Source organism: Agrobacterium sp. GW821-FHT14E08 (genome assembly GCF_058803865.1).
In genome coordinates this window covers 336318-567003 of record NZ_JBXAPJ010000002.1, presented here as the reverse complement: position 1 = coordinate 567003, position 230686 = coordinate 336318, and the positions used below count along the sequence as shown (strand labels likewise).

At 58.7% G+C, this 230686-nt stretch carries 213 protein-coding genes, 5 tRNA genes and 1 riboswitch (2 of these 219 only partly in view); of the genes, 132 read left to right on the top strand and 86 right to left on the bottom strand.

The genetic code is table 11. The annotated features are described in order from the left end of the window. The 4 genes from rpoN to lptC form a co-directional block, all read right to left on the bottom strand. Positions 1–638, bottom strand: partial view of an RNA polymerase factor sigma-54 gene (gene rpoN / locus AC1ROR_RS11455; RefSeq protein WP_498589450.1) — the 5' end (the start) only. It extends 913 nt beyond the left edge of the window; the window shows 638 of its 1551 coding nt (coding positions 1–638); its start codon is at positions 636–638; its stop codon lies beyond the left edge, outside the window. 152 nt (positions 639–790) lie between these two features. Continuing rightward, positions 791–1549, bottom strand: coding sequence for an LPS export ABC transporter ATP-binding protein (gene lptB, locus AC1ROR_RS11450; protein WP_498589449.1), 759 nt, complete (start codon positions 1547–1549; stop codon positions 791–793). A 60-nt stretch (positions 1550–1609) separates the two neighbouring features. After that, complete coding sequence (locus tag AC1ROR_RS11445; protein WP_080833251.1) at positions 1610–2167, bottom strand: LptA/OstA family protein; 558 nt, start codon at positions 2165–2167, stop codon at positions 1610–1612. A 13-nt stretch (positions 2168–2180) separates the two neighbouring features. Next, positions 2181–2846 (bottom strand): LPS export ABC transporter periplasmic protein LptC, encoded by a 666-nt coding sequence (gene lptC, locus AC1ROR_RS11440; protein ID WP_167377506.1) that lies wholly within the window; start codon positions 2844–2846, stop codon positions 2181–2183. A 245-nt stretch (positions 2847–3091) separates the two neighbouring features. Here lptC and sppA point away from each other — a divergent pair, with 245 nt between their 5' ends. The 27 genes from sppA to trmB all read left to right on the top strand — a co-directional run bounded on the left by sppA (position 3092) and on the right by trmB (position 32356). Beyond that, positions 3092–4045 carry a signal peptide peptidase SppA gene (gene sppA, locus AC1ROR_RS11435; protein WP_142172773.1) on the top strand — a complete coding sequence of 318 codons (954 nt, stop codon included), beginning with the start codon at positions 3092–3094 and terminating at the stop codon, positions 4043–4045. Between the two features lie 2 nt (positions 4046–4047). Further along, positions 4048–4374, top strand: coding sequence for an integration host factor subunit beta (locus tag AC1ROR_RS11430; RefSeq protein WP_219256707.1), 327 nt, complete (start codon positions 4048–4050; stop codon positions 4372–4374). A 64-nt stretch (positions 4375–4438) separates the two neighbouring features. Next, positions 4439–4780 (top strand): LapA family protein, encoded by a 342-nt coding sequence (locus tag AC1ROR_RS11425; RefSeq protein WP_498589448.1) that lies wholly within the window; start codon positions 4439–4441, stop codon positions 4778–4780. 92 nt (positions 4781–4872) lie between these two features. Beyond that, on the top strand, positions 4873–6006 hold the full coding sequence (locus tag AC1ROR_RS11420; RefSeq protein WP_498589447.1) for a class I SAM-dependent methyltransferase: 1134 nt from the start codon (positions 4873–4875) through the stop codon (positions 6004–6006). Beyond that, entirely contained in the window at positions 6003–6863 is an 861-nt protein-coding gene (locus tag AC1ROR_RS11415) for a TrmH family RNA methyltransferase (RefSeq protein WP_142172779.1), read from the top strand. Before AC1ROR_RS11420 ends, AC1ROR_RS11415 begins: the two co-directional genes overlap by 4 nt. Further along, positions 6863–7351: a signal peptidase II gene (lspA, locus tag AC1ROR_RS11410; RefSeq protein ID WP_003493513.1), complete on the top strand. Its 489-nt coding sequence runs from the start codon at positions 6863–6865 to the stop codon at positions 7349–7351. Before AC1ROR_RS11415 ends, lspA begins: the two co-directional genes overlap by 1 nt. A gap of 55 nt (positions 7352–7406) precedes the next feature. Then, positions 7407–9656, top strand: coding sequence for a hybrid sensor histidine kinase/response regulator (locus tag AC1ROR_RS11405; protein ID WP_142172780.1), 2250 nt, complete (start codon positions 7407–7409; stop codon positions 9654–9656). Positions 9657–9750: 94 nt separating this feature from the next. Further along, the gene (olsB, locus tag AC1ROR_RS11400) at positions 9751–10632 is read left to right on the top strand and encodes a l-ornithine N(alpha)-acyltransferase (protein WP_035219224.1); all 882 of its coding nucleotides are present in this window, start codon (positions 9751–9753) and stop codon (positions 10630–10632) included. A 190-nt stretch (positions 10633–10822) separates the two neighbouring features. Then, the gene (gene mutS / locus AC1ROR_RS11395; protein WP_498589597.1) at positions 10823–13474 is read left to right on the top strand and encodes a DNA mismatch repair protein MutS; all 2652 of its coding nucleotides are present in this window, start codon (positions 10823–10825) and stop codon (positions 13472–13474) included. A gap of 96 nt (positions 13475–13570) precedes the next feature. Beyond that, positions 13571–16399, top strand: a complete 2829-nt coding sequence (locus AC1ROR_RS11390) for a [protein-PII] uridylyltransferase (protein ID WP_498589446.1) — start codon at positions 13571–13573, stop codon at positions 16397–16399. Positions 16400–16403: 4 nt separating this feature from the next. Next, on the top strand, positions 16404–17993 hold the full coding sequence (murJ, locus tag AC1ROR_RS11385) for a murein biosynthesis integral membrane protein MurJ (protein ID WP_498589445.1): 1590 nt from the start codon (positions 16404–16406) through the stop codon (positions 17991–17993). Continuing rightward, on the top strand, positions 17993–18397 hold the full coding sequence (locus AC1ROR_RS11380; RefSeq protein ID WP_035219214.1) for a VOC family protein: 405 nt from the start codon (positions 17993–17995) through the stop codon (positions 18395–18397). The genes murJ and AC1ROR_RS11380 overlap by 1 nt, the downstream gene beginning before the upstream one ends. Before the next feature lie 103 nt (positions 18398–18500). Then, positions 18501–19565: a tryptophan--tRNA ligase gene (gene trpS, locus AC1ROR_RS11375; RefSeq protein ID WP_035219211.1), complete on the top strand. Its 1065-nt coding sequence runs from the start codon at positions 18501–18503 to the stop codon at positions 19563–19565. A 114-nt stretch (positions 19566–19679) separates the two neighbouring features. Next, complete coding sequence (locus AC1ROR_RS11370) at positions 19680–20171, top strand: universal stress protein (RefSeq protein ID WP_498589444.1); 492 nt, start codon at positions 19680–19682, stop codon at positions 20169–20171. 145 nt (positions 20172–20316) lie between these two features. Next, positions 20317–20880, top strand: coding sequence for a NifU family protein (locus tag AC1ROR_RS11365; protein WP_020812436.1), 564 nt, complete (start codon positions 20317–20319; stop codon positions 20878–20880). Between the two features lie 21 nt (positions 20881–20901). After that, positions 20902–21570, top strand: coding sequence for a tRNA (adenosine(37)-N6)-threonylcarbamoyltransferase complex dimerization subunit type 1 TsaB (gene tsaB, locus AC1ROR_RS11360; RefSeq protein WP_498589443.1), 669 nt, complete (start codon positions 20902–20904; stop codon positions 21568–21570). A gap of 52 nt (positions 21571–21622) precedes the next feature. Next, entirely contained in the window at positions 21623–22117 is a 495-nt protein-coding gene (locus tag AC1ROR_RS11355; protein ID WP_035219205.1) for a GNAT family N-acetyltransferase, read from the top strand. A 70-nt stretch (positions 22118–22187) separates the two neighbouring features. Then, the gene (locus AC1ROR_RS11350) at positions 22188–22616 is read left to right on the top strand and encodes a Fur family transcriptional regulator (protein ID WP_035219202.1); all 429 of its coding nucleotides are present in this window, start codon (positions 22188–22190) and stop codon (positions 22614–22616) included. Positions 22617–22646: 30 nt separating this feature from the next. Then, positions 22647–23441, top strand: coding sequence for a lyso-ornithine lipid O-acyltransferase (olsA, locus tag AC1ROR_RS11345; protein ID WP_035219201.1), 795 nt, complete (start codon positions 22647–22649; stop codon positions 23439–23441). A gap of 65 nt (positions 23442–23506) precedes the next feature. Beyond that, positions 23507–24910: a tRNA (N6-isopentenyl adenosine(37)-C2)-methylthiotransferase MiaB gene (miaB, locus tag AC1ROR_RS11340; protein ID WP_498589442.1), complete on the top strand. Its 1404-nt coding sequence runs from the start codon at positions 23507–23509 to the stop codon at positions 24908–24910. 40 nt (positions 24911–24950) lie between these two features. Continuing rightward, a complete protein-coding gene (locus AC1ROR_RS11335; RefSeq protein ID WP_035241524.1) occupies positions 24951–26006 on the top strand; it encodes a PhoH family protein in 1056 nt (351 codons plus the stop codon). Positions 26007–26016: 10 nt separating this feature from the next. Then, on the top strand, positions 26017–26523 hold the full coding sequence (gene ybeY / locus AC1ROR_RS11330) for an rRNA maturation RNase YbeY (RefSeq protein WP_498589441.1): 507 nt from the start codon (positions 26017–26019) through the stop codon (positions 26521–26523). A 15-nt stretch (positions 26524–26538) separates the two neighbouring features. Beyond that, entirely contained in the window at positions 26539–27678 is a 1140-nt protein-coding gene (locus AC1ROR_RS11325) for a hemolysin family protein (RefSeq protein WP_035219194.1), read from the top strand. A gap of 210 nt (positions 27679–27888) precedes the next feature. Then, positions 27889–29478: an apolipoprotein N-acyltransferase gene (gene lnt / locus AC1ROR_RS11320; protein WP_498589440.1), complete on the top strand. Its 1590-nt coding sequence runs from the start codon at positions 27889–27891 to the stop codon at positions 29476–29478. A gap of 134 nt (positions 29479–29612) precedes the next feature. Beyond that, positions 29613–30032, top strand: coding sequence for a helix-turn-helix domain-containing protein (locus tag AC1ROR_RS11315; RefSeq protein ID WP_035219848.1), 420 nt, complete (start codon positions 29613–29615; stop codon positions 30030–30032). Positions 30033–30222: 190 nt separating this feature from the next. Next, positions 30223–31485, top strand: coding sequence for a methionine adenosyltransferase (gene metK, locus AC1ROR_RS11310; protein WP_035219191.1), 1263 nt, complete (start codon positions 30223–30225; stop codon positions 31483–31485). Between the two features lie 172 nt (positions 31486–31657). Next, a complete protein-coding gene (gene trmB, locus AC1ROR_RS11305; RefSeq protein WP_035219189.1) occupies positions 31658–32356 on the top strand; it encodes a tRNA (guanosine(46)-N7)-methyltransferase TrmB in 699 nt (232 codons plus the stop codon). A gap of 12 nt (positions 32357–32368) precedes the next feature. Here trmB and AC1ROR_RS11300 read toward each other — a convergent pair whose 3' ends face one another. Both AC1ROR_RS11300 and AC1ROR_RS11295 read right to left on the bottom strand, forming a co-directional pair. Further along, positions 32369–33268 carry a ribokinase gene (locus AC1ROR_RS11300; protein WP_498589439.1) on the bottom strand — a complete coding sequence of 300 codons (900 nt, stop codon included), beginning with the start codon at positions 33266–33268 and terminating at the stop codon, positions 32369–32371. Between the two features lie 53 nt (positions 33269–33321). Then, positions 33322–34515, bottom strand: a complete 1194-nt coding sequence (locus tag AC1ROR_RS11295) for a DNA recombination protein RmuC (RefSeq protein ID WP_498589438.1) — start codon at positions 34513–34515, stop codon at positions 33322–33324. Between the two features lie 149 nt (positions 34516–34664). Between AC1ROR_RS11295 and def the strand changes: the two genes are divergently transcribed. From def to truA, 3 genes are read left to right on the top strand one after another with little or no spacing between them, the layout of a single operon-like run. Beyond that, complete coding sequence (gene def / locus AC1ROR_RS11290; RefSeq protein WP_080833277.1) at positions 34665–35177, top strand: peptide deformylase; 513 nt, start codon at positions 34665–34667, stop codon at positions 35175–35177. A gap of 50 nt (positions 35178–35227) precedes the next feature. After that, on the top strand, positions 35228–36163 hold the full coding sequence (fmt, locus tag AC1ROR_RS11285; protein ID WP_498589437.1) for a methionyl-tRNA formyltransferase: 936 nt from the start codon (positions 35228–35230) through the stop codon (positions 36161–36163). Further along, positions 36163–36963, top strand: coding sequence for a tRNA pseudouridine(38-40) synthase TruA (gene truA / locus AC1ROR_RS11280; RefSeq protein ID WP_035219180.1), 801 nt, complete (start codon positions 36163–36165; stop codon positions 36961–36963). The genes fmt and truA overlap by 1 nt, the downstream gene beginning before the upstream one ends. A gap of 21 nt (positions 36964–36984) precedes the next feature. Here truA and AC1ROR_RS11275 read toward each other — a convergent pair whose 3' ends face one another. Genes AC1ROR_RS11275 through dapD form a run of 3 tightly spaced genes read right to left on the bottom strand, consistent with a single transcriptional unit; the run spans position 36985 to position 39630 of the window. After that, positions 36985–37581 (bottom strand): hypothetical protein, encoded by a 597-nt coding sequence (locus tag AC1ROR_RS11275; protein WP_498589436.1) that lies wholly within the window; start codon positions 37579–37581, stop codon positions 36985–36987. Beyond that, the gene (gene dapE, locus AC1ROR_RS11270; RefSeq protein WP_498589435.1) at positions 37565–38761 is read right to left on the bottom strand and encodes a succinyl-diaminopimelate desuccinylase; all 1197 of its coding nucleotides are present in this window, start codon (positions 38759–38761) and stop codon (positions 37565–37567) included. Before dapE ends, AC1ROR_RS11275 begins: the two co-directional genes overlap by 17 nt. Positions 38762–38775: 14 nt before the next feature. After that, entirely contained in the window at positions 38776–39630 is an 855-nt protein-coding gene (dapD, locus tag AC1ROR_RS11265) for a 2,3,4,5-tetrahydropyridine-2,6-dicarboxylate N-succinyltransferase (RefSeq protein ID WP_035219176.1), read from the bottom strand. 137 nt (positions 39631–39767) lie between these two features. Here dapD and AC1ROR_RS11260 point away from each other — a divergent pair, with 137 nt between their 5' ends. Continuing rightward, positions 39768–40634, top strand: coding sequence for an LOG family protein (locus AC1ROR_RS11260; protein WP_498589433.1), 867 nt, complete (start codon positions 39768–39770; stop codon positions 40632–40634). Between the two features lie 166 nt (positions 40635–40800). Further along, complete coding sequence (locus AC1ROR_RS11255; protein ID WP_498589432.1) at positions 40801–43140, top strand: methyl-accepting chemotaxis protein; 2340 nt, start codon at positions 40801–40803, stop codon at positions 43138–43140. A gap of 70 nt (positions 43141–43210) precedes the next feature. Here AC1ROR_RS11255 and AC1ROR_RS11250 read toward each other — a convergent pair whose 3' ends face one another. Beyond that, positions 43211–44155 (bottom strand): nucleoside hydrolase, encoded by a 945-nt coding sequence (locus AC1ROR_RS11250; RefSeq protein ID WP_035219844.1) that lies wholly within the window; start codon positions 44153–44155, stop codon positions 43211–43213. 195 nt (positions 44156–44350) lie between these two features. Between AC1ROR_RS11250 and AC1ROR_RS11245 the strand changes: the two genes are divergently transcribed. Both AC1ROR_RS11245 and AC1ROR_RS11240 read left to right on the top strand, forming a co-directional pair. Beyond that, entirely contained in the window at positions 44351–44776 is a 426-nt protein-coding gene (locus AC1ROR_RS11245) for an Hsp20 family protein (RefSeq protein WP_142172815.1), read from the top strand. A 56-nt stretch (positions 44777–44832) separates the two neighbouring features. After that, positions 44833–45090 carry a BQ00720 family protein gene (locus tag AC1ROR_RS11240; protein WP_035219174.1) on the top strand — a complete coding sequence of 86 codons (258 nt, stop codon included), beginning with the start codon at positions 44833–44835 and terminating at the stop codon, positions 45088–45090. Between the two features lie 41 nt (positions 45091–45131). Here AC1ROR_RS11240 and AC1ROR_RS11235 read toward each other — a convergent pair whose 3' ends face one another. Together AC1ROR_RS11235 and AC1ROR_RS11230 are read right to left on the bottom strand one after the other, a co-directional pair. Then, the gene (locus AC1ROR_RS11235; protein ID WP_498589431.1) at positions 45132–45749 is read right to left on the bottom strand and encodes an EF-hand domain-containing protein; all 618 of its coding nucleotides are present in this window, start codon (positions 45747–45749) and stop codon (positions 45132–45134) included. A gap of 95 nt (positions 45750–45844) precedes the next feature. Continuing rightward, entirely contained in the window at positions 45845–46558 is a 714-nt protein-coding gene (locus AC1ROR_RS11230) for a pyrimidine 5'-nucleotidase (RefSeq protein WP_035219171.1), read from the bottom strand. Between the two features lie 106 nt (positions 46559–46664). Here AC1ROR_RS11230 and AC1ROR_RS11225 point away from each other — a divergent pair, with 106 nt between their 5' ends. Beyond that, entirely contained in the window at positions 46665–47582 is a 918-nt protein-coding gene (locus AC1ROR_RS11225; RefSeq protein WP_498589430.1) for an EamA family transporter, read from the top strand. Between the two features lie 52 nt (positions 47583–47634). Here the strand turns inward: AC1ROR_RS11225 and argB are convergent, their stop codons facing one another. Next, the gene (argB, locus tag AC1ROR_RS11220) at positions 47635–48519 is read right to left on the bottom strand and encodes an acetylglutamate kinase (RefSeq protein ID WP_003493597.1); all 885 of its coding nucleotides are present in this window, start codon (positions 48517–48519) and stop codon (positions 47635–47637) included. A 359-nt stretch (positions 48520–48878) separates the two neighbouring features. Between argB and AC1ROR_RS11215 the strand changes: the two genes are divergently transcribed. Beyond that, complete coding sequence (locus AC1ROR_RS11215; RefSeq protein WP_498589429.1) at positions 48879–49256, top strand: hypothetical protein; 378 nt, start codon at positions 48879–48881, stop codon at positions 49254–49256. 13 nt (positions 49257–49269) lie between these two features. Here AC1ROR_RS11215 and yihA read toward each other — a convergent pair whose 3' ends face one another. The 4 genes from yihA to rpmH are packed head-to-tail and all read right to left on the bottom strand — an operon-like array spanning position 49270 to position 52276. Continuing rightward, positions 49270–49923, bottom strand: a complete 654-nt coding sequence (yihA, locus tag AC1ROR_RS11210; RefSeq protein WP_035219164.1) for a ribosome biogenesis GTP-binding protein YihA/YsxC — start codon at positions 49921–49923, stop codon at positions 49270–49272. Further along, positions 49920–51719, bottom strand: a complete 1800-nt coding sequence (gene yidC, locus AC1ROR_RS11205; RefSeq protein WP_080833292.1) for a membrane protein insertase YidC — start codon at positions 51717–51719, stop codon at positions 49920–49922. Before yidC ends, yihA begins: the two co-directional genes overlap by 4 nt. Beyond that, positions 51719–52102 (bottom strand): ribonuclease P protein component, encoded by a 384-nt coding sequence (gene rnpA / locus AC1ROR_RS11200; protein ID WP_035219159.1) that lies wholly within the window; start codon positions 52100–52102, stop codon positions 51719–51721. The genes yidC and rnpA overlap by 1 nt, the downstream gene beginning before the upstream one ends. 36 nt (positions 52103–52138) lie before the next feature. Further along, complete coding sequence (rpmH, locus tag AC1ROR_RS11195; RefSeq protein WP_003493611.1) at positions 52139–52276, bottom strand: 50S ribosomal protein L34; 138 nt, start codon at positions 52274–52276, stop codon at positions 52139–52141. 352 nt (positions 52277–52628) lie between these two features. Between rpmH and AC1ROR_RS11190 the strand changes: the two genes are divergently transcribed. The 17 genes from AC1ROR_RS11190 (at position 52629) to AC1ROR_RS11110 (ending at position 72229) form a co-directional block, all read left to right on the top strand. Continuing rightward, the gene (locus AC1ROR_RS11190) at positions 52629–54656 is read left to right on the top strand and encodes a methyl-accepting chemotaxis protein (protein ID WP_142172823.1); all 2028 of its coding nucleotides are present in this window, start codon (positions 52629–52631) and stop codon (positions 54654–54656) included. Positions 54657–54911: 255 nt separating this feature from the next. After that, entirely contained in the window at positions 54912–56330 is a 1419-nt protein-coding gene (locus AC1ROR_RS11185) for a sensor histidine kinase (protein ID WP_498589428.1), read from the top strand. A 217-nt stretch (positions 56331–56547) separates the two neighbouring features. Beyond that, positions 56548–56624, top strand: a tRNA-Arg gene (locus AC1ROR_RS11180). Between the two features lie 173 nt (positions 56625–56797). Then, positions 56798–57610: a class I SAM-dependent methyltransferase gene (locus AC1ROR_RS11175; protein ID WP_498589427.1), complete on the top strand. Its 813-nt coding sequence runs from the start codon at positions 56798–56800 to the stop codon at positions 57608–57610. A 217-nt stretch (positions 57611–57827) separates the two neighbouring features. Then, positions 57828–58973: an ABC transporter ATP-binding protein gene (locus AC1ROR_RS11170; RefSeq protein ID WP_498589426.1), complete on the top strand. Its 1146-nt coding sequence runs from the start codon at positions 57828–57830 to the stop codon at positions 58971–58973. Continuing rightward, positions 58970–59896, top strand: a complete 927-nt coding sequence (locus AC1ROR_RS11165; RefSeq protein WP_498589425.1) for a carbohydrate ABC transporter permease — start codon at positions 58970–58972, stop codon at positions 59894–59896. The genes AC1ROR_RS11170 and AC1ROR_RS11165 overlap by 4 nt, the downstream gene beginning before the upstream one ends. After that, positions 59896–60717 carry a carbohydrate ABC transporter permease gene (locus tag AC1ROR_RS11160; RefSeq protein ID WP_498589424.1) on the top strand — a complete coding sequence of 274 codons (822 nt, stop codon included), beginning with the start codon at positions 59896–59898 and terminating at the stop codon, positions 60715–60717. Before AC1ROR_RS11165 ends, AC1ROR_RS11160 begins: the two co-directional genes overlap by 1 nt. A 42-nt stretch (positions 60718–60759) precedes the next feature. Beyond that, a complete protein-coding gene (locus tag AC1ROR_RS11155; RefSeq protein WP_498589423.1) occupies positions 60760–62052 on the top strand; it encodes an ABC transporter substrate-binding protein in 1293 nt (430 codons plus the stop codon). Between the two features lie 66 nt (positions 62053–62118). After that, on the top strand, positions 62119–62919 hold the full coding sequence (locus tag AC1ROR_RS11150) for a phosphodiesterase (RefSeq protein WP_498589422.1): 801 nt from the start codon (positions 62119–62121) through the stop codon (positions 62917–62919). Positions 62920–63204: 285 nt separating this feature from the next. After that, positions 63205–64701, top strand: coding sequence for a succinyl-CoA:acetate CoA-transferase ScpC (gene scpC / locus AC1ROR_RS11145; protein ID WP_035219141.1), 1497 nt, complete (start codon positions 63205–63207; stop codon positions 64699–64701). A gap of 182 nt (positions 64702–64883) precedes the next feature. Next, entirely contained in the window at positions 64884–66206 is a 1323-nt protein-coding gene (locus AC1ROR_RS11140; RefSeq protein ID WP_498589421.1) for an alpha/beta hydrolase, read from the top strand. Positions 66207–66332: 126 nt separating this feature from the next. Then, entirely contained in the window at positions 66333–67370 is a 1038-nt protein-coding gene (locus tag AC1ROR_RS11135) for a 4-hydroxyproline epimerase (protein WP_080833307.1), read from the top strand. A gap of 113 nt (positions 67371–67483) precedes the next feature. Further along, entirely contained in the window at positions 67484–68521 is a 1038-nt protein-coding gene (gene pyrC / locus AC1ROR_RS11130) for a dihydroorotase (protein WP_080836422.1), read from the top strand. Positions 68522–68688: 167 nt separating this feature from the next. Beyond that, a complete protein-coding gene (locus AC1ROR_RS11125) occupies positions 68689–69387 on the top strand; it encodes an orotate phosphoribosyltransferase (RefSeq protein WP_003520012.1) in 699 nt (232 codons plus the stop codon). Between the two features lie 100 nt (positions 69388–69487). Further along, positions 69488–70414 carry a carbohydrate kinase family protein gene (locus tag AC1ROR_RS11120; protein WP_498589420.1) on the top strand — a complete coding sequence of 309 codons (927 nt, stop codon included), beginning with the start codon at positions 69488–69490 and terminating at the stop codon, positions 70412–70414. A gap of 124 nt (positions 70415–70538) precedes the next feature. Beyond that, positions 70539–71504 carry an acetylxylan esterase gene (locus AC1ROR_RS11115; protein WP_035219842.1) on the top strand — a complete coding sequence of 322 codons (966 nt, stop codon included), beginning with the start codon at positions 70539–70541 and terminating at the stop codon, positions 71502–71504. Then, positions 71501–72229 carry an esterase family protein gene (locus tag AC1ROR_RS11110; RefSeq protein WP_498589419.1) on the top strand — a complete coding sequence of 243 codons (729 nt, stop codon included), beginning with the start codon at positions 71501–71503 and terminating at the stop codon, positions 72227–72229. The genes AC1ROR_RS11115 and AC1ROR_RS11110 overlap by 4 nt, the downstream gene beginning before the upstream one ends. A 61-nt stretch (positions 72230–72290) precedes the next feature. Here the strand turns inward: AC1ROR_RS11110 and pgi are convergent, their stop codons facing one another. Together pgi and AC1ROR_RS11100 are read right to left on the bottom strand one after the other, a co-directional pair. Continuing rightward, positions 72291–73916 carry a glucose-6-phosphate isomerase gene (gene pgi, locus AC1ROR_RS11105; RefSeq protein ID WP_498589418.1) on the bottom strand — a complete coding sequence of 542 codons (1626 nt, stop codon included), beginning with the start codon at positions 73914–73916 and terminating at the stop codon, positions 72291–72293. A 142-nt stretch (positions 73917–74058) separates the two neighbouring features. Beyond that, the gene (locus AC1ROR_RS11100) at positions 74059–75771 is read right to left on the bottom strand and encodes a long-chain fatty acid--CoA ligase (RefSeq protein WP_498589417.1); all 1713 of its coding nucleotides are present in this window, start codon (positions 75769–75771) and stop codon (positions 74059–74061) included. A gap of 355 nt (positions 75772–76126) precedes the next feature. Here AC1ROR_RS11100 and AC1ROR_RS11095 point away from each other — a divergent pair, with 355 nt between their 5' ends. From AC1ROR_RS11095 to AC1ROR_RS11070, 6 genes are all read left to right on the top strand, one after another. Then, positions 76127–77176 (top strand): ABC transporter ATP-binding protein, encoded by a 1050-nt coding sequence (locus tag AC1ROR_RS11095; protein ID WP_498589416.1) that lies wholly within the window; start codon positions 76127–76129, stop codon positions 77174–77176. A gap of 155 nt (positions 77177–77331) precedes the next feature. Next, positions 77332–78348 carry an extracellular solute-binding protein gene (locus AC1ROR_RS11090; protein ID WP_498589415.1) on the top strand — a complete coding sequence of 339 codons (1017 nt, stop codon included), beginning with the start codon at positions 77332–77334 and terminating at the stop codon, positions 78346–78348. Positions 78349–78507: 159 nt separating this feature from the next. Continuing rightward, the gene (locus AC1ROR_RS11085; protein ID WP_498589414.1) at positions 78508–80184 is read left to right on the top strand and encodes an ABC transporter permease; all 1677 of its coding nucleotides are present in this window, start codon (positions 78508–78510) and stop codon (positions 80182–80184) included. A 179-nt stretch (positions 80185–80363) separates the two neighbouring features. Further along, positions 80364–82553, top strand: coding sequence for a TonB-dependent siderophore receptor (locus tag AC1ROR_RS11080; RefSeq protein WP_498589413.1), 2190 nt, complete (start codon positions 80364–80366; stop codon positions 82551–82553). Positions 82554–82655: 102 nt separating this feature from the next. Further along, complete coding sequence (locus AC1ROR_RS11075; RefSeq protein ID WP_498589412.1) at positions 82656–83537, top strand: helix-turn-helix transcriptional regulator; 882 nt, start codon at positions 82656–82658, stop codon at positions 83535–83537. Between the two features lie 126 nt (positions 83538–83663). Next, the gene (locus tag AC1ROR_RS11070; RefSeq protein WP_080833321.1) at positions 83664–84056 is read left to right on the top strand and encodes a PRC-barrel domain-containing protein; all 393 of its coding nucleotides are present in this window, start codon (positions 83664–83666) and stop codon (positions 84054–84056) included. A 105-nt stretch (positions 84057–84161) separates the two neighbouring features. On the opposite strand, the gene AC1ROR_RS11065 is transcribed toward AC1ROR_RS11070, so the two are convergent. The 4 genes from AC1ROR_RS11065 to AC1ROR_RS11050 all read right to left on the bottom strand — a co-directional run bounded on the left by AC1ROR_RS11065 (position 84162) and on the right by AC1ROR_RS11050 (position 86238). Continuing rightward, positions 84162–84404 (bottom strand): DUF982 domain-containing protein, encoded by a 243-nt coding sequence (locus AC1ROR_RS11065; protein ID WP_035219113.1) that lies wholly within the window; start codon positions 84402–84404, stop codon positions 84162–84164. Positions 84405–84743: 339 nt separating this feature from the next. Then, positions 84744–84902, bottom strand: coding sequence for a YqaE/Pmp3 family membrane protein (locus AC1ROR_RS11060; protein ID WP_003493670.1), 159 nt, complete (start codon positions 84900–84902; stop codon positions 84744–84746). Positions 84903–85063: 161 nt separating this feature from the next. Next, positions 85064–85139: transfer RNA gene (locus tag AC1ROR_RS11055), tRNA-Thr, on the bottom strand. Positions 85140–85275: 136 nt separating this feature from the next. Beyond that, entirely contained in the window at positions 85276–86238 is a 963-nt protein-coding gene (locus AC1ROR_RS11050) for an NAD(P)H-dependent flavin oxidoreductase (RefSeq protein WP_498589411.1), read from the bottom strand. Positions 86239–86493: 255 nt separating this feature from the next. Between AC1ROR_RS11050 and AC1ROR_RS11045 the strand changes: the two genes are divergently transcribed. Continuing rightward, entirely contained in the window at positions 86494–87630 is a 1137-nt protein-coding gene (locus tag AC1ROR_RS11045; protein WP_498589410.1) for a hypothetical protein, read from the top strand. A 66-nt stretch (positions 87631–87696) separates the two neighbouring features. On the opposite strand, the gene ppk2 is transcribed toward AC1ROR_RS11045, so the two are convergent. Beyond that, entirely contained in the window at positions 87697–88578 is an 882-nt protein-coding gene (gene ppk2 / locus AC1ROR_RS11040) for a polyphosphate kinase 2 (protein WP_035219109.1), read from the bottom strand. A gap of 243 nt (positions 88579–88821) precedes the next feature. On the opposite strand from ppk2, the gene phoR reads away from it, so the two are divergent. The 7 genes from phoR (at position 88822) to phoB (ending at position 96748) form a co-directional block, all read left to right on the top strand. Continuing rightward, entirely contained in the window at positions 88822–90078 is a 1257-nt protein-coding gene (phoR, locus tag AC1ROR_RS11035; RefSeq protein WP_374701170.1) for a phosphate regulon sensor histidine kinase PhoR, read from the top strand. A 195-nt stretch (positions 90079–90273) separates the two neighbouring features. Next, complete coding sequence (locus tag AC1ROR_RS11030) at positions 90274–91308, top strand: substrate-binding domain-containing protein (protein WP_035219103.1); 1035 nt, start codon at positions 90274–90276, stop codon at positions 91306–91308. Positions 91309–91580: 272 nt separating this feature from the next. Next, the gene (gene pstC / locus AC1ROR_RS11025; RefSeq protein WP_498589409.1) at positions 91581–93065 is read left to right on the top strand and encodes a phosphate ABC transporter permease subunit PstC; all 1485 of its coding nucleotides are present in this window, start codon (positions 91581–91583) and stop codon (positions 93063–93065) included. Continuing rightward, positions 93062–94381 (top strand): phosphate ABC transporter permease PstA, encoded by a 1320-nt coding sequence (pstA, locus tag AC1ROR_RS11020; RefSeq protein WP_498589408.1) that lies wholly within the window; start codon positions 93062–93064, stop codon positions 94379–94381. The genes pstC and pstA overlap by 4 nt, the downstream gene beginning before the upstream one ends. Positions 94382–94395: 14 nt before the next feature. After that, complete coding sequence (pstB, locus tag AC1ROR_RS11015) at positions 94396–95211, top strand: phosphate ABC transporter ATP-binding protein PstB (protein WP_035219098.1); 816 nt, start codon at positions 94396–94398, stop codon at positions 95209–95211. 96 nt (positions 95212–95307) lie between these two features. Beyond that, the gene (gene phoU / locus AC1ROR_RS11010; protein WP_035219095.1) at positions 95308–96033 is read left to right on the top strand and encodes a phosphate signaling complex protein PhoU; all 726 of its coding nucleotides are present in this window, start codon (positions 95308–95310) and stop codon (positions 96031–96033) included. Positions 96034–96064: 31 nt separating this feature from the next. Next, a complete protein-coding gene (phoB, locus tag AC1ROR_RS11005; RefSeq protein WP_003493692.1) occupies positions 96065–96748 on the top strand; it encodes a phosphate regulon transcriptional regulator PhoB in 684 nt (227 codons plus the stop codon). Positions 96749–97133: 385 nt separating this feature from the next. Here the strand turns inward: phoB and AC1ROR_RS11000 are convergent, their stop codons facing one another. After that, on the bottom strand, positions 97134–97667 hold the full coding sequence (locus tag AC1ROR_RS11000) for a GcrA family cell cycle regulator (RefSeq protein ID WP_035241558.1): 534 nt from the start codon (positions 97665–97667) through the stop codon (positions 97134–97136). A 430-nt stretch (positions 97668–98097) separates the two neighbouring features. On the opposite strand from AC1ROR_RS11000, the gene AC1ROR_RS10995 reads away from it, so the two are divergent. The 3 genes from AC1ROR_RS10995 (at position 98098) to AC1ROR_RS10985 (ending at position 101505) form a co-directional block, all read left to right on the top strand. Continuing rightward, positions 98098–99297: an aspartate aminotransferase family protein gene (locus AC1ROR_RS10995; protein ID WP_082183670.1), complete on the top strand. Its 1200-nt coding sequence runs from the start codon at positions 98098–98100 to the stop codon at positions 99295–99297. Positions 99298–99351: 54 nt separating this feature from the next. Beyond that, the gene (argF, locus tag AC1ROR_RS10990; protein ID WP_498589407.1) at positions 99352–100269 is read left to right on the top strand and encodes an ornithine carbamoyltransferase; all 918 of its coding nucleotides are present in this window, start codon (positions 99352–99354) and stop codon (positions 100267–100269) included. Between the two features lie 246 nt (positions 100270–100515). Further along, entirely contained in the window at positions 100516–101505 is a 990-nt protein-coding gene (locus tag AC1ROR_RS10985) for an Hsp33 family molecular chaperone (protein WP_498589406.1), read from the top strand. 60 nt (positions 101506–101565) lie between these two features. Here the strand turns inward: AC1ROR_RS10985 and apaG are convergent, their stop codons facing one another. After that, on the bottom strand, positions 101566–101958 hold the full coding sequence (gene apaG / locus AC1ROR_RS10980; protein ID WP_035219089.1) for a Co2+/Mg2+ efflux facilitator ApaG/CorD: 393 nt from the start codon (positions 101956–101958) through the stop codon (positions 101566–101568). Positions 101959–102203: 245 nt separating this feature from the next. Then, positions 102204–103388 carry an O-succinylhomoserine sulfhydrylase gene (locus tag AC1ROR_RS10975; protein WP_080833342.1) on the bottom strand — a complete coding sequence of 395 codons (1185 nt, stop codon included), beginning with the start codon at positions 103386–103388 and terminating at the stop codon, positions 102204–102206. A 43-nt stretch (positions 103389–103431) separates the two neighbouring features. Then, positions 103432–103510: riboswitch (SAM riboswitch) on the bottom strand. Between the two features lie 73 nt (positions 103511–103583). On the opposite strand from AC1ROR_RS10975, the gene AC1ROR_RS10970 reads away from it, so the two are divergent. The 10 genes from AC1ROR_RS10970 to AC1ROR_RS10925 all read left to right on the top strand — a co-directional run bounded on the left by AC1ROR_RS10970 (position 103584) and on the right by AC1ROR_RS10925 (position 116416). Next, positions 103584–104684 carry a 2'-deoxycytidine 5'-triphosphate deaminase gene (locus AC1ROR_RS10970; protein ID WP_498589405.1) on the top strand — a complete coding sequence of 367 codons (1101 nt, stop codon included), beginning with the start codon at positions 103584–103586 and terminating at the stop codon, positions 104682–104684. Positions 104685–104737: 53 nt separating this feature from the next. Next, positions 104738–104811 (top strand) — tRNA-Gly (locus AC1ROR_RS10965). Positions 104812–104974: 163 nt separating this feature from the next. Beyond that, a complete protein-coding gene (locus AC1ROR_RS10960; RefSeq protein WP_498589404.1) occupies positions 104975–106174 on the top strand; it encodes a tyrosine-type recombinase/integrase in 1200 nt (399 codons plus the stop codon). Between the two features lie 532 nt (positions 106175–106706). Beyond that, the gene (locus AC1ROR_RS10955) at positions 106707–107189 is read left to right on the top strand and encodes a restriction endonuclease subunit S domain-containing protein (RefSeq protein WP_498589403.1); all 483 of its coding nucleotides are present in this window, start codon (positions 106707–106709) and stop codon (positions 107187–107189) included. A 2-nt stretch (positions 107190–107191) separates the two neighbouring features. After that, complete coding sequence (locus tag AC1ROR_RS10950; RefSeq protein WP_498589402.1) at positions 107192–108709, top strand: type I restriction-modification system subunit M; 1518 nt, start codon at positions 107192–107194, stop codon at positions 108707–108709. Beyond that, positions 108709–109989 (top strand): restriction endonuclease subunit S, encoded by a 1281-nt coding sequence (locus AC1ROR_RS10945; protein WP_498589401.1) that lies wholly within the window; start codon positions 108709–108711, stop codon positions 109987–109989. The genes AC1ROR_RS10950 and AC1ROR_RS10945 overlap by 1 nt, the downstream gene beginning before the upstream one ends. Continuing rightward, a complete protein-coding gene (locus AC1ROR_RS10940; RefSeq protein ID WP_498589400.1) occupies positions 109986–111638 on the top strand; it encodes a DUF6119 family protein in 1653 nt (550 codons plus the stop codon). Before AC1ROR_RS10945 ends, AC1ROR_RS10940 begins: the two co-directional genes overlap by 4 nt. Continuing rightward, on the top strand, positions 111635–114907 hold the full coding sequence (locus tag AC1ROR_RS10935) for a type I restriction endonuclease subunit R (RefSeq protein ID WP_498589399.1): 3273 nt from the start codon (positions 111635–111637) through the stop codon (positions 114905–114907). The genes AC1ROR_RS10940 and AC1ROR_RS10935 overlap by 4 nt, the downstream gene beginning before the upstream one ends. Then, positions 114904–115632: a M48 family metallopeptidase gene (locus AC1ROR_RS10930; RefSeq protein ID WP_498589398.1), complete on the top strand. Its 729-nt coding sequence runs from the start codon at positions 114904–114906 to the stop codon at positions 115630–115632. The genes AC1ROR_RS10935 and AC1ROR_RS10930 overlap by 4 nt, the downstream gene beginning before the upstream one ends. 232 nt (positions 115633–115864) lie before the next feature. Further along, entirely contained in the window at positions 115865–116416 is a 552-nt protein-coding gene (locus AC1ROR_RS10925) for a recombinase family protein (protein WP_498589397.1), read from the top strand. A gap of 18 nt (positions 116417–116434) precedes the next feature. On the opposite strand, the gene AC1ROR_RS10920 is transcribed toward AC1ROR_RS10925, so the two are convergent. The 5 genes from AC1ROR_RS10920 to AC1ROR_RS10900 form a co-directional block, all read right to left on the bottom strand. Beyond that, positions 116435–118384: a DUF262 domain-containing protein gene (locus AC1ROR_RS10920; protein ID WP_498589396.1), complete on the bottom strand. Its 1950-nt coding sequence runs from the start codon at positions 118382–118384 to the stop codon at positions 116435–116437. 254 nt (positions 118385–118638) lie between these two features. Further along, positions 118639–119346 carry a hypothetical protein gene (locus tag AC1ROR_RS10915; RefSeq protein WP_498589395.1) on the bottom strand — a complete coding sequence of 236 codons (708 nt, stop codon included), beginning with the start codon at positions 119344–119346 and terminating at the stop codon, positions 118639–118641. Continuing rightward, entirely contained in the window at positions 119343–122519 is a 3177-nt protein-coding gene (locus AC1ROR_RS10910; RefSeq protein WP_498589394.1) for a hypothetical protein, read from the bottom strand. The genes AC1ROR_RS10915 and AC1ROR_RS10910 overlap by 4 nt, the downstream gene beginning before the upstream one ends. Positions 122520–122808: 289 nt before the next feature. After that, complete coding sequence (locus AC1ROR_RS10905; protein ID WP_498589393.1) at positions 122809–123852, bottom strand: hypothetical protein; 1044 nt, start codon at positions 123850–123852, stop codon at positions 122809–122811. Then, the gene (locus AC1ROR_RS10900; protein ID WP_498589392.1) at positions 123849–124193 is read right to left on the bottom strand and encodes a hypothetical protein; all 345 of its coding nucleotides are present in this window, start codon (positions 124191–124193) and stop codon (positions 123849–123851) included. Before AC1ROR_RS10900 ends, AC1ROR_RS10905 begins: the two co-directional genes overlap by 4 nt. A 104-nt stretch (positions 124194–124297) precedes the next feature. On the opposite strand from AC1ROR_RS10900, the gene AC1ROR_RS10895 reads away from it, so the two are divergent. Then, positions 124298–124564 carry a helix-turn-helix domain-containing protein gene (locus tag AC1ROR_RS10895; RefSeq protein WP_498589391.1) on the top strand — a complete coding sequence of 89 codons (267 nt, stop codon included), beginning with the start codon at positions 124298–124300 and terminating at the stop codon, positions 124562–124564. 24 nt (positions 124565–124588) lie between these two features. On the opposite strand, the gene AC1ROR_RS10890 is transcribed toward AC1ROR_RS10895, so the two are convergent. Continuing rightward, on the bottom strand, positions 124589–124942 hold the full coding sequence (locus AC1ROR_RS10890; RefSeq protein ID WP_498589390.1) for a DUF3768 domain-containing protein: 354 nt from the start codon (positions 124940–124942) through the stop codon (positions 124589–124591). A gap of 17 nt (positions 124943–124959) precedes the next feature. After that, the gene (locus tag AC1ROR_RS10885) at positions 124960–125565 is read right to left on the bottom strand and encodes a hypothetical protein (protein WP_498589389.1); all 606 of its coding nucleotides are present in this window, start codon (positions 125563–125565) and stop codon (positions 124960–124962) included. A 345-nt stretch (positions 125566–125910) separates the two neighbouring features. Between AC1ROR_RS10885 and AC1ROR_RS10880 the strand changes: the two genes are divergently transcribed. Then, positions 125911–128754, top strand: a complete 2844-nt coding sequence (locus tag AC1ROR_RS10880) for a UvrD-helicase domain-containing protein (protein WP_498589388.1) — start codon at positions 125911–125913, stop codon at positions 128752–128754. 37 nt (positions 128755–128791) lie between these two features. Here the strand turns inward: AC1ROR_RS10880 and AC1ROR_RS10875 are convergent, their stop codons facing one another. From AC1ROR_RS10875 to AC1ROR_RS10860, 4 genes are all read right to left on the bottom strand, one after another. Beyond that, positions 128792–129688: a hypothetical protein gene (locus AC1ROR_RS10875; RefSeq protein WP_498589387.1), complete on the bottom strand. Its 897-nt coding sequence runs from the start codon at positions 129686–129688 to the stop codon at positions 128792–128794. Between the two features lie 150 nt (positions 129689–129838). Beyond that, complete coding sequence (locus tag AC1ROR_RS10870; RefSeq protein WP_498589386.1) at positions 129839–130483, bottom strand: hypothetical protein; 645 nt, start codon at positions 130481–130483, stop codon at positions 129839–129841. Continuing rightward, entirely contained in the window at positions 130476–130697 is a 222-nt protein-coding gene (locus AC1ROR_RS10865; RefSeq protein ID WP_080836726.1) for a helix-turn-helix transcriptional regulator, read from the bottom strand. Before AC1ROR_RS10865 ends, AC1ROR_RS10870 begins: the two co-directional genes overlap by 8 nt. 79 nt (positions 130698–130776) lie before the next feature. After that, positions 130777–131673, bottom strand: a complete 897-nt coding sequence (locus AC1ROR_RS10860) for a hypothetical protein (protein ID WP_498589385.1) — start codon at positions 131671–131673, stop codon at positions 130777–130779. A 1278-nt stretch (positions 131674–132951) separates the two neighbouring features. Here AC1ROR_RS10860 and aqpZ point away from each other — a divergent pair. After that, complete coding sequence (gene aqpZ, locus AC1ROR_RS10855) at positions 132952–133677, top strand: aquaporin Z (RefSeq protein WP_498589384.1); 726 nt, start codon at positions 132952–132954, stop codon at positions 133675–133677. A gap of 52 nt (positions 133678–133729) precedes the next feature. Then, positions 133730–134023 (top strand): hypothetical protein, encoded by a 294-nt coding sequence (locus AC1ROR_RS10850; RefSeq protein WP_035227544.1) that lies wholly within the window; start codon positions 133730–133732, stop codon positions 134021–134023. A gap of 214 nt (positions 134024–134237) precedes the next feature. Here the strand turns inward: AC1ROR_RS10850 and AC1ROR_RS10845 are convergent, their stop codons facing one another. Beyond that, positions 134238–136175, bottom strand: coding sequence for a glycosyltransferase family 2 protein (locus tag AC1ROR_RS10845; RefSeq protein ID WP_498589383.1), 1938 nt, complete (start codon positions 136173–136175; stop codon positions 134238–134240). 170 nt (positions 136176–136345) lie between these two features. Between AC1ROR_RS10845 and AC1ROR_RS10840 the strand changes: the two genes are divergently transcribed. After that, a complete protein-coding gene (locus tag AC1ROR_RS10840) occupies positions 136346–137107 on the top strand; it encodes a transporter substrate-binding domain-containing protein (protein ID WP_035227548.1) in 762 nt (253 codons plus the stop codon). Between the two features lie 12 nt (positions 137108–137119). Here the strand turns inward: AC1ROR_RS10840 and uppX are convergent, their stop codons facing one another. After that, on the bottom strand, positions 137120–138412 hold the full coding sequence (gene uppX / locus AC1ROR_RS10835; protein WP_498589382.1) for a Wzx-type polysaccharide biosynthesis protein UppX: 1293 nt from the start codon (positions 138410–138412) through the stop codon (positions 137120–137122). Positions 138413–138696: 284 nt separating this feature from the next. On the opposite strand from uppX, the gene uppY reads away from it, so the two are divergent. Continuing rightward, the gene (gene uppY, locus AC1ROR_RS10830) at positions 138697–139992 is read left to right on the top strand and encodes a Wzy-type polysaccharide biosynthesis protein UppY (RefSeq protein WP_142172878.1); all 1296 of its coding nucleotides are present in this window, start codon (positions 138697–138699) and stop codon (positions 139990–139992) included. A gap of 27 nt (positions 139993–140019) precedes the next feature. Continuing rightward, on the top strand, positions 140020–140772 hold the full coding sequence (locus AC1ROR_RS10825; RefSeq protein WP_498589381.1) for a polysaccharide deacetylase family protein: 753 nt from the start codon (positions 140020–140022) through the stop codon (positions 140770–140772). 63 nt (positions 140773–140835) lie between these two features. Here the strand turns inward: AC1ROR_RS10825 and AC1ROR_RS10820 are convergent, their stop codons facing one another. Both AC1ROR_RS10820 and AC1ROR_RS10815 read right to left on the bottom strand, forming a co-directional pair. Next, the gene (locus AC1ROR_RS10820; protein ID WP_035227555.1) at positions 140836–141489 is read right to left on the bottom strand and encodes a S24 family peptidase; all 654 of its coding nucleotides are present in this window, start codon (positions 141487–141489) and stop codon (positions 140836–140838) included. A 111-nt stretch (positions 141490–141600) separates the two neighbouring features. Next, positions 141601–142251: a response regulator gene (locus AC1ROR_RS10815; protein ID WP_035227557.1), complete on the bottom strand. Its 651-nt coding sequence runs from the start codon at positions 142249–142251 to the stop codon at positions 141601–141603. 242 nt (positions 142252–142493) lie between these two features. Here AC1ROR_RS10815 and AC1ROR_RS10810 point away from each other — a divergent pair, with 242 nt between their 5' ends. Then, the gene (locus tag AC1ROR_RS10810) at positions 142494–142847 is read left to right on the top strand and encodes a DUF952 domain-containing protein (protein ID WP_035227559.1); all 354 of its coding nucleotides are present in this window, start codon (positions 142494–142496) and stop codon (positions 142845–142847) included. Beyond that, positions 142847–143938 carry a quinone-dependent dihydroorotate dehydrogenase gene (locus AC1ROR_RS10805; RefSeq protein WP_498589380.1) on the top strand — a complete coding sequence of 364 codons (1092 nt, stop codon included), beginning with the start codon at positions 142847–142849 and terminating at the stop codon, positions 143936–143938. The genes AC1ROR_RS10810 and AC1ROR_RS10805 overlap by 1 nt, the downstream gene beginning before the upstream one ends. A gap of 221 nt (positions 143939–144159) precedes the next feature. Here AC1ROR_RS10805 and AC1ROR_RS10800 read toward each other — a convergent pair whose 3' ends face one another. Then, entirely contained in the window at positions 144160–144657 is a 498-nt protein-coding gene (locus AC1ROR_RS10800; protein WP_035227562.1) for a CAP domain-containing protein, read from the bottom strand. Between the two features lies 1 nt (position 144658). After that, on the bottom strand, positions 144659–144925 hold the full coding sequence (locus AC1ROR_RS10795) for a DUF6460 domain-containing protein (RefSeq protein ID WP_003493739.1): 267 nt from the start codon (positions 144923–144925) through the stop codon (positions 144659–144661). Positions 144926–145082: 157 nt separating this feature from the next. On the opposite strand from AC1ROR_RS10795, the gene AC1ROR_RS10790 reads away from it, so the two are divergent. The 3 genes from AC1ROR_RS10790 to AC1ROR_RS10780 all read left to right on the top strand — a co-directional run bounded on the left by AC1ROR_RS10790 (position 145083) and on the right by AC1ROR_RS10780 (position 147485). Further along, positions 145083–146024 carry a class I SAM-dependent methyltransferase gene (locus tag AC1ROR_RS10790; protein ID WP_498589379.1) on the top strand — a complete coding sequence of 314 codons (942 nt, stop codon included), beginning with the start codon at positions 145083–145085 and terminating at the stop codon, positions 146022–146024. A 134-nt stretch (positions 146025–146158) separates the two neighbouring features. After that, entirely contained in the window at positions 146159–146770 is a 612-nt protein-coding gene (locus AC1ROR_RS10785; RefSeq protein ID WP_080833368.1) for a YitT family protein, read from the top strand. A 73-nt stretch (positions 146771–146843) separates the two neighbouring features. After that, positions 146844–147485, top strand: coding sequence for a YitT family protein (locus AC1ROR_RS10780; RefSeq protein ID WP_498589378.1), 642 nt, complete (start codon positions 146844–146846; stop codon positions 147483–147485). A 26-nt stretch (positions 147486–147511) separates the two neighbouring features. On the opposite strand, the gene AC1ROR_RS10775 is transcribed toward AC1ROR_RS10780, so the two are convergent. Then, a complete protein-coding gene (locus tag AC1ROR_RS10775) occupies positions 147512–147973 on the bottom strand; it encodes a carboxymuconolactone decarboxylase family protein (protein ID WP_035227571.1) in 462 nt (153 codons plus the stop codon). 107 nt (positions 147974–148080) lie between these two features. Continuing rightward, a complete protein-coding gene (locus AC1ROR_RS10770; RefSeq protein ID WP_082183685.1) occupies positions 148081–148584 on the bottom strand; it encodes an RrF2 family transcriptional regulator in 504 nt (167 codons plus the stop codon). Between the two features lie 121 nt (positions 148585–148705). On the opposite strand from AC1ROR_RS10770, the gene AC1ROR_RS10765 reads away from it, so the two are divergent. Further along, entirely contained in the window at positions 148706–151225 is a 2520-nt protein-coding gene (locus AC1ROR_RS10765; protein WP_498589377.1) for a ligase-associated DNA damage response DEXH box helicase, read from the top strand. A 70-nt stretch (positions 151226–151295) separates the two neighbouring features. After that, positions 151296–152024 (top strand): ligase-associated DNA damage response endonuclease PdeM, encoded by a 729-nt coding sequence (pdeM, locus tag AC1ROR_RS10760; RefSeq protein ID WP_498589376.1) that lies wholly within the window; start codon positions 151296–151298, stop codon positions 152022–152024. An 18-nt stretch (positions 152025–152042) separates the two neighbouring features. Here pdeM and AC1ROR_RS10755 read toward each other — a convergent pair whose 3' ends face one another. From AC1ROR_RS10755 to podJ, 4 genes are all read right to left on the bottom strand, one after another. Beyond that, complete coding sequence (locus AC1ROR_RS10755) at positions 152043–152480, bottom strand: universal stress protein (protein ID WP_035227577.1); 438 nt, start codon at positions 152478–152480, stop codon at positions 152043–152045. 159 nt (positions 152481–152639) lie between these two features. Beyond that, complete coding sequence (locus AC1ROR_RS10750) at positions 152640–153467, bottom strand: TIGR02186 family protein (protein WP_196378049.1); 828 nt, start codon at positions 153465–153467, stop codon at positions 152640–152642. Beyond that, positions 153464–154390 carry a sulfite exporter TauE/SafE family protein gene (locus AC1ROR_RS10745; RefSeq protein WP_498589375.1) on the bottom strand — a complete coding sequence of 309 codons (927 nt, stop codon included), beginning with the start codon at positions 154388–154390 and terminating at the stop codon, positions 153464–153466. The genes AC1ROR_RS10750 and AC1ROR_RS10745 overlap by 4 nt, the downstream gene beginning before the upstream one ends. A 262-nt stretch (positions 154391–154652) precedes the next feature. Continuing rightward, complete coding sequence (gene podJ, locus AC1ROR_RS10740) at positions 154653–158405, bottom strand: cell division protein PodJ (RefSeq protein ID WP_498589596.1); 3753 nt, start codon at positions 158403–158405, stop codon at positions 154653–154655. Positions 158406–158783: 378 nt separating this feature from the next. Here podJ and AC1ROR_RS10735 point away from each other — a divergent pair, with 378 nt between their 5' ends. From AC1ROR_RS10735 to AC1ROR_RS10710, 6 genes are all read left to right on the top strand, one after another. Next, positions 158784–160580, top strand: coding sequence for an acyl-CoA dehydrogenase C-terminal domain-containing protein (locus tag AC1ROR_RS10735; protein WP_498589374.1), 1797 nt, complete (start codon positions 158784–158786; stop codon positions 160578–160580). A gap of 37 nt (positions 160581–160617) precedes the next feature. Further along, entirely contained in the window at positions 160618–161826 is a 1209-nt protein-coding gene (locus tag AC1ROR_RS10730; protein WP_498589373.1) for an acetyl-CoA C-acetyltransferase, read from the top strand. Between the two features lie 144 nt (positions 161827–161970). After that, on the top strand, positions 161971–164187 hold the full coding sequence (locus AC1ROR_RS10725; protein ID WP_498589372.1) for a 3-hydroxyacyl-CoA dehydrogenase NAD-binding domain-containing protein: 2217 nt from the start codon (positions 161971–161973) through the stop codon (positions 164185–164187). Between the two features lie 155 nt (positions 164188–164342). After that, the gene (locus tag AC1ROR_RS10720; RefSeq protein ID WP_498589371.1) at positions 164343–164768 is read left to right on the top strand and encodes a hypothetical protein; all 426 of its coding nucleotides are present in this window, start codon (positions 164343–164345) and stop codon (positions 164766–164768) included. Positions 164769–165005: 237 nt separating this feature from the next. Then, positions 165006–165081: transfer RNA gene (locus AC1ROR_RS10715), tRNA-Phe, on the top strand. 210 nt (positions 165082–165291) lie between these two features. Beyond that, complete coding sequence (locus AC1ROR_RS10710) at positions 165292–166467, top strand: RES family NAD+ phosphorylase (RefSeq protein WP_498589370.1); 1176 nt, start codon at positions 165292–165294, stop codon at positions 166465–166467. Positions 166468–166500: 33 nt separating this feature from the next. On the opposite strand, the gene mnhG is transcribed toward AC1ROR_RS10710, so the two are convergent. From mnhG to AC1ROR_RS10675, 7 genes are all read right to left on the bottom strand, one after another. Beyond that, a complete protein-coding gene (gene mnhG / locus AC1ROR_RS10705; protein ID WP_035227592.1) occupies positions 166501–166845 on the bottom strand; it encodes a monovalent cation/H(+) antiporter subunit G in 345 nt (114 codons plus the stop codon). Then, positions 166842–167123: a K+/H+ antiporter subunit F gene (locus tag AC1ROR_RS10700; RefSeq protein WP_003514989.1), complete on the bottom strand. Its 282-nt coding sequence runs from the start codon at positions 167121–167123 to the stop codon at positions 166842–166844. The genes mnhG and AC1ROR_RS10700 overlap by 4 nt, the downstream gene beginning before the upstream one ends. Further along, the gene (locus AC1ROR_RS10695; RefSeq protein ID WP_035227594.1) at positions 167120–167608 is read right to left on the bottom strand and encodes a Na+/H+ antiporter subunit E; all 489 of its coding nucleotides are present in this window, start codon (positions 167606–167608) and stop codon (positions 167120–167122) included. Before AC1ROR_RS10695 ends, AC1ROR_RS10700 begins: the two co-directional genes overlap by 4 nt. Continuing rightward, complete coding sequence (locus AC1ROR_RS10690; RefSeq protein WP_498589369.1) at positions 167605–169251, bottom strand: monovalent cation/H+ antiporter subunit D; 1647 nt, start codon at positions 169249–169251, stop codon at positions 167605–167607. Before AC1ROR_RS10690 ends, AC1ROR_RS10695 begins: the two co-directional genes overlap by 4 nt. Beyond that, the gene (locus AC1ROR_RS10685) at positions 169248–169583 is read right to left on the bottom strand and encodes a Na+/H+ antiporter subunit C (RefSeq protein WP_003493763.1); all 336 of its coding nucleotides are present in this window, start codon (positions 169581–169583) and stop codon (positions 169248–169250) included. Before AC1ROR_RS10685 ends, AC1ROR_RS10690 begins: the two co-directional genes overlap by 4 nt. Beyond that, positions 169583–172501: a monovalent cation/H+ antiporter subunit A gene (locus tag AC1ROR_RS10680; RefSeq protein ID WP_498589368.1), complete on the bottom strand. Its 2919-nt coding sequence runs from the start codon at positions 172499–172501 to the stop codon at positions 169583–169585. Before AC1ROR_RS10680 ends, AC1ROR_RS10685 begins: the two co-directional genes overlap by 1 nt. A gap of 106 nt (positions 172502–172607) precedes the next feature. Continuing rightward, positions 172608–172985, bottom strand: coding sequence for a hypothetical protein (locus AC1ROR_RS10675; RefSeq protein WP_498589595.1), 378 nt, complete (start codon positions 172983–172985; stop codon positions 172608–172610). 517 nt (positions 172986–173502) lie between these two features. Between AC1ROR_RS10675 and AC1ROR_RS10670 the strand changes: the two genes are divergently transcribed. From AC1ROR_RS10670 to AC1ROR_RS10610, 13 genes are all read left to right on the top strand, one after another. Further along, positions 173503–175098 carry a globin-coupled sensor protein gene (locus tag AC1ROR_RS10670; RefSeq protein ID WP_498589367.1) on the top strand — a complete coding sequence of 532 codons (1596 nt, stop codon included), beginning with the start codon at positions 173503–173505 and terminating at the stop codon, positions 175096–175098. Continuing rightward, entirely contained in the window at positions 175098–175397 is a 300-nt protein-coding gene (locus AC1ROR_RS10665; protein ID WP_003493771.1) for an STAS domain-containing protein, read from the top strand. Before AC1ROR_RS10670 ends, AC1ROR_RS10665 begins: the two co-directional genes overlap by 1 nt. Continuing rightward, positions 175394–175759, top strand: a complete 366-nt coding sequence (gene cheY1 / locus AC1ROR_RS10660; protein WP_003493773.1) for a chemotaxis response regulator CheY1 — start codon at positions 175394–175396, stop codon at positions 175757–175759. Before AC1ROR_RS10665 ends, cheY1 begins: the two co-directional genes overlap by 4 nt. Positions 175760–175775: 16 nt before the next feature. Next, positions 175776–178043, top strand: coding sequence for a chemotaxis protein CheA (locus AC1ROR_RS10655; protein ID WP_498589366.1), 2268 nt, complete (start codon positions 175776–175778; stop codon positions 178041–178043). Between the two features lie 13 nt (positions 178044–178056). Then, positions 178057–178965, top strand: a complete 909-nt coding sequence (cheR, locus tag AC1ROR_RS10650; protein ID WP_003493776.1) for a protein-glutamate O-methyltransferase CheR — start codon at positions 178057–178059, stop codon at positions 178963–178965. Then, positions 178962–180017, top strand: coding sequence for a protein-glutamate O-methylesterase CheB (gene cheB / locus AC1ROR_RS10645; RefSeq protein WP_003493779.1), 1056 nt, complete (start codon positions 178962–178964; stop codon positions 180015–180017). The genes cheR and cheB overlap by 4 nt, the downstream gene beginning before the upstream one ends. After that, complete coding sequence (gene cheY2, locus AC1ROR_RS10640) at positions 180017–180406, top strand: chemotaxis response regulator CheY2 (RefSeq protein WP_003493781.1); 390 nt, start codon at positions 180017–180019, stop codon at positions 180404–180406. The genes cheB and cheY2 overlap by 1 nt, the downstream gene beginning before the upstream one ends. Then, complete coding sequence (gene cheD / locus AC1ROR_RS10635) at positions 180403–180948, top strand: chemoreceptor glutamine deamidase CheD (RefSeq protein WP_003493784.1); 546 nt, start codon at positions 180403–180405, stop codon at positions 180946–180948. The genes cheY2 and cheD overlap by 4 nt, the downstream gene beginning before the upstream one ends. Positions 180949–180962: 14 nt before the next feature. Further along, positions 180963–181346: a chemotaxis protein CheT gene (cheT, locus tag AC1ROR_RS10630; RefSeq protein WP_003493786.1), complete on the top strand. Its 384-nt coding sequence runs from the start codon at positions 180963–180965 to the stop codon at positions 181344–181346. Between the two features lie 128 nt (positions 181347–181474). Beyond that, positions 181475–183157, top strand: coding sequence for a flagellar basal-body MS-ring/collar protein FliF (gene fliF / locus AC1ROR_RS10625; protein WP_035227857.1), 1683 nt, complete (start codon positions 181475–181477; stop codon positions 183155–183157). A gap of 371 nt (positions 183158–183528) precedes the next feature. Continuing rightward, the gene (visN, locus tag AC1ROR_RS10620; protein WP_035227854.1) at positions 183529–184260 is read left to right on the top strand and encodes a transcriptional regulator VisN; all 732 of its coding nucleotides are present in this window, start codon (positions 183529–183531) and stop codon (positions 184258–184260) included. Positions 184261–184312: 52 nt separating this feature from the next. After that, on the top strand, positions 184313–185014 hold the full coding sequence (visR, locus tag AC1ROR_RS10615) for a transcriptional regulator VisR (RefSeq protein WP_498589594.1): 702 nt from the start codon (positions 184313–184315) through the stop codon (positions 185012–185014). 145 nt (positions 185015–185159) lie between these two features. Then, on the top strand, positions 185160–187007 hold the full coding sequence (locus tag AC1ROR_RS10610) for a methyl-accepting chemotaxis protein (RefSeq protein WP_498589365.1): 1848 nt from the start codon (positions 185160–185162) through the stop codon (positions 187005–187007). 52 nt (positions 187008–187059) lie between these two features. Here the strand turns inward: AC1ROR_RS10610 and AC1ROR_RS10605 are convergent, their stop codons facing one another. Beyond that, positions 187060–190569, bottom strand: a complete 3510-nt coding sequence (locus AC1ROR_RS10605) for a PAS domain-containing hybrid sensor histidine kinase/response regulator (protein WP_498589364.1) — start codon at positions 190567–190569, stop codon at positions 187060–187062. A gap of 283 nt (positions 190570–190852) precedes the next feature. Between AC1ROR_RS10605 and mscL the strand changes: the two genes are divergently transcribed. From mscL to galE, 3 genes are all read left to right on the top strand, one after another. Beyond that, positions 190853–191281, top strand: coding sequence for a large conductance mechanosensitive channel protein MscL (mscL, locus tag AC1ROR_RS10600; protein ID WP_035227845.1), 429 nt, complete (start codon positions 190853–190855; stop codon positions 191279–191281). 153 nt (positions 191282–191434) lie between these two features. Next, complete coding sequence (locus AC1ROR_RS10595; protein WP_142172908.1) at positions 191435–192601, top strand: pyridoxal phosphate-dependent aminotransferase; 1167 nt, start codon at positions 191435–191437, stop codon at positions 192599–192601. Between the two features lie 315 nt (positions 192602–192916). Further along, on the top strand, positions 192917–193948 hold the full coding sequence (galE, locus tag AC1ROR_RS10590) for a UDP-glucose 4-epimerase GalE (protein ID WP_498589363.1): 1032 nt from the start codon (positions 192917–192919) through the stop codon (positions 193946–193948). Between the two features lie 12 nt (positions 193949–193960). Here galE and AC1ROR_RS10585 read toward each other — a convergent pair whose 3' ends face one another. From AC1ROR_RS10585 to AC1ROR_RS10540, 10 genes are all read right to left on the bottom strand, one after another. After that, entirely contained in the window at positions 193961–194797 is an 837-nt protein-coding gene (locus AC1ROR_RS10585; protein ID WP_498589362.1) for a DUF6030 family protein, read from the bottom strand. Positions 194798–194948: 151 nt separating this feature from the next. After that, the gene (yacG, locus tag AC1ROR_RS10580; protein ID WP_035227836.1) at positions 194949–195176 is read right to left on the bottom strand and encodes a DNA gyrase inhibitor YacG; all 228 of its coding nucleotides are present in this window, start codon (positions 195174–195176) and stop codon (positions 194949–194951) included. Between the two features lie 3 nt (positions 195177–195179). Further along, positions 195180–195803, bottom strand: coding sequence for a Maf-like protein (locus tag AC1ROR_RS10575; protein WP_498589361.1), 624 nt, complete (start codon positions 195801–195803; stop codon positions 195180–195182). A gap of 33 nt (positions 195804–195836) precedes the next feature. Next, complete coding sequence (gene infA, locus AC1ROR_RS10570) at positions 195837–196055, bottom strand: translation initiation factor IF-1 (RefSeq protein ID WP_004432473.1); 219 nt, start codon at positions 196053–196055, stop codon at positions 195837–195839. Between the two features lie 143 nt (positions 196056–196198). Next, positions 196199–196687 carry an arsenate-mycothiol transferase ArsC gene (locus AC1ROR_RS10565; protein WP_498589360.1) on the bottom strand — a complete coding sequence of 163 codons (489 nt, stop codon included), beginning with the start codon at positions 196685–196687 and terminating at the stop codon, positions 196199–196201. A 2-nt stretch (positions 196688–196689) separates the two neighbouring features. Then, entirely contained in the window at positions 196690–197163 is a 474-nt protein-coding gene (locus AC1ROR_RS10560; protein ID WP_035227831.1) for a UPF0262 family protein, read from the bottom strand. A gap of 3 nt (positions 197164–197166) precedes the next feature. Further along, complete coding sequence (gene hisD / locus AC1ROR_RS10555) at positions 197167–198465, bottom strand: histidinol dehydrogenase (protein WP_142172916.1); 1299 nt, start codon at positions 198463–198465, stop codon at positions 197167–197169. A gap of 134 nt (positions 198466–198599) precedes the next feature. Then, complete coding sequence (locus tag AC1ROR_RS10550; protein WP_142172918.1) at positions 198600–199040, bottom strand: DUF2948 family protein; 441 nt, start codon at positions 199038–199040, stop codon at positions 198600–198602. 113 nt (positions 199041–199153) lie between these two features. Next, entirely contained in the window at positions 199154–200446 is a 1293-nt protein-coding gene (gene murA / locus AC1ROR_RS10545) for a UDP-N-acetylglucosamine 1-carboxyvinyltransferase (protein WP_498589359.1), read from the bottom strand. Positions 200447–200548: 102 nt separating this feature from the next. Next, positions 200549–200815: a hypothetical protein gene (locus AC1ROR_RS10540; protein ID WP_035227825.1), complete on the bottom strand. Its 267-nt coding sequence runs from the start codon at positions 200813–200815 to the stop codon at positions 200549–200551. Between the two features lie 155 nt (positions 200816–200970). On the opposite strand from AC1ROR_RS10540, the gene AC1ROR_RS10535 reads away from it, so the two are divergent. Continuing rightward, positions 200971–201045 (top strand) — tRNA-Thr (locus tag AC1ROR_RS10535). Here AC1ROR_RS10535 and AC1ROR_RS10530 read toward each other — a convergent pair. The 18 genes from AC1ROR_RS10530 to AC1ROR_RS10445 form a co-directional block, all read right to left on the bottom strand. Next, entirely contained in the window at positions 201024–201191 is a 168-nt protein-coding gene (locus tag AC1ROR_RS10530) for a hypothetical protein (protein WP_498589358.1), read from the bottom strand. The genes AC1ROR_RS10535 and AC1ROR_RS10530 overlap by 22 nt on opposite strands. Positions 201192–201251: 60 nt before the next feature. Further along, positions 201252–202583: a flagellin N-terminal helical domain-containing protein gene (locus tag AC1ROR_RS10525; protein ID WP_498589357.1), complete on the bottom strand. Its 1332-nt coding sequence runs from the start codon at positions 202581–202583 to the stop codon at positions 201252–201254. 259 nt (positions 202584–202842) lie between these two features. Beyond that, entirely contained in the window at positions 202843–204033 is a 1191-nt protein-coding gene (locus AC1ROR_RS10520; protein ID WP_080833465.1) for a flagellin N-terminal helical domain-containing protein, read from the bottom strand. A 402-nt stretch (positions 204034–204435) separates the two neighbouring features. Then, a complete protein-coding gene (locus tag AC1ROR_RS10515) occupies positions 204436–205626 on the bottom strand; it encodes a flagellin N-terminal helical domain-containing protein (RefSeq protein ID WP_498589356.1) in 1191 nt (396 codons plus the stop codon). A 371-nt stretch (positions 205627–205997) separates the two neighbouring features. Further along, positions 205998–206735 (bottom strand): flagellar type III secretion system pore protein FliP, encoded by a 738-nt coding sequence (gene fliP / locus AC1ROR_RS10510; protein ID WP_003493833.1) that lies wholly within the window; start codon positions 206733–206735, stop codon positions 205998–206000. Then, positions 206732–207238: a flagellar basal body-associated FliL family protein gene (locus AC1ROR_RS10505; protein ID WP_498589355.1), complete on the bottom strand. Its 507-nt coding sequence runs from the start codon at positions 207236–207238 to the stop codon at positions 206732–206734. Before AC1ROR_RS10505 ends, fliP begins: the two co-directional genes overlap by 4 nt. Positions 207239–207266: 28 nt before the next feature. Beyond that, the gene (gene flgH, locus AC1ROR_RS10500; RefSeq protein WP_080833471.1) at positions 207267–207986 is read right to left on the bottom strand and encodes a flagellar basal body L-ring protein FlgH; all 720 of its coding nucleotides are present in this window, start codon (positions 207984–207986) and stop codon (positions 207267–207269) included. Beyond that, complete coding sequence (locus AC1ROR_RS10495) at positions 207983–208519, bottom strand: MotE family protein (RefSeq protein WP_082183719.1); 537 nt, start codon at positions 208517–208519, stop codon at positions 207983–207985. Before AC1ROR_RS10495 ends, flgH begins: the two co-directional genes overlap by 4 nt. Next, positions 208516–209577 carry a flagellar basal body P-ring protein FlgI gene (locus AC1ROR_RS10490; RefSeq protein ID WP_498589593.1) on the bottom strand — a complete coding sequence of 354 codons (1062 nt, stop codon included), beginning with the start codon at positions 209575–209577 and terminating at the stop codon, positions 208516–208518. Before AC1ROR_RS10490 ends, AC1ROR_RS10495 begins: the two co-directional genes overlap by 4 nt. A gap of 56 nt (positions 209578–209633) precedes the next feature. Continuing rightward, positions 209634–210134 (bottom strand): flagellar basal body P-ring formation chaperone FlgA, encoded by a 501-nt coding sequence (gene flgA, locus AC1ROR_RS10485; protein WP_142172928.1) that lies wholly within the window; start codon positions 210132–210134, stop codon positions 209634–209636. A 20-nt stretch (positions 210135–210154) separates the two neighbouring features. Then, entirely contained in the window at positions 210155–210943 is a 789-nt protein-coding gene (flgG, locus tag AC1ROR_RS10480) for a flagellar basal-body rod protein FlgG (protein ID WP_080826137.1), read from the bottom strand. An 18-nt stretch (positions 210944–210961) separates the two neighbouring features. Further along, the gene (gene fliE, locus AC1ROR_RS10475) at positions 210962–211297 is read right to left on the bottom strand and encodes a flagellar hook-basal body complex protein FliE (RefSeq protein ID WP_035227741.1); all 336 of its coding nucleotides are present in this window, start codon (positions 211295–211297) and stop codon (positions 210962–210964) included. Beyond that, positions 211294–211713 (bottom strand): flagellar basal body rod protein FlgC, encoded by a 420-nt coding sequence (flgC, locus tag AC1ROR_RS10470; protein ID WP_035227740.1) that lies wholly within the window; start codon positions 211711–211713, stop codon positions 211294–211296. The genes fliE and flgC overlap by 4 nt, the downstream gene beginning before the upstream one ends. A gap of 3 nt (positions 211714–211716) precedes the next feature. Beyond that, complete coding sequence (gene flgB, locus AC1ROR_RS10465; RefSeq protein WP_003493850.1) at positions 211717–212109, bottom strand: flagellar basal body rod protein FlgB; 393 nt, start codon at positions 212107–212109, stop codon at positions 211717–211719. 256 nt (positions 212110–212365) lie between these two features. Further along, on the bottom strand, positions 212366–212929 hold the full coding sequence (locus tag AC1ROR_RS10460) for a hypothetical protein (protein ID WP_498589354.1): 564 nt from the start codon (positions 212927–212929) through the stop codon (positions 212366–212368). 3 nt (positions 212930–212932) lie between these two features. Beyond that, complete coding sequence (gene fliI, locus AC1ROR_RS10455) at positions 212933–214339, bottom strand: flagellar protein export ATPase FliI (RefSeq protein ID WP_035227735.1); 1407 nt, start codon at positions 214337–214339, stop codon at positions 212933–212935. An 11-nt stretch (positions 214340–214350) separates the two neighbouring features. Further along, a complete protein-coding gene (gene flgF / locus AC1ROR_RS10450) occupies positions 214351–215085 on the bottom strand; it encodes a flagellar basal-body rod protein FlgF (RefSeq protein ID WP_035227734.1) in 735 nt (244 codons plus the stop codon). Between the two features lies 1 nt (position 215086). After that, entirely contained in the window at positions 215087–215866 is a 780-nt protein-coding gene (locus AC1ROR_RS10445) for a DUF1217 domain-containing protein (RefSeq protein WP_139786060.1), read from the bottom strand. A gap of 185 nt (positions 215867–216051) precedes the next feature. Here AC1ROR_RS10445 and motA point away from each other — a divergent pair, with 185 nt between their 5' ends. The 15 genes from motA to flgK all read left to right on the top strand — a co-directional run. Beyond that, on the top strand, positions 216052–216924 hold the full coding sequence (motA, locus tag AC1ROR_RS10440) for a flagellar motor stator protein MotA (protein WP_035227730.1): 873 nt from the start codon (positions 216052–216054) through the stop codon (positions 216922–216924). Then, positions 216921–217880 carry a FliM/FliN family flagellar motor switch protein gene (locus AC1ROR_RS10435; RefSeq protein ID WP_498589353.1) on the top strand — a complete coding sequence of 320 codons (960 nt, stop codon included), beginning with the start codon at positions 216921–216923 and terminating at the stop codon, positions 217878–217880. Before motA ends, AC1ROR_RS10435 begins: the two co-directional genes overlap by 4 nt. Positions 217881–217945: 65 nt before the next feature. Continuing rightward, positions 217946–218485, top strand: coding sequence for a flagellar motor switch protein FliN (gene fliN, locus AC1ROR_RS10430; protein WP_035227726.1), 540 nt, complete (start codon positions 217946–217948; stop codon positions 218483–218485). Positions 218486–218512: 27 nt separating this feature from the next. Then, positions 218513–219556, top strand: coding sequence for a flagellar motor switch protein FliG (gene fliG, locus AC1ROR_RS10425; protein ID WP_035227725.1), 1044 nt, complete (start codon positions 218513–218515; stop codon positions 219554–219556). 125 nt (positions 219557–219681) lie between these two features. After that, positions 219682–220764 (top strand): flagellar biosynthesis protein FlhB, encoded by a 1083-nt coding sequence (flhB, locus tag AC1ROR_RS10420; RefSeq protein ID WP_035227722.1) that lies wholly within the window; start codon positions 219682–219684, stop codon positions 220762–220764. A 5-nt stretch (positions 220765–220769) separates the two neighbouring features. Next, entirely contained in the window at positions 220770–221207 is a 438-nt protein-coding gene (locus AC1ROR_RS10415) for a BspJ family T4SS effector nucleomodulin (protein ID WP_035227720.1), read from the top strand. A 306-nt stretch (positions 221208–221513) separates the two neighbouring features. Further along, positions 221514–222806: a flagellin N-terminal helical domain-containing protein gene (locus AC1ROR_RS10410; RefSeq protein ID WP_498589352.1), complete on the top strand. Its 1293-nt coding sequence runs from the start codon at positions 221514–221516 to the stop codon at positions 222804–222806. Positions 222807–223116: 310 nt separating this feature from the next. Beyond that, positions 223117–223767, top strand: coding sequence for a hypothetical protein (locus AC1ROR_RS10405; protein ID WP_498589351.1), 651 nt, complete (start codon positions 223117–223119; stop codon positions 223765–223767). After that, positions 223764–225047 (top strand): MotB family protein, encoded by a 1284-nt coding sequence (locus AC1ROR_RS10400; RefSeq protein ID WP_080833482.1) that lies wholly within the window; start codon positions 223764–223766, stop codon positions 225045–225047. Before AC1ROR_RS10405 ends, AC1ROR_RS10400 begins: the two co-directional genes overlap by 4 nt. 2 nt (positions 225048–225049) lie before the next feature. Then, on the top strand, positions 225050–226321 hold the full coding sequence (gene motC, locus AC1ROR_RS10395) for a chemotaxis protein MotC (RefSeq protein WP_498589350.1): 1272 nt from the start codon (positions 225050–225052) through the stop codon (positions 226319–226321). Then, positions 226318–227670 carry a flagellar hook-length control protein FliK gene (fliK, locus tag AC1ROR_RS10390; RefSeq protein ID WP_498589349.1) on the top strand — a complete coding sequence of 451 codons (1353 nt, stop codon included), beginning with the start codon at positions 226318–226320 and terminating at the stop codon, positions 227668–227670. The genes motC and fliK overlap by 4 nt, the downstream gene beginning before the upstream one ends. Continuing rightward, positions 227618–228184, top strand: a complete 567-nt coding sequence (locus tag AC1ROR_RS10385) for a lytic transglycosylase domain-containing protein (RefSeq protein ID WP_035227712.1) — start codon at positions 227618–227620, stop codon at positions 228182–228184. The genes fliK and AC1ROR_RS10385 overlap by 53 nt, the downstream gene beginning before the upstream one ends. Positions 228185–228465: 281 nt before the next feature. Next, positions 228466–229137 (top strand): transcriptional activator Rem, encoded by a 672-nt coding sequence (rem, locus tag AC1ROR_RS10380; protein ID WP_035227710.1) that lies wholly within the window; start codon positions 228466–228468, stop codon positions 229135–229137. A gap of 104 nt (positions 229138–229241) precedes the next feature. Continuing rightward, on the top strand, positions 229242–230537 hold the full coding sequence (locus AC1ROR_RS10375; protein ID WP_035227708.1) for a flagellar hook protein FlgE: 1296 nt from the start codon (positions 229242–229244) through the stop codon (positions 230535–230537). 22 nt (positions 230538–230559) lie between these two features. Next, positions 230560–230686 carry the 5' portion of a flagellar hook-associated protein FlgK gene (gene flgK, locus AC1ROR_RS10370; protein WP_035227706.1) on the top strand. 1352 nt of this gene lie beyond the right edge of the window, so 127 of the gene's 1479 nt are visible here — the first part of the coding sequence; its start codon is at positions 230560–230562; its stop codon lies off the right edge, out of view.

Genomic DNA, 230686 nt, shown 5'->3' with positions numbered 1-230686 from the left:
TGAAGGGTTTTCAAAACCTGCTCAACAGCGGATGGGGTTGCTCCCAGCCGTTCGGCGACATCATCCACAGCGTCCGTCGCGATATAGCCGGTTTCGTCGAGCTGGCCGATCAGCGCATCCGCGATCATCCGCTCCTCCGGGGAAGAAATGGCGAGCGGCAATTGCTGATTGAGATGGTCGCCGAGGCTCTGTTTTGCGGCAACGAAGTCGTCCAGATCGTAACCTTCGCCGGATTCCTGTCCGGGCATGGATTTCCACTGGGCCGCCAGCTCGGGGGCGTCGGCTTTTCTGGGTTCGCCGTCGTCGGGAAAGACGTTTTCAAAGCTGGTATCCAGCTGTTCGCCAAGATTGGCGGCGCGCTCACCGTACCAGTCGTCGCTGTCAGCCGTTATCGCAGCGGATTTATCCGAAGCCTCGCTGTCGGCATCGCCGAAATTCTCCGCATCCGCCGGGCTGTCACCGCCCAAATCGCCGTCGTTTGCCGCAATTTCAAGCAGCGGATTGCGTTCGACCTCCTGCGCAATAAACTGCGTCAGCTCGAAATGCGTCATCTGAAGCAGCTGGATGGACTGCATCAGTTGCGGTGTCATCACAAGAGACTGGTTTTGACGCAGCAAAAGGCTGGCAGATAATGCCATGGCGGACGCGAAACTCCCCTTACAGCTTCTCCATTGCCACAGTTTTCATAAATTTTGCGGAGGCAAGAGAACTTGGCCCAAAAATTGCTTTTTTATCTTGTTTGGTCAAGCGTCAGGGTGGGGCGCGATGAAGAATCTTTCGCGCCCGGGGGCTACAGGCTAAAATTATTGCCGAGATAGAGGCGGCGAACGTCCGGATTATTGACGATATCGTCCGCACGGCCATGGGTCAGAACCTCACCGGCATGGATGATATAGGCGCGGTCGATGAGGCCGAGCGTTTCGCGGACGTTGTGGTCGGTAATGAGAACGCCGATCCCGCGTGCGGTCAAATGCCGGACAAGATTCTGGATGTCGCTGACGGAAATCGGGTCGACGCCCGCAAAAGGCTCGTCCAGGAGCATGAAGGTCGGATCGGTCGCGAGAGCACGGGCGATTTCGAGGCGGCGGCGTTCGCCACCCGAAAGTGCGACTGCCGGCGATTTGCGCAGCTGCGCAATATGAAACTCTTCCAGCAACTCATCGAGCTTGTGGTTGCGCTTGACGCTGTTCGGTTCGTGGACCTCCAGCACGGCGCGGATGTTTTCTTCCACCGTCAGTCCGCGAAAAATCGAGGCTTCCTGCGGCAGATAACCGACGCCGAGGCGCGCGCGCCTGTACATCGGCATGCCGGTAACGTCATTGCCGTTGATGGCGATCTTGCCGGTATCGACGGGCACGAGGCCGGTGATCATGTAAAAACAGGTGGTTTTGCCCGCGCCGTTGGGGCCAAGCAGTCCCACGGCCTCGCCGCGGCGCACGACCAGGGAAACGCCGTTGACGACCCGGCGCGTATTATAGGTCTTCGTCAGACCATGCGCGATCAGGGTGCCTTCATAACGAGCCTTGTCGGCTTGCGATGTCGCTTCCACGGATCGGTTGCGCCTACCGCCAAATATTTTTGAGATCGAAGGTATCTTCACGAGGTGAGACTACTGTTTTTTCTGCGATTTCGGATCGAGCATGATCCGAACGGGGCCGCCACAGCTTTCGAGCTTCGCCTGTCCCGTATTCATCAAAACAGTCAGCTTGCAGCCAGTGAAGACATTCGTGCCTTCAGACAGCACAACCTGCTTGCCCGTCAGAATGAAGGTCTGAGCCGCCATGTCGAATTCGCCGTGATCGGCCGTGGCCTTCTGGGTCTCGGACGTCAGATAGACATTATTATCAACGAAGATTTTTTCGATATTGGCATCGCCGCTTGTGAGCGACGAACCCTCTCCCTTGTAGTTCACCGTCATCTTGCCGGCCTGAAGGGTGGTCGTGCCCTGCACCACTTTCACATTACCGGTGAAATAGGCCTTGCGCTCCTGATCCCGGATTTCGAGCTGATCGCTTTCAATGGCGATCGGCTGGTCGCCGGAGAGCTTGACGCCCTGCATGTTGCTCGTGGTGTTCTGAGCGAAAGCCACGGTTGCAAGACAGGAGAAAACAAAGGCCGTAAGGCCCGCGGATTTGCCAATGGAAACGGGACGGGAAATTTGCATCATCTGGACCGGGCTCTCACTTGCCTTCATTCTTGATATTGGATGCAGCGATACGTGCCCGTACCTGCCCCGAAAATGTAATCGTCTTGCCATTATCGGCGATATCAATCGATTGCGCAACAATCGAGCCGTCGTTTGTTTTGATCGAAACGGGCTCTTTGCTGCTCATTTTTCCGGCCTTCAAATCGACATCCGCAGACTGGAACTTCGCTTGTATGCCATTGCTGAGATTGATGTCAAAAGGGGCCGTCATCTTCAGCGTGTTGGTGGCCCGGTCGAAAATGCCTTCCTTGGCAATTACCTGGGCGACGCCATCGTTCACCGGCACTGCGGCCAGAACCTTCTCCAGCGTCATGAGGTTGGGGTTGGCGATATCCTGCAACGCACGGTCGGCGTTCATGGAATAATCGATCCCCTTCTCGTTGCGGCCGGCAACCGCGGGTTTTTCCATCACGATCTTGCCGTCCTCGATCCTCGCGCTTTCAAGCGAGACCTCATCGGGCGCCCAGGTCCGGATAAGCGAAACGGCGATGAAGGCAAGCGAAATGACCGCCGCGCCGAGGGGCAGGATGATTTTCAGCCGCTTCACGCGCGCAGAATGCCTGAGCGCACGCTCGTAAGCGCCGTTCTGGTCATTGGGCAGCGGAAATGCTGGCGCTGGTTCGCGAAGTCTTTCAAGCATAAGAGTGGATCCGGAAACTTCCTGGGCGCCATTCTGGCGCACAATTGAAGCTTGTATGTTTATCTTAAAGTCTTTGGCACGAGTGCTTTGTCCTGCCAATATGGTTTTTGTCTGGAAAGGTGCAAGGGAAATGCGAATTTTATCGTAATTCTGGTTTCCTTATTGTTTCCTTGCGGCTTCGCGCTAGAAGAACCATATGGCCGTGATGCTCATGTCGCTCAAAGGCCGGATGGCAGAGGTTTTCGATGGATAATATGGCGATAGCGGATCGCAGGCAATTGCGCCGCAAGCTGACTTTCTGGCGGGTTGCCGCCGTTCTCCTGCTCGTCGCCGGCATTTTCGGCCTTTACCGGTTTTTATGGACCGAGCCTCAGCAAAGCGCCAGACCGCATATTGCCCGTGTCGAGGTTTCCGGTCTGATCCAGGATAACACCGAACTTCTCGAGCGGCTCGACAAGATTGCCAAGAGCGACAATGTCAAAGGCCTGATCGTTTCGATCTCCTCGCCCGGCGGCACAACCTATGGCGGCGAGCGTATCTTCAAGGCCATTCGCGGCGTTGCGGAAAAGAAGCCGGTCGTCTCCGATGTCCGCACTTTGGCGGCCTCCGCTGGGTATATGATCGCGTCGGCCGGCGATACCATTGTTGCCGGTGAAACCTCCATCACCGGCTCGATCGGTGTAATCTTCCAGTATCCGCAGGTGGGCCAGCTTATGGAAAAGCTCGGCGTCTCGCTGCAGGAAATCAAGTCGTCGCCGATGAAGGCGGAGCCTTCGCCTTTCCATGAGGCGCCGGAGGAGGCGAAGACGATGATCCGCGCCATGGTGATGGACAGCTACGGCTGGTTCGTCGATCTTGTGGCCGATCGCCGCAAGTTGCCGCGCGAAGATGTGCTCAAACTCGCGGATGGATCGATTTTCACAGGCAGGCAGGCGCTCGCCAACAAGCTGGTCGATACGCTGGGCGGCGAAAAGGAAATTCGCGGCTATTTCGAAACACGCGGTGTTGCCAAGGATTTGCCGATCGTCGAATGGCGCGCGCCGTCGTCCCGTTCGCCTTTTGCGCTTTTCAGTGTTGCGCAAATAGCGAAGTTTCTGGGATATGACGATTTAATTCCCTTCGCAGGCCCTGGCCAGCTCGGTGCGGACAAGTTGTTTCTTGACGGTCTTGTTTCCGTTTGGCAGGTTGAGCCGCGTTAAAAATCCAATTCTTTCAGGGGGCAACCGTGATCAAGTCTGAACTGGTGCAGATCGTTGCTGCGCGTAACCCGCACCTTTATCACCGCGACGTGGAAAACATCGTCAATGCGGTGCTGGATGAAATCACCGATGCCCTTGCGGCAGGAAATCGTGTCGAGCTTCGTGGTTTCGGCGCATTTTCGGTGAAAAACCGTCCTTCGCGATCCGGCCGGAACCCGCGCACGGGTGAGTCGGTTTTCGTCGAGGAAAAATGGGTGCCTTTCTTCAAGACGGGCAAGGAACTGCGCGAGCGCCTGAACCCCGGCATGGGTGACGAAGAGGACGATTGATCGTCCTCAACGCACGCGCCGGAAACGGAGCTAGCGGAGCCCCGCAGCGATGGAGTATTCTCGGATGTCGAAAAAAATCATCAACCTCATCATCCTGCTTCCGCTGGCGATTATTCTCGTCATCCTGTGCGTTGCCAATCGTCAGGCCGTGACGCTGGCGTTAAATCCCTTCCGGCCGGAAGATGGCGTTCTCTCTTTCACCGCACCGTTTTTCGTCTTCCTGTTTCTGGCCGTCATTTTTGGTGTGCTGCTGGGGTCTTCGGCCACCTGGTTTGCGCAGGGCAAACATCGCAAACGCGCCCGTATCGAGGCGAAAGAAGCCGTTCGCTGGCATGACGAGGCGAACCGGCAGAAAGCTGCTGCGACCGGCCATGTTGCCAATGCCGGTCAACTCCCGGCAAAGTGATGTAGCCGACATTCGTTCCGGCTCTAGGCGAGCGGCGCGTGGAATGCTATTTGCTGCGCCATAAGACGCGGGCAGAAGCGGAAAGATTTCCATTGAAGAAAAAAGACAGCCGGCCGGGCAATCGTGCACGTGCCGGGAGCGAGAAAAAACAGGTTCATGCCGCAAAGCCGGCACGGCGGGCTGAAGTGGCACCAAAAAAGCGCGAGCCGGACGCAGTCCGCAGCGTGCCAAAGCCTGCGCCGAGGGAAAAGGTTGCGCCGGCGGCAGCCGTTGAGCAGGTGCCTGCGCGGCCGCTCAAGCCTCGCACCGGCGAACGTCCCGCAGAACAGGTTCCGGTCATTCTGGAATCGAGTGGTGCTGGCGATTTTCACCTGATCGACAGCGGCAACGGCCTGAAGCTTGAACAATACGGCGAATATCGCGTCGTCCGTCCCGAGGCGCAGGCGCTGTGGCAACCCTCGGTTCCTGACCGCGTATGGCAGAATGCCGACGCCATTTTCACCGGTGATACCGATGAGGACGGCATGGGCCGCTGGCGTTTTCCAAAGGCGGCGCTTGGCGAAACCTGGCCACTATCCCTGCTCGGGGTCGATTTTCTTGGCCGTTTCACCGCTTTCCGTCACGTTGGTGTCTTTCCGGAACAGATCGTCCATTGGGAATGGCTGAAAAACGCCGTCGAGACCGCCGACCGACCGCTGAAAGTGCTGAACCTGTTCGGTTATACCGGCGTCGCTTCGCTGGTCGCGGCGGCTGCGGGCGCCGAAGTTACCCATGTCGATGCTTCCAAGAAAGCGATCGGCTGGGCAAAGGAGAACCAGGCGCTTGCCGGGCTCGAACAGGCACCGATCCGCTGGATTTGCGAAGACGCGATGAAATTCATCCAGCGTGAGGAACGGCGCGGCAGCACCTATGACGTCATCCTCACCGACCCGCCGAAATTCGGCCGTGGCACCCATGGCGAAGTCTGGCAATTATTCGACCATCTGCCGCTGATGCTGGATATCTGCCGTGAAATCCTGTCGCCCAGAGCGCTCGGCCTTGTGCTGACGGCCTATTCCATCCGTGCCAGCTTCTATTCGATGCACGAACTGATGCGCGAAACCATGCGTGGCGCCGGTGGCGTTGTCGCATCCGGCGAACTCGTCATTCGCGAGGCCGGTCTTGATGGCAAGACGCCGGGCCGGGTGCTTTCCACATCGCTATTCAGCCGCTGGGAGCCGAAATGACGAAGGATATGCGCGAAAACACGACGCGCCGGGTTGGCCAGGTCAAGGAAGTGACCAGCCTTGCCAATCCCATTATCAAGGATATCAAGGCGCTCACCCAGAAAAAGGGCAGGGAAGAGACCGGCACTTTCATGGCGGAAGGCCTGAAGCTGGTCATCGACGCGCTTGAACTGGGCTGGACGATCAAGACGCTGGTTTATGCCAAGGCCGCCAAGGGCAAGCCGCTGGTGGAGCAGGCGGCGGTGAAGACGGTCGCATCCGGCGGTCTGGTGCTGGAAGTCAGCGAAAAGGTTATCGCCTCGATCACCCGCCGCGACAATCCGCAGATGGTCGTCGGCATTTTCGAGCAGAAATGGAAATCGCTGAAGGATATTCGCCCGGAAAAGGGCGAGACCTATATCGCGCTCGACCGGGTCCGCGATCCCGGTAATCTCGGCACCATCATCCGCACGGCTGATGCGGCAGGCGCTTCGGGCGTCATTCTGGTCGGCGATTGCACCGATCCCTTCTCGCTGGAAACGGTTCGCGCTACCATGGGTTCGGTTTTCGCCACGCCTGTTGCCCGTGCTTCGGTCGAGGAGTTCCTCTCCTGGAAAAAATCGGCCAATGTGAGCGTTGTCGCCACCCATCTCGCCGGTTCCGTGGATTATCGAAAGATCGACTACACCGGCAAGCCGGTCGTGGTCTTGATGGGCAATGAACAATCGGGCCTGCCGCCGGAACTGGCCGGCAAGGCCGACCAGCTGGCCCGCATTCCGCAGCAGGGCCGTGCCGACAGCCTCAATCTCGCCATCGCAACCGCCGTCATGCTTTTCGAAGCGCGGCGACATCTCCTCGAACTGACACCGGTGAAGTAATGGCCAAAGCGGCGTTGTTTTCGAAATTTGGCCCGGCTTTCGCGCTGATCGTCGCCGCACTGGTGCTGGACCAGATCGTCAAGCAACTGGTCGAAGCCTATCTGCCGTTACAGGAGATGGTGCCGGTCGTTCCGTTCCTGGCGCTTTACCGCACCTATAATCTCGGCGTGGCGTTTTCGATGCTGTCTGACATGCATGGCTGGTTCATCGTCAGCATGCGGCTCGTCATCGTGGTCTTTGTGCTATGGCTCTGGCGCAAGACGGCGGCGGACCGAACCTTTGCTCATCTGGGTTTTGCCTTCATCATCGCAGGCGCGGCCGGCAATCTTCTCGACCGCTTTTTCTACGGACACGTCATCGATTATATCCTGTTTCACACCGACACATGGTCTTTCGCGGTCTTCAATCTGGCCGACACTTTCATAACCATTGGTGCGGGTTGCGTTATTCTGGATGAGTTTCTGCACGCTCGCGCGGCAAAAAAGTAAAATTTTAGGGTTTCAGCCAAACATATCAAAACCGCTGCCGTGGTAGCGGTTGTTTATGAGCGAACCGGCAAGACTTCGGGAAAGAGTTTCAGATGGCCTCCACGCGGCTGCCCCGGCCGCGCAGCCGATGGATCATGCCAAGGCGACACCTCACCGCACTGATACGGCCCGTGAGATCAATGCTGGATCGATCGCGCTCCATGTCGCCGTTTCCTTGTCAGTCGGTGCGTTCTCTGCGGCGCTGATTGCGCTCGCGGTGCCCTATGCGGTCACCGTCGCGCTGGCATCCTTCTTTGCCGCCGTGCTCGTCGGCCTCCTGTTCTACGCGCTCTTCGGCAAAACGTCCCCTCAGCCCGGCGAACTGCAAGCCGATTATTCGGATGTCCGGCTGCGGCAAATGCAAAACCGGTCGCTGATCGCCGAGATGCAGGAAGCCATGGGCGATATTGTCGTGATCCGTAACATGGACCGGCGCATCGTCGAGGCGAACGCCGTCTTTCGCGAAATGACGGGTTGCTCGGCTCCCGAGGGACTGAGTTGCGAGGAAATTGGCATCGCGTTCCGGCCGGGCGGTAAAGCCCACGTTTATGACGTAGAAATCGCGACCCCCTTTGGCCAGCGCATTTTCTCCTGGCATGATGCCGTGACCCGCGATCTCGCAAGCAGCCGTCTTCTTATCAGCAGCATCGCCAGGGACGTGACCGAAGAGCGTCTGGCGCTTGGCGAAAGGGAGGACGCACGGTTGCGCGCCGAAAAGGCCGATGCCGAAAAAGCGCGATTGCTGGCCACCGTAAGCCACGAAATCCGCCTGCCGCTGTCAGGCATGCTCGGCATGAACCATCTTCTGTCGCAGACGAAGCTCAATGAAGAGCAGCGGAATTATCTCGATGGCATGAAACAGTCCGGCCAGTCGCTGGTGCAGCTGGTCGAGGACCTGCTGGACTATTCGACCATGGAGGCGGGCCGTTTCAAGCTCAATCCGCGGGCGGAGAACCTGCGACGGCTGATCGAGAGCATTGTCGAGATGCTGGCGCATCGCGCCCATGAAAAGGGCATCGAAATCACCTCCTTCGTCACGCCCGATGTGCCCGATTATCTGGATTTCGATCCGGCAAGGCTGCGTCAGGTCCTGTTCAACCTGCTTGGAAACGCCGTCAAATTCACCCGGGACGGCGGAGTCGTCATCCGGGCGCGCATGGTCGAGGGTGAATTGCTGATCACCGTCGAAGATACCGGCCCGGGCATGAGTGCGGCGGAGCAGGCCCGTATCTTCGGTGAGTTCGAGCAGGCTGGCCCCATGTCGCAGAGAAGTGCAGGAACCGGACTCGGGCTGGCCATTTCCGCTCGCATCGTGCGGGAATTCGGCGGCAGTCTCACCGTATCGAGCCGCAAGGGCAAGGGCAGCACCTTCACGCTCGCCTTCCGCCCCGGCAGCGCGCCTGCCGGAATGCCGGACCAAGGCCGGCGTCATTGCCTTCAGCATACGAATGTCCTGCTGGTCGCCCCCAGGGGGGTGGCGGCAGCGGTGACGATGGAGGCGATAGAGGCTTTCGGCGGCAAATGTATTCTCATCCATCAGCCGGAGGATCTGGAAAGGCTGAAGGACAAGACGGGTAGTTTGGCCGCCAGCCTCACCGATATCATCGTCGATCAACGCATTTCTGCTCTCTTCAGGGACGATCTGAAGGAGTGGCCACAACAAAATGTTCGCCGCACGCTGCTGGTCAGTCCCGAAGAGCGGCCTTCGACGATGCATGTATCCTTCGATGCGTGGCTGATCCGGCCGCTGCGCGAAAAATCCCTGATCGACGTCCTTTGCGGCCGCCTGCGTGGAATAGAACGGCGCGACGCCATCAACGACAATCACCCGGATGTGGGGTTTTCGTCGCGGGTGAGTGAAGGCGCAAGCGGCATCGAGATCCTCGTGGCCGAGGACGACGCCGTCAATGCCCGCATCATTCGCGCCGTGCTCGAAAAAAGCGGCTTTATTGTCCGCACCGTTGACGATTTTCACGCCCTGCAGCAGTCGGTGGCGCCGGGCGCCTCTCGATTGCCGCACCTCATCATTTCCGATCTCAATATGCCGGGTGGTGAGGGGCTGGAGGTGTTACCCGACCTTCTCCTGACGCTGAAGGGCGAGGCAAATGTTCCCGTTATCGTGCTGAGCGGCGATGCGAGTGCCGCGACCGCTGAAATCTTGCTGGAGGCCGGTGCGGCCAAGGTTTTGACCAAGCCTGCCGACCCGAGGCGGCTGGTCGAGGAAATTCGCCGCCTGCTGGAGGCGAAACGTGTGTCGCCATCATAATTTAACAGACTCGCTCTGGCTGCATTTTGTCACTATTCTGTCGTCAATTAGTGATTTATGACAGGAAAATTCTTTGGTGGCGGAGCGATTCCCCATGGTTGCCGAAATACTCAATCACGACATTTGTGAAAACAATGTTGTCATTCATCCTCGTCCTGAGACTGTGCAGGATAATGAGGGTCTTTTCGGTCGTATCGGTACACTTGAAACACGGCTCGCAAGAAATGAGCGTGAGATCGATGCCGCACAATCCGTGCGTTACCGGGTCTTTGTCGAGGAAATGAAGGCGCGCCTTCCGGCAGAAGCGATGCGCCGCAAGCGCGATATCGATGCCTGGGACAGCGTCTGCGATCATCTGCTCGTGCTCGACAAGGCGATCGAAGGCGACAGCGAGGACCAGATCGTTGGCACCTACCGTCTTCTGCGTCAGGAAACGGCGCTCGCCAATAACGGTTTTTATTCCGCCAGCGAATTTGATATTGCCGGTCTCGTTGCGCGCCATCCGGGCAAGCGCTTCATGGAGCTTGGCCGTTCCTGCGTGCTGCCGGAATATCGCACCAAGCGCACCGTCGAGCTTCTGTGGCAGGGCAACTGGGCCTATGCCGTGAAACACCGCATGGATGCCATGATCGGCTGTGCCTCCTTCCCCGGCGTGCAGCCGGAAGCCCACGCGCTTGCCCTGTCTTTCCTGCACCATAATTGCGTGGCCAAGGGTGAGTGGGAAGCCTCCGCCCTTCCCGAGCTTTACCATGAGATGGACCTCGTGCCGGCTGAGGCGCTCAACGCCCGCAAGGCGCTGAACGCCATGCCGCCGCTGATAAAGGGCTATATGCGCCTTGGCGCCATGTTCGGCTCCGGCGCGGTTGTGGACCATGCCTTCAACACCACCGACGTCCTCGTAGTCCTGCCGGTTTCGTCCATCGCCGGTCGTTACATCAGCTATTACGGTGGCGAGGCCGAGCGCATCAACGGCTGACCGGGTTTTGGCGCAGCCGGGCGGGATGTTCCTGTGGGCAGCGTCCCTGCGCGTGTTGTCTTAAGGTGGAGATTGCCGCTAGTGTCGGCGCTCCTTTTCCGCAACACGATATGACATCGGCAGGCCATTGACGGACGTTCTGACAACCGCTTCCCTGATCTCGGAAGAGAGCCGCGCGACGGCCACTCCGATGATGGAGCAATATATCGAGATCAAGGCGAACAATCCCGGTTCGCTGCTCTTCTACCGCATGGGCGATTTTTACGAATTGTTCTTCGACGATGCGGTAGAAGCCTCTCGCGCTCTCGGCATCACGTTGACGAAACGCGGCCAGCATATGGGGCACGATATTCCCATGTGCGGTGTTCCCGTCCATGCAGCGGATGATTATCTGCAGAAACTCATCCTGCGCGGTTATCGCGTCGCCGTCTGCGAGCAGGTGGAAGATCCGGCGGAAGCCAAGAAGCGCGGATCGAAATCCGTGGTCAAGCGTGATGTGGTGCGGCTTGTCACGCCCGGCACGCTGACTGAAGAAAAACTGCTCTCACCGACGGAATCCAACTATCTGATGGCGCTTGCCCGCATTCGCGGCAGTGCCGAGGCGCAGTTTGCGCTCGCCTGGATCGATATTTCCACCGGCGTCTTCCGCCTGGCGGAGACAACGCTGACACGGCTGCTCGCCGATATCTGGCGCATCGATCCGCGTGAGCTGATCGTCGCCGATAGCCTTTTCCATGACGAGGAACTGCGGCCGGTCTTCGATGTGCTTGGCCGCGTAGCAGTGCCGCAGCCGGCGATCCTCTTCGACAGCGCCACGGCGGAAGGGCGCATCGCGCGTTATTTCAACGTTTCGACACTGGATGGTTTCGGCGCCTTTTCGCGGGTGGAAATGGCGGCCGCCGCCGCTGCCGTCGCCTATGTCGAGAAGACCCAGATCGCCGAGCGCCCGCCGCTCGGTGCACCGGAGCGTGAAAGTGCCGCCTCCACGCTTTTCATCGATCCCGCCACCCGCGCCAATCTGGAACTGGTGAAGACGCTGTCGGGCGAAAGGGACGGATCGCTGCTGCATGCCCTGAACCGCACGGTAACCGGCGGCGGTGCACGGCTTCTGGCCGAGCGGCTGATGTCGCCCTTGACCGACCCGGAAAGGATCAACGCCCGCCTCGATGCCGTCGCCTATCTCATCGATGACGTCTCGCTGTGCGACGGCCTGCGTGATGCGCTGAAACATGTCGCCGATATGCCGCGTGCGCTTTCGCGTCTGGCGCTGGAGCGCGGTGGGCCACGCGATCTCGGCGCCATCCGGCTGGGACTGGTTTCCGCCGAAAAAATAGCGGCCATTCTCGATGACGGGTTGTTGCCGGATGAGCTGGCAACGGCTCTGAAGGATTTGAAAGCCTTGCCCGGCGGGCTGGAAGCCATGCTCGGCTCGATGCTTGCCGACGATCTGCCGCTTCTGAAGCGTGACGGCGGTTTCCTGCGTGAAGGCGCCAATCCCGAACTCGACGAGGTGCGGGCGCTGCGCGACCAGTCGCGTCGGGTGATTGCCGGGTTGCAGCTCAAATATGCCGATGAGACCGGCATCAAGTCGCTCAAGATCAAGCACAACAATGTGCTGGGTTATTTCATCGAGGTGACGGCGGGCAATGCCGATGTGATGATGGCGACGGATGAGGCCAAGGCGCGCTTTATCCACCGCCAGACCATGGCAGGCGCCATGCGCTTCACCACCACTGAGCTTGCCGATCTCGAAAGCCGCATCGCCAATGCCGCTGCGCAGGCTTTGACCATGGAACTGGAAGCCTTTGAGCGCATGGTCAAGGCCGTGGTGCAGCAGGCGGAAGCGATCAAGGCCGGCGCACTGGCGCTTGCGGTGATCGATGTCGCCTCGAGCCTTGCCTATCTCGCAACCGAACAGGCCTATTGCCGACCGATCGTCGATGCTTCCATGACCTTTGCGATCAAGGGCGGGCGGCATCCGGTGGTGGAGCAGGCGCTGCGGCGGCAGTCGGCCGGACCCTTCATCGCCAACAACTGCGATCTGTCGGCCGTCAATGGCGGCAAGAACGGTGCGATCTGGCTGCTCACCGGCCCGAACATGGGCGGTAAGTCGACCTTCCTGCGCCAGAATGCGCTAATCGCCATTCTCGCGCAGATCGGCTCCTTCGTTCCGGCGGAAGCCGCCCATATCGGCGTCGTCGACCGGCTGTTTTCCCGTGTCGGCGCATCGGACGATCTGGCGCGCGGCCGCTCGACCTTCATGGTGGAAATGGTGGAAACCGCCGCCATTCTCAATCAGGCGACGGATCGCTCGCTGGTCATTCTGGACGAGATTGGCCGTGGCACGGCGACCTTTGACGGTCTTTCCATCGCCTGGGCGGCGGTGGAGCATCTGCACGAGGTCAATCGTTGCCGTGGTCTCTTCGCCACCCATTTCCATGAGTTGACCGTGCTGTCGGAGAAACTCGGCCGCCTTTCCAATGCCACGATGCGGGTGAAGGAGTGGGAAGGCGACGTCATCTTCCTGCACGAGGTCGGACCGGGCGCTGCGGATCGTTCCTATGGCATTCAGGTGGCCCGGCTTGCGGGCTTGCCCGCATCGGTGGTGGAGCGCGCCCGCGAGGTGCTGACGAAGCTCGAAGATGCCGACCGCAAGAACCCGGCCAGCCAGTTGATCGACGATCTGCCGCTGTTCCAGATCGCGGTTCGCCGCGAGGAAACCCGCAAGGCCGGACCATCGAAGCTGGAGGAAGCTCTGAAAGGCTTCAACCCTGACGAAATGACGCCGCGTGAGGCATTGGATGCGCTCTATGCGTTGAAGAAAGAACTTGGCAAGGCTTGAAGGGATAGATTGCCTGTCCATCGCCTTTAAAACTCGCTATAGGACACTCCCATCGCAAGTGGTGGGATTTCCCACAGGACATGGATACCGGCATAGATGGCCATCAAGGACCTGGATTTTTCCGACATTCTCGATGTATCGGCGCTGAAGCGCGAATGCGACATCATCTTCAAGGAAGACGGCAAACGCATTGCCGATATTCGCTCCGATCTGCTGCCGATCTTTCGCAAGGCCAGCACGGAAGGCCGGGAAAAGGCTAGAGAATTATTAAAAGCCGATGGCAGCGGCATCGATTGCGCCAGACGCATTTCCTGGCTTCAGGATCGGCTGATCGAAATCCTCTATGATCTCGCCTGCCAATATGTCTATCCGAAAGACACACCGCAGATCGCGGTTGCCGCAGTCGGCGGTTACGGTCGCGGGACGCTGGCGCCTGGATCGGACATCGATCTCCTGTTCCTGCTGCCGGCCAAGAACACACCTGACATGCACAAGGCCGTGGAGTTCGTGCTCTACCTCCTCTGGGACCTCGGTTTCAAGGTCGGCCATGCCACCCGTACGGTGGATGAATGCATCCGCCTCTCCAAATCCGATATGACGATCCGCACCGCGATCCTGGAAGTGCGGGCGATCTGCGGCAAAAAATCCCTGACCGACGATCTGGAAAAACGCTTCGAGTCGGAAGTCGTCACCGGCACCGGTCCGGAATTCATCGCCGCAAAGCTCGCCGAGCGCGACCAGCGCCACCGTAAGGCGGGCGATACGCGTTATCTGGTGGAGCCGAACGTCAAGGAAGGCAAGGGTGGGTTGCGCGACCTGCATACGCTGTTCTGGATCGCCAAATATTATTATCACGTCCGCGATACGGCCGATCTGGTGAAGCTCGGCGTCCTGTCGCGGCGCGAACTCAGGCTGTTCGAAAAGGCCGATGATTTTCTCTGGGCCGTCCGTTGCCAGATGCATTTCATCACTAACAAGGCCGAAGAGCGCCTTTCCTTCGACATTCAGCGCGAAATCGCCGATGCGCTCGGTTATCAGCCGCGCCCCGGCCTTTCCGCCGTCGAACGCTTCATGAAGCATTATTTCCTCGTGGCGAAAGACGTAGGCGATCTGACCCGCATCGTCTGCGCCGCCCTTGAAGATCGGCAGGCGAAGGACGTGCCGGGTCTTTCCGGCGTTCTCAGCCGCTTCGCCCACCGTGTGCGCAAGATTCCCGGCTCGGTGGAATTCGTCGAGGATCGCGGCCGCATCGCGCTCGCCAAGCCCGATGTCTTCAAGAACGATCCGGTCAATCTGATCCGGCTGTTCCACATTGCCGATATCAACAATCTCGAACTGCATCCCGATGCGCTGCGTGTCGTCACGCGTTCGCTGTCGCTCATCAATGACGAGCTGCGGGAAAACGAAGAGGCAAACCGGCTTTTCCTGTCGATCCTGACGTCGCGGCGTGATCCGGCCCTGACGCTGCGCCGCATGAACGAGGCCGGCGTGCTCGGCAAGTTCATCCCCGAATTCGGCAAGATCGTCGCGATGATGCAGTTCAACATGTATCACCACTATACGGTGGATGAGCATCTGATCCGCTCCGTCGGCGTTCTGTCGGAAGTGGACAAGGGAACGGCCGTCGATGCCCATCCGCTTGCCAACCAGCTGATGCCGAGCGTCGAGGAACGCGAGGCGCTTTATGTCGCCGTGCTGTTGCACGATGTGGCAAAGGGCCGGCAGGAGGATCACTCGATTGCCGGCGCGCGCGTGGCCCGCAAGCTTTGCCAGCGTTTTCGCCTCACCGGCAAGCAGACCGAAACGGTGGTCTGGCTGATCGAGCAGCATCTCTTGATGTCCATGGTCGCCCAGACGCGCGATCTGCATGACCGTAAGACCATCACCGATTTTGCCGACAAGGTGCAGTCCATGGAGCGGCTGAAGATGCTGCTCATCCTGACGGTCTGCGATATCCGCGCCGTTGGTCCGGGTGTCTGGAACGGCTGGAAGGGGCAGCTGCTGCGTTCGCTTTATTACGAGACCGAACTGCTGCTGTCGGGCGGCTTCTCGGAGGTCTCCCGCAAGGAGCGCGCGCAGATCGCCCGGCAGGCGCTCTACGACGCACTCGACGACTGGGGCCAGAAGGCGCGGCGCAAATATACCAAGCTGCATTACGAGCCCTATCTGCTGACGGTGGCGCTGGAAGACCAGGTGCGCCACACCCGCTTCATCCGTGAGGCCGACAAGCAGGAAAAAGCGCTGTCGACCATGGTGCGTACCCATTCCTTCCATGCCATCACCGAAATCACCGTGCTGGCGCCGGACCATCCGCGTCTGCTGTCCATCATCACCGGCGCCTGTGCGGCGGCCGGCGCCAATATCGCCGATGCGCAGATTTTCACGACGTCCGACGGGCGGGCACTAGATACGATCCTGATCAACCGCGAATTTCCGATCGATGAGGATGAGACGCGGCGCGGCAACAATGTCGGCAAGCTCATCGAGGAGGTTCTCTCCGGCAAGCAGCGCCTGCCGGAAATGATCGCCACCCGCACCAAGAGCCGCAAGAAGAAAAGCGCCTTCACCATTCCCCCTTCCGTCACCATCTCGAATGGTTTGTCCAACAAGTTCACCGTTATCGAAGTCGAATGCCTCGACCGGCCCGGACTTCTGGCTGACATGACGGCTGTGATCGCCGACCTGTCGCTGGATATTCATTCCGCCCGCATCACCACCTTCGGCGAAAAGGTCATCGATACCTTCTATGTGACTGATCTCTTCGGCCAGAAGGTGACGAATGACAACCGGCAGGCCAGCATCGCCACGCGCCTGAAAGCCGTGATGAGCGAGCAGGAAGACGAATTGCGAGACCGTATGCCGAACGGCATCATCGCCCACCCAGACGTGGCGGCCCTGCCGGCCGCGCGCACGGCAAAGGCTTGAGATTATGAGCCTGATCGGCAAGTTCGCCACCGTCGGCACCGCCACGCTCGGCAGCCGCATTTTCGGCTTCCTGCGCGAAACCCTGATGGCAGCCGCTGTCGGCACCGGGCCGGTGGCGGATGCCTTCAATGCCGCTTTCCGTTTTCCCAATACCTTCCGGCGGCTGTTTGCCGAAGGTGCTTTCAACTCGGCCTTCGTGCCGCTTTTCGCCAAGGAAATCGAGGCGAACGGCATGGAGGGTGCGAGACGCTTTTCCGAGGAAGTCTTCGGCGTCCTGTTCACCGTGCTTCTGGCTCTGACGATCCTGATGGAACTGTCGATGCCGTTCATCGTGCGCACGGTGATCGCGCCGGGCTTTCTGGAAGACCCGGTGAAATTCGACAACACCGTCCATCTCGCCACCATCATGTTCCCCTATCTCGCCTGCATGTCTCTGGCGGCAATGATGGGCGGCATGCTGAACTCGTTGCATCGTTATTTCGCAGCCGCAATTGCTCCCGTTTTCCTCAACATCATCCTCATCGGCGTGCTCGCTTTGGCATGGTGGAAGAATTACGATCCACTTCAGGTAGGTTATGCGCTCTCCTGGGGCGTGATGGCGGCGGGTCTGGTGCAGCTTGCCATCGTCTGGATCGCCGTGCGCAATGCCGGCATGCGCATCGGTTTCCGCAGGCCGCGGCTGACGAAGAATGTGCAGCGCCTTCTGGTTCTAGCCCTGCCGGCAGCCATCACCGGCGGCATCACCCAGATCAATCTGCTGATCAACACCAATATCGCCTCTGCCGGCGAAGGCGTGATCTCGTCGCTTGCCTATGCGGACCGCATTTACCAGCTGCCGCTCGGCGTGGTCGGCATCGCGGTGGCCACCGTGCTTTTGCCGGAACTGGCGCGGGCGTTGCGCGGCGGGCATATGGTGGAGGCGGGAAGCCTGCAGAACCGCTCGGTCGAATTCGTACTGTTCCTGACATTGCCGGCTGCCGCAGCACTTCTCGTCATGGCGGAGCCTATCGTCCGTTTTCTTTATGAACGCGGCAACTTCTCGCCTTCGGCCACCATCACCGTCGCGCAAATCCTCGGTATCTATGGTCTTGGTCTGCCGGCTTTCGTGCTGATCAAGGCCTTCATTCCGGGCTTCTTCGCCCGCGAGGATACCCGCACGCCAATGATCTTCGCAGCGATTTCCGTCGTCGTGAACGTCTCCCTGGCGCTGACGCTGTTTCCGCGTCTTGGGGGCCCGGGCATCGCCATTGCCGAAATCACTGCCGGCTGGGTGAACGCCGCCCTGTTGTTCGGCATGCTTTTGTGGCGCGGTCACTGGCAGGTGGATATTCCGCTGCTCACCCGCATTCCGCGTTTGCTGCTGGCTGCGGCCTTGATGGCCGGTTTCGTGCATTATGCGCTGACCTATTTGACTTTCGAACTCTCTTCCGCCTCGTCCATTTTCGTGCGGGCTGGCACCATCATGGCTCTCGTCTTTGCGGCCATGCTGGTTTATTTCGTGCTCGCTTTCGTTTCCGGCGGTGCCGATATCGGCATGGTCAAGCGAGCCATCCGCAAGCGCGGCAAAAAGAACGTCGAAACGGAGGTGGGCTGATGTCCTTTGCCGAAAACCGCCGCATCGCGCTTGTTACGCTTGTCGTGGATAACTACGATCGGGCAAAAGCGTTTTATTGCAATGTTCTCGGGTTCGAGTGCCTGTCCGATCAGCCGCTTGGTGATGGCAAGCGATGGCTGGTGGTGAAACCTGAAGGCAGCGATGGCGGTGCCCTGCTGCTTGCCCAGGCGGATGGTGAGCCGCAGAGGCTTGCCATCGGCAACCAGACGGGCGGCCGTGTCGGGTTTTTCCTGCACACTGACAATTTTCAACGCGATTACGAGACCATGCTCGCCCGCGGCGTGCGCTTTCTGGAAGAACCGCGCCACGAGGTTTACGGCTCCGTTGCGGTCTTTGCCGACCCTTACGGAAATCGCTGGGATCTTCTGGAACCGCGCGGCTGACATGCCCTGAAACCGCTTGATTGCTGGGGGCTGCGGGTGCATAAGCGCGCGTGCAATTCCAACCATGGGGCGGGGCCCTCCACAAGCCTTTTCGAGGACGACAATGAACGCATTCAAGCCGCTGGTTTTCTCGGGCGTCCAGCCGACCGGCAATCTGCATCTCGGTAATTATCTCGGCGCCATCCGCAAATTCGTGGCGTTGCAGGAAGATAACGACTGCATCTATTGCGTCGTCGACATGCACGCCATCACCGCCCAGCTCGTTCATACGGACCTGAAGGCGCAGACCCGCTCGATTGCGGCCGCCTTCATCGCCGCCGGTATCGACCCCGTAAAACATATCGTCTTCAACCAGTCGGCCGTGCCGCAGCATGCGGAACTCGCATGGGTGTTCAACTGCGTGGCGCGCATCGGCTGGATGGAGCGCATGACCCAGTTCAAGGACAAGTCCGGCAAGAATGCCGAGCAGGTCTCGCTCGGCCTGCTGGCCTATCCGAGCCTGATGGCCGCCGACATCCTTGTCTATCGCGCCACGCATGTTCCCGTCGGTGATGACCAGAAGCAGCATCTGGAGCTCGCCCGCGATATCGCCCAGAAATTCAACATCGATTTCAGCGACCATATCCGCAAGGCCGGTCTCGGCCTCGATATCACAGTAGGCGATGAGCCGGTGCACGCCTATTTCCCGATGGTGGAGCCGCTGATCGGCGGCCCGGCGCCGCGCGTTATGTCGTTGAAGGACGGCACCAAGAAGATGTCGAAGTCCGACCCTTCCGATCTGTCGCGCATCAACCTGATGGATGATGTCGACGCGATCTCGAAGAAGATCAAGAAGGCAAAGACCGACCCGGACGCGTTGCCGAGCGAAGTGGAAGGCCTGAAGGGTCGCCCCGAGGCCGAAAACCTCGTCGGCATCTATGCCGCGCTGTCCGACAGGACCAAGGCGGATGTTCTTTCCGAATTCGGCGGACAGCAGTTCTCGGCCTTCAAGCCGGCTCTGGTCGAGCTTGCCGTCAATGTTCTGGCCCCCGTCAACAACGAGATGCGCCGCCTTCTCGATGACCCGACCCATATCGACGCCATTCTCAGCCAGGGCGGCGAGCGGGCTCGCGCGATCGCTGAGAAGACGATGAACGAGGTGCGCGATATCATCGGCTTCCTGCGCTGAGCACAGGCCGCCTGCGAACGACGGCAGGCGGTTTGCGCCTGCCGTGATTTGATATAATCTCCGCCCGAACCGTCGGGCGGTTTTTCGGATCACGGCGGACTTAGGGAGTGCGGAATGGTTTCAAAACGGCTGTCGCGTCTGGAAGGGCATCGTCGCAAATTTCTTGCCGTTATCGATGACACACCGGAATGCGAAAGGGCCGTGCACTATGCCGGCCGTCGCGCCAAGAACTCCAATGGCGGACTGGTCCTGCTTTACATGATCCCGGAAGGGGATTTCCAGCAATGGCTGGGTGTCGAACAGATCATGCGGGCCGAGGCGCGTGAGGAGGCGGAAGCCACGCTTGCCAAGATCGCCCAGAAGGTGCGCGAGACCATCGGCATCGAACCGGAGTCGGTCATTCGCGAAGGCAGCGCTACCGAGCAGATCCACGGGCTGGTCGAGGAAGACCGCGATATCGCCATTCTCGTTCTGGCAGCAGGCTCGACCAAGGACGGGCCGGGACCGCTGGTGTCCTCCATCGCCGGGCGCGGTGCAGCCTTTCCCATTCCGGTCACCGTGCTGCCGGATACGCTGTCGGACGAGGAAATCGACGCGCTCTGCTGATCCTGGTTTCGGGCAAGATCTTGGGGCTGACGATTTCTTGAATGTAATTATCATGTCAGGGCTTGAAGTACGGCTTCGCCGGGCGTATTTTTTGGAAGAATTCTAAATTGCGGGGCGTGAACGGCGACCTCGAAGGAGACAGACGATGTTCATTCAGACGGAAGCCACGCCGAACCCCACGACGTTGAAGTTCCTGCCGGGTAAGGTGGTGCTGGAAAGCGGCACGGCAGAGTTTCTCAACCCGTCGCAGGCGCAGGCTTCGCCGCTGGCGGAGCGCCTCTTCACCATTCCGGGTGTGACCGGCGTTTATTTCGGTTTCGATTTCATCACCGTCACCAAGGACGGTGCGGAATGGCAGCACCTGAAGCCTGCTATTCTGGGCTCGATCATGGAACACTTCATGTCCGGCCGCCCGATCATGGGCACGGCCGTTGCGGCCGAAGTGTCGGATGAGGAGGGCGAATTCTTCGAAGAGGGTGACGAAACCATCGTCGCCACCATCAAGGAGTTGCTGGATACCCGCGTCCGTCCCGCCGTGGCGCAGGACGGTGGCGACATCACCTTCCGCGGTTTCCGCGATGGTACTGTGTTCCTCAACATGAAGGGCGCCTGCTCGGGTTGCCCGTCCTCCACCGCCACGCTGAAGCATGGCGTTCAGAATTTGCTTCGCCATTTCGTGCCGGAAGTGCGCGAAGTCGAAGCGGTATGACATTGTAAGCCAGGCCACGCGATGATTGTTCTAGCACTCGACACGTCAGGTGTGGATTGTTCCGCCTGCGTTTATGACAGCGCCTCCGACAGGGTACTCGGCGAAGTGTGCGAAACAATCGGCAAGGGCCATGCCGAAAGGCTGATGGCCGTCATCGATGGTGCTCTGGAGCAGGCGCAACTGCCGCTCCAGAATGTCGAACGCATCGGTGTTACCATCGGTCCCGGGTCTTTCACCGGTATCCGTGTCGGTGTTGCCGCTGCGCGTGGCTTTGCCCTGTCCCTTGGCATTGAGGCCTTGGGTGTAACCACGCTGGAGACGCTTGCGCTGCATTACCTGCTTGCAAATCCCGGTCGGCCCGTGGCCGTCGGGCTGGATGCCAAGCGCGATGAAGCCTACCTCCAGACATTTTCGGCGGATGGATCGCCGCTTCGCGATGCCTCCCTCCTGTCTCTGGAGGACTCCAGACTGGCCATCGAAGGTTTCGATGGTGCCGTCATCGGCTCCGCTGCGCCTCTTTTCGCCGGGGCAGAGGCTGGTTCCGGACCGGATCATTTCCCGATTACCTCGGTGGCGCGCGCCGCCGCGCGCAAGCCGGCAGGCCAGCCGAAGCCTGCACCGCTTTATCTGCGCGGGCCGGATGCCCGGCCGCAGACCGGTTTTGCGCTGGCACGTCAGGGCGTTGCCTGATAGGGCATGGCTGAATGCCTGCGAATGATTCCCGTGATGCCTGATCCTTGCTATGTTTGATGATTATCTAAGCTGGAAGCCCTATTTCGAAATCGTGCCGATGCAGCATGAGGATTGCGGCGCGGTGGCGGAACTGCATGCGCTGCGCTTTCCGCGCCCCTGGAATGACGGCGAGTTCTCCGGCCTGTTGACGCAGGGGTCGGTTTTCGGTGCCGTCGCCCGTCAGACCAACGCATTTTTCAGCAGGCCGCTCGGTGGCTTCGTGCTGGCGCGCGAAGTGGCGGGCGAGGCGGAAATCCTCACTGTCGCCGTCGCCGACAAGTTCGGGCGCGCCGGCCTCGGCTGGCGTCTGATGCAGTCGGCCATTCGCGAAGCGATGATGCGCGGTGCGGAAACCATGTTCCTTGAGGTGGACAACAGCAACGCTTCCGCCCTTGGGCTTTATAAAAAGCTCGGCTTCAAGACAGTCGCGGAGCGCAAGGCCTATTATACCGCCAAGGATGGAACCAAGTCGACGGCGCTTGTCATGCGCCGCGATCTTCGCTAGTTCCCTGCGACAGGCATTTTTTCGGCGAAAGCCGCAAAATTCAACCGGAATACTCAAAAGGCCAGAAGACGTGATAGACCTTTCGAAAACGCTGGAGGAGCTTTGTGCCGAACGCGGCATGCGGATGACGGATCAGCGCCGCGTCATTGCCCGTGTCCTGCAGGAATCGGCCGACCATCCCGATGTCGAGGAACTTTACCGCCGTTCCTCCGCCGTGGACCCGCGCATCTCGATTTCCACCGTTTACAGAACGGTGAAGCTGTTCGAAGACGCCGGCATCATCGAGCGTCACGATTTTCGTGATGGCCGCTCGCGTTATGAGACGGTGCCCGAGGAACATCACGATCATCTGATCGATCTGAAGAACGGCGTCGTCATCGAATTTCATTCCGCCGAGATCGAGGCCCTCCAGGAGAAGATCGCCCGCGAACACGGCTTCAAGCTCGTGGATCACCGGCTCGAACTTTACGGCGTGCCGTTAAAGCCCGGCGAACGCTGAGACGCCGGTGAACAGACGGGCGTTCCAATCATGATGTGGCTCCGGACAGCCTATATCGCGGTCGTTCTTCTGATCGTCACGCTCATATTGCTGCCGCTGCAACTATTGGGCCTCGCCTTCGACTGGCGGCTTCGCCGCCGCATTCCACGCATCTGGCATCGCATCGCCTGCCGTGTTCTCGGCATTCGCGTGCATGTCCATGGTGATGTGGAGCGGGCAAAACCGCTGATGCTGGCGGTCAACCACGCCTCGTGGAAGGACATCCTCGTTCTCGGCAGCATTGCCGATGTCGTGTTCATCGCCAAGACGGAGGTGAGGGACTGGCCGGTTTTCGGCTGGCTCGCCCGGCTACAGAAAAGCATCTTCGTCCAGCGAGAACAGAAACGCAGCACCGGCGAGCAGGTTGGCGAGATTGCCAGCCGCATGGCCGATGGCGAGATCGTCGTCCTGTTCCCCGAAGGTACCACTTCGGACGGCAACCGCATGCTCGCCGTCAAATCCTCGCTTTTCGGCGCGGCCTCCACGGCGGCCGAGCAGGTCCCGGGCAAGCTGGTTTACGTGCAGCCGGTCGCCATCGCCTATACGCGGGTACACGGCATGGCCATGGGTCGTTATCATCGGATCATTGCCGCCTGGCCGGGCAGTATAACGCTGGTGCCGCATCTGCTTGGCGTCATCAGGGCAGGCGCCATCGATGTCGATGTGACCTTCGGTGACAGCGTTCCGTTCCACAGCACGGATAACCGCAAGCGCCTTGCGACCGATATCGCCGCTTCCATCCGTTCCATGCTGGCCTTCAGCCTGCGCGGTGGCTGGCGGAAATAGCGAGATCATAGCTTTTCCGGCATTTTTCTGTTTAATCTGGCCGTGAAAAACACTAGATAGCCGCCATGACCCAGGAAACCATCAGCCTCGACGCCCCCCAATCGATTGCCCGCGAGGGTTCGAACAGCCGCAAGGTTTTTATCAAGACCTACGGCTGTCAGATGAACGTCTACGATTCCGTTCGCATGAGCGATGCGCTGGCGAAGGATGGTTACGTTCAGACCGAGGATATGGGCGAGGCGGATCTGGTTCTGCTGAACACCTGTCACATCCGCGAAAAGGCGGCTGAAAAGGTCTATTCGGCGCTTGGCCGCCTGCGCGACATGAAAAAATCGCGCGAAGAGCAGGGCCGTGAATTCATGATCGGCGTTGCCGGCTGCGTGGCGCAGGCGGAAGGCGAGGAAATCCTTCGCCGTGCGCCAGCCGTCGATGTCGTCATCGGCCCCCAGACTTACCACCGCCTGCCGGAAGCGCTGAAGCGGGTACGCGGCGGCGAGCGGGTCATCGAGACGGAATATGCGGTTGAGGACAAGTTCGAGCATCTGCCGGTCGCCGAAAAGGCGACGCTGCGCACGCGTGGCGTGACGGCGTTTCTGACGGTGCAGGAAGGCTGCGACAAGTTCTGTACCTTCTGTGTCGTGCCCTATACGCGCGGTTCGGAAGTGTCGCGCCCCGTTCGCCAGATCGTCGATGAGGCGATGAAGCTGGTGGATGCCGGTGTGCGCGAGATCACGCTGCTCGGCCAGAACGTCAATGCCTGGCAGGGCGAAGGCCCGAAGGGCGAAAAATGGGGTCTGGCTGAGCTGCTTTACCGGCTGGCGGAAATTCCGGGTCTCGCCCGGCTTCGCTACACGACCAGCCATCCGCGTGACATGGATGATCGCCTGATCGGCGCGCATCGCGATCTGCGCATCCTGATGCCCTATCTGCATCTGCCGGTGCAATCCGGGTCAGATCGCATCCTGAAGGCGATGAACCGTCGTCATACGGGTGAGGAATATATCCAGCTTATCGAAAAAATCCGCGCCGCCCGCCCTGATATCGCCATGTCGGGGGACTTTATTGTCGGCTTCCCCGGTGAGACGGATCGCGATTTCGAAGATACAATGGCGATTGTCGAGCAGGTGAAATACGCGCAGGCCTTCTCTTTCAAATATTCCACCCGTCCCGGTACGCCGGGGGCTGACCTTACGGATCAGGTTGAGGAAGAGGTGAAGGCCGAGCGGCTGGAACGATTGCAGGCCCTGTTGCTGCGGCAGCAGAAGGAATTTGCGGAATCGCTGGTCGGAAAGACCATGGATGTGTTGCTGGAAAAGCCCGGCCGCATGCCTGAACAGTTGATAGGTCGCTCTCCCTGGCTGCAATCCGTGAATCTTGATGCAAAGACTTTGAAAATCGGTGACATTGTTCATGTACGAATCACCGCAACGGGTCCAAACAGCTTGTTTGCCGAGGTGGCAGGGAGTTAGAGTGAGGAGCCGACACTGATTGGGACAGGAGCCTGACCGCTTGAACGCACATGAATTGGTATCACCTTCATCGCGCCAGCCACGCCAAGCCGCGACCGACGCCAATCACTTCGTCCTCACGTTCGAGAATAACAGGATAGCGGGAGAGCTATTCGGTCAGTTCGATCAAAACCTCAAATTGCTGGAACAGCGCCTCAATATTGATGCGCGACCGCGCGGCAATTCGGTTGCCATCACCGGTGATGTGGTCGCCACCAATCAAGCCCGTCGCGCGCTGGATTTCCTTTACGAGCGCCTGCTCAAGGGCGGAACCGCTGAGGTTTCCGACGTGGAGGGTGCGATCCGCATGGCCATGGCGGCAGACGATCAGCTGACCTTGCCGACGATGGAACGCAAGGCGAAGATTTCCATGGCGCAGATTTCCACCCGCAAGAAGACCATCGCTGCCCGCACGCCGACGCAGGATGTCTATATGCGGGCGCTGGAACAGTCCGAGTTGGTTTTCGGCGTCGGCCCCGCCGGCACCGGTAAGACCTATCTTGCGGTGGCACATGCGGCTCAGCTTCTGGAGCGTGGTGCGGTCGACCGCATCATCCTCTCGCGCCCTGCCGTCGAGGCGGGCGAGCGCCTGGGCTTCCTGCCCGGCGACATGAAGGAAAAGGTCGATCCCTATCTGCGCCCGCTTTATGATGCGCTTTATGACATGATGCCGGGTGACAAGGTGGAACGCGCCATTCAGGCGGGCGTCATCGAAATCGCGCCGCTGGCCTTCATGCGCGGCCGCACGCTTGCCAACGCCGCGGTCATTCTCGACGAAGCCCAGAACACCACGACCATGCAGATGAAGATGTTCCTGACCCGTCTGGGCGAGAACGGCCGCATGATCGTGACGGGTGACCCGAGCCAGGTGGACCTGCCGCGCGGCGTGAAATCCGGTCTTGTCGAGGCCCTGCAAATCCTCACCGATGTGGAGGGCGTGTCAGTCGTGCGCTTCAAGGATGTCGACGTCGTGCGTCATCCGATGGTGGCGCGTATCGTCCGGGCCTATGAATCCCACACGGCGGTGCCGGATGAAAGCCTCGTGAAGGGCAGCTGACGTAAAGACAATGACAGCTCTGGATATTCAAATCAGCGTCGAGGCCGAAGGCTGGTCCTCGGAAGAGGACTTGGCTGCCTTTGCCACCAGGGTGCTGGATGCGGCGGTCGATTTTCTGAAGCGGGAAGAGGAACAACCCTTCCCGAAAATGCCGGTGGAGCTGTCGCTGGTCTTTACCGACGATGAAAATATTCGGGAAATCAATGCAGAGTGGCGCGACAAGGACAAGGCGACCAATGTCTTGTCTTTCCCCGCTTTTCCGCTGGAACCGGGCGGCATGCCCGGCCCGATGCTGGGCGATGTCGTCATCGCACGCGAGACGGTTGAGCGCGAGGCCCTTGAACTTGACAAGAGTTTCGAGGATCATCTGACCCATCTTCTCGTTCATGGTTTCCTGCATTTGTTTGGTTATGACCACCTGGACGAAGAAGAAGCGGAAGAAATGGAGTCGCTTGAGACTCGCATTTTGGCGGTGCTTGGCCTATCTGATCCTTACGCGGGACAGGAACCGCTTTGAATATTGTCTGGAGCCATGAACGAACATTCTGCACGACCTGCCAATGAGGGCAGAGAAAACGGCGAGCAGTCCTCCTCGGAGGAGGGCAGTAGTCATTTACGTCACGACCTCACTGCAAAGCCGAGATCGACGATCTGGTCGCGTATCGCGCGGTTACTGAAACCGTCACAAGGCGAGCGCCTGCGCGAGGATTTGACCGACGCGTTGATGGATGACACCGAAATCGGTGCCGCCTTTTCGCCCGAAGAGCGGGCGATGCTCAACAATATCCTGCGTTTCCGGGAAGTCCGGGTCGAAGATATCATGATCCCGCGGGTCGATATCGACGGTCTCGACCAGAACATGACGATTGGCGACGCCCTCATTCTTTTTGAAGAAACCGGACGCTCCCGCATGCCGGTTTATGACGAGACGCTGGATGATCCCAAGGGCATGATCCACATCCGCGATCTCCTGGCCTATGTCGCCAAGCAGGCCCGCAACAAACGCCGGGCGGGATCGCGAAGCGTTGCTTACGGCGAGACGAAAGCGACGCGTTCGCCGCGACCGAATTTCGACCTTGCCCGCGTCGATCTGGAACAGACGGTTGCCGATGCCGGGCTGGTGCGGAAAATCCTTTTTGCGCCGCCCTCGATGCTGGCCTCCGATCTCCTGAAGACCATGCAGGCGCAGCGGACGCAGCTCGCCCTCGTGATCGACGAATATGGCGGCACGGACGGCCTCGTCAGCCATGAGGACATCGTAGAGATGGTCGTGGGTGATATCGATGATGAGCACGACAAGGACGAGGCAATGTTCTCGCGCCTTTCCGCCGATGTGCTCGTGGCGGATGCCCGCGCCGAACTGACGGAGCTTGCCGAGGCGATTGGCCCGGAATTCGATGTCCGCGAACATCTGGAGGAAATCGATACGCTCGGTGGTCTCATCTTCTTCGCGCTCGGCCGCATTCCGGCCAAGGGTGAGGTGGTGAGAGCGGTACCGGGTTTCGAGTTCCAGATCCTCGATGCCGATACAAGGCGTATCAAGGGGGTCCGCATCGTCCGGGATCACGGCTCGGAAGGGCAGGATGATCGGGCTCCGGGCGAAGCCAATGAGGTGATTGCGCTGCCGGCGCCGGATGTTCGCCTCATCACGCACCAGCAGAACGTCGACTGAGCAAGGCAGACGGGGAGTTCTCCGTCGCCGCTACCTCAAAACTGCACCAATCCAACGGTTTGCGGGGCCAAAGCACTGTATGGTGTTGCTGCCGCCGCCGCTCCTGTGGACTGTGAATCTTTTTTCCTTTACGTCGGATCTGAGGGAAAATTTCTCGGCGCGGCCTTGCCGGGAACGGTCTTTTCCAGACGCGCATAAAACGGAGATGGTATGGAGCGTCTTGCAGGCAGGGTGATGCTGGCCGGTGGCGCAAGCCGGGCAGCGATGGCAATTGCCGCTGGCGCGGTCGGTGCACTGGCCTTGCCCCCGTTCGGCTTTTTCGCAGCGCTGTTTTTGTCGTTCACATTGCTTGTCTGGCTGATCGATGGCTGCACCGGCAAGCCGGGCGGCGGCATCTTCAGCCGTATCATGCCGGCTTTCGGCATTGGCTGGTGTTTTGGGCTGGGCTATTTCGTGGCGGGCCTGTGGTGGCTCGGCAATGCGCTCCTGCTGGAAGCCGACGAATTCGCCTGGGCGCTGCCGCTAGCCATCCTAGGCCTTCCGGCTTTTCTGGCGCTGTTTTACGGTTTTGCGGTTGCGATCGCCAATATCGTCTGGTCGGATGGTTTCGGCCGCATCGCGGCCCTTGCTGCCGCATTCGGCCTTTCCGAATGGCTGCGCAGCTTTCTCGCGACCGGCTTTCCGTGGAACGCTATCGGTTATGGCATCATGCCCGTGCCGATCATGATGCAGTCGGCGCATCTGCTGGGTCTTTTCGGCGTCACCACGCTTGCCGTTCTCATCTTTGCTGCTCCCGCCTTGATCGGTACGAAAAAAGGCATGTGGCCGGGCCTCATTGTGGCGGCTTCGCTGTTGGCTGGTCATTTCGGTTATGGTTTTTACCGTCTTCAGGCACCGGCCGAAACGCCGGCGGATGCGCTGACCGTCAGGATCGTGCAGCCCTCGATTGACCAGTCCCGCAAAATGCTGAACACCGACCGCGCGGAGATTTTTGCCGAGCATCTGCGACTGACAGGCCTGCCGCCCGGTGAAGGGAAAAAACGCCCCGACATCATTGTCTGGCCGGAGACCTCCGTACCGTTCATCCTGACGCAAAACCCGGACGCCCTGGCGGAAATTGCCAGGACACTGGAGGATGGGCAGGTCCTGTTCACCGGCGCAGTCAGAATGGAAGATCAGGGGGCAGGCAAGCCACCGCGCTATTACAATTCGGTCTATGCGATTGACAGTCAGGGTGAGATTATCGGCGCGACCGACAAGGTTCATCTCACACCCTTTGGCGAATATGTTCCCTTTGAAGGCATCCTGCGGGAATTCGGCATCGACAATGTCATCAGCCTGCCCGGCGGCTTCTCAGCGGCGTCTTCGCGCACGCCTTTGACGCTTCCTTCCGGCAAGACCTTCTATCCGCTGATTTGTTACGAGATCATTTTTCCGGGTGAGATGACGCCGGGCCTGAAGGGGGCGGCCGCGATCCTGAACGTGACCAATGATGGCTGGTTCGGCGATACGCCCGGCCCGTACCAGCATTTTCTGCAGGCCAGAGTTCGCGCCGTCGAAACGGGTGTGCCGGTGATTCGCGGGGCAAATACCGGAATTTCCGCCGTCATAGACCCCTATGGCCGCATTATCGCTGGATTGGACTACGGGCGGGTCGGAATTGTTGACGCCACTTTGAGTGGTGGGTCAAGCGACGCATTTACTTACGACATACATCGGACGTATTTCTGGTTGATTTTTTCAATCCTTTTGATGGTTGCGGTATCGACTGCCTGGAGTTTTGCGCGGCGCCAGAATTGACCAGCAACCCCCACAATTGCATAGTGAATACGTCAGTCGTAAAACAAGTTTGGACGCTGTCGAAATGCCGGATCATTTCTTCGAGTGAGTAATGAAGCGAGATATCAACCCTTTCCGAGTGTCAGGACCGCATGATGACCGAAAATAAGAAAAAGCCTAACCCCATCGACATTCATGTCGGAAGCCGAATTCGACTTCGTAGAACCATGCTGGGCATGAGCCAGGAAAAGCTGGGTGAAAGTCTTGGAATTACCTTTCAGCAAATCCAGAAGTATGAAAAAGGCACGAACCGCGTAGGCGCCAGTCGCTTGCAGAATATTTCGGCCATCCTCAACGTGCCCGTTTCCTTTTTCTTCGAAGATGCACCCGGCGATCAGGTTGGCGGTGCTCCCGGCATGGCGGAAGCGTCGAGCTCAAACTATGTGGTCGATTTCCTGTCCTCGGCTGAAGGTCTGCAGCTGAACCGCGCATTTGTCAAAATCGCCGATCCGAAGGTTCGCCGTCGCCTCGTGGACCTCGTCAAGGCGCTGGCCGCCGAGGGAGACGCGGAGTAGGGCAAGCCCGCGTGACACACTAAATTTCCGGCACAGGATGCCGGGCACTCAACGGTCCGCAAGGACCGTTTTTTTGTGCCAGATTAGAAAGGAATTCTCACATAAAGATATATTTATGTGGTTGTGTCCTTGTTTTTCATGGCCGAAATGACTAACAAACTCCAAGACCATTCTTTGAGGGGAATCCCGCATGCGTGCCAATTATCTGTTCACCAGCGAGTCCGTGGCTGAAGGTCATCCGGACAAGGTTTGTGATCGTATTTCCGATGAAATCGTGGATCTCATTTACCGTGAAGCGTCCAAGACGGGCGTCGACCCGTGGACAGTGCGCATCGCATGCGAGACGCTTGCAACGACCAACCGCGTCGTTATCGCCGGTGAGGTTCGGGTTCCCGATACGCTTCTGAAGAAGGACAAGGACGGCAAGGTTCTCAAGGACGCCGCTGGCCATCCGGTCATCAACCCCTCGAAGTTCAAGTCCGCCGCCCGCAAGGCGATCCGCGACATCGGCTATGAGCAGGACGGTTTCCACTGGAAGACCGCCAAGATCGACGTTCTCCTGCATCCGCAGTCGGCTGACATCGCGCAGGGCGTGGACAACGCCTCCGACAAGCAGGGCGACGAGGGCGCCGGCGACCAGGGCATCATGTTCGGTTACGCCTGCAAGGAAACGCCGGACCTGATGCCGGCTCCGATCTATTATTCCCACCGTATCCTGCAGCTGCTGGCAACCGCCCGTAAAAGCGGCGAAGGCGAAGCGGCAAAGCTCGGACCGGACGCCAAGAGCCAGGTGACCGTTCGTTACGTCGACGGCAAGGCCGCCGAAGCCGTATCCATTGTTCTTTCCACGCAGCATCTCGATGCAAGCTGGGATTCGAAGAAGGTTCGCGCCGTCGTCGAGCCCTATATCCGCGAAGCTCTGGGTGACCTGAAGATCGCTGACGATTGCCAGTGGTATATCAATCCGACGGGCAAGTTCGTCATCGGTGGTCCCGATGGCGATGCCGGCCTGACCGGCCGTAAGATCATCGTCGACACCTATGGCGGCGCTGCGCCCCATGGCGGCGGTGCATTCTCCGGCAAGGACACGACCAAGGTCGACCGTTCTGCTGCCTATGCCGCCCGCTATCTCGCCAAGAATGTTGTGGCCGCCGGTTTTGCCGATCGTTGCACCATCCAGATTGCTTACGCGATCGGTATCGCCCAGCCGCTGTCGATCTATGTCGATCTGCACGGCACGGGCAAGGTCAGCGAAGACCAGGTCGAAGGCGCCATCCGCAAGGTCATGGACCTGTCACCGTCGGGCATCCGCCGCCATCTCGATCTCAACAAGCCGATCTACGCCAAGACCTCCTCCTACGGCCATTTCGGACGCAAGGCAGGTCGCGATGGCTCCTTCTCCTGGGAGAAGCTCGATCTGGTGAAGCCGCTCAAGGAAGCTTTGAGCGCTTGAAGCATTTCCAGTAAAGCCGCGCAGCGGGTTTACGTCCGGAAAATGCGTGCACGGGATATCGCCCTTGTTATTTGACGGCGATTGAGAGATACCGTCACCAACCTTTTGTAACCCGCACAGTGCCTCATGTGGCGCTGTGCGGGTTAAGTCTATTTGTTCTTGAGAGTATGACATGACGGAAGAACGGCGTTCGCGCGCGACGGAAGCGTTTTTTGGCAGGCGCAAGGGCAAGCCCCTGCGCAATCAGCAGATCGACACGATCGAAAATCTGCTACCCTTGCTGAAAATCGATCTGGAAAGCGCCCCGCCGCAAAATCTCGTTGCCCTCTTTCCTGCGGATGTGAAATCGGTTCGTCTGGAAATTGGTTTCGGCGGTGGTGAGCATCTTGCCCACCGCGCGGTTGAAAACCCCGAGACTGGTTTCATCGGTGTCGAGCCCTTCGTCAATTCCATGGCGAAGTTGCTGGCAAGCGTGCGCGAAGGCGAGTTGATGAATATCCGCCTTTACGACGATGACGCAACGCAATTGCTGGACTGGCTGCCGGATGGATCAATCGATCACATCGATCTTCTCTACCCCGATCCCTGGCCCAAGAAGAAGCATTGGAAGCGTCGCTTCGTGTCCGACGTCAACCTTGCCCGTTTCCATCGCGTTCTGAAACCCGGTGGCAAGTTCTGCTTCGCTTCGGATATCGATACCTACATCAACTGGACGCTGCAGCATTGCGCCCGCCATGGCGGTTTCGAATGGACAGCGACGAGCGCTGACGACTGGCGCACACCCTATGCCAACTGGCCGGGCACGCGTTATGAGAACAAGGCGAAAAGAGAAGGCCGAAGCTCGGCCTATCTCACATTCATTCGCACCTGACGGCCGAAACCCTCAGAGATTGGCGTCCACTTCGGCGGCGACCGGAATGGACGGCTGCGCGCCAGCGCGGGTGCAGGCGAGTGAGCCAGCAACGGCGGCGCGTTTCAGTGCCTTTTCGAAATCCATCCCCTGATCGAGGCTGGCGGCAAGATAGCCGCAGAAGGTATCGCCTGCGCCGACGGTATCGACCGGTTCGATCTTGAGGCCGGACGCCCGGAAAACCTTGCCGTTACGAATGGCGATCACGCCGTCCGCACCAAGCGTCACGATCAATGTCTGGCCGCTCTTTTCATGCAGGGCCTTGATCTCGTTTTCCCGCTCGGAACCGGAAAGTCCGCTTTTACCGATCAGCAGCTCGAATTCCGTTTCATTGGCGATGACGATATCGGCGAGGCCGGCGAGGCGCGGTCCGTCAGCAGTCAGCGGTGCGGTATTGATGACGGTGGTGATGCGTTTCGCCTTGGCGGCCGTCAGCGCCGCTTCGATGGCGGGCGCGGGTATCTCGAACTGCAGCATCAGAATATCGCCCGCTGACATTTCGGCCACGGCCCTGGCCGCATCGGCTGCTGAAACTTCACCATTGGCGGCGGGAATGACGGAGATCATGTTCTCACCGCCTTCGCCGATAAGGATCATGGCGGTTCCGGTCGGGCCGGGTGCCGTCTTGACCAGTGACAGGTCGGTGCCGGCATCGCGCAGCAATGTCAGCGCCGGTGCGGCAAAGGTGTCGTCGCCTGCAGCGCCCGCCATCTTGACAGTTGCGCCCGCGCGTCTTGCGGCAAGCGCCTGATTGGCTCCCTTTCCGCCTGCTGCGGTGGCGAAGCTCTCTCCCGTCACCGTTTCACCGGGTTTGGGCAGCCGTTTGGCGGTGGCGACGAGATCCATGTTGATGGAGCCGAAAACAGTAATCATGGGGGGCATGTCCGTATAGAATTCAAGCAAGGCGGCGACTTTGCCCGAGGGCATCACTCGTCGTCAACCACCCGCAACTTGGTCGTTCCCGCCCTGTTCTCCGCAAAGCGCCGCGTCTGCTCGATTTCCCCATGTAAAGTTTCTTTTTCCGCCGACGAAAAATCGAGTCCCTCGATCTTCTGGCCACGCGCCAGCACCTTGTCGGAGGAGATCAGCATCATGTCGACGTCTTTCTGCGCCAGCCCGAAATGAGCTTGCAGCTTGCGTGTCCGATCATCCAGCCGCCGCACATCGTCCATGAGCAGAGCCACTTCACCCTGTATGAGATGCGCCTGCTCGCGCATGCGCTGATCCTTCAGCACGGACTGGATGACCTGCACCGAAAGCATCAGCAGTGATGGCGAAACGATGACGACGCGGGCGCGGTGGGCGCGTTGCACCAGATATTCGAAATGCTGGTGAATATCGGCGAAGATCGATTCTGAAGGCACGAAGATGAAGACCGTATCCTGCGTTTCGCCTCGAATGAGATATTTCTCAGCCACATCGCGGATATGCACTTCCATATCCCGGCGAAACTGCTGGGTGGCGGCCCTTTTCGTTTCCGGCGACTCGTCAGCCTTGATCGCGTTCCACGCCTCCAGCGGAAACTTGGCGTCGATGACAAGCGATGGGGCGTTGTTCGGCATTTTGATGATGCAGTCGGGCCGGTAACCGTTCGACAACGTCGGTTGAAGCTGAAAGGCGCCAGCGGGTAGCGCATCGGCGATCAGCGTTTCCATGCGTGCCTGTCCGAAAGCGCCGCGCGTCTGCTTGTTGGAAAGGATCGCCTGCAGACCGACCACGTCCTTGGCCAGATCCTGAATATTGCCCTGCGCGGCGTCGATAACCGCCAGGCGCTCCTGCAGCCGGCTCAGATTCTCATGCGTCGAGCGTGTCTGTTCCGTCAGCGTTTCACCCAGCCGCTGCGACATGCCATCGAGGCGCTGGTTGAGCGTGTGGCTCATCTCGCTCTGGCGTGTGCCGAGCGTTTCTGCCATTGCGGCGATCCGGCCGTGTAGCTCGGCCTGCGTTTTCAGGAGGTCGGAGGTTTCACCATCGGCCTGCGCTTTTTTTTCGCGGCTTTTCGTGGTCATCCAGACGGCAGCCAGGCCGAAAACCAGGGCCGCGAGCAGCGCGCCGAAGCTGATGTCGACGGAACCGGCCCGCAATGCTGGATCGAGGAGAACGGAGAAATCTATACCCATGTCTAAATCTAGCAGATTTCCTGTGATTCGTAAGATCAAAACAAGAACATTCCTGCGGCGGAAATGAGTCCGACGGAACGGGCGACAGGTGCCGGTTTGGCCTGCGTGTTTTTTATTTCCTCGGCGCAAGAGATACGTTATGGGAAGCCATGACTATCAAACCGCTTATCATTTTGCCCGATCCCGTGCTGCGCCAGCAATCGAAGCCCATCGAACAGGTGGATGCCGAAGTGCTACGCCTCGCCGATGACATGCTGGAAACCATGTATGATGCGCCGGGAATCGGCCTTGCCGCCATTCAGGTCGGCGTGGCGCGCCGCATGCTGGTGATCGACGTTGCGCGTGAAGGCGAGGAAAAGGCCCCCGTCGTCTTCATCAATCCGGAAATCCTCAAGGTGTCGGACGATATCTCGACCTATGAGGAAGGCTGCCTCTCCATTCCCGACTATTACGCCGAAGTCGAGCGCCCCGCAGCCTTGACGGTGCGATATGTCGGCCGTGACGGCAAGCAGCAGACCGTCGAGGCGGACGGGCTTCTGGCGACGTGTCTGCAGCACGAGATCGATCACCTGAACGGCGTTCTCTTCATCGACCATATTTCGCGACTGAAGCGCGACATGGTCATCAAGAAATTCACGAAAGCGGCCCGCGCAAAGGTCTGATCCGTCCTCCTTATCTGGAGACGGAACGGCAAAAAGGGCAGGGGGCGACGATGGCTCTTCGCATCATCTTCATGGGCACACCGGAATTCTCCGTTCCCACGTTGCGTGCATTGGTGGAAGCGGGTCACGAGGTCGTTGCCGTCTATACGCAGCCGCCGCGTCCCGGCGGCCGCCGTGGCCTTGATCTGCAAAAATCTCCGGTGCATCAGGCGGCTGAGCTTCTGGGCCTGCCCGTGCTGACGCCCGTAAACTTCAAGGCTGAAGAAGATCGCCAGCAATTTCGGGAGTTTAATGCCGATGTGGCGGTCGTGGTGGCCTATGGGCTGCTGTTACCCGAAGCGATCCTCTCCGGCACGCGCCTTGGCTGTTATAATGGCCATGCCTCGCTACTGCCGCGCTGGCGGGGCGCGGCACCCATCCAGCGGGCGATCATGGCCGGCGATGCCGAGACCGGCATGATGGTCATGAAAATGGAAAAGGGGCTGGATACCGGGCCTGTTGCGCTGACCGCCAGGGTCGCGATCGATGAGAACATGACCGCCGGCGAATTGCACGACAGCCTGATGCTGGCCGGCGCACGGCTGATGCGGCAGGCGATGGACAAGCTGGAAGCGGACGATCTTCCTCTGACCGTGCAGGCCGAAGAGGGTGTTGTTTACGCATCCAAGATCGACAAGGGCGAGACCCGTATCGATTTTTCCCGGCCGGCACAGGATGTGCATAACCACATTCGCGGCCTCTCGCCGTTTCCCGGCGCCTGGCTGGAGATGTACATCGGCGGCAAGGCGGAGCGGGTGAAGGTCCTGGCCTCCGAACTGGCGAGCGGCATGGGAGAAGCGGGCGCAGTGCTTGACGATGCCCTGACCATCGCCTGTGGCAGCGACGCGGTGCGGCTCACCCGTCTGCAGAAGGCGGGCGGCAAGCCGATGTCGGCGGCGGATTTCGTGCGCGGCACGCCGGTTCCCCCCTCAACGAGGCTCGGTTGATGCCACGTTTCCGCATGACCGTCGAATATGACGGTACGCCTTATTACGGCTGGCAGAGGCAGGATAACGGGCCGTCCGTTCAGGGCGCTCTGGAAGCCGCCGTCCGGTCGCTGACCGGCGAGACCGTTTCCATTCGCGGTGCCGGCCGCACGGATTCAGGCGTACATGCTGTCGGGCAGGTCATACACGTCGATCTTGCCCGCGACTGGGAACCCTACAAGCTTCGCAACGCGGTGAACGCGCATCTCGCCATGGCAAAAGAGGCCGTCTCGGTTCTGGATGCGGCGGCGGTGACGGAAGATTTCGACGCCCGTTTTTCCGCCATCCGTCGCCATTATCTCTATCGTATTATCTGCCGCAAATCGCGGCTGGCGCTGGAGCACAAGCGTGCATGGTGGGTGTCGAAGGACATGGATCATGAGCGCATGCATGAAGCCGCCCAGATGCTCGTCGGCCGGCACGATTTCACCACCTTCCGCTCGGTCCATTGTCAGGCGAACAGCCCGGTCCGGACGCTCGACCGGCTGGATGTGACCCGCACCGGCGATCTCATCGAGATACGGGCGACGGCGCAGAGCTTCCTACATAATCAGATCCGTTCTTTTGCGGGCACGCTGAAACTGGCGGGTGAAGGCACGATGACGCCGGAGGATGTGCGCGCCGCACTGGAAGCGCGGGATCGCAAGGCCTGCGGCCCCGTCGCACCGCCGGACGGTCTTTATTTCATGCAGGTCGATTATCCCGACGTCATTCCGCCACGCCGTCACTCCGCAGTTGAAATCACGGAAGATATGGACTGACCCGAAAGGTCGCCCTGAGTCTCAGGCCGGATAAACGCCGAGAAAACGCTGCAGCGCTTCCGATAGCAGCATCCCCGGCACCAGCAGCGTCATGACGATTGCCGAGACAAGCAGCGACTGGTCGCGGATGAAGAACCGCACAATGCGCGAAAAGGCAAAGACCAGCGACAAAAGCAGCGCCAGCCAGAGAATGGCGATCAACCCCTGCAAAGGCGGCAGGAAGAATGCAATCAGGATCAGAACGGCATAGGCATAGTAAAACGGCAGCGACAGCCAGTTCATGGTGGTGACCAGCGGTGCGAATTTTTCCCTTGCGCCGAAGGCGAACAGCAGCATGCCGATCAACAGCAGCGGCACGATCCAGCATATGGCCTCGACCATCGCCAGGCGGAAAAAGAAGATGAAGCCTGTTCCGGTGCCGGGCGGATAGCTGGCCAGGAAGGCAGCGCGCAGCCACAGCCAGGAAACCAGCATGGCGGGCAGGCACCACAGGGCCGAATAGAAAGATCGCCACATGCCGCGTTCGGACAGGTCCAGGTAACGCGCGCCGGCATGGTCGCCGAGCAGCAGAAGCCACAGGCCCTTCAGATAGAGCCTTATTTCACTTGCCGTCGGCATGGGCGAACCAGCGTTCGATAAAGGTTTCGTAAATGCGGGTCAGCGTCTCGAGATCGGCAACCGCCACGCGCTCATCGACCATATGCATGGTCTGCCCGACGAGGCCGAATTCTACCACCGGGCAATAATCCTTGATGAAGCGCGCATCCGATGTGCCGCCCGTGGTCGAAAGCCGGGGCTCCTTGCCTGTCACGGCCTCCACAGCGCCGGAAAGCGACGAGATGAGGGCATTGTTCCGTGTCAGGAAAACATGGGCCGGGCGGTCGGCCCAGACGATGTCGTATTTCACCGGGCTGCGGTCTGGGCGCAGCTCGCCGTCCGCTGCGGCGGCATCGAGGCGACGGATGATTTCCGCTCGCAGGCTTTCGGCCGTCCAGCTGTCGTTGAAACGGATATTGAAAGCCGCTGTCGCCCGCGCCGGGATCACATTGGTGGCGGCGTTGCCGGTGTCGACGGTCGTCACTTCCAGATTGGAGGGCTGGAAATTATCCGTACCGTTATCGAAGGGCGGATGCATCAGCGCATGGGTCAGCTGTAGCAGTCCGCGAATGGGATTGTCGGCGAGATGCGGATAGGCGGCATGCCCCTGCACGCCGTGCACGGTGATGCGGCCGGAAAGCGATCCACGGCGGCCGATCTTGATCATGTCACCCAGCTGGTCGGGATTGGTCGGCTCGCCCACCACGCAGGCGTCCCAGGTTTCGCCTTTGGCTGCAGCCCATTCCAGCAGCTTTGAGGTGCCGTTGATCGACGGACCTTCCTCATCGCCGGTGATCAGGAACGACACCGAACCCTTCGGTTTGCCATGTTTCTCGATATGGCGGGCAATGGCGGCGATAAAGCAGGCAATGCCGCCCTTCATGTCCACGGCACCCCGGCCGAACATCTCGCCGTCAGCAATCTCGGCCGCAAAGGGCGGATGGCTCCATGCGGCCTCGTCGCCCACCGGCACGACGTCCGTGTGGCCCGCAAACATCAGATGCGGACCTTCCGTGCCGAGCCGGGCATAGAGGTTTTCCACGTCAGGCGTTCCCGCTTCCGTCGCCAGCATTTTTTCCACCACAAAGCCAAGCGGTGAAAGCAGGGTGTCGAGCAGCGATAGCGCACCGCCTTCGGCGGGCGTCACCGAGGGGCAACGGATGAGGGCGGCGAGATTGGCAACGGGATCGGTCGTGGTCATGGCAGTCGCTTTTATCAGTCGCGCAGAAGCTCGTTGATACCGGTCTTGGAGCGGGTCTTTTCATCGACGCGCTTGACGATGACGGCGCAATAGAGGCTCGGGCCCGGCTCGCCGTTCGGGAAAGGCTTGCCCGGCATGGTGCCGGCAACGACGACGGAATAGGGCGGCACTTCGCCATAGGTGATCTCGCCGGTGGCGCGGTCGACGATCTTGGTGGACTTGCCGATGAAGACGCCCATGCCGAGAACGGCGCCTTCGCGCACGATGCAGCCTTCGACGACTTCCGAACGGGCGCCGATGAAGCAATTATCCTCGATGATGGTCGGGCCGGCCTGAAGCGGCTCCAGAACGCCGCCAATACCGACGCCGCCCGAAAGGTGGACGTTCTTGCCGATCTGCGCACAGGAACCGACCGTCGCCCAGGTGTCGACCATCGTGCCTTCATCGACATAAGCGCCGAGATTGACGAAGGACGGCATCAGCACCACGTTCTTGGCCACATAGGCGGAGCGGCGCACCACCGCGTTCGGCACGGCGCGGAAGCCGGCGGCGCGGAACTGGTTTTCGCCCCAGTTTTCGAACTTCGATGGCACCTTGTCCCACCAGGTAGATTCGCCCGGTCCGCCGGTCACGATCTCCATATCGTTCAGACGGAAGGAGAGGAGCACGGCCTTTTTCAGCCACTGGTTCACCTTCCAGTTTCCATCCGCCTGCTTCTCGGCCACGCGAACCTTGCCGCTGTCGAGAAGTTGAAGAGATGTGTCCACCGCGTCGCGAACCTCGCCCTTCGTCGATACGTTCACACCGTCGCGGTTGTCGAAGGCGGTTTCGATGATGGTTTCGAGGGAGGTGAGATCCGTAAGGCTCATGGAAAATTCCTTAAAGTCGCGTGTGTTCGTGGTCACGGATGGTCCCGCGCCGCTGGAAGGCTTTGGCCATTTGATCTAAGGGAGTGTTGGAAAGGCGTCAATGTGATTTGGGTGATTTGGCGCGTCAGACGAAAGGCATGGAAATGACACGACTGAAAAACGGCAAGTTGCGGCGCAAGGACGGGGTTTGGGACCCCTTGAAACGCAGTGCCGTCGACAAGCAGCAGGCCGAAGTCGTTCAAAAGACGCCGCAGTCGGATTCCCCGTCCTACAGGCTTGCCTATGTGGACATGGATTTTCTCTGCCGCGAGGAGTTGCGCCCCATCAGACTTCAATTGGAACTTCTGAAAACGGAAATGGCGCTGACGGAGCGCGGGATCAAATCCACCGTCGTCATGTTCGGCGGCGCCCGTATTCCTGAACCGGGCGGCGAGGCTTGGGCGGCGCGTAACGAGACGCAGAAGCGCAATCTGGAGCAATCCTCGGTCTATTATGACGAGGCGCGCAAGTTCGCCCGGCTTTGCACCGAATATGCCGCGAAATCCGATCACCTCGAATATGTCGTGGTCACCGGTGGCGGTCCAGGCGTCATGGAAGCGGGCAATCGCGGCGCTGCCGATGCGGGAGGCCCGTCAATCGGCCTCAACATCGTGCTGCCGCACGAGCAGGCCCCCAACCCCTATGTCACGCCGGAACTGAGCTTCAATTTCCACTATTTCGCCATCCGCAAGATGCATTTCCTCATGCGGGCAAAGGCCGTGGTGATTTTCCCCGGCGGTTTCGGCACGCTCGATGAACTTTTCGAAGCGCTGACCCTGATCCAGACGAAGCGCATGGAGCCCATTCCGCTCATCCTGTTCGGCGAGAAATTCTGGCGATCCGTGATCAATTTCGAGTTTCTGGCGGATTTCGGCACCATTGCGCCGGAGGATATGAATCTCCTGAATTTCGCTGAAACGGCCGATGATGCGTGGCGCATCATTTCCGAACATTATGAACATTGAATTTTAGCTTGATGCGGCGCGGCGGTTTTAGGGCTTAATTAGCAAAGATATTCTAGTTTTCCCTCGTCGCGCTGCAGCGCACTGCCCACACGGGCGGGCCTCCATGACGGAGATTAATCATCCGTTGACGTCAGTCGTTCTGACTGGCGATTTGATCGAGGCCAAAATGTTCAATTTCAAAGTGAAGTCGCTTGCGACCAAGCTGATCCTCGTAACCGGCTGTGCCATCACCACGGTTCTCGTCGCATCGAATTCCTTCCTTATTTCCCAGACCAGCGAGCGCGTCCACGCGCTGACCATGGATCAGGCCAATACCGAGGCACGCGCCATCGCCAACGTCATCGCCGCCGATGTGGGCGAACTCGGCAGCGCCGCGCGCTCCATGGCCGGCGTCATCGGTCGCGCGCATCAGGCGAAATCGATGGATCGCCCCGGCATCGTCAACATCCTCAAGGCCAATGTCGAGCAGAACACCTTCGCTTTCGGAAGCTGGTTCTGCGAGCAGCTCGGCCTTTTCGACGGACAGAGCAAGGAGATCGCCGGCAGGCTCGATCTCGGCACCAATGAAAACGGCGCCTTCGCACCCTACTGGTCGAAGACCCAGAAGGGCGACATTCAGTTCTCGACCTTCAAGAACGACTATGCGGCGGAATGGTATGCGCTCGCCTCCAAATCCGGCAAGGGCGCGATCACCCAGCCCTATCTCGCCGAAGGCACGGAAGTGCCCACCACCATGACTTCGCTTGCCTATCCCGTCATGTCGGATGGTAAGATGATCGGCGTGGCAGGCGTTGATATTTCGCTGGCCTCGCTGTCGCAGAAGCTGCAGGCGCTGCATCCTTTCGAGACCGGCCGCGTGACTCTGGTATCGCAGGGCGGCCAATGGCTGGTGCCGCCGACGCCCGAACAGAACATGAAGGCCTATGACGGAGACGGTGCGAGCACCGTTCAGGCGGCCATCACCTCGGGCAAACAGGGCCTCATCGAAAATCTCGGCCTCGATACCGATGCGCCCTATAACCGTCTTGTCTACCCCTTCGCGGTTCCTGGCCTCAATGCGACTTGGGTGGTTCTGGTCGATATTCCTCATCAGGCGCTGAACGCTCCGGTGGAAGAGCAGACCTACATGATGATCATCGGCGCGATCGTCATTCTCGCCGCAGTCATCACCGCCCTTTACTTCGCCGTCCGTCACTTCGTCGGTGGCCCGCTCGCCTCTCTGGTCGCGGATGTTCGTACGCTGAGCGACGGCCGTTACGACGCGCCGGTGTCCGGGCAGGACCGCAGGGATGAAACGGGTGCTGTGGCGACCGCACTGGAAGGCTTCCGTGCAAAGCTCGCCGGCATTCGTGAAATGGAGGCCGAGGCTGCAGTCCAGCGCGGCAATGCCGAAACGGCGCGCCAGCGGTCGGAATCCGAACGCAGTGAAAACAGCCGCATGCAGCAGCACATCGTCAGTGTGCTCGGTTCAGGCCTCAACGCGCTTTCGCAGGGCAATCTGACCTACCGGATCAACGACGAGTTCCCCGGTGAATATGCTAAGCTCCGTGATGATTTCAATTCGGCGCTCGCCAGCCTCGAGGAAACCGTCTCCACGGTGAATGCAACGGTTGTCAGCATCGGCAACGGCACCGGTGAGATCACCCGGGCCGCCAGCGATCTTTCGCACCGCACGGAACAGCAGGCCGCAAGTCTGGAAGAAACCGCAGCCGCGCTTAATGAGCTGACTGCGCAGGTCAATTCCAGCGCGGAAAATGCCGCACAGGCGGCCGGCGCTGTCAGCCATGCCTGTGATGACGCCGGCAAGTCGGGTGAGGTCGTGCAGCAGGCCGTGAATTCCATGGAGGGCATCGCGCAATCCTCGGCGGAAATCTCCCGCATTATCGGCGTCATCGACGAGATCGCCTTCCAGACCAATCTCCTGGCGCTGAATGCCGGTGTGGAAGCCGCCCGCGCGGGCGATGCGGGCAAGGGCTTTGCCGTTGTCGCGCAGGAAGTACGCGAACTGGCGCAACGCTCCGCCAATGCGGCCAAGGAGATCAAGGGCCTGATCAATACCTCGGCAAGGCAGGTTGGCGAAGGCGTTCAGCTGGTTGGCAAGGCCGGTGAGACGATGAAGAACATCGCCGACCAGGTCTTGCAGATCAACCAGCTGATCAGGCAGATTTCCGCCTCCGCCAGCGAGCAGGCCGTGGGCCTGAAGGAGATCAATTCCGCCGTTACCCAGATGGACCAGGTCACCCAGCAGAATGCGGCAATGGTGGAGGAAACCACGGCGGCCAGCGTGACGCTGAATGGTGAAGCCGGAACGCTGAAATCGCTCGTCGCCGGCTTCTCCGTGTCCGGTGGCCATTCAAGCCAGCAATTGCGCGCCACTGCGGCGGCAATGCGCGCACCCGTCGCTCCAACTCCGGCACATGCACCTGCGCGCACCGCCGCGCCGCGTGCCCAGCCAAGAACCAGCGGCGCAAACGCGCTCGCGCAGGATGACTGGACCGAATTCTGACGGCTATCTCCCGATCGAATGAAAAGGGCCGCTCGTTTTTCCAGCGGCCCTTTTTATGTCCGGGTTCCGGTCAAAGCCGGGCGAAACGTTCGGTCAGCAATTCGAAGAAACCGTCCGCATCCACATTGCGCATCACACGCGCATTGGCCGAGCGCTCGGTCACGCGCCACCAGTCCACCACCGTCATGCCCATGGTCAGTTCGGAACTGACCTCGATTTCGACATTGCAGTCACGCCCCTGAAACAGCTCGGGCTTGATGAGATAGGCAATGACGGACGGATCATGCAGTGGGCCGCCGTCCGAACCGTATTTCTCGATGTCAAAACGTTCAAAGAATTCCAGCATTTCCGCCATGGCGATCGCCGGGCGTGTGCCGATGTCGCGAATGCGGCTGACGCGTGCCTTGGTGGTCAGGAGTTTATGGGTGACGTCGAGTGGCATCATGACGACTGGAATGCCTGCACGGAAGACGATATCGGCGGCCTGCGGATCGACATAGATGTTGAATTCCGCTGCCGGCGTGATGTTGCCGCCTTCGAAGAAGCCACCGCCCATCATCACCAGCTCCTTGATACGGTCAGCGATCTCAGGTGCCTTCAGCAGAGCCAGCGCCACATTGGTCAGCGCGCCAAGCGTGCAGAGCGTCACGGTGCCGGCGGGTTCGCGCATCAGCGTTTCGATGATGAAATCGACCGCGTGCTGCTTTTGCGCTTCCATTGTCGGCTCATCGAGAACCGGGCCGTCGAGGCCGGTGCTGCCGTGAACATGTTCGGCGGTGATGGGCTTGCGCACCAGCGGCTTCTCGGCGCCCTCATAGACGGGAATATCGGTGCGGCCGCACAATTCGCAGATGATACGGATGTTGCGGCTGGTCAGTTTCAGCGGAACGTTGCCGGCGACGGCGCACAATCCGAGAATTTCGATTTCCTCCGGGCTTGCGAAAGCGAGCATGATTGCCGCCGCGTCGTCCTGGCCCGGATCCGTGTCGATGATGATTTTTCTGCGTTCTGCCATGTCTTGCCCGCCGTTGAGATGAGCGCTTTTTTCGAGCGGCAGGTGCTCACTTGTCAAGCCACATTCCTTTGCGCCCGTGTCCGTCTTGCGCATTGCTGCCTGGCTTCCCATATTGTTTGAGCCGGTGCGATTGACCGGCAAGGTTGCCGGAAGCGGGACCGCGAAACGTCGCTTGGTTGCAAGGACAGAAACGATATGAGCCGCATGACGCCATTCACCCACCCGCTGTTGCTGGGTTTTGATGCCATGGAAAAAACGCTGGAGCGTATGGCGAAGGCCAATGACGGCTATCCTCCCTACAATATCGAGCGCCTGCCGGGCAGTGACGATGTGCCGGAACGGCTGCGCATCACCATCGCGGTTGCCGGGTTTTCGCAGGATGATCTGGATGTAACGACGGCCGACAACCAGCTCGTCATTCGCGGCCGCCAGCAGGAACAGGAAAAGCGGGATTTTCTTTATAGAGGCATCGCAGCGCGCCAGTTCCAGCGGGTCTTCGTGCTTGCCGATGGCATGCAGGTCAGGGAAGCGCGCATGCGCAACGGCCTTCTCTCCATCGATCTCGTCCGGCCTGAAATTTCGAACGTGGTAAAGAAAATTAATATTTCCGTCTCAGAGTAGAACGTGAACGCCGGAATCGGACATGAATCGCTCGGCGTGAAGAAGGAGGCTGAAATATGCTTTTAAAAGAAGCGCATGCGCGTCTCACCCGATCACAGCTCGCCCATATCGGTGAGGGCGAAGTGGGTTATATCCGCAAGATCCGTGCGGAAGACGTCAGCCGCTGTTTCCCGGAGGCGCCTGATCTCGATCCGCAACTGGATCTGTGGGCGCTGTTCGGTGCGGATGGTACGCCGATCCTCCTGACGGACAACCGGTCCAGTACGTTTTTCAAGGCTGCTGAAGACGATCTTACGACCGTCAGCCTGCATTGAAGAAAAAAGCCCGCTTTTGAGCGGGCTTTTTCTTTAGCGGATCAGAGGAATGGGCGGTCGGGCATATCGTCGATCGAGATGACGCCGTCCTTGTTCTTGTCCAGCCGTTCGAACATTTTTTCACCGGCTGCGGTGAATTCGGCCTTGCTGACCTGGCCGTTCTCGTCAGTATCGGCCCAGCGGATCAGCGCGTAGCCGGCGCCCTTGCCGCCATGCTTGCTCCAGCCCTGATGGCCGAAACGGCCGCCATGTTCGCGTTCGGCATGTCTTTCGGCGCGCTTGCCTTCAGGGGCCTTGCCGTCTTCGGCTTTGGCTTCCTCACGCTCGGGGCGCGGATTGGCGGCGCGGAAGGCCTCCATCTTTGCCTGACGATATTCGCGCATTTCCTTCGGCGTGATCGAGCCGTCCTTGTCCTTGTCGATCTCGGTGAAGAGTGCGTCCTGACGTGCGGCGAATTCCTCCTTGGAAATCTTGCCGTCCTTGTTGGTGTCGGCAACCTTCAGGAGGTGAACGAAGGCCGCTTCCTGGCGAATGGGCATGCGCTCGCCATGGCCTTTGCCCGGCGCAGGCGGGGCGGCAAAACCTGCCGTTGCGGCCGTGCCGACCAGAAGGGCTGCGCCAAGAGCAGAGAGGGCGATTTTTCGTGTGGTCATCGTCATTACCTTTCTTTGGTGTCCCTGAGAAAAAGATAATGACGTCGACCGCGCCCCACCACTTAAACATCGGTAAGGTGGATGAAGCTTCGGTAATGTTGTCAGCGCGGGATCGTTCTGGTCAGAAAGCCGGTCAGATCGTCGGTGATATAATCGATATGCGCATCCGTCTCGGCGGGAATCTCCCAGCGTTCCATGATGACGCCCTCGAGATTGGAGGGAACGAGAAGAACGGTCTTCATGCCAAGCGCCTTGGGTGCCGCGAGATTGCGCGGCAGGTCCTCGAACATGGCGGCTTTTTTCGTATCGAGCTTCGCAAGCGCTGCGAATTTCTCGTAGGTCGCGCTGGCCGGCTTCGGTAGATAATTCGCGGCGACAATGTCGAAAATATCCTCGAAATGATCGAGAATGCCGAGCGCACCGGCGGCTGCCTGCGCATGTTTGACGCTGCCATTGGTCAGGATGAACTTGCGGCCCGGCAAGGCCTTTATCGCCTCGCCAAGTTCCGGATGCGGTTTCAGCGCCGAATAATCGATGGCATGGGCGCGTTCCAGAAACTCATCGGGGCTTATGCCGTAGTTGATCATCAGGCCCTGAAGCGTGGTGCCATGGTCATGATAATAGCGTTTCTGCAGCTTGCGGGCTTCGTCGGGATCAAGTTTCAGAAGCTCCGCCACATAGGCCGTCATATTACGATCGATCTGGGAAAACAGATTGACGTGATGCGGATAGAGCGTGTTGTCGAGATCGAAGACCCATTCGCTCACATGGGCGAAATCGGCGGCGTCGGGCAGGTTTTGCGGCTTTGTGTTCATGGGCTGCTTTATGCCCGTTTCGAATGCCGAAGAAAATCGAAAAGACGACGACTGAAGGGAAAATCGGGCTTGGCCGCAGCCTTCAGCCCATGATACCGCCAATGCCATGGAACTCTGGATAGGCATAACCTTCGCGAGCGCGTTCTTGCAGAACCTGCGCTCGACCCTGCAAAAGCACCTCAAGGGCATGATGGGCACCACGGGCGCGACTTTCGTGCGCTTCGTATTCGGAATGCCTTTTGCTGTCGCTTATCTCGTTTTTCTGCATGGTGCGCTCGGCCGGCCGCTGCCGGTGCCGAACATGTCCTTTGCAATATGGGCAATGGTCGGAGCCATGGCGCAGATCGCCGCCACCTTCCTGCTCGTGCACCTGTTCTCCTTCCGCAATTTTGCGGTCGGCACGGCCTATTCCCGTACCGAACCGGCGCAGGCGGCGCTGTTTGCACTGATTTTCGTCGGAGAAAGCGTCAACAGCGGAACGTTGGTGGCCATCGCCGTTTCAGTGGCCGGCGTCATGCTGATTTCGGTCGCGCGCACGGAAGTGACACCCGCTTCCATCCTTACCTCCATTTTCAGCCGCACGGCGGGCATCGGCCTGGCCTCGGGCGCGTTCTTCGGCCTCTCATCGGTTGCCTATCGCTCCGCCTCGCTGGCGCTGGCGCCCAGCCTGCCTGCCCCGGATGCCATGATGCAGGCCGGTTTTACCCTTGTCGTCGTCATTGTGACGCAGACCCTGTCGATGTTCCTTTGGATCGTCTGGCGGGAGAGGGACGAGCTGCCCCGCATCGCCAGGGCGTGGAAACCGTCGCTTGCGGTCGGTTTCGTCGGCGCCACGGCGTCATTCGGATGGTTCACGGCAATGACCCTGCAACAGGCCGCCGTGGTCAAGGCGCTGGCGCAGGTGGAAATGCTCTTTGCCTTCGCCTCGACCGTGCTTTTCTTCAAGGAGAAGATCAATCGGCTGGAAATTTCCGGCTGCCTGCTGATCGTGGTGGGCGTATTGTCGCTGCTGGCATTCGGCTGAAAAACCGTCTGTGGCGAACAGGCTTGACCGCCCGCCACAGACAGGAGCCGTATCACGGCACGATAAGCGTGCCGGCACCTTCGGTAAAGATTTCCAGAAGGACGGAGTGGGCGGTCTTGCCGTTGAGGATCACCACGCCTTGAACGCCGGCCTTGATGGCCTCGATGCAGGTCTCGACCTTCGGGATCATGCCACCGGAAATCGTGCCGTCCTTGATGAGCGCGCGCGCCTGGGAGACGGTCAGTTCCTTGATGAGTTCCTTGTTCTTGTCGAGAACACCCGGCACATCGGTCAGGAACAGGAGGCGGGTGGCGTTGAGCGCACCGGCGATGGCGCCGGCAAAGGTGTCGGCATTGATGTTGTAGGTGGCGCCATCGCGACCGGGAGCGACGGGAGCGATGACCGGGATCATCTCCGACTTGGCGAGCAGATCAAGCAGAGTGCGGTCGACTTCGACCACTTCACCGACAAAACCAAGATCGAGAACACGCTCGATATTGCTATCGGGATCGATCACGGTCTTTTTCGCCTTTTCTGCGAAGACCATGTTGCCGTCCTTGCCGCAAAGGCCAATGGCCCATTCGCCCGTCTGGTTGATGAGCGCGACGATCTCCTTGTTGATGGAGCCGGCCAGAACCATTTCGACGATCTCGACGGTCTTGGCGTCGGTGACGCGCAGGCCGCTTTCGAACTTCGATTCGATGCCCATCTTCGTCAGCATCGCACCGATCTGCGGGCCGCCGCCATGCACGACGATGGGGTTGATGCCGGACTGCTTCAACAGGGCGATATCTTCCGCGAAAGCCTTTCCGAGCGTCGAATCCCCCATGGCGTGACCGCCATATTTCACGACGATGGTCTTGTTCTCGTATTTCTGCATGAAGGGCAGAGCCTGTGCGAGCAGCCGCGCCTGAGTTTCGCTTTCGGAAGCAGTCATCTAAAAACCTCGGTCTGTGGTTGCGGCCCTCGAGAGCCTTGCATCGCTCTACAGCATCGGCGCAAAAATCGGAATCGATTTTTGCAGTGCAGGAGGCACGGATTCACCATGCCCGAGCTCTGGCAAGGACAGGTGAATGCCGGTGCTCGACGAATGAAATAACCTCCGGGCCTTATTGTGTCGGCCGATAGTAAAATTCTGCTTTTGGTCGCCTCGGAGCGCGTAATAAGATTGACATAAAGCACCAATCGGACCAGCCTTGTGGGGAGCAGGGGAGGGGTTATTCAGCAGGGCGACGGGGACGTGTCGCGCGTCGTGAAAACGATGCTGGCCTGAACGACCGAGGAGTTTGAAGACCTATGACGGCACCGGATCGAGACAAGCAAAGCGGTTTGCGGGACGAAGTGCTCGCTGGCGAATATGTGCTGGGTGCCCTACCGCCGGAGAGCATGGCGGAGCTTGCCAAGCGCATCAAGCGCGACCGTCAGTTTGCCGCCATGGTCAGGCGCTGGCGGGACAATCTGGCGGAAACCGAATATCGCGAAAAAGCGACCATCACCGCGTTGCTTGAGAGTGATCCGGCCCGATCATGCCTGCCTTTCCGGGGCCAGCCGTTGCGCAATGGCAGCATGTTTGCGGCCATGGTGTCCGAGATATGGCATTCGGTGCGGTTCTGGCGCCTTCTGGCGTTGACGGCGATGCTCTGGACCGCCGTTCTGCTTTTCACCATTGCTTGAAGGCTGCGGCCTCCTAGAGCGAGACCGTTCTTACGATCTCTTCACGCAGGCTATCCAGCCCGAAGGATTTTTCCGAGGATGTGGCGAGAACCTCCGGATAGGCGGCGGGGCGCTTGCGGATTTTCTCCAGCGTTTCGTTGATCAGCCGGGGAACGCCGACATCCTTGATCTTGTCTGTCTTCGTCAGCACGACCTGGTAGGAAACGGCCGCCTTGTCGAGCAGGCTCAGAACCTCCTCGTCGTTCTTTTTGATGCCGTGGCGGGAATCGATCAGCACGTAAACCCGCTTCAGCGTCGCGCGGCCGCGCAGATAATCGAAGACAAGCTTCGTCCAGGCGTCGACATGGTCCTTGGGCGCCTGCGCATAACCGTAACCGGGCATGTCGACCAGCGCCATCGGAGGCAGGTCGCCTGCCTCACCGGAATAACCTTCCGGCACGAAGTAGTTCAGTTCCTGCGTACGTCCGGGCGTGTTGGACGTACGGGCAAGTCCTTTGTGACCCACCAGCGCATTGATGAGCGAGGACTTGCCGACGTTGGAACGTCCGGCAAAGGCAATCTCCGGCGGCCCTTCGGGCGGCAGGAACTTCATTGCGGGAACGCCGCGAATGAATATCCAGGGGCGCCCGAAAAGGGGCTTTTCAGTTGCCGGGCCGGTCTCACTCATTTCGATTGCACCGGCTTTCGCTTGAATAGCCCTTTGAGATTGTCGAACAGTTCGATCTTGGCACCGTGACGCTTCATGATGAGGGCCTGCTGCGAGATCGACAGCGTGTTGTTCCATGCCCAGTAGATGACCAGACCGGCCGGGAAGGAAGCCAGCATGAAGGTGAAGATCAGCGGCATCCAGGTGAAGATCATCGCCTGTGTCGGATCGGGCGGCGTCGGGTTCATGCGCATCTGCAGGAACATGGTGATGCCCATGATCAACGGCCAGACGCCGATCATCAGGAAGTGCGGCACGTCATAGGGCAGAAGGCCGAACAGGTTGAACAGCGAGGTCGGATCGGGGGCGGAAAGGTCGTGGATCCAGCCGAAGAACGGTGCATGCCGCATTTCGATGGTGACGTAGATGACCTTGTAGAGGGCGAAGAAGACCGGGATCTGCAAAAGCATCGGCCAGCAGCCGGCAACCGGGTTGATCTTCTCTTCCTTGTAGAGCTGCATCATCGCCTGCTGCATGGCCATGCGGTCATCGCCATGTTTGGCCTTCAGCTCTTCCATCTTCGGCTGCACGCGCTTCATGTTCGCCATGGAAGCATATTGCTTGCTGGCGAGCGGGAAGAAGAGAGCCTTGACGACGATGGTGGTCAGCAGGATGGCCACGCCGAAATTACCAAAATAACGGAAGAAGAAATCCATCATTTTGAACATCGGCTTGGTGATGAAGTAGAACCAGCCCCAGTCGATGAGAAGGTCGAACTTCGGAATGGAATATTCGGTCTCGTAGCGGTCAACCAGCGGCACTTCCTTCGCACCGGCGAAGACAAGGCTTTTCAGCTCGATGGACTTGCCCGGTTCGACCGTCATCGGGTCGCTCTTGAAGTCGGCCTGATAGCTCGGCTGATTGCCGGTAATATGCGAATAGCGGGTTTCGAATGGTGTCGTCTGCGGCGGAACGATGGCCGCGGCCCAATATTTATCGGTGATGCCCAGCCAGCCACCGGTTGCCTTGGCGACCGTTACCGGCGCTTCCTCGACATCCTTATACTTCTCTTCCGTCAGGCTGCCATCGCTGCCCGAAACGCCCAGAAAACCTTCGTGAATAACGAAGACCGGGGGAATTGCCGGCTTGTTGTTGCGCGTCACGCGGCCATAGGTGGCAAACGAGATCGCTTCCTGCCCGGGGTTCTCGACCTTGTCGGCGACCGAGATCATGTAATGCTCGTCGATCGACACGGTACGGGAGAAAACGACGCCCTTGCCGTTGGTATAGGTGAGCGTGACGGGTGTGGTTTCCGTCAGCTTGTCGCCGCTTGCCAGCGTCCAGACCGTCGTCGGACCGGGAACGCCGCCGACTTCCTGTGCAGCGACATAACCGAGTTCGGTGAAGTAACCGTCCTTGGTGTCGGAGGGCGAGAACAGCGTGATGATCGGGCTCGAGTCATCAACGGTCTCATGGTAGTCCTTGAGCCGGATGTCGTCGAAACGGGCGCCGGTCAGATTGATCGAACCGGCAATGGCGTTGGTGTCGATGGCGACGCGCTGGGTTTTTGCGATCGCTTCTTCCCGCGTCGCCGTGGCGGCGGCCTGGGTGGAGGATGCGGGCGGTGCGCCTTCCACGGCTACGCCGGGTGCTGCACCCGGTGCCGGCTGCTGCTGCGTCGTCTGCTGCTGCGCCTGGCGGGCCTCTTCGGCGCGGCGCTGCTGCTCGATGCGCGGATTCATGTACAGGAATTGCCAGGCGAGGACGATGACAACCGATAGGGCTATCGCGATGAAGTAATTGCGGTTCTTTTCCATCATTCTTTCCTGGAGCGGGTCTCCTGGGACCGTTTCGGTTTCGCCGTTCCTTCAATTCGCTCGGCAAGGAGAGACTGAATTTTCGGGAATGCCGTATCGAGCACATCCCTGCGGGCGACAATCACATAGTCATGGCCGGGCTTCATTGCGAATCCGGCAGAAAGCCTGACGGCTTCCTTGAGACGGCGGCGCATGCGATTTCGCTCGACCGCGTTGCCTTGTCTTTTTGTTACGGTAAAACCGACCCGAGGTTCGGTCTCCGGGGTCTTTCGGTCAAGCACTTCCAGAAGAAAGGTGCTCCCCCGCCGTTTTTCCCCCGCCTGAACGGCAAGGAACTCCGACCGGTTTTTAAGCCGGCCGGGTCGTTTTTTTGTCTCACTCACGTGCCCGCGACTTTCATCGGGTCACAGAGGCGGCGATTAAGCCGACAGACGTGCGCGGCCGCGCGCACGGCGGGCTGCGAGAACCTTGCGGCCGCCAGCGGTAGCCATGCGGGCACGGAAACCATGACGACGCTTGCGAACAAGCTTGGACGGTTGGTAGGTACGCTTCGACATTTATTTAATACCGCGGTGTGCGGCCCTTCTTGAATTTGCAACTATTTGCAAGAGCGTTTCGTTTTTTGCACGGCTAACCCCGCCTGGGCGAGCTTTCAATGGCCGAGCGTGCGCGGCTTATAAGGGCATAGGCCGAGCAAAGTCAATTGCCGAAGGGGTTTTCGCACTTCACCTTTTGCGGAAAACGCGCGGCCATGTTCCCCGTTGACCGGCGATAGATGCTGATTCCCGCGTACAATCGGTAAAATCCGAAATTCTTTCTTAACGCAGCATTGATAAATGTTGTGATGCGAAAAGTTATGCCAGCTTCCCATTTTCTATCGCGCGGCTGGCTTTTGTTGGGGGAACGAAATTGAGAATTCGCGGTCGTATCAATCTTCTTGTTGGGCTGATGAGCCTCGTGGCCTGTACCATTGGCGGGCTGTCCATCTATGCGGTCAGCGAATTCCAGGTGCGCACGGTTGGGTATGAAAAGGCTGCGGAGCGCGCCTATAAAGGCGAGGCGCTCAACCGTCTTGTCACCGCCGTCGTGATGGAAGCGCGCGGTATTTACGCTGCTCCCGATATCGAGAAGGCGGCACCTTTTGCCGATGGCATCGTCAAGAATCTCGACGCCATGGAGAAGCTGATCGCGACGTGGACCCCTCTCGTTCCGGCGGAACAGAAGACGGCCTTCGACAACCTCTCCAGCCGCTTCAAGGAGTTCAAGACCTTCCGTCTGGAAACGGCGCGGCTTGCACGCGAGGTCGGTCCGCAGGCCGCCAACCAGCAGGGCAACAATGAGGCGAACCGGGCCAACCGCAAGGCCTATCAGGCAGAAATCGATGCCGTCGTGAAAAATGACATTGCCGGGCTTGAAGCCGTCAAGGTGGGCATCGACGGGTTCGTGACGACAACGTTCTGGCTGGTCATCATCGTCACGGGCAGCGGCATATTGGCCGGCGCGGCGTTCGGTCTTTATATCGGAGCGCGGCAGCTGAGCGCGCCGATCCGCAAGGTTTCGGAAGTGATGAATGCCGTTGCGGACGGAAATCTGGACGTGGACGTGCCTTATCTCGGCCAGAAGGATGAGATCGGCGAAATGGCGGCGGCCGTCGAGGTCTTCAAGAAGAATGGGCGCGAGATGCGTCGCATGAATGCGCAGGAAGCCGCCATGCGCGCCAAGAGCGATGATCTGCAGGCCGGCATGGCCGTTGTCGTCGACGCGGCGGCGGGCGGTGATTTCAGCCGCCGCATCAACAAGGATTACGGCGATGAAAACCTCAATCGTTTCGCCGCGACCATCAATGCCCTGCTAACCGGTGTGGATAACGGCGTCTCCGAGACCAGCCGCGTCATCGAAGGGCTGGCTCGGGGTGATCTGACGGAAAGGATGGATGGCGAGTTCCGCGGTGTGTTCGCCGAACTGCAGGCCAACGTCAACGAGACACTCGCCAAGCTGCGCGAAACGATGCGGGAAGTGCGCAGCAGCACGGAAGGCATCAGCGGCAATGCGAATGAATTGCGCTCGGCGGCCGACGATCTGTCGAAGCGAACGGAACAGCAGGCCGCAGCCCTGGAGGAAACCTCCGCCGCTCTGGACGAGATCACCGCCGTCGTTCGCAATTCGACCGATCGTGCGCAGGAAGCCAGCACCATGGTGGCCGAGACCAAGCAGAAGACGGAGGAATCCGCCAATGTCGTGCGCGATGCCGTCTCCGCCATGGATCGCATCGAGCATGCGTCGCGTGAAATCAGCCAGATCATCAATGTCATTGACGAGATCGCCTTCCAGACCAACCTTCTGGCGCTGAATGCGGGCGTCGAGGCGGCGCGTGCAGGCGAAGCGGGCAAGGGCTTTGCCGTCGTCGCGCAGGAAGTGCGTGAGCTGGCGCAACGCTCGGCAACGGCCGCGAAGGACATCAAGGCGCTGATCACCAAATCCGGCGAAGAAGTCGGCCGGGGCGTATCGCTGGTGCAAAAAACCGGCAGCGCATTGAGTGAGATCGAGACGCGCGTCCTGGCGATCAACGATCACATCCATTCGATTGCTACCGCTGCGCGGGAACAGTCCACCGGACTGCACGAAGTGAACACGGCGATCAACCAGATGGACCAGGTGACGCAGCGCAATGCCGCCATGGTCGAGGAGACATCGGCTGCGACCCACAAGCTGAGCGGCGAGGCGGATCATCTTGTGACGCTGGTGGCGCGCTTCAAGGTGGGCGTCGAGGAGGTCCACGCCCGGCCCCGCGCGGAACAGCCGATGCGGCCCGTGGCGGTTTCCGGCAGAACGGCGGCGGTTGCCTCGCCGGCCCGTAAATTGATGAACAGCGTTGGCCGTGCGCTTAATGCCCAGTCGGCCGCTGCGCCGGCGCATGGAGACTGGCAGGAGTTCTGATTGAACCCGGTTCACCCGTTCTCGTCAGAATAGCGCTGTTTTGAACGCCGCCCTTTTGGGCGGCGTTTGTTTTTCCTGCGATGAAAACGTTTGTTTCGCAGCGCATTGGAAAAAAATCAGTTAGGTCCTATTATTATACGTGCATATAAACCGAGCCGTTCAACCAAAGCGGCGGCGCGCATACAGGATCAGGGCCCGGTGTTTTCTAAAGGCGTAGACAGCTTGGACCGCACGGAGGACAATCCGGTGCACTGCATGCCGGGATTGACCGCAGGTCTTTCAGGACGCCTGCTGCTGCTGACGGTCATTTTCGTGATGATCGCCGAGGTGCTGATCTTCGTGCCTTCGGTCGCCAACATGCGCCTTTCCTGGCTGCGCGATCGTCTGAACACGGCAGCCGCTGCCGGTGCGGTAATTGACGGCTTGCAGGCGGAATTGCCGCGAAGCGTGCAGAACGACACGCTGATGGCGACCGGGGCGAAGCTCATCGCTCTGCGCAAGGACGGCACCTCGCGCCTCCTCGCCGTGGCCGAAACGCCGCCCGGCGTGGATGAGCAATATGATCTTTCCGATGTCTCGCAGCTGGCGGCGGTGCGGGATGCCTTCTCCACATTGCTGTTCGGCGGCAACCGCGTCATCCGGGTTTTCGACGTTGTCGGTGACAGCGACACCATCATCGAACTGGTGTTGGGCGAAAACAAGCTGCGGGCGGCGATGCTTGCCTATGCCCGCAACGTCTTCCTGATTTCCATCGTCCTGTCACTAATCACCGCCGGGCTCATTTTCGTCTCCATCAACCGCATCATGATCCGACCCATTCGCCGCCTGACGCTCGGCATGCAGCATTTCTCCGAAGACCCCGGCAATCCGGAACGGATTTTCGTCGCCGAGGACGGGACCGATGAACTGGCGGTTGCTGGCCGCCATCTGGCCGACATGCAGACCGAGTTGCAGAAAACGCTCAGGCAACAGAAGAACCTCGTGGATCTTGGCCTTGCCGTTTCAAAGATCAATCATGACATGCGCAACATTCTGTCATCCGCGCAGCTGATGTCGGACCGCCTGGTGGATGCAAAGGACCCGATGGTGAGAAGTTTCGCGCCAAAGCTGCTGCGCACCATCGACCGTGCGGTGGCCTATACGGGCGAAGTTCTGGCCTATGGGCAGGCGACGGAAGGCGCGCCGAAACGCAAGACGGTTCACCTGAGCCTTCTGGTGCGCGATGTACGCGATATTCTGGCGCTCGAGCCGGAAAGCGGTATCGAGTTCCACGACAGTGTGCCTACCGATCTGACGGTTGATGCCGATGCCGAGCAGCTTTTCCGGGTGATCCATAATCTCTGTCGCAACGCCGTTCAGGCCCTGCAATCGGATGTCGCGAGTGCGGCACCCCGGCATCTTTCAATTTCGGCCCAGAGGGCCGGCAGCGTCGTCAGCATCGTCATAGACGACAACGGGCCGGGAATGCCGCGCAAGGCAAAGGAGAACCTGTTCTCCGCTTTCAGGGGCTCGGCCCGTTCCGGTGGCACCGGCCTCGGGCTCGTGATTGCGCGGGAACTGGTGCTTGCCCATGGCGGCACGATCGCGCTTGTTGAAAAGCCGGGCCCAGGAACCCAGTTCCGCATAGAGATCGCCGATCGTGCAGCTTCCGTACATGCGGCCAGAACCGCCTGAGAATCCCGCTCGCGGACGGCCCGATGCAATCACCATATCAGCCTGAAAATGCGTGACACGGGGTCACTCAAAAACAACCCTTATGGAATATCTTTTATAATCAATGGGATAAATGAATTGCTGCGGAAAAATGACAATTTCGAAACGAAATCGCTTGCAATCGGAATGAGGACGTTTTAGAGGATCGCCACGCCACCGGAAACGACCGGAACGGCACGCACCCGTAGCTCAGCTGGATAGAGCACCAGACTACGAATCTGGGGGTCAGGAGTTCGAATCTCTTCGGGTGCGCCATTTCTCTTCTCACGAAAAATCAAATACAACGCCTTGCGGGCTCCCGTTTTGCAATGCGGTTCAATGTCGACATTTCTGTTGTCCTCTTGAAAACCCACAAGGTCGAACAGACTCCGAACGTCGCCAATATGTGCTAAAATCATCCGGTCATTAGCTGGCCTCAGGTGAAAGCCATGTTGGAAACTGACCAGGTATTTGCAGGCTCTATTCCGGAAAACTACGACCGTTACATGGTGCCGTTGATTTTCGAGCCCTTCGCCCGTGATCTGGCACGGAGAGCGGCGTCATTGATGCCGATCGATGTGCTGGAAATCGCTGCGGGGACCGGGGTTGTCACCCGCGAACTGGCGCCCAGATTGCCGCCCGCCGCACATTATGTCGTGACCGACCTCAATCAGCCGATGCTTGATTTTGCAGCGGCGCGACAGGCGCCTGACGATCGTATTGATTGGCGGCAGGTGGATGCTCAGGCACTGCCGTTTGAAGACGCGAGTTTCGATCTCGTTTTCTGTCAGTTCGGCGCGATGTTTTTCACCGACCGTCTGACTGCCTATCGCGAAGCAAAGAGGGTGTTGAAGCCCGGCGGACATTATTTATTGAACGTGTGGGACCGCATTGAGGAGAATGACTTCGCGAATGATGTGACGAACGCCCTTGCCGGTCTGTTTCCCGACGATCCGCCACGCTTCATGGCCCGCACTCCGCACGGCTATCACGATACGGCGCTGATCCGCGCGGAGTTGGAAATTGCGGGCTTTTCCCGCGTGGTGATTGAGACGATAGCGGCGCAAAGCCGTGCACTGTCACCGCGTATTCCCGCCATGGCCTATTGTCAGGGAACGGTTCTTCGCACTGAAATCGAAGCCAGGGCGCCGGGAAAACTGGAGGCGGCGACGGCGTGTGCCGCATCCCGGATTGAAGCCAGGCACGGCAACGGCGAGGTCGCCGCCAAAATTCAGGCCCATGTGATTCTGGCTGCCGCGTGAGACTTCGCCTGCTGGTGCAGCCATGGCCGTCGAACAGGTCTTGAATCCGTATATTCGGATTACCCCCTCATATTAGTGGATTTTTATGAAGGCCGGTATTGCAGGGCCTGGCGATGAGCCGGGATTATCGGGCTTTCCGGTGTCACCGAACTTTCTGCAAACCTTCGTCATATTGTCATACAATATAAGCATATGCGCTCCAGAAAAGGAGCGCAGAATGACGCCACAATCACTTGAACTTTCGGGTATCGGCAAAGGCTTCGGGGCTGACGATGTTCTGAAAGAGATCGAACTCTCCATCCGTCCCGGTGAATTCCTATCCCTCGTCGGCATGTCGGGTTGCGGCAAGTCCACGCTTCTGCGCATCATTGCAGGGCTGGAAACGCCCGATCGCGGCTCGGTCTCGATCGGTGGTCAGGATGTGACGGAACTCGATCCGAGTGACCGCAATCTGGCGATGGTGTTCCAGTCTTACGCCCTTTATCCGCATATGAACGTGCGCCAGAACATCGCAACGCCGCTCAGGATGCGACGTCTGCCCTTTGCAGCGCGCCTGCCGTTGATCGGGCGGTTTGTGGCCCCGGCCGAAACGCTCAGGCAGATCGATGCCGCCGTCGAACAGGCGGCAGAGACCCTGCAGATCGCGCATCTGCTGGACCGCAAGCCGGCGCAGCTTTCCGGTGGCCAGCGCCAGCGTGTGGCGCTTGCCCGGGCACTGGTGCGCTCCCCCGCCGCCTTTCTGATGGACGAGCCGCTTTCCAATCTCGATGCGAAGCTTCGCGCCCATATGCGTGAGGAGCTGGCTGGCCTGCATCGCCGGCTGGGAGCAACCTTCATCTACGTTACCCACGACCAGATCGAGGCCATGACCATGTCCGACCGCATCGCGCTGATGTCGGAAGGCCGCATCGAACAGCTCGGCACGCCGGATGAACTTTACCGAAAGCCGGCGACGCTGACGGTCGCGCGTTTTATCGGCACGCCGTCGATCAATCTGCTGCCGGTCGAAATCGATGCACAGGGCAAGGTTACGGCGTTCGGACGCGATCTTGGCCTCGATGCTTCTGGCCGCGATGCCGGTCCGGCAACGCTCGGCCTTCGCGCCGAAGACTTGCGCCCAGGTGCCGAAGGTTTCGCGGTGCGGGTGGTGCGCAACGAAACCCATGGCGCTGACCGTTTCGTCAGCTGCCGCCTTCTGAGCGATGAGACGGTGGCCGTCACCCTGCGCCAGGGCGCTGGAGAGGTGCTGGGCGCTGACGCGGATGGCGTGATGAACCTTGGTTTTGCGCCGGAACGTGCCCATCTTTTCGCCGCCGACGGCCTGCGCCGCAAGACGACGGTGCGTGAACGGGTGCCGGCATGACGGCGGCCGATTTCTCCACGCCCACGCCTGCAAAGGCCCGGCGACGCCTGTCGAAGGCGGACCGGCGCATGATCTGGCGCGGCCTCATGTTTGCCGCGCCGGCGAGCCTCCTGCTTCTGGCGATCTATATCATTCCCATGCTCGTTCTGGCGGGTTTTTCCGTCACCGATTACCAGCTTGGCGCGCTCTCCACGCAATTCGTCGGCATCGGGAATTTCGTCAAGGCTTTTGAGGATCCGGTCTTTTTGCGCGCGCTGACGAATACGGCCATTTATGCGGCCATCGTCATCCCCTTTGGCGTATTTCTGGCACTCGGCGTAGCCCTGCTCGTTTATAATCGCAAGCGTAGCCGCGCTTTTTGGGAAGTGGCCTATTTCCTTCCGGTCACTGCAACGCTCGTCGCCATGGCAACGGTGTGGCAATTTCTGCTGCACCCTTCGCTTGGGCCGGTGAATGCGGCGATCAAGTGGCTGGGCTTCGAACCCGTCGCGTTCCTCTCCAATCCCGTTCTGCTCATTCCCACCATGGCGTTGATGGGTGTCTGGCAGATTCTGGGCTTCAACATGGTGCTGTTCCTCGCGGGCCTTACCGCCATCTCCAAGGATTTGCACGAAGCGGTACGGCTCGATGGCGCGAAAAACCCGATCGACCGGTTCCTGACGGTGACATGGCCGATGCTTGGGCCAACGACGATGTTCGTTGTGGTCACCACCTCGATCTCGGCTTTCAAGGTGTTCGAGACGGTCGCCGTGCTGACCAAGGGCCGCTCCGGTTCCGAAACACTGCTGTTCGATCTCTATCTTGAGGGTTTCGAATATTCGAACACGGGTTATGCGGCGGCGCTGACCATTATCTTCCTCGCGATCGTGCTGGTCCTGTCGATTGGCCAGACGCTGCATATGGACCGGAAGGTGCACTACTGATGGCCGCGCTCCGTAAATATCTTCCGCATCTCGTGCTCGCCCTCGGCGCATTCGTGATGCTCCTGCCGTTCTACTGGATGATACTGACGTCGATCCGCTCGCCAGCAGAAATATTCAACGTCTCCCTGTGGCCGATCCCCGATAAATTCGATGCGGTCGACAATTATGCCCGGGCGGCCGGGCAGGTGCCGATGGCACGTTTCATGCTGAACGGCGTCATCGTCTGCTTCGGCATCCTCATCGTGCAGGTCCTGACATCGGTTCCCGCGGCCTATGCGCTGGCGAAGCTCCGGTTTCCGGGCCGCAAGCTTCTCCTGGGCCTCGTCATCGCCGCACTCTGCGTTCCAATTCAGGCTCTTGCGCTTCCGCTTTTTGTCGGTCTGGCGAAAACGGAGATGTTGAACACCTACTTCGCAATGATGATGCCGTTCTTCATCTCGGTCTTCGCCATCTTCCTGTTCAACCAGTCCTTCCGCAGTTACCCGGACGAAATCATCGAGGCGGCGCGCATGGATGGTTTCTCGGAAATGGAGATCTGCTGGGGGCTGGTTCTGCGCGGCTCGCTGCCCTCGCTCGCCGCTTTTTCAGTCTTCTCGCTCGTTGCCCACTGGAACGACCTTTATTGGCCGATGATCGTGGTCTCCGACACCAATCTGGCCTCGCCGCCGCTTGGCATGATGTTCTTCGCCGATGTCGAATCCGGTGCGAATTACGGTGCGCTGATGGCGGGCGCCACACTGATTACCGCGCCGATGGTGCTGTGCTTCCTCCTCGCACGGCGGCATTTCATCGCCGGTATTACCATGACCGGCGTCAAGTGACGCCGTTCAGACTTCCTCCTCCCAACCTTTCTGGAGATTGACATGAAACTCAACCGACGCGCCGTGATGGGCGGTCTGGCTCTTGGCATGGCTTTTGCGGGCCTCGCTCAGCCGGTTCTCGCCAATGAAATCACGCTCAACGTTCTTTACAACCTGCCGGGCTTCACCAAGTTCCATCAGCCGCTGGCCGATGAATTCATGAAGAAGAACCCGGACGTGAAGATCAACTTCCTCGCTCCGGCCGCCGGTTACAATGAAGGCCAGCAGCAGGTTCTGCGCTCCGCCGTCACTGGCAATCTGCCAGACGTATATTTCTCGGGTTACAACCTGACAGCGGAACTCGTTCACACGCTCGCACCGCGCAACCAGATCACCGATCTCGGCCCGTTCATCCAGGCTGAAGGCGGTCAAGCCTTCCTCGACAAGAACTACAGCCCGAAGATGGCCGCCCTCGGCCAGATCGACGGCAAGCAGTACGGCCTGCCGGTCAACGCTTCCTCGCCGATCATCTACATCAACGCCGACCTCGTCACCAAGGCTGGCGGCGACCCGGATAAGATGCCGACCACCTTTGCGGAACTCATTGCTCTCGCAAAGAAGATCAAGGCTCTCGACCCCAAGTTCGCCGGCATGAGCTACGACATCAACGGCTGGCCGGATGACTGGTTATGGCAGGCGCTCATCGTCGAACAGGGCGGCAAGCTCGTTGACGAGAAGGCCAAGACCGTTGGCTTCGACAACGAGATCGGCCTCAACGCCCTGAAAATGACCCGCCAGTTCGTCACCGAAGGCGGCCAGAACCTGCTCGACTGGGATCAGTCGCGCCAGCAGTTCGGTGCAGGCCTCACCGGTTTCATCTTCTCGACGCCTGCGCATGTTCAGACGATCCAGGGTCTGGTCGGTGACCGCTTCAAGCTGAAGACCGCGACCTTCCCGCTCGACAACAAGGAAAAGGGCGGCGTTCCGACCGGTGGTAACTCTGCCGTTATCCTGACCCAGGAAAAGGCCAAGCAGGACGCTGCCTGGAAGTACCTGAAATGGATCACCGGCCCGGAAGCCCAGAACACCATCGTTCGCATTACCGGTTACCTGCCGACCAACAAGCTGGCAACCGGCCCGGACTTCCTCGCTCCCTATTATGTCGAGAACCCGAATGTGAAGACCGCTTCGCTTCAGGCTGACCGTTCCCTGCCCTGGGCCGGTTATCCGGGTGGCGATTCCGTCCGCATCTGGCGCACCCAGCGCGACATCATCGGCACCGTCATGCGCGGTGAGGTGACGCCGGAAGCTGGTCTGAAGCAGATCGTCGAGCAGACCAACGCCCTGCTGAAATAAGCAAAACCATCGAAAAGGCTGCGGGGAAATCCGTTCCCGCAGCCATTTTGCGCAGAGAGACAGACTATGAAGATCATCCAGATCACCGACACCCATCTCGTACCCCCCGGCATCGCTGTAAACGGCGTCGACCCTGAAAAGCAGCTGCGCGCGGCGGTGGCTGATATTGTCGAAAAACACGCCGATGCCGATCTTCTTGTCATGACGGGTGATCTTTGCAACTACGGCGAGCCGGAAGCTTATCAACTACTGCGCGATATTCTTGCGCCCGTCTCAATCCCCGTACGGCTGATGCTCGGTAACCACGACCGCCGTCCGGAATTCGTGACGGCTTTTCCGGAACAGCTGCGTGACGACAACGGCTATATCCAGTCCTTTATCGATACCGAATTCGGTCGCCTGCTGTTCCTCGATAGCCATGAGCCCGATGTGATCGGCGGGATGTATGGCGCGGACCGTCTGAAATGGCTGGACAACGCGCTTGAAGGCGCTGGCGACCTGCCAGTAACGGTTTTCATTCATCACCCGCCTATGGATTGCGGCATCCGGCACTTCGAAAACATCGGCATGCATGACGACGGCGCGGTCATGCGTCGCCTCGCCGCTCACAAGGCTGGCGTGCGCCACATTGTTTTTGGCCACATTCACGTCCCGATGGCGGGCACCAGTGCGGAAGGCATTGCCTATAGTTCCGGTCAGGCCTGCTCACATCGTTTCATCACCGATATAGAGGCTCTTGATCCGCTGTGGACGGGTGGCAACCCCTGTTACCGTGTCATCAGTCTCGCTGCCTTCGGCTTGCGCGCCTATGATGCCGAGGTGGGGCAGGTCGTACTCGGTCAGGCTCCGGTTTGTGAAGGCCCCTGATCGTTGCCGATATCTAAGAAGCGATGAGGCGCCGATGCGCCTCGTCGCCCGCGGCAGAATCCGGCAGTGTTTCGTCGATAGGCCGCGACGCTGCAAAAACCCCGCTGCCTGTCGCGCCTATGCGCCACTTGCGGTTTGTTGAGCAGGATTTGATGCGTCAAGGCCATAGTCCCGCTCGCACCCTTGATCTATGTCAGTTTCATCGTTGAAAGTACGCGCCATAGTCACCGGAAAGGTGGCAAGTCCGGTGACGTGCCATCGTGAGTGCAGATCATGGAGAAGTGCATGCTTGAAAAGCGTATCCGCAACGCGTCCCTCTTGAACCGGATCGTCAGCGCCGAAGAGGCCGCCAGCCTCATTCAGGATGGCATGACGGTGGGCATGAGCGGCTTTACGCGGGCAGGCGAAGCGAAGGCGGTGCCGCTGGCCTTGGCCGAACGCGCCAAGACGAACCCCATGAAAATCACCCTGATGACCGGCGCGTCGCTTGGCAACGATCTCGACAAGACCATGGTCGAGGCCGGCATGCTGGCGCGCCGCATGCCGTTCCAGTCCGATCCGGCTTTGCGCAAGGCGATCAATGACGGCCGGGTGATGTTCATCGACCAGCATCTTTCAGAAACGGTCGAGCAATTGCGCGGCGGCCAGATTCACGGGGTGGATATCGCCATCGTCGAAGCGGTGGCGATTACGGCCGATGGCGGCATCGTGCCCACGACATCCGTCGGCAATTCGGCAAGCTTCGCCATTCTGGCCGACAAGGTCATCGTCGAGATCAACCTGTCGCAGCCCGAGGTGCTGGAGGGGCTGCACGACATTTTCATTCCTGCCAAACGCCCCACCCGCATGCCCATTCCGGTGGTGGCAACCGATAGCCGTGTTGGCCTGCCCTTCATTCCGGTGCCGCCGGAGAAAATCGCCGCCATCGTTCTCAGCGACAAGAGCGACAGTTTTTCCACGGTGCTGCCGCCGGATGACGAGACCAAGGCCATTGCCGGCCATCTCACCGAATTTCTGCTGAACGAGGTGCGTCATGGCCGCATGACCCATGAACTCCAGCCGCTCCAGGCCGGCATCGGCACCATTGCCAATGCCGTGATGCATGGTTTCATCGATACGCCGTTTCACGATCTCAAAATGTATTCGGAGGTCCTGCAGGATTCGACCTTTGAGCTTTTCGACGCAGGCAAGCTGGTTTTCGCCTCCGGTTCGTCGATCACGCTCTCCTCGGCCATGAATGAACGGGTCATGCCGCGACTGGCAGATTATAAGAGCAGGCTGATCCTGCGACCGCAGGAGGTGAGTAACCACCCGGAGGTGATCCGCCGCCTTGGCATCATCGGCATCAATACGGCGCTGGAATTTGATATCTACGGAAACGTCAATTCCACCCATGTCGGTGGCACCCATATGATGAACGGCATTGGCGGCTCGGGGGATTTCGCCCGCAATGCCTATATGTCGATCTTCGTCACCAAATCGATCGCCAAGGGCGGCGCCATTTCCAGCGTCGTGCCGATGGTCAGCCATGTCGATCATACCGAACATGATGTGGATATTCTTGTCACGGAGATCGGGCTTGCCGATCTACGCGGCCTCGCCCCACGCGAACGCGCAGCGGTCATTATCGCCAATTGTGTGCATCCTGATTACCGTGATGCGCTGACGGATTATTACCAGCGGGCGGTGGCGCGCGGTGGGCACACGCCGCATCTCATCGAAGAGGCGCTCTCCTGGCATAAAGCGCTCCGGGAAAAGGGCACGATGCTGTCGCTGCAATAAGCTCGTGACGGTTCTCCGACTGCCGGTTCAATCGTCCGGCAATTGGGTCCGTTTGGACACACCGGGTGGGGAAAGTGTCGCCGCTTTGCTTAGGCTGCTGGCGCGGCAGTTCCGCCTCCGGTAGAAAATCCTCTCCAACCGGCTGCTATTCGGCTGCTTCTGGGTTGTAGGAGAGTGATGTGATGCCCATTCGCTTCGTGGCCGTAATCGCCATTGTCGCCCTGCTTGCCGGGTGCGGCGGGCGTCCGATCGGTGTCATGACGCCGACCGGGCAGACCGTAGCGGGGACAACGCCGGTCAATCTGCTGGTTGCCACGACGCGTGCGCCATCGGAAAACGCCGCCGTGCTTTTCGGCGGTGAGCGTGGAACGGGCTTGAAGGTCGATGCCGTCACCATTTCCATTCCACCCAATGCCAACCGCAAGGTCGGGCAGGTGCAATGGCCGAAAAAGCTGCCGCCGAACCCGCTGAAGGATTTCACCACGGTGGCGGTGGAGCCAATTCGCTCCGAAGCCGAAACAAGAAGCTGGATCAGCAAACACATCCAGAAGGATCGCCGGGTGCTGGTTTTCGTGCACGGTTTCAATAATCGTTACGAAGAATCCGTCTATCGCTTCGCCCAGATCGTCCATGATTCCGGCACGGATGTCGTTCCGGTGGTCTTCACCTGGCCGTCGCGGGCGAGCATTTTCGACTATAACTACGACAAGGAAAGCACCAACTACTCCCGTGATGCGCTGGAAGAGATGCTGACGCGTCTCGCCAAGGACAAGTCCATCGGTGAGGTCACCGTCATGGCCCACTCCATGGGCACCTGGCTTGCGGTGGAGGCGCTGCGCCAGATGGCCATCCGCAATGGCCGCGTCGACCCGAAGATCAGCAACGTCATTCTGGCCGCGCCCGATCTCGATGTCGACGTGTTCAGTCGGCAATTCACAAGCCTCGGCAAGACGCCGCCGAGATTTACCCTGTTCGTCTCTCAGGATGACCGCGCGCTCAGCCTGTCGCGCCGTATCTCCGGCAATGTTGACCGGCTGGGCCAGATCGACCCATCGGTCGAGCCCTATCGTAGCCAGCTTGAAAAAGCCGGGATTACCGTTCTGGATTTGACCAAGCTGCAATCCGGCGACCGCCTGAACCATGGCAAATTTGCCGAAAGCCCTGAAGTTGTCCGCCTGATCGGTGACCGCCTTATCGCCGGTCAGACGGTGACGGATTCCGATGTCGGTCTGGGTGAGGCGCTGGGTGCCGTCAGCATCGGGGCTGCGCAAACCGTTGGAACGGCGGCGAGCGTCGTGGTCAGCGCGCCGATTGCGGTGTTCGATCCACGCACGCGTGAAAATTACGGCAGGCAGGTGGAACGGCTCGGCCGCTCGGTAGAAAACACCGTCGGATCGGTGGGCGATACGGCCGGCTCCGTAGTGGACGATCAGGCTGTTCAGTCGTCGAGAGTGAATTGCGAGGCGACCGCCAACCGAAATCGGGCGGAATGCCGTAGCCGCTAGATCGTGATTAAAGGAGCGACTTCGAACTTTCCGCGTTTTCGAGGCCGCACCCTTGTAGATTTGTATACAGCTTGTATTTTTATCTGTATGGTCGGGTCAACAACCCAACTTCCGGAGTAGACCCCCATGCGTTGGAAACGCACCCTCCAGCTTCTCGATGTTCATTGCGAAGGCGAAATCGGCCGTGTCGTCACCGGCGGCGCGCCGAAAATTCCCGGCAACACGGTGGCCGAACAGCTACACTGGATGAATACCGATCCGCAGGGCGAGGCGCTTCGCCGCTTCCTGACGCTGGAGCCGCGCGGCACGCCGATGGGGTCGGTCAACCTTCTCCTGCCGCCGAAACACCCGGATGCGCACGCGGCCTTTGTCATTCTCCAGCCGGATCAGGCGCATGCCAGCTCCGGTTCCAATTCCATCTGCGCGACGACGGCGCTTCTGGAAAGCGGCATGGTGGAAATGCAGGAACCGGAAACCGTCATCATCCTCGAAACGGCCGCCGGTCTGGTCAAGGCCACGGCCACCTGCCGCGATGGCCGTTGCGAAAAGGTCAAACTGACCATGGTGCCGTCCTTCGTGCATGAGCTGGATGTCAGCATCGACACGCCCGAATGGGGCAGGGTGACGATGGATATTTCCTATGGCGGGATCTTTTATGCGCTCGTCGATGTCCGCCAGATCGGCTTGACGATCGAAAAGGCCAATGCGGCCAAACTGGTCTCGGCGGGCATGATCCTGAAGGATCTGGTCAACCGTGAAATGACCGTCGTTCATCCGGAAATTCCGGCCATTTCCGGTGTCGCCTATGTCATGTTCCGCGATGTGGATGCGGATGGCTCCATCCGCACCTGCACCACCATGTGGCCGGGTCGGGCGGATCGTTCGCCCTGCGGAACCGGTAATTCCGCCAATCTCGCCACGCTTTATGCGCGCGGCAGGGTGAAGGTGGGAGACGAGTATAAATCCCGCTCGATCATCGGTTCGGAATTCGATGTCGGCCTTTCCGCCGTCACCGAAGTGGCAGGCCGCCCGGCTGTTATTCCCACCATTGCCGGGCGCGGCTTCACCTTCGGCCTGCATCAGGTGGGTCTCGATCCGTTTGATCCGCTGGCCGATGGTTTCGCCATGACCGATGTCTGGGGGCCGGAAGCGGGCAACATCTGAGGCACGCTCTAAAAAAATGACATTTACAGCCGCCCGATGAACTTTGGCGGCTGTTTTCCCGCGGCAAAAGATGCTAAGCGGGCGCCAATTCCGTCATGCTCCGAGGTATCCCGATGAAGTCGCTCACCCTGCGCCGCCCTGATGACTGGCACCTGCACCTGCGTGATGGGGCAATGCTGGAAGGGGTGATCGGGGATACGAGCCGCCATTTCGCCCGCGCCATCATCATGCCGAACCTGGTGCCGCCGGTCGTCACCACGGCCGATGCCCGCGCCTATCGCGAACGCATCGTCAAGGCAATTCCCGCGGGTGACCGTTTCGAGCCGCTGATGACCCTCTATCTCACCGAGGACACGCAGGCCGATGATGTGGAAGAGGGCAAAAAAAGCGGCCTCATCACTGCCGTAAAGCTCTACCCGGCCGGTGCGACTACCAATTCCCACGGCGGTGTGCGCGATTTCAACAAGGCCATGCCGGTTCTGGAACGCATGGCGAAGATCGGCCTGCCGCTTTGCGTGCATGGTGAGGTGACGACGCCGGAAGTCGATATTTTCGACCGCGAGAAGGTGTTCATCGATACGGTTCTGGAGCCTCTGCGCCAGCGCCTGCCGGAACTCAAGGTGACGATGGAGCATATCACCACCCGCGATGGCGTGGATTACATCAAGTCGTCCAAGGCCAACCTCGCCGGCTCCATCACCACCCACCATCTCATCATCAACCGTAACGCCATTCTCGTCGGCGGTATCAAGCCGCATTATTATTGCCTGCCCGTCGCCAAGCGCGAGGAGCACCGGCTGGCGCTGCGGGCTGCCGCGACTTCGGGTGATGCACGCTTCTTCCTCGGCACGGATTCCGCGCCGCATGTGGACCCGCTGAAGGAATGCGCCTGCGGCTGCGCCGGCATCTATACCTCCATCAACACCATGAGCTGTCTCGCCCACGTCTTCGAGGATGAGAACGCCCTCGACAGGCTGGAAGCCTTCGCATCGCTCAACGGCCCGGCCTGGTATGGTCTTGCGCCGAACGAGGAGACCATCACGCTGGTCAAGCGCGAGGAAGCGGTGGCCTTTCCTGAAAAAATCGAGACGGGTGCCGGGCCGGTGACCGTGTTCGATCCGATGTTCCCGCTCCATTGGGATGTAAGTTGATTTTTTAGTAACCGCCGGCACTGCCGGCGGTTTTGTTATGGTCCCCAGGCATTCGCCCTTCTGTGCCGCCTGCGGATGCCTGCAATGCTGAACCGACATGTTGTGCTTTCCGAAAACCGATCCGGGTTTTTGGAGCGATAAACCAAGGCCGAAAAAGGAGAACGCCTATGAACCATTTCACATTCACTGACCGCGCCGTCGTTGCGGAACTGGTTGCGAAGATGTTGTGGGAAATCAAGGCGGTCCACTTCAATTCCGAAAGCCCCTATACCTTCGCTTCGGGCATGAAGAGCCCGGTCTACATCGACATGCGCAAGCTCATCTCCTTCCCGCGCATCCGCTCGGCGGCGATGGATTTTGCGGCGGCGGCGGTGATGCGCGAGGCCGGTTTCGAGAAGTTCGACTGTGTGGCAGGCGGCGAGACGGCGGGCATTCCCTTCGCCGCTTTCCTTGCCGAGCGCCTCGGCCTGCCGATGATCTATTGCCGCAAGAAGCCGAAAGGCCATGGCCGCAATGCCCAGATCGAAGGCCATATGCCGGAAGGCGCCCGCGTTCTCGTCATCGAGGATCTGACGACGGCCGGCGGCTCGATGTTCACCTTCATCGACGCCATCCGTGCGGCGGGCGGCATTGTCGATCACGGCATCGCGCTCTTCTATTACGGCATCTTCGAAGAGGCCGAAGCGCGCTTCGCCAATGGCAATGTCAAGCTGCATTACCTGACCACCTGGCGCGATGTTCTGGCCGTTGCCCGGGCTGAAAAACTGTTCGACGAAAAGACCCTCTCGGAGGTCGAAGCCTTCCTCGATAACCCGCTGCCATGGTCGGCAAAACGCGGTGGTGTCAGCGAATTGCCGCAATCTTAATTTCGGATGCGGCCAGCCCGGTTTTGCGGCTGGCCTTCCGATCGATCTTCGTCTAAATCGATTTAAGTCCATTTGATTTGCTGTTTTGAGGAGGACCGTAATGATCCTGTGTTGTGGTGAAGCCCTGATCGATATGCTGCCCCGGCAGACGACGCTGGGTGAGGCGGGTTTTGCCGCCTATGCAGGCGGAGCGGTCTTCAACACGGCGATTGCGCTGGGGCGTCTCGGCGTTCCATCCGCTTTCTTCACTGGTCTTTCCGATGACATGATGGGCGATATCCTGCGGGAAACCCTGCGCGCCAGCAATGTCGACTTCAGCTATTGCGCCACCCTTTCGCGGCCGACCACCATCGCCTTCGTGAAGCTGGTAGATGGCCATGCGACCTATGCCTTCTATGACGAAAACACCGCCGGCCGGATGATCACCGAGGCGGAGCTTCCCGCACTCGGCGCCGATTGCGAGGCGCTGCATTTCGGCGCGATCAGCCTTATCCCGGAGCCTTGTGGCAGCACCTATGAAGCCCTGATGACGCGCGAGCACGAAAGCCGCGTCATCTCGCTCGATCCGAATATCCGCCCTGGCTTCATCAAGGACAAGCAGTCCCACATGGCCCGCATCCGTCGCATGGCGGCCATGTCGGATATCGTGAAATTCTCGGATGAAGACCTTGCCTGGTTCGGGCTGGAAGGCGATGAGGACACGCTTGCCCGCCACTGGTTGCACCATGGTGCGAAACTGGTCGTCGTCACCCGTGGCGCCAAGGGCGCGGTGGGGTATAGCGCCAATCTCAAGGTTGAAGTGGCTTCCGAGCGGGTGGAAGTGGTCGACACTGTCGGCGCGGGCGATACCTTCGATGCAGGCATTCTCGCCTCGCTGAAAATGCAGGGCCTTCTGACCAAGGCCCAGGTTGCCTCGCTGACGGAAGACCAGATCAGGAAGGCTTTGGCGCTGGGCGCGAAAGCGGCCGCTGTCACCGTTTCGCGGGCGGGCGCGAATCCGCCCTTTGCGCACGAAATCGGTTTGTGATGGGTACGGTTGAACCATTTTGAAAAGGTGGTTCAACACTCTTCCCGGCTTTAGAACCGTAAAAAACCGTTATTTCGATATTATGAAGCTTGTGTCCGCTGTTTTTTCACGAAACAAGCATCGCATGAGCGTTCCCAAGTCCCATCCTTTCGATTTCGACCCGACCTATGGCATGCAGCGCGAGCAGCTGCTGGCCATCACCCCGCCCGAAGCGCCGCCGGGCTTCGATGATTTCTGGAAAAAGCGCTATCGCCGCGCGCTCGCCACGGATCCCCGACCGGTGCTGCGCAAGAGCAGGCTCAGTGACCCCCGCTGGCATGTCCTCGATATGACCTACACCTCCACCGGCGGTTTTCGCATCGGCGGGTGGCTGCTTTTGCCGCGCGAAGGGCAGGTGCGTCGCGGCCTCGTTGTGGGCCATGGTTATGGCGGGCGAGGGGAGCCCGATTTCGACGTGCCGGTGGAAGAAACGGCCGTGCTGTTTCCCTGTTTTCGCGGGCTGTCGCTGAGCGCCTGTCCGCCGATCTCGTCCGACCCGGCGCTCCATGTTCTCTATAACATCGACAGGAAAGACGATTACATCATCGGCGGCTGCGTCGACGATCTGTGGGTTGCTGTTTCCACGCTCATCAGCCTCTATCCGTGGCTGGAAGGGCAGGTGGGTTATAGCGGCATCAGTTTCGGCGGCGGCATCGGTGCCCTGGCCATCCCTTTCGACGAGCGTATAGATCGCGGCCATCTTGTCGTGCCAACATTCGGACACCGGCCGTTCTGGCTGACGTTACCCACCGTCGGCAGCGCGGATGCGGTTCAAACCTATCAGAAGACCCATGCCAACCTGCTTGAGACGCTGCGCCTGTTCGACGCCGCCTGTGCCGCCACCCGCATAAAAGTGCCGATGCTGGTTGCGCCCGCGCTTTTCGATCCGGCGGTGGCGCCGCCCTGCCAGTTCGCGGTGGCCAATGCGCTGCCAAAATCAAAATTTAATGAAATATTCATCCTCGACGCCGGGCATTTCGATTACCCTGACAGCGCATCGCAAGATGCGGTCCATAAGGACAAGGTCAGACGGTTTTTCAAGGTGCCATGAAACGCGAATATCTCCGCTGGTATAGTCAAAGGCTCCATCGCGACATGGAGCTGCTAATATTCGGACATTCCGGCGCCAAGGTGCTGATGTTTCCCACCCGCGACGGGCGTTTCTTCGAATATGAGGAACTTGGTCTTGTCGGCAGTCTCGCCGACAAGCTGGAGGCGGGCCACCTTCAGCTCTATTGCATAGAGGGGTTGGCGAGAGAGACCTTCTACGCGGCCTGGCATCATCCCGCTGATCGTATTCGCCGTCATGCCGCCTTCGAAGACTATATTCTGAACGAAGTGCTGCCGTTGATGGCCGAGAAAAACCCGAATAGCGATACGATCGTGCAGGGTTGCAGCCTGGGTGCGTTTCAGGCCGCGAGCCTCGTTTTTCGCCACCCGCATCTTTTTCGTAAGCTCGTCGCCTTTTCCGGCCGTTATGACCTGACGATGAAGGTGGAATCTTTCGGCGACCTGTTCGATGGTTATTACGACGACGATGTCTATTTCCACATGCCGAGCCATTTCCTGCCGGGCCTAGACTGCCCATGGCGACTCGATAGCCTGCGCCGCATCGACATGGTCTTCACCATTGGCGATGCCGATCCGTTTCTGGACAACAACCATCATCTGAGCCGGGTTCTGTCGGACAAGCAGGTGGGGCATCGGATGCATGTCTGGGATGGCCGCGCCCACCGGGCCGGAGCGTGGCGCAAGATGGCGGCACTTTATATTTGAGCCGCCACAATAAAAAAGCCGGAGGTGTCTCCGGCTTTTTAGATAACGGTCGTAACGCCCCTCAGCCCGCCAGTCCCGACAGCGCCTTCACCAGACCCTGGGTCGAGCTGTCATGGCCGGCTGCACTTTCCTTGCCTTCCACGACGGGAAGCAGGCCTGTCGCCAGTTCCTTGCCAAGCTCCACGCCCCACTGGTCGAAGGAGTTGATGCGGAACAGCACGCCTTCGACGAAAACGCGATGCTCGTAAAGCGCGATCAGGCGGCCAAGCGCGAAGGGCGTCAGCTTGTCATAGACGAAGGTGATGGAGGGGCGGTTGCCGGTGAAGACACGATGCGGCGCGATGAAATCGGCGAGTTTGTCTTCCATGCCCTTGGAGGTGAGCTGTGCTTTCGCTTCGGCGAGCGTGCGTCCCTTCATCAGCGCTTCCGATTGCGCCAGGCAATTGGCGATGAGAAGCTGGTGCTGGTGGCGCAGTTCGGGCTCGAAACCGTTGGCCGCGATCATGAATTCGGCCGGAATGACGCTCGTGCCCTGGTGGATGAGCTGGTAGAAGGCGTGCTGGCCATTGGTGCCGGGCTCGCCCCAGACGACCGGGCCGGACTGGCCTTCGACGGGCGTGCCGTCGATGGTCACACCCTTGCCGTTCGACTCCATGTCGAGCTGCTGCAGATAAGCCGGGAAACGCGACAGCCGCTGATCATAGGGCAGGATCGCGCGCGTCGGATAATTCAACACGTTGCGGTTATAAAAACCGATGAGGCCGAGCAGCATCGGCAGATTTTCGCGGATCGGCGCTTCGCGGAAGTGCTTGTCCATGGCATGCGCACCATCCAGGAACTTGCCGAAATTATCCGGCCCGATGGCGATCATCAGCGGCAGGCCGATGGCCGACCAGATCGAATAACGTCCGCCAACCCAGTCCCAGAAACCGAAGATGCGGTCGCTTTCGATACCGAATGCGGCGACCTTGTCCAGCGCGGTCGAAACGGCGGCGAAATGGTGCTTGACGGCGCCTTCACCCAGCTTTTCGGCGATGAAGCGGCGCGCGGTGGCGGCATTCGTCATGGTTTCGATGGTGGTGAAGGTCTTCGACGCGACGATGAACAGCGAGGTTTCAGGGTCGACGAGCTTCAGCGTGTCGGCGATATGAGCGCCATCGATGTTCGAGACGAAATGCGCGCGCGGGCCGTCATGGAAAGGCGCGAGCGCCAGCGTCGCCATCACGGGACCGAGATCGGAACCGCCAATGCCGATATTGATGACGTCGGTAATCTTCTTGCCGGTCGCACCCTTCAGCGAACCGGAACGGATCGCATCGGCAAACTTGCCCATGGCGGCGAGAACGGCGTTTACGTCAGGCATCACGTCCTTGCCGTCAACGAGAACCGGCGTGTTGGAACGGTTGCGCAGCGCGGTATGCAGCACGGCGCGGTCCTCGGTGAAGTTGATGGCCTTGCCGGAGAACATCTCCTCGCGCTTGGCCTCGACGCCGCCCTCGCGGGCCAGCGTCTCAAGAAGCGTCACGATCTCCTCATTCACCGCGCATTTGGAATAGTCCATCAGCAGGTCATCGAATTTCGCGCTGAAACGGCTGAATCGTTGGTCGTCGGCCGCAAACGCGGCGCGAAGATCGGTTGCGGCTGTGCTGCTCGCCGTTGCTTTCAGTTTTTCGATGGTGGCCTGCATCTTGTGCTCCTCGGCTTCCGTGGAAGGATGAGGAAACTATTCTTTTTCAGGCGGCCAAATCAAGGCGACTTTGATAAAAGAAAAGGGCCGCGATAAAAGAAAAGAGCCGGTTTCCCGGCTCTCGTCATTGGCTTCAAAGCGCTCAGTTCAGATTGCGCAATTCGCGTCGCAAAATCTTGCCGACATTGGATTTCGGCAGTTCGGTACGGAACTCGATGATTTTCGGCCGCTTGTAATTTGTCAGGTTCTTGGCGCAGAAGGCCTTAAGTTCCGCTTCCGTCAGCGACTGGTCCTTCTTGACGACGAAAAGCTTGACGGTTTCGCCGGAATGTTCGTCGGGAACGCCGATGGCGGCGCATTCCAGCACGCCCGGGTGGCTGGCGGCCACTTCCTCGACCTCGTTCGGATAGACGTTGAAACCGGAAACGAGGATCATATCCTTCTTGCGGTCGACGATCTTGGTATAACCGCGATCGTCCATGAACCCCATGTCGCCGGAGCGGAAGAAACCGTCAGCCGTCATGGCTTTGGCGGTTTCATCCGGCCTCTGCCAGTAGCCGGCCATGACCTGCGGTCCGCGAATGCAGATCTCGCCGACTTCACCGGTAGGCAGGCTGTTGCCCTCTTCGTCGCGAACGTCGATTTCCGTTGAGGAGATCGGCAAGCCGATGGTGCCGCTGAATTCCTTGGCGTCGAGGCGGTTGACGGTGGCGACGGGCGAGGTTTCGGAAAGACCGTAACCTTCCGCAATCGGGCAACCGACCATGGAGAGCCAGCGTTCGGCGACCGGCCTTTGCACCGCCATGCCGCCGCCAAGCACGAGGATCAGCGAGGAAAGGTCGAGCTTGCGGAAATCCTCATTGTTCATCAGCGCGTTGAACAGCGTGTTGATGCCCGGGAAAATATGCGGCCGATAATGCGACAGTTCCTTGACGAAGCCCGGTATATCGCGCGGATTGGCGATCAGCAGATTGTGGCCGCCGAGCGCAATGCCCATCAGCGAATTCACCGTCAGTGCGAAGATATGGCAGAGCGGCAGCGCGCAGATGAAATTGAGAACCTCCGGGCGGTCCTTGCGGCCGCTGAAGGCGGCGTCCAGCCAGAGGCTGATCTGCGCCTTGTTGGCCAGCAGATTGGCATGGGTAAGGATTGCGCCTTTGGAAATGCCCGTGGTTCCGCCGGTATATTGCAGGAAAGCGATATCCTGGGCGTTAAGGCTGGCGGGCTTCAGCGGAAGCTCCTGCCCTTCCTTCAACACGGCCTTGAAACTGATGGAGCCGGGGATGGCATAGGCAGGTACGAGCTTCTTCACCTTGCGCACCACAAGGTTGACGATATGCCCCTTGAGGCCGAGCAGATCGCCCATAGCCGCAACAACCACGTGCCGGACGGCGGTTTTCGGCGCCGCCTGCTGCGCCACATGTGCGAAGTTCTCCAGCACGAAAAGCGCCTTTGCACCGGAATCTTTCAGCTGATGTTCCAGTTCGCGCGGCGTATAGAGCGGATTGACGTTCACCACGATCATGCCGGCCCGCAGGATTCCATAAACCGCAACCGGATTTTGCAGGATATTCGGCATCATCACGGCAACCCGGTCGCCTTTTTCCAGTCCTCTGGATTGCAGCCAGGCGGCAACGGCGCGGGTTTCGATATCCAGTTCCCGATAGGTCAGCGACTTTCCCATGCTGGAAAAAGCTTTGCGATCGGCAAATTGCACGCAGCTCTTTTCGAGAAGTTCGACAAGGGAGGAATAGGTGGATGCGGGGATCTCGGCAGGCACCCCCTGCGGATAGGATGACAGCCAGCGTTTCTGGACGCTGACATTTTCCGGTTGTCCCAGGGACAATTCACTCATGCTTCTCCTCCCAGAGTCTTCTGTGCGCCGCGCGTTCGACGGAACGCATTAAAGGCGCTTTAGCCTGTCTGATCGTCACGAGGCTCCCGCATTTTCCGGTGTAATGACCGGATTGAGGGAACCGCTATGCGTCACCGGATCGACCGCTCCTCCTGCTCCCCGGTAACGAATGATAAACGCGTAATCCCGTGACGTCCATCGTATTGGCAAAGCCTATTTAACTCTAACGTAAACGTCAATATTGCTGCCCAACATCTCGCGGTCTCGTGAAGGAAAACCGTATTTTGCCCGGCTTTTTGACTTTAATCCTGATTTGAGCGATCAACATAATTCGTAGAGCAGGGCAGGATTTGAAATGGCAGGCAGCGCAGCGCTTGAACTGAAATCGGTGGGCAAAAGATTCGGTGATACGGACGTCTTGTCCGATATCGATCTGTCCGTCGAACGCGGCGAAATTATTTGTCTGGTGGGACGGTCCGGCTGTGGAAAATCGACCTTGCTGCGCATCGTCGCGGGCGTGGAGACGCCGGACCATGGCAGTGTTTTCCTGAACGGTGCTCCCGTTGCCGGTTCGGGTGTCTTCGTTGAACCGGAAAAGCGCAATATCGGCTTTGTCTTTCAGGACTATGCACTTTTCCCGCATCTGACTGTCGAACAGAATGTGATGTTTGGTCTGAGGTCGCTCCCAAAGGCGGAAGCCCGTCGTCGCGCCGGGGAAATGATTGAACATGTTCACCTGCAGGAGCTTGCAAGGCGCTACCCGCATACGCTTTCGGGCGGTGAGCAGCAGCGTGTGGCTCTTGCCCGCGCCCTTGCGCCGCAACCCGGCCTTTTGTTGATGGACGAGCCCTTTTCCAATCTGGACCGGGGGTTGCGAGACAATGTGCGCGAGGAAACGCTTGGGCTTCTGCGGGAACTGGGCACGACGGCGATCATGGTCACCCATGATCCGGAAGAGGCGCTTTCGGCAGGCGACCGTGTGGTGCTGATGCAGCGCGGGCGCATCGTGCAGAGCGGCACGGGCTATGAAATCCACGATAATCCCAAGACCCGCTACGCCGCCGATTTTTTCTGCGCCTTCAACAAGATCGACGGCCACGTCAGGCAGGGTCGCGTTGAAACGCCGCTCGGGCCTCTGGGTGATGCATCCGATCTACCGGACGGTCTTGCCGCCGTCGCCTATGTGCGCCCCAATGCGATTTCGATCATCGGGGACAGCACTGCGAATGAGGGGATTGCGGGTGAAATATCCAGTCGCGTTTTTCTCGGTGAGATCGAGCAGCTTGCAATAGCCGTGCCCGGCTTGCCGGCAGACCTGCGCGTCAGAACGATGCAACGCATGCCGGCCAAGGCCAAGGCGGTGCGTTTCGGTATCGATCCCAAGGGTGTTTTGATATTTACTTGAGGTTGAATGAGTGGATTTGCATGTTTATTTTCGCTCCATTTTCAACTCTTGGTGATCAAATCGCGCCTGAAAAGGGCTAAATAAAACTTGATTTGCGGCATCAGGTATGATGTTTGCTCCCTCTATACTGCCGCCATCGGAGAGGGAGACGAAACATGATCAAATTTGCCAAACTTACCCTGCTTGCCAGCACCGTTGCTTTCACAGCCGGTTCGCTCAGCGCTGCGGAACTCAACATCTACACCACCAGAGAGCCGGGCCTGATCCAGCCGTTGCTGGAATCCTTCACCGCCTCGAGCGGCGTCAAGGTCAATACCGTGTTTCTGAAGGACGGCCTTGCCGAGCGCGTTCTGAGCGAAGGCGCAAGCTCGCCTGCCGACGTTCTGATGACCGTGGATGCCGGCAATCTTGTCGATCTCGCCGAAAAGGGTGTTACCCAGGCGGTCGAATCCGAAACTCTCAGCAAGGCTATCCCGGCTGAACTGCGTGACGCCAAGGGCCATTGGTTCGCGCTCTCCATGCGCGCCCGCGTTCTTTATGCGGCGAAGGATGTCGATCTCGCCTCCTTCAACTATGAAGACCTGGCGGATGCAAAGTGGAAGGGCAAGGTCTGCATTCGCGCTGGCCAGCACCCCTATAATACGGCCCTCTTTGCCGACTACATCGCTCACTACGGCGCTGCGGACACCGAGAAGTGGCTTGCCGGCGTCAAGGAAAACCTGGCCCGCAAGGCAGGCGGCGGCGACCGTGACGTAGCCAAGGACATTCTCGGCGGCATTTGCGATATCGGCATCGCCAACTCCTATTATGTCGGCCTGATGCGCTCGGGCAAGGGCGGCGAGGAGCAGGTGAAGTGGGGCGACGCCATCAAGGTGGTTCTGCCGACCTTCAAGAATGGCGGCACGCAGGTTAATATCAGCGGCGCGGCCGTGGCCAAGAATGCTCCAAACAAGGCCGAGGCCGTCAAGCTTCTGGAATATCTCGTCTCTGACGAAGCCCAGAAGATCTATGCCGAAGCCAATTACGAATATCCGGTCAAGCAGGGTGCGGCTCTCAACGAGATCGTCGCCTCCTTCGGCGACCTGAAGATCGACAACAAGTCGCTGACGGAAATCGTATCGCATCGCAAGCAGGCGAGCGAGCTGGTCGACAAGGTCGGTTTCGACAAGTAAAGGCCCATGAGAGCATCGGACCGAAAATCGTACGTGGTTTCCGGTCCAATGCTTAAACAAACAGATAGAGTGTCGGATATGATCCGTTTTTCTATCCGACGCTCTAGTAGGAAGGCGTTCGCACCCGCGGGCGCCTTTCCCTGTATTTTCAAGAAGCTCATGAATCCAGACGCCGTTCAGCCACTGACATCTCGCGCGAGACCAAGGTTTTCATCCTCCTTCTGGTGGCTGTGCCTGTCGCTCATTGCGGTCTGCGGTGCGATAGTGCCGGTTCTGGCGCTCGTCTCACAGGCCGTACAGGGTTCGGCGGGCCTGTGGGAGCATCTCGGCTCCACCGTTCTTTTGACGGCCCTGCCGGATACGGTCCTCCTGCTCGGTGGCGTCGGCTTGCTGGCCGGTATCATCGGAACATGTTCGGCCTGGCTGGTTACCGCCTATGATTTTCCCGGGCGCAGGATATTGGAATGGGCGCTGCTTTTGCCGCTCGCCATGCCCACCTATATTGTCGCCTATGCCTATCTCGATATTCTGCACCCGATCGGGCCGGTGCAGGGGGCGATCCGCTGGTTGCTCGGTTACTCCAGCCCGCGTGAATTCCGCCTGCCGGATATAAGATCCATGACGGGCTGCATCGTCCTGCTTGGCTTCGTGCTGTTTCCCTATGTCTATATTCCCGTCCGCGCCATGTTCCTGACCCAGGCGGGCAACCTGCTGGAAGCAGCGCGCACGCTCGGCGTTTCCAGGCGCGCGGCCTTCTTCAAGGTCGCAGTGCCGCTCGCGCGCCCGGCGATCGCAGTCGGCATCAGCCTTGCGCTGATGGAAGCGCTGAACGATATCGGCGCGTCTGAATTTCTCGGTGTCCGCACGCTCACCGTTTCGGTTTACACCACCTGGGTCACGAAATCAGATCTGCCCGGCGCCGCACAGATCGCGCTTTCCATGCTGTTCATCGTCGTCGCCCTCGTGGCGCTTGAGCGCTGGGCGCGGCGCAAGCAGCGTTATGCGGTCTCGGCGCAGAAAAGCAGGGAATTGGAGCCGGTGCGGCTTGTCGGCCTGAAAGCCTTCGGCGCCTTTACCCTCGGCAGCCTGCCGGTCCTGATCGGCTTCGTGGCGCCGGCGAGCTATCTCGTCATCGAGGCATGGAAGCGATTTCGCTTCAGCGGCCTGTCTTCCCGTTTTACCGAGGAGGCTCTGAATACAATCCTGTTCGCCGGTCTGGCAACGGTAATCACCCTCGTTCTCGGCCTCGCTGTTGCTTACGCGATGCGCCTTGCTCCGGGGCGTCTCTCGCGCTGGTCCTATCGCCTTTCCACGGTGGGATATGCGGCTCCCGGCACGGTCATCGCCATCGGCGTTTTGATTGCGCTCGGCGGCTTCGACCGGTTTGTCGATCAGACAATGCGCGAATGGTTCGGTATATCCACCGGCCTCATTTTCATCGGCAGCGGGGCCGCCCTGATCTATGCCTATTCGGCGCGTTTCCTCACCATTGCGGCGGGCAGCGTCGATGCCGGCCTGAGCCGTATTCCGCAATCCTTCGATCATGCTTCGCGAACGCTCGGACGATCCGCGACCCAGACATTTCGACAGATTCACCTTCCGCTTTCGAAGGCATCGCTTGCGGCGGCGGCACTCCTGATATTTGTCGACTGCGTCAAGGAGCTTCCCGCCACGCTGCTGTTGCGGCCACTTAATTTCGAAACTTTCGCAACACATCTCTATGGTGAAGCGGCGCGTGGTACTTACGAGGAAGCGGCAATCGCGGCGCTGGCGATCGTGCTCATCGGTATCCTTCCCGTCATGCAGCTTGCAAGGATCGGGCGGCGCAAGGGCTGATACCTCCGGGCTGGCCCACAAATGATGGGCGCAAAACTGTGCGAGAAGCCAATAAGCTTCAAATCCCCCCAGAAAACGACAAGCATCCTGCCTTAATCCTGATGTAAATACTCAGCTTAATTGAGGTGCTGCGGCCTGCCGTATAAGAACGTCGGCCGTGATCTGTTTCGGGGCATATCTTGAAAAATTTGCATGAGATGTTTTTGGGCCGCCTGGCTTTGGGAACGGCTGCCATTGTTTTGATGGCGCCAGTGATGAGTCAGGCGCAGCAGACGACCGTTCTGCGTGAGATCACAGTTGAAGGGCAGGGCGCGGAAAACGCCACAGGTCCGGTCCGGGGATATGTCGCCAAGAAGAGTGCGACGGGATCGAAAACCGATACGGAAACGAAGGACATTCCGCAATCCGTATCGGTCGTCGGCCGTAAGGAAATGGATGACCGCGGCGCGGTGACGAAAATCGACGAGGTTCTGCGCTATACGCCCGGCGTGACAGCGGAGCCTTTTGGCACCGACCCGGATACGGACTGGTTTTATATCCGCGGTTTCCAGGCAACCCAGACCGGCGTTTTCCTGGATGGGCTGAACCTCTTCAGCTACGGCTTTGGCGGCTTCCAGATGGATGCCTATGGTCTGGAACGGGTGGAGATTCTCAAGGGCCCTGCTTCGGTGCTCTATGGCGGCGCCAATCCCGGCGGCATCGTGCAGATGGTTCGTAAGCGCCCGCAGGATGAGCCGGTCCGCGAAACGGAAATCGGCATCAATAATTTTGGCAATGCCTTCTTCGGTTTCGATCTCGGCGACAAGGTCGATGGCGAGGGCGTTTGGAAATATCGCGTCACCGGCAAGGTTTCGGGCGGCGACAATTACACCTACTATTCCGAGGATCTGCGCGGCTTCGTCATGCCGCAGATCACCTTCGAACCGGATGCGCAGACCAGTGCCACGCTCTACGGCTATTTTTCGGCGCTGGATCAGGTTCATGTCGGCAACGGTTTCCTGCCCTATGTCGGAACGGTGGTCGACGCACCGTTCGGCAAGCTTGACCGCAAGGCGTTTTATGGTGAACCTGACATGGACAATGGCCGCGTCTACCAGTCCATGGTGGGTTACGAGGTCAGTCATGAATTCGACAATGGCTGGAAGATCAGCCAGAACGCCCGTTATGGTCACCTCTACAAGCATGAAACCGGGCCCTATCCGGGCGGTTGGGCCAATACGGACGCCAATGGCCAGCCGATCCGCGACGCCACCACCAATGACTATATGCTGACCCGCTTCGGTTATGACGGCCTGTCGAAAGTCGACAGCTTCGGCGTGGACAACCGGGTCGAAGGCCAGTTCGATACCGGCGCGGTCAGCCATTCTTTGCTCTTCGGTCTCGACTATAAATATTACAAGCTGGATCAGGTGCAGGCCTGCTGCGGATCGAATGCGATCGGCGCGCTCAATCCGGTCTATGGCTCGACGCAGGGAACGAATTTCGTCTATGCCGATAACGTTGTGACCCAGCAACAGATCGGCATCTATGCCCAGGATCAGCTACGTTTTGGCGATGGTTGGCTGGTCACGCTGAACGGTCGTTATGATTATGTCGATACCGAATTGAACAACAGGTTGCCGGCCGGCCTCTCCCGCCGCTCCAATGACGATGCGCTGAGCGGACGTGCAGGCCTTGCTTATGAATTCGACAATGGCCTGACGCCCTATGTCTCGGCGGCCACCTTCTTCAATCCGCTCATCGATACGCTTGCAGATGGCACGCCCGCTGCGCCGGAAGAGGGACACCAGTTCGAGGCGGGCATTAAATATGAGCCGAGCTTCTTTGACGGCAGCATCACGGCCTCCGTCTTCAAGCTGGTTAAGGACAATGCCATCGTTTCCTATACGGCCGGCGGCGTGACCACGAGTGGCCAGTTCGGGCAGGTAGAGTCCACCGGCTTCGAGCTGGAGGCCAAGGCCAATCTCAGCGATAACTGGAAAGCGCTCGCCTCCTATTCCTATACGGATCTCGATATTACCAAGGATGCCAATCCCAACCTGATCGGTAAATCGCCGTGGATCGTACCGGCTCATACGGCGTCGCTATGGGTGGACTATGCCTTCACCGACGATACGTTTGAAGGCCTCAGCATTGGTGGCGGTGTGCGCTATCAGGGCAAGTCCTGGGCCGATGCGGCAAATACGCTGCGTGTGCCGGATGCTGCTGTGTTCGATGCCGCGATCCGCTACGAGAAGAACGACTGGACAGCGTCCGTCAACGTCGCGAACGTTTTCGACAAGGAATATGTCAAGAGCTGCGCCGGCGTGTCGGTTTGCGGCTGGGGTGACAGCCGCACCATCACCTTCAAGCTTTCCAAGAAGTGGTAATGGCCGGCCGGCAGTTGCGGGAAAAATAGTTTGCCATTATAAACATGAATAATCTTATCATGTTTATAATGGCGCCATGGCGCCTTGCGGGATCAAGAGGCCATGGCTTTCCGCGTTCGGATGGAAAATGAGATCGAGGGCTTTGCCGTCATTGGCGGCCCGCGCTCAAGGATGTGGAACGGCATAGTTGCCGATCTCTGGGACGTGCGTTGCGCACCAAGGGCGGGCGGCCGTTATGTTGGCAAGGACCCGCGTTTCGTTTTCCTGCTCGATATGGATGGGGTGGATGGCGGCCGCTTCATGATGAACCGGCACCGCCGCGACAATTACGGCTCGTCCGAAGCGAACCGGATTTCCTTCGTACCCGCCGATCTGGATGTGCATGCGGAACTGAGCAATGTTTCCTTTGTGCGCCATCTCGACCTGCACTTCGATGCGGGATTGCTGGGTGCGCGGCTGGTGCAGGGCTTCGATCCCCATGCGCTGCTCGATCCGCATCTGATGTTCGAGGATGAGCGGCTGCTGGCGCTCGCGCGGCTGATCGCCGCCGAATGCGATAATCCAGACCCGTTGCACGACCTCTACGGCGAAAGCCTCGTGCTGGCGCTGTTGACGGATTTCCTCAAGGTAAAGCGCGAGCCGGTCAAGAAGCGCAGCAAGCTCGCCTCCTGGCAATTGCGGGCGGCGACGGACTACATTCGCGAACATTGCCTGCGGTCGATAAGGCTGGAGGAACTCGCGGAACTCACCAACCTGTCGCAATCCCATTTCAGTCACGCCTTCAAGGCATCGACGGGCGTGCCACCGCATCAATGGCAGATGCAGGCGCGTATTGACTGCGTCAAGGATCTGATGATGCGAACGGACATGGCGCTCACCGACATTGCCATAGCCGCCGGTTTTTCGGACCAGGCGCATTTCTCCCGTGTCTTCCGCAAGATGGTCGGTGTCTCGCCTTCGGTCTGGCAGAAGATCAGGCAATAACGCCGTTTCGTTCCATGCTTATCCGAAAAAATTCCTCTTTCACGGCTGAAAAAGCTTCGGAACGAATTGCCCGTGCGGTGGTTTACCAACGTAACATTTACGAGGAAAACCAAGGAGGAAGATGTCATGTTGCATCAGGAACCCCGTGCCGGACAGGACCCCTATGTCAAGGACACGCCGAGCCTTATCGCCAGCGACAAGGTTGAAGGAACACGCGTTTATGGCGCCGATAGCAAACACATCGGCTCGATCCAGCGCATCATTCTGGAAAAGCGCGGCGGTCGTGTCGCTTACGCGGTATTGAGCTTCGGCGGCTTCCTCGGCATCGGCGATGATTATTACCCGCTGCCCTGGGAAAAGCTTCACTACGACGAGGAGCTTGACGGCTACCGCATCGATCTGACCAAGGAAGAGATCGAAAACGCGCCGCATTTCGCCAATCTCGATGATGACGATCTGCTGAACGCCAAGGACCGCAAGGTCTATGACTATTACGGCGTCGCGCCCTACTGGATGTAAGGCCCGGCAGCGTTACAAGCGGGCATTTCCGGCTTCTTTAAGGCCCGGAAATGCCGCATACAAAAACGGCTCCTGAGAAGGAGCCGTTTATCGTTTCACCGCACGTCAATGCGGGTTTTTTTGCATCTCTGAAACCGCATCGGTAAAGCACTTGCGGGCTTCCTCGGGAGACTTGCGTCCATCAAGGGCGGCGCGGCAGGCGCTTCTGGCTCTCACGAAACTCAATCCACGAATTTTAGGCCAGCCTTCGGTCAACAATATCAGGGCCTCGAAGGGGCCGGCGACGACACTCTTGCCGTTCGCCTCGAGATTGACCTCGACAGGTTCTGTCCATCTCTCGTTCTTCATCGTGCACCTCCCAGAGCAACGCGATCCCGAAATACACTCGACAGCGGAGCAACCCATGAACGCAGTCGTGTGTTACTGCTGCTTAGGATAAGCGCAAGCGATCGAATTGACAACGGTGATCAGCGGAAGCCGAAAAACGACAGAATTGCCAGAACGATAACGACTAGGCCGACGATGTAGATGATCTGGTTCATGATTTTCTCCTTGGCTGGTGTCATCACCATAACGTGAGGGCGAAGGTGAGGTTCCAGCTCTGCAAGAATTTAATCACGTACTAAAATATTGCGGACATCCCTTTGGTATCGGCAGGCCGCCGCGCCCAAGCGATCATTGTGACTACTATTTCCGCAGGATCACCCAGATGGCGTGAATGATGCCGGGCACATAACCGCACAGCGTCAGGAGAATATTCAGCCAGAAATGCAGCCCAAGCCCGACCTGAAGAAACACGCCGACGGGCGGAAGGATGATGGCGATAAGAATACGAATGACGTCCACGATGACTGGCTTTCCATTTGAGAGTGACTTGCCGGTCAACGTGTGGCGGGCGGTTTGGTTTCAAAGGTTTTGGTGATCGCAGGCAGCATGATGCTAACAGAAACGCTGACAGCGCCGATGGAAATCGGCCTGAGCATAAATTGCGATTTGGGGAGATAAAATGGTGCCGCTTACGTGACTCGAACACGTGACCCCGTCATTACGAATGACGTGCTCTACCAACTGAGCTAAAGCGGCCCGATTGTGACCCGTTTGTTACGGATCAGCTTCATGGCGGGCTGATACAGGCAATGCTGACGGATTTCAAGCCTTGAATGCGCTGGTTTTGAAAATTCCGTAAAAAGCTTTGCCTGTCCATTGTTTACCTGTGGCTTCAGGCCTTGCCGCAGATGCGCTTTTTGGCGTCCTCATATTCATTGGCCAGACGATCGACGAGGTCCGCTACAGGCTCGACAGATTTGACCGCGCCAATGCCCTGGCCTGCGCCCCAGATGTCTTTCCACGCCTTGGCGCCGCCGGTGGCGGTTTCGAAATCCATTTTCGAAGGATCCGCCTCGGGGAGATTGTCCGGGTCCATGCCGGAGGCGACGATGGAGCTTTTCAGGTAATTGCCATGCACGCCCGTGAAATAGTTCGAATAAACGATATCCTTGGCCTGCGCTTCCACAATCGCCTGCTTGTAGCCGTCGGAGGCGCGCGCCTCCTGCGTGGCGATGAAGGTGGAACCGATATAGGCCATATCCGCGCCCATCGCCTGTGCGGCCAGAATGGAGCCGCCATTGGCGATAGCGCCGGCGAGCAGCAGTGGCCCGTCGAACCATTCGCGGATTTCCTGGACGAGGGCGAAGGGCGAAAGCGTGCCCGCATGTCCGCCGGCGCCGGTGGCCACAGCGATCAGCCCGTCCGCTCCCTTGCGGATGGCGGAGCGGGCATGGCGGTCATTGATGATGTCATGCAGAACGATGCCGCCATAGGAATGCACGGCCGCGTTGACCTCCGGCACGGCGCCGAGCGAGGAAATCACCACCGGCACCTTGTATTTGACGCAGAGGCCGAGATCGTGTTCCAGCCGCCGGTTGGACATGTGCACGATCTGGTTGACCGCGAAGGGTGCAGCCGGGCGATCGGGGTTGGCCTTGTTGTGGGCGGCCAGATCCTCGGTGATCATTGCCAGCCATTCATCCAGCTGGCTTTCTGGCCGCGCATTCAGCGCCGGGAAAGCACCGATGACGCCCGCCTTGCATTGGGCCAGTGTCAGTTGCGGATGCGAAATAATGAATAGCGGTGACGCTATGACCGGAAGACGCAGATTGTCTTTCAGCACGGACGGCAGCATGTCTCCTCCCAAGGATTACGTTTACGCGCACGTAAGTCAATATCGCGTTCGGTAGCGGATTGAAAGCGAAAACGGTGTGGTGCCGGGCTCTCAAATCTGCGTTCGCAGCGCCACAATGGGTCGATTTTCCCCAAAGCAATCCGGTCTTTATAACAAACGGTGCTTGCGGAGGCGCGGCATAGCCGTTACCGAATCGTGAATGTATGGCGCAACGCCGCATATTTTTTGCAAGGCGCAATAGAACAAGGATCGGTCGTGAGCGGACTGGAAACGGCAATCAGAAATGCTCTGGAAAAATCGGACAGATCGAACGCCGAAGTTCGTGCACGGATTTACCAATCCTCCCGTCAGGCACTGGAAGCGGGCCTGCGCAAGCAGGGCATAGACGATCCGCAGGTGGTGGCCCAGCAGCGCCAGCGGCTCGAAAGCTTGATCCATATTATTGAGAATGAAGAGCGCAACCGTCTTCTCGACCGGGTGGAGCAGCAATTGCGGCCGCCTCTGCCGGAAAGCCCGGTGCAGGATGATCACTCGGTCGATCCTGCCTCACAACCCCAGCATCATGGCGATATGGCTGTCGAACCGGAATTGCGCGGCGAAACGCGCGACGCGCGGCCGGTTGCTGCTGAAAACCTGAGCGCTGGCCAGCGCAATGGAAAGACGCCAAAGAGAGGCTCCAGCGCAGCCGACGCCTCGCTTGCCTTTCGTCCGGAAGGTGCTGTTGGCCGGCGCAAACGCCGCGGGCTTTTTGCTCGGCTTTTCATATATTTGACACTCCTGGCCTTTATCGGTTTCGGCGCCTGGTGGGCCTATTCTTCCGGCCTGCTGCTGTCGCCGGAGCAGCGCGATACCAGCGTGCCCAATCCGCCGGCCCAGGTGCAGGCGGAGGACTTTACCGGTGCGGAGCCAGCGCCGAGTCTTTCCGCCGGCCGTGGTTTTTCCGATGACTGGGTCGAAATATTCAATGCCGAGCGCGGCAGTTCCGGAATTTCGGCAGGCCCGCGCGCCACTGTCGAGAATATTGCCACGCCGGCCGGCAAGGCGATAAAGGTGACGTCGAGAAGCGTTTCCCAGGATGGCGCGGTCAGCATCGAGGTTCCGGTGGAGGTGATGCGGGATATGGCGGGCAAATCCTCGACCATATCAATCACGCTGCAATCATCCAGCGACCGGCAGACGCAGGTTTCCGTCGCCTGCGATTTCGCAACCCTTGGCGATTGCTCCCGTCACCGCTTCACGGCCACGGCCGAGCGTGCGGATATGCTGCTAAATGCGACGTTTGAACGTTCGCTCGCCCCCAATGCGCCGGGCAAGGTCTTCATCAACAGCGATATTGATGGCAACAGCCGCCCGGTTAATCTGTATTCCGTGCGCATTCTGCCAGGTCAGTAAGAAGCGACCCGTTAAGAAGAGTAACAAGCGCCGCGGCCTTTGGGCGCCTGTCACTGTTGCTCTATCCTATTTGAGAAAGCCGGGGCCTGATCCCAGTATCTTGCCGTCGATCTCGCCGATTGCCTTCTTGTCCTTGCCGTCATAGTCGAGCGCATTGAGAATGTGCCGGATGAGGTTCACCCTTGCGCGGCGTTTGTCGTTGGCGCGCACCACTGTCCAGGGGGCAGCGTCGGTATGGGTCTTTTCCAGCATCTCGTCGCGCTTGTCCGTGTAGTCATCCCATTTCGTCAGTGCGGCAATATCCATGTCGGAAAGCTTCCAGCATTTCAGCGGGCTGTGGCGACGATCGTGAAAACGCTCGATCTGCGTTTCCCGGCCGATGTCGAGCCAGAACTTGAACAGATGAACATCCTCATGGACCAGCATCTTTTCAAGGCGCGGCGTTTCCTTGAGGAAGCGCTTGTGCTCTTCCGGGGTGCAGAACCCCATGACCGGCTCCACCCCGGCGCGGTTATACCAGGAACGGTCGAACAGAACGAATTCACCCGCTGTCGGAAAATGCGAGATATAACGCTGGAAATACCATTGACCGCGCTCGGTTTCCGTCGGTTTCGTCAGCGCCACGATACGGGCATAGCGGGGGTTGAGATATGCGCGGGTAGCGAAGATCGCGCCGCCCTTGCCGGCCGCATCGCGGCCTTCGAACACGGCCATCACCCGTTTACCGGTGGCCTGCAACCAGAACTGTACCTTGACCAGCTCCACCTGCAGCGCTTCGAGGACTGCATCGTATTCCTCGCGCTTCATTTTTTTATCGTAGGGATAATCGCCGGCCGAAAGCTTGTTTTCCTCCACCCAGTCGGGAAGGACCGGATCGTCGATGTCGAAGCTGCGCGGCTTGCCGCCAATGGTGAGCTCCACCGAGCGCTTCTTCGTTTCCTCGACCATGTTTTCCTCCGGTTGTTGTTGTTGTGTAAAGGCAACTCGCCACCAATGAATTCATATCCATTGCCGGAATTCAAGTGAAAGAGGATTGCCTGGTCGGGGTGCGGCGGTACGGGCGATTGCAGCGCCGATTTTGCGCATATACGTTGTGGAAAATGCGCGGCGATGAATCTCTGTCATGAAGCTGGCCTATGAGGTTTCGATGCGCTGTCAGGTGGAAGTGGAAAGTGGGCTGAAATGGCAGTCATGGAAGGCGATAGTGGATTAAGGCTTTTGGGAAAAAAGCTTCGCCGAAACTGGTTGCCTGTTCTGGTTGTCAGCATGCTCGCCATCGTGGCGGTCTCGGAGCTTCACACGCCCTATATGCCGGCAATCCTGTGGCTCTGCGCCATCATCGCCATTCTCGCCGTTCGGGAAAGGCCGGCGGCGGTGAAGGACGAAAACGTGGGCGCGGAAACGGATCAGCCGGAAGTGCCCGGCGAAAACGTCATTTCCGGTGTCCGGGCGGGGCTTGCCGTCCTCGATACGCCCGTCTTCATCCTCGACAGGAATGCCAGCGTGCTGTTTCAGAACGGCGCGGCGGAGCGTGCCTTCGGCCAGCTTCCGGCCGGTGCGCATATTTCCGCCCGGCTGCGTTCGCCTGGCCTGCTGGATGTCATTCGCGAAACCATCGCCACCGGCCAGCCCAACCAGGTCGAGCATTCCGAGCGTTTTCCTTCCGAGCGGGTCTTTATCGTTCGCATCGCCCGCGCAGATGCGGGCGAGGGGGCGGGTCCGCCATTCTATATCCTGTCGTTCCGCGATGTTTCGGAGCTTCGCCGCATCGACCGTATGCGCAGCGACTTCGTTGCCAATGCCAGCCATGAATTGCGCACCCCGCTCGCTTCCTTGCGCGGTTTCATCGAAACCATGCAGGGCCCGGCGCGCAACGATCCGAAAGCGCAGGAACGTTTCCTCGCCATCATGCTGGATCAGGCAACCCGCATGAGCAGGCTGGTGGACGACCTCATGTCCCTTTCAAGGCTGGAATTGCGCGCCAATATCGCTCCGGACCAGAGGGTTGATCTCGTCCCTGTCATCGGCCATGTGCGCGATGCGCTGCTGCCGCTCGCCGATGAGCTTGATGTCGATATCACCCTGCATCTGCCGGACCGGCCGGCGGAAGTGCAGGGTGACCGCGACGAGCTGGTGCAGGTATTCCAGAACCTCGTTGAAAATGCTTGCAAATATGGGCAGGAAGGCAAGGTCGTGGATGTCTGGCTGCGCGCCGAACCCGGCAAGCCGGTGGAGGTAAGCGTCATCGACAAGGGGCCGGGCATTCCCGCCGAACATGTACCGCGCCTCACGGAGCGTTTTTATCGTGTCAGCGTCGCCGACAGCCGCTCGAAAAAGGGCACGGGTCTCGGGCTTGCCATCGTCAAGCATATCCTCACCCGTCACCGCGCCCGCCTCATCATTAAATCGGAATTGGGCAGCGGCACGGACTTCACCGTGAGATTCTGACATAAAATATGCATCTGCTTTTAATGTCGTGAGTATTTATAAATTAAATCAATAATTTAGATTGTCACAAATCTTTCGTCAAAGTGACATAAAAGGATGGGGCTACGGTGGTTAAGAAAAGGTCGCCGAGCGCATGCTAAGAGCGATTGCCGCAATCGGCTGCGTCCACAAACAAGCCCACGACGGGAGAGACAAATGAACATCGTAAAATTTTCCGCAGCAGCTCTGGTGGCTTCTGTCGCCTTCGCTGGCGCCGCCGCTGCTCGCGACCAGATTCAGGTTGCCGGTTCTTCCACTGTTCTGCCCTATGCCAAGATCGTTGCCGAGACCTTTGCTGAAACCTTCCCGAACTTTAAGGCTCCGGTTGTTGAATCCGGCGGCACGGGCGGCGGTCTGAAGGCGTTCTGCTCCGGCGTCGGCGAAGGCACCATCGACATTGCCAACGCTTCGCGCAAGATCAAGAGCGATGAACTGGCTGCCTGTAAGGCTGCTGGCGTTGCCGACGTTCAGGAAGTGAAGATCGGTTACGACGGTATCGTCTTCGCAATGGACTCTTCCAACAAGGACATCAAGCTTGAGCCGAAGGATCTTTACCTCGCGCTCGCCGCTGAAGTCGTCAAGGACGGCAAGCTCGTTGCCAACCCTTACAAGAAGTGGTCGGAAGTCAACAAGGAACTGCCTGACGTTGCGATCGCCGCTTACATCCCGGGTTCCAAGCACGGCACGCGCGAAGTCTTCGAAGAGAAGATCATGGCTGACGGCTGCAAGGAAGCCGGCGCCACCGACGCCATCAAGACGCTCGTCACCGATGCCAAGCAGGCTGCCGCCAAGTGCGTTGCAGTCCGTAAGGACGGCGCCGCAGTCGACATCGACGGCGACTACACCGAGACGCTTGCCCGTATCGATGCCAACAAGACCGGCCTTGGCGTTTTCGGCCTCGCTTTCTATGAAAACAACGCCGACCGCCTGAAGGTCGCGACTGTTTCGGGCGTCGTTCCGTCCACCGAAACGGTTGCCAGCGGCAAGTACCCGGTTTCCCGCCCGCTGTTCTTCTACGTGAAGAAGGCTCACCTGGGCGTTATCCCGGGCCTCAAGGAATATGTCGAGTTCTTCGTTTCCGATGAAATGATCGGCCCGGATTCTCCGCTTGCCAACTACGGCCTCGTTGCCGCTCCGGACAAGGAGCGCGAAGAAATCCGCGCCAAGTTCGCAGCCGGCGCGTCCATGTAATAAAGAAGAGGGGCGCGGCATGCTGCGCCCCTCGTTCCGCTCCGGCGCTCTTCCGCTTTGGTGATTGTCTCCGGTTGACAGTTCCGATCCATCGTCGTCCACATAATTGTTGATCGATTACAGATGGATAGGATGTATCAACCTTGACGCTTGCCAGACTTTGATCCAGTCAGGCGGCAAGCATCTCCGGGTGGTTCAGCCGTCTCGTTTTGATGACTTTTTGATTTGCCCGATATCGCACCGTGCTCTTGAGGCACGCCGAGGGAACTCTAATGAACACATCGATCCTTTTGTTGATACTGGCGCTGATCGGCATCGGCAGCTATCTGCTCGGCAGCCGCCGTGCCGTTGCCCTGTCTGGCGGGCGTCCCGCCAACATGCATTCCCGTGCCGGTTATCACGGTTCCTACGCGGTCGTCTGGGCGGTCTTGCCCGCGGCGTTCATTCTTGCTGTCTGGCTCATTGTCAGCCCGCTCGTCGTCACCTCGGCGGTACGCGGAAATTTCCCTGAGGATGTGCGGGCGCAATCCGAGGCGCAGCAGAGCTTGACCTATGGCATGGTGACCTCCATCGCCCGTGGCCTTCAGCGGCTGACGGCGGAGGAAACCGCGCAGGTCGATGCCGATACGGCGGCGGTAAGGCCGCTTCTGGCCTCGAAGGGTGTGGCGATCGCCGGTGATCCCGAGCGGTTCATGGTCGATGCCGCCCATACGCTCAACGACATGACCTCCACCAGCCGTTTCGCGATGGTCGCCATCGTGCTGTTGGCCGCACTCGGCGGTGCCGCTTATGCGCTGCGTTCGATTGCACCGCGCTTCCGGGCACGCAACAAGGTCGAGAGGGTCATTCTCGCGGCCCTGCTCGTCGCTTCTTCCATCGCCATCCTCACGACCATCGGCATCGTTATGTCGATGCTGACGGAAGCGATCCAGTTCTTCACCATGGTTCCGGCCCACCAGTTCTTCTTCGGTACGGTGTGGGATCCACGTTTCGCGGCGGCTGGCGCAACCGACTCCTCCGGTCAGTTCGGCCTGATCCCGCTGCTCGCCGGCACACTCTATATCGGTCTCGTCGCCATGCTGGTGGCTGTCCCGGTCGGCCTGTTTTCGGCAATCTATATGTCGGAATATGCGTCGCCGCGCTTTCGCTCCGTGGCAAAGCCGCTGCTTGAGGTGCTCGCCGGTATTCCGACCATTGTCTACGGCTTCTTCGCGCTGACGACGGTTGGTCCTTTCCTCAGAGACATTTCCACGCAGATCAACGGTCTGGCGACGGGTAACTACGCCAATTTCATCCAGGCGCAGAGCGTCATCACCGCCGGCTTCGTCATGGGTATCATGTTGATCCCCTATGTCTCGTCGCTGTCGGACGATATCATCACCGCGGTGCCGCGTTCCCTGCGTGACGGTTCGCTCGGCCTTGGCGCGACGCGGTCCGAAACCATCAAGAAGGTCATCGTTCCCGCCGCTCTTCCCGGCATCGTCGGCGCCGTGCTGATGACGGCATCGCGTGCGATCGGCGAAACCATGATCGTGGTTCTTGCGGCTGGTGTTGCCGCGCGCCTGCAGCTCAACCCCTTCGAACCCATGACCACGGTGACGGTCAAGATCGTCAGCCAGCTGACCGGCGACCTTGAATTCACCTCGCCGCAAACGCTGGTTGCCTTCGCACTGGGCATCACGCTTTTCGCCATCACGCTTTGCCTGAATATCTACGCGCTTTACATCGTGCGCAAATACCGGGAGCAATATGAATGACCGACATCGTTTCTCCCGCGGCCGGTGCCGCCGTGAACAAGGCCACGCGCCGTGATATCGGCATCAAGCGCCGCTATGCCGCCGAACGCCGCTTCCGTGCTTATGGAATGGCAGCGATTTCCTTCGGCCTCATCTTTCTCTTCCTGCTGCTCTGGTCGGTCGTATCCAAGGGTTACACCGCGTTCCAGCAGACGATGATCACCGTTCCGGTCGAGTTCTCCGAACTGATCATCGACCCGAAGAATGAGCGTGCCGCCAATCCCGCAAAGCTGATGACGGCCAATTATCCCGTCCTCGCCCGCGATGCGGTTGCCAAGGTTCTCGGCGTCGCGCCAACGGACCGCGCCGGTCTGCGCGCCGTTAACGTCATGATCTCCGACAGCGTCCGCACCCAGTTGCGCGACATCGTCGTCGCTGATCCTGCCGTTATCGGCACCATACGCACCGTCACGCTTCTGGCATCGGGCGATGTGGATAGCGCCTTCAAGGGCCAGGTCGATCTGACGGTGGATGAGGCCAACCGCCGCATCTCGAACCAGCAGCTCGGCTGGATGAACCAGCTCGCCGAAGGTGGCCAGCTTGGCAAACATTTCAATACCGGCATCTTCGTTAACGGCAATTCGAGCCGTCCGGAAGCGGCGGGTGTCGGTGTGGCGCTGATCGGTTCCTTCTATATGATGATGATCGTGCTGGTTCTGTCGCTGCCGATCGGTGTCGCCGCCTCGATCTATCTCGAGGAATTCGCGCCGAAGAACCGCCTGACGGACCTTATCGAGGTGAACATCAACAATCTCGCGGCCGTTCCCTCCATTGTTTATGGTCTGCTCGGTCTTTCCGTCTTCATCAACTTCATGGGCTTTCCGCGCTCGGCCTCTCTGGTCGGCGGCCTGGTCCTGACGCTGATGACGCTGCCGACGATCATCATCGCCACGCGCGCCGCATTGAAGGCCGTACCGCCGTCGATCCGCGCCGCAGCACTCGGCCTCGGCGCCTCCAAGATGCAGACGATCTTCCATCACGTCCTGCCGCTTGCCATGCCCGGCATTCTGACCGGCACGATCATCGGCCTTGCTCACGCGCTGGGCGAAACGGCGCCGCTGCTCTTGATCGGCATGGTGGCATTCGTTGCGAATTATCCGACAACGCCGATGGATCCGTCCACGGCTCTGCCGGTGCAGATTTACATGTGGGCGAACGAAGCCGAACGCGCCTTTGTCGAAAGGACATCCGGCGCTATCATCATCCTGCTTTTGTTCCTCATCGTCATGAATGTTGGCGCAATCCTGTTGCGTCGCCGCTTCGAACGGCGCTGGTAGAGGGAGATTGAGCAATGAACATGTTGTCGGAAGCAGCAGTTGAAAAGGCGCTGGACAAGAAAATGAATGAAGTTTCATACAAGATGATCGGCAAGGACGTTTCGGTTTATTACGGCGAGAAGCGTGCGCTTTACGACGTGAACCTCAATGTCCGGGAAAACACGGTGACCGCCCTTATCGGCCCGTCCGGTTGCGGCAAATCCACTTTCCTGCGCACCTTGAACCGCATGAACGATACGATCGACGGTTGCCGGGTCACCGGTAAGATCACGCTCGATACCGACGATATCTACGATCAGGCGATCGACGTCGTGGAACTGCGCGCCCGCGTGGGCATGGTGTTCCAGAAGCCGAACCCGTTTCCGAAGTCGATTTACGAGAACATCTCCTACGGTCCGCGCATCCATGGTCTTGCTCGTAACAAGGCAGATATGGACCAGATCGTCGAACACAGCCTGCAGAAGGCCGGCCTGTGGAATGAGGTGAAGGATCGTCTTCACGAATCCGGCACGGGTCTTTCCGGCGGTCAGCAGCAGCGTCTGTGCATTGCCCGCGCGGTTGCCGTCAGCCCGGAAGTCATCCTGATGGATGAACCTTGCTCGGCGCTCGATCCGATCGCGACAGCGAAGGTTGAGGAGCTGATCCACGAGTTGCGCACCAATTACACGATCGTCATCGTCACCCACTCCATGCAGCAGGCGGCGCGTGTTTCCCAGCGCACGGCCATGTTCCATCTTGGTCATCTTGTTGAGGAAAACGAAACGGACAAGATGTTCACCAATCCGGATGACCAGCGCACGCAGGATTACATCATGGGCCGTTTCGGCTGATCCCGGCCGGCGCTTTATCGAAACCGAACAAGACTGGTGCCTCTGCCGTGCCCGCTTCCGGGTCCGCGCATGCAGGCCAAGCCGGAGGACTAGACCGTGACACAGACAACGACCCATTCGCATATCCTGTCGGCCTATGACGACGAATTGAAGTTTCTGACGCGCCGTATCGCCGAAATGGGCGGTCTTGCCGAGCAGATGTGCGGCGATGCCGTGCGCGCGCTTGTCAATTCCGATGCCGCACTCGCGCAGAAGGTCATTTCCGACGATACAATTCTCGACCACGCCGAACGCGAAATCGGCGACAAAGCCATCGTCACCATCGCCAGGCGTCAGCCGATGGCGGCAGACCTTCGCGAGATCATCGGCACCCTGCGTATCGCCGCAGATCTCGAACGCGTCGGCGATCTCGGCAAGAACACGGCCAAGCGCGTCATCGCGGTTGCCGGAACCGGCGTGCCGCGCAAGCTCGCGCGCGGTATCGAGCATCTATCGGAACTGGCGCTGGTGCAGCTCAAGGAAGTCCTCGACGTCTATTCCACGCGTTCCGCCGAGAAGGCCAATGCCATTCGCGAGCGCGATGAGGAAATCGACGCCATGTACACGTCGCTCTTCCGTGAGCTTCTGACCTACATGATGGAAGATCCGCGCAACATCACCACCTGCACGCATCTCCTGTTCTGCGCCAAGAACATCGAGCGTATCGGCGACCATGCCACGAATATCGCTGAAACGATCTACTACATGACCACCGGCAGCCAGCCGGAGGGCGAACGTCCGAAGGACGACAGTTCCAACACTCTCGGTTCGGTGACCGAGTAACAGACAGGCAGAAGCTTGCGGAGTTCAGTATATGGTGCCCAAGATTGCAGTTGTGGAAGACGAGGAAGCGCTGAGCGTCCTGCTTCGTTACAATCTCGAGGCTGAGGGATACGACGTCGACACGATACCCCGTGGCGATGAGGCGGAAATCAGGCTGCAGGAGCGTATTCCGGATCTTCTCATCCTGGACTGGATGCTGCCCGGCGTATCCGGTATCGAACTCTGCCGTCGTTTGAGAATGCGGCCGGAAACCGAGCGCCTGCCCATCATCATGCTGACGGCGCGCGGTGAGGAAAGCGAGCGGGTTCGTGGTCTTGCCACCGGCGCCGATGACTATGTCGTCAAGCCGTTCTCGACCCCGGAACTCATGGCCCGCGTCAAGGCCATGCTGCGCCGGGCCCGTCCCGAGGTTCTCTCGTCGGTGCTGAAATGTGGTGATATCGAACTGGATCGCGAGACTCATCGCGTTCACCGCAAAAGCCGCGAAGTGCGCCTCGGCCCGACGGAATTCCGCCTGCTTGAGTTTTTGATGACATCGCCGGGCAGGGTCTTCTCCCGTTCACAATTGCTGGATGGCGTCTGGGGTCACGATATCTATGTCGATGAGCGCACCGTCGACGTGCATGTCGGACGCCTGCGCAAGGCCCTGAATTTCTCCCATATGCAGGATGTCATCCGCACCGTGCGTGGTGCCGGATATTCGATGGAAGCCTGAGCGGAACTGAAACCTGTAGTTTCATTCGGATTACGCAGAAATCAGAAGGCCCGAAACCGGAATGGTGTCGGGCCTTTCGATTTTGAACTTTCCGCAAACAGGGCGCCCTCGTCCTTTTTAGAAGGGCGGCAGATGGTCCGTTGAAGTCCGGATTAAGTGGTGAAACCTGACATGCATGAAAAAGGACGCGGCATGCCGCGGACGAATTCAGAGCATTTGCAGCAAGGGCGCGTTGCAGCTGTAAGTTCGCAGAGCGCGCAAGAGCAAGGATTGGCAACGCTTCTTGAACAAAACGTGCTCCAAGTCGGAACCACCTTGGGTTTTGCCATAAAAAAACGGGCCCGAAGGCCCGTAGTTTTTGAGTGCTGATAACGTGCCGCAACACTCAAGCCTTGCGGCGCTCGCTTACCGGCTGATAGGCGAGCTTCGCATGGAACTTGCAATAGGGCGAGGATTCCAGCGCTTCACAACCGCAGAAATGGAAGTCGTCCTTCAGCGGATCGCCAACCGGCCACTTGCAGGTGCGCTCGGTCAGTTCCGTCAGCGTCAGGCGACGGGAAATCGGCGTGACAACGTTTTTGGAAGGAACGTAATCGAGAACCTGTGCGGTCTCGATGTCAATCTCCTCATGCAGCGCCGTTGCCGCGTTCGAACGGGTGAGAACCCGCGCCGGGGCTGCGTTGACGCGGCCTGCGAAAGTCGTCGTGCGCGGGGCAGGTGCAGCGGTGCGCTTGGGCGCGGAACGCGCCGAAGTGACCGGACCGCCAGCCTTGACGCGTCCCGGCAGGTTGAGACGATGGACCTTGCCGATTACGGCATTGCGGCTGACACCGCCCAGCTGCGCTGCAATCTGGCTGGCGCTAAGCCCCTCGGACCACAATTTCTTGAGTTTTTCGACTCGCTCGTCTGTCCAGTTCATGCCGCTTCTCCGCTTGTCGCGTGTATTTTCGGCAGAATCCTTCTCCGTCTCGCGGGCGTGCCGCAAGCGTGGTTTCCGCCGGATTTTTGGTGACTAGTTCCGCCGCAATGCAGTCTAGTAATTAGCGATTAACCTAGTGCCACGCAGACTCCGTGGCAAGAGTCGGGGGAATCATCTGGAATCGATTTTCCGGTTTTCCCCAACTTGCTGGCGAGTTGAGTCTGAAAGGCAACACCTTGGGGCTCGCCGGCCGCCACCTACTAGGGCTTGAGAAGCCCGGGAAACGCGGACTTTTGTTGACATCGGCAAACGAAGTGACAATAGTGCCCCTGCCGCCGCGAGGCGGCATTTTTGATTTTCAGGCGAGGGATAACCCTTGAAGCCTATTGACAACCGTTGACAGCGCATCTGCGCAAGGAGTGATACAGCCATGGCCGAAGCCGCCGCGCCATTGTTTGATACGTTTTCCAGAGCCCCCCTGCGCTTTGAGCGCGGTGAGGGCGTCTGGCTGTTCACGGAAAGCGGCGAACGATATCTCGATTTTGCGGCCGGTGTCGCCGTCAACTCGCTGGGCCATGCCCATCCGCACCTTGTGGATGCGATCAAGACGCAGGCCGAGAAGGTCTGGCACGTCTCGAACCTCTATGAAGTGCCGGGACAGGAAAAACTCGCCAGGCGCCTGACGGAAGCGACTTTCGCAGACAAGGTGTTCTTCACCAATTCCGGCGCGGAAGCACTGGAATGTGCAATCAAGACCGCGCGCCGTTATCACTATTCGAAGGGGCATCCGGAAAAGTTCCGTATCGTGACCTTCGAAGGCGCGTTCCATGGCCGCACGCTTGCGACGATCGCCGCCGGCGGCCAGCAGAAATATCTCGAAGGTTTCGGTCCCAAGGTCGAAGGTTTCGATCAGGTGCCGTTCGGCGATGTCGATGCCCTGAAGGCAGCCATCACGGCCGAGACGGCCGCACTTCTGATCGAGCCCATCCAGGGCGAGGGCGGTATCCGCGCGCCCAGCAAGGAATTCCTGCAACTCCTGCGTAGCCTGTGCGACGAGCACGGCCTGCTCCTGATTTTCGATGAGGTCCAGACGGGCGTCGGCCGCACGGGCAAGCTCTTTGCCTATGAGCAGACCGGTGTTGCGCCCGATATCATGGCAGTCGCCAAGGGTATTGGCGGCGGTTTCCCGCTTGGCGCATGCCTTGCAACGGCGGATGCCGCTTCCGGCATGACGGCGGGCGTACACGGCACCACCTATGGCGGCAATCCGCTGGCCATGGCGGTCGGCAATGCCGTGCTGGATGTCGTTCTAGCCGACGGTTTTCTCGAAAAGGTCCGTGATGTCGCGTTGGTTTTCCGCCAGGGCCTCGCTTCGCTCAAGGATCGTTATCCTGACGTGATCGAGGAAATTCGTGGCGAAGGCCTGCTTCTGGGCATCAAGGCGAAGGTTCCTTCGGGCGATCTGCTGCAGGCCATGCGCGCCGAACATCTGCTTGGCGTGCCTGCGGGCGACAATGTCATCCGCCTTCTGCCGCCGCTCGTCACCACGGCGGAAGAGGCCCGCGAGGGTCTTGCGCGTGTCGATGCGGCCGCCGCCTCCCTGACAGCGAAACAGGCGAAAATCGCCTGAGTAAATCAAGGGCGGGCCTCTGTTCAGGGGCTCGCAAGCATGGGACAGATCAGCATGGTTTCACCAAAACATTTTCTGGACCTCTCGGCCGTCGGGTCGGAGGACTTGCGGACAATTCTTGATGATGCGCGCACGCGCAAGATTGCCACCAAAACCGGCACGGCGGCAAAGCCGCTCGCCGGCAAGATGCTGGCGATGATCTTCGAAAAGCCGTCCACCCGCACCCGCGTCTCCTTCGATGTCGGCATGCGCCAGCTCGGCGGCGAGACCCTTTTCCTGTCGGGCACGGAAATGCAGCTCGGCCGCGCCGAAACAATTGGCGATACGGCCAAGGTTTTGTCGCGTTATGTCGACGCCATCATGATCCGCACGACAGATCATTCGCGCCTGCTCGAGCTTGCCGAACACGCCACCGTGCCGGTCATCAACGGTCTGACGGACGACACCCATCCCTGCCAGATCATGGCGGATATATTGACGTTCGAGGAACATCGCGGCCCGGTCAAGGGCAAGACCATAGCCTGGACGGGCGACGGCAACAATGTGCTGCATTCCTTCGTGGAAGGCTCCGCCCGTTTTGGCTATCGCATGGCGATGGCGGTGCCGATGGGGTCCGAACCGCATGACAAGTTCCTGAACTGGGCGCGCAACAATGGCGGCGAGATCGCGCTGTACCACGATGCCGACAAGGCAGTGGCGGGAGCGGATTGCGTCGTTACCGATACCTGGGTGTCGATGAACCAGGAGCACAAGGCGCGCGGCCACAATATTTTCCAGCCCTATCAGGTCAATGAAGCCCTGATGGCGAAAGCCGATAAAGATGCGGTGTTCATGCATTGCCTGCCGGCACATCGCGGTGAGGAAGTGACGGATGGCGTGATCGATGGCCCGCAATCGGTGGTCTTCGATGAGGCGGAAAACCGGTTGCACGCGCAGAAGTCCATCATCGCGTGGTGCATGGGCGTCATCTGACGGCTTTTACCCTTCCAGCCCGGCGGGTCAGGAAGGGTTCTTGAACTTGGCCGCGCACGTTACCATCTGTGGGACTTCGAACAGGCTCGTCGGTTTTTCGCTGGCGGGCCACAATCACGATTTGCACGATTTTCCCCGGAGGCGGTTTCGCTTCCCGGATCTCTGTGCGACAAGCGGAAAAAGCACATTTAAAAAGCCGGACTTTTGGACGGTAGCGGCGCAACGGCTGCGCCAGGGAGTTATGATATGGCAGATGTAACGGTTGAACTGGACGATCTCGATTTTGCTGGCGACGACAAGGTCGTACCCTTTCAGGTCGAAGGTCTGGATGTGCGCGGCCGCGCCGTGCAGGTCGGCCCGCTGTTGAATGCCATTCTCGAAAGGCATGATTATCCTGCCGTGGTCGCCCGCCTTCTCGCGGAAGCGACGGTGCTGACGGCGCTGATCGGCACCTCCCTGAAATTCTCCGGCAAGCTGACCGTTCAGACCAAGGGCGATGGCCCGGTCGATCTTCTCGTGGCGGATTTCACCGCGCCAGAAAGCATGCGCGCCTATGCCCGCTTCGATGAGGAGCGGCTGGCAGAGGCGATTGCGGCGGGAGCGACATCTCCCGAACAATTGCTCGGCACCGGTATTCTGGCCTTCACCATCGATCAGGGCGCGGGAATGCAGCCCTATCAGGGTATCGTGCCACTGGACGGCTCGTCGCTGGAGGAAATTGCCGGGGTTTATTTCCGTCAGTCCGAACAGCTTCCAACCCGCGTGCGCCTCGGTGTCGCCGAGTTCTTCGACCGTGACGGCGAAGGCAAGCCGCGCCACGGCTGGCGTGCAGGCGGCGTGATTGCCCAATTCCTGCCCCAGGCGCCCGAGCGCCTCCGTCTGCGCGATCTCCATGGAGGTGACGGTGACGAGGGTGGTTCCGAAGTGGCGGAAGACGATGCCTGGACCGAGGCGGTAACGCTGCTGAACACGGTGGATACCGATGAGCTGACCGACCCGCAGGTGCCGGTGGAGCGCCTGCTTTACAGGCTTTTCCATGAGAATGGCGTGCGCATCTATGATCCGCAGGTCATTTTCGACCGCTGCAGCTGCTCGCGGGAAAAGATCAAGGGCGTTCTCTCCGGCTTCACAGCCGAGGAGATCGAGGCGAGTGAGGAAGACGGCGCGATTGCCGTGACCTGCGAGTTCTGCTCCACGACCTATCGCTACGATGTCAGCGAGTTTGAAAACGCCTGAAGCGGTTTGACTGGCGAGGCTGCGCTTTTGAATGCGCAGCTTCGCGCGGATGCGCCTGCTTCAGTTCAGAACCCGCAACAGGCCAGGTGAATCAAGCGAAAACGCGGGTATGGTGACATTGAACACCTCGCCCTTGTCCGTTTCCATTTCATAATGGCCGAACATCAGGCCGGACGGCGTATCCAGCGGGCAGCCGGATGAGTATTCGTAGCTGTCGCCGGGGTTCAGCTGTGGCTGCTCGCCGACGACGCCGGGGCCGTAAACCTCGTCCACCTGTCCATTCTGGTCGGTGATGTGCCAGTAGCGGTTGACGAGCGTTACCGGAATATCAGAATTGTTCGAGATCACGACTTTATAGCCCCAGACGTAACGGTCGTCATCCGGGTCGGATTGTTCCTCGAGATAATACGGATCAACCGTAACCTCGATATCCCTTGTCAGAGCACGATACATACGCGCCACACCTCGATCTTATGCCTGCTGCCAATATCCTACACTATAGGCTCTGGCTATCGTCAAGAAAATGAATGACTTGACGGGCAGGGGGCATCTCCTGTTGCGCTGTTTTCCACCGTTAGGGATAACGATAAAGGTAAATATTGGTTGCGTCCCACCGGCTTTTGCCAGGATGGCGGAACCGGTTACGCACCATGGCCCGACGGTGAAGGCGGGCCATGGCGATGGTGTGGGTTTGATTTTCAGGCGGAAACAGCCGCCAGTCCCTTTGCCAGATCTTCCAGCAGATCGTCCGTATCCTCGATGCCGCAGGAAAGCCGCAGGGTGCCGCCGGAAATGCCGAGTTCCGCACGTGCCTCATCGGTCAGGTTCTTGTGCGTTGTCGTGCCCGGGTGGGTGATGAGGCTCTTGGCATCGCCCAGATTGTTGGAAATCTTCACGATTTCCAGCGCGTTCTGCAGCGCGAATGCCGCTTCCTTGCCGCCCTTCAGCTCGAAAGCCACCAGCGTCGAACCGCCGGACATCTGCCGGGCGATGATGTCGGCCTGCGGGTGATCGGCGCGGCCGGGATAGATGACCTTGGCGACCTTGCCGCTATCGGCGAGAAAATCAGCGATTTTGCCGGCATTGGCCGTCTGCTGCTTGACGCGCAGCGGCAGGGTTTCGATGCCCTTCAGAAGCGTCCAGGCGTTGAACGGCGACATGGCCGGGCCGGTGTGACGGAAATAGTCCTGCAACTCTTCCTCGATCCACTTCTTGTCGGAAAGGATCACGCCGCCAAGGCAACGGCCCTGGCCGTCAATATGCTTCGTCGCGGAATAGACGACGATATGGGCGCCGAGTTCCAGCGGCTTCTGGAAGAGCGGCGTTGCGAAGACGTTGTCGACTACGACCTTTGCGCCAATCTGGTTGGCAAGCTTCGCCACACCGGCGATGTCCACCACTTCGAGCGTCGGGTTGGTTGGGCTTTCGAGGAAAAACAGCTTGGTGTTCGGCTGGATCGCCTTTTCCCAGTTACCAAGATCGCGTCCGTCGATCAGCGTGCATTCGATGCCGTATTTGGGCGCGAGCGTCTCGACCACCCAGCGGCAGGAGCCGAAGAGGGCACGGGCGGCGACAATATGGTCACCGGCGCGCAGCTGGCACATGATGGCGGCAGTGACGGCGGCCATGCCGGAGGCGAGCGCCCGGGCGTCTTCCGCACCTTCCAGCAGGCACATGCGCTTTTCGAACATGTCATTGGTCGGGCTTGCATAGCGGGCGTAGATGAATCCATCCGTTTCACCCTTGAAGCGGGCTTCGGCGGCTTCGGAGTTTTCGTAAACGAAGCCCTGGGTCAGATAGATCGCTTCCGACGTTTCACCATAGGGTGAGCGTAGCGTACCGCCGTGAACGAGCTGGGTTGCCGGGCGCCATTTATTGCTCATGTGATCACCTTCAAAACAAAAAAACCGGCCGCAAAAGCAGACCGGTTCCTAGCACCCGGTCTTTTTAGCCACTTGTTTAACGTGGCTGCAAGCCGACCGGCCAAATCACCACGGGATAAGCTTGCCATACTGCCGTTACCGGCTTGCGTCAATGCTTTCCTTTTGGTTTTGTCGCCGTAAAAAGGAATGATGACCATGATCAGAACGACGGGCATTTTGGCGGACGGCGCAATCAGGGCGCTGTTTGCGGGCGGCAAGCTGAAAAGCGAGGCCGATCTCGATGCTGACCAGGTGCAGCCCGCCAGCCTTGATCTCAGGCTGGGCTCGAAGGCCTATCGCGTTCGCGCCAGTTTCATGCCCGGCCCCGGAACCCGCGTCATCGACAAGCTCAACCGCTTCAGCCTGCACGAGGTTGATCTCACCCAGGGTGCCGTGCTGGAAACCGGCTGTGTCTACATCGTTCCCCTGATGGAGAGCCTGGAGCTGCCGGCGGAGATGTCGGCCTCGGCCAATCCCAAAAGCTCGACGGGGCGTCTTGATATCTTCACCCGCGTCATGACCGACAATGCGCAGGAATTCGACAAGATACCGGCGGGATATTCAGGCCCGCTCTATCTGGAAATCAGCCCACGCACCTTCCCCGTCGTGGTGCGTCGCGGATCGCGCCTGTCGCAGATCCGCTTCCGCGTTGGTCACTCGCTGCTCAACGAAAGCGAACTGCTGAAACTGCACGAGACGGAAATGCTGGTCGCCAGCGATACCCCGAACGTGACCGGCGGCGGCATTGCGCTTTCCATCGACCTGAAGGGTTTCGGCGAGAACGGGCTGATCGGATATCGCGGCAAGCATCACACGGCGGTGGTGGATGTCGACAAGAAGGCCCAGCACGACGTTCTCGATTTCTGGGAACCGCTTCATGCGCGCGGCCGCGCGGAACTGATCCTTGATCCGGATGAATTCTATATTCTCGTTTCACGCGAAGCTGTACACGTGCCGCCGCTTTACGCGGCCGAAATGACACCGTTCGATCCTCTGGTGGGCGAGTTCCGTGTCCACTATGCCGGCTTCTTCGACCCCGGCTTCGGCCATGCCCAGGCCGGCGGCACAGGCAGCCGCGCCGTGCTCGAAGTGCGCAGCCACGAAGTACCCTTTATCCTTGAACACGGCCAGATCGTCGGCCGGCTGGTTTACGAGCACATGCTGCAAAAGCCGGAAGGCCTCTATGGCACTGGCCTAGGCTCCAACTATCAGGCGCAGGGCCTGAAACTTTCCAAGCATTTCCGCGCGGAACAATGACCCCTTCGGGTGCTTGACACCCGGATCGAACTATCCGATGTCTTATGCGCGGCGCGGGTGTAGCTCAATGGTAGAGCAGCAGCTTCCCAAGCTGAATACGAGGGTTCGATTCCCTTCACCCGCTCCAGCGACCTTTCCAACAAGATTAATGACGTCCAAAAAGCGCTGATTTTTCAGCGTTTTTGCCTCGCGCGCGCGTAAGGTCGTGCAACGGTATGCAGTGACATCCAGCAATTTTGTCGGTAAAAATCACGGTATTCGTCATCGTGGTAGGAAGCCGATACCGTAAAATGGCACTTACAGACATTCAGGTTAAGAACGCTAAAGCCGACAACAAGCCGCGCAAGCTGTCTGATGAGAAAGGGCTTTACCTCTACATATCGATTGCCGGTGGCAAGTCCTGGCGTCTCGATTACGATTTTTTTGGAAAGCGAAAAACGCTGACGATTGGGTCGTATCCGACGGTGGGGCTGGCGGACGCCCGTCGATTGCGCGACGAGGCGAAGAAGAAGCTCTCTGAGGGCCTAGACCCGTCGTTGGCCAAGAAGCGTGATCAGCTTGCCGCCAAGGCCGCTGCCGGAAACACCTTCGGCGTCATTGCGGATGAGTTCATAGAAAAGCTGAAGCGTGATAAGCGCGCAGAGCCCACCATCACGAAGAACAAATGGATGTTAAAGGACCTCGCCGAGAAGCTGGGACCTTATCCGGTCACCCAGATAACGGCGCGTGACATTCTTGTTGTGCTGACCAGCATTGAAAAAAGCGGCCGTGTGGAGAGCGCGCTGGCTACTCGCGCTGCCATCGGTCGCGTGTTTCGATATGCCATCGCGACAGCGAGGGCCGAGAATGACCCGACGTCGGCGTTACGCGGGGCTCTCCAGCGCCATGTGCCTGTCAACCATGCCGCCTTCACAACGAAGGCGGAGATGGGCGGCCTAATGCGTGCCATTTATGGCTACGAGGGCTGGCCCTCGTTGGTGGCTGCCTTGAAAATCCAAGCCTTGTGTTTTGCCCGTCCCGGTGAGACTCGCTCGATGGAGTGGAGTGAACTTGATTTTGATAGGTTAGTTTGGACTATACCCGCACAGAAAACCAAAACGCGCAGAGAGCATCATGTGCCGCTTGCGACACAAGCGGTCGGAGTTCTCACCGAGATGAAGGAGCTGTTTGGCGATAAGCCGTATGTCTTTCCTTCAATGATGTCTGGCAAGAAAATTCTGTCCGAGAACTCGATGAATTCAGCTCTGCGGCGTATGGGGGTGACTGAGGCCCAGCATACCGCCCACGGCTTTCGTTCTTCCGCAAGCAGCATATTGAACGGATCTGGCGAGTTCAAGCCTGATGCTATCGAGGTCCAGCTTGCGCATTTGGATGGCTCAAAAGTGCGCAGAATCTATAATAGGGCAACATATTGGGATGAGCGTGTTCGTATGATGCAATGGTGGGCTGATATGCTAGACAAAGAACGAACGCGAACACGGTCGCAATAGCCGAACGCCAGCGTATCGATCGCGGAAGAAATCAGTGTTTCGTCAAAGGAAGGGTACGAAAATCTTTTTGATGACGCGCTTGTCGCCAGACCGGAGTAGCTCAGGTCGCGGTACCGAAGTGCAGTAATAGTCGCCCGTGTTATGACGGATGCTGCCCAAGCTGCCTATTTTAGGCATCAGCGCTTGCCCTCTGACCGCTGATCGCTTGACTATCGCGGCGTGGTTTCTCGGAACACTGTTGATACTGCAAACTGTCCGCGCTGCTTTAAACGGCACTCGAACTTCAGCGCCTTCCGGAGAAAATTCCCATTCCGTCGAGTCCCTTCGCGGAGTAGTGCATTACATTTAAAAGCGCAATAACAACTTTCATGCATAAAAAACTTGACGGCTCAGAAATTTCCTCGCAAAAGAATGCATGATGTCAAATCGTGCAAGAAAAGCATTTTTGTCGGAAGTCGCTGAGATCTCAGCGGGTCATCCCTTGCGGTCAGGAGTGGATGGGTTCTCTTTGGGTGACGTCGGAGTCATCCAGGTGCGTAATGTCGACCCTGATGCCGGTGTCGACTGGGGGAGTGTCTCCCGCATCGAACTTCCGCCGGCGAGGCGGACCGAATTCTTGACCTCCCAGGATGTAATCTTCTCTCCCAGGGGTGTTCGTACCTATGCTGTGCCATTGGATCCTCCACCGTTCCAGACGGTATGCTCTCCCCATTTTTTTGTCCTGCGGCCTCGCGGAGCTGAGCTGGATCCGCGCTTTCTGGCCTGGCAGATCAACCAAGCTCCGACGCAGGAATACCTACACCGTGAGGCGACCGGCTCGCATATTCTGAATATCCGCCGCGAGGTCATTGAGCGTTTGGAGATTGTGATTCCTTCGCGCGCCCGACAAGCCGCGATCGTCGCCTTCGCCGATGCCGCCGCGCACGAGAAACGCTTACTCACAGGTCTCATCGAGAACCGCCAGCAACAAATGAACGCGATGGCCGCCAGGTTGCGCGCGTATGACGAGGAATAGAAATGCCCAAGGCCATCAAACAAGAAGATATCAATCGCGCCGTCTGGGCTGCCTGCGACACCTTCCGCGGCACTGTCTCGGCAGACATCTACAAGGATTACGTTCTGACGTTGCTGTTTCTCAAGTACATCAGTGACGTCTGGCAGGACCATTACGACGGCTACCAGAAGCAGTATGGCGACACCCCCGATCTGATCGCGGAGCTGATGCGCAGCGAACGGTTCGTCCTGCCGGAAGGCGCCAGCTTTTATGCCCTCCATAACCGACGCCACGAGCCAGGCAACGGCGAGCGCATCGACAAGGCCTTGCACGCCATCGAAGACGCGAACATCGGTAAGCTGCGCGACGTTTTCCAGGACATCAGCTTCAACTCCAACAAGCTGGGCGAGGAGAAGCAGAAGAACGATCTCCTGAGACATCTCTTGGAGGATTTCGCTAAGCCCGAGCTTAACATGCGTCCCTCGCGCATCGGCAACCTCGACGTGATCGGCAACGCATATGAGTTCCTGATCAAGAACTTCGCGTCGGATGCCGGGCGCAAGGCGGGCGAATTCTACACGCCTCCGGAAGTGTCAGCCTTGATGGCCGAGATCATGGACATGATCGAGGGCGAGGAGGCTTGCGATCCCGCCTGCGGCTCCGGCTCACTGTTAATGAAATGCGGACAGCGTGTGCAGGCGAAGTACGGGACCAAGAAGTACGCCCTGTACGGCCAAGAATCGATCGGCAGCACCTGGGCGCTGGCCAAGATGAACATGTTTCTCCACGGCGAAGACAACCATCGTATCGAGTGGGGCGACACGATCCGCAATCCGAAGCTCCTCGACGGCGAGGATGCCTTGAAGCATTTCGATGTGGCGGTCGCCAACCCGCCCTTTAGTCTGGACAAATGGGGCCATGATACCGCCCAGCACGACCGCTTCGGCCGCTTCCGCCGGGGCCTCCCGCCGCGCACCAAGGGCGACTACGCTTTTATCCTGCACATGGTGGAGACCATGAAGCCGCGCACCGGACGCATGGCGGTGGTCGTGCCCCACGGTGTCCTGTTTCGGGGCGGCAGCGAAGGTATAATCCGACGCAAGCTGATCGAGGAGAACTTGCTCGAAACGGTGATCGGCCTGCCGGAGAAGCTGTTCTACGGTACCGGCATCCCAGCGGCGATCCTCGTCCTGCGCAAGGCCAAGCGCGACCGGAACGTGTTATTCATCGACGCCTCGCGCGAGTTCAGGGCGGGCAAGAACCAAAACCAGCTGACGGTTGAGGGCGAGGCGAGCAACGTCAGTAAGATCGTCCAAACTTATCATGCACGGCGATCGGTTCCGAAGTACGCCCACTTGGCGACGTCGGAGGAGATTGCTGGCAACGACTTCAATCTCAATATTCCGCGATATGTCGACACCTTCGAGGAGGAGGCGGAGATCGACCTTGTCGCCGTCCATACTGAGCGACAGCGTCTCAAAGCGGAACTAGAGGTTTTGGAGTCAAAGATGGACGGCTACCTCAAGGAGCTCGGCTACTGATGACCGAAATTTCGAAGGCTTCGGCCTACCCAAAGTCGGTGCAACCTGGCCTGCCTCGCTTGGGTGTTACGCCGCCGGGCTGGTCGCGCGGGCCGCTCTACGAGCATCTGTTTGAAGAGGCGCGGCCGGTGATCATGGCCGACGACGAACTCTACGATCTGGTTACCGTGAGACGTTCGCGCGGCGGCGTCGTGTTACGCGAGCGGCTGCAAGGCAAGGAGATCGCGGTCAAGAGCCAGTTCCGAATTAGGGCCGGAGACTTCCTAATTTCGAAGCGACAGATTGTTCACGGCGCCTGCGGGATCGTACCTTACGAACGCGATGGAGCCATCGTTTCGAATGAGTATGCCGTGCTTCGGGCTCGTCCGTCGCTGGACCTCCGTTTCCTGAACTACCTCGCTCATTCAATCTACTTTCAGCAGACTTGCTTCCATTCAAGCATCGGCGTTCACGTCGAAAAAATGCTTTTTAAGCTCGGCGAATGGCTAAAATGGGATTTTGATCTTCCGCCCGTGCATGATCAACGCCGGATCGCCGAAATTCTCTCCAGTTGGGACCGGGCCATCGAGACGGTCGAGTCTCTGATCGCCAACGCTCGCGAGCAGAAGACGGCGCTGGTGCAGGCGCTGCTGACCGGCGCGCGCCGCCTGCCGGGTTTCGATCGGCCGTGGCGCCAAGTTACGCTCAGCGAACTCGGGACCTTCAAGAAGGGTAAAGGCATCAGTCGCGCGGAAGTCAGGCCGTCAGGTCTGCCGTGTGTGCGATACGGAGAGATCTACACTCTGCACCATGACCTCATTCGGGAATTCGGGTCGTTCATCGATGCCGCCTCGGCGAGGCTGAGCGAGCCGATCGAGCGGGGAGATATTCTGTTCGCCTGCTCTGGGGAGACTGCCGCGGAAATCGGAAAATGCGTGACCTTTGACGGTCCCGAACGGGCGTATGCCGGAGGCGATATCATTGTCTTCACCCCGCGAGGGGAGAGTTCGGTCTTTCTCGCCTTCTTACTCAACTCGCCCAAGTTGACGATCCAAAAAGCGCAGATGGGCCAAGGGAATGCCGTCGTCCACATTAGTGCAGCGAACCTCGCTAAGCTGAGGTTCGGGCTTCCAAGGCGGGACGAGCAGGACGCGATTTCCGAGCATCTGCTGACGGCAGACGCACTTGTCCGGAGCCAAATGGCGAAACTCGATGCGTTGAAGGAAGAGAGGGCCGCGCTGATGCAACAATTGCTGACCGGTAAGCGCCGGGTTCCAGGGGCGGAAAGCGAGGCAGCGTGAGCAAGGCAGGCAACAAGAGTCGGTCGTTCTCGATCTTCCTCCTGAAGTCGGACGTGGAGGGGCCAGCGGACGGGCTGAAGGCAGGACACGCTTTGGTCGACACCATCAAGGGCGTGGGTCTACCTGAAGGAGCGCTGCTGTATGTGCTCGACACAGACCCCAAGCCGATCTGGTGGGCTGGCTATTTCAGCCTGGCCATCAAGCTGGAGCAGACGTCTAGGGGCGCGCTAGTTTTCCTCCCCGTTAAGGGGCGCTGGTTCGCGCTTTCCTTCGGCCACGTGAGCCACTACCTTGACGACGAAAAGTACGAGCACGACTTCGGCTTGCGGGTCACCCTGAATGCCGTTGATCCCGACTTGATCCGCGGTACCGACATCATGCAGCCCAGCGGTGCCAAGCGCCAACGAATCCAGCTTCCGGCGCCAGGCGACCTGACGCTGTTCGATTTCGATCAGGACAGCACGATCCTGAAAAGCCTGACCGGAAAGGTGAAAGATCCAGCCCTGAAGGCCCTGTGCCGCAACATCACGGGCGCTGCGAATGTGAGGATCAGCACGGACAAGGCGTCCGGTGATCTCTCGTCGGTGTGCGCCACACTGTTAGACCTATACGGCAAAAGCACTTACACCAAGAGCTTCCCAGCTCTGCTGAACGTGTCGCCGGTGCGCGATCCCGCGATCAGCAAGGTGCTCAATAGCAAGCTGCTCGACGCCCTCCACGCCAAGGATGACGGTGTCGTACTAACCGTCCCGGAAATCCAGGACTTCAATTCCAATTTCGGAGTGAGCTACGCCGGGGCGGGTAGCGGCAAAGTGTCAGACGATGCTGATATAGACGACTACTTCCAGTACCTCGACGACCATCACCAGAATCCTGCGGCACTGACCCTGGAGGACCTAAAAAAGCACCGCCTTCTGGTCACCACCGAAGACGGGTCACTCACCCATGCGGACTATAAGATACTGAGGTGTCTCCTATTCGATACTGATTACAAGGGCGTTGCCTATCACCTCCGCGAAGGCCAATGGTACGAGGTGAAGCAGTCGTTCATCGCCGACTTGAAGGCCTATCTCGATCCCAAGATCGCGGCCACGACTTTGCCCGACTACAACCACACGAGCGAAGGTGCCTACAACAAGGCGGCGGCCACCGCCGCGCGTTTGTGCCTCGACACCACGAGCATCGCTCCGGCTGGACAGAAGGCCGTCGAGCCGTGTGACCTGTTCGAAGTGGTCAACGGCGCCGCGGTTCTTCATCACGTCAAGCTGAAGACCCTGTCGGGATCGTTAAGCCACCTGTTCAACCAGGGGGTCAACGCAGTCTGGCTGATCCGTGACGAACCTAAAGCGAAGGCGAAGTTGAAGACGCTGCTCACAAGCAAGGCGCCCGCCGGTTCAGGCGCCGCGTTTTGCAAGCCATTGGACGACGACAAGATGAAGGTGGTTTTTGGCGTTGTCACGACTAAGGCGCCTGGCGACAAGTCAAAGAACCTGCCGCTCTTCTCGCGCATCAGCTTGCGGCGCGCATTCAAGGATCTCCAAGTCATGGGGATCGAAGCCGAACTATGCTTCATACCGGATAAATCTCCACCCAAGTTGGCTAAGGCCAAGACGCGCATGCCGCGAACCAAAAAGGCCGCCACGCCGTGACGCAAACCCCCGATACCGCGGAGATCTACTCCTCTCATATCCCAGCGCTGGTGACGCTCGTAAGCCTGGGTTGGAGCTACATGCCGGCGGCCGAGTGTATGGCGGCGCGCGGCGGCGCCCAGGGCGTTCTGCTGCTGCCGGTGCTCGTTGAGGAGCTCCGGCGGCGGACCTTTGAATACAAGGCTAAGAGCTATTCGCTTTCGACCAACGCCATCGACCAGATCGTACGTGAGCTGTCCTCGCCGGCGCTGAACGAGGGCCTTCTTACCGCCAATGAGCGAATTTACAACGCCTTGACCCTCGGCGTGACTGTTACAGAGTTTGTGGACGGAAAGCGTCACAGTGTCACCATACCGATCATCGACTGGAGTCGGCCCCTAGCCAACCGCTTCACGGTGACCGAGGAGATGGAGCTACTGGCGACCAGCGGGACGCATTGCCGCCGGCCAGATTTAGTTGGCTACGTAAATGGCATCCCCTTGGTCGTGATCGAGGCTAAGCGGCCAGACAGTGGCAATCCCAACAAGGCCATGGTGGATGAAGGCATCAGCCAGATGATCCGTAACCAGGGCCAGGACGAGATCCCGCAGCTGTTCGCCTATGCCCAGCTGTTGGTTTCCATCGGCATGACCGACGGTCTTTACGGTACAACAAGGACGCCCAAGAAGTTTTGGGCGCGCTGGCGCGAGGAGGTGCTGGACGAGGCACACTTTAAGGCGATCAAAAACCGGGAACTCGAGACCGATTCACGCGCGGCTCTGCTTCGTGATCGCCTGTCCGATGTGAAAAGACACTTCACCAGCCTGTGGAGCGGGCACCAGGAGGTCACCGGCCAAGACAGGCTGCTGATCAGCCTGTGCTCGCCCGAGAGGCTGCTAGAATTCACTCGCACCTTCATGCTTTTCGACCGCAAAGCCGGGAAGATCGCGGCGCGTCACCAGCAGTTTTTCGGCATCAAAGCGCTACTGGAGCGCGTGCGCACGCTACGTCCAGACGGCGGGCGTGAGGGCGGGGTGATCTGGCACACCACCGGCTCCGGCAAGAGCTTCACGATGGTGTTGCTCTGCAAGGCGCTGCTGCTGGACGAGGCGCTGAGGAATTGCCGCGTGGTAGTGGTGACCGACCGTCGCGACCTGGAAAAGCAGCTAGCTGGTAATTTTCTCGCCGGCGGCGCCTTCGGGTCGGACCTTTCCGACAAGGAAGGTGCAAAGGCCAAGGTTTCATCCGGCCGAGACCTGGCGCGCCGCATCGGCAAGGGCGCCGAGCGGATCATCTTCACAATCATCAACAAATTCGCCAGTGCCTCGAAGCTGCCCGAGTGCCACAACGACAGCGCTGACATGATCGTCCTGGTGGACGAGGGCCACCGTAGCCAGGGCGGTGAGAACCATGAGCGGATGCGCCAGGCGCTGCCTAGGGCCAGCTACGTCGCCTTCACCGGCACCCCCCTGCTGAAGGATGACAAGACCGTTAGCAAGTTCGGGCGGATCATCCATGCCTACACCATGCGCGACGCGGTCAGCGACGGAACAGTGACGCCGCTGCTCTATGAAGAGCGGCGACCGGTGCTCGACATCAATGACGCGGCAATCGACAACTGGTTCGAGAAGATTACGCTGGGCCTCTCGAAAAAGCAGCAGAGCGATCTAAAGGCGAAGTACGGCAAGAAAGGGCCCATCTATGGCTCGGGCAACCGGATTGATCTGCTCGCCTGGGACATTGCCGTCCACTTCAAATCCAACTTCAAGGACTTGGACCTTGGCCTAAAAGGCCAAATTGCAACCGATAGCAAACTCTCGGCGATCCGCTATAAAAATGCGCTGGACGCCACGGGCCTGGTCAGCAGCTCAATCGTCATGTCCCCGCCCGATACCCGCGAGGGGCACGAGGAGGTGGACGAGCACGAGCTGCCCGAGGTTTTGCAATGGTGGGGGGACACCGTTAAAGGCACTCCAGACGACTATGAGAGGTCCGTCATTGAGGATTTCTCTACCGAGGGTAGGCCTGATCTGCTGATTGTGGTCGACAAGCTGCTGACCGGGTTTGATGAGCCGCGCAATGCAGTGCTTTACATCGATAAGCCACTGAAACAGCACAACCTGATTCAGGCCATCGCCAGGGTGAACCGACTGCACGAGCAGAAGAAGTTTGGCCTATTGATCGACTACCGCGGCATCCTTGCGGAGTTGGACTCCGCGCTTTCCGAGTACCAAAACCTAGCCGACAAGACGCAAGGTGGCTTCGATATCGACGACATTGACCGCCTTTACTCTAATGTGAGTACAGAGTATAAGAGATTGCCGACCCTGCACGAGACGCTGTGGGCGGTCTTTTCAAGCGTCCGCAATCGCAGCGACATCGAACAGTACCGCCAAGTGCTGGTGCCGCGATATGTGGATGACGAGTCGGGCGTGTCGACCGATGTCCACCAGAAGGTACGCGAGGACTTCTACGAGGCTTTGACTGCCTTCGGGATGACATTGCGCACGGCGCTGGCCACCCGTTCATTTTTCGATGACGGTGCCTTTTCCGAGGCTCAGATCGCAGCCTATAAGCGAGACCTGAAGTTCTTCTCGAATCTGCGCCATATGGCGAAGCAGGATGCCCACGAGACCGTCGATTTCAACGCTTACGAGAACCAGATCCGCAAGATTGTTGACCGCTACGTAATCGGCGAAGACGTTGTGTCCGATGGTACCCTGCTCGTCGTGAACGACCTGTCTAAGCAAGCGCCGGATGAATGGAGCGAGGAGAAAGCCAGGAACGAAACCGACATCATCCGCACGCGCCTGACTCGCACGATCGAGCAGGATCTGGTAGAAGATCCTTATGCCCAGAGACACTTCTCCGAGCTGCTGAAAGCCGCTATCGCCGAAGCCTCCGCAATGTTTGATTATCCGCTCAAGCAGTATAAAATTTTCAAGGACATGGAGGAACAGGTCGTCGAGCGGAAAGTCGACGGCACGCCGGCCGCGCTCAACTCCAAGCGCCATGCTACCGCATACTTTGGTATCATCCGCTTGGCGGTCGGTGACCGGCGCGCGCTGGGTCTCGACATGGACGCCTTCGCTGCCGCAGCACTTGACATCGATGGCATGGTGCAGACGGCCGTGGCAGAGAACTCACTCAACCCTGCCAATGTCGAGGCAGCGATCCGCAAAACGGTTCTTCCCCGGTTGTTCTCGCTCACAGGACTGGACCTCGCTCGTTCGATCACCGACCAAGTGATCGAGGTGACACGAGTCGGCCTGTCGCGTGACGCTGCATGATGCGCCTGACGCTACGCTACGGCGCCCGCACCGCCGAGTACGACGTCCATGAGTCCGTGCGCCTCACTACGAAGTTGCGCATCCACGTTGAACCGGGCGGGGCTTTGACGGTGGAGGCCCCAGTTGGCACGCCCGAGACGAAGATCCGCGCCGGCGTCCAGAAGCGCGCTCGTTGGATCATGGACCACATCGAGCGCTTTGAAGACCACCGGCGTCACGCCCTGGCGCGCGACTACATCAGCGGAGAAACGCATTTCTACCTCGGTCGCCGCTACAAGCTGAAGATCATCGCCGACCCCAGTGCCAAGCGCTCCCTACGTCTCATCGCCGGCCGCCTGGAAGTGACCGCGCCCAAAGGGGACGTCACCGACGTTCGGCTTGCCCTCCAACGCTGGTACCGGCAACGTGCCCTTGACTACTTCACCGCGCGGATCACCCGCATGGCCATCGACCTGCCATGGGTAGACGCCGCGCCTCCGATCAAGTTGCTGACAATGAAGCGCTACTGGGGCAGCTGCTCACCGAAAGGTGCCGTTACCCTAAATCCAGCTCTGATCAAGGCGCCGGCCCACTGCGTTGAGTATGTTCTTCTCCACGAGCTTTGCCACCTCGCCGAACATAACCACAGTCCGCGCTTTTACGCGCTTCTCGACCGCCACATGCCGAGTTGGCGTGCGGCGAAGGAAGAGTTGGACGGGCTGTCTGAGATGATCTTGGTAACCTGAAGGTCGACTTCTGCATGGGTACCTTGGGAATAGCACTGTCCCGCGCTAGCCCCAGCGGCAGATCTCATGAGTAATGCGCCTAGCCGTGGGTTGATCGCCCAATATCGCTTGCTGAAACATCGGGGTATAGCCATTTGCGATAGTTCGCATGTGACGCAACAGCGCGTAACATCGATCTTGACGTCGACTATTTGTGACAGGGTAGCCTTGGGCCTAAAGCTTGAGGTGACGCATGACAAAAATCGGCTACGCCCGGGTCAGCACGGCTGACCAGGACTTTGAAATTCAGCAGCAACGCCTTCACGCTGAGGGATGCCAGATCATCAGGGCGGAAAAGGTATCCGGCGCCAGCCGCGAGGGGCGAACAGAACTCGCAACGATCATCGAATTTCTCCGCGAAGGTGATGAACTGATTGTCACGCGGCTGGATCGTCTTGGACGCGACACCCGCGACGTTCTCAACATCGTGCATGAGTGCGAGCAGCGCGGAGCTTTCGTCACGATACTAGACCCACACGTCTCGACGCGAGGCGAAATGGGGCATCTTATCCTGACAGTGCTTGGAATGGTCGCGCAGATGGAACGTCGCTTTATCAAGGAGCGGCAACGAGAGGGTATCAAACAGGCTAAGGCAGCGGGACGCTATAAGGGCGGTAAGCCGCGGATTGACCACATGCTAATACGCAAGCTGCACCGCGAAGGGGTGGGGGTTTCTGTGATCGCAGAAGCCGCAAGCTGCTCGCGAATGCAGGTTTACCGGGTTCTTAACGCAGCGATCGAATGACTTATTGTTCGCAGTTGCTTACGAACTCCATATCTGTTTCGCGTACTCAAAAAGTAGCTTTCCACGACTCGCTATCTCGTCTTCGTTCCAAGCCGGTTTCTTCACGAAGTCCTTGGTAAGCATGAGAATCGATTGGTCCTCGAACTCCTTTCGTTTGGTCTCGAATGGAAGATTACTGACTGTGCTGTTGAAGGATGGCGTGACGAGGGTGAGATTGCCGAGCGTCTGTTTAATGCGGTTGCGCTTGACGATTCGCCCGACAGGGCTCTCATCTTCAAGCGCCGCGTACATTGCCTGGAAGTGATCCGTATCGTTAGGCTGCAATTCACCAATCATCGGCCAATGAGCACGCCAACCCTGTGGAAGAATATGTTCGACAGTGAGTGTATCCGGTAGGGCCATATCCTCCTGCTTTTTACCACGCTTAGCAAGTTCGATCTCGGAAAGAATCATACGAACCCTTGGGGAACCAAGTGAGCTATAAAGCGGCTTTGTAAGGATTGCGTTTTCAAATTCGGCATCAAGAGGAAAGCGACCGCTTTCAGCCGTGAGGCTAAGTAGGTAGGCGCGTAGGTTCTCATAGGACCAGCCCTTCTTCTCCTGATCAGCGATCACGGTCAGGAAGAGATTGTTGTAGTTTTTGCCTGTTAGACCGCAAACGGCGCGGCGCACGATTAAAGAAAGCAGAAATTCGAGCGATTTCTCTTTCTCGTCGTCTCCCATATCGCTAGCCCAGAGGCGTAATAATAGTGGGTTTATCGTCGTAACATCCCACGCACGTAGCCGCGTTGAAAATACAGCCAATCGAGAGCCAGACGAACGTTCGATAATTTCTCTGTAGATACGTCCGTATGTCTCAAGATCCTGAATCTCGGCCTGCACGCTCCCATAGCGCGGGACAGTGCTATTCCTGGGCGGCTTTAGGAATCCCTTGTACTCAGAGAAAAGCTTGGAAATAGTGACGTCGCCGGCGATTTTGCCAGCTATGAAATTCGCGAGGAAGAATTCAATACGCTGCTTCTTGTAGCGACCCTGTTTCTCCATTTGACTCCAGAAAGGGTGCTCGAAGGGCTTCCAGTGCTTATTAAACAACAGTTCCGCATCCTCCCCGCGGGCATCGGCGCGCTGGAAGATATTGTTGCGTACCAAATCGGCTGCAAGCAGCGGCTCGCCGCGGTCATTGAGAGTCTCAAAGATCACTTGTGCATCGTCGCCCTCGTCAAGCACGATCTCGACAACCTTGAATTCCTCGAGCAATGATTGCCAGATCGCATCGAGCTTTAGCTCTTTCGGAATCGCATCGTCGCTAGCTTGCTCATCTTCCAGCTCCGGCGCCTCGACCAAATCGTCATGCAGATCATCGGTCTCTACCGAGTGTTTTATTCGGTCGTAGAAAAAACCATATGCCCGCAGCATCGACGGTGTAGTCGCATATTCCTTCACCTGGTCGCGCTGCGAGTTCGCAAACCAGTAGTCACCATAATTCTTTTTGAGGGCGGCGCGATCCTCAGATGAGACGATATCGACAAACAGCTGGCGATTCGATTGTGTCGGCCAAACTTTGTAGATCTCAACGTCCGAGTCCTCCATTAGTTGGGGGTCGCTGTTGAGAATATATCGTTTGATGTTACCTGCAGTTGTTGCATGACCGATCGCCTGAGCGTAGTGACGTGCAGCGGTCAGGAAAAGCTGAAACGTCGTGAGGCGCTGCTGTCCGTCCACGACCTGAAACGACGGTACCTGTTTAACCGAAGGCTTTGCGCGGCTTTCCAACACGACTGCGCCCATGAAGTGCGAGAAGCGCCGCTCACGCCCTGCCAGCCGTTCGATGGCTTTAGTGCGAACATCTTGCCAAAAGGGCTCCCATTGCTTCTCGCGATTCCAAACATAATGACGTTGGTAGATGGGGACGCAGTATCGGTTCCTGTTCTGCAGCAATGTTCCTATTTCAACAGGTCCCGCTTTCATAAATCCCCCGTAAAGCTTCGGCGCCCCTCTGAGGTCATCATAATAGAAATCGGAATGTATACTACCTTGCGGCGAGAATAATCCCCCGGATAATTCGCCCGTTTATTGTGTGAGGCAGACAGATGGGGTCCCATCACTAGTTGGTGTGCCTAGCACAGCGAACCAATTTAATGACCTCAAACGCAGAAGTGTTTCGCGCTATGCCCGACGGTCGTATTCCGATGGGGGCGGCGGAACGTCATCCACCACTCTTTTCATCGCAATACAAAGTCGTGCTGCAACCCGAGATAAATGCGGAACATACGCATTAGCTCTATGAAATCGGCTGCGTCAGCGAGCTTCGCGTGCTCAGTGAACACTCGCTTCAATTCCGGCTTTCTATTCGGTCGGAGTTCGCGGTGCTTCCGACCCCCGGCTTCGATTGTCGACAATACACCGTCTGAATACCGTGCCTCGAATATCATCCAGATCCGATCCGAGCAAAGGTCCTCAATCTCCCAGTCAATGCTTTTGAACGGCCAATTCAACTGGTTAATTTCCATCGAGCGATCATACCCCAAAGTGAAAGGGGGCATAATTGGGTGGAGTAAAAACACGTCAACATATGGCTCGATTCGTCTGTCGAACCTGGATGCTATCGTAAATGCGCCCTTTCCTGCCGGGTCCTTGTCAAAGAGTCCGAAGAACCGATGCCGTAGACGACCTATCTCGTCACGATCGCCGTCTGCGAGCTGTCGAAAGAAGCTTAAGCGCCTGTTTACGCCGTCAACACCACCGTCATCGCCTTGACCGGCCGCAACAATTGCAAAGTCATCATCAATAAGAGGGCGCCCGTGCTCTTTCTCATGCAAATCAGACGCGCAAGTCAAATATTCGACATCGGAAGTACCTTCAACAATAACGTTGTTTCGCGCCAGTCTCCACCCCAATGACGCGGCGTACTGCTCGACGGCGCCGCTCACCGCCACACCGCCGTCAGCGGCCGAATTAGTGGGCCATTGTGACCAAAGGAAATATATCCAGCGAGTTCAGACCCGGGCGCTAGCCTAAGTTGGCCAAACTCCGCGGGCCTGAACGGCACTTCAATGTTCTGGAATTCAGCAACTTTTGCGAAAGCTCTGCCCTCGGCGTTGGAAGAAACCCGAGCGCGAATCTGACGACGCTCGGAACCCGACAGAGAAAGCAGCCAATGCAGCCGTGGCGGTACTTCAACAAAATGATCCCCGCGCCGCCACAAAGATCGTAGTTGACGAAACTGGATATCCCCCTCATGAGCTCGGTCCAACTGGAACATGAGGAGAGCCATTTCTAGTTGCATTTGTGGCGTAAATGCGGGGCCGCTTCCGACCAGAGACTGCAGTAATTCAGCTTGCAGGTTAAAATTGTAAGGACTATCGATGCAAAGGAGCAAGTAACGAAGCTTCACGGCTTGGACGTTACCTGCCAAAATTGGTTTGGCAAGAATCTCCGCAGCGGAAGTGCGGTTCGTTGCTGGCAACTCTTCAAGAGATGTGCCTTGCAATCGCGAAATGCCGTCGCCTAGTTTCGCGAGGGCTGCTGCGATCGTTCCAATTTCGGTTTCAAAATCTAATTTATCGGATCCACCGCTTTTCATTAGGAGGGTGAATGCACGTTCTGCGAGCCTTCCCAGAGCATTCCGTCGCGGCTCCGACCCCGGTCTGTCCATTAGACCATACACAAGAGCGAGCACCTCTAAGGCACGATCGACGGCTAATGACGGTTCGGCGGCTCCCTGAGCAAGCAGCGCACGGCCGTAAGTTTCTACAACGAACGAATTGTCGGGATTAACAGCATAGGCCAGCCGCGTGGCATCTTGCGCAGCTATTCGTGTCGACTGAACGAGACTTTCATCGTAACCAGCTGCTGCTTTCGCCTCGGCGAGATCGTGGAGCGCGTGCGCAAGAGAATTATATAGATTAATGTCGGCTTCGCCTCCTGTGCCAGCATCAAGCCTTAAAGCAGCTTGAAGGTCGTCCGCGGCCCGGCTCAGTAGGTCGATCCGCTCGAGATTCGAGAGCAGAAAACCGTCCCGGTCTGCGGCAATACGCCGACGCGATATTGCGCAGTGGTGAAGGAAGGTCCTGCTCGTGGTTTTTAATGACCGAGGCATTTCATCGAGAGCTACTAGGACGTCCCGCCAAAAGGGTATGAAGGACCCGTGACCGTGGTCGGGATCGATCTTGAATATCGACGTCGCAAAAATATCGGCGACCTCTCGCAGTCGCGTTTGGCCAAGTACCGGTTGTGATGAGATTTCTCGCAGGAGCAGGAAACGCAAGTGCTCAGGGCTGCTGGCCTCCGCGTATCCCAATCCTTCGCGTGTCGGGTAGTCGTTGAAGAGCCCGTTTATAAGAAAACGACCCAGAAGGTTGTGGGCCATTGCCCAGTATCGCTCCACCTCTCCGCGCAGGCGAATTAAGCCAAGAACTCCAACCTCTTTTCGAGCGTCCTCGATCCGATCAGCAATCGGCCAGCCATCACTGGATGGCAGTAATTCGTCCGGCAAAGGCTCTCGAACAGTGCTAAATGCTGCGATGCGCAATATCGCGAACTTTAGCTCGGGATCAGATAACTCATCGCGGAATGCTCGATACACCCGAGACTGTACCGTCTCCCCAATATCTATCTGCCGCTGCAGCCAAAAAGAGAGAACGATCCAGAAGGCAGCAATTCCACGCGAAGCGTCAACCGTCGATGCGGCGAAGAAGCTTCTCCACTCATCTGGGCTTCGCGACGAGTTATGAGGAGCCAAGTAACGATTTAGATGCTGGCCAAGCAATATAGCATCTTTTGATTCAACTTGGTGCGAAAGGGCGGCTAGCTCGACAAATCGTGCATCCGACAAAATGTCTAGGCCAACAATTGGCCCGGTTGCCAGCAGTATGCAAACCCGGCGACCACTCCGCGCGATCTCACGCGCGAATGTCAGCAACTCTCCGTGTTTTCCTGCCCAGTAGTTTTGGTCAAAGACAAGGACACATGGGACTTCATAGAGCCGCCCAGTCTTCTGCTGTTCATCCTCGATATTGATTAGCCTAGTTAGTAGGCCAGACATCTCAAGCCCTGTGACTGTAGAGGTGCTTTGCTTGGCAACAAAAGTTGGGTATCCAGCGGATGCCGCCTTCCACGCGAGATCACGCAAGAACGTTGTTGTGCCAGCCCCTGCCTCACTAGTGACGTAGAGTACGCGGTTTGCTTCTACGCCTTGTCTGTCGAGCGTACGAAGGCGACCGCGAAGTTTCTCCCATGCTTGTGGTTGCCGCTCCCACGGTAGTCCCGCGGCATAAGGCCGCCACGACGTCGCTGGGTTAGAGAAGAAGCCTTCTACTTCATCCGCTGAGAGATCCTCAGGTAGGATGGGCATTAGCGCATCTACACCGATAAGATCATAGGACGCAAGAACTGGCCGTTGTGGATCGTCGATCTCGGCTGCGTTAACGTTCCGAAGGCTTCCCTTGTCGTCACGGATACGAACCACCAGCGAGCCATCGCGCCCACGAAGATAATCTCGCTCTAGTGCCTCGGCGAACTTCGCCGGAGCGCATTTTAATAGTTGTATGGACGAGGGATCTCGATCTGCACACCAAGCTCTGATAGTTGCATCAGCTGTAGGATCAGCGGTTACGAAAGTGACGATCGTCCGGAAACCATCGTCCCACAGTTCTTCGAATTCGGCGGGGACCTCGAACTTTCCCGCAACGACAATGACAAGCTGTCGGACTGACCGCTTACGCAGTTCTTGTAGCATCGTCAGCCGCCTTGTAAGCGCGGCAATTCCTGTCTGGCGCTGTGCTCCGCGCCCTTTGAGTAGTAATATTGCGAGGTGGCGGGGAGGAAGCAGTACATCCGCCGGGTCAGAATCGACTATGTGGATAAGTCCACGTCGCCGAACCATTGGGTCGTCTATGGGCTCTGAAACTTCTAGTCCATGTACAAAGAGCTGGTCTGACCGATCAGATACTACGATGTTCCATGGCAGCCGGGAGATTGCGACTGCGACGTGAGGCGCTAGCGCATCTTCGTCTCCGGATATCCAGAGCGCCACGTCTCGGCTATCCAACTGGGTAAGGATCGGTGCTGGGATAGCCACGGACAAATCTTCGGCACTGGTCATGAAAACCCACTTTTAAATAAGATAGTTTGACGCCAGCGACAAAACGTCTGGCTCGTATCGATAACCTAAGCGAGCATTTTTCAGTGTACAACCGAAAAATCGGGTCGAGGGTTGGAAGAGAGACAAGGATCGTTAATGATGCGGACAATTTCGACTGATCGGGACGAAATTCGGACTCGAAACCTTGAATCTTTCTTTGGCCTGATGGTGGCATCTACTGGCGTCTTGAGTTACCGTTCCTTCAGAGATTGAGATGCTTCTCGCACAAGAAGAAGACGTCTCCTTATGTTTATCGATCGGCATCCTCCAAGCAGCCATTCAACTGCCAAAAAGCTCCCAGCGCTCCTTCTAGATCGGTGGTAATGACTGTTCCCTTGTCACCGGTAATCGTCAGCGTTTTTTGACCCGATATCATCTGGTCCACAAACGCCGTCTTGAAACCCGAGAAACTGTGCCAGCCGAAATGGTCGTTAAGGTCGCCTTCGGAACTGACGGGGGGTTCATTGTCTACCTTCCATGAGGTTTGGACGTTGCCGTCAAAGCCCCCATTCTCGACAAAACCTTCGAGATCACGTCCGCGCGCCTTCATGAACCCGATGGTGATATCGCCATTTTTCTTCTCCGCGTAACAGGTCTCGCCCCAATCCTCTTCACGCCTGCTGAACTCCCAGACTGTCGGTTTCGAAGGCGCTGAAGCGTCAGTTTTGGACGGGGCCGAGAACGGCGATGTCGCTTCATCTTCCGATGAGAACAGTTTAGGCCCCAACTGCTTTAATGCGACATCGCAGTCATTGAGTCCCTCGTTCAGCGCGTAATAGTCCCGCTTGTTGATCGCTGGAATAATCCAAGGCTGTTCGTTGCCTTCGAACGTTAATGCCATTGCTGAGGGCAGTTTGGGAGAGAAGGAAAAGCTTGTGACCAGAGCAATGCTGATTGCGCCGTCTTCATCCTCAGGATAGCTAACATATAGTTCTTCAGGGGAAATCACATCGAGTTGATGTGGTGCCGGGCTGAGAAAGTTTACGCCGACCTTCACCTTTGTGGTTTTGCCAACCGGCAGGTTCCAATCAGTTTTTCGAATGCGAAGGCCGCGAGCGATCTTATCAACGCCAATCAGGCGCGTTTCAATGGACAAAGACCGGCTAGGCCAAGCCGTGGTGCGTAGCACGCACGCCGGTTTTGCATCAGTCACTTCATCAGGCTGGGTGAGCAGCAACTCCCAAGGATTTCCCTGAAAGTAATACGTCTCCTCCGCAGTGGCGGCGGTGTTTAACAATCCAGCGCCGAGCAGTCCGACGGCGGTCAGCGTCGTAAGTCGTTGAACGCGGCTCATGGCGCCACCTTCTTTCGCTTTGCGGAGCGCCACGTGAAGAATCCCATGACAGCAAGCGCGAGCGCAATCACGCCCCAAACCGACATATCGCCGAAGGTGCCTTGCGACGACGCGACGAAGGCCATCAGCGCTGACACGAAAAAGATAATGGCACCCACCAGTGGTAGGCCGAAGGAAAACGCGCCACCGATCACCAGCAGCACCCCGGTGAGCATGCCGACCGCCCCGGCGCTGCCTGTGGCCTGATCGTTCAACAGGCCGCTCCCTGCCGTGACTGCGCAGGATTGAAGCAGCACTAATAAGCCGAGGAAGAGCCCGATAATTCCAACTGCGATTTTCATAAATACCCCCTTAAGTGAAGTGATCGAGTGAATGCTCGTTTAAGATTTAATATGGGACTGTTGGTCCGTCGATTGTCAAGCCGTGTATATGGCTTTCTGCGCTTATGGATGTTCGCAAAACAATCGGCTGGAACTTACGACGCCTGCGCGTCGACAAAGGCCTCTCCCAAGAGCGGCTGGCTTTAGAGGCTGGTATCGACAGGTCGTATGTTGGGCGAGTCGAACGCGGCATGGAAAACGTCACACTCTCCACTCTTGAGGCGATATCGCTCACCCTTGGCGTCCACGTATCAGAACTCTTCGCAGTCGTTGACGACAAGTTGGGGTCGCCCAAACCATTGAGGGCGGGGCGAAAGCCGAAGGTGGGGTGACTTCCTGAAGGTGAAGTCACCATCTCAATATTCATCTGCCCGCATGATGGTGAGCACCCGGCAGGTCACCTCGTCATCCGCCGGATCGGATGACCCGAATTGCAGGTCCAGGTCGTAATAGTCGATCTTCCAAAAAAACACGGCGTATTCGAGCGTGACCGCGCCAAAATCGTGCTCACCGTAAGACTCGTTCTCTAGCGAGAAATCATCGAATGCCCGCACCGCCAATACCACTGCTCGCCGTTGTTCGTCGCTGAGGTTTGTGACTCCCGGCGTGAGCAGCACCCGCCCGCCGGAGAAGCTTTTTCGAAAGGCGTCATTTTTGTCGCGGATGGCTGCGGCCGGAGCGGCCGCATCCTCGCTGATGTTCTGGTTCACAGCGCAGCCCATGGCGATCACTTCTCGACATAGGCAGGGTGAACAAGGGCCACCTGATCGACGCGGCGGGTGAAAGGCAGCATATCGAGATAATCGCGCCACTTGAGCCGAAGCCCCGTTTCGCCCTCGATCTTGATGACGGTGGCTTCATACCACCCCTCCAAAGGCCCTTCAGTCGCCAGCACGAGGCTACCTACTGTCAGCTTGTCCCAGCTTTCGGGCATATTCTTGGGCGGAATAGGGTAGTAAGTTTGGGCTGCGGGTTTGTCCGGCTCCATACGCGGTTGTTCCAGCCGTTCGCGCTCTTCATCGGATAGGTGGGCGGCAATCGCCTGATAGAGGTCCTGCTTCACAAACGGCACGAAGGCCTTGCCGCTATCGAACAGCTTGCCCTGCGGCAACTGGCCGAGAAACGCCCTTAGCTCGTCGCTTTCTACTTTGAGCGCCGCCATGCCCATGAGTTCGGCAGCTTTTTCCGCAGCGCGGGTATCGGTGGCAGGGAAGAACGACCCGTGGGGCCTGCCGTTGTCGTCACGGCCGAGGATAATGACGGGGCAGGGCAAGCTGACGGCAGGGGTGGCGGGTAAGGCGGTTGTAGTGGGTACAGCGGGTGAAACGTTCATGATTGTAGCTCTCCAAAACAAGAAGAAGGGCCGAATGGCCCCTCGCACCGGCAGGCAGCACCGGCGTGTTATGGTATAACATTACAACTCAAGATTGTCAAACTCGCTAACTGATACGCTTTTTGAGAGTGACAACCTAAAATTTACAACAGCTGATATACGAGTCTGTTCAATGGCGTTCATTTGTCAAATCATGGCGTCGTTCAGAGCGAAAAATAAGGCTCCACAGCATTGGCCCGATTGCAGCAACGTCCCTTACTTGGGATACTCATAAATCCCCTCGGCAAGAAGATCGTAGCCGTGGAGTTCAGTAAGCGGAGTTTATCGCTCTTCAGGCGCGGCGAAATGTCGTCGGTATCCCTGCAGGCAATCACATCGCCCCCAATCTTGGAAAAGAACTGGTTGAGTGCCAATTTAAGCATTCCGCTATCGGGATCAGAGGATGCTTTTCTCAAGGGTGTAAGGTATTCCGAGGCCTCGGTGTTTGCAGATGAGTTAAAAACTGCTTGGATTACGCTTAATTTTGATCTTCTGAAGGCAGAAGAAGCGCGCATTGCCCGAATTCATGCCGCCATTGTCGGCTTGTCCAGGCCAACTCACTACCCCGCTGCATGCATTCTCTCTCCACTGTTGGATGAAGCAAAGGCGCTTGACGCGAAGATTTTGTCGAAGCTTCAGCCTAAGGCAATAGGACCGAAAGCGACTTCACGGGTCAATCTTATTAGAAAGTTCGCCGCTCACCCTGCAACATTGCGGAAGACCGCGGCCGAAACTTTTGTCGCGTCCAGCCTTGAGCGCTGGAAAGAATTTTTCGACACTATTGAAAGTAAACCATTGACGCCGGAGCAGCGTCTATCTGTCCTCGTCGATGAAGATGCGACGCTTGTTCTCGCAGGTGCTGGCTCCGGCAAAACCAGCGTCATTACTGCCAAAGCCGCATACCTCGTGAAAGCAGGTATACGCCGTCCAGACGAAATTTTACTTCTGGCATTTGCCAAGGACGCGGCAGCAGAAATGTCGAAAAGGGTAAAAGACCGCTCTAATATACCGATTGAAGCGCGAACTTTCCACGCCTTGTCTTACAGAATTATCGGCGAGGTGGAGGGATCAAAGCCCGCGCTAGCCCCTCAAGCCAGCAACGATTTGCTTTTCGTCGATATCGTCAAGCAGATCATCATGGAACTGTTTTTAAAGCTGACGGAGGTCGCAAAGGCCATCATTCAGTGGTTTGCTCATTTCTTGGTCGAGCCCAAGACGGAATGGGATTTCAAGACGAAGCATGACTTCTACAAGCATATCGAGCAGCAGGACCTTCGAACACTTCAAGGCGAAACTGTCAAAAGTTATGAGGAATTACAGATTGCCAATTGGCTCTACGAAAACGGGGTAGAGTACGAGTATGAGCCCAATTACAAGCACAAGGTTGCCACAGGGGGCCGCCGAGCTTACTGCCCGGATTTTCTACTGACGGAAAGCGGTGTTTACATTGAGCATTTCGGTGTAAGGCGCCAGATAATGCCTGACGGCAACGACCGGCTCTTAACCGCTCCCTTTGTAGATCGCGTTAAGTATCTTCGTGATATGAAGTGGAAACGACAGGTCCATACCGAAAATCAAACAATTCTGATCGAAACCTTCAGTTATGAACGGCAGGAAGGCACGCTGCTTACAGCGCTTGCAACAAAGTTATTGCCACACGTTACCCTGCGACCCAGACCGCCTGAAATGATATTTGATCGCGTTGTCCAGTTGAGGCAGGTCGATAGCTTTTCCCAGCTCCTCACGGCTTTCCTTCGAAAATTCAAAGGCGGCGGATATAGTATAGCAGAATGCGAAGCCAAATCTGAACGGATGAAGTTCGGTCCTCGCGCCAAGGCGTTTCTTGCGGTCTTCAAACCGGTTTTCCAGGAATACCAAAGGCGGCTTGACGGGCGCATCGATTTTGAGGACATGGTTCTGCGAGCGGCGCGCTATGTCGAGACAGGCCGATATGTCAGTCCTTTTCGTCACATTCTAGTCGACGAATTCCAGGACATTTCGCAAGGTCGTGCAAGGTTGGTGAAGGCGTTGAAGGCCCAGCACCCGGAGGCACGCGTTTTTGCAGTTGGTGACGATTGGCAATCGATCTTCCGTTTTGCGGGCTCCGATATTCATCTGATGCGACATTTCGGCAATGAATTCGGTGGCACATTCGATGGTGAAAGCGGCGTACACAGGACAGTCGATCTTGGTCGCACTTTTCGCTCAGTGGACCAGATCGCACTAGCTGCGAAAACATTCGTGCTTAAGAATCCCGCGCAGTTGTCAAAAAACATCGTACCGGCTGGGAGGGCGACCGAACCCGCCATTAAGATCATTATGGTGCAGAAGAACGGGGAGGACAAAGCGCTCTGCGACGTGCTGTCCGACATATCTGGAAAGGCTTCCCTTGAAGCTCAAACCAGTGTCTTGCTGCTGGGTCGATATCGTTCGATCAAGCCAGATATCGCCACCCTGCAACGTCCGTTTCCAAAGCTGCGCATCAGCTTTAAAACGATACACGCGTCGAAAGGTCTTGAGGCTGACCATGTAATTCTGTTGAAGGCAGATAGCGGCCGAATGGGTTTCCCATCGGAAATGGTTGATGATCCTCTGCTCAGTTTAGTCTCTCCCGAGGAAGAGCCATTCGAATACGCAGAAGAGCGGCGGGTGATGTATGTTGCGATGACGCGTGCCCGTCATACCCTCACGATCCTCGCGTCTGAAGCCCGCCCATCGTCATTCGTCACAGAACTTATGAAGGAGCCGGCATATACGTCTACGGTGGTTTCTGGCGAACAAGCCGTTACCCACGAGTGCGGAGAGTGTGGTGGCCGACTATTAGCATCGAAAAGTCAGGCTGGCCGCACCTTCTACAGCTGTGAGCATACCAGTCATTGCGAAAACTGGCTTCCTGCCTGCTCCGCTTGCGGTAGCGCCATTCCTCAGAGGAGTGATGGGTCAGTTGAAGCGCGTTGCTGTTGCGGCGAGGCGTTTCCTGCGTGTCATGAATGCCAAAGCGGATGGATGGTTGAGCGAAGTGGCAGATATGGAAAATTTCTCAGTTGCGTTCGCTACCCCGTATGTGATGGAAAAGCGCGACTAACGTCTACAGCAGAACCGGGTAAGGGGCGAGCCCAAACGTCTAGAACCCGCCGCCCACGCCGATAGCCCGACAATTTCCACTGCTTCGAGTCGATGGCAAAGCCTACAGGTTGCGCAAGAGCTGCTTTCGCTTTGCGTGTTCATCCATCAACGCTTGTCGTGCTGCCCTTAGTGAATGCTTGCGTATCTCTTTCCCCGCACCACCAGCGACGATGATCGATTTAATGGACTTGCCCGATAATGCTGACAGTACCCTCAAAAGCTTCCCTGTCCTGATTTCACGCTTGTTCTGCTTGATGCCGCTTATAGTATCCCCAGATTGAGCATGGGCCTGCAAGTCTTTGGCCGCGGGGCTAGCGTTGTAGGTCCGATATTCGCTTCGAGGGCTCTTCAACATATAGGCGACTTCGGCCTCAATCTCTGCATGCTGCGCTTTCCGGTAGTGAAAAGCCGACCCATCTGGGCGAAACGCAACCTCGATTTGGTTCACCTTGTCTTTCAGCTTTTTCATCGCGGGCGCGCCATTGTTCCAGACGATCACATGGGCATGCCACGATATCCAATCCTCGCGGGGTGCGGCAAACGCCACCTCGGGATAATAGGCGGGTTCGATCATCCCCACGTAATCGCATCCCTTTAAAAGTGACGCGATCCACTTGCGATGAGCGACGAGATCATATCCATTTTGTTCCCTGACTTTCACCGCATGCAGTTCGGAGATCAGCGTTACGAAGAAAACGGAGTGCGTTCCGTTTTCCGCAAAATAAGTTTTCAGGTAGCGTTCAAGGCATGTTGCAACTTGAATTCTCGAAAACAGGTTTGCAGCATTCAGGTCTCGTGAAGCCCGCAATTCCAAGGCCTTGCGTACATCATTGCTGATATCTGGTTTCCGAGAAACCAAATATCGCCTTATCCTGTCATCTAGATCGAGTTGTGAGACTTCTAACGCCCTCAGGCTCCGTATTGGCTCTCTACCGTATTTGCCCTGTTTGCGTTTCATTACTCACCTCTGACAGCAGGCAAACCTCAACCGTTCAAGTGATTGGGGGTCACCTGCTGTGTAATTTGAACTTTGGGTAATCATTCATGTTCGGGGGGTGGGGGGCGTACTACACACACACACGTTGCCCATCCCATCCGGTACTCGCGATCACTTACCTGCGGGTTTTGCAGTTACAGGTTTCACGAGTTCAAGCTTCGTGAGAGATTTTTTGCTGAGCGATTTAATTTGCAGTGACATCCTGCGCGACCCAACGCCGCTGATCTTGAATTTGCCCTTCAACTCGTAGTCTCCAATGTTTTCCATTAGAAGCCGCGAGGCGTCCGACGGAAGCAGTTTGATGGAGCGAGCCTCTGTAGCACGACGCTTCGCGCGACTTTCTGACGCCTTCAACCGCTTCGCGTCTTGCACATTTTTGACGTGGGCTTCGATTTCAGCTTTTTTCGTGCCTTTCTCCCATGCAGCACTGAGGAGATCCTGGAGTTTTCTAACCCTGTTGCCATTTGCCTTGTCCTTGAAACCGACGGCAAACCTGATGGCAAAATGCAACGCCTTTTTACGGGATTCCGTCCTCGGTTGGGGCTTCGACGAAGCTGCTACCCAATCGACATGTTCACAAAATGTCTGCCAGTCATCTACGTCATCACGCAAATACAGCGCGATCCAATACAGCTTCACTGCGATGTCAAACGTCGCTGCCTCATCGAGATTGGCAAGCCCGGTTATCTTTTTGCGGAGTTTGAGAAGCTTTTCGACGGGTGTCTTTTTCGTTACCTTTTTGGCAGTCTTAGACATCGAAGTTCTCCTGACCTTCGAATCGGCGGATTAGATCTTCTATGTCCTGCGATTTCCAGGCGGTTGAACGCGGTCCGCCCAATTTAACCGGTTGCGGAAATTCACCCGTGCGCACCTTGTTCCACCAGCTAGATTTGCTAATTGGGATGGGCCCGCCCGGGGCTAAAATCTCGTTGAGGCGATAGAAGCGGCGGGATTTCAAAAACTCGTTCATTTTATAACCTCCATTTCAGTGTTATGGCGGCCAAATAAGTGAACTTGAATTTCGAGGGTGTCGTCCCACAACTGTAAAATTATTTATGTCCCAAAGTTTTTTTACGGTTTGCAAGCCACCGCTGGCCTTTCCTTCTGAGGGTTTTCTCTACGGGACCATCTTCCGCTTTCTCAGCGTAAAAATCGCGTGCGGCCGCCATGACCTCTCTGAGTTCAGGCTGGAAGTTAACATTAGGAAAGACTTTATCCAAAGCGGCGTCGAGTTCTGACTGTGAATACGTTTCTGTCCGTCCCCTCGGCTTTTTACTTGCATATTGCTGCGAATAAGGGAAATGGCGATCAATTTCGATTTGATCAAATGCTACATCGTAGCATCTGTACGTTCTGTACGTTATGTCTCGCCAATATTTGCTTTCCCTGATCGATTTATGGCTGTTAAGTAATATCGAGGAGAAAAATATATTACATCTGTTTTCACCTATTCTAAAATTTATCGCCTGTTCTCCCGGGCGGAGAGTAATATTAGAATTTTCTAGGTCCGTGTCACGCTCCATGTCTAAGAAACTGAAGATGGATTCTATTCCATCATGTACGGCGTGCATGCGATGTTTTTTTTCGCGTAAATGAAAAGCGAGGGTATAGGCGAGAGTCTCCCGTTGCCTGTAATACTCATCTTTATGAATAATTGGTGGTCTACTCTTGTTGAACTCGTAGCATTCACAAGAAATGAATCTTACTGAGCGTCGAGCAAAAATCGTCAGTTCCCGAGTTTCGATTTTCTCGAGCAGATTACTCAACCCATTTTTTTTATAGACTTCTTTTGCACGTTGTAGAGCAAGTCGCAGAGGCACTAATGATTTCGTTTCCGAACCCACCGCTAAAGGTTGAATGAGGTCATCAACTCGTGGATATAAGGGGTCTAATTTATTCAACGTGCTTTCCATGATTGAGGCTTTGCGCCCGAAGAAGGGAGACATTCTTTGTATCTAGCTGCTTTCGTGAGTTGTTTCATCCTTTTGGGGTTACGAGTGTCTAACAATATCATTCATGGACATCTATATCCAATCGCTTGAGCGGTATAAGTAACGGTATAATGCGTATTCGATGTAAATAGGCGCATGATATGTAAGTAAAAAATATAAGTATTCGATTCCCTTCACCCGCTCCAGCGATGCCGCTATCCATGCGCCAAAAATATTCCAGGTCACAAGAGAAAGCCCAGATCACACCCTTCTGGAAATCTTGGAAAATTTAGCGGCAACCTGAAAATGTTCAGTATTCACATTCAGGACATCGTGCATTGAAGGCACGCCGTTTAAGCGGATTTCGTTCGATAAACGAGCTGTCACAGTGTGGAGCGGTATGCGACCGTTTATAGTGTCGCTGTCGATCTGGTGTTAGTGCTGATGAGGTGAGCGTTGATCTTTTCACTCATAGCAGCAATCTCGTTGATTTTTGTCGTGATAGCGTAAAGTATTGAATTTAATTAGTATATAATTGTTATTATTCTATGATGAAAAAAATCAAAGAGAGGATAAATTGCGAGAGGAAGACGTTTTAAGAATTGTATATTTTGTAGTATTATTGATATTTTTTGTGAAATTATCGATATCTGAGTTTCGGGAGATATTATTTTACAAAAATAATGGTTGGGATTTCAGTCAAGATAGCCAAACGGATATCCGGGTATATAAAGGTGATTCCGCTGAAGCGGAAAATGAATACTCAAATGAATCAAGAGTTGTTTTTGCGAAGCCTTTCGATATTTTAATGTTGCTATTCTTCATGATAATGTTGTTTTTTATGGAATATAAATGAGGAATGAAAAGATACGACACTGTGCTCGCTGAACTTTACTGACATAGACATTACCTCGACCTCCCTGCCATTCACGAAAGTAGCAGAGGTATTACCGGCCGGACATGCACGATTTTTACCGGAACCGATCTCGTGGCAGGCCAACCTCCACAAGGCGAGTGCATCGGGCGCGCCTAATCTCGGTCACGCACGTCGTGCCTGAATTCAATGCGGGAACGTTATTTGCGGCGGTACAGCTGCCGCTTTCTCGATGTGAACGCCTATATTCCAATGGTTTGTACAAACGGCCGCGCAAGCACAATAACTGGTGGCCGACGAGAAATGATGACCTCTCCATCGGTGGCAAGCCGTGCTTCAAAGAGTATATGCGATTTATCTTGACTACGATTAAATTGCACGTAATAGTTGATGCAGTCGTAACATGATGGGGAAGTGTTATGAGTCGCAAGCTTCTTTCGGAATTTTTGGGTACCTTTTGGCTCGTCTTCGGAGGGTGCGGAAGTGCGGTTTTTGCTGCCGCTTTTCCGGAGCTGGGTATTGGTTTTCTCGGCGTCGCTTTCGCTTTCGGCCTGACGGTACTTACCATGGCCTATGCGGTTGGCGGCATTTCGGGAGGTCATTTTAATCCGGCCGTTTCCGTCGGTCTTTCAGTTGCCGGTAAATTTCCGGCGGCAAATCTTGTGCCCTATATCGTGGCGCAGGTTCTGGGAGCGACTGTCGCGGCTGCGGCGCTTTATGTCATCCTTACGGGCAAGGCGGGGGCGGACATTGGCGGTTTTGCTGCCAATGGTTACGGCGAACATTCGCCGGGCGGATATTCTCTCGTTTCGGCACTGCTGATAGAGGTCATCCTGACGGCCTTTTTCCTGATCGTCATTCTGGGGTCGACGCATGGCAGGGTTCCATCCGGCTTCGCGCCGATAGCCATCGGTCTCGCCCTCACCCTTATTCATCTGATTTCCATTCCGGTTACCAACACATCCGTCAATCCGGCCCGCTCGACCGGGCAGGCCTTGTTCGTCGGCGGATGGGCGCTGCAACAGCTTTGGCTGTTCTGGCTGGCTCCGATCGTCGGCGGCGTCATTGGCGCTGTGGTCTGGAAAATCTTTGGCGAGGAAGAGAAGGCCGGTCACGCCGGTTCTGTCCAGCCTGCGCAGACGTGAATAAGTGGCTTTGTTTTCCCGAATGGTCGGGGAAACTGCTGAGGAGGATGACATGGATCTTACTTCGATATTGGCCCAAATCGTTGGCGGTGCGGTTGGCGGCACGGCTGGCGGAAAGATACTGAAGGATTCCGATCTCGGTTCGCTCGGAAACCTGATCGCGGGCGCCATTGGCGGCATCGGGGGCGGAACCGTACTCGGATCGCTGCTCGGGACGGCGGGCACGGCGGCAGCCGGCGGCGTGGATATCGCCGCTCTTGCCGGCCAGCTCGTTGGTGGCGGTGTTGGCGGCCTGATCGTCCAGGTCATCGTCGGCCTGATCAAGAACAAACTCGTCGCCAAATAAAGTTGCCGGCCGCTTCGGTGGCGAAATCAAAGGCCTTGCCGGCGACAGGCTTCGTTCGGCAGGGCATTTTCGGATATGACGTGCCGATAGCGGCATCGCCGTCGCCATCGAAGCCGGAATTCATTTGCAAATTACGGAAACGTGGCCTGAAACAGTGGGATGTCTTCCGCGTGCCTTAAAAGCGCAGGGAAGGGCTCTTTTCGGTTGTGTTTTGTCAGGTCGTCTCTCTGACGACCGGCATATGCGGTGTCTTGTTCCAGACGAAGGGTCTGGTTTTCAACTCCACCACGGCGCGCCACGCCGCAATCGACATCATCAGCCAGTAAAGTGGGATCGCCATCCAGCGCTGCCCGATCTGCTGTTTTTCGTATCGTATCATCCTGTTCCTGCCCATCAGCATGAAGATGGCGTAGCTCCCGAAAATATTCAGCGTATCGATGAGGAATAGAAGGCCCTGCCAGGAAAACAGCATATCGGCACCATTTTCCCGGATCGCCATGGCCATAAGAGCGAAGGAAACGAACAGGAAGGGATGTGTCAGCGATGACAGGAGCATGCCGCCGATCAGCAGCTGAAAGACGATATAGGCGATCCATCCCATGTTGCGCGCGGTGGTAAAGGGGGCGCGGGTCATCACCAGCCAGCTTTGCAGCCAGCCCTTGTACCAGCGCGCGCGCTGGCTCAGCCACACGGGCAGCGAGGTTGGCGCATCCTCCAGCGTCTGCCTCCGGATGACACCACAGCGATAACCGAGCCTGTGCAGCCTGAGACCCATATCGGCATCTTCCGTGACATTATAGGGGTACCAGGCTCCCGCCCGGCGCAACACGGCCGTGCGGAAATGGTTTGAAGTGCCGCCAAGCGGCAGCGGCAGCCTGTGCGCGGCGAGAACGGGCAGCATGCAGCGGAAGAGGCCGGAATATTCCAGTGCGAAACAGGCGCTGAGCCAGGAGGTGCGGGCATTGCTGACGATAAGCGGCGCCTGCAGGCAGGCCACGTTGTCCGGCTGGTCGCGGAAAGTGGCGTGGGCTTCGCGCAATTGCTGCGGATGTGGTCGGTCTTCGGCATCGTAGACGGCAACGAATGTACCACGCGCGCCGGTGAGTGCGTAAGTCAGGGCCTTGGGCTTGGTACGCGGCAGTGACGGCGGCACCTTTATGATCTCTATATGCTGACCGGGATTTGTCTTTTGAATAGCCTCGATCGTCGCGGTGTCGTCCGCCTCGCAGACAAGCTTGATATCGAGCCGGGATTTGGGCCAGTCCAGCCGCTCCAGCGCATTGACAAGCTGATCAACGACCGCTTCTTCGCGATAAAGCGCCACGAGAACGGTATAGACCGGCAAATCCCCGTCCCGCTGAAGCGGGAAGACGCTTCTCCCTTCGTTTTCCCTGGGCGCGTGAACGAGCGCAAACAGCCTGAAAAGCAGGGTGGAGAGATAAAGCAGCGTCAGGGTCACGTGCATATAGGCCAAGGCCGCCTGCGTATAAAACAGCAGCGACAGGGCGAGCAGGGTGATAAGGACGCCGCTCACGAAACCCTGCTGTCCATGCAGCGTAATCCTGGCGGAATGCTGCGGCGCCGTGTTGAAAAGCAGCTGCCGGGTTTCCGACGAGCGGCGTGTCTCGCCGGCCTTCCAGATTGCGCTACGCATGGCCTGTGGCGTGGTGACGGCAAGTTCGTCCAGGAGATGCGGGCGTTGATCGAGCATTTCTTTCAGCAATTCCATCCTCGCCAGTTCCGGCACGATCAGAAGCACTGTTTTGCCGTTGAGCGGTGTCAGCCGCAGAAACCGTGGTTCGCCAAGTTGCGTATCAAGGTGATTGATGTCTGCTACACGGCCCGGATCGATTTCCGGGAGAAACGGCAATCGCAAAAATCTGGCAAAAGCACCGAAATAGGCTTCGGCATCGACAAGACCGCTTGCCAGTAACTCGTCTTCGACGGTCGAGTTGTTTTTCAGAGCCTGTTCTTCGAATGTGCTGATATAGGGCTTGCCAAATCCCAGCGAAGCAAGGAAGCGCGTCGGTCCCGGCTCATCCGGTTCGGGAGCGCTCCAGAGCGGATTATCGCCGATGAGCGAAAACGCAATTTTTCGTCCCGCTGGCGTCGTGCGAAACGATTCTCGTGTATACTGCCTAAAAGAATCCATGCATCGCCGCCGCCGTCATGGTAACGCCCAACTTCCTGTAACGGATAGTATAGATGAGAACGACGAATGTAACGCGGAATGTAAGTCTTGGCTTTACTTTAGCTTTCGCTTTACAATTTGTCGGGTTTTTTAGCGAAGCTCGTGCGGATGATCTGGTGAGCGGAAACCGGATGCCGGTGCTGTTTGACGCGCAGGAGCGGTTTCCGGGTGGTGATCTTTCCTCTGTTCCCCGCATCAGGTTTCTGATGTCGGTCGATTTTCCACCCTTCAATTTTACCGATCAGGAAGGCCGGCTTGCGGGTTTCCATGTCGATCTGGTGCGTGAAATCTGCGCCCAGTTGAAGGTTGAGAGCAAGTGTCAGGTGCAGGCACTGCCCTTTGACGAGCTGGAGGCCGCTCTGGAAATGGGGGAGGGCGAGGCGGTGATTTCCGGCCTTGCCACCACCGCTGACCTGCGCAAGAGTTTCACCTTCTCACGCCCCTATCTGTTGTTGCCCGCCCGTCTTGCCGTCAACAAGGCGGGAAAATTGAGCGGTTCCGGCGCTGACGCCTTGTCAGGCAAGAAGGTCGGCGTGGTCACGGGTTCCCGCCACGAACAGATGCTCAAGGCGTTTTTTCCAAAGGCCACGGCCGAAGGTTTCGATGGCTATGAACCCATGTACGAGGCTTTGAAGACAGGCAAGGTGGACGCCGTTTTTGCCGATGGCCTGCGCCTGCCCTTCTGGGTTTCGGGCAGCGCGTCCGAAGGTTGCTGCTCTCTCTTCGGTGGGCCTTATATGTCCGACAGGTTTCTTGGCGAAGGCCTTTCCATCATGGCTGTCGATCCGGACAATGTACTTGTCCCGGCCTTTGATCAGGCGCTTGCCGCACTTTCCCGCAATGGCCGCCTGGAAGAAATTTATCGGCGTTATTTCCCCTACGGGCTTTATTAGAAAAAGCGCATCCTATTTGGCGGGTGCAAGGGCAGGGTCATTACGCCGCAGGCGCAGAAGCGCGATCCAGACGGCGGCGGCAATAGCGGATTCCACGAGGAAATAGCTGCCGATCGTTCCCGAAATGCTGAAGAGCCAGGTGAAAACGGCGACGACGACAGAGCCGATAAGATTGCCGCTATTCCATATCTTGGCGCGAATATCCTGCCGCCCGGATGCGCCGAGTGCTTCAAGAGCCGTCGCCGCAACCGCCATCGGCAACACCACCCAGCAGAGGACGCGCGTGATGATCGGCAGCGAGACATATTCGTCGCCGAACAACAGGGGCAGGAAGGGCGCTATGATGAAGATCACCAAGGCGCTGCCCACTGCGATGACCAGCGCCGCCTTCAGCACATTATAGGCGCGTTCTATGGTCTTTCCGATGCCCTGCAGGGCGGCGGAGGCGGAACCCGGATAGATCAGCCGGTTGAGGGCCTCCACCGAAAGGTAGGAACTGTCGAGAATACGCCGGGCTATGGAGTAGCTGCCCAGAACCTCGGCGCTGGCAATGGCGCCGAGAACGAGAATATCGGCGTTGCCGCGCACGGCCTTGAACAGGAACTGGGTGGAAAACAGGATGCCGATGCGGATTTCATCGCGCACGATCCGGAAGACGGGCCTGCCCAGCCTGCCGATCGCCTTGACTGAAATCACCGTTGCAATGGCGTGGGCGGCAAGGTTCCACAGCGCCCAGGCCTCCACCGTTTCTATCTTGAAGATGAGGCAGGCAACCACGGCGGCAATCGTGCGTGCAATGGCGAACATCACTTCCAGCTTGTTGGCAGAGGCGAAGTCGGAATGGGCGATGAAGCTCTGCGTGGAAAGCGAAATGACTTTCAGAAGAACGAGATTCGTCACCAGAATCACGAAGGTGGTGATGAGCGTATGCAGCAATGTTTCCGATGTCGGGAAGAAGACCGGGATCGTCACCATGCCGATGATAGTCAGCACCACGCCGGTTGCGGCACTGAGAAGATAGCTGTGGCCGAGCATGACGGGAAACATGCTGCGATCCTGCGCCACGCGGCGGATCAGCGATTCCTGCGAGCCGATACCGCAAATCTGGACGCCGAGATTGGTGACGGCGGTGATCGAGGCATAAAGCGCGAATTGTTCGACACCGAGATGACGGGCAAGCAGGGCGAATGTCAAAAGCTGGGCGGCGCTGGACATCAGGAGAGCCCCGCCGGACGCCATGTAGGTCAATCCCAGTCTGACTAGATGGCCGAGCCGCGGCGTATTCAACGACACCTCATTCTCCATGTTTTTCCGGCATTACCGGTCGAATTCAAAAAATGACTGCCCTGCCTCTTAATATCTGGCGATGAACGCCGGCTGCCGGCCAGTCTGAATGCCGCCCGCCCGAATAAATGACAGTTTCTTCTGTCTTAGCCTTCTTGAGGTAAGAGAGGGTTAAAGCAATTGCACAATAATGATGATAATGACCATTTATGGTTATTTGGACATGGCCCGGTTTCAACAAGGGTTACGTTGTTCGTCACAAGGCAGGCCAATGATCCGATTTTCCGTTCCTGATGCAGGCCACCATGTCGCGGCTTGCTGATACGCAGTCCATTTCGGCGCAGGGCAATGCCATGTCCCTTTCGGGCAGTCGGCGCGACGCGATTTTTTTCGTCGGCACGATGCTCTATATCTGGATTTCCGTCGCACCTTTCGAGAATCTCGCGGCTCCGCCGGTGCCGCACGCCGCTGCAAACCAGCTGACGGGGCTGGTCATCGCGCTGATTTTGGGTGTTTTCGCCCTGCGCCACCGGTTGACGGGGCTGTTGCTGCGGCCACGCTTACCCATCCTGCTATTATTTTTCTGGCTGGCGGTCTGCTCGGTCCTCGGCACGCAGCCCGCCACCTCGCTGCAGCGTCTGCTCTTCACGGCCATCCTGTGCTTCATCACCAGCGTCCTCGTCGTCATGCCGCGAGATCGGCGGCAGTTTGACCGGATGATGGCCATCTTTGCAGTCATCCTGCTGGCGCTTTGTTATTTCGGGGTGCTCTTTCTGCGCTCGCGTTCGATCCATCAACCCTATGATCTCGATGAAACAGCGCTCGCGGGCGATTGGCGTGGCATCTTTAACCACAAGAATGCGGCCGCTCCCGCCATGATCATTCTTTTCATGGTCGGGCTTTACCTGCGTAATGCCTGGTCCACGGTTGGCGGCATCGCAATCACACTGCTGGCGGGTTTCTTTCTCTGGAAAACAAACGGAAAAACCGCCGCGATGCTGCTGCCCGTCACCATCGCGCTGATCTGGGTCATGGAAAGACATGCCGGCCGCACATTGCTGATGATCGGTGGCCTTCTGGCTTTCCTCAATATTCTCGCGGTTGGCTCCACCTATTTTCCGAGCATACAGAATCTGGTCGAAAGTCTGGGGATCGATTCCACCTTCACCGGACGAACGGACATATGGCGTCTGTCTTTCGACACTTTTGCACAATCGCCGATTTTCGGGCAGGGTTTCCAGGCTTTCTGGGCGAGTGACCGGCTCCTGGCGCAGGCGGATATCTCGGAAACCTGGGCCGTCACGGCCTTCCATGCCCATAATGGTTTTGTCGAAAGCCTGCTGAATGGCGGCTTGCCGGCCTTCATTCTCATCGTCATATGGCTCGTCATTATTCCTGCAAACGATTTCCGTATAGCAGTAGAAAGGGGCACTGATCCGGGATTAACCCGGCTTTTTGCAAGAATCTGGGTGTATGCATTACTTTCTTCGTGTCTTGAGAGTAATTTCTTTACCGGAACAGGGCCTATCTGGTCGTCTCTTCTGATTGCAATCTATTGTTTGAGGCATCAGGCTTACGACATACTTGAACAGGGTCAGTAATTTTGCAGACAGGCCGGGGGGCTATGTATGACGCAAAAAATCGGGACATTTGCAGACAGGATCAATAACCGGCTCGTGCGGTATTTTCCGGGACCGGCGGCGCGGATCAAGACATCCGAACCGATCGTTTCCTTCACATTCGACGATATACCGGCATCCGCCTGGACAAGCGGCGCGAGCATCTTGGAAAATGAGGGCGTTCGCGGCACGTTTTATATCGCGGGCGTCTTTATCGACAGGCATGATGATGAGCAGGAGATGATCTCCACCCAGGGCTGTTCGGAACTGGCCGCAGCCGGCCACGAACTTGCCTGTCACACCTATTCCCATCGCAAGCTCTCAAGCTTTTCGCGGGGTGGGCTTGAAGAGGATCTCGATCGCAACGACAGCGTGCTCGGATCGTTCGACAAAAGCCGGCACAGACGGAATTTCTCCGTTCCTTTCGGCATGGCCTCGCCTATCATGCAGCCGCTGCTGCGACGCCGGTTCAAGACTGCCCGCGGCATCATGCCCGGCATCAATCGGGGCAGCATCGATCCGCATAATCTTGCCGCAGTCGAACTGCGCCCTGACCCAAATTATCTCGATGCGGCGGATCGCTGGCTCGAGGATGTTTTGCAAAATGGCGGCTGGCTCATCATTTTCACCCATGATGTCTCGCCAACGCCGAGTTTTTACGGTTGCCCGGAAGACAGGTTGCAAGGCCTTGTCCGCAGGGCGGTGTCCGGTGGTGCGAAGGTCATGCCGGTTGATGCCGCCGTAACCGCACTCGGCCTGTAAAGGGTATTGTCGGTACGATGCCCAGAGCTGCGTCGCGGAAGCGGCAGGCACATGCAGGCGTGGTTATTGGCTGGCCCAGATGATGCGGGCAATCCATTCCACGTCGGCCATGTCGAAGCTGCGGTTCGGGTGCTCTGGATTGAGCGAAAGTAGCTCGATGTTCTTGGGACTTTGCCGCGCCAGCACCTTGGCCATCACTTCGCCGTCGCGGCTTTTCAGCACCACGCGGTCACCGCGCCGCACCTGCGCGCCCGGCTCCACAATCAGGATGTCTCCATCGCGGTAAAGCGGCATCATGCTTTCTCCCTGGACCTCCAGCGCATAGACGCCCTGCTTGCGCTCGGGAGAAGAGGGGAATTCCACCACATCCCAGCCCTGACCAGCCGGAAAACCGCCATCGTCGAAAAAGCCGCCGGAACCGGCCTGCGCAAAACCGAGCAGGGGGATGGCATTCTCCGCTCCGGAGGGCTGCATCGTCTGGGTCGCCTTGCCAAAAGCATAACCGAAAAACTGGTCGACACTTGCGCCTGTCGCCTCCAGCACCTTGGAGACCGATTCGGTCGAAGGCCAGCGTTTGCGGCCATCCGGGCCGAAGCGCTTCGATTTGTTGAAGGACGTCGGATCGAGACCGGCACGCTTCGCCAATGCCGAGGGTGTCAGCTCATGGCGCTTGGCAAGCGTATCGATGGCGCTCCAGATCGTCTCGTGTGACAGCATGATAGAAAGCCCGCAGGTGGAGCAGGTGGCGGAAAAGCTCCTGTCGTTTACTTCTGAAATCTAGATCATATCCGGCCCGGAGTAAAGAAAAGAAAGGAATAAAATCCTTGCCTACGCCACCATGGCCGATGTGTTTATCTTCGCAAGCTGGATCACTGCCTGCGTGCGGCTGTCAACCTTGAGTTTCAGCAGGATCGCGGAGACGTGTGCCTTGATGGTGGCTTCCGAAACATTCAGCTCATAGGCGATCTGCTTGTTCAGCAACCCTTCGGCCAGCATGCCCAGAACCCGGCTTTGCTGCGGCGTCAGTGTTCTGAGCCGGCCGATGAGATTTGCCACATCCGGGTCGTTTTCCTTCTCGCCCTGGCAGCTCGCCGGTATCCAGACGTCGCCTTCCAGAACCGCGCGAATGCCCTCTCTGATATCGTCGATACCGGAGGACTTGGAAATGAAACCGGAAGCGCCGAGTTCGATGGAGCGCCGAACGGTGGTCGCATCGTCCGTTGCCGAAACGATGACGATCGGCAGGCTGGAAAATTCCGCCCGCAGCGCCATCAGGCCTGAAAACCCGCTGACGCCCGGCATGGCGAGGTCGAGAAGCATCAGATCGGCGTCGTTACGCGCTGTCGCAGCGCTTCGCGCGGCTTCGAAATCCCCGGCTTCTATGATGGTCTGCTGCCCGTCAAGACCGGATACGGCCTGTTTGAGGGCGCCGCGAAAAAGCGGGTGGTCGTCTGCTATGATAATGACAAGTTCCGACATTCTGGCCCCCTCCCAAGGGCGTTATGCGGTTCTTTCGCAGGTCTGGTGTACTCCCATTTGCCGGCGGTCGAAACACTGCCAGCTCCTCCGCTCAAGGTTGCGCCAATCGGTCCCGCATTACAAGGAAAAGCTTGTGGACAGGCGGTCTTTCGGGCTCTCCGCAATAAAAATGCCGTGGAAACTGTGGACAATCTTCGAGCTTTGCGGCAAATCCCGCTGAGTGGAAAGCCTTGGAGAGCCCTATGCAGGAAACGCCCGCGATCATCTATAAAATCGTGCCGGAGACGTTATGGAGCGCGGCAAAGGCGAAGGGCGTCTTCGAAGGTGCGGCTATCGATCTGACCGACGGCTTCATTCATTTCTCAACGGCAAAACAGGCGGCGGAGACCGCCGCGCGGCACTTTTCCGGCCAGGTCGATCTGCTTCTGATCGCGGTCGACGGCGCGGCACTTGGCGACAAGCTGGTCTATGAACCCTCAAGAGGCGGTGATCTTTTCCCGCATCTTTATGCTCCGCTTCCCCTCAGTGCGGTGCTTTGGGAAACGCCGCTTTCACTCGGCCACGATGGCCAGCATCAATTCCCGGAGATATTGTGATGAGCGGATTATTTTCCTCGGTCGGTCGCAAGGGCCTGTTTCTCGTCGATCCGGAAAAGGCGCATGGCCTGTCCATTGCGGCGCTGAAAAGCGGCTTTCTGCCCACCTGCATGGTGCCGCATGATCCGCGTCTGCAGCAGACCGTGGCGGGCCTCGTCTTCCCCAATCCGCTCGGCATGGCGGCGGGTTACGACAAGAATGCGGAAGTACCGGGGCCGCTTCTGCGGCTCGGTTTCGGCTTTACCGAAATCGGCACCGTCACGCCCAAGGCGCAATCCGGCAATCCCAGGCCGCGTATCTTCCGTCTGGTAGAGGATGAGGGTGTCATCAATCGCCTCGGCTTCAACAATGAAGGCCATGCGGCCGCCCTGGAACGTCTGAAGCAGGCAAAGCTGCGCGGCATCGTCGGCGTGAATATCGGCGCCAACAAGGATAGCGAAGACCGCATCGCCGATTATGTGCAGGGCATCGAGGCCTTTTATTCGGTCGCATCCTATTTCACCGTCAATATTTCTTCGCCCAATACGCCCGGCCTGCGTGATCTTCAGGCGCGCGAAAGCCTTGCCGCCCTTCTCGCCGCCGTGCTGGAACGCCGCAAGGTGGAAGCTGAACGTTTCGGCAAACGCATCCCGGTCTTCCTCAAGATCGCGCCCGATCTGACCGAAGAGGGGCTGGACGATGTTGCGGAAGAGGCGCTGGCCCATGAACTCGATGGCCTGATTGTCTCGAACACCACGCTCTCGCGCGAAGGCCTGCGGCCCGGCCCGCACAAGGGCGAGGCCGGCGGCCTGTCCGGCAAGCCGCTCTTCGAGCTTTCCACCACGGTTCTCGCCAAAATGCGCCGGCGCGTCGGCGGTAACCTGCCGATCATCGGCGTCGGTGGCGTCTCATCCGCGGAAACGGCACTGGAAAAGGTGAGGGCAGGGGCCGATCTGGTTCAGCTCTATTCCTGCATGGTTTATGAGGGGCCAGGCCTGCCGTCGTCCATCGTCAAGGGCCTGTCGAAGCTGGTTGCCCGCGAGGGCGTGGAGTCGATCCGTGACCTCCGCGACAGCGCGGTCGATCGCTGGGCGGATCGCCCGCTCGGTTGAGTATGATCTAAAGGGTCGAGACGGTGCGTCGGTTAGGAGGAGTGCTTCTCGTGGCGGGGCGCTCTTCTCTCCTCATCCCTGTGCCTGTCACAGGGATCGAGCCAGCCCAAGTCCTTGGGCTGAAGGGACTTTTTCCGTCGCGCGGACGCGCGTCGGCTGGATTCCTGTGACAGGCACAGGAATGAAGGTGGAGAGGGTTTTCGCCGCCGGCCTCAATTATCTCAGGCGCAGAGCACCATCGCCCAATAGGGCCTGTTGCGGCTGGCCGCATCATAGGCGACTGCAACGCCGAGACCATTATAGGGCCCGAGCATGTTTTCGAGATGGTGTTTGGAGCCAATCCAGGCCTTTACGACGCGTTCCACGCTGTCCTGTCCGGCCGCCACGTTTTCCGCTGCCGGAAGCGGCACGCTGCCGTCCTTCATGCGAATGAGGAAACTGTCGGTCAGGCCGATCAGATGCGCCATTTTCTGCGCCTTGACCATGCGGCCGGCCTGATAAGCGGCGGCGCTGCTAGCCGCGCCATTGATGGCGAGCGGCGAAAGCCCCTTGGATCGGCGCAGATCATTGACCATGGGAAGCGCCGCCGCTGTCTCGTCGCGGGTGCCGGATGGCATGCCCTTGTTGGTGGGCACGGAAACGCAGGCGGAAAGCACGGAGCCGGCGGAAACCAGCACGAAGCCGCGCCGGGTGAGCGTCTGGAATGATGTGTCGGTCATGTCAGCGACGATAGCTCAGAAGGCGAAGAATAATGAAAACGGGAATGACGATCGTGGCGCCGAGGATCAGATAGTCGCCAATCGCGCCAAGCGCATGGAAACCGCTGCGCCAGAGATCGACCACGAAATCGCGCGCGCCATAGATAATGTTCCAGGGCGTCAATCCGAAGATCGCCATCAGAAAACCAACGAGCAATGAAACCACCAGCAGCTTCACCACGGTGCGGGCCACCGTATCACCCAGCATTTTGTTGACCTCACCGGCCATCAGCAAGTCTCCTGTTTTGTCCTGACATATGGGGCGCACCGCTTCGATGCAAGTTTTCGCGCACTATATCGCGCCATATTCGCCGCTGCCATGAAATAGGACTTGAGTTTTTTTATGGCTTGATAAATGACAGCCCGCATCTTCTCAGGAATCATTGATGGCCCCAAACCAGTTTTCTTCCGGTGACGTCATTGCCGACCGCCGGGCGGACTATGCCCGCATGTTGGCGGAAGGCGGTGATTACCCCGCCGCCGCCGAACTCATGGAACAGGCGCTTGAACTTGCGCCACGGTGGACGGCGGGCTGGTTTCGCTTCGGGGAATATCACGAAAAGGCGGGGGAACCCGCAAAAGCCGTGGCGGCTTACGAGAAAGTCGCCGCGCTGGATACGGAAGGGCTTTTTGCAGCCGAACTGAAGCTCGCGGTTCTCGGCGCCGCGGAAACACCCGAGCAGCCGCCGAGCCGTTATGTGGAAGGGCTGTTCGACGATTATGCCGACCGTTTCGAAACGTCGCTCGTCGAGAAACTGGATTACAGCGTACCGCAGAAACTGGCGGAGCTGATTGGGAAGGCGGCGGATGGCGACGTCTTTGACACCATTGTCGATATTGGCTGCGGCACGGGCCTTCTCGGCGTCGAGATAAGCTCCCTGACAAAGCGGCTTGAAGGTTTCGATATTTCCCAGAACATGCTCGCCAAGGCGGAGGAAAAAGGTCTTTACGACCATCTTGCCCAGGCAGATCTTTCGCTGGACGCGGAAGCGTCGGGATTGTTCACCCCGACCATGGTGCAGCACCGCGCCGCTCTCGTCGCCGCTGCCGATGTGATGATGTATCTCGGCAGTCTCGAAACTGTCATGCCGCTCGTTTCCGCCCTGCTTGCACCCTCCGGTTTCTTCGCCTTTTCGGTGGAGGATGCCGGGGATGAAGAGGGTTTCGTGCTGCGTGAATCCCTTCGTTACGCCCATTCGAAGAGCTACGTCACCGGCCTTCTGGAACGGACGGGCTTTTCCCTCCTCGAAATCCGCAAAACCACCATTCGCAAGGATGCCGGAAAACCCCTTTCCGGCATTCTTTTTCTTGCCCGCGCCAAAGCCTGAACATTCCGTTTCTTGCCATTTTCGCGATAGGTCAGGCTTCCTTACGTATCCTTCTTGCTCAGACGTTTTTTGCAGTGCAAAATATGCCTGAAGCTGAGGGAAAAAGCGTGAGCAGAACGAGAAGCGTTTACAGCATGTGGAGTTCCGATCCGGCCAGACATGCGCCGGTGGAAGACGTGCAGGGCATCGTCACCGGTGCCATCGTGTCGGCGCTCGGCTTTTATCTGCTGAACAAGGTCGGCCTTCTGACCGGCGGCACCGCCGGCGTCGCCTTTCTCCTTCACTATGCCTTCGGCATCAGCTTCGGCCTCCTGTTCTTCCTCGTCAATCTGCCCTTCTATTACCTGTCCTTCCGACGCCTCGGTCTTGCCTTCTCCTTGAAGACCTTCATTGCCATCGGCCTCGTTTCGGTGCTCACGGAAGTGGAGGCGCGCTGGATGATCATCGACAGCATCAACCCGCTCTGGGCGGCGCTTCTGGGCGGCCTGCTTCTGGGTTATGGATTGCTGGCGCTTTATCGCCACCGCGCCAGCCTGGGCGGTATCGGCATTCTGGCCATCTATATTCAGGACCGCTTCGGCATCCGCGCCGGTCTGATCCAGCTGGCCTTCGATGCCTTCGTGATGCTCTGCGCCTTCCTCGTCATCGATCCGGCCACCGTCGTCTATTCGATTGTCGGCGCTTTCGTGCTCAACATGTTTCTCGCCATCAATCACCGCTCGGACAGATACATCGTTGTGCGCTGAGTAAAGCACGCTTGAAATCCATCGCGCTTTTGCGCAATAGCTCGACAGAGGCCGGAAAATCAGGGGAACAGGCATGGGCGATACGACTGCACGCAAGCGCTTGAATATCTGGGCTTCCGCGCCCGATCGTCATTCGATGCTGGAGGATGCCCAGGGCGTTCTGGCCGGCAGCATGCTGGTTTCGCTCGGTGTGACCCTGCTTTCCGCCGCGGGCTTGCTCACCGGTGGCACCGTCGGCCTTGCCTTTCTGGCGCATTATTCCACCGGCTTCAGCTTTGGCGTGGTGTTCTTCCTCGTCAACCTGCCGTTTTATTATCTCGCTTTCCGTCGTCTCGGTCTTGCCTTCACGGTCAAGACCTTCTGCGCCATCGCCATGACGGCGCTGCTGTCGGAATATATGCCCGGCTTTTTCGCCTTTCAGAGCATCAATCCGGTTGCCGCGGCTCTCTTTGGCGGATTGACCGTCGCGGCCGGCATGCTGGCGCTGTTCCGTCATCGCACCAGTCTCGGCGGTTTTGGTATCCTCGCGCTTTATCTTCAGGATCGTTTCGGCTGGCGCGCGGGCCTCGTGCAGCTCGCCTTTGACGGCATGGTGCTCGCCTGCTCGTTCTTCGTGGCCACACCTTTCATCATCATCTGCTCCATCCTCGGCGCGCTGGTCATGAACCTCACGCTCGCCATCAATCACAGAAACGACCGCTACATCGCCATGTAGCGGCCGCCGGTTTCTGGTTTAAGAGGTCACGCCGCCTTCGCAGCCGCATCGACCGGATGCTGCGAGCGGAAACCGACAGCGATGCGGTTCCAGGTGTTGATGGCGCCGATGGCGACCGTGATCTTCACGATATCCTCATCGGAAAAATGCGCCTTCAGCGTCTCGAAGGCGTCATCCGGGGCGCCGGTTTCGGCAATTTTCGTCACCGCATCCACCCAGCCGAGCAGCGCCCGTTCCTGCTGGGTATAAACGGGGGATTCCCGCCACACGCTCATCAGGTTGATCCATTGTTCGGAAAGCCCGTCATGGCGGCTTTCCTTTACATGCATGTCCACACAGAAGGCACAGCCGTTGATGATCGAGGCGCGCAGCTTGATGAGGTGAACGAAGCGGCGCTCGAGCCCGCTGCCCTGAACATAATTTTCCAGAGCCATGACGGCCTTGAAGGCTTCGGGGGATGCTTTGGCATAGTTGATACGGGTTTTCATCGGTCTCTCCATTGGTTGGGTCTGTTTGAAGTCATGCGTCATCGGTCCGGAAAGCGGCGAAGCTCTCCGGTGTAGGTCGATCTTTTTTTGGGGCCGGTTTTCGGGTCTCAGCGCGTCATCGTCTTGCGCTCGTTCAGCTCCAGAAAGGCGCAGCCACGCGCGGCAATCCCGCCATCATCATTGGCGGCGAGATCGTCCAGAATATCGGCGATGGTGGTTTTGGCGAGTTCCGCCCGATAGGCCTTCTCCGCTTTCAGCATCGCGGCATTGATGCCGCAGGGCTTGGTGAAATAACGCCCCGGCAAGGGGTTTGGCCCGCGCTGGCGGATTTCGGCGCAGCGGAAGGCAGGCTGCGGGCCTTCGACGGCCAGCACGATATCGAGCAGGGTGATCCTGTCGGTCGCCCGGGCCAGACGGTAACCGCCCTTCGGCCCCGGCACGGTGGCTACAATCCCGGCACTGGACAGCGACTGAAGATGCTTGAGAAGATAGCTTGTGGAAACGCCGTGAAATTCCGCCAGCGCCGCTGCAGACAGCACGCCGCCTTCGGAAAGCCCCGCCAGCATGCCCACGCTGTGAATGGCCTGTTCCACGCCGTCGCCGAGTTTCATCCGACTAGTCCCTGTGCGGTTTGCTTCAGTATCGTGGATAAAATTTATCCGTGATTATGCTTTCTGTCAAGCGGTCCCGTTCCGCCCTTCTTTTTTGCAGCTTTTTCACTACCTTGAAGACGTGAAACACACCGAGTCTCCCATTTCCGGCACCCATGTCGGCGCTTTGCCCCTTCCATTCCAGAAATGGTTTGCCGAAAAGGGGTGGTCTCCGCGCGCTCATCAATTGGAGCTGATGGCGCGGGCGCGCGGCGGCGAGAACATGCTGCTAATCGCGCCCACCGGCGCCGGCAAGACGCTGGGCGGCTTCATGGCCTCGCTCACCGATCTGGCAGAGCGCGGCAAGGTGCCGGCGGGCTCCGGCTTCGTCGGCGTGCACACGCTCTATATCTCGCCGCTCAAGGCGTTGGCGGTGGATATCGAACGCAACCTCACCAGGCCTGTCTCCGAAATGGGCCTGCCGATTTCCATCGAGACGCGCACCGGCGATACGCCGCAGGGAAAACGCCAGCGCCAGAAGGTCAAACCGCCGGATATTCTGCTGACGACACCCGAACAGGTCTCGCTGCTGCTTGCCAACAAGGAGGCCGAGCGCTTTTTCCGTGACCTGAAATATGTGGTGCTCGATGAGCTGCATTCGCTCGTCACCTCCAAACGCGGCCATCTGCTGTCGCTGGCGCTGGCCCGGGTGTGCCGGCACGCACCCGATGTGCGCTTCATCGGCCTTTCGGCCACGGTGGCGGAGCCGATGGATTTGCGCCGTTACCTCGCGCCGCAGGGACAGGCTGAGCCGCCCGCCGGCCTCATCACCGTCGAAGGCGGGGCAAAGCCGGATATCTCCATCCTGAGCACGGAAGAGCGCATTCCATGGTCCGGCCATTCGGCACGTTACGCCATGAAGGATTTGTACGCCGCGCTGAAGGACCACCAGACGACGCTGATCTTCGTCAACACCCGCTCGCAGGCGGAGCTGATCTTCCAGGAACTCTGGACCATCAATGACGATAATCTGCCGATTGCGCTGCATCATGGTTCGCTGGATGCCGGCCAGCGCCGCAGGGTGGAAGCGGCCATGGCGGAAAACAAATTGCGCGCCGTCGTCGCCACCTCCACGCTCGATCTCGGCATAGACTGGGGCGATGTCGACCTCGTCGTGCATGTCGGCGCGCCGAAAGGCGCAAGCCGCCTTGCCCAGCGCATCGGCCGCGCCAATCACCGCATGGATGAACCGTCAAAGGCGATCCTCGTTCCCGCCAACCGTTTCGAGGTGATGGAGTGCCGTGCCGCACTGGATGCCAACTACATCGGCGCGCAGGACACGCCGCCGATTGCCGAGGGCGCGCTCGATGTTCTAGCCCAGCACATACTTGGCATGGCCTGCGCCGAGCCCTTCGATGCGGATGATCTCTATCGCGAAGTGACCAGCGCTTCGCCCTATGCCGACCTGCCGCGCACCACTTTCGACCGGGTGGTGGATTTCACCGCCACCGGCGGTTACGCGCTGCGCACCTATGAGCGTTACGCCCGCATCCGCCAGATGAAGGACGGTCGCTGGCGCGTCTCCAATCCGGCGGTCGCGCAGCAATATCGCCTGAACCTCGGCACCATCGTCGAGGCGGCGGAACTCAATGTCCGCATGGTCAAGCGTAATGCCAAGGGCACGGTCGGGCGCGGCGGCATGTCGCTCGGCAAGGTCGAGGAATATTTCCTCGAACAGCTGGTGCAGGGCGATACCTTCCTCTTCGCCGGCAAGGTGCTGCGCTTCGAGGGTATCAGGGAGAATGAATGCCTGGTCTCACAGGCCTTCTCCATGGACCCGAAGATACCCTCCTATGCCGGCGGCAAGTTTCCGCTCTCCACCTACCTAGCGGATCAGGTGCGCTCCATGCTGGCAGACCCGACACGCTGGCATGCCCTGCCGGATCAAGTCCGCGACTGGCTGGCGATCCAGAAGGAAAAGTCGATCATTCCAAAGCGCGACGAGCTGCTGGTGGAGACCTTCCCCTTCCGCAAGCGCTTCTTCATGGTCATGTATCCCTTCGAAGGACGCTTGGCACACCAGACGCTCGGCATGCTTTTGACGCGACGGCTGGAACGCGCGGGCGCCAAGCCGATGGGTTTCGTCGCCACCGATTATTCGCTCGCCATCTGGGCCATGGAGGACATCGGCAGGCGGCTGAAATCCCGCCGCCTGTCGCTTTCCGACCTGCTGGACGAGGACATGCTGGGCGACGATCTGGAGGCGTGGCTGGACGAATCCTTCATGCTGAAACGCACCTTCCGCAATTGCGCCGTTATTTCCGGGCTGATCGAGCGCCGCCATCCGGGCAAGGAAAAGACCGGCAGACAGGTCACGGTCTCCGCCGATCTTATTTATGACGTTCTTCGCAGCCATGAGCCGGACCATATCCTGCTGGAAGCGACGCGGCGCGATGCCGCGGCGGGACTTTTGGACATTGGTCGTCTTGGCGATATGCTGAGGCGAATCAAGGGTCACACCACCGACCGCGCGCTGGAACATGTCTCGCCGCTTGCCGTTCCGGTCATGCTGGAAATCGGCCGCGAGACGGTGGCGGGCGAGGCGATGGACGATGTGCTGGCCGAAGCCGCAGACGAACTGATCGCGGAAGCGATGTCCTAGGAGCCGGCGGACAGATGCAAACGACTTTCGGGCCATCCGATATGCGGACCCGGTAAAGGAACGACGAGAAGTGCTGAGCCGCCTCACATTGAGCGACAGGTTTTCAAACGGTTTCGAATGCCTCGGCAGCGAAACCGCCGTTAATGGTGTCGCGGCCTGGTGCGATCCGCTCGGCGGACTTTACCTGCCCGACCTGTCGCTGCTCGTGGTGTCCGACCTGCATCTGGAAAAAGGGGCGGCCTTCGCCCGGCGCGGGCGCATGCTGCCGCCTTATGACACCATCGCCACCCTCAAAATCCTGTCCTCCCTCGTCAGCCGCTACGACCCGAAGATCGTCGTCAGCCTCGGCGACAATTTCCACGACCGCGTGGGGTCCGAGCATCTGCCGCCCATGCTGCGTGAAATCATCCGCGAGATGGCCCGCGGCCGTGAATGGATTTGGATCAACGGTAATCATGATCCTGATGGTACGGTCGATCTGCCGGGATCTTCGGTGGATGAGATGTTTTATGGCAATCTCGTTTTCCGCCATGAGCCGAAACCGCGTGATGCCGCCGGCGAAATCGCCGGCCACCTGCATCCTTCCGCCACGGTTCGCCGTCGCGAAAAGACGGTTCGGCGGCCCTGTTTCGCCACCGATGGTTCACGGCTTCTGATGCCGGCTTTCGGGGTCATGAGCGGCGGGCTGGATCTGCGGCACAAGGCCATGCGCGGTCTCTTCGATCACGCCGCCCTCGTCGCGCATCTGATGGGGCGGGAGCGCATCTATTCGGTGCGGTTTGCCAATCTTCTCGGCTGAGCATGGTGTTGCAGCCGCCTATTGCCGGTAGACCAGCACCGGTATCTTCGAATTCTTCAGCACCTTGGCCGTAACGCTACCGAGCAGCATCTCGATGAAACTCCTGCGCCGGTGCGACGCCATGGCGATGAGGTCGCAGCCGGTTCTGTCGGCTATTTCGATGATAGCCTCATCCGGCCGCCCCGCTCGCGCCAGCAGGGCTTCGCAATCGAGCCCCATGGATTCGGCGTGCGCCTGCGTGTCTCTCAGAAGATGCTCCGCCTCCTCGCAACGGTGAAATTCCTCTTCAGCAATGGCGGCAATGTCCTCGACATCGCTGGCAATCACGTGAAAGGGTTCCGATACCGTCACGACGGTCACCTTTGCGCCTGCCTCCCTGGCGAGAGCGAACCCTTGGTCGATTGCGATCTGCGCCAGCGGCGAGCCATCGGTGGGAATGAGAATGTGCTTGAACATGACATTTCTCCTTTTCATCCCGGTCACAACCGCACTTACCGCCATGATCTGCGTGCGTGGTTGTAACGCCTTGAATTTTACCGCAAACCGTTGAAGGAAGCGAATGCTATCTTTGGAGGAAAGGGCGGCAGACAGTCTCTTTTCCCGGAGGAAAAAGGCTCAGTCCTTGCGGAAGATGATGCTCGCACCCCAGCCGGTCACGACGGCGAGCAGAACGCAGAGCGCGCCATAGGCAAGCGGCGTCTGATGGGCGGCGTCGGTGATCGCCTGTTCCATGCCCGTCTTGACGACGCGCAGTTTCAGTTCGCGCTGGGCGATGAATTTGCCGCTCTTGAACAGATAGGCGCGGGCGGTGTGTACGCCGTTCGGCACGTTGGCGGGCAGACGAAGCGTCGCCCAGAACAGGCCGGTGCGTTCCAGCCTCACCCCGGTCGTGTCGTTGCGATAAATACCGCTTGAAAGCTTGAGCCGACGATAGGCTTCCTGAAAATCGAAGACATTGTCGGGCACGCCGGAAAAGACAGCGCTTTTGAGCGACAGATGATCGACACCCAGCCCCATGGCCCGCAAGGTGCCGGGCGATGCGATGGCGCTGATGTCGCGCGTGCTGGCCATGGAATAGGATTCCGGCAGCGGCGTGAAGGTAATGGCGCTGGTATTGATCCAGATGCCGGCCACACGTTCTTTCTTGCGTACGGTCATGTAGTCGCTCGGTCCTTCGAGCGTCACGACAATATCATATTGCCCGATGGCAAGCAGCAGCTGGTCGGTATTGTTCAGCGCGCCGAAGAGCGTGAAATCCGCCCCGCGAAAATCGGAAGCGATGGGGATTTCCGTTGTCGATGCGCCGATTTCGATGTTTTCCAGCAGTGACCGCTGCTGCGGACCGGGCGGCAGGGCAAGCGGTGGTGTCTGCGCCGAGGCAATGCCGCCAAAGGCAAGGCATGAGAGAAGAAAAAAAGCAGCGTGCAAAATAGGGCGGGTCAATAACCTAACCCCCCGACGGCAACCGAAAACAGGTCTTCCGGGCGCACCACCAGCGATACGGCGAGGCGAAGCGCAACGGCAAGCACCAGCAGCGCCAGCAGCGCACGCAGCTGTTCGCCGCGCAGTTTCTGCCCCACCCGCACACCATATTGTGCGCCGATGACGCCCGCCACCATCAGGATGAAAGCCAGCACCACATCGACGGAATAGTTGGTCGCGGCCTGTACGACGGTCGTATAGGCGGTCACGAAAATGATCTGGAACAGCGAGGTGCCGACGACCACGCTGGTGGGAATGCGTAAGAGATAGATCATGGCCGGCACCATGATGAAGCCGCCGCCGACACCCATGACCGAGGTCAGGATGCCGATGCCGAAACCCAGGGTCACGATGGGAATGACGCTGAGATAGATCTTCGATTTCTTGAACCGCATTTTCAGCGGCAGACGGTGGACCCAGTTGTGGTGGCCGGGGCGGCGCAACGTCACGGTTTCGTTGCGGGCCGCGCGGCGGAGCGCCGAAATGCTCTCCTTCAGCATCAATCCGCCGACGGTGCCGAGCAGGATGACGTAGAGCAGCGAGACGATGAGATCGAGCTGGCCGATGCTGCGCAGAAAGGAGAATATCCATACGCCGACCGTGGCTCCGACAAGACCGCCGACAAGCAACACGCTGCCAAGCTTGACGTCCAGCGTTCCGCGCCGGAAATGCGTGATGGAGCCTGACACGGAGGAGGCGACCACCTGGTTCGCGCCAGTTGCAACCGCCACGACGGGGGGAATATTATAGAAAATCAGAAGCGGCGTGATCAGGAAACCACCGCCAACGCCGAACATGCCGGAAAGAAAACCGACAGCCGCGCCCATGCCCAGAATGATGAAAATATTCACCGACAGTTCTGCGATTGGCAGATAGACAGTCACGGCTCGGACCTCGGGCAAATGGTTCCGGGCGACGGGGGCCTGTCCGGGTGAGGGGGCCGCGCCGCGATTATACTTTCTGTCTGAAAAGACCGGGCATGCCCAGCCTTCATTCGTCATGCCCGCGAGGGTCTGACGTGTCAACATTCAACGGTAAATACGTTGATAATTTGGAAAGATAGCGGCCGTATGTCGGCAGGCCGTTACATTCCTGCGCCGTGTTGCGCCGAAGCGGCCGGGAGGCCGCTCCACTGGTTCCGGAATGTTACTTGTTGCGGGCAAGCAGCGCGGTCACCAGCTCGTTGGTGATGCGTCCGTCAGGCGTCTGGCCCACGGATTTCTGGAAGTCCTTGATGGCGGTGACGGTGTTCTTGCCAAGCTTGCCATCGGGCTGGCCGGCATCGAAACCGTTCTTGTTCAGGATTGCCTGAATGTTGCGGATCGCCTTTTCCATGTCCACGGAGGCGGTCTTCACACCTTCCTTGCCGGCCCATTCCTCAGGCGGGTTGACGCTGTTGGCGTCTTCCGAAAGCGGCTTGACCTTCCACGCGTCCACCTTGGCCTTGGCGCTCTGAAGCTGCTGCGGGTTCATCGCCCCGGCAACTTCGTCACGCTTCTGGGCGGCGTCAGCGTCGCCATCCTTGGCGGCAATCGCGAACCACTTGTAGGATTCCTCGATATCCTGCTTCACACCGCTGCCGCGGGCATAGAGAATGGCAAGGTTGAACTGGCTGTCCCGAACGCCGAGTTCGGAAGCCTTGATGAACCATTGTGCGGCACCAGTGAAATCCGGCTGGCCAGCCGCGTCGGAGGCAAGCAGGACGGCGAGATTGTGCATGGCGCCGGCATTGCCCTGCTCTGCGGCCAGCGTGTAATAACGCTTGGCCTCGGAAAGGTTGCGCTCGACGCCGTTCGCCTTCTCGTAAAGGTTCGCGAGACGATATTGTGCGGGTGCAAGACCGCGATCCGCCGCCATTTTATACCATTTCGCGGCTTCAGCACGGTCGGCGGCCACGCCGAGGCCGTCGGTGTAACGTGCAGCGATCTCAAACAGCGCCTGCGTGTCGCCCTTGGCTGCAGCCTCAGCAAGCGATGCCGGCTCGATGCCTGCGGGAACCGCAATCGCGTCCTGGGCGGAGGCAGCCGGAGCGGCGGCTTGCTGCGCCGGTGCCTGCGGCTCACTTTTTACGATTGTGTCAGGTGTTGTCGTATCGACAACCGGAGCATTGGCGACCGGCGGCTCGTCGGCGAGCGGTGCGCCGCCTATGGTGCGGGGATCGATTGTATTCTGCGGCGGTGCGGCGTTTTCGATACTGTCGGCGGATGCCGCCTGCTCCTGATCGATGACGAGGTCGGACGGGATGGTCACTGCCTTGTCGCCGCTCTCGGGAAGGGCGGAGACCGGAGAGTTTTCCATCTTCTGTTCGATGACGGGTGCCGGCGCTTCCGTGCCACCGATCAACGTCTTGATGAGCGGCATGGCCATCATGGCGAGAAGAATGGCGCCGATGCCAAGCAGCAGCGGGCGACGGTAGCGCGAGAGCGCAGAGGCGTCGGCCTTGCGATTTTTCTTGCCGGTTTCAAGCTTCTCCGGCGAGGTTTCCATGGCGGCGGCCTGTGCGGCGCGGCGGGCGGCGGCAATGAAATCCGTCCGTCCTTCGGCATCGGCGGCCTTGCCGCTGGCGGCAACCTGGCTGGCGCGCACCCGTTCCAGTATCTTCTTGATATCAGGCGCGCCCGAACCCGGCTCCAGAAGCTCGTTTTCCTGGCCGGCTGGCAGAACGTCAATCGGGTCGAGCGAAGGCGCGGGCTCCACCTGCGTGCGGGTGGAGGTGGCGGATATGGGCTCTTCAGCGGTTTTGGCCGCCTTTGCCGTGCTGCTCCTGAACCGTTTCGTCAGGCCGGCAAGCAGGCTCTTCTTTTCGGCCTTTGCCGGCTTTGCCGCAGCAGGCGGCACTACGGTCATCGCATCCGCATCCTTCTCGTCGGCGTCGAGAATGGCCTGCTCCTCGGCAATATAACCTTCCTCCGGGAAGACCGCTGCCGGCATGGGTACATCTTCGCGGGCGGGGGCAACCATATGCTGCGCAACGTTGCGGGGCGCGGCCTCTTCGCGATAGGCGGGAACAGCCTCGCGATTGTCGAGACTGTCGAGCCGGCCGGCGATCTGCACCAGCGTCTCGTGAAGCGCCTCGAAGGTGCGGTGCGTGCGCTCTTCGGTGTTGCGGCTCAGGGCTTCAAGGCTGCGAAGATCGGTCGCGAGATCGGTCAGCATCGTCATGTCGGCGAGATTGGCGCCGGCGGACAGGTTGTTACGGGTATAGGCGTCCAGAACGGCTTCGGCCGCCTGCCGCGCCGCTTCGATGATATATTCGTCGTTGGACGCCATATAGTCCTCGATTGCCGCCATGCGGGCATCGAGTTCCGGGGGCAGGCTCGCCTGTGCGTGGACCGGCTGGCTGATCAGCGTCGAGAGATGGGCGATCTGGTTTTCGAGGCTTGCCAGCGCGTGGCTGTCGGCGGGCGCGGCATGGGCGGTCTCGTCCAGGCGGGCGGCAATATTGCCGAGCCGCTCTTCCAGACGGGAGAAGGCGCTTTCGCTGAAGCCTGATGCGGGCTGCGGCTGGCTGTAACGATAATCGAGATCCTCGATCCGCCGCGAGAGCGTGTCGAGCCGTTCGGCCAGGCCATCATTGACGGCACCGTGATCCAGCGCGTCGATCTTGCGGGAAATGTCGCTGAGGAAGGAGGTCAGTTCCGCCTGCTGCGAAGGGCGCTGCGAGCGCTCCAGCAGCAGGGAAAGCTGGTCCAGCCGCTCATGCAGCTGCGCGGCGTCGCGGGCGGTGCTGAGCTCATCGATCTTGCCGGCCAGCGTTTCGAGACGGGCGGTCAGGTCCAGCGCCGGCTCAGGCTTGGCGGCGGCAAGACGGTTGATGTCATCAAGCTGTTCGGCAAGGCCGTTCAGGCGGGTTTCCAGCCGCTGCGCCAGCGCATTATCCGTGGCCTGGGTATTCGAGCGGGCCCCGGTTGCGGCAATCGCGCGGCTGATTTCGTCCAGACGCTGATCCAGCCCGGAAAACTGTTCAGTAAAGGCCGCCTCGTTCGGCTGCATGTGTTTGCCGAGTTGCTCCACGGCGCTCGCAATGGCGATCAGCTTTTCTTCAAGCACACGCACGGCCGGATTGTTGCTCATGCCGCCGAGCTGGGTCTTGATGTCGTCCAGACGATAGGCGAGCGAAACGATCTCATCCTGCAGCGAGGCGGCGTCAAAACCGCGCAGCGTATCTTCCACATTGTTCCAGCGGCTTTCGATCCGGTGCACGCTGTCTTCACGCGCAAGCTGGTCGATCGTCAGGCGCAGGTCCTCGAATTCGTTGCGCAGCCCATAGGCATCAGGCGATGCCAGGTTGCCGAGCTGGTCGATGCTGCCGGCAAGCCGTGCGATATCGTCGCGCAGATCGCCGATGAATTGCTGGTCTTCCGCTATGGCGCGAATGTTGCGGATCTCCGCACGCAACCCCTGCGCCTCGCGCGCCACGCCTTCGGAGATATCGTGCTTCAGCTCATGCCGCAGGTTGACGAGGGCCTGTGCGATTTCCTGCAAGGCCGCGTCGTTACGCTGCTGCTCCTGATAAGGCGGAATGGAGCGTGCACGCGGTGCGGCGGCAGCCGCCTCGTTCGGGCGATACTCCGGCGCAAGCGGCCTGGTAATGGTTCGTTCCGGGCGTGCAACGGGCTCCTGCGGCCGCTGGAAGCTTGATTCGAGCAGGCGCTGGCGCTGGCGGATTTCGTTGACAGGGTCGAGCTGCGGCGGCGTAACCGTGGCGCGCGGTTCGCGCGGCGCGGCGTGAGCCTCGGTTTTCGGTTCCGGCGCCGGGGTCGCCGTGCGCGGCTCGCGCGGGAACTTCTGGCTCATCAGCCCTTCAATACGGGCTTCAAGACCTTCAATGGTGCGATTGAGAGCATCAAGAGACGATCTGTCGCCTGGCTGTTGGGTTTTCGATCGCAATCCGTTCATCTTCTCGCTCGCTTCGCTTCCGTCCGGCGTGCCCGGTTGTTTGTCGCGACGGTTGCCTGTCTGGACATGCCGTCGCCGCAACATGCAGCAATTCTAGAGCCGGTATTTGCCCCCTTGGAGGAAAATGCGCCGATGGACGAAGCAGTTACCTCTGTCGGGAGAATTCACGAAACGTGGTAAAGAAGTGGTTAACTATGGTGGGAATTTTTTAACTTTTGTGGCGCGCGGCACTCCCGCGCGCGGGCTGACCATCCAATCGGCGGAAAGGGCAGTCGATATTCAACCGGAATTTATTTGACGTTTACGCGCACGTCAAATATTGTCATCCCATATTTGCCGGATCGGCTCCGGCTTTCACGATGCGGAGGAACATCGGTAATGCCTGTTTACAAGGCCCCAGTCAAAGACACGCTTTTTATCCTGAACGACGTTCTCGGCCTGGAGCGGTATAACAACCTGCCCGGCTTCGAAGATGCAACCCCTGATATGATCGAGGCCATCACCGGTGAAGCCGCCAAGCTTGCCGAAGAGCGGCTTTTCCCGCTCAACCTTTCCGGCGATCAGCAGGGTTGCAAGCGCGCCGATGACGGCTCCGTTTCCGTGCCTGAAGGTTTCAAGGAGGCCTATGACGCCTATTGCGAGGGCGGCTGGATCGGTCTTGCCGTTCCGCAGGAATTTGGCGGTCAGGGCCTGCCCTATACGCTCCATGCCGCGATCGGCGAATATATGTCGTCCGCCAACCTGTCGCTGATGATGTATCCCGGCCTGACGCAGGGCGCCATCGCCGCAGTCCTCGTGCATGGAACGCAGGAACAGAAGCAGACCTATCTGCCGAAGATGGTCGAAGGCACATGGTCCGGCACCATGAACCTGACCGAACCCCATTGCGGCACCGATCTCGGCCTGTTGCGCACCAAGGCGGTTCCGCAGGGCGACGGCAGCTACAGGATTTCCGGCCAGAAGATATTCATCTCCGCCGGCGAACATTCCATGACTGATAATATCGTCCATCTGGTGATTGCCCGTATCGAGGGCGCGCCGGAAGGTACCAAGGGTATTTCGCTGTTCATCGTGCCGAAGTTCCTCGTCAAGGAGGATGGTACGCTCGGCGAACGCAATGGCGTCACCTGCGGTGCGATCGAGCACAAGATGGGCATTCACGGCAACGCCACCTGCGTCATGAACTATGATGACGCGACGGGTTATCTGCTGGGTGCGGAGAACAAGGGTCTCTCCGCCATGTTCGTGATGATGAACGAGGCGCGCCTCGGCGTTGGCCTGCAGGGTCTGTCCGTTGGCGAGATCGCCTACCAGAACGCGGTGGAATATGCCCGTGACCGCATTCAGGGCCGCTCGCTTTCGGGTGCGAAATTCCCCGACAGGAAGGCCGATCCGATCATCGTGCACCCGGATATCCGCCGCACGCTGATGACCATCAAGGCCTATAACGAGGCCGGCCGCGCCTTCCTTTTGTGGACCGCGCTGCAATCCGACATCGCCCACCGCGCCACTGACGAAAAACAGCGCCAGGCGGCGGACGACCTGCTCGGCCTCGTCACGCCGATCCTGAAAGGTGTCTTGACCGACAAGGGCTTCGATCACGCCGTGATGGCGCAGCAGGTCTTCGGCGGCCACGGCTACATCGAGGAACATGGCATGAGCCAATATGTCCGCGATGCGCGTATTACCATGATCTATGAGGGTGCCAACGGCATTCAGGCGCTCGATCTGGTGGGCCGCAAGCTCGGCATGAATGGCGGCCGCGCCGTGATGGCGCTGTTCAAGGAAATCGGCGATTTCTGCGAGGAAAACCGCGCCGATGAAAAGCTCAGCCTCTACACCAAGGGCCTGAAGAAGGGCTTGAACGACCTGCAGGCCGCAACCATGTGGTTCATGCAGAACGCCATGGCGAGACCCGACAATGCCGGTGCCGGCTCGACCGACTATATGCATCTCTTCGGCATCGTGGTGCTGGGCTACATGCAGGCGCGCATGGCGAAAGCCGCCAGCGAAGCGCTTGCAGCGGGCAGCACTTCGGACGAGGATTACCTCAAGACCAAGCTTGTCACGGCGAAGTTTTACATGGAGCGCATCATGCCGGAAACGGCGCTGCGCAAGGCCCGCATCGAAACCGGCGCGGACACCATGATGGAACTGGCTGCGGAAGCATTCTGATGAGGCTGGCGTTTCTGACGCCGCAGGGAGAGAAACAATGACCGACGTATTTATCTACGACCATGTCCGCACCCCGCGCGGGCGCGGCAAGAAGGATGGCAGCCTGCATGAGGTGCCCTCCGTTCGCCTTGCCGCCAAGACACTGGAAGCCCTCCGCGACCGCAATGGGCTGGACACTTCTGCCGTCGATGACATCATCATGGGCTGTGTCGATCCCGTCATGGATGCCGGTGCGGTGATCCCGAAGGCCGCCGCCTTCGAGGCGGGTTACTCCAATAAGGCCCCGGGCATGCAGATATCGCGCTTCTGCGCCTCGGGTCTCGATGCCATCAACTTTGCGGCCGGCAAGGTCAAGGCGGGGTCCGACGATATCGTCATCGCCGGCGGCGTCGAAAGCATGTCGCGTGTCGGCATGGGCATGTCCGGCGGCGCCTGGTATATGGACCCCTCGGTCAACTTCCCGGCCTTCTTCATGCCGCAGGGCGTATCGGCCGATCTCATCGCCACCAAATACGGCTTCTCCCGTGACGATGTCGACGCCTATGCCGTCGAAAGCCAGAAGCGTGCGGCGCATGCCTGGGAAAAGGGCTATTTCAACAAGTCGGTCATTCCGGTGAAGGATTCAAACGGCCTGACTATCCTCGACCGTGACGAGCATATGCGCCCCGGCACGGACATGCAGGCGCTGGCCTCGCTCAATCCGTCCTTCCAGATGCCGGGTGAAATGGGCGGTTTCGAAGCCGTCGGCATCATGGCGCATCCGGAAGTGGAGCGGATCAATTACGTCCATCACGCCGGCAATTCGTCCGGCATCGTTGACGGTGCTGCGGCCGTGCTGGTTGGCTCGAAGGCGGGCGGCGAAGCGATGGGCATCAAGCCCCGCGCCCGCATCAAGGCATTCGCCAATATCGGCTCCGATCCGGCGCTGATGCTCACCGGCCCGGTGGATGTGACCGAGAAGCTCCTGAAAAAGACCGGAATGTCGCTTGCCGATATCGATCTTTTCGAACTCAACGAAGCCTTCGCCGCCGTGGTCCTGCGTTACATGCAGGCCTTCGACATCGATCACGACCGGATGAACGTCAATGGCGGCGCCATCGCCATGGGCCATCCGCTCGGTGCAACCGGCGCGATGATCCTCGGCACGGTGCTGGATGAGCTGGAGCGGCGCGATCTGAACACTGCGCTCGTCACGCTCTGCATCGGCGCTGGCATGGGCACGGCGACGGTTATCGAGCGGGTTTGAGGCAGCGGTAACAACCCCCGCTTCCGTCATCCTCGGGCTTGACCCGAGGATCCACGCCGAGGTGCTGGATGGTCGGGTCAAGCCCGACCATGACGGGAAGGAGGAGTTAGACGCGTCAGGAAATTCAGGGAAGAGGAATCCCAAATGAGCACTTACACCAATTTCACCATCGAGACGGACGCAGACGGCATTGCCCTCGTCACCTGGGACATGCCGGAAAAATCCATGAACGTCTTCACATCAGAAGTGATGGACGAGCTGAACGCCATTGTTGATGCCACCGTCGCAGACAGCGCCGTCAAGGGCGTCGTTTTCACATCTGGCAAAAGCACCTTTTCCGGCGGCGCCGATCTTTCGATGATCAAGTCGATGTTCTCCTTCTACAATGACGAGAAGACGAAGAACCCGGATCAGGCCGCTGCAAGGCTGTTCGAACTGGTTGGCCGCATGACGGGCCTGTTCCGCAAGATCGAGACCAACGGCAAGCCCTGGGTTTCCGCCATCAACGGCACCTGCATGGGCGGCGCGTTTGAGCTGTCGCTCGCCTGCCACGGCCGGGTCGCATCCAGCGCCAAGAACCTCAAGATCGCCCTGCCGGAAGTCAAGGTCGGCATCTTCCCCGGCGCCGGCGGCACCCAGCGCGTGCCGCGCCTGACGGATGCGCAATCGGCACTGCAGATGATGACCACCGGCCAGTCGCTGACCGGCGCGCGCGCCAAGGCCATGGGGCTGGTGCATCAGGTGGTCGAGCCGGATCAGCTGGTTGCAACCGCAAAGCAGATGATCAAGGACGGCCTGAAGCCGGTCGCACCCTGGGATGAAAAGGGCTTCAAGGCCCCCGGCGGCGGCATCTGGACGCCTGCCGCAGCCCAGCTCTGGCCCGCCGCTCCGGCAATCCTGCGCCGTGAAAGCGCCGGCAACTATCCGGCCGCACTCGCCATCCTCAAATGTGTCTATGAAGGCCTGCAATTGCCCTTCGATACGGCGCTGAAGGTGGAGCAGCGGTATTTCACCGAAATCCTTCGCTCGAAGGAAGCCTTTGGCATGATCCGCTCGCTGTTCATTTCCATGCAGGAACTGGGCAAGGGCGCGCGCCGCCCGGCCGGCCAGCCGAGGACGGAGTTCAGGAAGGTCGGCGTCGTCGGCGCGGGCTTCATGGGCGCTGCCGTCGCTTATGTCACCGCAGCCGCCGGCATTCCCGTCGTGCTGGTGGATCGCGATCAGGAAGCCGCCGACAAGGGCAAGGGCCATTGCGAGGAAAGCGTCAAGGCCGCCATCGGCAAGGGCAGGCTGACGCAGGATGAGGCCAAGGCCCTGCTCGACCTCGTCACCCCGACGGCGGATTACAAGGCGCTCTCCGACGCCGATCTCGTCATCGAGGCCGTCTTCGAAGACCGCGACGTGAAGAAAGCCGTCATCGAGGCCGTGGAAGCGGTGTTGCCGCAGGGCGCGATCTTCGCTTCCAACACCTCCACTTTGCCGATCACCGGCCTTGCGAAGAACTCGAAGCGCCCGGTGGATTTCATTGGCATCCACTTCTTCTCACCTGTCGAAAAGATGATGCTGACGGAAGTGATCCTCGGCAAGGAAACCGGCGACAAGGCGCTTGCCGTCGCGCTGGACTATGTGGCGAAGATCAGGAAGACCCCGATTGTGGTCAACGATACGCGCGGCTTCTTCGTCAATCGCTGCGTGCTGCGTTACATGGCGGAAAGCTACGACATGCTGATCGAGGGCGTACCGCCCGCCATGATCGAAAATGCCGCGAAATTCGCCGGCATGCCGGTCGGCCCGCTGGCGCTGAATGATGAGGTGGCTATCGATCTTTCCTACAAGATCCTGAAAGCCACCGTCACCGATCTTGGCGAAAAGGCCGTCGATCCGCGCCATATGGAACTGGTGAAGAAGTTGGTGGAAGGCGAGGGCCGTTTTGGCCGCAAGAACGCCAAGGGCTTCTACGACTATCCGCAAAAGCCCGCCAAGAAGTCCCTCTGGCCCGGCCTTAAGGATCTCTATCCGCAGCAGAAGCCTGAGGATGTGGACATGGAGGTGCTGAAACAGCGCTTCCTCGTCACCGTGGCGCTGGAAGCCGCCCGCACGGTGGAAGAAGGTATCGTCACCGATCCGCGTGAGGCGGATGTCGGCTCCATCCTCGGCTTCGGCTTCGCGCCCTATACCGGCGGTGCGCTGTCCTACATCGACGGCATGGGTGTGAAGAACTTCGTGGCGCTCGCCGAGAAGCTCAGCGAGGCCTACGGCCCGCGCTTTAAGCCGACGCCGCTGCTGAAGGACATGGCCGCCAAGGGCGAGACCTTTTACGGTCGCTTCGATCCCTATGCCAGCGCCGCCAAGGCGGCCTGAGGCTTCAAGCGAGACAGTGAACAGGCCCTTCGGGGCCTGTTTTATTATGCTTGCCTCCCTGCTTTCCGTGCATCCTTTGCCGGGCTGAGGCGTTGAAAAGGCTGATCGGGCAAAAGCGCCCGCCGCCGCAATTCAGCACGCCTCAGGAGACAGCGATGAAAGCACCACTGCGATCCCACGGTTTCGACAAGCCCTCGGACCTTGACGACCATCTGGCCGAACTGGACGAAGAGGCCGTGGAGAAGAAGGCTGCAAAACCCGCTGTTGCCCGAAGAGCGCGTGCCGCCGCCCCGCCGGAATCATCCTTGCGCGCGGAACTGGAAGACCTGCGCAAACAGCTCGAAAAGATTCGCCGCGACGTCAAACGGCTGGAAGCCGCCGCCAATCCGTCGCACCACAAAGCCGTCGATGCCCGGCATGAGCGCGACCGCGAGAATTCGCGCCTGATGACGGTGGTGCGCTCCGTTGCCGTCACCTCGCTGGCAAGCCGCATCTTCGCCTCCTCGCCCGTCATGGCGGCGCTGGTGGCCGTTGTGCCCATCGCGCTTGGTCTTGCCGCACGGCGCAATGAGGGGCCGTGAGCCGCCATCTGCCGCGGCGCCGCCCGCTGGTCGGCGGATGCCCAAGAGCGGTTTTCCGCCGCAATCCGGCCTGCACCGGGCAGACATTCCAGCCATCCACAGCCCCTGTGAAAAAACTGTCAAAAAACTTCGCGATGGCGCTTGCCATGTCCGAACAAGATGTTATAACCCCGCTCACTTTCGGGGCACCAAACAGCCCCGCCCGCCAAAAGCGGAGGTTCTTCAAGGACCTGAAGTGCCCGGATAGCTCAGTTGGTAGAGCAGCGGATTGAAAATCCGCGTGTCGGTGGTTCAAATCCGCCTCCGGGCACCATTTATCTACTTATATATAAAAAGCTTAGGTAGAGTAATCTCCTAATGGCGAGGCAATTTTTGCCTTAACGTCTTACAAGTCCGTTTCCACAGGTCTCGAGTCGTTCCAGCTATTCCCGGCAAATTTATGTGGCACGGTTTTTCTTTCTGCCGTTGCTTTTAATATCACTCCTAGAATAGCAATTGCTCATTTTAGAAGGGAGTGTTTTGCATGGTGGACTTGGACGACGATGCACCACAGGCCAGTATATGCGTGGACTGCGCACGTCATTCGTCGCTCAAACGCCTAATTGCTAGCAATGCAGTGCCCGGCCTATGTGGTCTCTGTGAACGCGAAGACGTGAATGTCTGTGATCCGCAAAATACCAACTCGATGGTGATGCTGCTCAGGTCACTAGTTCGTTTTTACTGGGATGAGTACGACTATAATCCCCATTGGGGTGGCGAGTCTGTCATGGCCCTCTTCGGAGACCCTGACAACCCAGTACTTGAGCCGCCAAGGTCTGATAGATACTACGATGAAATTGACTATCTGATTCAAGACCCCGTCTATCCACCACTCAGCGAGGGGGTGTGGCTTTATGCTGGGTTCAATGATGGGATTCGGCTAATGTCGCCTGCGATTTCACGGACAAACCCAATGCAGATCGGTGAATTGAAGCGCAGATTGTTGGTCGAGAATTTCTTTCAAGTAGAGCCAGATCTTGATCGCATCGTCTCTGAGTTTCTAGATGATATTGAGCTTCAGCTTCCAGTGAACGAGCTTTGGTATAGAGCTCGTATTGGACAAAAAAATGTGTTCTCTGATGTTGATGGATGGAATTCTAGAATTGTCCGCCAGCCATGGATGGGACTAGAAATTGGTGCTCCTCCTCCGTTGTTAGCGGGCAACGGCAGACTGAATAGAACCGGTGTTAGCATGTTATATCTTGCGACAGACGTATATACCGCTGTAGCAGAAATACGTCCTCATCCGGGTCACCACGTTTCAATCGGTGGTTTTCGTAGCACTCAAAATTTAAAGCTCGCTGACTTCAACCCTGACATCTCGAAATTCTCGTCCAGTGATATTCGGTTGGACCTTTTTGCGCTGATCCAAGCGTTCGATCGCTTGATGAGCAGGCCGATAACTCCAGAAGAGAAGCACCATTATCTATTAACTCAACTGCTGTCGGAGGTGCTTATCAAAAAAGGCTTCGATGGTGTTCGATATCGAAGCTCTTTGTCTAAAGGAAGCAATATTTGCATCTTCTACCCGGATCGTTTTACGTTTGATCCAAGTGTTTCCGAGGTTCGGAGCATTAGGCGTGTGTCATACGAAGTCGAGGCAGCTCCCTATGCCATCACGCCAACAGCGGGCCATTTCCAGCTGAGGGATGCGTCATAAAGAAACAAACAATGAAGTGCCTCTGCGATCTGACTACAGATGCTCCCGATTATCCGTATTCTGCTCCGCCCGGTCCCGATAAAGCGCAGCACGTCCCAGCAGCATCAGGGAAACCGGGGTCGTCACCGTCATGAAGATGCCGATGAAGATTTCGTGGAAGGCGAAGCGGTCGCCGGAGACGGAGAAATAGATGATCGAGGCCATGACGATGCCGCCGGTACCCCAGCTGGTGCCGAGTGTGGGCGCGTGCAGGCGCTCATAGAAGCTGTTGAGCCTGGCAAAGCCGATGGTGCCAATCAGCGTCAGCGAAGCGCCCAGCAGGACGAAGAAAGCCACGAGAATGGCGGCCCAGAGCGGAAATTCTGCGGCATTGTTCATTCGATCACCTCGCCGCGCATCATGAATTTGGAAAGGGCGACGGTGGAGACGAAGCCGAGGATCGCGATCAGCAGCGACGCCTCAAAATAGATGTCGTTGCCGGTGCGCAGGCCAAAGGTCAAAAGAAGCAGCATGGCGTTGACATAAAGCGTATCGACGCCAAGCACGCGGTCCTGGGCGCGCGGGCCGATGGCGATGCGATAGACTGATATCGTCATGGCGATGGCCAGCATCAGCTGCGCGAGTGAAAAGGACCAGAAAAGGATAATCGAACTCATTCGAATATCTCCATCAGCAGTTTTTCATAACGGTTCTTGATGAGGCTTATCCACGCTGCCTCATCCACATCGTCGAGAACATGGAGGAGGAGCGTGCCCTGGCTGGAATTATATTCGAGCCAAGCGCTTCCCGGTGTCGAGGTGAGGATTGTCGCCAGAACGGCAAGCGCCATGGGATCGCGAATATCAAGCGGCACCGCCAGGAAGCCGGATTTGCGGTCTCTTTCACGCTTGAAGAGAATGATCCTCACGACCGAGATATTGGAGCGGACAATGTCGTATAGCACGATCAGGATCAGCTGCACGAGCCTGTGCCAGTTGCGGATGCGCGGTTTGGCGGGCCTGAGCGATGCCATGGCCCAGGAAGCGATGAGCGCAACGGCGGTGCCGAGCAGCAGATGCCCGGGCGAAAAGCTGTTGATCGTCATCCAGAAGAAGATGAGCGAGACCGTCAGCAGCGGGTAGGGCAGGAGACGGCTCATCATGGCTCTGCCTCCGGATTGCTTCCCGCCCTCGGCGCGGAAATGACGCCCTGAATATAGCTCGCCGGCAGGTCGAGAATACGCGCCGTCTCCTGCATATAACGCATCACCGGCCCTGCCTGCACGGTCATGGCAAGCGTCAGGCCGAGCAGCAGCATCACGGGGGCGATTTCGATGACGAGAACGCGCGGCACGGTACCTTCGATGGAGGCCCAGAAGGTGCGGATGCCGGCGCGCGTCATCGAGATCAGCGAGGCGAAACCGGCAAAGACGATCAGGAAGACCAGCCACCAGGAAAGCGTGGAAACGCTGTCATTGGCGCCGAGCCCGGAAGGGTTGAGAATGGCGGTCAGCATCGAGAATTTGGCGATGAAACCCGAAAGCGGCGGCAGCCCGGCCAGAAGAATGCCGCAGGCCGCAAAACAGGCGCCAAGCACGGCCATGGTGCCTGGCATGGTCACGCCGACTTCCTCTTCCTCCTCTTCCTCGTCGCCCTCGCCATAGGCCTCCATGGTCACGGCAAGAACGTTCGCGCCCGCATCCTGCCCGCGCTCGACGAGTTCGATCAGCATGAAGAAGGCGCTGATGGTGAGGGTGGAGCTGACCATGTAATAAAGCGCGCCGGCTGCCACCGTCGGATTGCCGGTGCCCATGGCGGCAAGCAGCGTTCCCGATGAGACGAGAACCGAAAAGCCGGCGAGCCGCCCGAGCGCCTGCGACGCGAGAACGCCGATGGCCCCGAAGATGATGGTGGCGATGCCGCCAACCAGCAGGGCATCATGGCCGAAACCGGCCGATTCCCCCGCCGTCTGTCCGAAAAGCAGAAAGGACAGGCGGGCGATGACGTAAATGCCGACCTTGCTCATGATCGCAAACAGCCCGCCGACAGGTGCTGAAGCCGCACCATAGGCGGAAGGCAGCCAGAAATTCAGCGGCCACATGCCGGCCTTGACCAGGAATGCGATGCCGAGGACGGCAGCGCCGGTTTCCAGCAGCATGCGCTGGTCCGGGTTGAGCCCTTCGATACGGTGGGCAAGGTCACCCATGTTCAGCGTGCCGGTGACGCCATAGATGAGGCTGACGCCGATGAGGAAGAACAGCGCCGCCACGAGGTTGATGGCGATGTAATGCAGCCCAGCCTTGACGCGCTGCTGGCCGGAACCATGCAGCAGCAGGCCGTAGGAAGCCGCCAGCATCACTTCGAAGAAGACGAAGAGATTGAAGAGGTCGCCGGTCAGGAACGCGCCGTTGACGCCCATCAGCATCATCTGGAACAGCGAATGGAAATGCGCGCCTGCCTTGTGCCACTTCGCCATTGAATAGATCAGCGACGGGATGGCAAGAAGTGCCGTCAGAAGCACCATCAGCCCGGAGAGGCGATCGGCCACAAGCACGATGCCAAAGGGCGCGGGCCAGTTGCCGAGCAGATAGACGCCGCTCGAAACCACCGCTGCGATCTCTGTATTGACCGTCGAGTTCACCTCGCGGAACAGCAAAATGGCGACAACGAGCAATATGATCGTTGATGCAAGGCTGATGGCGGCTTTCGCAACACGTTGGCGCTCATCAAAAAACAACAGCAGTGCTGCGGTTATCAACGGCACCAGAATGGGGGCGATGACGATGTGGAAGGGGAACGACATCATTTCGACTCCCTCCCGTCCACATGGTCGGTGCCGGTAAGGCCGCGGGCGGCGAGCAGCACGACGAGGAACAATGCGGTGGTCGCAAAGCCGATGACGATTGCCGTCAGCACCAGCGCCTGCGGCACGGGGTCGGCGAGCGTCGAACTGTCAACGCCGTTGACCAGCACCGGGGGCGCATTGGTCTTGATGCCGCCGACGCCGAAGATGAACAGGTTGACGGCGTAAGACAAAAGCGAAAGTCCGACAATGACCTGATAGGTGCGCGGGCGCAGGATAAGCCACACGCCGGAGCCGGTCATGATGCCGATGCCGATTGCAAGAATGAGTTCCATTACACGTCCTCCGCTTTTGCGGCTTCAGGCGTGCGAACGCGGTAGTTACGCAACGATTGGTGTGCCAGTGCTATCAGGATAAGAACGGTGGAGCCGACGACCAGCGAGAAGACGCCGAGGTCGAACAGCAGGGCCGATGCCGTCGGCATTTTGCCGATATAGGGTATCTCCGTATACTGGAAATAGGAGGTCAGGAACGGGTAGCCGAAATACCAGGAGCCGATACCCGTTGACGCTGCCATCAAAAGGCCGAAGCCCATCCAGCGCAGCGGCAGGATGCGGATGCGGTCTTCCGCCCAGCGCGCCCCGCCGGCAAGATATTGCAGCAGGAAGGCGATCGCCATGGTAATGCCGGCTGCAAAGCCGCCGCCCGGCATGTCATGGCCGCGCATGAACAGGAAGATTGAGAAGGTGATGATGACGGGGAACATCCACTGCATCACGATCGATGGCACATAAAGATAGTCGCGGACCGTATCGCCCTTGCTGCGGTCCGGCCGTTCGGCATCGAAGGCGTTTTGCATCTGCTGCTGTTCCGGCACCCCGATGCTTTCATGGGCGGGGCGGAAACGGCGAAGCAGCGCAAAGACGGTCAGCGCCACGATGGCCAGCACTGCGATTTCGCCGAAGGTATCGAAGCCGCGGAAATCGACGAGAATGACGTTGACGACATTGGTGCCGCCGCCTTCCGTATAGGCGCGTTCGAGGAAGTAGGTCGCAATCGCGTTCGGCACCGGCAGGGTCATCACGGCATAGGCAATGACGGACATGCCGATACCGCTGGCGGCGGCGAGCAAAAAGTCACGCGCGCGGCGAAGCTGTGCGGGCAGCTCATCGCTGCTGTCGACCTTCTCGAAGCGTTTCGGCAGCCATCTGAGGCCGAGCAGGATGAGAACCGTGGTGACGATTTCCACCAGCAGCTGGGTGATCGCCAGATCCGGCGCGGAAAGCCAGACGAAGGTAAGGCAGGTGACCAGACCAGAGACGCCGAGCATGACGAGGGCGGCGAGGCGATGATATTTCGCCTGCCAGGCCGCACCCATGGCCGCGATCATGCCGATCAGCCACAGGATGGCAAAGATCGGGTCGAAGGTCGTGACGCGCGGCAGCGACAGGGAGAATTCCGAAAGGAACAGGGGCGAGAAACCGGCAAGAAGCGCCACGAGGATGAGAAGTCTCAGCTGCGGCTGCAGACGCCGCGTGCCGAGCGTGCTTTCCAGCCACCGCGCCCACTTCCAGGACACGGTGACGAGAATGCGCTCGAAGATGCGCTGGCCCCGCAAATGCCGGAAGACCGGCGGACCGTCATCGCAGCGCGAGAAGTAACCGCCGAGCAGGGCATAGATCGTAACCCCGCCGATCAGCGCCGCGATACTCATGATCAGCGGCAGGTTGAAACCGTGCCAGATCGACAGGCTGTAAACCGGCGTTTGCGCACCAAGCACGGAAAGCACGGCCGAATGCAGGAAGGGACCGATGGAGAGGCTCGGAACGATGCCGACGATCAGGCAGGCGAAAACCAGGAACTCGATCGGGAAACGCATCCAGCGCGGCGGCTCGTGCGGATGCGGGTTCGGCAGATCGACGGGCTTGGGGCCAAAGAACACCGTATGGATGAAGCGCAGAGAATAGGCGACTGCAAATGCGCCCGATAGCGTCGCGACATAGGGCAGCGCCCGGTCCAGCAACGAGTCTGCATGGGTTTCGACGGCCTCGGCAAAGAACATTTCCTTGGAAAGGAAGCCGTTGAACAGCGGCACCCCGGCCATGGCCGCACTCGCCGCCATGGCGAGTGTCGCGGTCGCCGGCATATAGGTGTAAAGCCCGCTTAAGCGCCGCATGTCGCGCGTGCCGGTTTCATGGTCGATGATACCGGCCGCCATGAAGAGCGACGCCTTGAAGGTGGCGTGGTTGACCATGTGGAAGATGGCCGCAACCGCCGCAAGCGGGCTGCCAAGGCTGAGCAGCGTGGTGATGAGCCCGAGATGGCTGATGGTCGAATAAGCCAGCAGCCCTTTCAGGTCCTGCTGGAACATGGCGAAATAAGCGCCGAGCAGCAGGGTGATGATGCCGGCCGCACCCACCAGCCAGAACCATTCCTGCGTGCCCGCCAGCACTGGCCAGAACCGGACCAGCAGAAACACGCCCGCCTTCACCATGGTGGCGGAATGCAGATAGGCGGAAACGGGCGTGGGCGCCGCCATGGCGTTGGGCAGCCAGAAATGGAATGGAAACTGCGCGCTCTTCGTCAGCGCGCCGCCGAGAATGAGGATAAGTGCAGGCAGATACAGCGAATGGGCGCGGATATCGGCGCCGGCCTCGATGATCTTGTCGAGGTCATAGCTTCCCGCCATATGGCCTAGGATCAGCAGGCCCGCCAGAAGACTGAAGCCGCCGATGCCGGTCACGGTTAGCGCCATGCGCGCACCGTCGCGGGCACCGGCGTTCTGGTGCCAGTAACCGATCAGCAGGAACGAGAAGATGCTGGTCATTTCCCAGAAGATAGACAGCAGGATCACGTTGCCGGACAGAACCACGCCGAGCATCGAGCCCATGAAGGCGAGCAGGAAGGCGAAGAAACGCGGGATCGGGTCTTCGGCCGACATGTAATAGCGTGCATAGAGCACCACCAAAAGGCCGATACCGGTAATGAGGATCGCAAAAATCCAGGCAAATCCATCCAGCCGCAGGGTGAAGTTGAGGCCGAGCTGCGGCAGCCATTCCACATCATATTTCAGCACGCCGCCGCCGCTGACGGTCGAATAAAGGAAGATGCTGCTGACAAGGCCGAAAAGGGCGACGGCGCCCGCAACGGAGGCCGGACCGGCGGCCGCACCGTCGCGCGGCATGAAAGCCGTCAGGAGGGCGCCGACAAAGGGCAATGCGACAATGAATGGAAGAATGGTTGCAAGTGTCATATGCGGCGGCGGTTTTCTCTCTGGAATTGGAGCCTACGGCGGGTTTCCGACGACTCCGATCCCTCAAGGTTCACGATGAACCGAATGATGAGGACCGCCGGAATGACTAATAGATAATATGCGGGGGCGCTCTTGGAACCACGCTCGCAAAGTCTCGGAAAGCTTGTGGCACGACGGCAACAGGTGTGACGGCCGGCCTCGCCTCAGCTGTTATCCGCAGGGTGGATGAAGCGAAATCGCTGGGGCGAAAGCCCGAACCGGCCTCGCCAGCCTTGCAGCCGAAATCATCGCCGTTTGTGCATTCTTTATCGCGAAGAGAAAGGGATCTGCCGAAATCCACTGTCTGCAAACGCTCCAGACGGCTGGCCTTCGAGACGGTCTTGACGCCGGAAGGAGACTGGAAGCCGATCATGACGAGCAGGCTTGCGACCACGAGGCCGATCAACACTTGCGGATGGCGCCCTGAACAGCGGCATTTCTCCATCCATAACAAGTTGGCATCTCCTTGATCGTAAAGGTCTCTTTAAAGCATCACCGTGCAGCGAATATCCCGTTGATTTGTTTTAGGGGAAGGCGGACACGCTTGTCCAGCGCACAGGCCGGAAAAACCGCCCGCAGCGTCTGATTCCTTTTCGTTTTCGCCCGTTTGCGGCAAAGTAAGGGCGACAATCGCTAAAAGCTTTTACAAATTTTACCGTTTGACGCCGGTGCTTATGTTTCTTAACTTTCAAGCAAGGAATTAACCATAAAGATTGATGGTATTTCCACGGCGGAATGGGGTTCTCTCCCCTTCCAGGCATGACGCCGCACTGCCGTACCGGTGCCGATCCGGTATTTCGTTTCTTGGTTCAAGAAGGTCTGGCAGGCGTCGATGCCGCATCGTCCGCGATGGGTATGTTCGTTCAAAAATCCCCTTTAGGGTGCTGGCGTTCTGAACCTTGGCCAATTTGGCCGGGTTTTACCGGCCGTCATGTTGTTGGGGACGTCGGTTGGGGCAGGATTTGCCATCAGATCAAGCGCGCAGATCGGCAGGCGGAAGCCTGGCGGGACGGTTGCGCTTTGCCGGCCTCGATGAGACGCAATCCGATTTCCTGCGCAATTATCGCAGCATGCTGGAGCCTTACGTCAAGGCCGGCCTGCGGGACGTGATGACCCGCTTCCAGTCCATGCCGGACTGTTCTCCGTCTTTCGAAAGCGAAAACCAGCTCGACCGCCTGCACGATCTGCAATCCTCGCACTGGAGCGTTCTGACCGATGCGCGTTTCGATGCGCTTTACGCCGAGCGGGTGAAGGTTCTTTCCGACAATGCCAGCCGCATGGGTCTCGATCCGCGCTGGCAGATCGCCAGCCACGCGGTGGTTCTGGAACATCTCGTCGGTGGGCTGGTGGCCGAACATGCACCGCGCTCCATCCTGCCCGGCAACCGCAAGAAAACCCGTGAACTGGCGGAAGCCGTCAAGAATGTCGTCCGTCTGGTAATGGTCGATACCGAAATCGCCGTTTCGCTGCGCTTCAACGAATTGCGCCTGCGCCATGGCCGCGAACTGGCGGAACAGCGTGACAATGACCGCTCGGAAGCGGCGAAGTTGCTGGGCACGGCACTGACGGCCTTTGCCGCGGGCGATTTGCAGGCCCGCATCGGCGGTGAAGTGCCGGAAGCCTATCGCGATGTTGCAGCGTCCTTCAACACGGCTCTGGAAACGATCGGCGCATCGCTGATCGCGGCGCAAAACAGCATCGGCGAGGCTGAAGCGCTCGGCGCGCGTTTTGCCGATATGGGCCGCTCCATCGCCGAACGCTCCCGCCAGCAGGCCGAAGCGCTTGCCGAAACCTCCCGCGCCATCCAGGCGATGATCGGGAACGTTGCTGAAAACGGCGCGCGCATAGCGGCCACGGAAACGGCTGTTTCCCGTGCTCGCGAGGCGGCTGTCGAGAGCGGCCGGGCGATCGGCGAGGCGATTGACGCCATGTCTGACATCGAACAATCCGCCGAACAGATCGGCAGGATCATCGGCACGATTGATGAGATCGCTTTTCAGACGAACCTTCTCGCCCTCAATGCCGGCATCGAGGCGGCGCGCGCGGGTGAAAGCGGACGTGGTTTCGCGGTCGTCGCGCAGGAGGTCCGGGCGCTCGCCCAGCGTTCCGCCGACGCTGCAAGGGAGATCAAGAGCCTGGTCGGCACCACCAAGACGCAGGTCGAGGGCGGCGTGCGCATGGTCAACCGCACGAAGGATGCAATCGGCGGCGTCGTCCGGCAGGTCTCGGGCATCAACGACATGATCGCGGAAGTCTCCCGGCATACGGCCGAGCAGGCCGGCGAACTGCAATCGGTTGCGGCCGATATCGGCGAGCAGCAAAGGCAAGCCGGCCGGAACGCCGTCGATATCAGCGCGAGCGCTTCCGGGGCCGACGCGCTTCATACCGTTATTCTGGAACTCGGCCGCACCATCCGCGAATTCCGCATTGCCCGTCAGGTGCAGGCGAAAGCGGTATCCGGTGCGGACCGGCAGGACACTTCATTTATGGCCCGTGCGGATAATCGCACGGATTACGGCCAGGATTACCAACAATTCAGACGTCAGGGAGTCATGTAATGGCAGCCAGAAAAGCAGCTGAGGCGACGCTGAAACTGTCACCGGTGCTGGATCTCAACGAAGCATCGGCCCTGCACGGCAAGCTGATGACGCTGAGAGGGGCACCTTTGTCGGTCGATGCGTCAGAGGTTGAGCGTATTGGCGCGCTTTGCGCCCAGGTTCTGATGGCCGGCGCGAAATCCTGGGAAGAGGACGGCAAGCGGTTCGGTTTTGCCAAGGTGTCTGATGCATTCGACAAGACGATGAAACTGATAGGCGTCGATATTGACCATTTGCTCCCCAAGGAGATGCAAAAGTGAAGAAAAAAGTTCTTACCGTGGATGATTCCCGGACGATCAGGAACATGCTCCTGGTCACCCTTAACAATGCCGGTTTCGAAACCATTCAGGCCGAAGATGGCATTGAGGGCCTCGAAGTGCTCGAGCAGAGCAACCCCGATGTCATCGTGACCGATATCAACATGCCCCGTCTCGATGGCTTCGGCTTCATCGAGGGTGTACGGCGCAACGAAAAGTATCGCGCGATCCCGATCCTGGTCCTGACGACCGAAAGCGATGCGGAAAAGAAGAACCGCGCCCGTCAGGCCGGTGCGACGGGCTGGATCGTCAAGCCGTTCGATCCTGCAAAACTCATCGATGCCATTGAACGCGTAACCGCCTGATACGGGACATTTCACGATGGATATGAACGAAATCAAGGAAATCTTTTTCCAGGAATGCGAGGAGCAGCTCGCCGAACTGGAATCGGGGCTTCTTAAATTGAATGACGGCGACCGCGATCCGGAAACCGTCAACGCCGTTTTCCGTGCCGTTCATTCCATCAAGGGCGGGGCGGGTGCCTTCGGTCTCGATGATCTCGTGGCCTTCGCCCACGTTTTTGAAACGACCCTCGACTGCGTCCGCTCCAACAAGCTGGAGCCGACACAGGATGTTCTGAAGGTCATGCTGCGCTCCGCCGACGTGCTGGCGGACCTGACCAATGCGGCCAGAGACGGCGGCAGCGTCGATGAAAGCCGCACCCGCGGCCTCGTCAAGGAACTGGAAGCGCTGGCAAACGGCGAAACCATACAGGTTTCCGCGCCGGTGGCAGCGCCAGCTGCCGTCAAGGCGCCGCAACCCGTCGCACCCAAGCCGACGGATGAGAGCGGTTTCGAGCCGATCCCATTCTCCTTCTCGGACTTTGCCGACGAAACCACGCCGTTGATGGAAGCGCCGACCTTCCATATCACCTTCAAGCCGCACGCATCGCTTTATTCGAAAGGCAACGAGGCTGCCCTTCTTCTGCGCGATCTCTCGCGCATCGGTGAAATGAGCATCAATTGCGACATGTCGGAGCTGCCTTCGCTCGACAAGCTCGATCCTGAAGCATCCTATCTCTCCTGGACGGTTTCGATCACGACCGAGAAGGGTGAAGAGGGTATCCGCAGCGTCTTCGAATTCGCTGAATGGGACTGCGATCTCGAAATCACCCCCGTTGTGTCGGATGCTGCCGCGGATGAGGAAGAGCTTCCGATGATCCCGGTTCCGTTCGATCTCTCGGCTCTCGATAGCGGACCGGAAGAGGAACCCGCCGTCGAAGCCATCGCGGCGGAAGTGTCCTATGTTGCCGCAGCCGTCGAAACGGCCGTTGCGACGACGCAGATCACCCAGAGCGTCAATGCCGCAATCGAAAAGCGTGAGGCGGCGGCAGCGCCTGCCGCAGCTCAGGCGAACGCCAATGCTGCCGCCAATGCCAGCGCCGGCCAGACCATCCGTGTCGACCTCGACCGTGTCGACCGCCTGATCAACCTCGTCGGCGAACTCGTCATCAATCAGGCGATGCTGTCGCAGAGTGTCATCGAAAACGATGCGAGCGGCACGTCGGCCGTCAATATGGGCCTCGACGAGCTGCAGCAGCTCACGCGCGAAATCCAGGACAGCGTCATGGCGATCCGCGCGCAGCCGGTGAAGCCGGTCTTCCAGCGCATGTCGCGTATCGTCCGCGAAGTCGCCGACATGATCGGCAAACAGATCCGCCTCGTCACCGAAGGTGAAAACACCGAAGTCGACAAGACGGTCATCGACAAGCTGGCCGAGCCCCTGACGCATATGATCCGCAACGCCGTCGACCACGGCATCGAAACGCCGGAAAAACGCGAAGCGGCGGGCAAGAACCCGGAAGGCACCATCAAGCTTTCGGCCAAGCACCGCTCGGGCCGTATCCTGATCGAGCTTCAGGACGACGGCGCAGGCATCAACCGTGAGCGCGTTCGTCAGAAGGCAATCGACAACGATCTCATCGCCGCCGATGCGAACCTGACGGATGAAGAAATCGACAATCTGATCTTCGCCCCGGGCTTCTCCACCGCCGACAAGATTTCCGACATTTCCGGCCGTGGCGTCGGCATGGATGTGGTCAAGCGCTCCATTCAGGCGCTTGGCGGCCGCATCAGCATCTCCTCGCGCCCCGGCCTTGGCTCGACCTTCACCATGAGCCTGCCGCTGACGCTTGCCGTTCTCGACGGCATGGTGGTGACCGTTGCCGGCCAGACGCTGGTGGTGCCGCTGACGGCAATCGTGGAAACCCTGCAGCCGGAAGCGAAGAACATTCACTCCTTTGGCGCGAACCAGCGGCTGATCTCCATCCGCAACTCCTTCTGCCCGCTGGTCGATGTCGGCCGTGTGCTGAACTTCCGCCCGACCCAGGCCGATCCGGTCGAAGGTGTCGCTCTTCTGGTGGAATCGGAAGGCGGCGGCCAGCGCGCCCTGATGGTCGATGCGATCCAGGGTCAGCGCCAGGTTGTCATCAAGTCGTTGGAAGCCAACTATACCCATGTTCCGGGCATTGCCGCCGCCACCATCCTCGGTGACGGACGCGTTGCGCTCATCCTGGATGTCGATGCCATTGTCAGCGCCTCGCGCGGACAGCCCCTGAAGCAGGAAATGTCGCTTGCGGCGACAGGTTGAAAGCGGATCGTTCATGGCAGCACTTAATTTCAGCGATCAGCGCCAGTCTCCCGACGATGTCCTTGCCAGCGGCGAATACCCGCTGACACGGCGCGACCTGTCGGAAATCGCGGCGATGATCTATGCCGATGCGGGCATCTATCTCAACGACACCAAGGCGTCGCTGGTCTATTCCCGCCTGTCGAAGCATATCCGCAATCTCGGCCTGTCGGGTTTCCGCGAATATTGCGCTTTGGTATCCTCCCCGGATGGCGCCCAGGCGCGGCGCGAAATGCTGTCGCACCTGACGACGAATTTCACCCGCTTTTTCCGTGAGAACCATCATTTCGAACATCTGCGTGACGAGGTCCTGCCGGGTCTTATCGCGCGGGCGAAAAGCGGCGGACGTGTCCGCATCTGGTCGGCGGCCTGTTCCGACGGGCAGGAGCCCTATTCCATCGCGCTTACCGTGCTCGCCATGTTCCCGAATGCGGCGGATTACGATTTCAAAATCCTGGCGACGGATATCGACCCGAAGATTTTGGCGCAGGCCCGGGCAGGGGTCTATGACGACAATGCGCTCGAAACCGTGTCTCCCGCCATGCGCAAGCAATGGTTTACGGAAGTCGATGCCGGTGGCCGTCGCAAGTTCCAGATCGATGACAAGGTCAAGCGCCTTATCACGTTCAACGAATTGAACCTGATGACGCAATGGCCCTTCAAGGGCAATTTCGACGTCATTTTCTGCCGCAACGTCGTCATCTATTTCGACGAGCCGACGCAGACGCGTATCTGGTCGCGTTTCGCGGGGCTGCTGCCGGAAGGCGGTCATCTTTATATCGGCCATTCCGAACGCGTCTCCGGTGATGCCAAGAACCTGTTCGACAATACCGGCATCACCACATACCGCTTCATTGGTCACGCTTCGGGGAGGAAGGCATGAGCGCGCTCGCACGGGTTCTTGTCGTTGATGATTCTCCAACGATGCGCGGCCTGATTTCGGCCGTCCTCAAGGCCGATCCGGAGGTTGAGGTGGTCGGCCAGGCCGGCAACGCCATGGAAGCGCGCGCCGCCATCAAGCAGCTCAATCCCGATGTCGTGACGCTTGATATCGAGATGCCGGAAATGAACGGCCTCGAATTCCTCGAAAAGATCATGCGCCTGCGGCCGATGCCGGTCATCATGGTCTCGTCCTTGACGCATCGCGGCGCTGACGCCTCGCTTGCCGCGCTTGAAATCGGCGCTTTCGACTGTGTCGGCAAACCCGCTCCCGGCGATGCGCGTCCCTTTGGCGATCTTGCCGACAAGGTAAAGGCCGCCGCCCGCTCGCAGCACGCGGCCTATCGTGCGGCGCGCCCGGAAACAGCAGCGGCAGTGCAACCGACCCCGGTCAGCGATTATCGCGCCGGCCGCAAAGTTGTGGCCATCGGCTCCTCCACGGGTGGCGTCGAGGCCTTGATCGCCGTGCTTCAGAAGTTTCCGGCCAATTGCCCGCCGACCGTCATCACCCAGCATATGCCGCCGACATTCACCAAGAGTTTCGCGGAAAGGCTGAACCGCATCTGCGCACCCGTCGTGGAAGAGGCGACGGACGGCGCACGCCTGCAAACCGGCAAGATTTACCTCGCGCCGGGCGGCGAACGTCATTTGCAGATCGCCAATCGTACCGCGCCCTGCTGCCGGCTCATCGAGCGTGATCCCGTCAACGGCCATCGCCCCTCCGTCGATGTGCTGTTCGATTCGGTGGCCGAGCTTGCCGGACGCAACGCCGTCGGCGTCATTTTGACCGGCATGGGCCGCGATGGTGCAGCCGGATTGTTGAAAATGCGCCATGCCGGTGCGCGCACCGTCGGCCAGAACGAAAAAACATGTGTCGTCTACGGCATGCCGCGTGTGGCCTATGAGCTTGGCGCCGTGGAACAGCAATTGCCGTTGGCCTCCATCGGCGAAGAAATCCTGAAACTAACCACTGCCCGTAAAGAAGGTGCTGACTAATGTCTCTCGCAGAAAAGATCAAAGTTCTGATCGTCGACGATCAGGTGACCAGCCGGCTGCTCCTCAGCGATGCGCTGACACAGCTCGGCTTCAAGCAGATTACTGCCGCTGGCGATGGCGAGCAGGGATTGAAGATCATGGAGCAGCAGCCCCATCATCTCGTCATCTCCGACTTCAACATGCCGAAGATGGACGGCCTTGGCTTCCTGCACGCCGTGCGGGCCAATCCGACCACCAAGAAGGCCGCCTTCATCATCCTCACCGCGCAGGGCGACCGCGCGCTGGTGCAGAAGGCAGCACAGCTCGGCGCGAATAACGTGTTGGCCAAACCCTTCACCATCGACAAGATGCGCGCTGCCATCGAAGCGGTTTTCGGATCGCTGAAATGATTGAAGCTGCGGCCAAGCGCGTACATATCATTCAGGGCGAGTATAAGGTTGTCAACGATCCCGACGTGGTCATGACGACGATACTCGGTTCGTGCGTGGCCGCCTGTCTGAGAGACCCCGTTGCCGGCATTGGAGGCATGAACCACTTCCTGCTGCCGGGAACGGGCAATGTGACGGGGGGAGATGCAACGCGTTACGGTGTGCATCTCATGGAACTTCTGATCAACGGCCTTCTGAAGAAGGGCGCCCGCCGCGACCGGCTGGAGGCCAAGGTTTTCGGCGGCGCGAAGACGATCGCCAGCTTCTCGAATGTCGGTGAGCAGAATGCCATCTTCGCCATGCAGTTTCTGAAGGATGAAGGCATTCCGGTCATAAGCTCCTCCACGGGCGGGGAACACGGCCGCAAGATCGAATTCTGGCCGGTCTCAGGCCGTGCGCGGCAGCATCCGCTCAGCGGCGCGGAAACCCAGAAGACCGTTGCGATGGAAACGCGTCCGGTGCCGGCGCCCAAACCCGTCGCCAACGACATCGAATTTTTCTAGTCACGGAGTTTCCAATGCAGATTGCAGACCACACCGGCACCACTCCGTTCGAAGAAGCCTTGCCGGACGTTCTGATGCGCGTGGTATCGGAACTGCACGACGTCGCCTATCTTATTGAGCGCATCGAGCCACAACTGCTGGAAGTGACCAGCGGCGAATTGTCCAGCGATGGCGTCAAGCTGCTGCAGGGCATCGATCTTGCCGTTCAGAAGACCCGCGGCCTCGCAGAGTTCATCGATACCATCACCGGCTCCATTCCCGGTGACTGGATCGTGGACGTCTCGACGGCACTCAGCCTCGTCAAGCTTGCCGAAATGCAAAAGGCGCTCGGCGCTGCGTTCCGCCATGGCCATTCCCAGCCGCTCGACAAGGCCTCCGGCGACTTCGACCTGTTCTAGACCTTCCGGCTGCCATTCATCCTCCTTCGCGGATAACGGAGAAAGGCAACGCTCGCGCAAGCTTCGCACCCTATTGTCACCACGGGGCCAAAAGGTCTCGGACTCTATGAATGACGGTGCGGAACAGAATGAATCTGTTAAATCAAATCCCTCAGGTCTTGAAGAATGTCGCGGCGCTGGGTCAGACACGGCTTCTGATGCTGGGCGGCGTGGGCGTTTTGTCCATGGCCGTTATCCTTGCAGCGGCACTCTATGTGAACCGTCCCGCTTACGAGACCCTTTATGTGGGACTTGAAAAGAGCGACCTCAACAAGATCAGCATTGCGCTTGCCGAATCGGGGCTGGACTTTCAGGTTGGAACCGATGGTGCGAGCCTCCAGGTTCCCGTCGGGCTCACCAGCAAGGCGCGTCTGCTGCTGGCCGAGCGCGGCCTGCCGGACAGCGCCAATGCCGGTTACGAGCTTTTCGACAATGTCGGCTCTCTCGGCCTGACCTCCTTCATGCAGGAAGTGACGCGGGTTCGCGCCCTTGAGGGCGAAATCAGCCGCTCCATCCAGCAGATCGACGGGGTTGCGGCCGCACGCGTCCATATCGTCATGCCTGACGTCGGCAATTTCCGCCGTGGTGAACAGAAGCCCACGGCATCAGTCATGATCCGCGCCAGTGCCACCGCCGGGCGCAAGGCCTCCGCCTCCATCCGTCACCTCGTCGCCTCGGCCGTTCCCGGCCTTGAAGTCGATGACGTGACCCTGCTTGATTCGACGGGCCAGCTTCTGGCCTCCGGTGACGATGTCACCAATGCCGCCATGAACCGTTCGCTGACACTGGCGCAGAACGTTCAGCAGGAAATCACCACCAATATCGACAAGGCGCTGGCGCCTTTCCTCGGCATGGACAATTTCCGCTCCAGCGTCACGGCGCAGCTCAATACCGACAGCCGCCAGATTCAGGAAACGGTCTACGATCCGGAATCACGCGTCGAGCGCTCCGTCCGCACGGTGAAGGAAGACCAGAAGTCCCAGGAAACGCAGCCCGACACGGCAGCGACCGTGGAGCAGAACGTGCCGCAGGCAGCGCCGCAGGGCGGCGCCGGTGGCCCGCAGTCTTCCGACCAGTCCGCGAAGAAAGAAGAGCAGACCAACTACGAGATCAATTCCAAAACGGTCGCCACCGTCAAGAACGGCTATACCGTCGAGAAGCTTTCGGTCGCCGTGGTCGTCAACAAGGGCCGCATCGCCAAGATGGTCGGTGAACCCGCCGATCAGGCCAAGATCGATGCCTATCTTGCGGAAATGCAGAAGATCGTAACCTCGGCTGCGGGCATTTCTTCCGATCGCGGTGATATGGTCACTCTGACTGCCATGGACTTCCTGGAAACGCAGCTGCTCGACGAAGCCGCAAGCGGACCGGGCATCATGGAAGTGCTCAGCCGCAATTCGGCAGGCATCATCAATTCGCTCGCCTTCGTCGCTGTCGCCTTCCTTGTCATCTGGCTCGGCGTGCGTCCTCTGGTCCGCACGGTTGCCGGCAACGGTGCTGCCGCAGGCCAGCTCAGCCAGGAGGCCGCAGGTCTCGAACTGCCGGATTTCTCGCCTGGCATGGATGCGGGTGCAGGTGGTCTCATGGAAGGTTTCGGGGCAGATTTCGGCTTCGACAGCACCGACGACCTTCTGGCTGGCGGCGACAGCGAAGGCACCTTCAACCGCCGGGTTCGCGAAGGACCCGAGCGCAGGCTCTCCCGCATGGTGGAAATCAGCGAGGAAAGAGCAGCCAAGATTCTTCGCAAATGGGCGGTGGAAAAAGCCGCGTGATTTTGAAAAAGGCCGGGTTTACCCGGCCTTTTGCGCATTTACGGACTTTTTGGTATGTTTGTCAGGCGCGCGGCTGCATTCTCGTTTCAGGACACTGTTTACAAAAAATTCAGCAACGATACAGTTTGCTGGGAATAGGCTGAGAATGCCGTTTATGGATTGGCCAGCTTTTCAGTATGTTTTTTTAGCAATAGACGAGCAGGGAAATACGTGGAAAGGCTGTTGTCAGGTAATGGCAAATTCCGGTCGGTTCCATAAAATGAAGTGATTCGGTCTCCGGGGGCGCGCCATCCCGTTTTGGTAAGCTTCTCGAATGGAATGATTCCATCCCGATGTATAATCTCCCACTGGGAGCAAGAGGGCGTAGGCGATTGAAAGTCGATGTTGATATCCGCAGGCTGTCTGCCAAGCCTATGGAGGGCATGGGTAAGCCCTTGCCGCGCGACCAGCTTGCCAAAAATGTCGCTGCCACGGCTGCCGCCGGTAACGTTTCAGGCGCGCTGGATCTGCTTGTGACCTATGCTGGCGCCTCGCATTATCTGCTGGCGCGGGATGATCTTCTCGAAGAAACCGGGCTGAAATTCATCGTCACATCCGACTGGCCCTTCGATCTGGTGCGCAGGCTCGGCGTCGAATTGACGAACAGCCAGAACAGATCGAGCGAAATGGAAAAATGCCTTTCGCTTCTGCGGCCTCGATTGCTTTTCCTTCCAGACGATGTTTCCGTTCCCTACGGTATCGACCGGCAATATTCGGCCCTGTCTTTCTGCGTCGGCCGCATCCGGCTGTCGCTGCTGCTGCTGTTTCCTGAAAATGCCGTTCCTTTGCCGGAGCGTCTGCGCGAAATTGCCCTGCTGACGGGTTATTGCGTCAGTTTCGGCATCGCCAGCGAAGCGAAGGCGGTGCGGGATATCGATCTCACCGAGCGTGAGCTCGAGTGCCTGTTCTGGATCGCCGAAGGCAAGACCAGTGACGAAATTGCGATGATCCTTGGCATTTCTCGCAATACGATCAATAATTACATTACAAGCGTGATGCGTAAAACCGCGACAAAAACCCGCTCGGAGGCAATCGCCTACGCCGTGCGCAACAACCTTGTATAGGCATCGAACGATGGTACAGACGAAGGACAATGAGGGCTTTGGTCAAACGGGGATGTTTCACCGCAGCCCTGTCGTGACAACCCGGTCGGACCTGTTTCCGAAACTCGTCGCCATGCAGAAGCTGGTCGGCGCACGAAATTTCGTTGTGACGAAAGCCGCTGCTTCCGGCTTCCCCAACAAGAAGAAGATGACCTGCGAGCTGGAAAACTGGGGCATGAATGCCGCGGAACAGAGCTCCCAGTTCATCCGCGCCGTCGGCGATATTCTTCTCGACCATATCGAAACGTCGCTGCTGCCGGTCATCTGGCGCAACAAGAATGCCGGCGGCTTCGCTGATCTTCCCGATGTGCCGGCTCTCTTGCGCCGGATCGAGAACGACACCTTGCCCTATGCGGGCCTGGCCTTGCCGGTGCGGCTTGGCACCATCGGCAACGGTTACATCGTTTTTTGCGGCAGCAATCTCGTTCTCGACAACGAGGTCGTCATCGAGCAGCACATCAAATGCTGCGAGATCATGGTCGACATGCTGGCGCTGGACGAGCGCAAGGCGGCACCGTCGGAAGCCTTGAGTGAAAGGGAAATCGCCTGCCTGCAACTGGCGGGTGATGGCCGTATCAGCGAAGAGATTGCGGTCAAGCTCGGGCTTTCCGTGCACACCGTCAATGCCTATCTCGGTTCGGCGACGATCAAGCTCGATTCCGTCAACCGTATTCAGGCGATCGCAAAGGCGATCCGTCTCGGTTACATCCATTGATCCTGGACGGGGCTTCCCGTCCCGCATAAGCCGGGCGGGCGCCTGCCGGCCCTGTGAAGCCCCTAAAAGGTGCTATCGACACTTCGCGTTTTTTTAACAGTTGCCAACTAGAACTTTTATAAGTTTGGCTTTGGGGAACTGTTTCATGTACAACCGGCTCTTTAAGTCCGTTGCTGGCAAGGTCGTCGCCTTGACGATCGGCCTGATCACGCTCAGCGTGGCGGCAGTTGGTTTTTCGACCTACATTCGCTTGAAGGATAACATCATCACCACCGCGCTGCGCGATACGCACAGCGCAATGCGCGGCATGGCAATCCTCTACGAGATGAAGGTCGGCGGCGTTGCCCTCGAAATGGTGGATGGCGAGTTGAAGAGCGTGGGCCGCGCCAGCATCGGAACGATGCGCGACAATGATCTCGTCGATCGCACGGCAGCTGGCAACGGCGGTATCTCTACTGTTTTTGAAGCCAAGGCCGGCGAGTTCATTCGCCTGACCACCAATCTGAAGAACGAAAAGGGTGAAAGAGCAGCAGGCACCAAGCTTGCTATCGATCATCCCGCTTTCCCGAAAGTTTCCAAGGGTGAGGCCTATTTTGGCACCGCCACGCTGTTCGGCACCAGCTACATGACCGGTTATATGCCGGTTACGAACAAGACCGGCGCAACTGTCGGCATCCTGTTCGTGGGTATTCCCATGGATGTCTACGATGCGCAGATATACAGCCTGCGCGACATGATGCTGATCTGCGGCGCGCTCGCCATGCTTGGCGTCGGATTGCTCGCCTATTTCGTCATCAAGCGTACGCTTCAGCCGCTTGGCAAGCTGACCGATGCGGTGAAGTCCCTTTCGGATGGTAATCTCGATACGCCGATCCCCTATGCCACCAACAGCAACGAGTTCGGCAACATCGCCCGCGCTCTGGTGATATTCCGCGAAAATGCGCTTGAGAAGCTGGCGATCGAAGGGAAGAGCGCCGAGGAACGCTCCATGGCGGAAACGGAACGTCACCGCAACGATGCCGAGAAGCAGGAGCTGGACGGCCAGATCGAATTTGCGGTCGGTGAGATCGCCTCCGGCCTTGGCAGACTGTCGCGCGGTGATCTGAGCCGCACAATCGAGACGCCCTTTAACGGCCGTCTGGACCGGCTGCGCACGGACTTCAACGAATCCCTTCTCAACCTGCGCGATGCGCTGGGGCAGATCCGGGAACGCACACTCATCATCCAGCATAGCGGCTTTGAAATCGAGCAATCGTCGGTCGATCTGTCGAAGCGCACCGAAAACCAGGCCGCCTCGCTGGAAGAGACCGCCGCCGCCGTAGACGAAATCACGGTGACCGTCAGATCCTCGGCCGAGCGTGCACGGGAGGCCAATGAGGCCGTTCGCGTCACCAAGCAGAGCGCCGACAGTTCCGGTTCGGTCGTTAGCAATGCCGTTGACGCCATGGGCCGTATCGAAGGCGCCTCGCGCAAGATCGAGCAGATCATCGAGGTCATCGACGACATCGCCTTCCAGACCAACCTTCTCGCCCTGAATGCCGGCATCGAGGCGGCGCGTGCGGGTGAGGCTGGCAAGGGTTTTGCCGTCGTCGCACAGGAAGTACGCGAGCTTGCGCAGCGTTCCGCCGACGCAGCGCGTGAAATCAAGCAGCTCATCAACCAGTCGACGCATGAAGTCAGCTCCGGTTCGAAGCTGGTGCAGGAGGCGGGCACGGTTCTTTCCGCCATCAGCCGGCAGATCGTCACCGTCAGCCAGCATGTCGAAACCATAGCGACCGCGACGCAGGACCAGTCTTCTGCGCTTCACAACGTCAACAGTTCCGTCAACCAGATGGATCAGATGACCCAGCAGAACGCTGCCCTTGCCGAACAGTCCAGCGCGGCGAGCAGGGTGTTGTCCGGTGAAGTGGAGGCGCTGCTCGATCTGGTTCAGCGGTTCCAGATGGAACAGGGCTCAGTGACCGGCAGGGATCGGTTGAGCCGCGCGGCCTGAGAGGCGCATTCAGAAAGCAAAGAACTCCCGGATCGCAATATCCGGGAGTTTTTCATTCTGCCGCCGCGCGGGCCGTGCTGGATATCTGGTTGATATAGGCGCGAAGGGCTGCCGGCTTGACCGGTTTGTGCTGGACGGAAATTCCGTATTTTTCCGCATCGCTGCGCACTTCCGGGCTGCGGTCTGCCGTCAAAAGCAGGGCAGGGATCGTCTTGCCGTAGAAAGTCCTGATGAGACGGATAGCGCTGATGCCGTCGCCATCGTCCAGATGGTAGTCGGCAACGATCACGTCGGGTGCTGCGGTCAGCGTCAGGAACGGTTCTTCCAGCGTCGCCACCGACCCTGCGGGTAGGACCTCGCAACCCCAGCCCGACAACAGCAGCGTCATGCCCTCAAGGATTTTCGGCTCATTGTCGATGCACAGGACCCTGATACCGTGAAGGCGATCGCTCGCCGCTGGATTGACGATTGTACCGCTGGCTTTCGCGGGTGCGATCCGGTCCGCCTCGCGCGGCAGGTGGATGCGGAAGGTCGTGCCCTTGCCGGGTGTTGAAATCAGCTGCACTGGATGGTGCAGCATGCGCGACAGCCGGTCGACGATGGAGAGGCCAAGCCCGAGGCCCGACGCTGTCTTTGCCCCTTCATCCAGCCGGGCGAACTCCTTGAACACCGTGCGGAATTTGGAGGCGGGAATACCGATGCCGGAATCCGTCACCTGAATGACGACCTCGCCGCCCCGGCGGCGCGCGCCGACGACGACTTTACCCGTCAGCGTATATTTGATGGCGTTGGAGACCAGGTTCTGTATCAGCCGCCGCAGCAGATTGGGGTCCGAGCGCACCGTCAGCGACGTGGGCATGACCACCAGATCGAGGTTCTTCTCCTGTGCCATGGGCGCAAAGTCAGTCTCGATGCGTTTTAGCAGCTCATTCAGCGGCACCGAGGTCATGCGCGCCTTCATCGAACCCGTGTCGAGGCGGGAAATATCGAGCACCGCGCCGAGAATCGTCTCGACCGATTCGAGCGCCGAATCGATATTCTGCACGAGATCGCTTTCCCCCGATGCGCCAAGCCGCTCGACGAGCGAGGAGGAATAAAGGCGGGCTGCATTCAGCGGCTGAAGAATGTCGTGACCGGCGGCGGCGAAAAACCGCGTCTTGCCGATATTCGCCTCATCGGCGGATGCCCTTGCCTCCGCCAGTTCACGATTGACGCGGGTAAGCTCGACGGTGCGTTCCGCCACACGCTGTTCCAGCGTTTCGTTCGCCTGTTTTAATGCCTGGTCGCTCGCCACCCTCTGGGTGATGTCGGTGAAAGTGGCGACGATGCCCTTGTCCGGCATGGTGTTGGAGCGCACTTCGATAATCCGCTCGCCGCCCGCAAGCACCAGCGAGAAGGGCAGGTCCATGGTCAGGAAACTGGTGATAAGCTCATTCGTGTCGCCGGCCGGCATGTCGCCGCGCTCCTGCAGCATGGAAACGATATCCGTGAGTGGCACCCCGACCTGACCGAATTGCTCGGGCAGATCCAGCAGGGTGCGGAAGCGTCGGTTCCAGATCGTCAGCTGCTGAGAACTGTCGAAAACGGCAATGCCCTGATCCATCTGCGCAAGAGCAGTCTGCAGCATGTCCTGATTATATTGCAGGGCTTCGCTCGCCTGATCGAGCAGCCAGGCCGTGTCCGCGCTGGTATCCTCCGCTTTCTGGAGAATGATCGAAAGCACGAGCCGGGCCGAGGACGAGCCGATGGCGCTGCCGAGCAATTGTTCGGAGAAATGAATGAGCGCCATATCGGCGGGCTGCTCGTCATTAAGCTTTCTGCCCGCCGTTTTTTCATAGGTCGCCAGCGAGCGCAGCATGCGCTCTTCGCCGAGATAACGGGCGATCGCGCTTTTGAGGTCGCCAACGCTGACACGGGTTTTCCAGCCGCGCGTGGCGAATTGCGATTTCGAATGGCGCTTGACGAAGATACCGGACTGGATGCGTTCCACCGGACGCGGATTGCGCGAGAGCGAGCCGAGCACGAAAGCGAGGCTGTTGACCAGCAGGCTGAGAATGACCGCATTCACGAATGGATCGGCCTCGGGACCGTTGAAGACCGTGCTGCCCGAAAACAGGAAACCGAGAATATTCGCCGCGACCTCGGAATTATCAGGCCCGCCGAAGCTTGGCAGAAACAGCAGATAGGCCCAGACGAAAAAGCCCGAGCTGAGACCCGCAATTGCGCCGCGCGCATTGGCCCGGCGCCAGAACAAGCCGCCGAAGAGGGCAGGGGCCATCTGGGCTATGGCCGCAAATGCCAGGAGGCCGATGGAGGCAAGCCCGGTTGCACTGTCTGCGGCACGGTAATAGCCGTAGCCCAGAAGCAGGACCGCAAAGATCGCCGTTCTGCGGATGTTGAGCAGTGTTTTGGCGAAGTTGTCCCGGTGCGGCGAACGGTTCAGCAGCTTTTGCCGCAGGAAGATCGGCATGACGATGTCGTTGGAGATCATGATCGACAGTGCAACCGAGGCGACGATCACCATCGCGGTCGCGGCCGAAAATCCGCCGATAAAGGTGATCAGCGACACGACCGGCATCTGATGGGCGAGCGGCAGTTGCAAGACGTAAAGATCGGCATCGCCATTTGCGCCGAGCGTCAGAATGCCGGCCAGTGCGATCGGCAGAACGAAGATGTTGATGGCAATGAGGTAGAGCGGCAGCAGGAAGCCCGCCATGCGCAGCTCTTCCGGCGTGCGGTTTTCCACCACGGTGACGTGGAACTGACGCGGCAGAAGAATGATGGCGAAGCCGGAAAGCAGCGTCATCACGATCCAGCGGCTGATGGGCGTATGGTAGGATATGGCCTTCATGGCCTGTTCATTGCCGGAGGCAAGCTGCCACAGATGCGAGGGACCGTCGAAAAGCACAAACAGGACGTAAAAGCCGACCGTGCACATGGCGACGAGCTTGACGAGCGACTCCATCGAAATCGCCAGGATCAGCCCATCCTGATGCTCGGTGGCATCGGTGTGGCGCGTGCCGAATATGACGGCGAAGCCGGCCATGACGATGGTGACGACCAGCGGCAGATCGAGGAAATAGAGATTGCCGCTGCCGATGCCGTAATCGCCGGGATCGACCATCGTCGCCACCGAGTTGGAAACGGCTTTCAATTGCAGGGCGATATAGGGAATGGCGCCGACGAGCGCGATGATGGCGACGATCATCGCCACGGTGGAGTTCTTGCCGTAGCGGGCGGCGATGAAATCCGCAACCGATGTCAGCTTTTCCGTTTTCGCCAGTTCGACGATGCGGCGAATGATCGGCATGCCGATGGTGAAGGCGAGGATCGGCCCGGTATAGATGCCGAGGAATTCCAGCCCCCTGTCGGCGGCAAGCCCGACGCCGCCGAAATAGGTCCATGACGTGCAGTAGATCGCAAGGCTAAGCGCATAGACGAACGGTCGCCCTTTTTTCGGGGCGTTTCTTTTCCGGCTGTTCCTGTCCCCATAACTTGCAACCGCAAACAGCAGCAGGACATAAGCGAAGGCCGAACCGAATATGATCCACCCAGGAAGCACGCATCCTCCCCATGCCAGAATTCCCGAATAGGAGCATAGGCGAATTCCGTGCCGTTGAGAATGAGCGCGGTCTGATCATAAAGTTCAAGATGAGAGCATTTCCAATAAAAGTGCGCAGCGGTTTTATGCCCGGAAAATGCGTAGAAACAGAATGCTGGCGTGCAAAAAAGCTAATAAATGCAATCTTGGCGAATTCCAAATGGGGTAAGGAAGCTATATGGTTGAGCGTGTAGGGACAGTCACATAGCTTCAGCTCGCGAAGCAGGAGAGAGGGACAATCTGAATGCTTAACGAATTTAAAACCTTCATTGCCCGCGGCAATGTCATGGATCTGGCCGTGGGTGTGATTATCGGAGCGGCTTTCAGCAAGATCGTCGATTCCGTCGTCAACGATCTCATCATGCCGATCGTCGGCGCGATTTTCGGCGGTTTCGACTTCTCGAACTACTTCCTGCCGCTGAGTTCCGGCGTTACCGCCACCTCGCTCGCTGCCGCCCGCGATCAGGGCGCCGTTTTCGCCTATGGCAACTTTCTGACGGTTCTTATCAACTTCCTCATCCTGGCCTGGATCATTTTCCTGATGGTCAAGGGCGTCAACAAGCTGCGGGCCTCCGTCGAGACCAAGAAGGTCGAGGAAAAGGCGGAAGCAGCGCCGCCGCCGGAAGACGTCAAGCTTCTCACCGAAATTCGCGATCTGCTGAAGACGCGTTAAGATCGGAATTATCCCCGGCCTGGTCGCTGGCCCATGCGGGCGGCGCTCTCTGGCCGGGGATTGATCCATAAAGAAAATCCATGACCGCCTCACGGAATATCATGCATATCGGCTGCTCCATGGGATAAGAAGACACCAAACGGAGTGTCTTTAATGTCCATTTTGAACAGTCTGAGTGCACGCTCTCTGGCGGCTCCCGAGAGCGGCATTGTTGAAGTCGTGAACTATGCCCGGGGACGGGACAATCTTCTGCCGCTTTGGGTCGGTGAAGGCGATCTGCCGAGCCCGGACTTCATCAACAAGGCTGCCATCGACGGGCTCAACAATGGTGAGACCTTCTATACCTGGCAACGCGGCATTCCAGAATTGCGACAGGCGCTCAGCAGCTATTACGAGCGTCACTTTGCAGCCAGGCTTCCCCCTGAACATTTTTACGTAACAGGGTCCGGCATGCAGGCGATTGCGCTCGCCGTGCAGGCGCTGACGTCGCCGGGCGACGAGATGGTCTATCTCACGCCCACCTGGCCGAATATCGTCGCTGCCATCGGCGTGGCGGGCGCAAAGGCCGTTCCTGTTGGCATCGATTTTCACGACGGTCGCTGGGATCTCGATATCGGCAAGCTGGAAAGCGCGATCACCGGCAAGACCAGGGCGTTGTTCATCAACACGCCGTCCAACCCGACCGGCTGGACAGCGACACGCGACAATCTGCGCGATGTTCTAGCGCTTGCCCGCAAACATGATCTCTGGATCGTGGCGGATGAGATTTATGCGCTTTACCACTATGCCGGCACGCGCGCGCCGTCCTTCCTCGATGTCATGGAACCGGACGACAAGATCGTTTTTGCCAATTCCTTCTCGAAGAACTGGTCCATGACCGGCTGGCGCGTCGGCTGGCTCGTGGCGCCGCCCGCCATCGGGCAGGTGATCGAGAACCTCATTCAATATTCCACGTCCGGCGTAGCGCAGTTCATGCAGCGCGGCGCGGTTGCGGCACTCGATCACGGCGACGGGTTCGTCCGCGAGAATTACGAACGCGCTTTGACCTCCCGTGACATACTCTGCGATGCCCTGATTGCAACGAACCGTGTCGAAACCCTGAAGCCGGATGGCGCTCTCTATGCCTTCCTCAAGATAGACGGCGTGACGGACAGCCGCGCCACGGCGCTGGATATTGTCGACAAGACCGGCGTCGGCCTCGCGCCTGGCACCGCCTTTGGCGAAGGCGGAGAACTGTTCCTGCGCGCCTGCTTCCTGCGCAACCCCAAACAGATCGAAGACGCGGCCGATCGGCTGGCGTCTTACATTCTCGGCCGCTAAATCTTTGCCCTGCCGCGCCGTGCATCATGCTGCGCGGCAGGTGCAAATCTGCCCCAGAAATCACGATGAGCTGCGAAAACTACAACCCCACGGCGTAGCCATCGACGTGAGCGCATTTCTATGCTATGCGCTGATTGTTCCTTTTATGAGAACATTTTCATCTAATAAATAAAAAGCACTTTATTGCGCTAACCAATCGTAAGCCACCTTTTCAGAGGGCTGAGGGTTTGATGGCGTATTCGCTGTGCAAGTAATCAATGATGAAGAATTATTGGCTTTGATGGGGTCAAGAAAAGCAAACAGGGAAGTAATGTCATGGCTGTTCTTGTTACCGGTGGGGCCGGTTATATTGGAAGCCACATGGTGTGGGCTCTGCTCGACGCCGGGGAAGAGGTCGTTGTTGTCGACCGGCTTTCGACGGGATCGCGCTGGGCTGTCGCGCCGGCGGCGCGTTTCTATCTGGGCGACGCGGCGGATCGCACATTGCTCGGCCAGATTTTCGAAGAAAACCAGATCGAGACCATTTTCCATTTCGCTGGCTCTGTCAGCGTTCCTGAATCGATCAGCCGGCCACTCGAATATTACGAAAACAATACTGGCACGACCCGCGCCCTCGTTGCGGCAGCGGTCGGCCATGGCATTCGCAACTTCATCTTTTCCTCGACAGCAGCCGTCTACGGAAACCAGCCCTTTGATGGCCCGGTTCCCGAAACGGCGATCCTCAGCCCGGAAAATCCCTATGGCCTGTCGAAACTCGCTTCCGAAATCATGCTGCGCGATGTCGTGCAGGCGCATGATTTCAACTATGTGGCGCTGCGTTATTTCAACGTTGCGGGCGCTGACCCGCAGGGCAGGGCCGGTCCTTCCCCCACGGGCGTCGCGAACCTCATCAAGGTAGCGTGTGAAGCGGCCACCGGCCGACGCGACCGGGTCGACGTTTATGGAACGGATTATCCGACGGCAGATGGCACGGGCGTTCGCGACTATATCCATGTCAGCGATCTGATCGACGCGCATATGCTGGCCATGGCGCATCTGCGCGCCGGCGGCGGCACACGAACGCTCAATTGCGGTTATGGCGTGGGCTACTCGGTGCTGGATGTCCTCAACACGGTGCAGCGGGAATCGGGGCGGGATTTCCCGATCATCCATTGTCCACGCCGCGCCGGCGATATTGCGACAATGGTGGCGGATTCCGGCCGTATCCAGTCTGAGTTGGGCTGGCGCCCGCGGTTTGATGATCTGACCACTATCGTTCGCACCGCACTTCAGTGGGAAGCCAAGCGTCAGGCGCAGCATAAGGACAGGATCCCGCCGGTGCGCCGCAAATTGGCGGCGATAGGCTAAGCCGCCTTTGCATCAAGGGTTGTGCTTTTCCTTGATGGAAGGATAGAGGGCCGGTCGGTCGGAAACGGCGGCGGGCCGAAGCCATCGGTCCCTGTCGAAAAAGCTGCGTGTCATCTTCAGTCCCGGCGATTGTTCCGTCGCCAGCAAAATCACGTTCAGACGATGCGGAGCGGTCGGCTCCGGCTTTACGGAAACGGAAATGCCGAAGTGCTGTGCCTGATAGGGCTGCATCCTGCGCGCCGGCTCCAGCATGTTGGCCAAATCACCCCAGCGGGTTTGTCCGACGATCATGGTCAGCGCATCACCAAGCCGTGTCAGAATGACGGCTCCATCCGGTGTCTCGGGTGCAACGGCCTTCATCCTGATGGAGCGAACTTCGCCCGACGCCTCGCCCCTGATCTCCAGGAATAACGATGCCCGTTCGGCGATGTCTGCCGTGCTCCCGGCGGCAAGATCGGCCATACATTCAAAATTGCGGATGTTGACCGGACTGGCGTGCCAGCCCTGCGGGTTTGAAAAACCCTCAGCGGTAAAGCGGTCGCAGAGATCCTTGCCGGAAAGCACGAAGTCGCGTGCAAATGATGCGCGCACGCCTGCCTGCTCGAATTTCAACAGGTGGGGCGGCAGATCGAGTTTTCTGGGAGCGGGCTTTTGCCGTTTGACGGGCTTTATCTTCTGCGGCGCTTCGGCGGAACTCGTCGCGGACGCCAGGTTGAGATAGGTCATCAGGCTTTTGAGGTGCTTTCCGTCATTGGCAAGCAGCACCGTCGCCAATATGGCGCAACAAACGGCCAGCACCGCAAATAGCAGCGCGCCATGGCTCACTCTCTTTTGCAAGCTTGCGTCCATTGCCGGACCTTAATGGCTGCCGGGGAGGGCGTCAGCCGGGTTTCAATATGGATTTTCGGGCAGTGGGTAACCCGGGAATTATATATTACGGGCGCAGGCCCTGAAAAAATATCATGCAATTCACCGCCGGAGTTTCCGGCGGTTCGGGATGTTATTCGGAGGTATTCCTGCCGGTATCCTGTCCGCCGGCGCTGCTTTCATCATCCGCGACGGGAATGGCGTAAGAGCCGTTCAGCCAGCGGGCAAGATCGAGCGAACGGCAGCGATCCGAACAGAAGGGATAGTCATCCCGGTTCGAGGGTCGCCCGCATTCCGGGCATGGCTGTGATTTCCGAAGCGGCGTGACATTTCCCACGCCTTCCTGGGATGGTTTTGCCATGGTCTATCCTTCGAGCCAGCCTGACGTCACCTCAAATCCTTCGCCGGTAAGAAGCGACATTGTCTCATAAAGCGGCAGGCCGACAACATTGGTATAGGAACCCGTCAATTTCTGGACGAACGAACCGGCAATCCCCTGGATACCGTAGGCGCCTGCCTTTCCACGCCATTGCCCGGAGGCAATATAGGCATCGATCTCGCGTGTGGAGAGGCGCTTGAAGCGCACCTTGGTTTCCGCCACCTTCTGGCGGATTTTGCCGCCGGGTGTCACAAGGCAGATGCCGGTATAGACCCAATGGCTGCGTCCCGAGAGAAGATGCAGCGCCGCCGAGGCGTCTTCAGTATATTCCGCCTTGCCGACGATACGACGACCCACGGCCACGACGGTGTCGGAACCGAGAACATAGGCGTCTTTCCATGCCTGCTCGCTTTTCAGCGCCGCATGGGCCGCCTCGGCCTTCTGCTGCGACAGGCGACGGCACAGCGTGCGCGGATGCTCGAGCTTCGCGGGCGTTTCGTCGATGTCCATCGGCATCAGACGTGCCGGCTCGATGCCGATCTGATGCAGCAGTTCCAGACGCCGCGGCGAGCCGGATGCCAGAACGAGCTTTTGTTTTGAGTTGGTCATTGCGCTGCCCGGGCGTCCGATGCCGAAAACGGATTACTTGAAGCGGTAGGTGATGCGGCCCTTGGTCAGGTCGTAAGGTGTCATTTCGACCAGCACCTTGTCGCCCGCCAGAACGCGAATACGGTTCTTGCGCATGCGGCCCGCGGTGTGGGCGATGATTTCGTGCTCATTCTCAAGCTTCACGCGGAATGTTGCGTTCGGCAGCAATTCGGTTACGATGCCCGGGAATTCAAGGACTTCTTCTTTTGTCATGTAAGGGTTTTCTTCCTGTTGATAGTGCCGGACATATCGAGTCCGGGAAAATTGCGCGGAAACTACACAATCCCGGCACATTTGTGAACCTCTAAAGCATCGGCTTGAAAATCGCGATTGATTTTAACAGGCCGAGGCAGTTTTCAGTCTTTTGAAAGCGTATCCGCCACCGGCTGCTGCCTTCTCGGCAGTCGTTCCGAGATCAGCTTTGCCAGATGGTCCCGCACCTCGCGATAGGCGCCGAGAATCTGCTCGCGCGTGCCGGTGATCACCGTTGGGTCCATGGTCGGCCAATAGACCACATCGAGCGAATTAGAGCGGGTCAGTTCCAGGGCCGCGTGATGGGCTTCGGGTGTCAATGTAATGATCAGATCGAAAAAATCATCCTCGATCTCGTCCAGAGTGCGCGGCTTGTGCTTGCCGAGCGAAAAACCCTGTTCTTCCAGCACCGCATCCACGAAGGGATCACGCTCTCCCGCCCTCACACCGGCCGACTGAATGTAGATGCCGGGCGCCACCAGCCGTTTGGCGATGACCTCGGCCATGGGGGAACGGATGGAGTTCATGCCGCACATGAAGAGAACCGATTTGGGCGCTCTTCCCTCATTTGGCGCTGCGGCAGGATCGCTCATCTCTAACCCCGCCAATAAAGCACGCAGACAAGGGTGAAGAGGCGGCGCGCCGTATCGAAGTCCACTTTGATCTTGCCGGAAAGCCGGTCCATCAGTGTCTGCGACCCGTCATTGTGAATACCCCGCCGTCCCATGTCGATCGCTTCGATCTGGCTGGGGGTGGAGGAGCGTATCGCCTCGTAATAGCTTTCGCAGATCAGGAAATAATCCTTGATGATGCGCCGGAACGGCGTCAGCGACAGGATATGGGTCGCGACATCCTTCTCGTCTTCGGTCCGGATCGAAAAAACCAGCTTGGCGTCGACCAGCGAGATATGCAGCCGGTATGGCCCGCCGACATGGCCAAGCGGCTCGAAGGTGTTTTCCTCGATCAGGTCGAAAATGGCGACGGCGCGTTCATGCTCCACGTCGGGCGTGGACCGGCCGATGCTGTCGTCCAGTACCACGTCGCAGAGCCGGAAATCGCCTGAAGCCATCGCTTAACTTTCCGGATTGAGGCGGATTGCGACGGAACGCGCATGCGCGTCCAGCCCCTCCGAACGGGCAAGGGTGATCGCCGCCGGTGCGAGCTGGCGCAGCTGCTCGGGACCGAGGCGCAGGATCGAGGTGCGCTTGACGAAATCCAGCACCGAAAGGCCGGAGGAGAAGCGCGCCGAGCGTGCCGTCGGCAGAACGTGGTTGGAACCGCCGACATAATCGCCGATCACCTCAGGCGTATGGCGTCCGACGAAGATCGCGCCTGCATTGCGGATGTGGGCCATCAGCGCATCCGGGTCATCGACGGCAAGTTCCAGATGCTCGGCGGCGATGCGGTTGGCCAGCGGAATGGCGTCGGTGAGCTTGTCGACCAGAATGATCGCGCCAAAATCGGCCCAGCTTGCCGCCGCCGTCTCGGAACGTGACAGACGCTTCAGCTGCCGCTCGACAGCGGCCTCAACCGCCTTGCCGAGTTCGGCATTGTCGGTGATCAGGATGGATTGCGCGCCGCGATCGTGCTCTGCCTGGGCGAGAAGATCGGCCGCGAGCCAGTCCGGATCATTGTCCCTGTCGGCAATGACGAGCACTTCGGAGGGGCCGGCGATCATGTCGATACCGACAGTACCGAAGACCTGGCGCTTAGCCGCCGCCACATAGGCGTTACCTGGACCGACGATCTTCGCGACCGGTGCGATGGTTTCCGTGCCATAGGCAAGAGCTGCGACAGCCTGCGCGCCGCCGATGCGATAGATTTCCTCAACGCCCGCGATCCGCGCAGCGGCAAGAACGGCGGGGTTTATCACGCCGCCATTGGCCGGCACGACCATGACGATGCGCTCCACGCCGGCAACCTTGGCCGGCACGGCATTCATCAGCACCGAGCTTGGATAGCTGGCGGTGCCGCCGGGCACATAAAGGCCAACGGCTTCGATGGCGGTCCAGCGCGAGCCGAGACCCACGCCGATATCGTCCTCGTAGATGTCGTCCTTCGGCATCTGCCGTGCATGGTGTTTTTCGATACGCCGGGCTGCGAGTTCGAGGGCCTCGATGACGCTTGCATCGACGGCGGTAAAGGCCGCATCGATCTCATCCGCCGTCACCCGCATAGAGACCTTGGAAAAATCGATGCCGTCGAATTTCAGGGAATAATGGGCAAGGGCCGCATCGCCGCGATGGCGGACATCGTTGATGATGTCGCGAACGGTCGCGTTGACGTCTTCGGAAACTTCTCTCTTGGTTGTCAGGAAGGCAGCGAATTTCTGTTCGAAATCAGCCGATGCCCGCTCCAGCCAGATTGCCACGCCATTACCCTTTCATTGTCCCCGCGGGCGATCCCGCAAGGTGCACGAACTTACCGCAGCAATAATTGCGGTTCTGGTATGTGGCATAAATCGAAACGGTGACGAAAGGCAACCGTTGCAGTGGGGTGTGGAGCTTATTCGCTGTCTGGATGATGCGGTTTGGCGGCCGTTTCCCAGGCGCCGCTCACATCGGTCAGCTGCGCCTCGATGCATTCGACGTCAAGCGCGATTGCGCCGCCGCCCGAAAGCGTCAGTTCGACAGCACCATCCGGCCCTTCGCCGTTCTGCACGAAACGGATGGCGAGAAGCGAAAGCACCTGTTCCTTGTCATCGCGGTTGATGCCGTGCGAGCGGACGGCGGAGACGCGCTTCAGGAAAACGACACTGCGGCAGCGCTCCGGCGGCAGGGCCTTCTTGTTCGTGCTTTCCCAGACGAAACGATTGGCGGAAAGCGTGAATTGCCCGTGCTTCGGCTCGAAGGCGACATCCTTCAGCTTGAAGACGCTGTCCTGCATATGCGTCGAAATGACGGAGAGATCTTCATTATCCAGCGCGAGCAATTTCAGGCCGCTCATCGTTTTTTCCTTTTCCGCGGGCTACGGCCCGCAATGTCTATTTCTTGCTATTGAAATAGGCAGTCGCGGGCCGCTCTGCAACGGGTAGAAACGGATGAGCGGCGATGAAAGGATCAATCGCTGACGCGTTCGACCAGCGCACCGCAGCGGGTGAGCTTTTCTTCAAGGCGTTCGAAGCCGCGATCGAGGTGGTAGACGCGCGAAACCATGGTCTCGCCTTCCGCCACCAGACCGGCAATGACCAGCGACACGGAAGCGCGCAGATCGGTCGCCATGACAGGCGCACCCTTCAGGCGGGAAACACCTTCGATACGGGCCATCTGGCCGGAGAGCGAAATCTTCGCGCCGAGACGGGCCAGTTCCTGCACATGCATGAAGCGGTTTTCGAAGATCGTCTCGGTAATGTGGGAAACGCCCTGCGAGCGGGTCATCAGCGCCATGAACTGCGCCTGCAGATCGGTGGGGAAGCCGGGGAAGGGCTCGGTGACGATATCGACCGGCTGAATGCCGTTGCCGTTACGCACGACGCGCAGGCCGGTTTCCGTGTCGCTGATGCCAACACCCGCAAGCCGCAGCGTGTCGAGCGCATTGTCGAGCAAGGATGCGTGCGTGCCTTCCAGCACCACGTCACCGCCGGCCATGGCAACCGCCATGGCATAGGTGCCAGTCTCGATACGATCAGGCAGAACCCGGTGGCGGGCGCCCGAGAGCGAGGTAACACCCTCGATGGTGATGGTGGAGGTGCCGGCGCCCTCGATCTTTGCGCCCATGGCAATGAGGCACTGCGCCAGATCAACGACTTCCGGCTCGCGCGCGGCGTTGTGAATGACGGTGGTGCCTCTTGCAAGGCTCGCTGCCATCAACATCACATGTGTTGCGCCGACGGATACTTTCGGGAAGGTGTAAACCGCGCCGATCAGGCCGCCCTTGGGGGCTGTCGCGTTGATGTAACCGCCGTCGATCTCCATCGTCGCGCCGAGCGCCTCAAGACCCTCGATGAACAGGTCGACCGGGCGCGTGCCGATGGCGCAGCCGCCGGGCAGGGAAACGCGGGCGCGGCCTTCACGGGCCAGAAGCGGGCCGATGACCCAGAAGCTGGCGCGCATCTTGGAAACCAGCTCGTAAGGGGCGGTGGTGTCGACAATGGTGCGGCAGGTGAAATGCACGGTGCGGGAATAGGCCTCGCCCTGGCTCTCGCGGCGGCCATTGACGGAAATATCGACGCCATGGTTGCCGAGGATGCGGATGAGCTGCTCCACATCGGCCAGATGCGGAACGTTTTCAAGCGTCAGCGTATCGCTTGTCAGAAGCGATGCGATCATCAAAGGCAAGGCGGCGTTTTTCGCGCCGGAGATGGGAATGATGCCGTTGAGCTTGTTGCCACCCGTAATTCTGATGCGATCCATGCGTCCCTACGGGCCTTCGCCCGCCTTTCTTTATCTGCCTTGCGGAAAGGCGCGTCCTTAGACGAGTTTCCGCGGCGTTTCAATTTTATGCTGATGAATTCTCTATGAGGATGATTCGTCCGTTTTTGCGGCAGGCAGGCCAATCGTGTCATCCGCATCGCCGGCACGGCGCGCGCGAACCTGCTGTTTGCGCTTCATGAGGTTTTCGCGAAGCTTCTTCGCCGCCCGCGCCTTGCGCTCCGCCTCGCGCTGGCGCGCCTTCTCGCCGGGGCCAGCCTGCGCATTGGCGTTTGCCGCCGGGGCGGACGGCTCCGCGGAAGCGCCGGGGGAAACCCCTGCCTTCGCCTGTTTGTCATGATGTTCGTTCATAAATTCAGCAATATCCGAAAAATACGTTTTTCAACAGGGGGCATGCTTTTTTGCGCCGCTTGATGAAGAATATCGTTTTGCGACTTGCGCTCGTCAAAAACCTATGGCAATAGGCCGCCACGCTTGATGCTGAAGCAAACGCTTCGGCACCGGATGCTGCTATAGCTCAGGGGTAGAGCACTCCCTTGGTAAGGGAGAGGCCGAGAGTTCAAATCTCTCTAGCAGCACCATTTTCCCCCAATGTAATCAAATATTTACGCGTGAATTTAGCTGTCGTGGCCGATGCTATTTGCGGTATCTGCGCGCCCTTTTTGCGCACGCCGGACAGCTTTCGGCAAACGGGAAAACCGCGCCGCTTGCGAAGCGCGGTTTCCATATCCGAATATTCTGTTGCTGCCAGAGCGGGACGAAACCGCCCGTAGCCAACGGGCGCCGCTTACTGGCGGAATAGCGACAGGATATTTTCGGAGCTGGTATTGGCGATGGAGAGTGACTGGATTGCCAGCTGCTGCTGTGTCTGGAGAGCCTTGAGCTTGGTGGACTCTTCGTTCATGTCCGCATCGACGAGGCGGCCGATGCCCTTGTCGATGGAGTCGGTCAGCTTCGAGACGAAATCTTCCTGCAGGTCCAGACGCATCTTGATGGAACCGAGATCGGCACTTGCGCTGATGACCGATTCCAGCTGGGTATTGACGAACTGGATCATGTTGTCGAGACCGTCATTTTCAGTCAGTGGCTGACCGCTGGCATTCGTCAATCCGCCGAGATGTTTGGTAATGTCGAGGTCGATCAGCGAGTAGTTAAGCTTCTGGGCCATCTGCGAATCCGCGGCGACGGTTTCGAGATAGATATTATTGTTGGACGAGCCGCCCGTTCCGATTGTGGTGACGGTGGTGCCGGCGGCGGGCGCAGTATTGTTGGCCTTGACATAAAGGGCTTCGCCAGCGGCGTTTTCGCCGATCTTGAAGTAGGTGCCGTTATCTTTCGTGGCGGTTGCTGCGGCAACGGTAACAAGGCCGGTCGTTGCGTCTGCAGCTGAAACCGTGGTTGTCGAGCCCGACGGGAAGGCCAGAAGCTGAGCTTCTGTAAATACCTTTGCAGTGTGGAGCGTGGTTGTGGAAACGCCTGCGGTTGTCGTCGTAATCTCGAACTGCTTCAGGACGCCGGTGTCGGAATAATAAGCGGCGCTGTCGAGAATGCCGTTCTTCGTCGTACCCGTCGAGGTGTCGAAAAGCGCCGTCTTGTTGTCGACCTGAATATCGATGGTCTTGACCGCAACATTGCCCGCGCCATCGCGGATAAAGGAGCCGACGACCTGTTTGATGATTGGCGTGAGATTGCCGGTGGCGTCGCTGATCTTGCCCTTCAGCCAGTTTTCGCCGGAGAAGGAGGCGGATTCGCCGATGCTCTTCAACTGGTCCTGAAGCTGGCTGATTTCTTCCTGGATTTTCGCCTTGTCGACGCCGGCTTCGCGGGCCGCAACCAGCTTCTTGCTGATTTCCTTGACGACATCGACTGTGGTTTCCATGGCCGAATAAGCGGTGTCGACCTTTGCTGCGCCGAGGCCGAGGGCGTCCTGAACGGCGGAAAGCGCACCATTGTCAGAGCGCATGGTGGTCGCAATCGACCAATAGGCGGCGTTGTCGGAGGCGGTCTTGACACGCAGGCCGGAGGAGACACGCGATTGCGTTTCTTCCATGCTGCTGCCGATGGCGCGAAGGGTCTGCAGGGCGGCCATTGCCGCGACGTTCGTCAAAATGCTGGTCATAATTATTTGCCCCTTGATTGGCTGAAATGAAAAGGGACATTCCGGATTGCCGCCGGGAACGATCGCGCGGCTTGATGCCTGTTAACCTCTTTTTCGTCTTGGTTAACCAATCGTTTCGATGACTAGGTTTTAGGCGGCAAATGGTTAACAAAGCCTAAATCAACGGAACGAGAAATTAAGGAACGATAATTTTTCTTAACGATAATGAAAAAAGCCGCGCTTGGAGCGCGGCTTTTCAGTCTTGAAAGGCTTTTTCCGATTAACGGAAGAGCGACAGGATGTTCTGCGAGTCGCTGTTTGCGATCGAGAGCGACTGGATTGCCAGCTGCTGCTGCGTCTGCAGGGCCTTCAGCTTGGTGGACTCTTCGTTCATCTCGGCGTCGACGAGGCGGCCGATACCGCTGTCGATCGAGTCGGACAGCTTGGAAACGAAGTTTTCCTGCAGCTTGAGGCGGGAAGACACGGCACCCAGTCCTGCGGCTGCGCTTGTTGCGCCTTCGAGCTGGTTATCGACATGCGAGATCAGCTGGTCGAGAACGTCTTCGCTGGTTGCGGTCGCACCCAGGTTGAAAGCGGTCTTCATGGCGTCAAGCTTGGTGATGTCCAGGTTGAGAACCGATGTACCGGAAGCATAGACGGCTGCGGTCGTCGTCAGTGCAGCGGGAACAGCGGCATTGAGAGTTGCACCAGTGGCGTCAGTTGTCTGGAGCCACTTGTTTTCGCCAACCTGCTTGTAGAAGTCCGTGCCATCGCTCCAGACGCCGTTTGCGCCTTCGGAGAAGGTCGCGCCGAGCGTCGTCGTTGCGGTGCGGAACGTACCATCGGTCCATTTTGCGACGTCGGCGCGCAGTGCGTCCGCGTCGAGAATGCCCTGCTTGTTGCCGCTGACATCGACGAGAACGTTCGAGCCGTCGAGAGTGACGTCGATGGACTGAACCTTGACGTTGCCGTCAGAGCTGCGGGTAAAGGAACCGACGATCTGCTTGTTGACGGAAACGCCGGTTGCGAGGTCGCCGGCCGTTGCGGCGGTTTTGCCGATAACGCCCTTGAGCCAGTTTTCACCGGAGAAGGAAGCCGAGTCGGTGATGGACTTCAGCTGATCCTGAAGCTGCGTGATTTCTTCCTGGATCTTGGCGCGGTCTACACCAGCTTCGCGCGAAGCGACCAGCTTGTTCTTGATTTCCTTGATAACGTCGATCGAGGATTCAAGGCCGGCATAAGCGGTGTCAACCTTGGCGGCGCCGAGGCCGAGAGCGTCCTGAACGGCGGAAAGAGCGCCGTTGTCCGAACGCATGGTGGTCGCGATCGACCAGTAAGCGGCGTTGTCGGAAGCCTGGCCAACGCGGAGGCCAGACGAAACACGGTCCTGAGTGGCTTCCATGTTCTGGCCGATAGAGCGCAGCGTCTGGAGAGCAGACATAGCTGCGATGTTGGTAAGAATGCTAGTCATGATAGATTTGCCCCTTGAATGGCTGATTAAAGAAGGGACATTCCGGTCTCACCGGGAACGGCGCACAGCATCATGCCTGCTAACCGGCTGATTTTTAAAGGTTAGCTCACCGTTTCGATGGCCTTAGCTAATCCCGCTTTGGTTAATGAAGCCCTAAGCCGGCAGCAAAATCGCACATCTTTTGATTTAATTTTTCAACCATCGCGCGCACGCGCGCATAAAGCAAAGACCTTAAAAAACAGATAAGGCCGCATCCTTTTTAAAAAGATGCGGCCTTTTTCTGTATGGTTGGCTCAGCCTCCAACCATTTTTTCCTATCGTACCAGATGCGCGGTCAGCCCCCGCACACCTGGTCTCGATATTGGATCCCCCAGCCCCTTAAGGGCTATGAGATGCCGTCTCTTAACGGAAGAGCGACAGGATGTTCTGCGAGTCGCTGTTTGCGATCGAGAGCGACTGGATTGCCAGCTGCTGCTGCGTCTGCAGGGCCTTCAGCTTGGTGGATTCTTCGTTCATGTCGGCGTCGACGAGGCGGCCGATACCGCTTTCGAGCGAGTCAGACAGCTTGGAAACGAAGTTCTGCTGCATATCCAGTCGCGAAGATACAGCGCCCAGCTTTGCGGCTGCGCTTGTCGCTGCTTCGAGCTGGCCATCAACATGCGAGATCAGCTGGTCGAGAACGTCTTCGCTGGTTGCTGTCGCACCCAGGCCGAAATCGGTCTTCATGGCGTCAAGCTTGGTGAGATCCAGGTTGAGAACCGATGTGCCGGAAGCATAGACGGCTGCGGTCGTCGTCAGTGCAGCGGGAACAGCGGCATTGAGAGTTGCACCAGTGGCGTCAGTTGTCTGGAGCCACTTGTTTTCGCCAACCTGCTTGTAGAAGTCCGTGCCATCGCTCCAGACGCCGTTTGAGCCTTCGGAGAAGGTCGCGCCGAGCGTCGTCGTTGCGGTGCGGAACGTACCATCGGTCCATTTTGCAACGTTTGCCTTCAGGGCGTCGGCATCGAGAATACCCTGCTTGTTGCCGCTGACATCGACGAGAACGTTCGAGCCGTCGAGAGTGACGTCGATGGACTGAACCTTGACGTTGCCCTCAGAGCTACGGGTAAAGGAGCCGACGATCTGCTTGTCGATGGAAACGCCGGTTGCCAGGTCGCCGGCCGTTGCGGCGGCTTTGCCGATAACGCCCTTGAGCCAGTTTTCACCGGAGAAGGAAGCCGAGTCGGTGATGGACTTCAGCTGATCCTGGAGCTGCGTGATTTCTTCCTGGATCTTGGACTTGTCAGCCGTCGATTCCTGGGCGGTGATGAGCTTGTTCTTGATTTCCTTGATGACGTTGATCGAGGATTCAAGGCCGGAAGAGGCGGTGTCGACCTTGGCGGCGCCGAGGCCCATCGCGTCCTGTACGGAAGACAGAGCTGCATTGTCCGAACGCATGGTGGTCGCGATCGACCAGTAAGCGGCGTTGTCGGAGGCAGAGCTTACGCGCTGACCCGTCGAGATACGGCTCTGCGTGTCTTCCATGCTGGAAGAGATCGAACGCAGCGTCTGAAGAGCGGACATTGCGTTAATGTTGGTGAGAATGCTTGCCATAGTAAATGTGTCCCTTGTTTACGAGATACTGGAGTGGGGACATTCCGGACTTTGTATTACCGGTCGCAACGTTTCGGCTTCATGCCACTCGGTTCAGAAATGCTTAGTTTCGGAAACCAAACCCGTTGTGTGTGGGGCAAATCTCGCAGCGAAAAATTGCCCAATGATTAATTTGAACGTTAAGAAATACTGGAAAATACTTATGGTTAGTTTTGAATTTATCTTATTGGTGAGTTTTTAATTTAAAAATATAGTTACCAAGTCATCAGTAAAGCTGGTAACCAAAGCGTTAAAACGCAAAAACCCCGCAGCCTTGGGCATGCGGGGTTAAAGAACAGGGTTAAGCGGTGTCAGTCCGGCACAGATTGCCGTTAGTTGAACGATCTGACGAGGCTGCCGACAAGCAGGTTCCAGCCGTCGATCAGCACGAAAAACAGGATCTTGAACGGCAGCGAAATGGAGGTGGGCGGCAGCATCATCATGCCCATCGCCATGGTAATGGTGGCGACGATCAGATCGATGACCAGGAACGGCAGGATGATCAGGAAACCGATCTCGAAACCACGCCGGATTTCCGACAGCATGAAGGCAGGAACCAGCACGCGGTAGTCGACGACATTGTTGGTCATCACTTCCTGTCCGCGCTCGCGGGCGATATCGACGAAGAGCTTCAGATCCTTGTCACGCGTATTGGCGTTCATGAAGGTGCGGAAGGGCTCGGCGATGCGCTCTACGGCCTGCTGTTCGTTGATCTGGTTCTGCAAAAGCGGCTGCACGCCGTCCGTCCAGGCTTTGTCGAAGGTCGGCGACATGACGTAGAAGGTCATGAACATCGCCATCGACAGCAGGATCATGTTGGACGGGGTCGATGCGAGCCCCATGCCCGAGCGCAGGATCGAAAAGGCAATCACGAAGCGCGGGAAGCTCGTGACCATGATCAGAATGCCGGGCGCGACGGAGAGAACCGTCAGAAGACCGAAGGTACGGATGATCCATGCCGCAACGGATCCGTCTATCTGCGTATTGAACAGATCGGACGGAAATTGCTGGGCATTGGCAAGGCCCGGCAAGGCGAGGAGGACGGCGATGGTAACAAGAAATCGAATCATTCGATGACAAAGGTCCGGAACATGACCTTGGATACGCGCCCTTGAGAGCGCAGGTCAACTCGTTCCTGAATGTCATCCTTAAGATATTGAAAGCCACGCGGCCCTTCCAGCTGCTGAAGGGAGACGGTGCGGACATAGGCCATGATATCCTGGTGGATATCCTCGGCGAGACCCACTTCCACCGGCCCCTTGAACATCAGCGCCACTTCGAGCCGCACCCAGTTCGTCGCAGGGTAGGCGAGGTTGGTGGTGATGGGGTCGAGCTGGACGATGCCGTTCGCCTCGGCGGAAATTTTTTCGATGCCTTCGGCGTCTTTGCCACCCTTTTCACCGGCAGCTTCCGGCGCTTTCGCGGCCGTCTCGGCGCCGGCGATCTTGGGGGCGATCATACCGCCCACAAGCCAGCCGCCGCCTGCACCGAGCAATGTGAGGATAGCAACGCCGGCGATGGTCATGACCAGCGGGGAGGACTTTTTCTTGCTCTCAGCCTGTTCGTTTTCCATGGATCAGTCCCGTTCCCGCATGCCGGCGTCAGAGGGGCGAGAACAGGTCGACGACCTGCTGACCGACCGGCGGTTGCTGCACTTCCGTCAGACGGCCGCGACCGCCATAGGAGATGCGTGCTTCGGCGATGCGCTCGTAGGAGATCATGTTCTGCGCATCGACATCCTGCGGCCTGACGATACCGCCGACATTCAGGATACGGATTTCGTGGTTGACGCGCACTTCCTGCGAACCGCTGATGATGAGGTTGCCGTTTTCGAGAATGCCGGTCACCACGGCGGCCACGAGGAGCGTCAGCTTTTCGGAACGCTTGGTCTTGCCCTTTGCCTGGGTGTCGGTATCGGAACCGTAATTGATGCTGGAATCGGCCTTCGGGTTCCAGCCAAGGATCTCCGCATTGGCCTTCCAGTTCAGGCCGCTGGAATTCGTGCGGTTACGCTCCGTTTCATTATCGAAATCGGCCTTGTCGTTGATCTGGATGTTGACGGTCAGGATGTCGCCGATATTCAGCGCGCGCAGATCCTTGAACAGTGCTCCCTGGCTGTCGCTCCACAGCGAATAGCCGCTGGCCATGTGTTTTGGCTGCTTGGGATACATGCCCATCTGCGGCGTCTGGCTGAATTGCAGGCCGCTGCCGATCGGGCTCATCGCGGGCGCATTGCCGATTTCCTTCAGGGTCTGGTTGTTCTGGCAGCCGGCCAGCAGAGCGAGCGGCAGGAGGAGGGCCGGAAGACGACGCGTGCTCATGAAGGATCCTTCGAAGTGTTTTTGTCAGTTGCCTGCGACATGATGCCGGCGACGGTTGCGGCTTTCTGCGCATCCATTTCGCTTAGGATGAGACCGGATTGGCGCGGCGGCAGCTGCATGATGATGGCGGCGGCAATCTCCACATGCATCTTTTCAAGCTGCGGTGCGGCGGCGTCCGCCTTCATCGTCTTGTAGATGTCGACGAGATTGCTTTTTGCCTGATTGAGGAAATGCTCGCGCCGCGCCAGCCAGTCCTCATATTCCGCCTTGCGGTCTTCCAGCACGGCAATGCGCTCGTTGACGTCCGACTGAAGCTTTTCAAGCTCCTGCTTCTGCATCAGATAACGCTGGTCGCGCGCGGCATCGGCGATATTGGTACAGAATTTCTGGATTTCATCCTGCGTACTGAGTTCCGACACCACGTTCTGCTGGCTTTCCGCGCCGGCGGCCGGCAGCAGGAAAAGCAGCGATGCCACCGCTGCGAAGCGGGCAAGGCCATTCGAGAAATGGTTTTTCTTCAGACTTTTCATCATTGCAGCACAAGCTCCGCCTGAAGGGCGCCGGCGGATTTGATGCCTTGCAGAATGGCGATGATGCCATCCGCCTTGAGCCCGATGCTGTTGAGACCGGCAACCAGCGTGCGAAGGTCAGGCCCTTCGACGATGGCGACCTTGCTGCCTTCCTGCATTGCCATGATATCCGTCTGCGGCTGCACGGCCGTCTGGCCGCGCGAGAATGGCGCGGGCTGGATGACCTGCGGCGATTCGGTCACCTGCACGGTCAGCGTTCCATAGCTTACGGCGACGCGGGAGATGCGCACATCCGCGCCAATGACGATCGTGCCGGTGCGTTCGTTGATCACGACCTTGGCGGGCGTATCCGTCTCGACCGTCAGGTTCTCGATTTCCGCCATCAGGCGGGTCAGATCGGCGGTGCGGGGCTTCTGCACTGCGATTTCCTGTGAATCACGCGGCTCGGCGATACCATCGCCGTAACGGGCGCGCGCAAAGGCGTTGACGACATCGGCAACCCTGACCGCGGTCGAAAAATCGGGATTGCGCAGCTGAAGGACGAGATTGACCGAATCCTTGAACTTTGACGGCAGTTCACGCTCGATGATCGCGCCGTTCGGCACGCGTGCGGAGGTTGTCACGCCCTGCGTCAGCGTCGCAGCGTCGCCCTGGGCCGAAAAGCCGTTGACGATCAGCGCACCCTGCGCGACCGCATAGATCTGACCGTCCGCACCGGAGAGCGAGGTCATGATAAGCGTTCCGCCACGCAGCGAGTTTGCGTCGCCCAGCGAACTGACCGTCACGTCGACGCGGCTGCCGGGGCTGGCGAAAGGCGGCAGATTGGCCGTCACCATCACGGCGGCGATGTTCTTGGCGTTTGACTGGCCGCCCTGCGTGGTGATGCCGAGATTCTGTAGCATCGCGCGCATGGATTGCTCGGTAAACGGCGAGGACCGCAGGCTGTCGCCCGTGCCCTGCAAGCCGACGACGAGACCATATCCGATCAGCTGGTTGTCCCGCCCGGCCTGCAGCGATGCGATATCCTTGATGCGGGACGTATCGGCATGGGCTGCGGGCATGGAAAGGAACGGCTGGGCTGAAATCAGAATGGCCGCGGCTATGATACGAAGCACTCTCATTTCGCCATCACCTGAATGGTTCCGTCCTTCATGACCGTGCCACTGACCATCACGCCGGAATCGATGTTGCGCACACGCACGACCTCGCCGAGCGATCCATCGGTCATCGGCGTTCCCGAAGCCATCAGCGTCATGTTGCCGATGGTGAAGACGAGTTTGACGCTGGTGCCGCGCACGACGAGCGAGGGTTCGCGCAGTGCCGCGACGGGAATGGTGCGGCCGGGAAGCAGGGTCTGCTTGGAGATCATGCCTTCGACTTCGCTGATGTCGCTGGCATAGCCCGAGGAAATATTGGGGTTTGTCACTTCCACCGGCTTCACCTGTTCGGGCGTAATCGTCTCGCCGGGATAGATGGTACGTGTGGGAACCAGCGCCATCGGCGCCTGGGCCAGAGCCGGCACCGATGCGGGCGCAAAAACCCCCAGTGAAAAGGCAGACGCCAGGCACATACGGACGAGCGCCGTTCTGTAGCTGCTATTGTTCCGGCCAAACCTCATGTTCGCCTGCCTTTCCGTTCTTACTTCAGGTTCTTGCTGACAATCGAAGCCATTTCGTCAGCGGTGGTGATGACCTTGGAATTCATCTCATAGGCGCGCTGCGCCGTGATCAGGTCGGTGATTTCCTTGACGGCGTCGACGTTCGAGCCTTCGAGGTAGGATTGCTTGATGTAGCCGTAGCTCGGATCGTCAGGCACGCCGATGACCGCGTCGCCGGAAGCCGGCGTCTGGGCAAAGAGGTTGTCGCCGAGTGGCTTCAGACCCGCTTCGTTGGCGAAGTTGGCGATGGTGAGCTGGCCGAGTTCGGTGAATTCAGCGGCATTGCCGATACGGGCCGTCACCTGACCCGTGCGGGTAACGGTGATGTCCTGCGCGTCGGTCGGGATATTGATGTTGGGAATGACGTTATAGCCATCGACCGTCACGAGATTGCCATCGGCATTCTTGTTGAAGGCGCCGGCGCGGCTGTAGAGCGTCGAACCGTCGGCCGCCTCGATCTGGAACCAGCCCTGTCCGATGATCGCCACATCAAGCTTGTTGCCGGTTTCGATCAGGTTGCCCTGGGTGTGGATGTTGCGCACGGCCGAAGTCTGCACGCCGAGACCGATATTGGCGCCTTCCGGCACGATCGCCTGGTTGGCGCGGTTCGGCACGCCCTGCATGCGCTCGGTCTGGTAGAGCAGATCGGTGAACTCCGCACGCGCGCGCTTGTAGCCGGTGGTGTTGATGTTGGCGATGTTGTTGGCGATGACTTCCAGATTGGTCTGCTGGGCGTCCATACCGGTGGCAGCGATGGCAAGAGCTCTCATGTCAATATTCCTGCTGGGCTAGATCTGCATCTTGGTAATGTCGAGATAGGCCGACACGATCTTGTCGCGCAGCGCGATGGCGGTCTGCAGCGACTGCTCGGCCGAAAGCACGGCATCGACCACTTCGCGCGTATTCGCCTTGCCCTGAATGCCTTCGAAGGAGGCAACTTCGGCTTTCTTCAGGTTGTTCATCGCATCGATCGATACGTTGCCGAGAACGCTTGCGAAGCTTGCACCCGTCTGCTGGGCGGGCGTCGTCTGCTGGCTGCCGAAAACGCTTTCCGTCAGCGAGGAAACGCCGCTTGCGCCGCGCGTGAGCGAAAGGGAGCTGAGTTGCTTGATGCCGTCGATCATTGCGATGCCTTCAGAAGGTCGATGGTGGAAGCGACGAGGTCGCGTGTCTGGCGGATGACCTGAAGATTGGCGTCGTAGCTGCGGTTGGCTTCGCGCATATCGGCCATTTCGATCAGGATGTTGACGTTCGGCATCTTCACCATGCCGTTGGTATCGGCGGCAGGGTTGCCGGGATCGTATTCATTGACGAAGTCGCCCCGGTCGACGCCAAGCTTCTTCACCGTCACGCGTTCCACGCCGCTGGCGCGGTCGAGCTCCGAGCCGAAGGTGACGGTCTTGCGGCGATAGGGGTCGGCGCCCGGGGTGTCGCCGGTCGATCTGGCGTTGGCGATGTTTTCGGACACGATGCGCAGTCGTGTGGACTGCACTTCCAGGCCGCTGCCAGCGATCTTGCTCGCCGCACTCAAGGGATCCATGGCTTACCTCTTTACCGTCATCAGCATCATGCGATGGAAGGATTTGACGAGATTGGCGTTCAGGTCGTACTGCCGCTTGATCTCGCCGGTCTTGGTCATTTCTTCCGCAAGCGCGACCGAATTGCCCGATTCCTGCATGCCGATCTCGTTATTGACCGGGTTGTCGCGCAGAGCGATGTTTTCGCTAAGGGCGCTTGCACCGAAATGGGCGGGATGGGTCTTCGCCATGCCGACCTGCTGGTCGGTGGCCTGCATCACGGCTTCAAAAGGGCTGACATCCTTGGCGCGGAACTTCGGTGTGTTGGCGTTGGCGATGTTGGTCGCCACGACTTCCTGCCGCACGCTCAGCCATTCCGCTTGGCGGGATGCCAGATCGAACAGTTGAATCGGTTGCATAGACTTCTCCATCTCGTATGGCCCGAACCTACGGCGCTAATCTTGCGTCAGACTTGCGGGGAGGGCGAAGATGCGGAGAAGGGGAGAATGTGATCTCGAAGGCTGTCGTGGAAACGAAAAAGGCACACCGCAGATGCGGTGCGCCTTGGGATATCAAAACCTCTCCGTCATGCCGGACTAAATCCGGCATCCAGCCACGGTGTGCGGATGCTAAATCATTGCCAAATCTGACAGCAATACGGGCTGAATGATCTGACTACTTCTCGGGATGATAGGTCTTCCCGGAAGAGGTCTCTATCAGCCATTGGCCGCCGCGCTGCTCGATCTTCGTCAGGCGCGCATTGTCGGGCAATGTGGAGCCGACCCGCACCACATACATGCCCGATCCGTCTTCGATCAACGCGCGGCCGTTGGAAACATGCAGCAGGCGGAAGGAGGTCTGGCCGGGGAAGGGCTGATCTTCAAGCCCGGCTGCAAGGTCGTTCTGTTTTTCCTTGCCGTTTCCGCTGACGGTCGCCGTTGTCAGCATATCCGGCAATTCTGCCGGTGGCGGCATGTCTTCCTTGTTGCGGTTGGTCATCGCCATGGGGGAAACACTGAAGACTTCACGCGGGCCGGTATGGGGCAGGTCGCGCGTGCGATCGCCGCCTGCCACCTTTATTCCGAACTTGTCCTCATTGAAGAACACATACCACGGAAAGAAGGCCGCAGCGGCGGCAAGCCCTATTCCCGTCCACGCCAGAATACGGTCGAGCGTGAAAAAAGGAGGCTGCGGCCGTACATCCCCGACATCGCCATTGTCGATCTGATTCTTTTTCACTGATCAGCCTCTCATTCTCGGGTTTACCTGCGGCTGATTATTTTGCACTCCGCCACGCAGCGCAGTCGCCAGATCGGCATAGGCGTCCTGCGCCGCCGGTTCGTTCGGAAGCTGTTTCAGCGTTTCGTAGATGATCGGAACCTGCTTCACCGCCATGTCGAGATCGGGGTCGGTCCCTGGACGATAGCCGCCGATCAGCCGCAGATCCCGCGTTTCCTCAAAGCGGTGCACAAGCGCCTTGAGGCGCGAGACCAGCTTTTCCTGATCCGGCGTCCAGGCTTTCTTGGCCAGACGCGAGATCGAAGCGAGCGGATTGATCGGCGGATAGCGGCCTTCTTCGGCGAGGCTGCGATCCAGCACGATATGGCCGTCGAGAATACCGCGGGTCGAATCGGCAATCGGATCATTGTGATTGTCGCCGTCGACCAGAATGGAGACGATGGCGGTGATGGTGCCGGTGCCTTCGGCGCCGGGTCCGGCCCGCTCGAGAAGGCGCGGCAATTCGGTAAAGACCGAGGCTGGGTAACCACGTGCCACCGGCGGCTCGCCCGAAGCGACCGCGACTTCGCGGATCGCATGGGCGAAACGGGTGACGCTGTCGATGATGAGAAGGACGTTGTCGCCCTGGTCGCGGAAATGTTCGGCGATGGTGACGGCGGAAAGCGGGGCCATCTTGCGCAGCATCGGGCTTTCATCGCTGGTTGCGACGACGGCGATGGATTTGCCCATGTTCTCGCCCATCGTGTCTTCGATGAATTCCCGCACTTCGCGGCCGCGCTCGCCCACCAGCCCGATGACGACCTTGTCGAAGGCGTCGGCCTTGGCGAGCATCGACAGCAGCGTTGATTTACCCACACCCGAACCGGCGAAAATGCCGAGGCGCTGACCGAGGCACAGGGGCGAAAATATATCGATCGCCCGCACGCCGGTTTTAAAGGGCGTTTCCACCCGCTTGCGCGTCATCGAAGGCGGCGCGTTGTTGGAAATCGAACGACGCTCGGTGCCCGAGGCAAGCGGGCCTTTACCGTCGATGGGTTCGCCAAGCGCATTGATGGTGCGCCCGCACCAGCTGTCGTCAGGCGCGACGCGGAATGCACCCTTGCGAATGACGGTGTCGTGGATGCCGATCGGTTCGCCCGGTTCGATCGGGCAGACATAGCAGATATCCGGTTCCACGCGCACCACTTCGCCGAGATGAATGCCGGTCGCGCTGCGATGGGCGACGAATTCGCCAAGCCTCACATGCCGTGAAAGGCCGGAAACCGTATAGTGTCCGGCGGCGATGGTACGGACATGACCGCCCGGCGACACGGAAAACTCCGGATCGGCATAGTGCCCGGCAAGGCTTGCCAGCTGGGCGAGCTTCGGAGAGATCGCGTGGGCCGAGAGCATGGATTCCGGCATTGTCATCACTCAGTTCCTCAACGCGCGCCGCCAAGCGTCTTGATCCCCTCACCGAAGGTGGATTCGGTGTCGCGCATCAGCGAGGAAATGCTCTCGAAGGCCCTGTTGACCTGAATGAGCTGCGTCATCTGTGAAATGCCGTTGACGTTCGATTCTTCCAGATAACCCTGAACAACGCCGACCTCGTGGTTGTTGACGACCGGTGTCGGCTGGGCCACGGGCTTCACACCGCTATTGGGATGGCGCAGGAAGCCTTGCGAGAAATCCGCCTGGAAGATGCCGAGCGTGGCGACGATGTTTTCGTTCTGCCTGATGGCGCCGTCGAGACCGACGGTGATCGGGCCGCCATTCGCATTGAGCTGGATGGGACCGCCGCCCGCGTCGAGCACAGGATAACCGTTCGAGGAGATGAGCGCGCCGTCCGGGCGCATGGTGAAGCGGCCGTCGCGTGTCAGAATCTGGCCATCGGGCGTATCCAGCGAGAACCAGGCATCGCCCTTGATGGCGAAATCGAAGGAATTGCCGGTCTGTTCGAAAGCGCCCTGACGGGTGGAGAGGTAGTCGTTGCCCTGCGATACGAAAGCCACCTTGGCATTCATGTCATTGTGGTTCTTGGCGACCATTTCGTCGAATTTCACTTCGGAGCCGCGGAAGCCGACCGTGTTCACATTCGCCATATTGTCGGAAATGGTGGTGAGACGGCGCTCCAGCGCGATCTGCGAGGACAGGGCGACGTATAGTCCGGATTGCATATCATTTGCCTCCGAGTTTCAGGGAGTTGATGGAGATCAGCAGGTCAGGGGAAATGCCGTAGCCGCTGGAGGAGCCGAAAACGGCAAGGGGATCGTAGGTCGTCGAGGGATTTTGCATTTCCCACATGATGGTGAAACGCTCGAGCAGCTTGCCGACCTTTTCAGGATCCTGCAGATCCTTGATATTGATGGTTTTTTCGATGAGAGCGGCCTGTTTCTCGACATCTGCTGCCGCAAATTCGTCGGGCAGGTTGTAGGCCGTGCGGAACACCTGCGCGAGCGCGTCGTCTGCCAGAAAGTCGAGGCCCGATTTGATATTCGGCGCCATGCGCTCGAAATAAAGGGCAAGACGGACGCCGTTATTGTCGTCACCCGCCTCCTGTTCAAGGGTCTGGCGTGTGTATTTGCTGATGACGCCGGACTGCGCCGCCTCAGTTGCGGTCGTGGCTGCCCCGAAGCTCACAAAGTCCAGCGATTTTGCAAGATCGGCATAACGACTATCGGAAAGCTTGTTGGCGAAGGCGTCCTTGCTGGTTGTGCCTTCCGCCAGCACCTTGCGGATGAAGGCTTTCGCGTAGGCCATGTCCTCGAGGCCGTGGGCTTTCAGCGCATAATTATAGAGACGGGTATCTGCCATGAAATCGTCGATGGATTTTACATCGCCGATTTTCGACCGGTAATATTCGGTCTCGCGCGCCACGTCGGGCTGCTTCGACACGCGCTCGAGCGACTTGCCGATGTCATGACTGATCAGTCTGTAGCTGGTGTAGGTGGAAGTCACTGAACCGCCGCTCTCGTTTGATCCCGATCTCAAGGCGCACGTCCGCCTTTGCCGGCATAGTGCCGCAGCTTGCTTGTGCGAAACTGGCTGATGGGGAAGCGAGCAGGAGGCCTCGCGGACAGGTTCACGCAAGCCACATTTTCTAGAGATGGCGGCATGGAACACTGTTCGGGCGTGGTCGATCAATGAATATTGTAATTGGACTTATAATCACCTTCGGCTGCATCATCGGCGGCTACATGGCGATGGGCGGCCATCTGGACGTGCTGGTTCAGCCGTTCGAATTGTTGATTATCGGTGGCGCCGGCCTCGGCGGCTTCATCATGGCGAACCCGATGAAGGTCGTGAAGGACTCGGGCAAGGCGCTCGGCGAGGCCTTCAAACATTCGGTGCCCAAGGAGCGAAACTATCTCGACGTGCTCGGCGTGCTTTATTCGCTGATGCGCGACCTGCGCACGAAGTCGCGCAACGAGATCGAGGCCCATATCGACAATCCGGAAGAATCCTCGATCTTCCAGAGCGCACCTTCGGTCCTGAAGAACAAGGAACTGACCTCGTTCATCTGCGACTATGTCCGCCTGATCATTATCGGCAACGCCCGCAGCCATGAAATCGAAGCGTTGATGGATGAGGAAATCGAAACCATCCTGACCGACAAGCTGAAGCCATACCACGCGATCACCACCATGGGCGATTCCTTCCCCGCCATCGGTATCGTCGCGGCGGTTCTCGGTGTCATCAAGGCCATGGGCAAGATCAACGAATCGCCTGAAGTTCTGGGTGGCCTGATTGGCGCCGCACTCGTCGGCACCATGCTCGGCATCATCCTGTCCTATTCGATCTGCAATCCGCTCGCCTCGCAGGTCAAGATCGTCCGCACCAAGCAGCACCGCCTCTACATCATCGTCAAGCAGACGCTGATCGCCTACATGAACGGCTCGGTGCCGCAGGTCGCGCTCGAATACGGCCGCAAGACCATCTCCAACTATGAGCGGCCGTCCATCGACGCCGTCGAGCAGGAGATGATGAACCCCGGCGGCGAAAACAAGGCGGCATGACGATGGCTAAAGCTGCACCCCAAAGAGCCCCCGCCATCGATACCGCCCTGCTCGCGAAACTCACGGGAGGGCTTTCCGACCGCAGGACGATCGCCAAGATCGGTTCCGATATCGGCCATCTCTACAGCGAATTCCTGCCGGACATCTTTCACAGCGAGACCGGCATTGCGATAGAGGTCGAATATCTCGGTTCCGAATCGGGGCTGATGACCGATCTCATCGCCAATGTCGGGCAGAATGTCGCCGTCGCCGATTGTTCGCTGCGCAACTGGTGCCCCAATTTCATGATGGCTGTCGGCAACGGCTTCGTCATCGCGCTCATGGAGCGCATGCTGGGTGCGGCCCCTGACACCATCGGCGAGCCTGATGAGCGCAGCCTGTCCCATATCGAACTCGACCTTGCGGCCATGGTTCTCGGACGCATCGCGGGTGTCCTGCGCTCGGGCGTCAATGCACCTGGTGGTTTCGAGGCGACCATCGATCCGCCCTTCAATGCCAATGGAAAAAGCGCCTTTGACGAAATGATCGCCGGCCTTTACGGCGTTACCATTCGCATGAAGATCAATATCGGTAAGGTCGCGTCGGAATTTTCTCTCATCGTTCCGCAGCGGCCCCTGCTCAAGACATCCATCGTCGCTCCCAAGGCTTCAGCCCAGGCGCTGAAGAAGCAGGAAGAATGGATGGATATGATTTCGCAGCAGGTGAAGAGATCGCAGGTAACGCTCGAGGCGCGCATCAAGCTCGAAACGCTGACCCTGCGGACGATCTCCAGGCTGGTGGCCGGCGACGTCATTCCGTTTCAGGATCTGAAGCAGGACGATATCGGCGTCGAGGTCAGTGCCAACGGCTCCAAACTCTATAATTGCGAATTCGGCAAGTCCGGCGACCGCTACATGGTTCGGGTAAAGAACAATGTCAGCACGGACGACGAGATTCTGCGACATTTGATGGGTTAAATCCTGCCCCGGCCTTTTGGGGTTTTGGGCAGGTTGACGCAAGTTTCAAAGGGAATAATCAGCGCATGGCTACGAAGAAAACACCTGTGACCGATGATGCGGTACTGCCGTCGCTTGAAGACAGCGGCGACATCGACCAGGCTATCGGCGATCTGCGCGGCGTCCTCAAGACGGATGCGGAAGGTTCGCTATCCGACTTTGGTGACTTCGGCGATTTCGGAAGCGCGGACGATGCTTCCGCTGACAGCGACCTTTCCGCCTTCGGTGGCGGGTCGACCGATTTTGCGATGGATGATTTTGCCGCCGCCCCGCAGGTCGCGGGCGTCAAGGCGCCGCTTGGCAGCGGATTGTCCGACAATATGGACCTGATCATGGATATCCCGATCGATGTCCAGATCGTTCTCGGCACCAGCCGGATGCTGGTTTCGGGTCTGATGAGCCTCGAGGAAGGTGCGACGATCGCGCTTGACCGCAAGATCGGCGAACCGGTTGAAATCATGGTGAATGGCCGCCGTATTGCGCGCGGTGAAATAACGGTACTTGAAGACGACGATACGCGCTTCGGCGTAAAATTGATTGAAGTAATGAGTACGAGAAAAGCCTGATCCCTGTGGGGACGGAGAGGAAAGACCATGATGGACTTCGAGGATTTCGGTAACCCCCTTGCGGGCAAGCCGTTGTCTCAGGCCGACAAGGCGGCCGCGGTGCTTCTTGCCATGGGCAAGGGCGTCGCCGGCAAGCTGCTGAAGTTTTTCACGCAGCACGAATTGCAGCTGATCATTTCCTCGGCCCAGACGCTGCGCGTCATTCCCCCGGACGAACTCGCACAGATCGTGGCGGAGTTCGAAGACCTGTTCACCGAAGGAACGGGTCTGATGGACAATGCCAAGGCGATCGAAAGCATTCTCGAAGAAGGCCTGACACCGGAGGAGGTCGACAGCCTTCTTGGCCGCCGTGCAGCGTTCCAGGCCTATGAGGCGTCGATCTGGGACCGCCTGCAGGAAGCCGAGCCGGAATTCGTCGGCAAGTTCCTGCTGCGCGAGCATCCCCAGACCATCGCCTATATCCTCTCCATGCTGCCGTCGTCCTTCGGCGCCAAGGTCCTTCTCACCATTCCGGAAGAACAGCGCGCCGATATCATGAACCGTACGGTGAACATGAAGGAAGTCAGCCCCACGGCTGCGCAGATCATCGAGAAGCGTGTGGTCAACCTCATCAACGAGATCGAGGCAGAGCGCAATGCGGGCGGTTCCACGAAGGTTGCCGATCTGATGAACGAAATGGAAAAGCCGCAGGTCGACACGCTGCTCAGCTCGCTCGAAACGCTGAGCAAGGAAGCCGCCAACAAGGTCAAGCCGAAGATCTTCCTCTTCGACGACATCATGTTCATGCCGCAGCGCAGCCGCGTTCTGCTGCTCAACGATGTCTCGGCAGATGTTCTCACCATGGCCCTGCGCAGCGCCACGGCGGAAATCAAGGAATGTGTCCTGTCGAGCATCAGCCCGCGTCAGCGCCGCATGATCGAATCGGATCTCGCCGTGCCGCAGGCCTCGGTCAACACCCGCGAAGTGGCGATCGCGCGCCGCGCCGTGGCGCAGGAAGCCATCCGCCTGGCCAATTCCGGCCAGATTCAGCTGAAGGAAGCCTCCACGGACGAACAATCGGCGGCGGCTTAAGCGGAAGCCGGTTGATAACCCACACCCTTGGCAGACGCGGCCATTGCGATGGCCGACCATGGGCGCTAATTTCGGGATGACGGCCTGCCGGGATCGGCGGGCCTTTTTTATCCCGGGAACGTGCCTTGGCAGACGATCAGGACAAGGACAGTAAAACAGAAGCCCCGACGGAGAAAAAACTCCGCGATGCGGCCGAAAAGGGCAACCTTCCATTTTCTCGCGAAGTGCCGATCTTTGCCTCGTCGCTCGCCTTTTATTGTTATCTGGTTTTCTTTCTGCCCGATGGTGCCGGTCGCATCGGTGTCACACTGAAGGACCTGTTCGGCCAGCCCGAGCAATGGGATCTCAGCACCCGGCCTGACGCCCTGTCGCTGCTTTATTTTCTCGGCACATCCATGGCCTATCTGCTCATGCCGGCCATGATCATGTTCATCGTCTTCGGCCTCGCTTCGTCGTTTTTACAAAACCTGCCGTCGCCGGTGCTTGAAAGGGTACGTCCGCAATGGTCGCGTGTCTCGCCTGCAAAGGGTTTCACACGTATCTACAGCAAGCAGGGTTTCGTTGAATTCGGCAAATCGCTGTTCAAGATATTGATCGTTTCGGTGATCATGTTCTTTGCGCTGCGCGGCGATTTCTACAGTCTCATCGACCTGATGTTTTCCGATCCGCAGGTGATTTTCGTCAGGGTTGTCGAGATCGTCAAAAAAATGATGGTGGTGATCCTGCTGTCGACCGCGCTGCTCGCCGCCGTCGACCTTTTGTGGACGCGCCACCACTGGTTCAGCCAGCTGAAAATGACGAAGCATGAGGTGAAGGAAGAGTACAAGCAGTCGCAGGGCGACCCCGTGGTCAAATCGCGGCAGCGTTCGATCGCGCGTGACCGTGCCCGCCGCCGCATGATCAACAACGTGCCGCGCGCAACGCTTGTCATCGCCAACCCCACACACTTTGCGGTGGCGTTGCGTTATGTGCGCGAAGAAAGCGACGCGCCGATCGTCGTTGCCAAGGGCCAGGACCTTATCGCATTGAAAATCCGCGAGATTGCGGAAGAAAATAATATCCCCGTTTTTGAAGACCCACCGCTCGCACGCTCCATGTTTGCGCAAGTCTCGATCGATAGTGTGATTCCACCAGCCTTTTATAAGGCTGTGGCTGAACTCGTTCATCGGGTTTACGCCATGAAGTCATCGAAAATACGGGTTCAATAAAACCAATGAAAAAATCCGCCTATTCTGAACAGCGGGAAATGATCGTCGCAGAGGCGATCAACCCGATCGCCACCGAACTACGCCTGCTAGACCCGGCCGACCTGATTTCGCTGCTCAGATTCGAGTGCAATGGCAGCATAGCTGACCTCGTCTCGTCTGCCGCGGAACTCTATTATCATCCGGGCACGATCAACTTCGGCGCGGGTGGCGAATATAAGCTCGAATGGGAAGGCGCGCCGGAGATCACTCTGGATCTGGAGCTTAAGCCGAAGGGCGCCACGGTCTATGCGCGTTTGATTCTCGCGAACGACCATGCGGCGGTCGAGATCAACCATGTCTCGTTTCAGAACCCTTCCGAAAATCCGGACGAGAATACCGAATTTCTGCGTCAGAGCCTGATGGCGGCCCGATTCGTGCCGACCCGTCAGGGTGAAGCGGCCTGAACCAGACCACCGGACATTTTGATCGATTATCCGTCGTGCCTGCGAAAATCACGGGTGCGACGGCCTCATTGGGGCATTTTTTCGCCCGAGCTTGCCTGAAGCCTGCCGGTTTATGCAAAACCGTTCTGTGAAGCCAAGGAACGCCTTGCAAATCAGCGTTGTTGTTTGTTACCTATCGCATTAACGATTTGTTAACGAACGGCAGGTCGCGGTGGCCGGTTTCAGCCATTGCCGATGCGCATGATGCCCCTGCTCGTTTTCGGCGAAGCGCCGGATTTTTCTGACATTTTGAATTGGGTGGATCCCATGACCAGCATTTTGACCAATGCGGCGGCAATGGCCGCGCTGCAGACCCTGCGCATGATCGACAAGAATCTGGAAACGACACAGGCCCGGGTGTCCTCCGGTTATCGTGTCGAGACTGCGGCGGACAATGCGGCCTACTGGTCCATCTCGACGACAATGCGCTCCGACAATAATGCGCTTTCCGCGGTGCAGGATGCCCTGGGTCTGGGCGCCGCCAAGGTCGACACTGCCTATGACGCGCTTGAAAGCACGATCGAGGTTGTCAAGCAGATCAAGGCCAAGCTTGTTGCCGCCTATGGCGTTGGCGCCGACCGCGGCAAGATCCAGGATGAAATCAAGCAGCTTCAGGAGCAGCTGAAAAGCATTTCCGAATCCGCCTCCTTCTCGGGTGAAAACTGGCTGCAGGCCAGCATCAGCAACGGTGGCACGCCGCCGGCCGAAGAACCCATCACGAAGAAGGTAGTTGCATCCTTCACGCGAACGGGCTCAGGAAATGTCGGCGTCACCACCGTTGACTACAAGCTCGATGGCAGCACCGTCCTTTTCGACCTGAGCGGTGGAAAGCTGGGTATTCTCGACAAGAGCGCCGTTTTTGTCGGCAAGACGGAATATGAAGTCACCCAGACGTCGACGACCGCAGGCACGGTAACGAAGACGGGTTACGTCCTGCCGAAACTCACCGACGCGCAAATTGGCGTTCTGAATGCCGCGACGGCGGATACGAATACGGATCCGAATGTCTATAGTGGCGGGGCCGACAATTATCTCCGTCTTGCGGAAAATGTGTGGGTCAAGGTGACGGCAACAGACCCGTCGAGCGGCGGAACGACTGTTTCCTCTGCCTATCGTGACACCACTGGCAATGACTGGTTTTACGATACGAGCGGCGGCCAGACCTCCATCGCTCGTTCCCTCGGTTTTTCCGTCTCCACACTCGATCTCGACAATCTCGATGTCGTCGCTGCGGCCATGGGCGGTTTTGCCGGCGGCGGCACCACCTATACCGATGCGGATGCCATCGATGTGATGATGTCCTTCGTGGACAAGCAGCTCGAGGCGATGACCAGCACGGCCTCCAGTCTCGGTTCGCTGCAAAGCCGCATCGACATGCAGGAAAATTTCGTGTCGAGCCTGATGGATGTGATCGACAAGGGCATTGGCCGTCTCGTCGATGCTGACATGAACGAGGAATCGACCAGGCTGAAAGCGCTGCAGACGCAGCAGCAGCTCGGCATCCAGGCGCTCTCCATCGCCAATGCCAATGCGGAAAATATCCTCCAGCTCTTCAAGTAACCGGTTTCGGCCGCCCTGCGCGCGCGTGGATGAATGGGCGCAGGCTTGCTGAATGGTCCGCCTTCATCCTCGCACAAGTTTGAACACCTAACGTCGGGGCAATATGGGGCGGATCGCATGGCGTGATCCTTCCGGAAATCATGGAAGAGACGGGCAGGGTAGCAAGGATGACGGTGGTGCCGCCAAACGGCTTAGAGCATTTCCAGGAAAAGTGGATCCCGGTTTTCCATCCGGCAATGCGACAGAACGCTCTGGATCGCAGGCAACGGAACATGTCTCGCTCTTTTGGTCTGTTCTGCCGGGGGCAAGCATGAGCGCGTCAATTGCACGATATCTCAAGGATTTCGGCGATGCCCAGCCGGCAGGCGTGGCTTTCGGCGATCCGCTGGCGGATGCCGATGGTGCCTCCGGTTTTGCCGATACGACGATTGGTTTCGACGACTTCGAGACCGTTGATGTGGAGAGCGAAAAACAGGCGGCCTATGCCCGTGGTCACGAGGACGCCACCCGCGAAGTCACCGAGAAGATGCAGGCTGAGCGGGAAGAGCTGCTGGCCGCCCACGCGGCTGAGCTTGAGGACCTGCGTTCGGTCTATCTCGAAGAGATCGCCGTTTTCCTGTCCCGCGGCTTGCGTGAGGGTATCGATGCCATCGCCGCCAGTCTCAGCGAACAGACAGCCAATATTCTCGCGCCGGTTCTGACGGAAGAGCTTTCGCTCAAGGCGGTCTCGGCGCTGGCGGATGTCGTTCGCGCTTCCATGCCGGATGGCGAGGCCGTGACGCTTGTTGTGAAAGGCCCGAAAAATTTGTTCGAGCAATTAAAGACGCAGCCGGGCTTTGAAGAAGAGACGATGAAATTTACCGAGTCCACGGATATCGACCTTTCCGTCGAGGTGGGTGAGAGCGTGTTCGTCACGCGCATGTCCGCCTGGTCGTCCAGTCTTCGCAAGGTGATGAAATGAGTGAAGGCGAAAATCACCACCACGGTAAAAACGAGATCATTATCGTCAAACGCCACAAGGGCGGGCACGATGGCGCCCATGGCGGCGCGTGGAAAATCGCCTATGCGGATTTCATGACGGCCATGATGGCGTTCTTCCTCGTCATGTGGCTGGTCAACGCCGCGAACGAAGAAACCAAGGCCTCGGTCGCCAGCTATTTCAATCCGATCAAGTTGTCCGATGAGAAACCCTCGTCCAAGGGGCTGGAAAAGCCGGTGGACAAGGAAGAGGGCATTCAGAAAAAGGACCAGTCCAACATCCAGGCTGAAAAGGTGACGAAGGGTTCCGCTGCCGCGACGGGTGAGGACCTGACCTCCCAGACTGGCGAACAGTCGAATTTCTCGGAAGCCGACTTCTTCGAGAACCCCTATTCGGTGCTGGCAGAAATCGCCCAGCAGGTCGGGCAGCAGGCCAATGTCAGCGCCAAGGGCGAGGGCGGCGCTGCCGATTCCGGTCCGGCGACGGGTGCAAGCGGCGGTGAAGCCTATCGCGATCCCTTTGATCCTGATTTCTGGACACAGCAGGTGAAGATCACCCGCGCCGACCAGCAGCAGAATCCGGTCGAGGCTCATCAGTCTGCCGAGAGCAGGCAGGATGCGGCAGCAAAGGACGGCGAAGCGGTTGAGGCCGTTCAGTCACAGACACCGGCAGATAAGGCGCAGGACGGCAAACCGATGGAAGTCGCCGCCGTGGTGCCGCAGCAGCGCCCGGATGCCGCTGAGCAGGCAGCACTTGCGAAACCGCAGCCGGAGCAGCAGCAGGCCAGCGACGCCGAGTGGGAAAAGGCTGACACGCTGCGTGAAGAGATTGAAAAGCAGATATCCGGAATTACCGGCAAGCTCTCCGAAGGCCTGGTGGTGACGCCGGCCGAAGGCGGATTGCTGCTTACCATTTCCGACCAGACCGAAACGCCGATGTTTAATGTCGGATCGGCCGTGCCCCGGGGCGAATTGGTTCTGGCCATGGAAAAGATCGGCAAATTGCTCCAGGAGCGGGGCGGCAGCGTCGTGATCCGCGGCCATACCGATGGACGGCAGTTCAAGGGCGAGGCCAATGACAATTGGCGGCTTTCGATGGATCGCGCCCATAGTGCCTATTACATGCTGGTTCGCGGTGGCCTCTCCGAACAGCGGGTGAAGCAGGTATCGGGTTTTGCGGACCGCAGATTGCAGGTGCCGACGGACCCTCTGGCGGATGCGAACCGCCGTATCGAAATCCTGCTTGAGGCCGATCGGGGGTGAACGTGAACAGATCCTCGAAACGCTGGCTTTTTCTTGCAGCGACGCTTTGCGGTCTCGGTGGCGAGCCGATCAAGGCGTTTTCGCAATCGCAAGACAATCTCATGCCCTATGCCATGCTGCGCTCCCTGCAATTCGTGCAGGATTCGGTCGCCATGGGAGACCATTCGGCCACCGAGATGCAGCGCTTCCTGCTCCAGACCATCGACGAACGGTTGAAGAGCGCTCCCCCGGCGATCTTCAAGGATCCGCGCAATGTCGATGCGGCGCTTATCTATGCGATGAGCGGCGGCAATCCGGCGACGCTTGAATTGCTGGTCGCGCGCGATGTGGACGGCAATTTCGACAGCCGCGTCGCCGATATCCTGCGTAAATATCTCTCCGGCAAGGGGACGCTGGTGGCGCAGAGCATCGCTGCCATGGTGCCCGAATATCGCGGCACACGGATTGGCGCCTATCTGGCGTTGATTGGCGGCAATGTGACGATCCCGCGCGATCCGCTGGCTGCCCTCGGTTTCTACGACATAGCCCGGCTCGAAGCGCCCGGCACCATCGTGGAGGAGGCCGCGCTCCGCCGCTCGCTGGCGATTGCCGTTGAAGACGGCGACGCGGGGCGGGGTGTCGACTATGCGCAGCGTTATGCGCGGCGGTTCCTGCATTCGCCCTATGCCAGCCAGTTTGCCGATCTCCTGGTCTCGCTCGTGGTCAAGCGCGCCGATTCCATCGGCGAAGAGGCGATACAGGAAACATTCGCCATGATGGACACGGAGAGGCAGAAGGAAGCCTATCTGCGTCTTTCGCGCCTTGCGGCGATCAGCGGCAAGGATTCGCTGGCGCGCATGGCGGCGCTGAAGGTCAAAGGCCTCTCACCTGCCATGCCGGACCAGCCGGAAGTGCAGGCAAATCTCTATGAAAGTCTCTCCAATATCGGCACGCCCGACGTGGTGAGCGCGATCGAGACAATCGGACAAATTCCCGAGGCGCAGCTTTCGGATCGTGACAAAGCCCTGCTGGGGGCGGCAAGGGCAATCGCCGAACAGGTGGTTCGTCCACCCTCCATGCAGCCGGGTACGGATGCTGGGGTTACGGCAGGAGCGGGTGCCGGGCACGATGCGCCGTCAAAAGAGGCGGCCAGTGCCGAGGCGAAGAGCATATGGCGGGTTGAAACCCATAAGGCTGATGATGAGGGCGAGAACGTCCGGCAACTCGTAACGAGCGGTCGCAGCAAGCTCGATGAAATCGACAGCCTTTTAAAGAAAGGCGAGGGGGCACCATGATCGACGCAACCATCAACGCGATAGTGAATGCACCGCAGGCCGATCCACGCGCCGGCAGCGCGGGTCCGCGCGATGACGCCAGGGGCGGTAGTTTCGGCGAGGCCCTTTCCACGGTTCGGGATGATCGGCCACCCCATTCGCGACAGCACCAGGAGGCGGGTTCGGCTGAAGAGCAGCAGGCGCAAGCTGGCGGTGAGGCGGAAAAGATGGATGTCCCGGTCAAACGACAGGCGAATTTTCTGAATGTTATCGTCAACGAGCATGCTGGAGAAGGCCATGCCCAGGAGACGGCGGCGGAGTTTCACAATGCGATGAAAACCGCCCGCACATCGCCTGAAAACGGCAAGGCGGGCAAGAAGCTCAAGGATGATGCCGACAGCGACGGCGAGACGACGGCAGATGTGCTCGATCCGAAGCTCGCTGAGCTGAAGATGATTGTGGCCAATGCCGGCGATATCGCGACGGCGAAGACCCCGCTTGAGGAAATCGCGCAGGCCATTGCCGGCAAGGCAGATGCCGTCAAGTCGGACAAGGCCGATATGCCCCGGGGAAAAATGGAGCCTTCTCTCAAGGACATTCACACGGGCATGGAACCGGCCGGAAACGACGCCGGATCGGGTGCGGACAACGGCAACGATGCCTCGGCATACCGCTTTTCCTCGCCGCGATCCGGTGCGGCCCGCGGGCTCGATATGAGCACGGTGCAGCGTGACGGCCGTGTCGAGTTCGATACCCGGGAAAGCACCGGAAAGGCGACCGATACAATAACGGTTCTCGATTCACGGCGGTTCATCGGTCTGGCGCCGTCGACCAACGCATCGGCCCTGACCGGCCTCATCGCCAATGACCCCGAATGGGTCAGCGCCATGCAGCCCGGTTCGTCGCTCTCCAACGCAGCGGCGCAGAGCAGCACTGGCAAGGTCGTGCATACGCTGAAGCTGCATATGACGCCGATCGAGCTTGGATCGGTGACGATGTCGCTGCGTCTCGCCGGTGATGAGCTCGCCGTTCACATGACGGTGGAGAGCGTTGCGGCCTATAAAAAGCTCCAGGAAGACAGCAAGAGCATCCTTGATGGTCTCAAGGCGCAGGGTCTGACGGTCGATAACATCACCATCAGCATCGCTTCTTCCGACAAGAGTGACCAAACGGGCACACAGGGCAACAATCAACAAAATCAGCAGGCGCAGCAGCAGGGCCAGCAGGCCGCGGCGGGGCGCAACCGTGACGAGTCCGGCGCACGGGACGGTCGACAGGGCAATGGTGAGAATTTGGGGGTGCATAATGAAGGCATGGATGGCGCTCTTGGCTCTGCCCGTTCTTCTGCTGACAATGGCGTCTACCTCTGAAAACGCCTCGGCTTCGGCAACATCAGGCGTGTGTGAAAGGGAGATCCAGTCCGCTGCCCGCAAATATGGGGTGCCGGAGGGAATTCTTTATTCCGTCGGCCTGACCGAGACGGGCCGCAAGGGGCGGCTCGACCCCAATGCCATGAATATCGAGGGAAAACCGGTATTTGCCGCCTCCACCGAGGAGGCATTGACCACTTTCGAGGCGGCAAAACGCAACGGTGCCAAGCTGATCGACCTCGGCTGCATGCAGATAAACCATTATTTCCATGGCGAAAACTTCACATCCGCGCGCGAAATGTTCGATCCGCGCCGCAATGTCGAATATGCCGCCATGTTCCTGCGCAATCTCCACAACAGGCATGAAACCTGGACTATGGCGGTCGCCCGCTATCACGCCGGCCCCAACAATGACCCGGCCCAGAAGAAATATGTCTGCCGGGTCATCGCCAATCTGGTGGCGACGGGCTACGGAAAATGGACTGCCAACGCGAAAAACTTCTGCGATGGGTAACAATCTTTGGTTGTGCAAACACGTCTAAGACTCGCAATTTGAAATGTGGCGATAGATTGATTGAAAAAAGGCGCTTCAAGCGATTTTTTCGGAATTTTGAAATTTTTACACAAAAATTTTGTACCATATATGGTTAACAACCACTATATGTAGATCAAATCGGCACAAAATAGTTAATCAATTATTAATAACTATCGATGATTTCCTACAGTTGTCGCTGAATCCTCCGATTCGTACCAATGCCACATTGGAAAACACCACAGTGATTCGGAGGCGGACGAATGATCGTAGTGGTTGATGAGCGCGAGCTCGTTAAAGACGGCTATACATCTCTATTTGGGCGTGAGGGCATCCCCTCGACCGGTTTCGATCCGGTCGAATTCGGGGAATGGGTCTCGACGGCGGCGGACAGCGATCTTGCGGCCGTGGAGGCCTTCCTGATCGGTCAGGGCGACCGGAGCTTTTCATTGCCGAAGGCGATCAGGGATCGCACGACGGCGCCGGTTATCGCGGTCAGCGACCAGCCCTCGCTGGAATCGACGCTTGCGCTGTTCGACAGCGGCGTCGACGATGTCGTGCGCAAGCCGGTTCACCCCCGTGAAATTCTCGCACGTGCGGCGGCGATCCGTCGCCGGCTGCAGGTCATTTCGAACTTCACCGATGCGGGACCGATCCGGGTTTTCTCCGACGGCCGTGATCCGGAAGTCGGTGGTGAGGTATTTCCCCTGCCGCGCCGCGAGCGTCGCATCCTTGAATATTTGATTGCCAATCGCGGACGCCGCGTTTCCAAGGCGCAGATTTTCAACGCGATCTACGGCATCTTCGATGACGACGTCGAAGAAAATGTTGTCGAAAGCCACATCAGCAAGCTGCGCAAGAAACTGCGCAAAAAGCTCGGCTACGACCCTGTCGATTCCAAGCGTTTCCTTGGCTACAGCATTGATTGGCAATGATCTTCATTGACCCGCGTGGTCTTTTTCAAACGCGGTATTTCAGACAGCTTCACGCAAGCCAAACGCTTTACCTTCTCCCTGAAGATGACCACGAGGGTTTTTGAATGAGTATTTTCGGCACTATGCGAACCGGTGTGTCCGGCATGAATGCGCAGGCGAACAAGCTGGGAACCGTTGGCGACAACATCGCCAATGCAAGCACCACCGGCTACAAACGCGCATCGACGTCGTTCTCTTCGCTCGTCCTGCCCTCCTCGTCGGGCAGCTATGCGTCGGGCGGCGTGCAGTCCAACGTTCGCTACAGCATTTCGGAGCAGGGCAACCTCTCCTACACCACCTCGAGCACCGACCTTGCCGTTCAGGGCAACGGCTTCTTCGTGGTTCAGGATGGTGCCGGCACGCCTTATCTGACAAGAGCCGGCTCTTTCCAGAAGAACTCGGAAGGGTATCTGGAGAATGCAGCGGGTTTCCTGCTGATGGGTTACCCCTATGGTACCAACCCGCCGGCAGCGGTCGTCAACGGATTTACTGGCCTTGAGGCCATCAACATCAATGACTTCGGCCTGACGGCATCTCCTTCCACGCAAGGCAGCTTCCCGGCCAACCTCAATCGTGACGAAGCGATTGTTGCAGCGGGCTCGCGTCCGAGCGACAACGTCGCCACCTCCAAGGTTGGCGCCAAGACCTCGCTCACGGCGTTCGACAGCGGTGGCGCCAAGGTTCTCTACGACTTCTATTACACGCGTATCGACAATGATGCTTCCGGCAATCCCCAGTGGGAAGTGAGCGTCTATCGTCAGGATCAGTCGACCGATGGCGGGTTCCCGTATACGGCAACTGCCCCTGCAACGCTCGTAAAGGAGACGGTGACGCTGGCCTTCGATCCGGCCACGAACAAGCTCACGACGGCGTCGCCCAAGGCTATCACGATCAATGACGACAACAGCGGCGTGGCGCAGGCGATCGAGATCGACCTGTCGCAGATGACGCAGTTCTCGTCGAAGTTCACGCCCGGCACCGCGGTTCTGAACGGTAACGGTCCGAGCCAGATCAAGGACGTCGAAATCGGTAAGGACGGCCTGGTGACGGCGGTTTATCAGGATGGCGGCCGTCGCAACATCTACCAGCTGGCGCTGGCAACGGTGCCGAGCGTCGACAATCTGAGCCCGCAAAACGGCAACGTCTATCTGCCGAGCAACGAATCGGGTGTCGTTACCATCGGCTTCGCGCAGACGGGCAGCTTCGGCTACATCCAGAAGGGCGCGCTCGAAGGCTCGAACGTCGATATCGCCAGCGAACTCACCGACATGATTGAATCTCAGCGAATCTATACTGCGAATTCGAAAGTCTTCCAGACCGGATCGGATTTGATGGATGTCCTGATCAATCTGAAGAGATAAGAATTCTCACGAGGACAAATGAATGTCGCTCACGTCAGCAATGAATACTGCGCAGTCGATTTTCAATAATACAGGTAAGCAGACTGACGTTACTTCGAAAAACATTGCCAATGTCGGTAATGCGAACTACGTCAAGCGAACCGCCATTC

Coding starts and splice junctions, on each gene's coding strand:
- AC1ROR_RS10410 (WP_498589352.1), top strand. CDS start 221,514: ATGACCAGCATTTTGACCAATGCGGCGGCAATGGCCGCGCTGCAGACC.
- yidC (WP_080833292.1), bottom strand. CDS start 51,719: ATGGAAAAGAACCGCAATTACTTCATCGCGATAGCCCTATCGGTTGTC.
- AC1ROR_RS11370 (WP_498589444.1), top strand. CDS start 19,680: ATGGTTTCAAAACGGCTGTCGCGTCTGGAAGGGCATCGTCGCAAATTT.
- lnt (WP_498589440.1), top strand. CDS start 27,889: ATGGAGCGTCTTGCAGGCAGGGTGATGCTGGCCGGTGGCGCAAGCCGG.
- fliK (WP_498589349.1), top strand. CDS start 226,318: ATGATCGACGCAACCATCAACGCGATAGTGAATGCACCGCAGGCCGAT.
- phoR (WP_374701170.1), top strand. CDS start 88,822: ATGGAAGGCGATAGTGGATTAAGGCTTTTGGGAAAAAAGCTTCGCCGA.
- argB (WP_003493597.1), bottom strand. CDS start 48,519: ATGACTGCTTCCGAAAGCGAAACTCAGGCGCGGCTGCTCGCACAGGCT.
- AC1ROR_RS10560 (WP_035227831.1), bottom strand. CDS start 197,163: ATGGCTTCAGGCGATTTCCGGCTCTGCGACGTGGTACTGGACGACAGC.
- AC1ROR_RS11155 (WP_498589423.1), top strand. CDS start 60,760: ATGAAACTCAACCGACGCGCCGTGATGGGCGGTCTGGCTCTTGGCATG.
- AC1ROR_RS10970 (WP_498589405.1), top strand. CDS start 103,584: ATGATCAGAACGACGGGCATTTTGGCGGACGGCGCAATCAGGGCGCTG.
- AC1ROR_RS11085 (WP_498589414.1), top strand. CDS start 78,508: ATGAATCCAGACGCCGTTCAGCCACTGACATCTCGCGCGAGACCAAGG.
- AC1ROR_RS10400 (WP_080833482.1), top strand. CDS start 223,764: ATGAGTGAAGGCGAAAATCACCACCACGGTAAAAACGAGATCATTATC.
- AC1ROR_RS10825 (WP_498589381.1), top strand. CDS start 140,020: ATGACGCAAAAAATCGGGACATTTGCAGACAGGATCAATAACCGGCTC.
- AC1ROR_RS10905 (WP_498589393.1), bottom strand. CDS start 123,852: ATGAGCCGCGTTCAACGACTTACGACGCTGACCGCCGTCGGACTGCTC.
- mutS (WP_498589597.1), top strand. CDS start 10,823: ATGATGGAGCAATATATCGAGATCAAGGCGAACAATCCCGGTTCGCTG.
- AC1ROR_RS11095 (WP_498589416.1), top strand. CDS start 76,127: ATGGCAGGCAGCGCAGCGCTTGAACTGAAATCGGTGGGCAAAAGATTC.
- cheT (WP_003493786.1), top strand. CDS start 180,963: ATGCAGATTGCAGACCACACCGGCACCACTCCGTTCGAAGAAGCCTTG.
- fliG (WP_035227725.1), top strand. CDS start 218,513: ATGATGGACTTCGAGGATTTCGGTAACCCCCTTGCGGGCAAGCCGTTG.
- olsB (WP_035219224.1), top strand. CDS start 9,751: ATGGTTGCCGAAATACTCAATCACGACATTTGTGAAAACAATGTTGTC.
- metK (WP_035219191.1), top strand. CDS start 30,223: ATGCGTGCCAATTATCTGTTCACCAGCGAGTCCGTGGCTGAAGGTCAT.
- fliE (WP_035227741.1), bottom strand. CDS start 211,297: ATGATCGACGGCATCAAGCAACTCAGCTCCCTTTCGCTCACGCGCGGC.
- mscL (WP_035227845.1), top strand. CDS start 190,853: ATGCTTAACGAATTTAAAACCTTCATTGCCCGCGGCAATGTCATGGAT.
- AC1ROR_RS10655 (WP_498589366.1), top strand. CDS start 175,776: ATGGATATGAACGAAATCAAGGAAATCTTTTTCCAGGAATGCGAGGAG.
- trmB (WP_035219189.1), top strand. CDS start 31,658: ATGACGGAAGAACGGCGTTCGCGCGCGACGGAAGCGTTTTTTGGCAGG.
- phoB (WP_003493692.1), top strand. CDS start 96,065: ATGGTGCCCAAGATTGCAGTTGTGGAAGACGAGGAAGCGCTGAGCGTC.
- AC1ROR_RS10530 (WP_498589358.1), bottom strand. CDS start 201,191: ATGGAAACCGCGCTTCGCAAGCGGCGCGGTTTTCCCGTTTGCCGAAAG.
- AC1ROR_RS11415 (WP_142172779.1), top strand. CDS start 6,003: ATGACGAAGGATATGCGCGAAAACACGACGCGCCGGGTTGGCCAGGTC.
- AC1ROR_RS11425 (WP_498589448.1), top strand. CDS start 4,439: ATGTCGAAAAAAATCATCAACCTCATCATCCTGCTTCCGCTGGCGATT.
- AC1ROR_RS11390 (WP_498589446.1), top strand. CDS start 13,571: ATGGCCATCAAGGACCTGGATTTTTCCGACATTCTCGATGTATCGGCG.
- AC1ROR_RS10805 (WP_498589380.1), top strand. CDS start 142,847: ATGAGCGGATTATTTTCCTCGGTCGGTCGCAAGGGCCTGTTTCTCGTC.
- pstC (WP_498589409.1), top strand. CDS start 91,581: ATGAACACATCGATCCTTTTGTTGATACTGGCGCTGATCGGCATCGGC.
- lptC (WP_167377506.1), bottom strand. CDS start 2,846: ATGCTTGAAAGACTTCGCGAACCAGCGCCAGCATTTCCGCTGCCCAAT.
- flgA (WP_142172928.1), bottom strand. CDS start 210,134: ATGAGGTTTGGCCGGAACAATAGCAGCTACAGAACGGCGCTCGTCCGT.
- AC1ROR_RS10800 (WP_035227562.1), bottom strand. CDS start 144,657: ATGACCGACACATCATTCCAGACGCTCACCCGGCGCGGCTTCGTGCTG.
- AC1ROR_RS10690 (WP_498589369.1), bottom strand. CDS start 169,251: ATGATGTCGTTCCCCTTCCACATCGTCATCGCCCCCATTCTGGTGCCG.
- AC1ROR_RS10820 (WP_035227555.1), bottom strand. CDS start 141,489: ATGCTGTCACACGAGACGATCTGGAGCGCCATCGATACGCTTGCCAAG.
- AC1ROR_RS10995 (WP_082183670.1), top strand. CDS start 98,098: ATGGCCGAAGCCGCCGCGCCATTGTTTGATACGTTTTCCAGAGCCCCC.
- cheY2 (WP_003493781.1), top strand. CDS start 180,017: ATGTCTCTCGCAGAAAAGATCAAAGTTCTGATCGTCGACGATCAGGTG.
- AC1ROR_RS10575 (WP_498589361.1), bottom strand. CDS start 195,803: ATGACCAACTCAAAACAAAAGCTCGTTCTGGCATCCGGCTCGCCGCGG.
- AC1ROR_RS10810 (WP_035227559.1), top strand. CDS start 142,494: ATGCAGGAAACGCCCGCGATCATCTATAAAATCGTGCCGGAGACGTTA.
- AC1ROR_RS11230 (WP_035219171.1), bottom strand. CDS start 46,558: ATGAACACAAAGCCGCAAAACCTGCCCGACGCCGCCGATTTCGCCCAT.
- cheD (WP_003493784.1), top strand. CDS start 180,403: ATGATTGAAGCTGCGGCCAAGCGCGTACATATCATTCAGGGCGAGTAT.
- AC1ROR_RS11380 (WP_035219214.1), top strand. CDS start 17,993: ATGTCCTTTGCCGAAAACCGCCGCATCGCGCTTGTTACGCTTGTCGTG.
- podJ (WP_498589596.1), bottom strand. CDS start 158,405: ATGAACGGATTGCGATCGAAAACCCAACAGCCAGGCGACAGATCGTCT.
- murA (WP_498589359.1), bottom strand. CDS start 200,446: ATGGATCGCATCAGAATTACGGGTGGCAACAAGCTCAACGGCATCATT.
- AC1ROR_RS11445 (WP_080833251.1), bottom strand. CDS start 2,167: ATGATGCAAATTTCCCGTCCCGTTTCCATTGGCAAATCCGCGGGCCTT.
- AC1ROR_RS10785 (WP_080833368.1), top strand. CDS start 146,159: ATGTGGAGTTCCGATCCGGCCAGACATGCGCCGGTGGAAGACGTGCAG.
- AC1ROR_RS11225 (WP_498589430.1), top strand. CDS start 46,665: ATGGAACTCTGGATAGGCATAACCTTCGCGAGCGCGTTCTTGCAGAAC.
- AC1ROR_RS10595 (WP_142172908.1), top strand. CDS start 191,435: ATGTCCATTTTGAACAGTCTGAGTGCACGCTCTCTGGCGGCTCCCGAG.
- pgi (WP_498589418.1), bottom strand. CDS start 73,916: ATGCAGGCCACCATCGAAAAACTGAAAGCAACGGCGAGCAGCACAGCC.
- AC1ROR_RS11255 (WP_498589432.1), top strand. CDS start 40,801: ATGTTCAATTTCAAAGTGAAGTCGCTTGCGACCAAGCTGATCCTCGTA.
- AC1ROR_RS10885 (WP_498589389.1), bottom strand. CDS start 125,565: ATGAACGTTTCACCCGCTGTACCCACTACAACCGCCTTACCCGCCACC.
- dapE (WP_498589435.1), bottom strand. CDS start 38,761: ATGACCACGACCGATCCCGTTGCCAATCTCGCCGCCCTCATCCGTTGC.
- AC1ROR_RS10585 (WP_498589362.1), bottom strand. CDS start 194,797: ATGGACGCAAGCTTGCAAAAGAGAGTGAGCCATGGCGCGCTGCTATTT.
- trpS (WP_035219211.1), top strand. CDS start 18,501: ATGAACGCATTCAAGCCGCTGGTTTTCTCGGGCGTCCAGCCGACCGGC.
- flgC (WP_035227740.1), bottom strand. CDS start 211,713: ATGGATCCCTTGAGTGCGGCGAGCAAGATCGCTGGCAGCGGCCTGGAA.
- AC1ROR_RS10610 (WP_498589365.1), top strand. CDS start 185,160: ATGTACAACCGGCTCTTTAAGTCCGTTGCTGGCAAGGTCGTCGCCTTG.
- galE (WP_498589363.1), top strand. CDS start 192,917: ATGGCTGTTCTTGTTACCGGTGGGGCCGGTTATATTGGAAGCCACATG.
- AC1ROR_RS10925 (WP_498589397.1), top strand. CDS start 115,865: ATGACAAAAATCGGCTACGCCCGGGTCAGCACGGCTGACCAGGACTTT.
- AC1ROR_RS10910 (WP_498589394.1), bottom strand. CDS start 122,519: ATGACCAGTGCCGAAGATTTGTCCGTGGCTATCCCAGCACCGATCCTT.
- pstA (WP_498589408.1), top strand. CDS start 93,062: ATGACCGACATCGTTTCTCCCGCGGCCGGTGCCGCCGTGAACAAGGCC.
- sppA (WP_142172773.1), top strand. CDS start 3,092: ATGGATAATATGGCGATAGCGGATCGCAGGCAATTGCGCCGCAAGCTG.
- AC1ROR_RS10880 (WP_498589388.1), top strand. CDS start 125,911: ATGTCGTCGGTATCCCTGCAGGCAATCACATCGCCCCCAATCTTGGAA.
- AC1ROR_RS11115 (WP_035219842.1), top strand. CDS start 70,539: ATGAGCGTTCCCAAGTCCCATCCTTTCGATTTCGACCCGACCTATGGC.
- AC1ROR_RS10870 (WP_498589386.1), bottom strand. CDS start 130,483: ATGTCTAAGACTGCCAAAAAGGTAACGAAAAAGACACCCGTCGAAAAG.
- AC1ROR_RS10675 (WP_498589595.1), bottom strand. CDS start 172,985: ATGGAGAAATGCCGCTGTTCAGGGCGCCATCCGCAAGTGTTGATCGGC.
- AC1ROR_RS11140 (WP_498589421.1), top strand. CDS start 64,884: ATGCCCATTCGCTTCGTGGCCGTAATCGCCATTGTCGCCCTGCTTGCC.
- AC1ROR_RS11165 (WP_498589425.1), top strand. CDS start 58,970: ATGACGGCGGCCGATTTCTCCACGCCCACGCCTGCAAAGGCCCGGCGA.
- AC1ROR_RS11160 (WP_498589424.1), top strand. CDS start 59,896: ATGGCCGCGCTCCGTAAATATCTTCCGCATCTCGTGCTCGCCCTCGGC.
- AC1ROR_RS11185 (WP_498589428.1), top strand. CDS start 54,912: ATGCCGGGATTGACCGCAGGTCTTTCAGGACGCCTGCTGCTGCTGACG.
- AC1ROR_RS10780 (WP_498589378.1), top strand. CDS start 146,844: ATGGGCGATACGACTGCACGCAAGCGCTTGAATATCTGGGCTTCCGCG.
- AC1ROR_RS10985 (WP_498589406.1), top strand. CDS start 100,516: ATGGCAGATGTAACGGTTGAACTGGACGATCTCGATTTTGCTGGCGAC.
- yihA (WP_035219164.1), bottom strand. CDS start 49,923: ATGAGTGAGACCGGCCCGGCAACTGAAAAGCCCCTTTTCGGGCGCCCC.
- AC1ROR_RS10565 (WP_498589360.1), bottom strand. CDS start 196,687: ATGAGCGATCCTGCCGCAGCGCCAAATGAGGGAAGAGCGCCCAAATCG.
- dapD (WP_035219176.1), bottom strand. CDS start 39,630: ATGAGCCTTACGGATCTCACCTCCCTCGAAACCATCATCGAAACCGCC.
- AC1ROR_RS10945 (WP_498589401.1), top strand. CDS start 108,709: ATGACCGAAATTTCGAAGGCTTCGGCCTACCCAAAGTCGGTGCAACCT.
- flgG (WP_080826137.1), bottom strand. CDS start 210,943: ATGAGAGCTCTTGCCATCGCTGCCACCGGTATGGACGCCCAGCAGACC.
- AC1ROR_RS11070 (WP_080833321.1), top strand. CDS start 83,664: ATGTTGCATCAGGAACCCCGTGCCGGACAGGACCCCTATGTCAAGGAC.
- AC1ROR_RS11405 (WP_142172780.1), top strand. CDS start 7,407: ATGAGCGAACCGGCAAGACTTCGGGAAAGAGTTTCAGATGGCCTCCAC.
- AC1ROR_RS11315 (WP_035219848.1), top strand. CDS start 29,613: ATGACCGAAAATAAGAAAAAGCCTAACCCCATCGACATTCATGTCGGA.
- AC1ROR_RS11325 (WP_035219194.1), top strand. CDS start 26,539: ATGAACGAACATTCTGCACGACCTGCCAATGAGGGCAGAGAAAACGGC.
- cheR (WP_003493776.1), top strand. CDS start 178,057: ATGGCAGCACTTAATTTCAGCGATCAGCGCCAGTCTCCCGACGATGTC.
- AC1ROR_RS10950 (WP_498589402.1), top strand. CDS start 107,192: ATGCCCAAGGCCATCAAACAAGAAGATATCAATCGCGCCGTCTGGGCT.
- AC1ROR_RS10505 (WP_498589355.1), bottom strand. CDS start 207,238: ATGGAAAACGAACAGGCTGAGAGCAAGAAAAAGTCCTCCCCGCTGGTC.
- AC1ROR_RS10385 (WP_035227712.1), top strand. CDS start 227,618: ATGGCGCTCTTGGCTCTGCCCGTTCTTCTGCTGACAATGGCGTCTACC.
- AC1ROR_RS10725 (WP_498589372.1), top strand. CDS start 161,971: ATGAGCACTTACACCAATTTCACCATCGAGACGGACGCAGACGGCATT.
- ppk2 (WP_035219109.1), bottom strand. CDS start 88,578: ATGGTCGAGGAAACGAAGAAGCGCTCGGTGGAGCTCACCATTGGCGGC.
- AC1ROR_RS10730 (WP_498589373.1), top strand. CDS start 160,618: ATGACCGACGTATTTATCTACGACCATGTCCGCACCCCGCGCGGGCGC.
- AC1ROR_RS10840 (WP_035227548.1), top strand. CDS start 136,346: ATGCCGGTGCTGTTTGACGCGCAGGAGCGGTTTCCGGGTGGTGATCTT.
- pyrC (WP_080836422.1), top strand. CDS start 67,484: ATGAAGTCGCTCACCCTGCGCCGCCCTGATGACTGGCACCTGCACCTG.
- AC1ROR_RS11215 (WP_498589429.1), top strand. CDS start 48,879: ATGACGGCACCGGATCGAGACAAGCAAAGCGGTTTGCGGGACGAAGTG.
- AC1ROR_RS10435 (WP_498589353.1), top strand. CDS start 216,921: ATGACGATGGCTAAAGCTGCACCCCAAAGAGCCCCCGCCATCGATACC.
- AC1ROR_RS11135 (WP_080833307.1), top strand. CDS start 66,333: ATGCGTTGGAAACGCACCCTCCAGCTTCTCGATGTTCATTGCGAAGGC.
- AC1ROR_RS11275 (WP_498589436.1), bottom strand. CDS start 37,581: ATGCCGACGGCAAGTGAAATAAGGCTCTATCTGAAGGGCCTGTGGCTT.
- olsA (WP_035219201.1), top strand. CDS start 22,647: ATGATGTGGCTCCGGACAGCCTATATCGCGGTCGTTCTTCTGATCGTC.
- AC1ROR_RS10895 (WP_498589391.1), top strand. CDS start 124,298: ATGGATGTTCGCAAAACAATCGGCTGGAACTTACGACGCCTGCGCGTC.
- AC1ROR_RS10900 (WP_498589392.1), bottom strand. CDS start 124,193: ATGAAAATCGCAGTTGGAATTATCGGGCTCTTCCTCGGCTTATTAGTG.
- AC1ROR_RS10770 (WP_082183685.1), bottom strand. CDS start 148,584: ATGAAACTCGGCGACGGCGTGGAACAGGCCATTCACAGCGTGGGCATG.
- AC1ROR_RS10735 (WP_498589374.1), top strand. CDS start 158,784: ATGCCTGTTTACAAGGCCCCAGTCAAAGACACGCTTTTTATCCTGAAC.
- AC1ROR_RS11090 (WP_498589415.1), top strand. CDS start 77,332: ATGATCAAATTTGCCAAACTTACCCTGCTTGCCAGCACCGTTGCTTTC.
- miaB (WP_498589442.1), top strand. CDS start 23,507: ATGACCCAGGAAACCATCAGCCTCGACGCCCCCCAATCGATTGCCCGC.
- def (WP_080833277.1), top strand. CDS start 34,665: ATGACTATCAAACCGCTTATCATTTTGCCCGATCCCGTGCTGCGCCAG.
- AC1ROR_RS10495 (WP_082183719.1), bottom strand. CDS start 208,519: ATGATGAAAAGTCTGAAGAAAAACCATTTCTCGAATGGCCTTGCCCGC.
- AC1ROR_RS10720 (WP_498589371.1), top strand. CDS start 164,343: ATGAAAGCACCACTGCGATCCCACGGTTTCGACAAGCCCTCGGACCTT.
- fliI (WP_035227735.1), bottom strand. CDS start 214,339: ATGACAATGCCGGAATCCATGCTCTCGGCCCACGCGATCTCTCCGAAG.
- AC1ROR_RS10815 (WP_035227557.1), bottom strand. CDS start 142,251: ATGTCGGAACTTGTCATTATCATAGCAGACGACCACCCGCTTTTTCGC.
- AC1ROR_RS10550 (WP_142172918.1), bottom strand. CDS start 199,040: ATGAGCGGCCTGAAATTGCTCGCGCTGGATAATGAAGATCTCTCCGTC.
- yacG (WP_035227836.1), bottom strand. CDS start 195,176: ATGGCAAAACCATCCCAGGAAGGCGTGGGAAATGTCACGCCGCTTCGG.
- fliP (WP_003493833.1), bottom strand. CDS start 206,735: ATGATTCGATTTCTTGTTACCATCGCCGTCCTCCTCGCCTTGCCGGGC.
- AC1ROR_RS11075 (WP_498589412.1), top strand. CDS start 82,656: ATGGCTTTCCGCGTTCGGATGGAAAATGAGATCGAGGGCTTTGCCGTC.
- truA (WP_035219180.1), top strand. CDS start 36,163: ATGCCACGTTTCCGCATGACCGTCGAATATGACGGTACGCCTTATTAC.
- tsaB (WP_498589443.1), top strand. CDS start 20,902: ATGATTGTTCTAGCACTCGACACGTCAGGTGTGGATTGTTCCGCCTGC.
- AC1ROR_RS10960 (WP_498589404.1), top strand. CDS start 104,975: ATGGCACTTACAGACATTCAGGTTAAGAACGCTAAAGCCGACAACAAG.
- cheB (WP_003493779.1), top strand. CDS start 178,962: ATGAGCGCGCTCGCACGGGTTCTTGTCGTTGATGATTCTCCAACGATG.
- AC1ROR_RS10790 (WP_498589379.1), top strand. CDS start 145,083: ATGGCCCCAAACCAGTTTTCTTCCGGTGACGTCATTGCCGACCGCCGG.
- AC1ROR_RS10685 (WP_003493763.1), bottom strand. CDS start 169,583: ATGGAACTCATTCTTGCAATCGGCATCGGCATCATGACCGGCTCCGGC.
- aqpZ (WP_498589384.1), top strand. CDS start 132,952: ATGAGTCGCAAGCTTCTTTCGGAATTTTTGGGTACCTTTTGGCTCGTC.
- AC1ROR_RS11295 (WP_498589438.1), bottom strand. CDS start 34,515: ATGGGTATAGATTTCTCCGTTCTCCTCGATCCAGCATTGCGGGCCGGT.
- uppY (WP_142172878.1), top strand. CDS start 138,697: ATGTCGCGGCTTGCTGATACGCAGTCCATTTCGGCGCAGGGCAATGCC.
- AC1ROR_RS10490 (WP_498589593.1), bottom strand. CDS start 209,577: ATGCCCGCAGCCCATGCCGATACGTCCCGCATCAAGGATATCGCATCG.
- rpmH (WP_003493611.1), bottom strand. CDS start 52,276: ATGTCGAAGCGTACCTACCAACCGTCCAAGCTTGTTCGCAAGCGTCGT.
- lspA (WP_003493513.1), top strand. CDS start 6,863: ATGGCCAAAGCGGCGTTGTTTTCGAAATTTGGCCCGGCTTTCGCGCTG.
- AC1ROR_RS10850 (WP_035227544.1), top strand. CDS start 133,730: ATGGATCTTACTTCGATATTGGCCCAAATCGTTGGCGGTGCGGTTGGC.
- AC1ROR_RS11250 (WP_035219844.1), bottom strand. CDS start 44,155: ATGGCAGAACGCAGAAAAATCATCATCGACACGGATCCGGGCCAGGAC.
- AC1ROR_RS10875 (WP_498589387.1), bottom strand. CDS start 129,688: ATGAAACGCAAACAGGGCAAATACGGTAGAGAGCCAATACGGAGCCTG.
- AC1ROR_RS11065 (WP_035219113.1), bottom strand. CDS start 84,404: ATGAAGAACGAGAGATGGACAGAACCTGTCGAGGTCAATCTCGAGGCG.
- motA (WP_035227730.1), top strand. CDS start 216,052: ATGAATATTGTAATTGGACTTATAATCACCTTCGGCTGCATCATCGGC.
- AC1ROR_RS10865 (WP_080836726.1), bottom strand. CDS start 130,697: ATGAACGAGTTTTTGAAATCCCGCCGCTTCTATCGCCTCAACGAGATT.
- uppX (WP_498589382.1), bottom strand. CDS start 138,412: ATGGAGAATGAGGTGTCGTTGAATACGCCGCGGCTCGGCCATCTAGTC.
- AC1ROR_RS11240 (WP_035219174.1), top strand. CDS start 44,833: ATGCTTTTAAAAGAAGCGCATGCGCGTCTCACCCGATCACAGCTCGCC.
- AC1ROR_RS11175 (WP_498589427.1), top strand. CDS start 56,798: ATGTTGGAAACTGACCAGGTATTTGCAGGCTCTATTCCGGAAAACTAC.
- rem (WP_035227710.1), top strand. CDS start 228,466: ATGATCGTAGTGGTTGATGAGCGCGAGCTCGTTAAAGACGGCTATACA.
- AC1ROR_RS11000 (WP_035241558.1), bottom strand. CDS start 97,667: ATGAACTGGACAGACGAGCGAGTCGAAAAACTCAAGAAATTGTGGTCC.
- flgH (WP_080833471.1), bottom strand. CDS start 207,986: ATGAGCACGCGTCGTCTTCCGGCCCTCCTCCTGCCGCTCGCTCTGCTG.
- AC1ROR_RS11260 (WP_498589433.1), top strand. CDS start 39,768: ATGGAAATGACACGACTGAAAAACGGCAAGTTGCGGCGCAAGGACGGG.
- AC1ROR_RS11355 (WP_035219205.1), top strand. CDS start 21,623: ATGTTTGATGATTATCTAAGCTGGAAGCCCTATTTCGAAATCGTGCCG.
- AC1ROR_RS11300 (WP_498589439.1), bottom strand. CDS start 33,268: ATGATTACTGTTTTCGGCTCCATCAACATGGATCTCGTCGCCACCGCC.
- AC1ROR_RS11365 (WP_020812436.1), top strand. CDS start 20,317: ATGTTCATTCAGACGGAAGCCACGCCGAACCCCACGACGTTGAAGTTC.
- AC1ROR_RS10415 (WP_035227720.1), top strand. CDS start 220,770: ATGAAAAAATCCGCCTATTCTGAACAGCGGGAAATGATCGTCGCAGAG.
- AC1ROR_RS10515 (WP_498589356.1), bottom strand. CDS start 205,626: ATGGCAAGCATTCTCACCAACATTAACGCAATGTCCGCTCTTCAGACG.
- AC1ROR_RS11100 (WP_498589417.1), bottom strand. CDS start 75,771: ATGAGTGAATTGTCCCTGGGACAACCGGAAAATGTCAGCGTCCAGAAA.
- fliF (WP_035227857.1), top strand. CDS start 181,475: ATGAATCTGTTAAATCAAATCCCTCAGGTCTTGAAGAATGTCGCGGCG.
- AC1ROR_RS10845 (WP_498589383.1), bottom strand. CDS start 136,175: ATGGATTCTTTTAGGCAGTATACACGAGAATCGTTTCGCACGACGCCA.
- murJ (WP_498589445.1), top strand. CDS start 16,404: ATGAGCCTGATCGGCAAGTTCGCCACCGTCGGCACCGCCACGCTCGGC.
- AC1ROR_RS10695 (WP_035227594.1), bottom strand. CDS start 167,608: ATGATGAGCCGTCTCCTGCCCTACCCGCTGCTGACGGTCTCGCTCATC.
- AC1ROR_RS10405 (WP_498589351.1), top strand. CDS start 223,117: ATGAGCGCGTCAATTGCACGATATCTCAAGGATTTCGGCGATGCCCAG.
- flgF (WP_035227734.1), bottom strand. CDS start 215,085: ATGCAATCCGGACTATACGTCGCCCTGTCCTCGCAGATCGCGCTGGAG.
- pstB (WP_035219098.1), top strand. CDS start 94,396: ATGAACATGTTGTCGGAAGCAGCAGTTGAAAAGGCGCTGGACAAGAAA.
- visR (WP_498589594.1), top strand. CDS start 184,313: ATGTTTCACCGCAGCCCTGTCGTGACAACCCGGTCGGACCTGTTTCCG.
- AC1ROR_RS11170 (WP_498589426.1), top strand. CDS start 57,828: ATGACGCCACAATCACTTGAACTTTCGGGTATCGGCAAAGGCTTCGGG.
- scpC (WP_035219141.1), top strand. CDS start 63,205: ATGCTTGAAAAGCGTATCCGCAACGCGTCCCTCTTGAACCGGATCGTC.
- AC1ROR_RS10700 (WP_003514989.1), bottom strand. CDS start 167,123: ATGAGTTCGATTATCCTTTTCTGGTCCTTTTCACTCGCGCAGCTGATG.
- argF (WP_498589407.1), top strand. CDS start 99,352: ATGGTTTCACCAAAACATTTTCTGGACCTCTCGGCCGTCGGGTCGGAG.
- ybeY (WP_498589441.1), top strand. CDS start 26,017: ATGACAGCTCTGGATATTCAAATCAGCGTCGAGGCCGAAGGCTGGTCC.
- fmt (WP_498589437.1), top strand. CDS start 35,228: ATGGCTCTTCGCATCATCTTCATGGGCACACCGGAATTCTCCGTTCCC.
- AC1ROR_RS10680 (WP_498589368.1), bottom strand. CDS start 172,501: ATGACACTTGCAACCATTCTTCCATTCATTGTCGCATTGCCCTTTGTC.
- AC1ROR_RS10795 (WP_003493739.1), bottom strand. CDS start 144,925: ATGGCCGGTGAGGTCAACAAAATGCTGGGTGATACGGTGGCCCGCACC.
- flgB (WP_003493850.1), bottom strand. CDS start 212,109: ATGCAACCGATTCAACTGTTCGATCTGGCATCCCGCCAAGCGGAATGG.
- AC1ROR_RS11030 (WP_035219103.1), top strand. CDS start 90,274: ATGAACATCGTAAAATTTTCCGCAGCAGCTCTGGTGGCTTCTGTCGCC.
- AC1ROR_RS10520 (WP_080833465.1), bottom strand. CDS start 204,033: ATGACTAGCATTCTTACCAACATCGCAGCTATGTCTGCTCTCCAGACG.
- AC1ROR_RS10710 (WP_498589370.1), top strand. CDS start 165,292: ATGGTGGACTTGGACGACGATGCACCACAGGCCAGTATATGCGTGGAC.
- AC1ROR_RS10920 (WP_498589396.1), bottom strand. CDS start 118,384: ATGAAAGCGGGACCTGTTGAAATAGGAACATTGCTGCAGAACAGGAAC.
- AC1ROR_RS11235 (WP_498589431.1), bottom strand. CDS start 45,749: ATGACGATGACCACACGAAAAATCGCCCTCTCTGCTCTTGGCGCAGCC.
- mnhG (WP_035227592.1), bottom strand. CDS start 166,845: ATGAACAATGCCGCAGAATTTCCGCTCTGGGCCGCCATTCTCGTGGCT.
- fliN (WP_035227726.1), top strand. CDS start 217,946: ATGGCTACGAAGAAAACACCTGTGACCGATGATGCGGTACTGCCGTCG.
- AC1ROR_RS11125 (WP_003520012.1), top strand. CDS start 68,689: ATGAACCATTTCACATTCACTGACCGCGCCGTCGTTGCGGAACTGGTT.
- AC1ROR_RS11245 (WP_142172815.1), top strand. CDS start 44,351: ATGAGCCGCATGACGCCATTCACCCACCCGCTGTTGCTGGGTTTTGAT.
- AC1ROR_RS11120 (WP_498589420.1), top strand. CDS start 69,488: ATGATCCTGTGTTGTGGTGAAGCCCTGATCGATATGCTGCCCCGGCAG.
- apaG (WP_035219089.1), bottom strand. CDS start 101,958: ATGTATCGTGCTCTGACAAGGGATATCGAGGTTACGGTTGATCCGTAT.
- AC1ROR_RS11110 (WP_498589419.1), top strand. CDS start 71,501: ATGAAACGCGAATATCTCCGCTGGTATAGTCAAAGGCTCCATCGCGAC.
- AC1ROR_RS10755 (WP_035227577.1), bottom strand. CDS start 152,480: ATGTTCAAGCACATTCTCATTCCCACCGATGGCTCGCCGCTGGCGCAG.
- AC1ROR_RS11150 (WP_498589422.1), top strand. CDS start 62,119: ATGAAGATCATCCAGATCACCGACACCCATCTCGTACCCCCCGGCATC.
- AC1ROR_RS10775 (WP_035227571.1), bottom strand. CDS start 147,973: ATGAAAACCCGTATCAACTATGCCAAAGCATCCCCCGAAGCCTTCAAG.
- AC1ROR_RS10375 (WP_035227708.1), top strand. CDS start 229,242: ATGAGTATTTTCGGCACTATGCGAACCGGTGTGTCCGGCATGAATGCG.
- AC1ROR_RS10860 (WP_498589385.1), bottom strand. CDS start 131,673: ATGTCTCCCTTCTTCGGGCGCAAAGCCTCAATCATGGAAAGCACGTTG.
- infA (WP_004432473.1), bottom strand. CDS start 196,055: ATGACAAAAGAAGAAGTCCTTGAATTCCCGGGCATCGTAACCGAATTG.
- AC1ROR_RS11050 (WP_498589411.1), bottom strand. CDS start 86,238: ATGCTGCCGTCCGTGCTGAAAGACAATCTGCGTCTTCCGGTCATAGCG.
- AC1ROR_RS10975 (WP_080833342.1), bottom strand. CDS start 103,388: ATGAGCAATAAATGGCGCCCGGCAACCCAGCTCGTTCACGGCGGTACG.
- AC1ROR_RS10540 (WP_035227825.1), bottom strand. CDS start 200,815: ATGAACGAACATCATGACAAACAGGCGAAGGCAGGGGTTTCCCCCGGC.
- AC1ROR_RS10665 (WP_003493771.1), top strand. CDS start 175,098: ATGGCAGCCAGAAAAGCAGCTGAGGCGACGCTGAAACTGTCACCGGTG.
- AC1ROR_RS10525 (WP_498589357.1), bottom strand. CDS start 202,583: ATGACCAGCATTTTGACGAACGTCGCGGCAATGGCCGCCCTGCAGACC.
- AC1ROR_RS10930 (WP_498589398.1), top strand. CDS start 114,904: ATGATGCGCCTGACGCTACGCTACGGCGCCCGCACCGCCGAGTACGAC.